Source organism: Candidatus Pelagibacter sp. HIMB1593 (genome assembly GCF_052047755.1).
GTDB lineage: Bacteria > Pseudomonadota > Alphaproteobacteria > Pelagibacterales > Pelagibacteraceae > Pelagibacter.
Window position 1 is genome coordinate 1204222 of sequence record NZ_JBNAJK010000001.1, and the last position, 227015, is coordinate 1431236.

General features: G+C 30.4%; 231 protein-coding genes, 2 tRNA genes, 1 rRNA gene and 1 other RNA gene (1 of these 235 running past the window's edge). 74 read left to right on the forward strand and 161 right to left on the reverse strand.

The window, feature by feature from the left end:
* The 19 genes in view from ACTTA0_RS06410 to ACTTA0_RS06500 are tightly spaced (at most 57 nt apart) and all read right to left on the reverse strand, a layout consistent with a single transcriptional unit that may run on beyond the window.
* A protein-coding gene (locus ACTTA0_RS06410) for an electron transfer flavoprotein subunit alpha/FixB family protein (protein ID WP_440676468.1) crosses the window boundary here: on the reverse strand, positions 1 to 64 show its beginning. It extends 890 nt beyond the left edge of the window; 64 of the gene's 954 nt are visible here — the first part of the coding sequence; the start codon lies at positions 62 to 64; its stop codon lies beyond the left edge, outside the window.
* Complete coding sequence (locus ACTTA0_RS06415; RefSeq protein WP_440676469.1) at positions 64 to 813, reverse strand: electron transfer flavoprotein subunit beta/FixA family protein; 750 nt, start codon at positions 811 to 813, stop codon at positions 64 to 66. The genes ACTTA0_RS06410 and ACTTA0_RS06415 overlap by 1 nt, the downstream gene beginning before the upstream one ends.
* Positions 813 to 3245, reverse strand: coding sequence for a GcvT family protein (locus ACTTA0_RS06420; RefSeq protein WP_440676470.1), 2433 nt, complete (start codon positions 3243 to 3245; stop codon positions 813 to 815). Before ACTTA0_RS06420 ends, ACTTA0_RS06415 begins: the two co-directional genes overlap by 1 nt.
* 57 nt (positions 3246 to 3302) lie before the next feature.
* Positions 3303 to 3776: a hypothetical protein gene (locus tag ACTTA0_RS06425; RefSeq protein WP_440676471.1), complete on the reverse strand. Its 474-nt coding sequence runs from the start codon at positions 3774 to 3776 to the stop codon at positions 3303 to 3305.
* Positions 3748 to 4317, reverse strand: a complete 570-nt coding sequence (locus tag ACTTA0_RS06430) for an NAD(P)H-dependent oxidoreductase (RefSeq protein WP_440676472.1) — start codon at positions 4315 to 4317, stop codon at positions 3748 to 3750. The genes ACTTA0_RS06425 and ACTTA0_RS06430 overlap by 29 nt, the downstream gene beginning before the upstream one ends.
* A 46-nt stretch (positions 4318 to 4363) precedes the next feature.
* Positions 4364 to 5974 (reverse strand): hypothetical protein, encoded by a 1611-nt coding sequence (locus ACTTA0_RS06435; RefSeq protein WP_440676473.1) that lies wholly within the window; start codon positions 5972 to 5974, stop codon positions 4364 to 4366.
* A 46-nt stretch (positions 5975 to 6020) separates the two neighbouring features.
* Positions 6021 to 6440: a DUF6691 family protein gene (locus tag ACTTA0_RS06440; RefSeq protein WP_440653906.1), complete on the reverse strand. Its 420-nt coding sequence runs from the start codon at positions 6438 to 6440 to the stop codon at positions 6021 to 6023.
* Positions 6437 to 6856, reverse strand: coding sequence for a YeeE/YedE family protein (locus ACTTA0_RS06445; protein WP_440633579.1), 420 nt, complete (start codon positions 6854 to 6856; stop codon positions 6437 to 6439). The genes ACTTA0_RS06440 and ACTTA0_RS06445 overlap by 4 nt, the downstream gene beginning before the upstream one ends.
* Positions 6857 to 6860: 4 nt before the next feature.
* Complete coding sequence (locus ACTTA0_RS06450) at positions 6861 to 7295, reverse strand: CoA-binding protein (RefSeq protein WP_440618200.1); 435 nt, start codon at positions 7293 to 7295, stop codon at positions 6861 to 6863.
* 4 nt (positions 7296 to 7299) lie between these two features.
* Positions 7300 to 7500, reverse strand: coding sequence for a hypothetical protein (locus tag ACTTA0_RS06455; RefSeq protein ID WP_440653903.1), 201 nt, complete (start codon positions 7498 to 7500; stop codon positions 7300 to 7302).
* A 2-nt stretch (positions 7501 to 7502) separates the two neighbouring features.
* A complete protein-coding gene (locus ACTTA0_RS06460; protein WP_440676474.1) occupies positions 7503 to 8282 on the reverse strand; it encodes an enoyl-CoA hydratase in 780 nt (259 codons plus the stop codon).
* On the reverse strand, positions 8283 to 9134 hold the full coding sequence (locus ACTTA0_RS06465; RefSeq protein ID WP_440676475.1) for a HalD/BesD family halogenase: 852 nt from the start codon (positions 9132 to 9134) through the stop codon (positions 8283 to 8285). It abuts the gene before it with no gap.
* A 6-nt stretch (positions 9135 to 9140) separates the two neighbouring features.
* On the reverse strand, positions 9141 to 9515 hold the full coding sequence (locus ACTTA0_RS06470; RefSeq protein WP_075506148.1) for a cytidyltransferase: 375 nt from the start codon (positions 9513 to 9515) through the stop codon (positions 9141 to 9143).
* Entirely contained in the window at positions 9512 to 9922 is a 411-nt protein-coding gene (locus ACTTA0_RS06475) for an AAA family ATPase (RefSeq protein WP_440634391.1), read from the reverse strand. Before ACTTA0_RS06475 ends, ACTTA0_RS06470 begins: the two co-directional genes overlap by 4 nt.
* On the reverse strand, positions 9922 to 11157 hold the full coding sequence (locus ACTTA0_RS06480; RefSeq protein ID WP_440676476.1) for a M24 family metallopeptidase: 1236 nt from the start codon (positions 11155 to 11157) through the stop codon (positions 9922 to 9924). The genes ACTTA0_RS06475 and ACTTA0_RS06480 overlap by 1 nt, the downstream gene beginning before the upstream one ends.
* Positions 11154 to 11789: a class I SAM-dependent DNA methyltransferase gene (locus ACTTA0_RS06485; RefSeq protein WP_440676477.1), complete on the reverse strand. Its 636-nt coding sequence runs from the start codon at positions 11787 to 11789 to the stop codon at positions 11154 to 11156. The genes ACTTA0_RS06480 and ACTTA0_RS06485 overlap by 4 nt, the downstream gene beginning before the upstream one ends.
* Positions 11789 to 14194 carry a GcvT family protein gene (locus tag ACTTA0_RS06490; protein WP_440676478.1) on the reverse strand — a complete coding sequence of 802 codons (2406 nt, stop codon included), beginning with the start codon at positions 14192 to 14194 and terminating at the stop codon, positions 11789 to 11791. The genes ACTTA0_RS06485 and ACTTA0_RS06490 overlap by 1 nt, the downstream gene beginning before the upstream one ends.
* Positions 14194 to 15234 carry a homocysteine S-methyltransferase family protein gene (locus ACTTA0_RS06495; protein WP_440676479.1) on the reverse strand — a complete coding sequence of 347 codons (1041 nt, stop codon included), beginning with the start codon at positions 15232 to 15234 and terminating at the stop codon, positions 14194 to 14196. The genes ACTTA0_RS06490 and ACTTA0_RS06495 overlap by 1 nt, the downstream gene beginning before the upstream one ends.
* A gap of 11 nt (positions 15235 to 15245) precedes the next feature.
* Positions 15246 to 16433: an aromatic ring-hydroxylating oxygenase subunit alpha gene (locus ACTTA0_RS06500; protein WP_440676480.1), complete on the reverse strand. Its 1188-nt coding sequence runs from the start codon at positions 16431 to 16433 to the stop codon at positions 15246 to 15248.
* 273 nt (positions 16434 to 16706) lie between these two features.
* Here ACTTA0_RS06500 and ACTTA0_RS06505 point away from each other — a divergent pair, with 273 nt between their 5' ends.
* The 5 genes from ACTTA0_RS06505 to ACTTA0_RS06525 all read left to right on the forward strand — a co-directional run bounded on the left by ACTTA0_RS06505 (position 16707) and on the right by ACTTA0_RS06525 (position 21497).
* A complete protein-coding gene (locus tag ACTTA0_RS06505) occupies positions 16707 to 17717 on the forward strand; it encodes a glycine betaine ABC transporter substrate-binding protein (protein WP_440676481.1) in 1011 nt (336 codons plus the stop codon).
* 55 nt (positions 17718 to 17772) lie between these two features.
* Positions 17773 to 18660, forward strand: coding sequence for an ABC transporter permease (locus ACTTA0_RS06510; protein WP_440614127.1), 888 nt, complete (start codon positions 17773 to 17775; stop codon positions 18658 to 18660).
* Between the two features lie 60 nt (positions 18661 to 18720).
* Positions 18721 to 19449 carry a methylenetetrahydrofolate reductase gene (locus tag ACTTA0_RS06515; protein WP_440676482.1) on the forward strand — a complete coding sequence of 243 codons (729 nt, stop codon included), beginning with the start codon at positions 18721 to 18723 and terminating at the stop codon, positions 19447 to 19449.
* Positions 19442 to 20800: an aminomethyl transferase family protein gene (locus ACTTA0_RS06520; RefSeq protein ID WP_440618187.1), complete on the forward strand. Its 1359-nt coding sequence runs from the start codon at positions 19442 to 19444 to the stop codon at positions 20798 to 20800. Before ACTTA0_RS06515 ends, ACTTA0_RS06520 begins: the two co-directional genes overlap by 8 nt.
* 151 nt (positions 20801 to 20951) lie before the next feature.
* Entirely contained in the window at positions 20952 to 21497 is a 546-nt protein-coding gene (locus ACTTA0_RS06525; RefSeq protein ID WP_440676483.1) for a hypothetical protein, read from the forward strand.
* Here ACTTA0_RS06525 and ACTTA0_RS06530 read toward each other — a convergent pair.
* Genes ACTTA0_RS06530 through ACTTA0_RS06545 form a run of 4 tightly spaced genes read right to left on the reverse strand, consistent with a single transcriptional unit; the run spans position 21494 to position 24897 of the window.
* On the reverse strand, positions 21494 to 21661 hold the full coding sequence (locus ACTTA0_RS06530) for a hypothetical protein (RefSeq protein WP_440676484.1): 168 nt from the start codon (positions 21659 to 21661) through the stop codon (positions 21494 to 21496). The two genes, ACTTA0_RS06525 and ACTTA0_RS06530, sit on opposite strands and share 4 nt — an antisense overlap.
* The gene (locus tag ACTTA0_RS06535) at positions 21654 to 22298 is read right to left on the reverse strand and encodes a DUF3726 domain-containing protein (protein WP_440676485.1); all 645 of its coding nucleotides are present in this window, start codon (positions 22296 to 22298) and stop codon (positions 21654 to 21656) included. The genes ACTTA0_RS06530 and ACTTA0_RS06535 overlap by 8 nt, the downstream gene beginning before the upstream one ends.
* Entirely contained in the window at positions 22267 to 23928 is a 1662-nt protein-coding gene (locus ACTTA0_RS06540; protein ID WP_440676486.1) for a hypothetical protein, read from the reverse strand. The genes ACTTA0_RS06535 and ACTTA0_RS06540 overlap by 32 nt, the downstream gene beginning before the upstream one ends.
* A gap of 3 nt (positions 23929 to 23931) precedes the next feature.
* Positions 23932 to 24897: a membrane dipeptidase gene (locus ACTTA0_RS06545; protein ID WP_440676487.1), complete on the reverse strand. Its 966-nt coding sequence runs from the start codon at positions 24895 to 24897 to the stop codon at positions 23932 to 23934.
* A 91-nt stretch (positions 24898 to 24988) separates the two neighbouring features.
* Between ACTTA0_RS06545 and purE the strand changes: the two genes are divergently transcribed.
* The 6 genes from purE to ACTTA0_RS06575 all read left to right on the forward strand — a co-directional run bounded on the left by purE (position 24989) and on the right by ACTTA0_RS06575 (position 28651).
* Positions 24989 to 25480 (forward strand): 5-(carboxyamino)imidazole ribonucleotide mutase, encoded by a 492-nt coding sequence (gene purE, locus ACTTA0_RS06550; protein ID WP_262590420.1) that lies wholly within the window; start codon positions 24989 to 24991, stop codon positions 25478 to 25480.
* 2 nt (positions 25481 to 25482) lie between these two features.
* Positions 25483 to 26529, forward strand: a complete 1047-nt coding sequence (locus tag ACTTA0_RS06555) for a 5-(carboxyamino)imidazole ribonucleotide synthase (RefSeq protein ID WP_440676488.1) — start codon at positions 25483 to 25485, stop codon at positions 26527 to 26529.
* A gap of 1 nt (position 26530) precedes the next feature.
* Entirely contained in the window at positions 26531 to 26998 is a 468-nt protein-coding gene (locus tag ACTTA0_RS06560; RefSeq protein WP_440676489.1) for a GNAT family N-acetyltransferase, read from the forward strand.
* 121 nt (positions 26999 to 27119) lie between these two features.
* On the forward strand, positions 27120 to 27326 hold the full coding sequence (locus ACTTA0_RS06565) for a cold-shock protein (RefSeq protein WP_075506166.1): 207 nt from the start codon (positions 27120 to 27122) through the stop codon (positions 27324 to 27326).
* Between the two features lie 137 nt (positions 27327 to 27463).
* Positions 27464 to 28210 carry an aspartate/glutamate racemase family protein gene (locus ACTTA0_RS06570; RefSeq protein ID WP_440676490.1) on the forward strand — a complete coding sequence of 249 codons (747 nt, stop codon included), beginning with the start codon at positions 27464 to 27466 and terminating at the stop codon, positions 28208 to 28210.
* A gap of 3 nt (positions 28211 to 28213) precedes the next feature.
* A complete protein-coding gene (locus tag ACTTA0_RS06575) occupies positions 28214 to 28651 on the forward strand; it encodes a hypothetical protein (protein WP_440676491.1) in 438 nt (145 codons plus the stop codon).
* A 7-nt stretch (positions 28652 to 28658) separates the two neighbouring features.
* Here the strand turns inward: ACTTA0_RS06575 and ACTTA0_RS06580 are convergent, their stop codons facing one another.
* Positions 28659 to 28940, reverse strand: a complete 282-nt coding sequence (locus tag ACTTA0_RS06580) for a hypothetical protein (RefSeq protein WP_440676492.1) — start codon at positions 28938 to 28940, stop codon at positions 28659 to 28661.
* A gap of 109 nt (positions 28941 to 29049) precedes the next feature.
* On the opposite strand from ACTTA0_RS06580, the gene ACTTA0_RS06585 reads away from it, so the two are divergent.
* Positions 29050 to 29901, forward strand: a complete 852-nt coding sequence (locus ACTTA0_RS06585; RefSeq protein WP_440676493.1) for a DMT family transporter — start codon at positions 29050 to 29052, stop codon at positions 29899 to 29901.
* On the opposite strand, the gene ACTTA0_RS06590 is transcribed toward ACTTA0_RS06585, so the two are convergent.
* The 4 genes from ACTTA0_RS06590 to ACTTA0_RS06605 are packed head-to-tail and all read right to left on the reverse strand — an operon-like array spanning position 29902 to position 35008.
* Entirely contained in the window at positions 29902 to 30489 is a 588-nt protein-coding gene (locus ACTTA0_RS06590; RefSeq protein WP_440676494.1) for a sarcosine oxidase, read from the reverse strand.
* Positions 30486 to 33482 carry a sarcosine oxidase subunit alpha family protein gene (locus tag ACTTA0_RS06595; RefSeq protein WP_440676495.1) on the reverse strand — a complete coding sequence of 999 codons (2997 nt, stop codon included), beginning with the start codon at positions 33480 to 33482 and terminating at the stop codon, positions 30486 to 30488. Before ACTTA0_RS06595 ends, ACTTA0_RS06590 begins: the two co-directional genes overlap by 4 nt.
* Positions 33482 to 33751, reverse strand: a complete 270-nt coding sequence (locus ACTTA0_RS06600; RefSeq protein ID WP_440676496.1) for a sarcosine oxidase subunit delta — start codon at positions 33749 to 33751, stop codon at positions 33482 to 33484. Before ACTTA0_RS06600 ends, ACTTA0_RS06595 begins: the two co-directional genes overlap by 1 nt.
* On the reverse strand, positions 33752 to 35008 hold the full coding sequence (locus ACTTA0_RS06605; protein WP_440614112.1) for a sarcosine oxidase subunit beta family protein: 1257 nt from the start codon (positions 35006 to 35008) through the stop codon (positions 33752 to 33754).
* A 124-nt stretch (positions 35009 to 35132) separates the two neighbouring features.
* Between ACTTA0_RS06605 and ACTTA0_RS06610 the strand changes: the two genes are divergently transcribed.
* Positions 35133 to 36818, forward strand: coding sequence for a formate--tetrahydrofolate ligase (locus ACTTA0_RS06610; protein ID WP_440676497.1), 1686 nt, complete (start codon positions 35133 to 35135; stop codon positions 36816 to 36818).
* Here the strand turns inward: ACTTA0_RS06610 and ACTTA0_RS06615 are convergent.
* A complete protein-coding gene (locus tag ACTTA0_RS06615) occupies positions 36810 to 37598 on the reverse strand; it encodes a type 1 glutamine amidotransferase (RefSeq protein WP_440676498.1) in 789 nt (262 codons plus the stop codon). The genes ACTTA0_RS06610 and ACTTA0_RS06615 overlap by 9 nt on opposite strands.
* Entirely contained in the window at positions 37598 to 38749 is a 1152-nt protein-coding gene (locus tag ACTTA0_RS06620; RefSeq protein WP_440676499.1) for an iron-containing alcohol dehydrogenase, read from the reverse strand. Before ACTTA0_RS06620 ends, ACTTA0_RS06615 begins: the two co-directional genes overlap by 1 nt.
* A gap of 169 nt (positions 38750 to 38918) precedes the next feature.
* Here ACTTA0_RS06620 and ACTTA0_RS06625 point away from each other — a divergent pair, with 169 nt between their 5' ends.
* The 5 genes from ACTTA0_RS06625 (at position 38919) to ACTTA0_RS06645 (ending at position 44705) form a co-directional block, all read left to right on the forward strand.
* Positions 38919 to 40163 (forward strand): ABC transporter substrate-binding protein, encoded by a 1245-nt coding sequence (locus tag ACTTA0_RS06625; RefSeq protein ID WP_440676500.1) that lies wholly within the window; start codon positions 38919 to 38921, stop codon positions 40161 to 40163.
* Between the two features lie 76 nt (positions 40164 to 40239).
* Complete coding sequence (locus ACTTA0_RS06630; RefSeq protein WP_440676501.1) at positions 40240 to 41160, forward strand: carbohydrate ABC transporter permease; 921 nt, start codon at positions 40240 to 40242, stop codon at positions 41158 to 41160.
* A complete protein-coding gene (locus ACTTA0_RS06635; RefSeq protein WP_440676502.1) occupies positions 41161 to 42012 on the forward strand; it encodes a carbohydrate ABC transporter permease in 852 nt (283 codons plus the stop codon). It abuts the gene before it with no gap.
* A 1-nt stretch (position 42013) separates the two neighbouring features.
* Positions 42014 to 43342 (forward strand): alpha-glucosidase/alpha-galactosidase, encoded by a 1329-nt coding sequence (locus ACTTA0_RS06640; protein WP_440676503.1) that lies wholly within the window; start codon positions 42014 to 42016, stop codon positions 43340 to 43342.
* A 1-nt stretch (position 43343) separates the two neighbouring features.
* Positions 43344 to 44705: a GH1 family beta-glucosidase gene (locus ACTTA0_RS06645; protein WP_440676504.1), complete on the forward strand. Its 1362-nt coding sequence runs from the start codon at positions 43344 to 43346 to the stop codon at positions 44703 to 44705.
* Here ACTTA0_RS06645 and ACTTA0_RS06650 read toward each other — a convergent pair.
* From ACTTA0_RS06650 to ACTTA0_RS06670, 5 genes are all read right to left on the reverse strand, one after another.
* Entirely contained in the window at positions 44702 to 45955 is a 1254-nt protein-coding gene (locus ACTTA0_RS06650; RefSeq protein ID WP_440676505.1) for an MGH1-like glycoside hydrolase domain-containing protein, read from the reverse strand. The two genes, ACTTA0_RS06645 and ACTTA0_RS06650, sit on opposite strands and share 4 nt — an antisense overlap.
* A complete protein-coding gene (locus ACTTA0_RS06655; RefSeq protein ID WP_440676506.1) occupies positions 45955 to 47148 on the reverse strand; it encodes a carbohydrate ABC transporter permease in 1194 nt (397 codons plus the stop codon). The genes ACTTA0_RS06650 and ACTTA0_RS06655 overlap by 1 nt, the downstream gene beginning before the upstream one ends.
* Entirely contained in the window at positions 47138 to 48397 is a 1260-nt protein-coding gene (locus ACTTA0_RS06660) for a carbohydrate ABC transporter permease (protein ID WP_440676507.1), read from the reverse strand. The genes ACTTA0_RS06655 and ACTTA0_RS06660 overlap by 11 nt, the downstream gene beginning before the upstream one ends.
* 48 nt (positions 48398 to 48445) lie before the next feature.
* Positions 48446 to 49768: an ABC transporter substrate-binding protein gene (locus tag ACTTA0_RS06665; protein WP_440676508.1), complete on the reverse strand. Its 1323-nt coding sequence runs from the start codon at positions 49766 to 49768 to the stop codon at positions 48446 to 48448.
* Positions 49769 to 49882: 114 nt separating this feature from the next.
* Positions 49883 to 50959: an ABC transporter ATP-binding protein gene (locus tag ACTTA0_RS06670; protein WP_440676509.1), complete on the reverse strand. Its 1077-nt coding sequence runs from the start codon at positions 50957 to 50959 to the stop codon at positions 49883 to 49885.
* Between the two features lie 81 nt (positions 50960 to 51040).
* On the opposite strand from ACTTA0_RS06670, the gene ACTTA0_RS06675 reads away from it, so the two are divergent.
* Complete coding sequence (locus ACTTA0_RS06675) at positions 51041 to 52372, forward strand: NAD(P)-binding domain-containing protein (RefSeq protein WP_440676510.1); 1332 nt, start codon at positions 51041 to 51043, stop codon at positions 52370 to 52372.
* Here ACTTA0_RS06675 and ACTTA0_RS06680 read toward each other — a convergent pair whose 3' ends face one another.
* From ACTTA0_RS06680 to ACTTA0_RS06710, 7 genes are all read right to left on the reverse strand, one after another.
* Positions 52373 to 53335: a 2-dehydropantoate 2-reductase N-terminal domain-containing protein gene (locus ACTTA0_RS06680; protein ID WP_440676511.1), complete on the reverse strand. Its 963-nt coding sequence runs from the start codon at positions 53333 to 53335 to the stop codon at positions 52373 to 52375.
* 8 nt (positions 53336 to 53343) lie between these two features.
* A complete protein-coding gene (gene glpK / locus ACTTA0_RS06685) occupies positions 53344 to 54822 on the reverse strand; it encodes a glycerol kinase GlpK (RefSeq protein ID WP_440676512.1) in 1479 nt (492 codons plus the stop codon).
* 4 nt (positions 54823 to 54826) lie between these two features.
* The gene (locus tag ACTTA0_RS06690) at positions 54827 to 56980 is read right to left on the reverse strand and encodes an ABC transporter permease (protein WP_440676513.1); all 2154 of its coding nucleotides are present in this window, start codon (positions 56978 to 56980) and stop codon (positions 54827 to 54829) included.
* 3 nt (positions 56981 to 56983) lie between these two features.
* Entirely contained in the window at positions 56984 to 58015 is a 1032-nt protein-coding gene (locus ACTTA0_RS06695) for a quaternary amine ABC transporter ATP-binding protein (protein ID WP_440614094.1), read from the reverse strand.
* A 65-nt stretch (positions 58016 to 58080) separates the two neighbouring features.
* Complete coding sequence (locus ACTTA0_RS06700) at positions 58081 to 58632, reverse strand: hypothetical protein (protein ID WP_440618164.1); 552 nt, start codon at positions 58630 to 58632, stop codon at positions 58081 to 58083.
* The gene (locus ACTTA0_RS06705) at positions 58632 to 59009 is read right to left on the reverse strand and encodes an MORN repeat-containing protein (RefSeq protein ID WP_440618163.1); all 378 of its coding nucleotides are present in this window, start codon (positions 59007 to 59009) and stop codon (positions 58632 to 58634) included. Before ACTTA0_RS06705 ends, ACTTA0_RS06700 begins: the two co-directional genes overlap by 1 nt.
* Before the next feature lie 83 nt (positions 59010 to 59092).
* Complete coding sequence (locus ACTTA0_RS06710) at positions 59093 to 60037, reverse strand: ABC transporter substrate-binding protein (RefSeq protein WP_262590397.1); 945 nt, start codon at positions 60035 to 60037, stop codon at positions 59093 to 59095.
* A 145-nt stretch (positions 60038 to 60182) separates the two neighbouring features.
* On the opposite strand from ACTTA0_RS06710, the gene gcvT reads away from it, so the two are divergent.
* The 14 genes from gcvT to ACTTA0_RS06780 all read left to right on the forward strand — a co-directional run bounded on the left by gcvT (position 60183) and on the right by ACTTA0_RS06780 (position 75374).
* A complete protein-coding gene (gcvT, locus tag ACTTA0_RS06715) occupies positions 60183 to 62522 on the forward strand; it encodes a glycine cleavage system aminomethyltransferase GcvT (protein ID WP_440676514.1) in 2340 nt (779 codons plus the stop codon).
* A gap of 4 nt (positions 62523 to 62526) precedes the next feature.
* On the forward strand, positions 62527 to 62877 hold the full coding sequence (locus ACTTA0_RS06720; RefSeq protein ID WP_440676515.1) for a hypothetical protein: 351 nt from the start codon (positions 62527 to 62529) through the stop codon (positions 62875 to 62877).
* 102 nt (positions 62878 to 62979) lie between these two features.
* Positions 62980 to 64308, forward strand: coding sequence for an NAD(P)/FAD-dependent oxidoreductase (locus ACTTA0_RS06725; RefSeq protein ID WP_440676516.1), 1329 nt, complete (start codon positions 62980 to 62982; stop codon positions 64306 to 64308).
* Between the two features lie 70 nt (positions 64309 to 64378).
* A complete protein-coding gene (locus ACTTA0_RS06730) occupies positions 64379 to 65848 on the forward strand; it encodes a glutamine synthetase family protein (protein ID WP_440653866.1) in 1470 nt (489 codons plus the stop codon).
* Positions 65849 to 65878: 30 nt separating this feature from the next.
* Positions 65879 to 66823 carry a glutamine amidotransferase gene (locus ACTTA0_RS06735; protein ID WP_075506194.1) on the forward strand — a complete coding sequence of 315 codons (945 nt, stop codon included), beginning with the start codon at positions 65879 to 65881 and terminating at the stop codon, positions 66821 to 66823.
* Complete coding sequence (locus ACTTA0_RS06740; protein ID WP_262590392.1) at positions 66811 to 67665, forward strand: GXGXG motif-containing protein; 855 nt, start codon at positions 66811 to 66813, stop codon at positions 67663 to 67665. Before ACTTA0_RS06735 ends, ACTTA0_RS06740 begins: the two co-directional genes overlap by 13 nt.
* Positions 67665 to 69068: an FMN-binding glutamate synthase family protein gene (locus ACTTA0_RS06745; protein WP_262590391.1), complete on the forward strand. Its 1404-nt coding sequence runs from the start codon at positions 67665 to 67667 to the stop codon at positions 69066 to 69068. The genes ACTTA0_RS06740 and ACTTA0_RS06745 overlap by 1 nt, the downstream gene beginning before the upstream one ends.
* Positions 69069 to 69077: 9 nt before the next feature.
* The gene (locus ACTTA0_RS06750; RefSeq protein ID WP_075506197.1) at positions 69078 to 69491 is read left to right on the forward strand and encodes a hypothetical protein; all 414 of its coding nucleotides are present in this window, start codon (positions 69078 to 69080) and stop codon (positions 69489 to 69491) included.
* A gap of 127 nt (positions 69492 to 69618) precedes the next feature.
* On the forward strand, positions 69619 to 71019 hold the full coding sequence (locus ACTTA0_RS06755; protein WP_440618157.1) for an ammonium transporter: 1401 nt from the start codon (positions 69619 to 69621) through the stop codon (positions 71017 to 71019).
* 11 nt (positions 71020 to 71030) lie between these two features.
* The gene (locus tag ACTTA0_RS06760; RefSeq protein ID WP_440614087.1) at positions 71031 to 71261 is read left to right on the forward strand and encodes a hypothetical protein; all 231 of its coding nucleotides are present in this window, start codon (positions 71031 to 71033) and stop codon (positions 71259 to 71261) included.
* Between the two features lie 59 nt (positions 71262 to 71320).
* The gene (locus tag ACTTA0_RS06765) at positions 71321 to 71470 is read left to right on the forward strand and encodes a hypothetical protein (RefSeq protein ID WP_262590388.1); all 150 of its coding nucleotides are present in this window, start codon (positions 71321 to 71323) and stop codon (positions 71468 to 71470) included.
* A gap of 17 nt (positions 71471 to 71487) precedes the next feature.
* On the forward strand, positions 71488 to 72813 hold the full coding sequence (gene glnT, locus ACTTA0_RS06770; protein WP_440676517.1) for a type III glutamate--ammonia ligase: 1326 nt from the start codon (positions 71488 to 71490) through the stop codon (positions 72811 to 72813).
* 3 nt (positions 72814 to 72816) lie between these two features.
* Positions 72817 to 73947, forward strand: a complete 1131-nt coding sequence (locus ACTTA0_RS06775; protein ID WP_440676518.1) for a diaminopropionate ammonia-lyase — start codon at positions 72817 to 72819, stop codon at positions 73945 to 73947.
* Positions 73948 to 73952: 5 nt separating this feature from the next.
* On the forward strand, positions 73953 to 75374 hold the full coding sequence (locus ACTTA0_RS06780; protein ID WP_440676519.1) for a cryptochrome/photolyase family protein: 1422 nt from the start codon (positions 73953 to 73955) through the stop codon (positions 75372 to 75374).
* A gap of 1 nt (position 75375) precedes the next feature.
* On the opposite strand, the gene ACTTA0_RS06785 is transcribed toward ACTTA0_RS06780, so the two are convergent.
* From ACTTA0_RS06785 to ACTTA0_RS06820, 8 genes are read right to left on the reverse strand one after another with little or no spacing between them, the layout of a single operon-like run.
* Positions 75376 to 75795 (reverse strand): secondary thiamine-phosphate synthase enzyme YjbQ, encoded by a 420-nt coding sequence (locus ACTTA0_RS06785; RefSeq protein WP_440676520.1) that lies wholly within the window; start codon positions 75793 to 75795, stop codon positions 75376 to 75378.
* The gene (gene zapE, locus ACTTA0_RS06790; protein ID WP_440676521.1) at positions 75792 to 76847 is read right to left on the reverse strand and encodes a cell division protein ZapE; all 1056 of its coding nucleotides are present in this window, start codon (positions 76845 to 76847) and stop codon (positions 75792 to 75794) included. The genes ACTTA0_RS06785 and zapE overlap by 4 nt, the downstream gene beginning before the upstream one ends.
* Positions 76847 to 77278, reverse strand: a complete 432-nt coding sequence (locus ACTTA0_RS06795) for a hypothetical protein (protein ID WP_440614082.1) — start codon at positions 77276 to 77278, stop codon at positions 76847 to 76849. The genes zapE and ACTTA0_RS06795 overlap by 1 nt, the downstream gene beginning before the upstream one ends.
* A 2-nt stretch (positions 77279 to 77280) precedes the next feature.
* On the reverse strand, positions 77281 to 78579 hold the full coding sequence (locus ACTTA0_RS06800) for an outer membrane protein assembly factor BamB family protein (RefSeq protein ID WP_440676522.1): 1299 nt from the start codon (positions 78577 to 78579) through the stop codon (positions 77281 to 77283).
* Positions 78572 to 79216 (reverse strand): tetratricopeptide repeat protein, encoded by a 645-nt coding sequence (locus tag ACTTA0_RS06805; RefSeq protein ID WP_440676523.1) that lies wholly within the window; start codon positions 79214 to 79216, stop codon positions 78572 to 78574. Before ACTTA0_RS06805 ends, ACTTA0_RS06800 begins: the two co-directional genes overlap by 8 nt.
* A 1-nt stretch (position 79217) precedes the next feature.
* Positions 79218 to 81887 (reverse strand): aconitate hydratase AcnA, encoded by a 2670-nt coding sequence (gene acnA / locus ACTTA0_RS06810; protein ID WP_440676524.1) that lies wholly within the window; start codon positions 81885 to 81887, stop codon positions 79218 to 79220.
* Between the two features lie 3 nt (positions 81888 to 81890).
* Entirely contained in the window at positions 81891 to 82484 is a 594-nt protein-coding gene (locus ACTTA0_RS06815) for a LysE family translocator (protein ID WP_440614078.1), read from the reverse strand.
* Positions 82485 to 82486: 2 nt separating this feature from the next.
* Entirely contained in the window at positions 82487 to 82828 is a 342-nt protein-coding gene (locus ACTTA0_RS06820; protein WP_440619473.1) for a tRNA-binding protein, read from the reverse strand.
* 27 nt (positions 82829 to 82855) lie between these two features.
* Here ACTTA0_RS06820 and argE point away from each other — a divergent pair, with 27 nt between their 5' ends.
* Positions 82856 to 84034, forward strand: a complete 1179-nt coding sequence (argE, locus tag ACTTA0_RS06825; RefSeq protein ID WP_440676525.1) for an acetylornithine deacetylase — start codon at positions 82856 to 82858, stop codon at positions 84032 to 84034.
* Here the strand turns inward: argE and ACTTA0_RS06830 are convergent.
* Together ACTTA0_RS06830 and speB are read right to left on the reverse strand one after the other, a co-directional pair.
* Positions 84031 to 85464, reverse strand: a complete 1434-nt coding sequence (locus tag ACTTA0_RS06830; protein WP_440676526.1) for an aldehyde dehydrogenase family protein — start codon at positions 85462 to 85464, stop codon at positions 84031 to 84033. The genes argE and ACTTA0_RS06830 overlap by 4 nt on opposite strands.
* 20 nt (positions 85465 to 85484) lie before the next feature.
* Positions 85485 to 86444: an agmatinase gene (gene speB / locus ACTTA0_RS06835; protein ID WP_440614075.1), complete on the reverse strand. Its 960-nt coding sequence runs from the start codon at positions 86442 to 86444 to the stop codon at positions 85485 to 85487.
* A 53-nt stretch (positions 86445 to 86497) separates the two neighbouring features.
* Here speB and ACTTA0_RS06840 point away from each other — a divergent pair, with 53 nt between their 5' ends.
* Both ACTTA0_RS06840 and ACTTA0_RS06845 read left to right on the forward strand, forming a co-directional pair.
* Positions 86498 to 87226, forward strand: coding sequence for a putative zinc-binding metallopeptidase (locus tag ACTTA0_RS06840; RefSeq protein ID WP_440676527.1), 729 nt, complete (start codon positions 86498 to 86500; stop codon positions 87224 to 87226).
* Positions 87223 to 87873, forward strand: coding sequence for a peptidylprolyl isomerase (locus ACTTA0_RS06845; RefSeq protein ID WP_440676528.1), 651 nt, complete (start codon positions 87223 to 87225; stop codon positions 87871 to 87873). Before ACTTA0_RS06840 ends, ACTTA0_RS06845 begins: the two co-directional genes overlap by 4 nt.
* On the opposite strand, the gene ACTTA0_RS06850 is transcribed toward ACTTA0_RS06845, so the two are convergent.
* Positions 87866 to 90088, reverse strand: coding sequence for a 3-hydroxyacyl-CoA dehydrogenase NAD-binding domain-containing protein (locus ACTTA0_RS06850; RefSeq protein ID WP_440676529.1), 2223 nt, complete (start codon positions 90086 to 90088; stop codon positions 87866 to 87868). The genes ACTTA0_RS06845 and ACTTA0_RS06850 overlap by 8 nt on opposite strands.
* Before the next feature lie 105 nt (positions 90089 to 90193).
* On the opposite strand from ACTTA0_RS06850, the gene ACTTA0_RS06855 reads away from it, so the two are divergent.
* Entirely contained in the window at positions 90194 to 91321 is a 1128-nt protein-coding gene (locus tag ACTTA0_RS06855; RefSeq protein ID WP_440676530.1) for a thiolase family protein, read from the forward strand.
* A gap of 2 nt (positions 91322 to 91323) precedes the next feature.
* Here the strand turns inward: ACTTA0_RS06855 and ACTTA0_RS06860 are convergent, their stop codons facing one another.
* From ACTTA0_RS06860 to ACTTA0_RS06885, 6 genes are all read right to left on the reverse strand, one after another.
* Positions 91324 to 92178 (reverse strand): ABC transporter permease, encoded by an 855-nt coding sequence (locus ACTTA0_RS06860; protein ID WP_440676531.1) that lies wholly within the window; start codon positions 92176 to 92178, stop codon positions 91324 to 91326.
* Between the two features lie 2 nt (positions 92179 to 92180).
* Positions 92181 to 93443: an ABC transporter permease gene (locus ACTTA0_RS06865; protein WP_440676532.1), complete on the reverse strand. Its 1263-nt coding sequence runs from the start codon at positions 93441 to 93443 to the stop codon at positions 92181 to 92183.
* Between the two features lie 71 nt (positions 93444 to 93514).
* Complete coding sequence (locus ACTTA0_RS06870; RefSeq protein WP_440676533.1) at positions 93515 to 94636, reverse strand: extracellular solute-binding protein; 1122 nt, start codon at positions 94634 to 94636, stop codon at positions 93515 to 93517.
* Between the two features lie 116 nt (positions 94637 to 94752).
* A complete protein-coding gene (locus ACTTA0_RS06875) occupies positions 94753 to 95838 on the reverse strand; it encodes an ABC transporter ATP-binding protein (protein ID WP_440676534.1) in 1086 nt (361 codons plus the stop codon).
* A gap of 45 nt (positions 95839 to 95883) precedes the next feature.
* A complete protein-coding gene (locus ACTTA0_RS06880; protein ID WP_440676535.1) occupies positions 95884 to 97053 on the reverse strand; it encodes a M24 family metallopeptidase in 1170 nt (389 codons plus the stop codon).
* On the reverse strand, positions 97053 to 97799 hold the full coding sequence (locus tag ACTTA0_RS06885; protein WP_440676536.1) for a maleate cis-trans isomerase family protein: 747 nt from the start codon (positions 97797 to 97799) through the stop codon (positions 97053 to 97055). The genes ACTTA0_RS06880 and ACTTA0_RS06885 overlap by 1 nt, the downstream gene beginning before the upstream one ends.
* 59 nt (positions 97800 to 97858) lie before the next feature.
* Here ACTTA0_RS06885 and ACTTA0_RS06890 point away from each other — a divergent pair, with 59 nt between their 5' ends.
* Genes ACTTA0_RS06890 through ACTTA0_RS06900 form a run of 3 tightly spaced genes read left to right on the forward strand, consistent with a single transcriptional unit; the run spans position 97859 to position 101121 of the window.
* Positions 97859 to 98728 (forward strand): DMT family transporter, encoded by an 870-nt coding sequence (locus ACTTA0_RS06890; RefSeq protein WP_440676537.1) that lies wholly within the window; start codon positions 97859 to 97861, stop codon positions 98726 to 98728.
* Positions 98728 to 99669, forward strand: a complete 942-nt coding sequence (locus tag ACTTA0_RS06895; protein ID WP_440676538.1) for an NAD(P)-dependent oxidoreductase — start codon at positions 98728 to 98730, stop codon at positions 99667 to 99669. The genes ACTTA0_RS06890 and ACTTA0_RS06895 overlap by 1 nt, the downstream gene beginning before the upstream one ends.
* Positions 99670 to 99690: 21 nt before the next feature.
* Positions 99691 to 101121, forward strand: coding sequence for an aldehyde dehydrogenase family protein (locus ACTTA0_RS06900; protein WP_440676539.1), 1431 nt, complete (start codon positions 99691 to 99693; stop codon positions 101119 to 101121).
* Here ACTTA0_RS06900 and ACTTA0_RS06905 read toward each other — a convergent pair.
* Positions 101118 to 102257 carry a TauD/TfdA family dioxygenase gene (locus ACTTA0_RS06905; protein WP_440676540.1) on the reverse strand — a complete coding sequence of 380 codons (1140 nt, stop codon included), beginning with the start codon at positions 102255 to 102257 and terminating at the stop codon, positions 101118 to 101120. The genes ACTTA0_RS06900 and ACTTA0_RS06905 overlap by 4 nt on opposite strands.
* Positions 102257 to 102988 (reverse strand): class II aldolase/adducin family protein, encoded by a 732-nt coding sequence (locus tag ACTTA0_RS06910; RefSeq protein ID WP_440676541.1) that lies wholly within the window; start codon positions 102986 to 102988, stop codon positions 102257 to 102259. The genes ACTTA0_RS06905 and ACTTA0_RS06910 overlap by 1 nt, the downstream gene beginning before the upstream one ends.
* A 120-nt stretch (positions 102989 to 103108) precedes the next feature.
* Here ACTTA0_RS06910 and ACTTA0_RS06915 point away from each other — a divergent pair, with 120 nt between their 5' ends.
* Positions 103109 to 104134, forward strand: coding sequence for a quaternary amine ABC transporter ATP-binding protein (locus ACTTA0_RS06915; RefSeq protein ID WP_440614059.1), 1026 nt, complete (start codon positions 103109 to 103111; stop codon positions 104132 to 104134).
* A gap of 7 nt (positions 104135 to 104141) precedes the next feature.
* Here ACTTA0_RS06915 and ACTTA0_RS06920 read toward each other — a convergent pair whose 3' ends face one another.
* Positions 104142 to 104540 (reverse strand): GFA family protein, encoded by a 399-nt coding sequence (locus ACTTA0_RS06920; protein ID WP_440618122.1) that lies wholly within the window; start codon positions 104538 to 104540, stop codon positions 104142 to 104144.
* A gap of 43 nt (positions 104541 to 104583) precedes the next feature.
* Here ACTTA0_RS06920 and ACTTA0_RS06925 point away from each other — a divergent pair, with 43 nt between their 5' ends.
* The 9 genes from ACTTA0_RS06925 (at position 104584) to ACTTA0_RS06965 (ending at position 113639) form a co-directional block, all read left to right on the forward strand.
* Positions 104584 to 105051 carry a thioesterase family protein gene (locus ACTTA0_RS06925; RefSeq protein ID WP_440676542.1) on the forward strand — a complete coding sequence of 156 codons (468 nt, stop codon included), beginning with the start codon at positions 104584 to 104586 and terminating at the stop codon, positions 105049 to 105051.
* Positions 105052 to 105091: 40 nt separating this feature from the next.
* A complete protein-coding gene (locus ACTTA0_RS06930) occupies positions 105092 to 106045 on the forward strand; it encodes a DMT family transporter (RefSeq protein ID WP_440633661.1) in 954 nt (317 codons plus the stop codon).
* On the forward strand, positions 106042 to 107010 hold the full coding sequence (locus ACTTA0_RS06935) for a 2OG-Fe(II) oxygenase family protein (protein WP_440676543.1): 969 nt from the start codon (positions 106042 to 106044) through the stop codon (positions 107008 to 107010). The genes ACTTA0_RS06930 and ACTTA0_RS06935 overlap by 4 nt, the downstream gene beginning before the upstream one ends.
* 54 nt (positions 107011 to 107064) lie before the next feature.
* On the forward strand, positions 107065 to 108216 hold the full coding sequence (gene glpD / locus ACTTA0_RS06940) for a glycerol-3-phosphate dehydrogenase (protein ID WP_440676544.1): 1152 nt from the start codon (positions 107065 to 107067) through the stop codon (positions 108214 to 108216).
* Positions 108217 to 108338: 122 nt separating this feature from the next.
* A complete protein-coding gene (locus ACTTA0_RS06945; RefSeq protein ID WP_262590344.1) occupies positions 108339 to 109505 on the forward strand; it encodes an LLM class flavin-dependent oxidoreductase in 1167 nt (388 codons plus the stop codon).
* A gap of 3 nt (positions 109506 to 109508) precedes the next feature.
* The gene (locus ACTTA0_RS06950) at positions 109509 to 110093 is read left to right on the forward strand and encodes an amino acid synthesis family protein (protein WP_440676545.1); all 585 of its coding nucleotides are present in this window, start codon (positions 109509 to 109511) and stop codon (positions 110091 to 110093) included.
* Positions 110094 to 110096: 3 nt separating this feature from the next.
* Positions 110097 to 110882, forward strand: coding sequence for an alpha/beta fold hydrolase (locus tag ACTTA0_RS06955; RefSeq protein WP_440676546.1), 786 nt, complete (start codon positions 110097 to 110099; stop codon positions 110880 to 110882).
* Positions 110875 to 112356 (forward strand): aldehyde dehydrogenase, encoded by a 1482-nt coding sequence (locus ACTTA0_RS06960; RefSeq protein ID WP_440676547.1) that lies wholly within the window; start codon positions 110875 to 110877, stop codon positions 112354 to 112356. The genes ACTTA0_RS06955 and ACTTA0_RS06960 overlap by 8 nt, the downstream gene beginning before the upstream one ends.
* Before the next feature lie 92 nt (positions 112357 to 112448).
* The gene (locus tag ACTTA0_RS06965; RefSeq protein WP_075506235.1) at positions 112449 to 113639 is read left to right on the forward strand and encodes an ABC transporter substrate-binding protein; all 1191 of its coding nucleotides are present in this window, start codon (positions 112449 to 112451) and stop codon (positions 113637 to 113639) included.
* 31 nt (positions 113640 to 113670) lie between these two features.
* Here the strand turns inward: ACTTA0_RS06965 and ACTTA0_RS06970 are convergent, their stop codons facing one another.
* The 16 genes from ACTTA0_RS06970 to ACTTA0_RS07045 form a co-directional block, all read right to left on the reverse strand.
* Entirely contained in the window at positions 113671 to 114846 is a 1176-nt protein-coding gene (locus ACTTA0_RS06970; protein ID WP_440676548.1) for an MFS transporter, read from the reverse strand.
* A 74-nt stretch (positions 114847 to 114920) separates the two neighbouring features.
* Entirely contained in the window at positions 114921 to 116252 is a 1332-nt protein-coding gene (locus tag ACTTA0_RS06975) for a branched-chain amino acid ABC transporter permease (RefSeq protein WP_440676634.1), read from the reverse strand.
* 35 nt (positions 116253 to 116287) lie between these two features.
* Positions 116288 to 117298, reverse strand: a complete 1011-nt coding sequence (locus ACTTA0_RS06980; protein WP_075506237.1) for a branched-chain amino acid ABC transporter permease — start codon at positions 117296 to 117298, stop codon at positions 116288 to 116290.
* A gap of 1 nt (position 117299) precedes the next feature.
* Positions 117300 to 118007, reverse strand: coding sequence for an ABC transporter ATP-binding protein (locus ACTTA0_RS06985; RefSeq protein WP_262590337.1), 708 nt, complete (start codon positions 118005 to 118007; stop codon positions 117300 to 117302).
* Positions 118007 to 118795, reverse strand: a complete 789-nt coding sequence (locus ACTTA0_RS06990) for an ABC transporter ATP-binding protein (protein ID WP_440651772.1) — start codon at positions 118793 to 118795, stop codon at positions 118007 to 118009. The genes ACTTA0_RS06985 and ACTTA0_RS06990 overlap by 1 nt, the downstream gene beginning before the upstream one ends.
* Positions 118796 to 119563, reverse strand: coding sequence for a pyrroline-5-carboxylate reductase (locus ACTTA0_RS06995; RefSeq protein ID WP_440676549.1), 768 nt, complete (start codon positions 119561 to 119563; stop codon positions 118796 to 118798).
* A 34-nt stretch (positions 119564 to 119597) separates the two neighbouring features.
* Positions 119598 to 120509 (reverse strand): glutarate dioxygenase GlaH, encoded by a 912-nt coding sequence (gene glaH, locus ACTTA0_RS07000; protein ID WP_075506239.1) that lies wholly within the window; start codon positions 120507 to 120509, stop codon positions 119598 to 119600.
* A gap of 40 nt (positions 120510 to 120549) precedes the next feature.
* On the reverse strand, positions 120550 to 120873 hold the full coding sequence (locus ACTTA0_RS07005; RefSeq protein WP_440634281.1) for an AzlD domain-containing protein: 324 nt from the start codon (positions 120871 to 120873) through the stop codon (positions 120550 to 120552).
* A complete protein-coding gene (locus ACTTA0_RS07010) occupies positions 120863 to 121567 on the reverse strand; it encodes an AzlC family ABC transporter permease (protein WP_440676550.1) in 705 nt (234 codons plus the stop codon). Before ACTTA0_RS07010 ends, ACTTA0_RS07005 begins: the two co-directional genes overlap by 11 nt.
* On the reverse strand, positions 121567 to 122352 hold the full coding sequence (locus ACTTA0_RS07015; RefSeq protein WP_262590331.1) for an ABC transporter ATP-binding protein: 786 nt from the start codon (positions 122350 to 122352) through the stop codon (positions 121567 to 121569). The genes ACTTA0_RS07010 and ACTTA0_RS07015 overlap by 1 nt, the downstream gene beginning before the upstream one ends.
* Positions 122352 to 123092 carry an ABC transporter ATP-binding protein gene (locus ACTTA0_RS07020; RefSeq protein WP_023854239.1) on the reverse strand — a complete coding sequence of 247 codons (741 nt, stop codon included), beginning with the start codon at positions 123090 to 123092 and terminating at the stop codon, positions 122352 to 122354. The genes ACTTA0_RS07015 and ACTTA0_RS07020 overlap by 1 nt, the downstream gene beginning before the upstream one ends.
* Positions 123089 to 124141 (reverse strand): branched-chain amino acid ABC transporter permease, encoded by a 1053-nt coding sequence (locus ACTTA0_RS07025; protein ID WP_440676551.1) that lies wholly within the window; start codon positions 124139 to 124141, stop codon positions 123089 to 123091. Before ACTTA0_RS07025 ends, ACTTA0_RS07020 begins: the two co-directional genes overlap by 4 nt.
* The gene (locus tag ACTTA0_RS07030) at positions 124128 to 124310 is read right to left on the reverse strand and encodes a hypothetical protein (RefSeq protein WP_075506245.1); all 183 of its coding nucleotides are present in this window, start codon (positions 124308 to 124310) and stop codon (positions 124128 to 124130) included. Before ACTTA0_RS07030 ends, ACTTA0_RS07025 begins: the two co-directional genes overlap by 14 nt.
* A complete protein-coding gene (locus ACTTA0_RS07035) occupies positions 124307 to 125200 on the reverse strand; it encodes a branched-chain amino acid ABC transporter permease (RefSeq protein WP_075506246.1) in 894 nt (297 codons plus the stop codon). The genes ACTTA0_RS07030 and ACTTA0_RS07035 overlap by 4 nt, the downstream gene beginning before the upstream one ends.
* A 63-nt stretch (positions 125201 to 125263) precedes the next feature.
* On the reverse strand, positions 125264 to 126502 hold the full coding sequence (locus tag ACTTA0_RS07040) for an amino acid ABC transporter substrate-binding protein (protein WP_075506247.1): 1239 nt from the start codon (positions 126500 to 126502) through the stop codon (positions 125264 to 125266).
* 84 nt (positions 126503 to 126586) lie between these two features.
* The gene (locus ACTTA0_RS07045) at positions 126587 to 127201 is read right to left on the reverse strand and encodes a LysE family translocator (protein WP_440634279.1); all 615 of its coding nucleotides are present in this window, start codon (positions 127199 to 127201) and stop codon (positions 126587 to 126589) included.
* A 124-nt stretch (positions 127202 to 127325) separates the two neighbouring features.
* Here ACTTA0_RS07045 and ACTTA0_RS07050 point away from each other — a divergent pair, with 124 nt between their 5' ends.
* Together ACTTA0_RS07050 and grxC are read left to right on the forward strand one after the other, a co-directional pair.
* Positions 127326 to 127622 (forward strand): TIGR03643 family protein, encoded by a 297-nt coding sequence (locus tag ACTTA0_RS07050; protein ID WP_440676552.1) that lies wholly within the window; start codon positions 127326 to 127328, stop codon positions 127620 to 127622.
* 3 nt (positions 127623 to 127625) lie between these two features.
* Entirely contained in the window at positions 127626 to 127883 is a 258-nt protein-coding gene (gene grxC / locus ACTTA0_RS07055) for a glutaredoxin 3 (protein ID WP_440653768.1), read from the forward strand.
* 8 nt (positions 127884 to 127891) lie between these two features.
* Here the strand turns inward: grxC and msrB are convergent, their stop codons facing one another.
* The 23 genes from msrB to hflK form a co-directional block, all read right to left on the reverse strand.
* A complete protein-coding gene (gene msrB, locus ACTTA0_RS07060; RefSeq protein ID WP_440657045.1) occupies positions 127892 to 128266 on the reverse strand; it encodes a peptide-methionine (R)-S-oxide reductase MsrB in 375 nt (124 codons plus the stop codon).
* Positions 128267 to 129160: a histone deacetylase family protein gene (locus ACTTA0_RS07065; RefSeq protein WP_440676553.1), complete on the reverse strand. Its 894-nt coding sequence runs from the start codon at positions 129158 to 129160 to the stop codon at positions 128267 to 128269.
* Between the two features lie 2 nt (positions 129161 to 129162).
* The gene (locus ACTTA0_RS07070) at positions 129163 to 130113 is read right to left on the reverse strand and encodes a D-2-hydroxyacid dehydrogenase family protein (protein WP_440676554.1); all 951 of its coding nucleotides are present in this window, start codon (positions 130111 to 130113) and stop codon (positions 129163 to 129165) included.
* Positions 130106 to 131002, reverse strand: a complete 897-nt coding sequence (locus ACTTA0_RS07075; RefSeq protein WP_440676555.1) for a DMT family transporter — start codon at positions 131000 to 131002, stop codon at positions 130106 to 130108. Before ACTTA0_RS07075 ends, ACTTA0_RS07070 begins: the two co-directional genes overlap by 8 nt.
* Positions 131003 to 132244: an NAD(P)/FAD-dependent oxidoreductase gene (locus ACTTA0_RS07080; protein WP_440676556.1), complete on the reverse strand. Its 1242-nt coding sequence runs from the start codon at positions 132242 to 132244 to the stop codon at positions 131003 to 131005.
* Positions 132245 to 132312: 68 nt separating this feature from the next.
* A complete protein-coding gene (rodA, locus tag ACTTA0_RS07085; protein ID WP_440618100.1) occupies positions 132313 to 133437 on the reverse strand; it encodes a rod shape-determining protein RodA in 1125 nt (374 codons plus the stop codon).
* Positions 133437 to 135341, reverse strand: a complete 1905-nt coding sequence (gene mrdA / locus ACTTA0_RS07090; RefSeq protein ID WP_440676557.1) for a penicillin-binding protein 2 — start codon at positions 135339 to 135341, stop codon at positions 133437 to 133439. The genes rodA and mrdA overlap by 1 nt, the downstream gene beginning before the upstream one ends.
* Positions 135334 to 135852, reverse strand: coding sequence for a rod shape-determining protein MreD (mreD, locus tag ACTTA0_RS07095; RefSeq protein WP_440676558.1), 519 nt, complete (start codon positions 135850 to 135852; stop codon positions 135334 to 135336). Before mreD ends, mrdA begins: the two co-directional genes overlap by 8 nt.
* Positions 135852 to 136697: a rod shape-determining protein MreC gene (gene mreC / locus ACTTA0_RS07100; RefSeq protein WP_440676559.1), complete on the reverse strand. Its 846-nt coding sequence runs from the start codon at positions 136695 to 136697 to the stop codon at positions 135852 to 135854. Before mreC ends, mreD begins: the two co-directional genes overlap by 1 nt.
* Before the next feature lie 3 nt (positions 136698 to 136700).
* On the reverse strand, positions 136701 to 137735 hold the full coding sequence (locus tag ACTTA0_RS07105; RefSeq protein WP_262590321.1) for a rod shape-determining protein: 1035 nt from the start codon (positions 137733 to 137735) through the stop codon (positions 136701 to 136703).
* Positions 137735 to 139306, reverse strand: a complete 1572-nt coding sequence (locus ACTTA0_RS07110) for a 2-isopropylmalate synthase (RefSeq protein ID WP_440672092.1) — start codon at positions 139304 to 139306, stop codon at positions 137735 to 137737. Before ACTTA0_RS07110 ends, ACTTA0_RS07105 begins: the two co-directional genes overlap by 1 nt.
* A 103-nt stretch (positions 139307 to 139409) precedes the next feature.
* Entirely contained in the window at positions 139410 to 141089 is a 1680-nt protein-coding gene (locus ACTTA0_RS07115; protein ID WP_440676560.1) for a dipeptide ABC transporter ATP-binding protein, read from the reverse strand.
* Positions 141086 to 142000 (reverse strand): ABC transporter permease, encoded by a 915-nt coding sequence (locus tag ACTTA0_RS07120; RefSeq protein WP_440676635.1) that lies wholly within the window; start codon positions 141998 to 142000, stop codon positions 141086 to 141088. Before ACTTA0_RS07120 ends, ACTTA0_RS07115 begins: the two co-directional genes overlap by 4 nt.
* 10 nt (positions 142001 to 142010) lie before the next feature.
* Entirely contained in the window at positions 142011 to 142994 is a 984-nt protein-coding gene (locus ACTTA0_RS07125; protein WP_440676561.1) for an ABC transporter permease, read from the reverse strand.
* 62 nt (positions 142995 to 143056) lie between these two features.
* A complete protein-coding gene (locus ACTTA0_RS07130; protein ID WP_440676562.1) occupies positions 143057 to 144622 on the reverse strand; it encodes an ABC transporter substrate-binding protein in 1566 nt (521 codons plus the stop codon).
* An 81-nt stretch (positions 144623 to 144703) separates the two neighbouring features.
* On the reverse strand, positions 144704 to 145726 hold the full coding sequence (ilvC, locus tag ACTTA0_RS07135) for a ketol-acid reductoisomerase (protein WP_075506263.1): 1023 nt from the start codon (positions 145724 to 145726) through the stop codon (positions 144704 to 144706).
* A 17-nt stretch (positions 145727 to 145743) separates the two neighbouring features.
* Entirely contained in the window at positions 145744 to 146292 is a 549-nt protein-coding gene (ilvN, locus tag ACTTA0_RS07140; protein WP_075506264.1) for an acetolactate synthase small subunit, read from the reverse strand.
* 5 nt (positions 146293 to 146297) lie between these two features.
* Complete coding sequence (locus ACTTA0_RS07145) at positions 146298 to 148061, reverse strand: acetolactate synthase 3 large subunit (RefSeq protein ID WP_440676563.1); 1764 nt, start codon at positions 148059 to 148061, stop codon at positions 146298 to 146300.
* Between the two features lie 52 nt (positions 148062 to 148113).
* On the reverse strand, positions 148114 to 149022 hold the full coding sequence (gene miaA, locus ACTTA0_RS07150) for a tRNA (adenosine(37)-N6)-dimethylallyltransferase MiaA (RefSeq protein WP_440676564.1): 909 nt from the start codon (positions 149020 to 149022) through the stop codon (positions 148114 to 148116).
* Between the two features lie 2 nt (positions 149023 to 149024).
* Positions 149025 to 150440 (reverse strand): Do family serine endopeptidase, encoded by a 1416-nt coding sequence (locus ACTTA0_RS07155; protein ID WP_440676565.1) that lies wholly within the window; start codon positions 150438 to 150440, stop codon positions 149025 to 149027.
* 1 nt (position 150441) lies between these two features.
* Complete coding sequence (locus ACTTA0_RS07160) at positions 150442 to 150627, reverse strand: DUF2065 domain-containing protein (protein ID WP_075506268.1); 186 nt, start codon at positions 150625 to 150627, stop codon at positions 150442 to 150444.
* 7 nt (positions 150628 to 150634) lie between these two features.
* A complete protein-coding gene (gene hflC, locus ACTTA0_RS07165) occupies positions 150635 to 151507 on the reverse strand; it encodes a protease modulator HflC (protein WP_262590310.1) in 873 nt (290 codons plus the stop codon).
* The gene (gene hflK, locus ACTTA0_RS07170; protein ID WP_440676566.1) at positions 151508 to 152608 is read right to left on the reverse strand and encodes an FtsH protease activity modulator HflK; all 1101 of its coding nucleotides are present in this window, start codon (positions 152606 to 152608) and stop codon (positions 151508 to 151510) included.
* 51 nt (positions 152609 to 152659) lie between these two features.
* Between hflK and ACTTA0_RS07175 the strand changes: the two genes are divergently transcribed.
* A complete protein-coding gene (locus tag ACTTA0_RS07175) occupies positions 152660 to 153484 on the forward strand; it encodes an Mrp/NBP35 family ATP-binding protein (RefSeq protein ID WP_440676567.1) in 825 nt (274 codons plus the stop codon).
* Here ACTTA0_RS07175 and thyX read toward each other — a convergent pair.
* Positions 153465 to 154412, reverse strand: coding sequence for an FAD-dependent thymidylate synthase (thyX, locus tag ACTTA0_RS07180; RefSeq protein ID WP_440614017.1), 948 nt, complete (start codon positions 154410 to 154412; stop codon positions 153465 to 153467). The genes ACTTA0_RS07175 and thyX overlap by 20 nt on opposite strands.
* A gap of 4 nt (positions 154413 to 154416) precedes the next feature.
* On the opposite strand from thyX, the gene ssrA reads away from it, so the two are divergent.
* Positions 154417 to 154715, forward strand: a transfer-messenger RNA (tmRNA) gene (gene ssrA / locus ACTTA0_RS07185).
* Here ssrA and ACTTA0_RS07190 read toward each other — a convergent pair.
* Genes ACTTA0_RS07190 through ACTTA0_RS07210 form a run of 5 tightly spaced genes read right to left on the reverse strand, consistent with a single transcriptional unit; the run spans position 154716 to position 161324 of the window.
* Positions 154716 to 154922, reverse strand: coding sequence for a DUF1737 domain-containing protein (locus ACTTA0_RS07190; protein ID WP_075506272.1), 207 nt, complete (start codon positions 154920 to 154922; stop codon positions 154716 to 154718).
* A 10-nt stretch (positions 154923 to 154932) separates the two neighbouring features.
* Complete coding sequence (gene ppdK, locus ACTTA0_RS07195) at positions 154933 to 157593, reverse strand: pyruvate, phosphate dikinase (RefSeq protein WP_440676568.1); 2661 nt, start codon at positions 157591 to 157593, stop codon at positions 154933 to 154935.
* Positions 157593 to 159659, reverse strand: coding sequence for a glycine--tRNA ligase subunit beta (gene glyS, locus ACTTA0_RS07200; RefSeq protein ID WP_440676569.1), 2067 nt, complete (start codon positions 159657 to 159659; stop codon positions 157593 to 157595). The genes ppdK and glyS overlap by 1 nt, the downstream gene beginning before the upstream one ends.
* Positions 159659 to 160555 carry a glycine--tRNA ligase subunit alpha gene (locus ACTTA0_RS07205; protein WP_440676570.1) on the reverse strand — a complete coding sequence of 299 codons (897 nt, stop codon included), beginning with the start codon at positions 160553 to 160555 and terminating at the stop codon, positions 159659 to 159661. The genes glyS and ACTTA0_RS07205 overlap by 1 nt, the downstream gene beginning before the upstream one ends.
* Entirely contained in the window at positions 160521 to 161324 is an 804-nt protein-coding gene (locus ACTTA0_RS07210; protein ID WP_440634243.1) for a S49 family peptidase, read from the reverse strand. The genes ACTTA0_RS07205 and ACTTA0_RS07210 overlap by 35 nt, the downstream gene beginning before the upstream one ends.
* Positions 161325 to 161438: 114 nt before the next feature.
* On the opposite strand from ACTTA0_RS07210, the gene ACTTA0_RS07215 reads away from it, so the two are divergent.
* Entirely contained in the window at positions 161439 to 162452 is a 1014-nt protein-coding gene (locus ACTTA0_RS07215) for a polyprenyl synthetase family protein (RefSeq protein WP_440676571.1), read from the forward strand.
* Here ACTTA0_RS07215 and pdxH read toward each other — a convergent pair.
* Positions 162449 to 163075 (reverse strand): pyridoxamine 5'-phosphate oxidase, encoded by a 627-nt coding sequence (pdxH, locus tag ACTTA0_RS07220; protein WP_440676572.1) that lies wholly within the window; start codon positions 163073 to 163075, stop codon positions 162449 to 162451. The two genes, ACTTA0_RS07215 and pdxH, sit on opposite strands and share 4 nt — an antisense overlap.
* A 33-nt stretch (positions 163076 to 163108) precedes the next feature.
* Here pdxH and aroC point away from each other — a divergent pair, with 33 nt between their 5' ends.
* Complete coding sequence (gene aroC, locus ACTTA0_RS07225) at positions 163109 to 164191, forward strand: chorismate synthase (RefSeq protein WP_440676573.1); 1083 nt, start codon at positions 163109 to 163111, stop codon at positions 164189 to 164191.
* 4 nt (positions 164192 to 164195) lie between these two features.
* Here the strand turns inward: aroC and dxs are convergent, their stop codons facing one another.
* The 3 genes from dxs to ACTTA0_RS07240 are packed head-to-tail and all read right to left on the reverse strand — an operon-like array spanning position 164196 to position 167214.
* Entirely contained in the window at positions 164196 to 166112 is a 1917-nt protein-coding gene (gene dxs / locus ACTTA0_RS07230; protein ID WP_440676574.1) for a 1-deoxy-D-xylulose-5-phosphate synthase, read from the reverse strand.
* Complete coding sequence (locus ACTTA0_RS07235; RefSeq protein ID WP_440676575.1) at positions 166109 to 166981, reverse strand: polyprenyl synthetase family protein; 873 nt, start codon at positions 166979 to 166981, stop codon at positions 166109 to 166111. The genes dxs and ACTTA0_RS07235 overlap by 4 nt, the downstream gene beginning before the upstream one ends.
* Positions 166978 to 167214 carry an exonuclease VII small subunit gene (locus ACTTA0_RS07240; protein ID WP_440676576.1) on the reverse strand — a complete coding sequence of 79 codons (237 nt, stop codon included), beginning with the start codon at positions 167212 to 167214 and terminating at the stop codon, positions 166978 to 166980. Before ACTTA0_RS07240 ends, ACTTA0_RS07235 begins: the two co-directional genes overlap by 4 nt.
* Positions 167215 to 167234: 20 nt before the next feature.
* On the opposite strand from ACTTA0_RS07240, the gene ACTTA0_RS07245 reads away from it, so the two are divergent.
* From ACTTA0_RS07245 to ACTTA0_RS07255, 3 genes are read left to right on the forward strand one after another with little or no spacing between them, the layout of a single operon-like run.
* The gene (locus ACTTA0_RS07245; protein WP_440676577.1) at positions 167235 to 168170 is read left to right on the forward strand and encodes an L-threonylcarbamoyladenylate synthase; all 936 of its coding nucleotides are present in this window, start codon (positions 167235 to 167237) and stop codon (positions 168168 to 168170) included.
* Positions 168167 to 168895, forward strand: a complete 729-nt coding sequence (locus ACTTA0_RS07250; protein WP_440614005.1) for an ABC transporter ATP-binding protein — start codon at positions 168167 to 168169, stop codon at positions 168893 to 168895. Before ACTTA0_RS07245 ends, ACTTA0_RS07250 begins: the two co-directional genes overlap by 4 nt.
* Positions 168892 to 169683, forward strand: a complete 792-nt coding sequence (locus ACTTA0_RS07255; protein WP_440676578.1) for an ABC transporter permease — start codon at positions 168892 to 168894, stop codon at positions 169681 to 169683. Before ACTTA0_RS07250 ends, ACTTA0_RS07255 begins: the two co-directional genes overlap by 4 nt.
* 1 nt (position 169684) lies before the next feature.
* Here ACTTA0_RS07255 and ACTTA0_RS07260 read toward each other — a convergent pair.
* Positions 169685 to 169761 (reverse strand) — tRNA-Arg (locus ACTTA0_RS07260).
* Positions 169762 to 169784: 23 nt separating this feature from the next.
* Here ACTTA0_RS07260 and ACTTA0_RS07265 point away from each other — a divergent pair.
* Complete coding sequence (locus tag ACTTA0_RS07265; protein WP_440647385.1) at positions 169785 to 170765, forward strand: RluA family pseudouridine synthase; 981 nt, start codon at positions 169785 to 169787, stop codon at positions 170763 to 170765.
* Positions 170766 to 170818: 53 nt separating this feature from the next.
* Entirely contained in the window at positions 170819 to 171700 is an 882-nt protein-coding gene (gene rpoH, locus ACTTA0_RS07270; protein WP_262590531.1) for an RNA polymerase sigma factor RpoH, read from the forward strand.
* Here the strand turns inward: rpoH and ACTTA0_RS07275 are convergent.
* The 18 genes from ACTTA0_RS07275 to ACTTA0_RS07360 all read right to left on the reverse strand — a co-directional run bounded on the left by ACTTA0_RS07275 (position 171697) and on the right by ACTTA0_RS07360 (position 187573).
* Positions 171697 to 172989 (reverse strand): adenylosuccinate synthase, encoded by a 1293-nt coding sequence (locus tag ACTTA0_RS07275; protein ID WP_440614002.1) that lies wholly within the window; start codon positions 172987 to 172989, stop codon positions 171697 to 171699. The two genes, rpoH and ACTTA0_RS07275, sit on opposite strands and share 4 nt — an antisense overlap.
* Complete coding sequence (gene thiD, locus ACTTA0_RS07280) at positions 172989 to 173801, reverse strand: bifunctional hydroxymethylpyrimidine kinase/phosphomethylpyrimidine kinase (RefSeq protein ID WP_440614001.1); 813 nt, start codon at positions 173799 to 173801, stop codon at positions 172989 to 172991. The genes ACTTA0_RS07275 and thiD overlap by 1 nt, the downstream gene beginning before the upstream one ends.
* A 1-nt stretch (position 173802) precedes the next feature.
* On the reverse strand, positions 173803 to 175134 hold the full coding sequence (gene glmM, locus ACTTA0_RS07285; RefSeq protein WP_262590288.1) for a phosphoglucosamine mutase: 1332 nt from the start codon (positions 175132 to 175134) through the stop codon (positions 173803 to 173805).
* Entirely contained in the window at positions 175134 to 176186 is a 1053-nt protein-coding gene (folP, locus tag ACTTA0_RS07290) for a dihydropteroate synthase (RefSeq protein WP_440676579.1), read from the reverse strand. The genes glmM and folP overlap by 1 nt, the downstream gene beginning before the upstream one ends.
* 6 nt (positions 176187 to 176192) lie before the next feature.
* Complete coding sequence (gene ftsH, locus ACTTA0_RS07295) at positions 176193 to 178100, reverse strand: ATP-dependent zinc metalloprotease FtsH (RefSeq protein WP_262590286.1); 1908 nt, start codon at positions 178098 to 178100, stop codon at positions 176193 to 176195.
* Positions 178101 to 178163: 63 nt separating this feature from the next.
* A complete protein-coding gene (gene tilS / locus ACTTA0_RS07300; RefSeq protein ID WP_075506292.1) occupies positions 178164 to 179186 on the reverse strand; it encodes a tRNA lysidine(34) synthetase TilS in 1023 nt (340 codons plus the stop codon).
* Complete coding sequence (gene ybgF, locus ACTTA0_RS07305; RefSeq protein ID WP_440676580.1) at positions 179146 to 180150, reverse strand: tol-pal system protein YbgF; 1005 nt, start codon at positions 180148 to 180150, stop codon at positions 179146 to 179148. Before ybgF ends, tilS begins: the two co-directional genes overlap by 41 nt.
* A 78-nt stretch (positions 180151 to 180228) precedes the next feature.
* A complete protein-coding gene (gene pal / locus ACTTA0_RS07310) occupies positions 180229 to 180768 on the reverse strand; it encodes a peptidoglycan-associated lipoprotein Pal (RefSeq protein WP_440614677.1) in 540 nt (179 codons plus the stop codon).
* 106 nt (positions 180769 to 180874) lie between these two features.
* On the reverse strand, positions 180875 to 182215 hold the full coding sequence (gene tolB / locus ACTTA0_RS07315; protein WP_075506060.1) for a Tol-Pal system beta propeller repeat protein TolB: 1341 nt from the start codon (positions 182213 to 182215) through the stop codon (positions 180875 to 180877).
* A 12-nt stretch (positions 182216 to 182227) separates the two neighbouring features.
* Complete coding sequence (locus tag ACTTA0_RS07320; protein ID WP_075506059.1) at positions 182228 to 183091, reverse strand: energy transducer TonB; 864 nt, start codon at positions 183089 to 183091, stop codon at positions 182228 to 182230.
* A gap of 5 nt (positions 183092 to 183096) precedes the next feature.
* Complete coding sequence (tolR, locus tag ACTTA0_RS07325; protein WP_075506058.1) at positions 183097 to 183513, reverse strand: protein TolR; 417 nt, start codon at positions 183511 to 183513, stop codon at positions 183097 to 183099.
* Entirely contained in the window at positions 183514 to 184188 is a 675-nt protein-coding gene (gene tolQ, locus ACTTA0_RS07330) for a protein TolQ (RefSeq protein WP_075506057.1), read from the reverse strand.
* Positions 184189 to 184241: 53 nt separating this feature from the next.
* Positions 184242 to 184733: a crossover junction endodeoxyribonuclease gene (locus ACTTA0_RS07335; protein ID WP_440676581.1), complete on the reverse strand. Its 492-nt coding sequence runs from the start codon at positions 184731 to 184733 to the stop codon at positions 184242 to 184244.
* Positions 184733 to 185458, reverse strand: a complete 726-nt coding sequence (locus tag ACTTA0_RS07340; RefSeq protein WP_440676582.1) for a YebC/PmpR family DNA-binding transcriptional regulator — start codon at positions 185456 to 185458, stop codon at positions 184733 to 184735. Before ACTTA0_RS07340 ends, ACTTA0_RS07335 begins: the two co-directional genes overlap by 1 nt.
* A gap of 7 nt (positions 185459 to 185465) precedes the next feature.
* Positions 185466 to 186269, reverse strand: a complete 804-nt coding sequence (locus ACTTA0_RS07345) for a TIGR00282 family metallophosphoesterase (protein WP_262590276.1) — start codon at positions 186267 to 186269, stop codon at positions 185466 to 185468.
* Positions 186266 to 186811, reverse strand: a complete 546-nt coding sequence (locus tag ACTTA0_RS07350) for a 5-formyltetrahydrofolate cyclo-ligase (RefSeq protein ID WP_440676583.1) — start codon at positions 186809 to 186811, stop codon at positions 186266 to 186268. Before ACTTA0_RS07350 ends, ACTTA0_RS07345 begins: the two co-directional genes overlap by 4 nt.
* A gap of 4 nt (positions 186812 to 186815) precedes the next feature.
* Positions 186816 to 187262: a cell division protein ZapA gene (locus tag ACTTA0_RS07355; protein WP_440676584.1), complete on the reverse strand. Its 447-nt coding sequence runs from the start codon at positions 187260 to 187262 to the stop codon at positions 186816 to 186818.
* Positions 187250 to 187573: a 5-formyltetrahydrofolate cyclo-ligase gene (locus tag ACTTA0_RS07360; RefSeq protein WP_440676585.1), complete on the reverse strand. Its 324-nt coding sequence runs from the start codon at positions 187571 to 187573 to the stop codon at positions 187250 to 187252. The genes ACTTA0_RS07355 and ACTTA0_RS07360 overlap by 13 nt, the downstream gene beginning before the upstream one ends.
* A gap of 53 nt (positions 187574 to 187626) precedes the next feature.
* On the opposite strand from ACTTA0_RS07360, the gene tkt reads away from it, so the two are divergent.
* From tkt to ACTTA0_RS07415, 11 genes are all read left to right on the forward strand, one after another.
* Positions 187627 to 189588: a transketolase gene (tkt, locus tag ACTTA0_RS07365; RefSeq protein ID WP_440676586.1), complete on the forward strand. Its 1962-nt coding sequence runs from the start codon at positions 187627 to 187629 to the stop codon at positions 189586 to 189588.
* Between the two features lie 2 nt (positions 189589 to 189590).
* Positions 189591 to 190598, forward strand: a complete 1008-nt coding sequence (gene gap / locus ACTTA0_RS07370; protein ID WP_440676587.1) for a type I glyceraldehyde-3-phosphate dehydrogenase — start codon at positions 189591 to 189593, stop codon at positions 190596 to 190598.
* Positions 190598 to 191773: a phosphoglycerate kinase gene (locus tag ACTTA0_RS07375; RefSeq protein ID WP_440676588.1), complete on the forward strand. Its 1176-nt coding sequence runs from the start codon at positions 190598 to 190600 to the stop codon at positions 191771 to 191773. The genes gap and ACTTA0_RS07375 overlap by 1 nt, the downstream gene beginning before the upstream one ends.
* A 1-nt stretch (position 191774) precedes the next feature.
* Positions 191775 to 192785 carry a class I fructose-bisphosphate aldolase gene (locus tag ACTTA0_RS07380; protein ID WP_440676589.1) on the forward strand — a complete coding sequence of 337 codons (1011 nt, stop codon included), beginning with the start codon at positions 191775 to 191777 and terminating at the stop codon, positions 192783 to 192785.
* Positions 192772 to 193386: a thiamine phosphate synthase gene (gene thiE, locus ACTTA0_RS07385; RefSeq protein ID WP_440676590.1), complete on the forward strand. Its 615-nt coding sequence runs from the start codon at positions 192772 to 192774 to the stop codon at positions 193384 to 193386. Before ACTTA0_RS07380 ends, thiE begins: the two co-directional genes overlap by 14 nt.
* Positions 193383 to 193943 (forward strand): elongation factor P, encoded by a 561-nt coding sequence (efp, locus tag ACTTA0_RS07390; RefSeq protein ID WP_440676591.1) that lies wholly within the window; start codon positions 193383 to 193385, stop codon positions 193941 to 193943. The genes thiE and efp overlap by 4 nt, the downstream gene beginning before the upstream one ends.
* 1 nt (position 193944) lies before the next feature.
* Positions 193945 to 194685, forward strand: coding sequence for an inositol monophosphatase family protein (locus tag ACTTA0_RS07395; protein WP_440676592.1), 741 nt, complete (start codon positions 193945 to 193947; stop codon positions 194683 to 194685).
* 35 nt (positions 194686 to 194720) lie between these two features.
* Positions 194721 to 194951 (forward strand): 50S ribosomal protein L31, encoded by a 231-nt coding sequence (gene rpmE, locus ACTTA0_RS07400; protein WP_075506043.1) that lies wholly within the window; start codon positions 194721 to 194723, stop codon positions 194949 to 194951.
* Positions 194952 to 195533: a cell cycle transcriptional regulator TrcR gene (locus tag ACTTA0_RS07405; RefSeq protein ID WP_440676593.1), complete on the forward strand. Its 582-nt coding sequence runs from the start codon at positions 194952 to 194954 to the stop codon at positions 195531 to 195533. It begins immediately after the preceding gene.
* Between the two features lie 63 nt (positions 195534 to 195596).
* Positions 195597 to 195791: a 30S ribosomal protein S21 gene (gene rpsU / locus ACTTA0_RS07410; protein WP_075484443.1), complete on the forward strand. Its 195-nt coding sequence runs from the start codon at positions 195597 to 195599 to the stop codon at positions 195789 to 195791.
* Between the two features lie 6 nt (positions 195792 to 195797).
* A tRNA-Met gene (locus tag ACTTA0_RS07415) sits at positions 195798 to 195874 on the forward strand.
* Between the two features lie 142 nt (positions 195875 to 196016).
* Here the strand turns inward: ACTTA0_RS07415 and ACTTA0_RS07420 are convergent.
* The 31 genes from ACTTA0_RS07420 to ACTTA0_RS07570 form a co-directional block, all read right to left on the reverse strand.
* Positions 196017 to 196724 carry a formyltransferase family protein gene (locus ACTTA0_RS07420; RefSeq protein ID WP_440676594.1) on the reverse strand — a complete coding sequence of 236 codons (708 nt, stop codon included), beginning with the start codon at positions 196722 to 196724 and terminating at the stop codon, positions 196017 to 196019.
* Positions 196717 to 197949, reverse strand: a complete 1233-nt coding sequence (locus ACTTA0_RS07425) for a DegT/DnrJ/EryC1/StrS family aminotransferase (protein WP_440676595.1) — start codon at positions 197947 to 197949, stop codon at positions 196717 to 196719. Before ACTTA0_RS07425 ends, ACTTA0_RS07420 begins: the two co-directional genes overlap by 8 nt.
* 247 nt (positions 197950 to 198196) lie before the next feature.
* Positions 198197 to 198895, reverse strand: a complete 699-nt coding sequence (locus tag ACTTA0_RS07430) for a transaldolase family protein (protein ID WP_440676596.1) — start codon at positions 198893 to 198895, stop codon at positions 198197 to 198199.
* A gap of 8 nt (positions 198896 to 198903) precedes the next feature.
* Positions 198904 to 200298: an NAD(P)(+) transhydrogenase (Re/Si-specific) subunit beta gene (locus ACTTA0_RS07435; RefSeq protein ID WP_440676597.1), complete on the reverse strand. Its 1395-nt coding sequence runs from the start codon at positions 200296 to 200298 to the stop codon at positions 198904 to 198906.
* 3 nt (positions 200299 to 200301) lie between these two features.
* Positions 200302 to 200610, reverse strand: a complete 309-nt coding sequence (locus ACTTA0_RS07440) for a proton-translocating transhydrogenase family protein (RefSeq protein WP_440676598.1) — start codon at positions 200608 to 200610, stop codon at positions 200302 to 200304.
* A gap of 4 nt (positions 200611 to 200614) precedes the next feature.
* The gene (locus ACTTA0_RS07445) at positions 200615 to 201703 is read right to left on the reverse strand and encodes an NAD(P) transhydrogenase subunit alpha (protein ID WP_440676599.1); all 1089 of its coding nucleotides are present in this window, start codon (positions 201701 to 201703) and stop codon (positions 200615 to 200617) included.
* Between the two features lie 19 nt (positions 201704 to 201722).
* A complete protein-coding gene (locus ACTTA0_RS07450; RefSeq protein WP_075506037.1) occupies positions 201723 to 201833 on the reverse strand; it encodes an aa3-type cytochrome c oxidase subunit IV in 111 nt (36 codons plus the stop codon).
* Between the two features lie 4 nt (positions 201834 to 201837).
* On the reverse strand, positions 201838 to 201963 hold the full coding sequence (gene ykgO, locus ACTTA0_RS07455) for a type B 50S ribosomal protein L36 (RefSeq protein WP_440676600.1): 126 nt from the start codon (positions 201961 to 201963) through the stop codon (positions 201838 to 201840).
* Positions 201964 to 202145: 182 nt separating this feature from the next.
* Complete coding sequence (locus tag ACTTA0_RS07460) at positions 202146 to 202817, reverse strand: glycosyltransferase family 2 protein (protein ID WP_440676601.1); 672 nt, start codon at positions 202815 to 202817, stop codon at positions 202146 to 202148.
* Positions 202818 to 202872: 55 nt separating this feature from the next.
* Positions 202873 to 202987 (reverse strand): 5S ribosomal RNA (gene rrf, locus ACTTA0_RS07465).
* A gap of 48 nt (positions 202988 to 203035) precedes the next feature.
* Positions 203036 to 205021 (reverse strand): polysaccharide biosynthesis protein, encoded by a 1986-nt coding sequence (locus tag ACTTA0_RS07470; RefSeq protein ID WP_440676602.1) that lies wholly within the window; start codon positions 205019 to 205021, stop codon positions 203036 to 203038.
* Positions 205022 to 205029: 8 nt separating this feature from the next.
* On the reverse strand, positions 205030 to 206253 hold the full coding sequence (locus ACTTA0_RS07475; RefSeq protein WP_440676603.1) for an O-antigen ligase family protein: 1224 nt from the start codon (positions 206251 to 206253) through the stop codon (positions 205030 to 205032).
* Entirely contained in the window at positions 206241 to 206783 is a 543-nt protein-coding gene (locus tag ACTTA0_RS07480; RefSeq protein WP_440676604.1) for a sugar transferase, read from the reverse strand. Before ACTTA0_RS07480 ends, ACTTA0_RS07475 begins: the two co-directional genes overlap by 13 nt.
* The gene (locus tag ACTTA0_RS07485) at positions 206776 to 207720 is read right to left on the reverse strand and encodes an NAD-dependent epimerase/dehydratase family protein (protein ID WP_440676605.1); all 945 of its coding nucleotides are present in this window, start codon (positions 207718 to 207720) and stop codon (positions 206776 to 206778) included. The genes ACTTA0_RS07480 and ACTTA0_RS07485 overlap by 8 nt, the downstream gene beginning before the upstream one ends.
* Positions 207721 to 208488 carry a glycosyltransferase family 2 protein gene (locus tag ACTTA0_RS07490; protein ID WP_440676606.1) on the reverse strand — a complete coding sequence of 256 codons (768 nt, stop codon included), beginning with the start codon at positions 208486 to 208488 and terminating at the stop codon, positions 207721 to 207723.
* A gap of 40 nt (positions 208489 to 208528) precedes the next feature.
* On the reverse strand, positions 208529 to 209365 hold the full coding sequence (locus ACTTA0_RS07495) for a glycosyltransferase family 2 protein (RefSeq protein WP_440676607.1): 837 nt from the start codon (positions 209363 to 209365) through the stop codon (positions 208529 to 208531).
* On the reverse strand, positions 209362 to 210009 hold the full coding sequence (locus ACTTA0_RS07500) for a class I SAM-dependent methyltransferase (protein ID WP_440676608.1): 648 nt from the start codon (positions 210007 to 210009) through the stop codon (positions 209362 to 209364). Before ACTTA0_RS07500 ends, ACTTA0_RS07495 begins: the two co-directional genes overlap by 4 nt.
* Positions 209999 to 210580 (reverse strand): putative colanic acid biosynthesis acetyltransferase, encoded by a 582-nt coding sequence (locus ACTTA0_RS07505; RefSeq protein WP_440676609.1) that lies wholly within the window; start codon positions 210578 to 210580, stop codon positions 209999 to 210001. Before ACTTA0_RS07505 ends, ACTTA0_RS07500 begins: the two co-directional genes overlap by 11 nt.
* A complete protein-coding gene (locus tag ACTTA0_RS07510; RefSeq protein WP_440676610.1) occupies positions 210581 to 211750 on the reverse strand; it encodes a glycosyltransferase in 1170 nt (389 codons plus the stop codon). It abuts the gene before it with no gap.
* A gap of 7 nt (positions 211751 to 211757) precedes the next feature.
* Entirely contained in the window at positions 211758 to 212873 is a 1116-nt protein-coding gene (locus ACTTA0_RS07515; RefSeq protein ID WP_440676611.1) for a glycosyltransferase, read from the reverse strand.
* An 11-nt stretch (positions 212874 to 212884) separates the two neighbouring features.
* A complete protein-coding gene (locus ACTTA0_RS07520; RefSeq protein ID WP_440676612.1) occupies positions 212885 to 214159 on the reverse strand; it encodes a hypothetical protein in 1275 nt (424 codons plus the stop codon).
* A gap of 7 nt (positions 214160 to 214166) precedes the next feature.
* The gene (locus ACTTA0_RS07525) at positions 214167 to 215426 is read right to left on the reverse strand and encodes a hypothetical protein (protein ID WP_440676613.1); all 1260 of its coding nucleotides are present in this window, start codon (positions 215424 to 215426) and stop codon (positions 214167 to 214169) included.
* A 58-nt stretch (positions 215427 to 215484) separates the two neighbouring features.
* Positions 215485 to 216372: a glycosyltransferase family 2 protein gene (locus ACTTA0_RS07530; protein WP_440676614.1), complete on the reverse strand. Its 888-nt coding sequence runs from the start codon at positions 216370 to 216372 to the stop codon at positions 215485 to 215487.
* 13 nt (positions 216373 to 216385) lie between these two features.
* On the reverse strand, positions 216386 to 217225 hold the full coding sequence (locus ACTTA0_RS07535) for an FkbM family methyltransferase (protein WP_440676615.1): 840 nt from the start codon (positions 217223 to 217225) through the stop codon (positions 216386 to 216388).
* On the reverse strand, positions 217215 to 218450 hold the full coding sequence (locus tag ACTTA0_RS07540; protein ID WP_440676616.1) for a glycosyltransferase family 4 protein: 1236 nt from the start codon (positions 218448 to 218450) through the stop codon (positions 217215 to 217217). Before ACTTA0_RS07540 ends, ACTTA0_RS07535 begins: the two co-directional genes overlap by 11 nt.
* Before the next feature lie 4 nt (positions 218451 to 218454).
* Positions 218455 to 219573, reverse strand: coding sequence for a DegT/DnrJ/EryC1/StrS family aminotransferase (locus tag ACTTA0_RS07545; protein WP_440676617.1), 1119 nt, complete (start codon positions 219571 to 219573; stop codon positions 218455 to 218457).
* Positions 219574 to 219586: 13 nt separating this feature from the next.
* The gene (locus tag ACTTA0_RS07550) at positions 219587 to 220519 is read right to left on the reverse strand and encodes a hypothetical protein (RefSeq protein ID WP_440676618.1); all 933 of its coding nucleotides are present in this window, start codon (positions 220517 to 220519) and stop codon (positions 219587 to 219589) included.
* Positions 220516 to 221265, reverse strand: coding sequence for a class I SAM-dependent DNA methyltransferase (locus ACTTA0_RS07555; protein ID WP_440676619.1), 750 nt, complete (start codon positions 221263 to 221265; stop codon positions 220516 to 220518). The genes ACTTA0_RS07550 and ACTTA0_RS07555 overlap by 4 nt, the downstream gene beginning before the upstream one ends.
* 15 nt (positions 221266 to 221280) lie before the next feature.
* Positions 221281 to 221736 (reverse strand): hypothetical protein, encoded by a 456-nt coding sequence (locus tag ACTTA0_RS07560; RefSeq protein WP_440676620.1) that lies wholly within the window; start codon positions 221734 to 221736, stop codon positions 221281 to 221283.
* Between the two features lie 103 nt (positions 221737 to 221839).
* Positions 221840 to 223633: an ABC transporter ATP-binding protein gene (locus ACTTA0_RS07565; RefSeq protein WP_440676621.1), complete on the reverse strand. Its 1794-nt coding sequence runs from the start codon at positions 223631 to 223633 to the stop codon at positions 221840 to 221842.
* A complete protein-coding gene (locus tag ACTTA0_RS07570; protein WP_440676622.1) occupies positions 223630 to 224601 on the reverse strand; it encodes a GDP-L-fucose synthase family protein in 972 nt (323 codons plus the stop codon). The genes ACTTA0_RS07565 and ACTTA0_RS07570 overlap by 4 nt, the downstream gene beginning before the upstream one ends.
* Positions 224602 to 225019: 418 nt before the next feature.
* On the opposite strand from ACTTA0_RS07570, the gene rfbF reads away from it, so the two are divergent.
* Complete coding sequence (gene rfbF, locus ACTTA0_RS07575; protein ID WP_440676623.1) at positions 225020 to 225793, forward strand: glucose-1-phosphate cytidylyltransferase; 774 nt, start codon at positions 225020 to 225022, stop codon at positions 225791 to 225793.
* Positions 225754 to 226878, forward strand: a complete 1125-nt coding sequence (gene rfbG, locus ACTTA0_RS07580; RefSeq protein WP_440676624.1) for a CDP-glucose 4,6-dehydratase — start codon at positions 225754 to 225756, stop codon at positions 226876 to 226878. Before rfbF ends, rfbG begins: the two co-directional genes overlap by 40 nt.
* Positions 226879 to 227015: the final 137 nt, after the last annotated feature.

The following is a 227015-nucleotide window of genomic DNA, read 5'->3' on the forward strand; positions in this document are numbered from 1 at the left end:
CCGCATTTAATGTAAATGGTCTTAACTCTTTATTATTATGCTCTGCTATAAGTAAAACTGCCATTATATTACCTTTGCCTCATTTTTTAATTTTTGAACTAATTCTGCTACATTAGCCACTTTAATGCCCGCTTTTCTTTTTGGTGGCTCTTCTACTTTAATTTGCTCTACTCTTGGAGAAGTATCAATACCTAGATCAGATGCAGAAATTTCTTCAATTGGTTTTTTCTTTGCCTTCATAATGTTTGGAAGAGAGGCGTATCTTGGTTCATTTAATCTTAAATCGCAAGTTACAATAGCAGGAACATTTATTTCAATTGTTTCAAGTCCCTCATCTATTTCTCTAGTAACTTCTAGCTTATTATCTTTTACATCAATCTTTGATGCAAAAGTTGCTTGTGGCCAATTTAATAGTGCACTCAACATTTGACCTGTTTGATTACAATCATCATCAATTGCTTGTTTTCCCATAAAAACTAAATCTGGTTTTTCTTTTTCAACAATCTTTTGTAAAATTTTTGAAACAGCTAAAGGTTCTAGTATTCCATCAGCTTTAACATGAATTCCTCTATCTGCTCCAACTGCTAAAGCCTTTCTAACAGTTTCTTGAGCTTTTTCTTCTCCTACAGTTATTGCAACCACTTCACTTGCTTTTCCTGCTTCTTTAATTTTTACTGCCTCTTCGATTGCATTATCATCTGGTGGATTAGTTGACATTTTTACATTGTCTGTAACTACGCCAGTTCCATCTTCTTTAACTCTGATTTGAACGTTGTAATCAATAACTCTTTTTACTGCTACTAAGATTTTCATTAAGCTCTCAACAAATTATTTTCTGAATCGTATGGACTTTCATCTAAAACTGTAGCGTCATACATTTCACCCAATATATCAACTTGTAATTTGTCGCCCACATTAGAACAATCAGGTTTTACCATTGCAAGAGCTATTGATTTATCTAATCTAAAACCAAACTCACCGCCTGTTGCTCTCCCAACCACCTTACCGTCTTTAAATATAGGATTATTTCCTAAAACATCAGCATCTTTAGTATTGTGAACTTCTAAAGTTACTAATTTATTATCAAAACCTTTTTCTCTCCATTTATTAAGTGCTTCTAAACCAATAAAGTTTCCTTTATTTGGATGAATAAATCTATCTAGTCCTGATTCATATGGAGAATATTCAATCGACAATTCTGTTCCAACTAATTTGTAAGATTTTTCTACTCTTAAACTATTCATTGCTCTGATACCAAAAGGTTTAATTCCTAAATCTTTACCAGCTTCCATTAATTTATCAAAAATATGATTTTGATACTCGATTGGATGATGAAGTTCCCATCCGAGTTCACCAACAAAATTTACTCTCATGGCATTAACTGGTGCATATCCTACATTCACATTTTTTGCTGTAAGCCATTTAAAGTTTTCATTAGAAAAATCATCTGTTGAAACTTTTTGCATTAGTTGTCTTGCTTTAGGGCCAGCAACTACCAAGACACCTGTGCTATTTGTTAAATCTTCAAAAATTACAGATCCATCATCTGGCATCCATTTTTGAATCCAATCATGATCTAATCTTAAATTTGCTCCAGCAGATACTAAGTAATAACTATTCTCAGCTTCTTTCATAATTGTAAATTCTGAATGCACACCACCTTTGGTATTTAATGCGTGGCATAGATTTATTCTTCCAATCTTTTTTGGAAGCTTATTTGCAACTAAATAGTCTAAAAACTCTTCTGCTTTAGGTCCTCTTATTCTGCATTTTGCAAAGGCAGTCATATCTAAAAGACCAACATTTTCTTTTACGTTTTCACATTCCTTTTTAATTGCATCAAACCATTTTGATCTTCTAAACGACCAATCATCCTTTTGTTCCATTCCATCTGTTGCAAAAAAGTTAGGTCTTTCCCATCCAAATTTTTGTCCAAAAACTGCTCCTAAATTTTTCATTCTTTCGTAACACGGAGCTGTTCTTAAAGGTCTTGCTGCAGGTCTTTCTTCATCGGGATAGTGAACTATAAACACATGACTATAAGCTTCTTCATTTTTAGCCTTCAAATAAGATTTTGTTGCATAGTTTCCATATCGTCTTGGCTCAACACCCAACATATCAATTGTTGGTTCACCATCTACAATCCATTCAGCAAGTTGCCAACCAGCACCACCTGCTGCAGTTATTCCAAAACTATGACCTTCATTAATCCAAAAATTCTTTAATCCCCAGGCAGGTCCAACAATTGGATTTCCATCAGGTGTATAACAAATTGCTCCATTATAAACTTTCTTAACCCCAACTTCTCCAAAAGCTGGAACTCTATGTATTGCTCCTTCAATATGTGGGGCTAATCTATCTAAATCTTCTTGAAATAATTCGTATTCAGAATTCTTTGATGGTCCTTCTACATAACATGCTGGTGCACCATCTTCATAAGGTCCTAAAATTAATCCACCCGCTTCTTCTCTCATATACCATCTACTATCGCTATCTCTTAAAACTCCCATTTCTGGTAAACCGTCTTTTTTTCTTTGTTGAATTAAAGGATGAGGTTCGGTCACGATATATTGATGTTCAACAGGAATAACTGGAATATCTAATCCAACCATTTCACCAGTTTGTCTTGCAAAATTTCCAGAACAAGAAATTACATGTTCACATTCAATTGATCCTTTATCTGTTTCAACAATCCATCCATCTTTTGTTTGTCTCATTGATAGAACAGTTGTGTTTCTATAAATCTCTGCTCCCCTATTTCTTGCACCAGTAGCTAAAGCTTGTGTTAAATCTGCAGGTTGGATGTATCCATCTTCTGGGTGTTGAATTGCTCCAACTAAATCATCTGTATGACATAGAGGCCAAATTTCTTTTACTTGTTGTGGAGTTAAAAACTTTACATCTACTCCAATCGTTCGAGCGACACCTGCGTACTGGTGGTACTCATCCATCCTATCTTTTGTACTTGCCAAACGAATATTTGAAACAACACTAAAGCCAACATTTTTTCCAGTTTCTTCTTCTAAAGTTTTATATAGATTTACTGCATACTTATGTAGCTGACCTACAGAGTAACTCATATTAAATAAAGGCAATAAACCTGCTGCATGCCAAGTTGAACCTGAGGTTAATTCTTTTCTCTCAACAAGAACTACATCAGACCAACCTTTTTTTGCTAAATGATAAAGAGCACTGACACCAACTACTCCACCACCAACTACTACGACTTTAGTTTTTGTTTTCATTTCGTGATTCCTACTAAATTTTTATTAGTAACGAAACAAAAATGTATCTGTGGATAATCAAATTGAGCTACCAAGTGGAATTGGACTTGAGACCATTGTGGTCAACCAGCAATCTTTTAAAACTCCTTCGTCTGTATATTTTTCAACCTGCCAATTGAACTTGTGATAAATTTTGTCCTTATCTAAAATGATGACCTCAAATTGGGCCCATTTGTCACTACTACCAAGCTCAGTGACAGTGTGGCTTAGATGATTAATCATCATTTTATAGGAGGCTCCTTTGATCATTCGCTTAAAATTATCTAGGGGACCTGTTACTCTTTTATTATTCGGGTGAGCAAAGGTCCATGTTTGCTCTATCCCTCTATCTTTATATTCCAAATCATTTTGTTTGAGACCATTAAGTTGAATTTCAACAACTTCTTTTGGAGTAATATTTTTGCTTGGGTTTATCAACTCTGAATATGAATAAACAGTAGTTAATAATAGAATTAATAAAGTGCTAAATATTATTCGCAGTTTTTTTAACATCTTCTAAGAACTCTTGTCTTTTTGAGTCGCTTACAAAAGGTACTGCAAAATATCTTCGATAGGTAATGTTATATATGCCACACATATGAAATACCCCTCTTTTAAGTCTTCTAATCGGTAAATTTAAAAAAAATGTAGTTATAGCTAGTCTTGGTGAACCATATGTGCAAAAAATTACCGCTTTCTTTTTTCTTAAATTACCAATTGGATAACCATAGTTTCCAACTAGTTGCTTAAATCTAAATGCCCATGGCGGTGCCAACACTTTATCAATCCATCCTTCAACAATTGCTGGCATTCTAAAATTCCATATTGGCGCAACTAATACAATTGTATCACACTCTTCTATTCTCTTACGATGATCTAAGACTTCATCACTTGGGTCTTCTCCAGCAAATACAGGATCAAATTTTTCTTTGTATAAATCTACAACGTCTACTTTGTTACCTTTTAATTCAGAGTGTTTGATAAATTCATTTTTAATTGCTGCGTTAAATGAATTTTCATTATAATGACCGTAAACTAGGAAAATTTTTTTCATAATTTTTAATTAACAAAAAAAACCAAAAAAACTATAAAATTATTGTTTATTCTGAGGTTTTGTACTTACTATTGTTAATTATATAGACAAATAAAATAGGCAAAATAAGTGTAAGTAAAGTTACAACAATTAACAATATCCCAAGCTCTGAATAATCAGCAGTAGTTTGAATTTCTCCTGAAACTTTATCTTTTACTTCTCTAGTAACTGTAAAAATTTGATTTAAATATTTTGTCCCTAAAGCACTTGCTGAAAGAGCTAAATTTGTAAAAGAAGCAAAAACTGCAAAAAAAGTTGCTTTAAGATGTGAAGGGGCATTTTTAGCAATCCAAGCTAATAAAGGTATCATTGATACCTGACCTAATGGAGACTCTAAAGCTGTATTTAGTATCGCTATAAATTTAGCATCAACTACACCACCTGTTATTGAAGCGGTCCAATTATGAAATCCATAATACATTCCAACACTTGGTAAAAATAAAATTGCACCAGCTATACTTAATACAACAATAATTTTTGCAATTGAGTTATTGGCCATAAAAGGTCTCAATAAAACAATTCCAGCCAATGTTAAAATTGATGCCAGTAAAGACAAAATTGAAAAAAATTGTTCATTAAAACCAAGTTCATCAATTTCAAACCACGTTAGACCAGGACCAGGACCTGGCATTGCTCTAAATATAAATATAATTACTGCAGTACCAACAATTGTTAACCTTAAATTTTCTGGCAACTCTTTGATGAGCTTAAACATCAAAAATAAAATTATGATAACTGAACCAATGAAAACAATTTCTTGTGCAAAAGGAACTTTGAACGATCCGATAGATAAAGTGAAAATAACAAAAATTAAGCTTCCTCCAAGGATCCACCAATTAATTTTTGTTTTCTCAGTTCCTCTTTCTTCTTTAAATTCAAGTCCTTTAGATTTTAAATTTTGAATTTTCTTATTCCTTAAATATTTTGCTAAAAATACCCCTAAGATTGAAACAATTGGAATAACTAACGCATATAAATAAATTTTACCGTATAGAGAAATTTTAGCAGACTGTTCTAGGCTATCTACATCTCTAAATAAAATTACATTCACCAACGCAACTAAAACAGTGCCTCCAATAATTGCAAAACGACCAAAGGTTTGCATTGTTGTATGCATAATTTTAACTTGATCTTTACTGTAATCATTTCCACTCTCATCAGTTAATGGGACAGCTTCAACAGTCATAGCATCAGCAACAACATCTTGAATTACATAACCAACAGGTGCTAAAATTACGCTAATCACAAACCAAGTCTCAACTGTGAAAATTTCAGACATGTCTTCTGTATGAATTATAAGTCCATACATAATCAGCAAACTTAAAGCGATTAAAGAAGCGCCAAAGTAAACCATATAATTTTTTCTATTCCATATAAGATCTACCAAATGTCCTAAAGGCATTTTTAATGCCCAAGGAATTCCAGCCCAGAACCCAAGTCCAGCTAAAAAAGCTGCAGATAAATTTAAGTAATCTTTAACAAAAAAAGTTCCGACTATTCCAGTTAATCCAGAAATACCAGCCGCAACATAAACCATCAAAGGAGGTAAATAAGTCCATTTAAATTGTCGACCTAAATCTAAAAAAGTACTGTCTAAAAATTTTAAAACTTTATTCATAAAAATTATTTCTACTCATTATAAACAATTAAGAAAAATTATAAATTTATCTTGAGGAGCTTAAATTGAATGATTTAACTAAGTAAAATCCTACAAACATTGAAACAACAAAAGTTATTGAGTAAATATTCAATAAAGCAACAGATGTTATCGCTGGACCAGGACATAACCCTCCTAAGCCCCATCCAGCACCAAATAATGCTGAACCTAATATTAATTGATTATTAATTGTTTTGTTATTTGAATAATTAAATTTCTCTGCAAGTAGTGGTTTTTCTTTTTTCTTAATTATATGAAACAAAGGAGATGAAACAGCCAAAGCTCCCATCATGACAAATGCAAGAGAAGGATCCCAATTTCCAAATAAATCTAAAAAGCCTAATACTTTTGCTGGATTAACCATTTCAGATATCACTAAACCAATACCAAATATTATACCTGAAATAAGGGAAGCTAATTTGTTCATAATAAATTTTTTATAAATACAGTTAATATTCCAACAATCATAAATGTAATTGTTGCAATAATTGATCTTAAAGAAAATCTTCCAATACCACTTATACCGTGGCCACTTGTACAGCCACCACTGATCCGTGTTCCGATTCCAACCAACAAACCCGCTGCTATCATCAAGACATAAGAATTAGAAATACTAATGTTAATTCCTCCTTTAGAAAATAAGGAATAAATAAATGGTGCAATAATTAATCCCAATAAGAATAATAAATTATCAAATTTATTTTCTTTTTCTGTTAACGCATTACTTGCGATACCACTTATTCCTACTAAACGACCGTTCAGTAAAAAAAATACCACTACTGCTAATCCAATTATCAATCCGCCAGTAAAGGCAGGAATTGGTGTAAAATTTTCTATGTTCATAAAATTAATTACTCAAAACAGGAAAAGCCTGTCTGACTTTTAAAAAAAATTTTTGATATTCCATTTTAGTACATTTGTTTTCTACGTATTCTATATTATTTTTTTCTACAAGTGACTTAGCATTTTCGTCTCTTATTCCAAGTTGTAGCCATAATACTTTAGCGCCAATTTTCACAGTATCTTCAGCTATGCCAAAGGCTTCTTTAGAAGGTCTAAAAACATCTACAATGTCTATAGGATCTTTAATCTCTGTTATCGAAGCATACACTTCTTCACCTAAAATTTTTTTACCCTTAGCTGATGGATTAACTGGATAAACTTTATAACCATACTCTTGCATATATTTCATGACAATAGTTGAGGGTTTTTTTAAATCATTACTGACACCAATCATTGCTATAGACTTAGAATTTTCTAAAATCCTCTTTATGTCACTCATTTTGTTATTTCTTTTCTTTTTTAATTTGTTCCTCGCAGAATTTTCTTGCTTCTTCCAAATCAGTAATTTTAGTCTCAGATAATTTTTGACTTCCAGCAATACAAGCATCCACTGCTCTTTTAAAATTATGATCTTTAAAATTTAATACAAAGTACATTCCAAAAATAATAAATAAAATAATGAGTATATTTTTTTTATTCTTCATTATTATTTATGTTTCCAATTTGGTTTTCTTTTTTCTAAAAAAGCCGAAATACCTTCTTTGGCATCCATTGCCATCATATTAACAGTCATCATTTTGCTAGTGTAAGCATAAGCTTTTCTTAAAGGCATTTCTAATTGTTTATAAAAAGCTTGTTTTCCAATTTTAATGGTCAAATTTGATTTAGATGCAATTTTTTTTGCTACTTTTAAAACTTCATCGTTTAATTTTGATTTAGAAAAATGATCATTTATTAAACCAATTTCTTTTGCATAATTTGCTTTGATAGGTTCTCCTGTTAAAAGCATCTCCATCATTGGTTTACGATTAATTTTTCTACTAACCGCCACCATTGGTGTGCTGCAAAACAATCCAATATTTACACCAGGTGTCGCGAATAAAGCGTCTTTGGTGCTATATGCGAGATCACAACTTGCAACTAACTGACAGCCTGCTGCAAAAGCTGCCCCATGAACCTTTGCAATAACTGGTTTTTTTCCTTCAACAATTTGCAACATAACCTTAGAGCAAAGATTAAATAACTTTTGATATTTATCTTTTTTTTTTAGACTTCTGACTTCTTTTAGATTATGGCCAGCACTAAATCCTTTTCCTGCACCTTCTATGATTATTACTTTAGTTTTTTTATCAGCATCTAATTTTTTTAATGATTTTAATAAATCGGAAAGATTTTTAAATGAAAGAGAATTATATGTTTTTGGTTCATCAATTATTATTGATGAAATCTCAGAATTAATTCTCTTTATTTTAATATTACTAATCATTTAATCAGTTAATCCATCGGATCTAGCCTGATTTCTTTCTATATGAATTGGCAAAACTTTACCATAAATTGCTTTTGAGTGTTCTGGGGTATTTACTCTATAAGGATCTAAGACATAAGCAGGAATACACATATATCTGGATTTTTGACCTTCTACTTTTGTAACTCTATGAAGAGTAAATCTTCCTTTAAAAATTTGAAGATCTCCTGGTTCTAATTTAAGCTGCATTACTCTTGATCGATCTCCTTCTAAAACTTTTTTTACCTCATCAAAATTTTCGTGTCCTGGTGCTCTAATATTTGGACAATATTCAAAAACACCTCCTTTTTCAGGTTTCTGTATCATCAAGCTTAGAGTGAATTCACAACTATCAAAATGCCAAGGAAGAATTCCATCTGGTTTCATAACATTGTACGCATGACAAGCCAAAGGGTCTGCCCATCTATAAATAGGCGAAATACCTAAACATGCAGAAACAAATTTTAAAAGTTCTTCTGTTTCATAAAGATATTTCATTTCTGAATTTTTTGGAAAGCAATCAGAATTTAAATATCCATTATACCTTTCCATAAAATTTCTCTTTGGATGTTTATCAGGTAAACTTGGATCATCTTTAGCATAAAGATATGCATTGATGCTTTCTTTAGACATATAAACTTCATCAAGTTGTTTTTCTAATTCTGAATTCATTACCTCTAAAGATTTAGGTAAAATAAAATTTGGGATAGTTGAACAACTATATTGATCTAATTCTTCCTTACATTTTTTTACTAAATTTTTAATGATTGGAGAATTTAAATCGTGAATAGGATATTTTTTTAAATCGACAATAGTATTTAATCTATCGTTCATTAAAGGTTATTTTAATTTACCCTCTTCTCTCATTTGAGCTCTAATTTTAGTAGCTGAAATTTTTTGAGTTTCTTCATCTAAAACTATCTCCTCAATTTTGTAACCAACGCCTCTTCCGTAACAAATATTTGTAATATTAGGAACTAACATAATTTTAAATTGACCTTCAAATTCAGGATTTAATCTTTCTTCAATATTTTTTTTTACAGTTTCAAAATCAAATGGATTATCATCTACTCCTTGCACATCTCTTATTTGAATACAAACTTGTCCTGTTTTTTTAATTATTTCTTTAAACAGTTTATAGTGCCCATCATGAAAGGGTTGCCATCTTCCTAACATTTGCGCTGTAGGTTTTTTATTATCCCATTGATATGTCATTTTTTAATCTCCTCAATTATTAACGGTGCCCATTTCTTAGCATCCTGAGTTGTTACATGGTAGTCAAAGTTTTTTGGATTAACAAACATTTGGTTAGTATCTTCAAATCTACCTTTTTTTATTGTATCTACCCAAATTCTAAAATCTGCTGGAAACAAGCTTCTTGCCTCCGGTGTAGGAGCAACAAAATCTGCAATTACATAATGACCCTCGGCTTTTAATTTTAGAGCAAATTCAGCCATTCTTTTAGCTTGTCTTACTCTACCTTCCTCTGAAAAATCCCAATCATCAGCTGCTTTTCTGACTTCATCAGCATTTAATCTTTTAGCATTTAAATGAGGTGCCATTTCATTTGCTAAAGTTGTTTTACCTGCACCAGGTAAACCCATAACCAAAATAATTTTCATTAAATATCTTCTAACGGATTATGGGACATTAATTCAAGTCCATTTTCACCTATAAGGTATTGTTGCTCAAGTTTAACACCTTCTTTACCACCTACTTTACCAATATAACTCTCAACTGTTATAGTCATATTTTTTTGAAACATTCCACTACGTTCACCACCATCTGTTGGATATCTAATTGCAGGCCACTCATCGCAAAGACCTATTCCATGTACCATTACAGAGTATCTATTTGGGTAGTAATCTTCAGGTAAAACCCATGATTTATCTGTGAATTCTTTAAAAGATAAACCATCTTTAATTAGTCTTGAATTGTAATCTATTTGTTCAACAGCCATTGAATATAATTTTTTTTGTTCCTCATTAAATTTATTACCAACTACAAATGCTCTAGAAATATCTGCACAGTATCCATAAGGTCCTACCATGTCTGTGTCAAAAGCAACTAGTTCACCATCTTGAATGACTTTGTTTCCACATTCTTGCATCCAAGGATTTGTTCTTTCTCCTGACGCTAATAATCTACACTCAATCCATTCACCATAATTTTCTATATTTGTTTGATGAAGAATTGACCATAACTCATTTTCTGTCATTCCTGGTTTTAATTGTTCTCTCATTTTAACAATGCCCATTTCAGCAACATCTATTGCTGATCTCATACATTTAATTTCTTCAGATGATTTAATTACTCTTGCTTGTTCTAAAATTAATTTAGCATCAACCACTTGAATTTGTTCTTTATTTAACGCAGAAACCGCAGGACCGTTTAAAACATCAATGGCAATTTTTTTTGATTTAAAATATGATTTAGATAAATCTTTAACTTCATTAATCCATTTTTTTAATTGCTCTTCAGATTGATCTCCGTTACTAAAATAATCCCAAGTTATTGCTGGTCTCAATTCATCTATGAGATGAAGATGCTCAGATAACTTTTCACAATTAAAATATTCATAAAGAATTACTGGACCATTAACTGGAACAAAGCAGTATCGAGTTAAATTATGCATATTATAAACACTCATGTTTACTGTGTCTAATGCATATCGAACATTTACTGGATCAAATAAAAAGCAAGCTTCTAAATTATTTTTTTCTAATTCTTTTCTAACTCTATCTAAACGATATGATCTAAGTTTATCAAAATCTATTTCATCTTCTCTTAATCTTTTTTTGGTAATAAAATTCTGTTTTGGTTTAAATTCTGGAGCTATTTTTCTACTAAATCTCATTTTGTAACTTTATAAATTCCTAACCATGCGTTTACATTTTTACTTGCAATGTAATCTGATTTAAAGAAGTCTTTTTCTTCCCACAATTTATTCTGTTTAAATTGATCTATTTTAGTATCAAAACTATATTTCTTAAAAATACCCTCATTTATAGTGAAACCTATATAGCCACCTGATTTGGTAATTCTTAAAAACTCATCTAAAGCATTATTTTTGACATGACCAAATGTGAAGGTTCCAACGCATAACACACTATCATAAGTATTATCTGCTTCAGGAATTTCTTTATTTAAATCTAATTTACTTAATTTTTTGTAAAGATTTTTTGGAACTGAATTTAAAAGATCTTGGGATAAATCTATTCCATGAAAATTATTAAATCCAAATTTCTCTAATTCTTGCGCAACTAGCCCTGTACCACAACCCGCATCGAGTATTAATGCATCTTTATTTTGCTGATGTTTTTTAAAAGCTGCAGCTGTTTCTTTTGGACCTGTATAATTCCAATCAATCATGTCTTTATTATATTTGTTATTTTCAGCCCAATCTGCGTAATAATTCATTACGTCTTCTGTTTTATCTAATTTATAAATGTTTAAATTTTTAGATACGTCTTTGTCTTGATCAGACATTAGCTTCTCATTTTTTGACCACTTGGATCATAAAGTGGTTCTTTAATAATTGAGCAATTAAATAAATCTCCATTTATCTCTACTTGCACTTTATTTTCAGATTTAAATTTATCCTGATCTACAAAAGTAAAGGCAACACTCTTATTTACAAAGTGTGCAAAACCACCTGAAGTAACGTAACCTATACTTTGATCTCCATTCATAACAGCTTCATTATTTGTTACATCAATATCATTAGTTTCAACAATTAAAGGTATAAGTTTGTTTGAAGAGTTTTCCTTTTGTGCACTTTCTTTACCTATAAATTCTTTATCCCAATTGATAAAAACATCTAATCCTGTTTCTTTAGCGGTAAAATCTGGTCTATAATCTAATGTCCATGCTCCCCAATTTTTCTCAAGCCTCATCGACATTAATGCTCTTCCACCAAAGGGTTTAATGTTAAATTCTTTTCCGGCTTCAATTAGTTCTTCGTATAATTTTAATTGATAATGAGGTGCCACATATATTTCGTAACCAAGCTCTCCAGTAAATGAAATTCTATTCACTAATGCAGGAACTCCTCCAACAAACATTCTTCTAGAATCTCTAAATTTAAATTTTTCATTTGAAACATCGTCTCTTACAATTTTTTCTAAAACTTTCCTTGAGTTAGGTCCTGCAATAGACAAACCATGATACTCATCAGATCTATTAGAATAATTTAAATTAAATTTATCTAAGTGACTTTCAAACCAACGTCTGTGCATTTCTTGAGCAGCACCAGATCCAAATACCATAAATTCATTTTCATCCAAGCAAGCAACTGTTAAATCTCCACACAATTTCCCCCTATAAGATAACATTGGTGATAAAGATATTCTCCCAGGTTTAGGAAGTCTCCCAGCCATTATGTGATCTAAAAATTTTCTAGCATCTGGGCCTTTGAACTCATGTTTTGAAAAATTTGCAACCTCTATCAAGCCAACATTCTCTCTTACATTAATAACTTCTTTTGAAACATAATCGTGTGATCTTGATCTTTTAATTGTAGGTTCTTCATGAGCATCTTCTTTATTATTTGCAAACCACAAAACATTTTCTAATCCAAAACTATCTCCCATCACAGCTCCTTGATTAACAAATCGATCATAAAGTGCCGTTGTTTTTTGTTTTCTTCCTTTTGGTAAAGTTTCATTAGGAAATGTCATAATAAATCTTCTTTCATAGTTTTCTGAAGATTTTATTGTTCCATATTGTGGTGATGCATAATCTCCAAAACGAGCAACATCCATTGCCCAAACATCAATTGAAGGTTCACCGTCAATAATCCATTCAGCAATACATTTTCCAACACCACCCCCTTGGCAAAACCCAGCCATAACACCAACTGCAACCCAATAATTTTTCATTCCAGGTACTGGACCAATCAATGGACTTCCGTCTGGACCAAAAGTAAAAGGTCCATTCACAATGTTTTTTATTCCTGCACGCTCTAATGCTGGCATTCTCTCAAAACCAATTGCTAATCGATCTTCAATATTATCTAATTTTGGCTCAAGTAATTCATGTCCAAAATTCATTGGAGTTCCTTCTACTTTCCAAGGAGTTGATTTTGGCTCGTAAGTTCCAAGCAACATACCTTTTCCTTCTTGTCTAAAATAAATATTTCCCTCAAAATCTGTTCCGATAGGCAATCTTTGATCTCCCATTGCTTCAATTTCTGGAATAGGTTCGGTGATTAAATAGTGGTGTTCCATTGGCTGAACTGGAAGATTTATTCCTGCTAATTGACCAACTTCTCTTGCCCATAAACCACCCGCATTAATTACTATTTCAGCATTAATGTTTCCTTTCTCAGTAAAGACATCCCAAGTTCCATCTTCTTTTTGTTTTGTGTCTTTTACGACAGTGTGGGTGTAATATTTTCCACCATGAACTTTTGCGGCTTTTGCAAAAGCATAAGTAACACCTGATGGATCAACTTCACCATCAATAGGATCCCATAAAGCTAGTAGATATCTTGAAGGATCAATTAAAGGATGTTTCTTTTTCACTTCTTCTAAAGAAATAAATTCTTGGTCAAGTCCCATGTATCTTGCTTTTGATCTTTCTCTCTTTAAATAATCAGCCCATACTTCATTTGATGCTAAGTAAAAACCTCCACTAGGTTTAAATCCTGTTGAATGACCGGACTCTTTTTCAATCTCTTTATATAAACCAATTGTGTAAGCCATCATCCGAGAGATATTTGGGTCAGAAGAAATTACATGAACATTTCCAGCAGCATGCCACGAAGAACCTGATGTTAATTCATTTCTTTCAAGTAAAATACAATCTTTTAATCCAAATTTAGATAAATGGTAAAGAATAGAACACCCAACTACACCGCCACCTATGATTACAACTTTGGCATACTTTTCCATTAATATTTAATTTCTTTATTTACTTTTTTTAAAGATTTATCAGTACCATGATGAAAATGTTTGCTCATGTCCGGCATGTATTTCATTGAAATTGGTTTTTTACCAATTGCAACAGACATTTCTCTTACATGATGAGCTTCAGCACCACAGCATATACCAATAAAATTTATTTTATTTTCAACACACGCTTTTGCAAATTCTGCCATTTCAAATCTGTTGCAAAATAAATTATCTAAAGCTACGGGAAATGCATTCCCACCAGGAATACAATCACAACTATGATCAGTAATATTTAAAAAACCAGGTTCTTCCTCAGTGGTTCTGTAAGGAACTGGAAGTCCTGATACATGACAAGAAACTTTGTCTCTAACTTTTTTTAAAAGTTTCATCGTCATCTCTGGTCCTCTATAACAATTTAGACCAACTACATCGGCACCTAGATCTTCCATCATCTTACATGCATCTTCAGCACTGTGTCCTTCTCTAGTTTTATCGCCTCTGGGAATTGCAAAATTACAAACTGCAATTAGCCCAGCGTCCTTAATTGCTTTTAATGCAATTTTCATTTCATCAGTCCAACTAATTGTTTCAGCAATAACAAAATCAACTCCAGCCTCTTTTGCCCAAGCAACTTGTTCTTCATACATTTGTTGACATTGTTTGTGGGTATTAGGATCACCAGGATCAAATACGTTTGTGTTTGCAACATCTCCACAAACCATCAAATCTAAATCTTTAAATTCAGCTGCAGCGTCTTTTGCAATTTTAAGAGCGCCTTTTTGCATTGGTTCTAACAAATGTTCTTTACCAATTATTCTTAGTTTTTCTCTATGACCATAATAAGTAAATGCCTGAACTACATCTGAACCAGCTCTGATAAACTCTCTATGTAATTGAGTTACTACTTCAGGATGCTCCAACACAACCTCAGGAACAAATGGACCTGCTGAAAGATAACCTCTTCTTTCCATTGCAAAAAGGTATCCTTCTGCACACATGATAGGACCCTCATTTAACCTTGTAATTAAATCTTTTTTCATAATTTATCCTTTCATTTTGTTAAATTTGTTGCAACCCATTTGTGAAACATCAAAGTAGGCGTATCCATTACAGGCGAAAAATTTCCACCATTGTAAGCCGGTGAACTTCGCCCTTTTTGCATTCCTTCTATTGCAGTAACATCTTCGTTCATAACTTCGCGCCAAAATGCAAAATTTTTTTCTCTTATACCTTTAAACTCGTCGCTCGAAGCGCTTTCGTCTCCAATATAATATAATTCAAAATGCTCCTTTGTCTGATTATTTGAAATTGGTTCTAACCAAAACGCATAAAAATGGTCAATATGAATTCCCAGCATTACATTTGGATATAATGATACATATTCAGATTTTTTAGATACATCACTTGGCCAATTTGGAAAACATTTAAATTTTATATTCCCATCGAACTGTTGTGAATATTTATTACTTCCTTGTCCTGAAAAATTAAAATTTTCATCCTCTATGTGGTAATGATCTGAAATATTTGAAACTCTATTCAGCTCTGGATGTATCCATGGCAAATGATAGCTTTCGCAATAATTCTCAATAGCAAATTTCCAATTACTATTTACGATCATATTAAAGTAACCATTGTCAGAAGCATGTCTTATTGATTGTTGGTCTTTTTTAGAAATAAACTTAGACCATCTATCTTCTAAGGGTTTAATAAATTCTTCAAATGGTTTTGCGTTAGAATTAATATTTATGAAGATTAAATCCATCCAAACTTTTGATTTTATTTCTTTCAGGTTGCTATTATTTTTATCAAATCCTCCTACATCATGTTTTCCTAACCCACCTATATGAGGAGTAACAGTTAATTTGCCATTAAAATCATATGACCAGGAATGATAAGGACATCTTATTACATTTTTTAATTTACATTCTCGGTCAACTAATTTGAAACCTCTGTGACTACAAACATTGTGAAAAACTTTTATTTCATTCTCTTTGTTTCTGACTATCAATATTGGAATATCTAAAAGATTAAAAGGCTTTGCGTCACCAGGATTTGGAACAGAGCTTGCAACACCAACCATAGTCCAATTATTTTTAAATACTTTTTCTTTTTCAAATTCTAAATAATCATGATTCAAATAACACTCATTAGGTAACCCATGAGCTTTCTCTATAGGATTTTTAACAACTTCTATTTTTTTAGGATCTAAGATGTCTGATAATTTTTTATTTAAATTCATAAACCTCCTTTAATTAATTAATTAAAAAATTAATTTAGGGTTTAAAAATTACGACTCTCTAATAATGATTTGCTGAAAAACTGTTTTACAATTTAAAATATAAACAAACTCTTTGAAAAAAAAATTTGCTGAAAATTTCATTTAAAAACCATAACTAAATTTAATGCATATTTAAAGACAATTTGACTTCAACTTAAAATTGAATTTAATTTGCAATATTTCTCTCAATATGTTCAATTTGTTTTTTAAATGAATCAAATATTGGGAGATATAATGAAAATTAAAAGAATACTTCTTTCCCTAGCCGTTGTTTTTGGTCTTACTTCTTTTGGAAGTGTAGCTAATGCTGCTTGTGGAAATATAACTATCGCTAATATGAACTGGGCCTCAGCAAACTTCATGGCTGAAGTTGATAAAATTATATTAGAAGAAGGTTATGGATGTTCAGTAGAATTGGTGCCAGGTGCAACAATGCCTACATTTACATCTATGCAAGAAAAAGGTGAGCCAGATGTTGCTCCAGAATTTTGGGCTAACGCTGCAATAATTGCATTGAACAAAGCTGTTGATGAAGGCAAAATGCATTCAATCAATAAGGCTCCAATCACTGGTTTAGGTGAAGGTTGGTGGGTATTACCTGCTACTCTAGAAAAGCATCCTGAACTAACAACTGCTGCTGCAATTTTAGAAAGACCAGATCTATTCCCTCACCCTGAGGATCCTTCAAAGGGTGGATTCCACATTTGCCCTCCTGGATGGAACTGTGAATTAAGTAACAGGAATCATTTTAGAGCTTGGGGCATGGAAGAAAAAGGTTGGGCAATTGTTGAAACTGGTTCTGCTGCAGGACTTGATGGTTCAATTGCTAAGGCTGCTGAAAGAGGAGAAAATTGGTTTGGTTACTATTGGTCACCAACAGCTTTAATCGGAAAATATGATATGAGAGCTGTAGACATGGGTGAATGGGGCGGTAAAGACAACTGGGACAACTGTATAGTTTTACCAGAGCAAGAATGTGCTGACCCTAAAAAAACTTCATGGGTTAAATCAGAAGTTTTCACTATCGTAACAGATAATTTCAAAAACACAGCTGGAAGTTCTGGTATGGATTATTTCAAGAAAAGAACTTATCCTGGTCCAGTAATGAACGGTATGTTAGTTTGGATGGGTGAAAACCAAGCAGAAGGTGCTGATGCTGCAATTGAATTCCTAAAAACACAAGAGGGTGTTTGGTCTAAGTGGGTTTCAAGTGACGCTGCTGCAAAAATTAAAAAAGCACTTTAAATAAATAAAATTATCGAACCCGTTGAAAAACGGGTTCGATATTAAAAAAAAATTTATGGATTTCTTTACTAAAATTCCAGTAATGGATAGGACAGCCTTAAGAGAGTTAAAAAAAGGTATTGATTTTAGCTTTAAAGAATTTTCACGAGCGTATGGAGATGGGATTGAAGGTTTTTTTGATCCCCTATTATATTTTTTAATTTGGCTAGAAAAACTTTTAGTAAATAGTCCTTGGCCTATTGTTATTGCAGTCTTTGCAATATTAGCATGGATAGGTTCAAGAAGTATAAAATTAACTATTGGAACGATTGTTTGCTTTTTGATAATTGGCTATTTTGGTATGTGGAAAAACTGTATGGCTACTGTTGCTATTATATCAGTTTCAACGTTAGTTTGTATTGTAGTTGGAATTCCAATAGGAATTTTAATGTCTAAATCTTCAAGAGCAGAAAAAGCAATTTTACCCATATTAGATATGATGCAAACTATTCCAAGTTTTGTTTATTTAATTCCTATAATAATGCTACTCGGTATAGGAAAAGTTCCAGGGCTTTTAGCTGTTTGTATTTATGCCTTACCTCCAATTGTAAGGCTAACCAATCTGGGGATTAGAGAAGTAGATAAAGAAACTCTTGAAGCAAGTGAGGCATTTGGAGCAACTCCAATGCAGAAACTTAAATCTGTTCAAATTCCATTGTCACTTCCAACAATTTTTGCTGGGATTAACCAAACGATCATGATGGCTTTAGCAATGGTAGTAATTGCATCAATGATTGGTGTAAAAGGCCTTGGAGTGCCTATTTTACAAGCAATTTCTAATCAATATTTGGCATTAGGAATGATGAATGGTTTAGCTATTGTAGCCTTAGCAATTATCTTCGACAGGGTCACTCAGCAGTACGGTCAAAGAATTCAAAAGCACAGAGGTCAGCTTAAAAAGTAGACCAATTATCATAATCGAATTTTCTAGACTCATATTTCAAAATCAATAAAGATCCGAATTATGAATTTTTCTTTGGAGATAGGTCCTAAAACAGATCTTGAAACTGTGCCTCCATTAAGTGATGTCTATATCACTATGCTTCCAGGAGGAGATTATAAAGAAACAGCAGATAAAGCAGCTGAGCTTGTAAAAAAAGGATTTAATCCAGTTCCACATTTTCCGGCAAGATCTATGGGAGATGAAAATGAGCTTAAGGATTATGTTACACGATGTAAAGATGCAGGCGTCAAACAAGCTTTAATTATTGGAGGAGGAAGAGAGCCTCTTGGAAAATTTGATAGTTCATTTCAACTTTTAGAAACAGGTTATTTTGAAAAAATGAAAATAGGAATAGCTGGACATCCTGAAGGGAGTCCTGATATATCCGACACAGATTTAGAAAAAGCAATGATAGATAAAAAGCCTTACGCTGATTATATAGTAACACAGTGGTTATTAGATCCTCAGCCTATCATTGATTTTATTTCTAAACAAAGCGTGCCAGTGCATGTTGGAATCACTGGGCCCTTAAAAATATCTAGCTTAATTAAATTTGCTAGTATTGTTGGGGCAAAAAATTCCTTAAACTTTCTTAAATCTAATTTTAGTAAGGCGTTAGATTTATTGAAACCTAAAGACCCTAATGATTTAATTGGGAAAGTTAAATCGCACACTGATAACTTCCACATTTATACATTCGGCGGCTTGAAGGAAACTAACAAGTGGTTGAGGGAGAATAGTTATGTCTAATGAATTTGACTATACTAAATTAAAACATGTTACTTCTGTTGATCAGTCAGACAGAGAAGTACCATACAACTTAAGACAAAGTGGGCCAACAAAAGTTGAAATGTTAATTTCAACAAGGGTAAGAAAATCACCTTATTGGCATTTATCAATGCAGGCAGGTTGTTGGAGAGCAACTGTATACAATCGTATTTATCACCCAAGAGGTTACGTAAAACCTGAAGATGGTGGAGCTATGGTTGAATACGATGCAATCGTAAACCATGTAACAATGTGGAACGTAGCTGTTGAAAGACAAATAAGAGTTAAGGGTCCAGATGCAGAAAAATTTACTGATTATGTAATCACTAGAGATGCAACTAAAATTTCACCAATGAGAGCAAGATATGTAATTCTATGTAATGCTTATGGTGGAGTTTTAAATGATCCAATTCTTTTAAGAATTTCTGAAGATGAATTTTGGTTTTCATTATCAGACTCTGATATTGGTTTATATCTTCAAGGTGTAAATGCAGATGGAAGATTTGATTGTAAAATTGAAGAAATTGATGTCAGTCCAGTTCAAATTCAAGGTCCTAAATCAAAAGCATTAATGAAAGATTTATGTGGAGATCAAGTAGATTTCGACAATATGCCTTTCTATGGATTAGCTGAAGCAAAAGTTGGTGGAAGAGACGTTGTGATTTCACAATCTGGTTTCTCAGGAGAAGCTGGTTATGAAATTTATCTAAGAAACTCTACTTTATATGCTGAAGATATGTGGAATGCTGTACTTGAAGCTGGAAAAAAACACAGCTTGATGGTCATTGCTCCCGCTCACCACAGAAGAATTCAAGCAGGAATTCTTTCATGGGGACAAGACATGGATCAACAACACAATCCGTTCCAATGTAATTTAGGTTATCAAGTTTCTTTGTCTGGAAAAGGAGAATGGAACAAAACCGCTGATTATGTTGGTAAGGCTGCACTAGAAAAAATGAAAGAGGAATTAAAAGCAGGTAAAAAACCATACAAACTTCAACTAGTTGGTATGGAATTAGGTGGTAAACCTATTGATAATTATGCACCTGACTTTTGGTTAGTTTCTCCTGAAAGTGGTGGAGATCCAGTAGGATTTTTAACATCACCATGGTGGCATCCTGAAAAGAAAACGAACATTGCAATGGGATACGTTCCTTTTGATGGAACATTAAATGCAAATGGCTTTCCAAAAGGAAAAGTAGGAACTAAATTTAAAGTTCATTTACCTGCAGAATATTCGGACACACCTGGAACACCTGTTGATGCTGTAGTAGTGGATATTCCATTTAAAGAGTCTTTCAACGCAAATACAAGAGAAGTTGTAGAAGGCTAAATCTATTTTAGGGGGAGTGATTTAAGCTCCCCCAAAATTCAATGACAAAAGGGTTTCTAATAGCAGTTTGCATTATTATTGCGATTGCTTTAATAGTATTTCCATTAATCGTTTCTTACAAAGCTCAAAGAAATAAAAAAGATAAAAATTAATGTTTGGTGAATTTTTAAATATCGTTTTCAAATCAATAAAATTAGATAAGACGCTTTATTCTGATAACAAAAATTTTGGTGAAGCTTCCATATATTTTGCAGGCTTAATAATGATTTTAGATGGAGTTGCTGGTGCAGTAGCAGCTAACACTGTCATTAAAACTGCAATAGGAATGTCAGGTCTAACAGCAATAGTTACTTGGTTAATATGGGCAATCTTCATTTTTGTAATAGGTGTTAAACTTTTTCCAGATAAACAAACTAAAATATCATTTAAAAAAGTTCTAACCGCAGTTGGTTTTGCTCATGCTCCTGGTTTATTAAGATTTTTTGCAGTAACTCCAGATTTAATGATACCTATAATTTTTCTTACTCAATTTTGGATTTTTGCAGGTTTGATCATTTCAACAAAAGAAATTTTAAATTTAAAATCTAATTTTAAATCTTTTGGTATAGTCTTATTATCTTTTTTGATAATAGCTTTTCTATCAATTACTTTCGTAATGAGTAGAATGAACATGCTTCCAACTAATCAGATTAGCTAGATTGGAAAAATAGTTTTTGAAACTCTACAGGATTTACAAATTTTAAAGCCAGTTAAAATTAAATTTTGAGATACACTCTCATCCTCTTCTTTACACTCATCACAAATATTATTTAAATCTTCACTGTATTCTTGATCCTTAATTTCATTAAAATTATCAGTCATTATCTGTTAGGCCTGCACCTGCCCCACCTTGTTTTAAACTCTCGGATTCTTCAACAAAAGTATCTTCGGATAATTTGTACAAATTCTTCCACTCTTCCTCTGAAAAGTTATCAATATTTTCTAGAAAACTGATTTCTAAATGATTTGCAACAGTCGGAAATTCGTAATTAGCAATATTAGAATAGATATTTAAATTTAAATTTAAAATAATTTCTTTTTTATCAAGATTTAGATGAATTTTTTTACCAATAATTTCTGATGCTCTACTTACAAAAGCTAAAAATATTGAAGGGTAAGCAACGTTATTTAGTTCAATTTTTTTAAAAGATTCTAAAGATTTTGATTGATCTAAAAAACTAACTCCAAGGATTATTGGACAATAAGATTTTGCTGAAGGTTGATTTTTTTCTAATATTAGATTTAAGTTTTGAAAACTATTTTCTTTCCTTTCAGAAAAATATTTATTTATATGCTTTATACCTGGAAGACCAAAGGACTCTAATAGTCTTACGCACTTTGCTGTTTCTTCAGCAACTCCCCATGAATATCCAATAGCTTTTGTTGCTCTTTTAACAGTAGTTTCAATTTCACTTAATGATTTCATGTTAAATGCTAGTTTTATAAACCCACTGCTCATCGTAATTTTTTAATTCATGAGGTAAGGGTGCTCCTTGAAACATACAAATTCTCAACCACTTGTCAGATCTTGGGTCAAATTTTAAAGCCCCAAAGAAAGATAGCTTTAATCTCAACATATCAATAGGCATTATGTTTTTACCAATTGTATTATCTTGAATTTCTGAATAAGGAAATTTTTCAATTATAAAAACTCTTCTAATAATATGTCTCAAATCAGAGTTTTTTATTAAAAAGTCAGATACAGTTTGACTATTTTTAGAAACCAATAATATTTCGTAAAGTTTTTTTATGTCTCTCGCTATAGATAAAGGTTGTTCTAATTCTGAACCATGTTCTTCAAATCTATCAGCTAATCTTGGCTCTTCTTTATTTTTTGAGATAAACCAAAAATTTTGATTATTTTCTTTTTTTTCAAAATTAATTTCTAAAATGTTTGGATATTTTTTCTCAATTATATTTCTTAAATCTTCAACAGTCCGATGGGCTGGTATGTTAAAATATTTTTCTTCATCAGAGCTCATTTCTTTTACTAAAGGTTCGGTTATTTCACTATATGGTTCCATCATAATGGATACAACATATTCAATACATTCTTCACATGTTTCTTGCTCAAGCCACTCATAAATACTATTGAAAGGATATTCCCTTGTAAAATCAAAATCATTCTCAATGAATTTCAAAAATTTTTGAACATCTTTTAGTAGATTATTAATTTTATTTTTTTGATACTCACTATCAGTGTTCCAGCTTGTGATATTTGTTAATGATTTTTTTACACAATCAACAAACAGTTCACTATCTTTTTTATTTACATCTTTAATTTCTCTAATTTTTTTTAATGCTATTTCTCTACTTAAGATCCAGTTATTTAAAAGTGTTGGATGATTAACAATAAAAGGTGCCATTCCTAATCCAGTAGAATTTCCAATACCTAGATTTTTAGAGATTTGCTCGTCTAGTTTGACTGCTTTTTTTGGGTTCTTGTGATAAGCAACATTATTTACTTGGTCGAAAGTGAACTGTCTTACAAGATAAACCAGCATCATTTCTAATCTAAATGGTCCGTTAATTTCCTCACGATTTTTTATTCTAAACCTATCTGCTAAACCAAATTTACCAGATCCATAAACAGCAGTAGTTCTGTATAAATAGCCCACTTTTGATAATAAATTTAAATCTGGTTGTAATCCTTGACTTAATCTCTCTGTTACATGATTAAATAAACGTACAGATTTATTCGCTCTTGATAATGTAAGTTCTTTATAAGAAAGTCTTCCTACTTCTTGTTTGGGAACTTCATTTTTTAATCTTTCAATATCTTTTTTACCTGGTACTCCATCATGAAGAGTAAAAGCCGCATCCCATTTAGTAGCTATAACTCTGTCTGATCTTTCCTCATCTTTAATATGATTTGCAAAACAAACTAAAGAATAAACTCTTCTGTCTTTTTTAAATGAATATACTGCCTCACCATAACCATTTTCATCTAAATTAAACAAATCTTGTTTATATTCCCAGTCTTTAAATTCATTCAAAAAACTTCTTAAAAAAGATAATTTAGATTGATGAAAAGATCCCAAACGAGATAATTTCATAATAGTATTTGGATCTCTTAGTTCTACTTGCATAACTTAAATTGATTTATAAAAATTGTACCAATTATTTCCTAGTATCCCATGTGTCTCATCATCTGAAAATCCAATCTTTTTGAGACCTTTTTCTATATTTGCAAATCCTCTTGTGTCTTCAAACCAATTAGGTTGTTTTGGAAAGCCTGGTTTATTTTTTGATCCTTCTCCGTAATTTTTAGTTTTAGTCCAAGTACCATTTCTCATCCACTCCACTACGCTGTCAGGTTGATCAAGACAAAGATCAGACCCTATGCCAATTTTACTTGCTCCCATAATTTCTGCAGTCTTTGCTACCATTTCGCAAAAACTATCAAGAGTACAATTAGTATTTTCTTTAAGGTGATGTGGATATAAAGATAAACCTAACATTCCTCCACTATCACTTAGCATCTTAAGCAAATCTGTAGACTTGTTCCTTTTTGCAGCATGCCAAAAAGAAGGGTTTGCATGTGTAATCGCAATTGGTTTTTCACTTATTTCAATTGCATCCATTGTGCTTTTTTCTGCAGAATGAGACATATCAACAACGATGCCTACTCTATTCATTTCTTTTATTGCTTCTCTTCCAAAATTAGTTACTCCGCTATCAATTTTTTCATAGCAACCGGTAGCAAGAAGAGATTGATTGTTGTAAGTTAGTTGCATAAATCTGCATCCAAGTTCATGAACTTTTTCAACCAAACCTATGTCATCCTCAATTGGTGAACAATTTTGAAAACCAAAAAATATTGCAGTTTTGTTTTTAAGCCTTGCTTTTTCAATATCTTTAAAATCTTTTCCTAGAAATATAAGATCAGAATTTGCTTCAAAAATTTTTTCCCACTTATTTAATTCTATTAGTAGCTCATCATAATCTTCATGATAAACTATAGTTACATGAACTGCATCTAAACCTGCAGCTCTGTTTGTTTCAAAAATTTTTCTAGACCAATTGCAATATTGCAAATTATCGATTTTAAAATTCATAACCAAATAAGATTAATCAATCTAAATTGAAATACTATTAATTTTATTGAAATTTTTGATTAATTTTGAAATAAACAAGAGAGCCATTTTCATGAAAAAAAATACTAATAAAAAAGTTTCAATAGTTATGGGTAGTCAATCAGACTACAAAACTATGCAATTAGCAGAAAAAACTCTTAAACAATTAGGTGTCTCGTTTGAAACTAAAATTGTTTCTGCTCATCGTACCCCAAAGAGAATGTACGATTTTGCATTAAAGGCAGAAAAAAATAATATAGGGGTAATTATTGCTGGAGCTGGTGGATCAGCACATTTACCGGGAATGATTTCTGCATTAACTCAAATTCCAGTTTTGGGTGTACCGATTGAAAGTAAAAAATTAAAAGGTTTAGATAGTTTGCTTTCGATTGCTCAAATGCCAAAAGGGATTCCTGTTGGTACTTTAGCAATTGGAGAAGATGGCGCTATTAATGCTGCATTACTTGCGGCTGAAATAATGGCTATTAATAATTCATCGATCAAAAATAAGTTAAAAAGTTGGAGATCAAACCAAACTAAATCTGTTAAAAGAGCTCCAAAATAAAAATGTCTAATATTACTCTTGGGATTATTGGAGGGGGCCAATTAGGAAGTATGCTTGCAATTGCTGCAAAAAAATTAGGGATAAAGATAATAATTTTTTGTGATGATTTGGAAGCACCAGCTCAAAATTTTTGTGACGAATTTATTGGTGCAAAATATGATGATAAAGAAAAAATAAATGAATTTGTAAACGAAGTTGATATCGTAACTTATGAATTTGAAAACATTCCATATGAAACATTAAATGATATCAACAAGTTAAAACCAGTTTTACCAAAACCTTCGGTAAATAGATTAATTCAACATCGATTAGCAGAAAAAGATTTTGTAAATAAATTAAATATAAGAACGACTAGATATGTCTCAGTTGAAAATCAATCTGATATTGATGTCCTTGAAGATTTTTTACCAGGTATAATTAAAACTACTACATTGGGTTATGACGGTAAAGGGCAACACCCTGTCTCATCATCAGAAGAATTAAAAAATCTTAAATTAGATTTATCAAGAGGATATATTTTAGAAAAATTAGTCAAACTTAAAAAAGAGATATCAATTATTATAACTAGGTTTAGTAATAATAAATATGAAATCTATGAACCTATAGAAAATACTCATGAAGATCAGATCTTAAAACATTCTAAGATACCTGCGGATATAAATGAAAAAATATTTAATCAATCTAAAGATTGGGCAATACTTATTGCTGAAGAACTTAAATATGTTGGCACTCTATGTGTAGAATTTTTTATAGATAGAAATGATAATCTTTATGTAAATGAAATTGCTCCAAGGGTTCATAATTCTGGACATTTAACAATTAATGCTTTTAATGTAAGTCAATTTGAAAATCACATCAGAGCTGTTTGTGGACTTGAACAGATACCTTTAAAAAAATTATCAAATGCAAAAATGATAAATTTACTAGGAGATCAAATATCTCACTACAGAAATTCTCCAAAACTTAAAGATAATGAATTCTTTTTTGATTATTTAAAAAAAGAAATTAAAGATAAAAGAAAAATGGGTCATATCACTATTCTGGAATAATATGTTAAAATCAATTGAAGGAAATTTTGATGATCCAGAAGTTCACAAACTTTTAACTAAGCATTTTGTTGAGCTTAGAGCTGCCTCACCAGAGGGAAGTGCCCATGTTTTAGACATCCCTGGTCTTAAAGTTCCATCAATTAAATTTTGGAGTTTATATAATGATGATCAATTAATGGGATGTGGTGCATTAAAATTTTTAGATAAAGGACACGGAGAATTCAAATCAATCAGAATTCATGATAATTTTAGAAAAAAAGGACACGGTATTATTGTTATTAATCATCTAATAAGTGAGGCAAAAAAATTAGATATTAAAAGATTAAGTATTGAAACAGGTGCTGGAGATTTTTTTATACCTGCCAGAAAACTCTTTAAATCTTGTGGTTTTGAGCCTTGCGAACCTTTTGCTCATTATAAAGTAGATGTTAATTCTGTTTATTTGACTAAATTGATTGCTACAGATTGACAATAAGATTGGCTAATCTATCTATTTTGTTGACAAAACCCATTAAAATCTAAAGAAAGCCAACATTACTTAATTAAAATTTAAGTAATAATTAATATAACAAAAAGTAAGAAGAAATAATATGAGTCTAACAGGTAAAGTAAAATGGTTCAATCCAACCAAAGGTTTTGGTTTTATTGAAAGAGAAGATAAAGAAAAAGATGTGTTTGTACATGTTTCAGCAGTAAGAGATGCTGGTATGAACGGTTTAGATGAGGGTCAAGCTTTGACTTTCGATGTTGAAGATGGTCCTAAAGGTCCTTCAGCAGTTAACTTAAAAACTGCATAATTTCACACTTCCTATTGGCTGAAAAAATTTTATTTTTTAATAAATAATTTTATTCAGCCAGTACCAAATCTTATAAAAAACAACTTTTAGTCAAAAAAATTAATTATATAAGTTGTATTTAAAATAATAAAAAATTTATGATCGGAATTTTAGGTGGAATGGGTACTCAAGCTGGTCTTGATTTTTGCAATAAGCTTGCAGTATTAAACAGAGGTAAAATTGATCAAGAGTATCCTTTATTTGTTTTGTATAACAAATCAAATATTCCTGGAAGACCAGAGTCTATAGGTACTCAAACAAAAAACTTATCAAATCTAAATACAAATAAATCCAATAAAACAAAATATAATAAAGTTTTAAAGAGTCTTCTTCAGGGCTGTAAGTTATTAGAAAAGAATAAATGCAAATTTATTGTTATTCCATGTAATACAGCACATTACTGGTTTGATGATCTACAAAAAAAAATCAACATCCCAATTATAAATATGCCAAAAGAAGTTTTTAAATTTACAAAAAAGAATTGTAAAAAAAATTCAAAAGTTGGTTTATTGGCTACAGAGGGTACTTTAAAAACTGGAGTGTATAATAAATTTTTTGATCAAAGCTATCAATTAGTTAACCCATCTGAAAATCTTCAAAAAAATTCAGTAAATAAAGCAATCAAGTTTGTAAAAATGGGTAATGTTAGAGCTGCTGAAAAAGCTATCAAACCAGCTATAAAATATTTACTAAAAATGAAATGTAAAAAAATAATTTTAGGTTGTACTGAGTTGCCAATTGCAATATTTGCCTTTAAATCATTCAAGAATATTAAATCATCTAAGATATTTTTGGATCCAAATTTAATTCTTGCGCACTCTGCGATGCAGAAACACAAAAGATAAATCGTGACATCTAAAATTGATAAGCCCTACGTTTTAAGAGTTGCTGAACTAATATATTCTAAAATTATTGAGATAAAAAACCAAAATCCAGAAATTAATAACATTCAAGCATTTGAAATTTTTATGACAACAAAAGATTATGATTTAATTAGTTCAGGAGAATTTCATGAAAAATGGATGTCAGAATTAAAAGAAAACAATTTTATTGATAAAGTTACAGGTAAAAAAATTAACGAAGAAACATTAAGACTTTTGGAAATTCAAAAAGATTCAATGGTTAAATTTTTGCTAAAGATACCAAAATTATATTATACAAAAACTCATTTCCCTCTAGAAATATCTCAAAGAGCCTTTAATCATCTCTGGAGAGTTTGTGAAAGTTATGAGATGTGGTGTAAAGAAACTAAGCAAACAAAATTAATTAAATTAAATCTTAATTAATTTAAAATTAGTTTTTTTTAACTTCCTTAAGTCCTTCAATGAATTGTTTTATATCAGCTATAAAGTTGTTTGTGCCATTAGTGGTTTCAATAGTTTCTTTGAAATGTGTGATAGGATATTTACCTGTCTCTTTTTTAACAGCTTTATTAGCTCCATATTGAAATCCTGCTTGCGCAACATTTCCTGTAGAAATAATTGTCATTCCTGGACCAAGAAGAGCAGAAGATTGGAAACAACCTGTTAAAAAAATAAAACTAAAAAGAATAAAATATAATTTTAATTTTCTCATAGACAGATGCTTCAAAAGTTATACATCTGAAGTTTCAACTCAAGATAGAATTTGTTCAAATTGAGTTTTATTATCGAGACTATGAATATTATTAATTTATAAAACAAAAATGGTTAAAATTTTTCCATTTATTTTTATTCTACTTTGGTCATCAGCATTTATAACTACAAAACCAATCATTGATTACAGCGATCCTTTTGCTGCATTAGCCTTTAGATTTGCACTAGTGGCATTTGGTTTTTTAATTTTTTCTATCTATTCAAGGCAGAAAATAATTGTAAGTAAGAGAAATTTTTTACAATCTTTTTTCAGTGGAGTTCTTTTTCATGGATTTTATTTAGGAGGTGTTTTTTACTCAATTTCTATTGGAATGCCTACTGGCCTTGCTGCTTTAATTGTAACACTTCAACCAATACTAACTAATGCATTAAGTGGACCAATACTAAAAGAAAGAGTTTCTGTTAAACAATGGGCAGGTGTTTTACTGGGATTTGTTGGAGCATCAATGGTTCTAGGTTTTGAAATAGGATCAAAAATTCCAACTGCTGGATTAATTGCAACGATTATAGCTTTGATAGCAATAACAAGTTCAACTCTTTGGCAAAAAACAATAAGCAACAACCTACCCTTATCAGTAAGTAATATGAACCAAGCACTTGGAGGGTTTTCATTTCATTTATTAGTTATAATTTTTTTTGCAGATCCTTACATTGAATTTTCAAAAACATTTATAATTGCAATGAGTCATCAAATTTTTTTAGTGTCCTTTGGAGCATTCACAATACTTATGTTCTTAATTAAAAAAAATTCTGCAAGTAAAACAGTTTCAATATTTTTTTTAATTCCTCCTACATCTGCATTCATGGCATGGTTATTTTTAAATGAGAAATTATCTAATTTAGATCTTTTAGGATTTTTTATAGCTACTATTGGTGTTTATGTTGCAACTAGAGATAAATAATTACTTTGCAATATATCCAAATTCTAAAGATGCGTCTGTTATTGAGTGATAAAGAGATTCACCAAAACTTCTTAGTCCAAATATTCTAAATTTATCTGGATCATTATCAAGCATATCAATAGTGACAGACATTCCGTTATAAGTAGAATTTAAACATTGATTTTTTTTTAGCTCACCAAAATTAAATGGGCATCCTTTTTTTAAAACTTCCTTAGCCTCCTTACCTTCAATTTCAATTATTGCTTTTGAGTGAGATATGTCTGTTATTGCAAATTCATTATCATTAAATTTTTGCTCTATTTCATTTAAAGTGTCCTTTTTCTTAGAAACTAAAATCCAATTTCTTGGACCGTTCCAAAGTATTCTTGTGTTATCATTGGAGCTAACTAAAGATTGATTGTCTCTTAAATTTAGGCCATCTACCTGCATGTTGTCTAATGATGAGTTTGAACTTTTATACTGAACTATCTGTACAATTAATAAATTAGTAGTTTCAGATATTGAAAGTAAATTATTATCATCTTTACCTTCGAAATCTCCAAATTGACCTTTTGCATGCACATTATTTAAAGCTGAAATTAAACTCATGATCTAACTCTTTCTCCTTTTGGATCCACATAATGTGATGAAACTATTTCTACTGGAATAACTTTGTTTTTTAATGGAGACATTACAAATAATTTTTCTCCAATCATATTTTTTCCATCTTTTAATATTGCTAATGAAAATGGATTATCATGCTCAACACTCCAACAAGAGGCTGAGATATGACCTAATTTTTTATTCGGTAAAGGAGCGTTAGCGTCTTTAACTAAGTGTGAACCTTCTGGAATACTAGTTTTTTTATCCAATGGAACAACGCCTACAATTCGCTGTCTATCCTCAGCTACAAAAGCTGATCTCTGTAGTGATCTTTTTCCAATAAAATCTTTCTTTTTACTCAATAGCCCTTCTAAAGCATTGTCGTAAGGAATTGTTCTTCCATCTAATTCAGAACCTGCAACATGTCCCATTTCAATTCTAAGTGTAGACAATGCTTCAGTTCCATATGGTTGAATTTGAAACTCTTCTCCAATTTCAATTATTTTTTCCCACATAAATCTTCCGTTATCAGACTCAACATTAACTTCGTAAGCTAATTCACCTGAGAATGAAATTCTGAAAATTCTTGCTTTAACACCAAATAAATCGCCTTCTACATATCCCATAAATGGAAGACCTTCATTGGATACATCTGTTTTAGGAAACAATTTCTGTAATAAATCTCTTGATTTAGGTCCAGCTATAGCAGCTCCTGCCCATTGCTCAGTTGTTGAAACTACATTTACATTAAGTTCAGGCCAAACAAGTTGCAAATAATACTCTAAATGCGAAAGCACATTAGCTGCTTGAGCCGTAGTTGTTGTCATGTGATAGTGGTTTTCTGAAATTCTAGTAGTTGTACCATCATCCATCACTATCCCATCTTCTCTTAACATCACTCCATATCTTGCTTTTCCAATAGGTAACTTCAACCATGCATTTGTGTATACTCTGTTTAAAAATTCAGCAGCATCAGGACCCTTAACGTCAATCTTACCAAGAGTTGTTACATCACAAACACCAACGTTTGTTCTTACATTTTTTGCTTCTCTTTTTGATGCTTCAAACAAAGTTTCGTTTCCTCTTTTATAATATCTTGGTCTTAACCAAACTCCTGCATCAACAAAAACAGCGTTATGCTCTTCATGCCAATTGTGAATTGGAGATTTTCTAGTTGGTTTTGAATGCTTTCCTACTTCTCTACCAACAATAGCACCGATAGAAATAGGTGTATAAGGAGGTCTAAAAGTAGTGTGGCCAACGGAAGGAACAACTTTATTTTCAATCTCAGAAACTAATTGCAATCCATTTAAATTACTTGTTTTTCCTTGATCTGTTGCCATACCTAAAGTGGTATATCTTTTTACATGTTCAATTGATCTATAACCTTCTCTTAATGCAATCTCTACATCAGAAACAGCAACATCATTTTGAAAATCTAAAAATCTTTTATAACTTTTACCTTTTGGTAATGGAACACACCAAAACTTATCGTGTTTAGAATATTTTTTTTCAACTACATTTGGAATAGATATTTCATTATCTTTCTCAGTAATTTTTTTTGATAATTCTTTTCCTTTTTCAAAGGATGTTTTTAAAGTTTCTTCTAATGTAAATACACCATTAGCAGCTCCCAAAGTTGTTTCATTTTGTTTTGAAACTCCTGGAACAAACGCGTCTATCTCTTCATTAAATTTAGTTTTATTTCCTGATTGTGATGCCAAATGAATTGTAGGTGTCCAAAATCCAGAAACACATATACAATCACAAACTATATTTTCTATTTTGCCAAGTGTTTTCTTATCTTCAGAAATAGTTGCTACATCAGCTGATTTTACTTGTTTATAACCTTGTGCTGCAACTACTACATATGAATTTTTAATATTAATTCCTAAATTTTTTGCTTCATCTATAATTTCTGATTGTGGATTTGATCTTGAATCTAAAACTATAGGCTCAACACCATGTTTTTTAAATTCAATTGCAGTTTCATAGCCACTATCATTGTTTGTAAATACTAAAGGTTTTTTTCCAACCAAGACACCATAAACTTTTAAATATTCTTTAGCTGCAGATGAAAGCATCACTCCAGGAGTATCATTATTTCCAAAAACAATTGGTCTTTCAATTGAACCAGATGAAATTAGAACTTCTTTTGCTCTAATGTACCAAAGTCTTTTATTTGGATGATATTTTTTAGTTTTAGGTAAATGATCACTAACTTTTTCAGACATTACTAACATGTTGTGATCATAGTATCCAAAAACTTGAGATCTATTTTTTACTGTTACATTTGGCATCTCTTTCAATTCTGAGATGATACCGTCTGCCCAATCTTTTCCAGATTGGTTACCGATATTCACATCACTCGTTAATAGTGAGCCACCATACCTTGGTTTATCTTCAGCTAAAATAACTTTGGCTCCATTTTTCGCTGCAGAATACGCACTCGCTAAACCTGATGGTCCAGATCCAGCAATTAAAAGATCGCAATACTCATATTTATGTTCGTATCTTTCTTTATCATGTTTTGTTGAAGCTACTCCTAATCCAGCTGCTTTTCTTATAAATGGCTCATAAATTTTATACCAAAAGCTTTTTGGCCACATAAAAGTTTTGTAATAAAATCCTGCAGGTAAAAATATTTTTAAAAAATTATTTATTGCTCCAATATCAAAGTTAACACTTGGCCAACAATTAACACTGCTTGCCTCTAATCCTTCAAATAATTCTTGTTCAGTTGCTTTAATATTTGGCTCCGTTTCACCATTTCTATAAAGTTGAACAACTGCATAAGGTTCATCAACTCCTGCACCAAAAAACCCTCTTGGTCTGTGATATTTAAAACTTCTACCAACTAAATGAACACCATTTGCTAGTAAAGCTGAAGCTAATGTATCACCCTCATAACCAAAATAAGATGTACCATTAAACTTAAAAGAAATTTTTTTATTTCTATTTATTAAGCCACCTGTTTCTATTCGATAACTCTGAGTCATTAAGCAATTTCTTCGTTAGCTTTGTAAGTTTTAAAAATTTCGTGTGTTGCAGTATCTCTTTCAACTTTAATCCACTGTCTGCAACCAGATAAATGCTGCCAAAGTTCTAAATGTTTTCCTCTGGGACTAACTCTATTGTATACGAAATTATCCCAATCTTGATCTGTGACTTCTTTATTTAGCTCAGGTCTTTTAACAGTAGCATCTCCACCATAAGAAAATTCATTTTGAGATCTCATTCCACAATGTGGGCATTTAATATGTAACATTTATGAAATCCAAGTTTTTGTACCAAGACCTTTTTCATCAATAAGATGACCAGTACTAAATCTATTCAAACTGTATCCTGCATTTAATTCATGAACTCTATCTTGAGCAATAGTATGTGCAAATGTCCATCCTGATGCTGGAGTTGCTTTAAAGCCTCCATAACACCATCCACAATTTAAATACAAACCATCAATATGAGTTTTATCAATTATTGGTGAACCATCCATTGACATGTCCATGATCCCACCCCAAGTTCTTAGCATTTTTAATTTACTTAAAAATGGCATCATCGCAATTCCTTCAGTTAAAACATGTTGTAATGTTGGAAGATTACCTCTTTGAGCGTAACTATTGTAACCATCGAGGTCTCCACCCATTACCATTTCACCTTTGTCTGATTGACTAATATAAAAGTGACCTGCACCAAAAGTTACAACTTTATCTAAAACTGGTTTCACGGGTTCAGAAACACAAGCTTGTAAAAGATGAGTTTCAATTGGCAAAGTCATATTTAATTTTTCTGCTAAAATATTTGTGCTACCAGCAACGCATAGACCTACTTTTTTTGCTTTAATGTTTCCTCTAGATGTTCTGATCCCTTTTATTTTTCCTGCAGAAACATCAAAACCTGTGACTTCACAATTTTGAATTATATCTACCCCCATCGAGTCTGCTTGACGAGCGTACCCCCAAGCAACTGCATCATGACGAGCAGTTCCAGCACTTGGTTGCATCAATCCACCAAAGATCGGAAATCTTACGTTGTCTGAAAAGTCAGCCATTGGGATTAATTCTTTTACTTCTTCTCTGTTTAAAAGAACTGCATCAATTCCGTTTAATCTCATCGAATTACCTCTTCTTGCGTACGCATTCATTTGTGCATCTGAGTGTGCAAGATTAATTATTCCTCTTGGAGAAAACATTACATTGTAATTTAAGTCCTGACTCATCTTTCTCCATAGATCCATTCCAAACTCACTGAAAAGACCATTTTCATCATGCATGTAGTTTGATCTGATAATTGTAGTGTTACGTCCAACGTTTCCACCACCAATCCATCCTTTTTCAATGATGGCTACTTTTGTAATTTGATGTTCTTTAGCTAGATAATATGCGGTAGCTAGACCATGACCCCCACCCCCGATTATAACAACATCGTACTCTTCTTTAGGATTTGGGTCTTTCCAAGCTAAATCCCAATTTTGATGACCTGTTAATGCATTTTTAACCAAGCTAAAAATAGAATACTTTTGCATATAAGAATTTTATATTAATGAATTTAAATAGTTCTTATTTTTTTTATATATATATTTTAGAAGTTTCGGAAAATCTCAAATAAGATAATTATTATGCAAAAAAATTTACAATAAAGGATAACGAATGAGTGAAGTAAAATCAGATATACAGATAGCTAGAGAAGCTAAAATGCAACCAATAAATGATATTTTAGCAAAGATAAATGTACCTGATGAAAGCTCTGCGTTTAGTCCTATGGGCAGACATATCGCAAAAATAAATTTAGAATATTTAGAGCAACTAAAAGATAAGCCAGATGGAAAATTAATTTTAGTAACTGCTATTACTCCTACTCCAGCAGGTGAAGGTAAAACTACAACTTCGGTTGGATTAAATGATGGTTTAAATAAAATTGGAAAAAAATCTATTGTATGTCTTAGAGAACCAAGCTTAGGTCCTTCTTTTGGTATGAAAGGTGGAGCAGCTGGTGGAGGTTATGCACAAGTCGTTCCAATGGAACAAATCAATTTGCATTTTACAGGTGACTTTCATGCAATTACATCGGCTCATAATTTATTATCAGCATTAATCGATAATCATATTTATTGGGGAAATAAACTGGATATCGATGTTAGAAGAATTGTTTGGAAAAGAGTTATGGACATGAATGATAGATCGTTAAGATCTATAAATATAAATTTAGGTGGTGTAGCAAATGGTTTTCCAAGAGAAGATGGTTTTGATATTACAGTTGCATCAGAGATAATGGCAATCTTTTGCTTATCAAATGATTTGGAAGATTTAGAAAAAAGAATTGGAAATATAACTATTGGGTATACTAGAGATAAAAAACCAGTTTATGCAAAAGACCTAAATGCTCAAGGTCCTATGACAGTTCTTTTAAAAGAAGCTATCAGACCTAATGTTACACAAACTTTGGAAAATAATCCTGCAATTATTCATGGTGGTCCGTTTGCAAATATTGCTCATGGTTGTAACTCGGTTATCGCGACTAAGACTGGTTTAAAATTAGCAGACTATGTTGTAACTGAAGCGGGATTTGGTGCTGACCTTGGTGCAGAAAAATTCTTAGATATTAAATGTAGAAAATCAAATTTAAAACCAAGCTGTGTTGTAATTGTTGCAACTATAAGGGCTTTAAAAATGCACGGTGGTGTTGCTAAAGATGATTTGAAAAACGAAAATGTTGAAGCTTTAAAAAAAGGGTTAGTAAATTTAGAAAGACATATTCAAAATGTTAAAAAATTTGGTTTACCTGTTGCTGTAGCAGTTAATCATTTTATAAAAGATACTGATAATGAAGTGAAAGCACTTATAGATTTTTGTGATAATTTAGGTGTTAAAGCTAGTCTGTGTACTCATTGGGCAAATGGTGGTGAAGGTACAAAAGAATTAGCAGCTCATGTTTCAGAATTATGTGAAAAAGATGAAGCTAAATTTCAATTTTTATACGAAAGCAAAACACCTTTGTTTAAAAAAATAGAGACTATTGCAAAAGAAATATATAGAGCAGATGAAGTAATCGCTGATACAAAAATTAGAGATCAACTTAAAAACTTTGAAGAAGCTGGATATGGTGATTTACCAATTTGTGTTGCAAAAACTCAATACAGTTTTTCAACAGATCCAAATCTTAAAGGAGCGCCGACAGGTCATGCTTTACCACTTAGAGAGGTGAGATTATCATCAGGTGCAGAGTTTATTGTGGTTATTTGCGGTGCAATCATGACTATGCCTGGATTACCTAGGGTTCCTGCAGCTGACTCTATTAAACTAAATGAAAAAGGTGAGATTGAAGGATTATTCTAAGTTAAGATAATCTAACCAATTCTCTAATTCTCTCATTCTGGAAATTTTATCTAATTTTTTGTTTTCTATTTCTATATTTTTAATGTGGTCATCAATATGATTTTGGTCTTTAAAAGCACCACGTTCTATAAGTCTATCTTTTCTAAAAATAATTAAGTTAATCATCTTGTTGTAAGTAATTTCTGGATGATACTGAAGGCCCCACACATCACAATTTCCAACTTTAAAATTTAAACCTTGAACGTTGTTAATTGGGTTTGAAGCTAGCAGTGTTGAATTTTCTGGAAGAGTTACAACTTCATCAAAATTAAATGCTGGAGTATTAAACTTTTTATTTTTGTTTTTATATAATGGATGATTTAAACCATTCTCATTAATTTCAATATCTTTTGCAATCCCTCGGTGTGACCCCTTCTCTGCCTTTTTTACTTCACCACCTGCAGCGGTTACTGCAACTTGCATTCCCCAACATATCGCTAGAACTTTTTTAATTTTTTTTTGACACTCTTTCATAAATTCTATTTGTCTTAAAATTTCAGGTGTCTTGTTATAAATATTTAAACTACTTCCACCCCAAATAAGACCATCATAACTTTCTAATGGATCAATATTCTCGCTTATATTTTCATCTGAAGATGGATTAACTACATCTATATTTAGTTGATCAGTAAAATGAGAAAGACTATGTTTTAAGCTTTCTGTATGAGTTTGAATACCTGCTTCTGTAAAAATTTTATTTTCCTCTTGTAAATTACCTTCTACTACCAAAATTTTCTTCATTAAAATAAGTCTCCTGAAATACTTTTTTTATACATTTCTTTTAAATCATCTTTTGTTATTTTTTTTGGATTGCCTCCTGTAGATGGATCTTCAAATGCCATTAAAGAGAGTTTTTCTAAATCAATTTCATTACAGTCCATAACATCTGAAAGTTTATGAGGAATGTTTAATTCTTTACGCAAATTTAATATCCACTCTAAAAAGCTTTCAAATGTACTATTTAGATTAAGATAATTACAAATAGATATAATTCTGTTTTCAATAACTGATTTATTGAAAGTTAAAACATAAGGCATAAATATCGCGTTACTTAAACCATGATGTACATCAAACTGTGCATTTATTGGATGACTTAGAGAATGTATTGCACCAAGACCTTTTTGAAAAGCAGTAGAGCCCATGCTAGATGCTGCTAACATTTCAGATCTAGCTTCTATGTTCGTACCATTTTTATAAACCTCTATTAAAGAATTTTTAATTAACCTCATACCCTCAAGCGCGATACCATCTGCCATTGGGTGAAATCCAGGTGCACAAAAAGCCTCGAGATTGTGAGCAAGTGCATCCATTCCTGTTGCAGCTGTTATTCTTGGGGGAAGATCTTTGGTTAAATTTGGATCTAAAATTACAATAGAAGGTAAAATTTTTGGATGAAAAATTATTTTTTTTATTCCTGTTTCTTCATTAATGATGGCTGAAGCTCTTCCTGTTTCTGAGCCTGTTCCTGCAGTAGTTGGAACCGCTATAATTGGAGAAATTTTATTTCCATCAGCTCTTGTCCAATAATCACCTATATCTTCAAAATCCCATACAGGTCTTTTTTGACCGCACATAAATGCTATTCCCTTTCCAACATCTAATGCGCTACCTCCACCAAAGGCAATTACTCCATCACATTTTTTTCCTATATATAAAGAGACCCCATCCATTACGTTTTTTCCGGTTGGGTTTCCTGAAAAATGTGAAAATACTTTTAAATTATCAAAGTCATTTTTTAATTTTTCAATTACTTTTGAAGTCATTAGAAGATTTAAAAGATCTTTATCGGTTACAAAAAGTGGATTTTTAATTTTTAAGTTTAAACAGGCGGTTGTAAGATCTTCTATTTTACCTGCTCCAAACCAAATAGTAGTGGGATAATTCCAAGGCATAAAAAAATTATAATTAGTATAATTATATAGATCTTTTCTATAATTTAATATTAGAAACTATTTATAATTTATCAATTTTTTTTTGCGACAAATAGTAATCGAAATTTTTGTTTGTAATCGATTTGAAAAATACATAGTCTATTACTCATACATAATAAAAGGAGTATAAATGAAAAAGATTATTATCTCATTAATAATGACGTTTGGAATAATCTCTTCAACTTCATTTGCTGGAACTTTAGTAATAAACACAGATACATCTGATGCAGCACCTAAAGCAGCTTTTGAATATATCATTAAAAAATTTGAAGATGAAAATCCTGATGTCACAGTGAAATGGAATGTTTTTGACCATGAAGGTTACAAACAATCTATTAGAAATTTCTTGAACACTGATCCACCTGACGTGGCAAACTGGTATGCAGGAAACAGAATGTTACCATTTGTAAGAGCAGGTTTGTTTGAAGATGTGTCTGATATTTGGTCTGACTCAGGTTGGGTTGATGGAAACTTAAGTGAAAATATGGAGCATGCTAAAAAATCCATGACAATTGGTGGCAAGCAATGGGGAATTCCTTATACTTACTATCAGTGGGGAGTTTATTACCGAAAAGATATTTTTAATAACTTAGGTATTAGTGTTCCAAAAACTTGGGAGGAGTTCGTTAAAGCTTGTGAAACAATTAAAGCAAGTGGAGTAACACCAATAACTATTGGATCAAAATATCTATGGACTACTGCAGGAGTATTTGACTACTTAAATTTAAGAACAAATGGATATGAATTCCATATGGATCTTACTCTAGGAAAAGTTCCTTATACTGATGCTAAAGTTCAAGCAGTTTTTGATAAATGGGATGAATTAGTTAAACCTGGTTACTTTTTAGAAAATCATGCTGCTCTAAGTTGGCAAGAAGCTCTAACACCAATGATTAATGGTGAAGCTGCAATGTATGTTATGGGTAATTTCGCAGTTGCTCCTTTAAAAGAGGGTGGTTTAAATGATGATACTTTAGGTTTCTTTCAATTTCCTGAAATAACTCCGGGTATTCCAATGGCTGAAGAGGCACCTACTGATACAGTGCATATACCATCAAAAGCTAAGAATAAAACTGATGCAAAACGTTTCTTAATATTTATGTCTCGAGCAGATGTGCAAGAAGAGATTAATAAAATATTAGGTCAGCTACCTATTAACAAAAACTCTGGTGTTAAAGAAGGAGATCCTTTCTTATCAGCAGGATTAAATATGCTTAATAATGCTTATGCAATGGCGCAATTCTACGATAGGGATGCTCCAGCTCAAATGGCATCAGAAGGTATGAAGGGCTTCCAAGAATACATGTCTAATCCAGACAGAAGACAAAAAATCTTGGAAAGATTAGAAAAAGTACGTCAAAGAGTTTATAAATAAACTTTTAATTTAACTTAGGGGCTTATTGGCCCCTAAGTTTAAAAATCGATTTCATCAATTTTTAAAATAGAACTAAATGGAACTAAATAATTCAAAAGCAAAAAGAATTACTTGGTGGCAAAGAAATCAAATTAAAATAAGCCCATGGATTTTTTTAGCTCCAGGTTTAATATTTTTTTTCATTTATGTAATAGCTCCAATATTTGTATCTATTGGTATATCTTTTTATCAATGGGATGGCCTATCCCCTTCGATATATGTTGGTCTACAAAATTATGTTGAGCTACTAGATGATGAATATTTTTATATTTCACTTTGGAATAATCTTAAATGGCTAATATTTTTCATGCTAGCTGTTCCGATTGGTCTAGGGTTAGCGATATTTTTAAATCAAGTTGTTTTTGGAATAAGATTAGTAAAATCTCTATTTTTTTTCCCATTTGTTATATCTCAAGTGGTTATTGGTCTAATATTTACCTGGTTTTACCAACCAAATTACGGGGTGATTGCACCCTTTCTAAATTTCATTGGGTTAGAGGGATTTTCAATTCTTGCAAATGAAGATACTGCTACTTATGGGATAATATTTGCAGGTCTATACCCTCAAATTGCTTATTGTTTAATTTTATATTTAACAGGACTTAATAATATTAACCCTGAACAAATCGAAGCTGGAAGAATGGATGGTGCTAAAGGGTTTCATTTATTTTGGAACATAGTACTCCCACAGCTTAGACCCGCAACTTTTCTAGCAATTGTAGTTACTGTAATTGGTGCACTAAGAAGTTTCGATATGGTAGCAATAATGACTCAAGGAGGTCCTTATGGATATTCAAATGTCTTGGCGTACTACATGTTTGAGCAAGCTTTAAGTGAATATGGTTACAGAATGGGATACGGGTCAGCAATAGCAACTGTTTTATTTACAATAATGATGTTTTATATTTTGTTTTTCATATACAGAATGTATCGAAATGAAAGAGAGGATAATAACTAAATGTTCCCTACTCCTATTCATCAAAGACCAGTTGTAAATCAATATATTTATAAAATATTTTTACCTATCTCATTAATTATTTGGCTGATACCAATATTTGGTATTTTAATGACATCTATCAGAGGCCTGGGAGATATTACAGCTGGAAACATGTGGGGAACACCAAGTGAATTTTTACTTTTTTCAAATTTACACGATGTTTTTACTAACACTCCAATGATTAAATATACTCTAAATAGTTTTAAAGTAACTATACCAACAATGTTAGGAGCAGTTGCTTTAAGTTGTATGACTGGCTTTGCTCTTGCAAACTATAAATTTAAGACAAATTTAACAATATTTTTTATTTTTATAGCTGGAAACTTTGTTCCATTTCAAATTTTAATGATACCAGTTAGAGATCTTACTTTTAAGATTGGTCTCTACAACACCATTACAGGATTAGTATTATTTCACGTAGCTTTTCAAACAGGCTTTTGCACACTTTTTATGAGAAATTTTATTAAAGCTCTACCTCAAGAACTTATTGAAGCTGCAAGAATGGATGGAGCATCTGAATTTAAAATATTTTGGAAAATAATATTACCTTTAACTAGACCAGCTATAGCAGCACTTTGTGTATTAATTTTTACATTTATTTGGAATGATTATTTTTGGGCAACTGTCTTAATTCAAGGTGATCATGCAATGCCTATTACTGCTGGATTAAAATCATTGAATGGTCAATGGATTACAGCTTATCACTTGTTATCAACTGGATCCATTGTTGCTGCGATACCTCCCGTTATTATGTTTTTCTTAATGCAAAAACATTTTATTGCTGGATTAACTCTTGGAGCAACTAAGGGTTAATATGATTAAAGTTACATTTATTGGAGCAGGAAGTACTGTATTTATGAAAAATATACTTACAGATATTTTACTTGAAAAAAATTTCAGTAACTGTGAAATAGTTTTGCAAGATATTGATGAAAGAAGATTAAAAACCTCAAATTTAGTCGCAGAAAAAGTTGCAAAATCAATAGGTGTAAATCCAAAAATTATAATTGAAAAAAATCAAAAAAAAGCACTCAGTGGAGCTAACTTCGTAATATTAATGTTTCAAATAGGAGGTTATGAGCCTTCTACAGTTATTGATTTTGAAATACCAGCAAAGTATGGACTAAAACAAACTATTGGTGACACTTTAGGAATAGGTGGAATTATGAGAGGATTGAGAACAGTCCCTGCTTTGTTGTCCGTTGCAAAAGATATGAATGAAGTTTGTCCGGGCGCAACTATGTTGCAGTATGTTAATCCTATGGCAATTAATTGTTTAGCATTGTCTAAATTTGCCCCTGAGCTTAAATATGTTGGGCTTTGTCATTCTGTACAAGGAACTGCTGAAGATTTAGCAAAAGATATTGGTGAGGATATTAAAAATATTAGTTATGAATGTTCAGGTATCAATCATATGTCTTTTTATACTAAGTTTGAAAAAATTAATTCTGATGGAAAAAAAGAAAATCTTTATCCTAAAATTTTTAAAGCTGGAAAAGAAAAAACATTTGGAACCAATTGGGATGGATGCACGAATGAAGTTAGATATAAAGTTTTAGAAAAATTTGGATATTTTGTTACTGAATCATCTGAACACTTTGCAGAATATACTCCTTGGTTTATTAAAAATAACAGAGAGGACTTATTAAGTGAATTCAATATTCCAATTAATGAATATATTAGAAGGTGCAAAAAACAAATTAAAGAGTGGGATCAACAAGAGCAAAATTTATTAGATGGAGAAAAATTTGTTTGTGAGAAGTCTTTAGAGTATGCTTCACGAATAATTGTATCAATTGTAGAAGGAAAAGAAGACACAATTAATGGAAATGTTTTAAATAATAAGTTAATTTCTAATTTACCAGATGATTGTTGTGTTGAAGTACCATGTAAAATAAATAATGAGGGAATTAACCCACAAAAAGTTGGTGATTTACCTATGCATTTAGCAAACCTAATGAAAACTAATATAAATGTACAACAGTTAACTGTTGAAGCTTTAAGAACTAAAAAGAAAGATGCTATTTATCATGCAGCTATGTTGGATCCACTTACTTCTTCTTTATTAAGTTTAGATCAAATAAGTTCTATGGTAGATGAATTATTAATAGCTCACAAAAATTGGATACCAAAATTTAATTAATATGAAAAACAAATTTCCTGATGGTTTTTTTTGGGGAACTGCAACTGCAAGTTACCAAATAGAAGGTGCTATTGATAAAGATGGAAAGAGTAAAAGTATTTGGGATACTTTCACACATACACCTGGGAAGGTAAAAAATAATGAAAACGGAGATACTGCTGTAGATCATTATCATAGATACGAAGAAGATATTGAGTTGATGGCTAATATAAATCTAAATTCCTATAGATTTTCTTTAGCATGGACTAGGATTATTCCGGACGGGATTGGAAAAACAAACTCAAAAGGTATAGATTTTTATTCAAGGTTAATAGACAAATGTTTAGAAAAAAATATTGAACCTTTCATAACTTTATATCATTGGGACCTTCCTCAATCTCTACAAGATAAAGGAGGTTGGGCAAATAGAGACATGACAAATATATTTGCAGATTATTCGGAGGCTGTTGTTAAAAGTTTTGGAGACAGATGTAATCATTTTATCACATTTAATGAGCCAGCTGTTTTTACAATTTACGGATATGTAGATGGATACATGGCTCCAGGATACAAAGATTTAGAGAAGTATTTTGCATCAATACATAATGTTAATCTTGCACATGGTAAAGCTTTTCAAGCAATGAAATCTTTAAAAGATAAAATTAAAATTGGCTGTTCATTTAATATGGCACCCTGCATTCCTGCTACAAAATCAAGTGAAGATCTTCATGCTACTAAATTATTTGATACTTATTGGAATAGATCATTTGCTGACCCTATGTATCTTGGAAAGTATCCAGAATTATTAATTGATGATGTCTCAAAACATATTCAACAAGATGACATGAAAACTATTTTTCAAAAAAATGATTTTATAGGATTAAACCATTATCAACATTATAGAATAAAAGCTGATAACAATAATTTGCTCAAGGCAAGAGGGGCAGTTAATGATGAATTACCTTTTGGTCTTGAAGATAAAGATACAAAGTTAACTCTTATGGGATGGGAAATTGTACCAGATGCTTATTATGATCAAATTATGGATTTAAAAAATAATTATGGGAATCCAGATATTTATTTAACTGAAAATGGTGCTGCATATCCAGATTTAATTGAAAAAAATGGAGAAATTAATGACACGGATCGGATTGATTATTTTAAAAAATATTTAACTGCTGTAAAAAAATCTATCGATGATGGAGCCAAAGTTAAAAGTTACTTTGTATGGACATTCATGGATAATTTTGAATGGGCATTAGGATTTGAAAAGAGATTTGGAATAGTACATGTAGATTTTAAAACTTTAAAAAGAACACCTAAAAAATCATATTATTTTTTCAAGAAACTTGTGGAAGAGAATTCCATTCCACTAGACTTTTAATTTATTAAATCCAAATATAAAGCTGCTGACCAAGAAAAGTTATTAGCACCATAAGGAGTTCCTGATTTACAACTGTAATATTCGTGAAAATTCTTTTCATGTATTATATCTAATGTATGTGATTTGATTTTGTTGGCAAAATCCAAGTCTTTTTCCAATAATCCTTTGTATAAAATCCAATTACAATTAATCCAAACAGGTCCTCTCCAATATCTTATCTCCTCAAAATATTTGCTATCAGGCTTTATTGAAGAAAAGAAATATTTTTCATTAGAATTATACTTTTTTAAACTTTGAATTACTGAGTTATTAATTTCTTTATTTTGAATATCTGCAAACAAAATAAAATAATTTGTAATAGAAGGGATATCTAATGATTGCTTATTTAAAACATCGTATGAATAAAACGAATTATCTTTTTGATTATACAGACTAATCAATTTACTTTCAGTTTTTGTTATTTTTTTTTGAATTGATGTACATTCAATATTATTTTTTGATGCAATATCGACTAGATCTTTACAAGCTTTCAGAAAAAATGAATTAAAACCAATATCAGCGACATTAAACTTTGAAATATCATAGAGTTTTTCAGGATTATATTTTTCATTTCTGAACTGATTTAAAAGAGTAATGTAACAATCATAGTCTCTTTTAAGTGGTCGTACATCACTACTTGAAACATCTAAATCTCTTCTTTTGTATTCAAGATTTTCTTCAATTAAAATTTTACTTAAAGGAAAATCCCATAAAGGTGAATTATCTGTGCCACTTTCCCATGGATGCAATATAGAAACTAAACCAGTATCATTTGGGTCTCTATATTTGTAAAACCATTCTAAATAATTTTTTGTTTTTTTTACTAAATTCAAAATTCTTTCCATTTCACTAGAACTAAATTCATGCTTATCCAACATTAATTTTAAAATACTTGAAACTATAGGAGGTTGAGTTATTCCAGATGATGGAATTTTTTCACCACACTGCCAAGTATTATGGTTTGGAAAATAATTTTCATCCTTATGATGAAATAAAATATGAGGAACCATACCATCAGACCATTGTCCCTCGAACAACTTTTCTAGCTCAACTATTGCGTATTCTTTATTAAAATAAGAATAACCGAGAGCTATATATGCTGAGTCCCAATTCCATTGTGCTGGGTATAACTTATTATTTGTAGGCAGAGTATATCCGTCACGCCTATTATTTAATAAAATATTTTCAGCTTCTCTTTTTAACAAACTCATTAACCCTTAACGCTCCCTGATGTTAATCCACTAACTAAATATTTTTCAAAATAAACAAAAATAAATAAAATTGGCAAGGTTACAACAACTGAACCAGCCATCAAATATTGTCTAGGCGTTTCAGCCCCTACATTTAAAAACTGTATTGCTCTTGATAATGTAAATGAGCTAGGACTATCTAAAAACATTAGTGAAAATAAAAACTCATTCCAGGCAATCATAAATACATATAATGCTACAGAGGCAATTGCTGGTAAGCTTAAGGGTAAAATGATTTTAACAATAATTCCAAACCAATTTTGCCCATCCATTATACCTGCTTCTTCAAGTTCCTTTGGTATACTTTTGAAATATCCTTGGAGCATATAAATTGCAACTGGCAGTGTTGTAGCTGTATAAATAATCAATAATCCAAATACAGAATTTCTTAAACCTAACTGGCTAAAAACAGTGTATAGAGGAATTACAAGTACTATCGCAGGAAACATATAGATAATTAAAATAGAAGTAGACAAAAAGTGTTTTCCAAAAAAGTTCAATCTTGCAACTGCATAAGCTGCTGGGATCCCAAGTAATAAAGTAATTATAACCGTGCCTACTGAGACAATTGAACTATTAAGCATGTACCTGCCAAAATTATATTCGGTAAAAACTATAATATAGGATTTGAATAAAGATTTTATATTTTGTGTAAAATCGATACTAAAATCTAAAGGATTAATTAATAAAAGAGCTTGGGTTTTGAAACTTGTTACTAACATCAAGTAAAATGGGAATAAAATTACAAAAGAAAAAAAAATTATTCCAAATAAAGTTAAAAAATCAAAAAATATAATTTGTGCTGAAAAATCATAACTAAAATGTTTTTTGTTATAATTTGATAGCTTATTAACAAAAAATAATAGGATCAAAAATGTACCTATATAATGCCAAATAGGTAAAGAGCTATTAATAAAATAATCAACTAAAACAAACACAGATGCTAATAAAATTACTTTAAATAACTTGTTTAATTTTTCACTTAAGAAAATTGAAATAATAGAAATTATAATTCCACTTAAAAAATAAAAATTGAAATTTAAAGTTTTAAGTTCAATTCCTTGTAATGTAGAAAGAATTTTCCAAATAGAAATTAGAGAAAATAAAAAAAATGAAGAAATTAAACTGAAAGTAATAATTGATTTAACTCTCATTGGCTCTTTTTCCTATCAGTTTAAAATAAATTAACATGAAAAATAAAAGTAATAGTACAATCACCATTGATACAGCCGACCCCATACCAATATTTCCTATTGAAAATCCCTGTTCATAAACATTTATTGGAAGTGTTCTAGTGCCAGATGCACCACCAGTTAAAAGAAAAATATCTTCAAACTTGTTAAAATTCCAAATAAATCTAATCATGAATAAAATTGAAATCACTGCTGTAATCTGCGGCAATGTTATATTCATAAATTTAGTGTAAGGGCCTGCTCCATCAATATCTGCTGCCTCATAAAGTTCTTTAGGCACTGCTTGAAGTCTTGCTAATATAAAAAGAAAAGCTAATGGAAAATATCTCCAAATTTCAAAGATAATAACAGTTGTTAGCGCTAATCTTAATTTAAATTCAAAACCAAAAACAAAAATTGATACATACTTTTGACCCAATAAATTTATTGGCTTATCTATTATACTATAATTTAGTAATAGATTATTTAAAGTACCGCTATTAGGGTCTAATAAAAGTTCCCATGTAAACGCCAAGGCTACAACAGGAGCTACATAAGGAAACAATAATGTACTTCTAACAAAGCTTCGACCTCTAAATTTTTGATTTACCATTTGGGCTGACAAAATTCCAAAAACAATTGCACCCACTGTTCCAAAAAAAGTATAATAAAATGTTGTTAATAATAAATCTTTAAATTCATAATTTGTGATTACTTTTTTAAAATTTGAAAAAGTAAAATCACTTGTGAGCAGAATATTTTCTGCTTTTCCTTTTAAATTGGGTTTACTTAGTTTAAATTGTTTCTTATCAATTTTTTCACCATTTTTTGTCTCAAAAAAAATTACAAATTGCTCTCTATATTTTTTTGACCAATTACCAAAATCACACTGAACATTATTTGAGGTGACCTTACATCTCTCATCTAAATCAATTGGTTTAACATTGCTTGGGAATTTGTCTTGAAATTTAACATTTCTAATATCTTGAATTAAGGAACTATTTCTTAATTTATAGATAATCTTAATTTTTGTATCTTCGTTTTTAATAGATTTGACTATTTTTTTTGCTCTTGGCTCTGGAATTCTTATATCTTTTAATTGAACTTCTTTAAAACTAATCCAAACGTTTGAAAATATTGGAAATAATACTATTGCAAATACAATTAGAACTGCTGGCAAAGTTAAAGCATAAGCAGTTCTTTTTTCTATTTTTGAAAGTGAATTACTCATAAAAAAAGCGGATAATTAATATTATCCGCTTTTTTCAAAAAATTAAAATTATTTGAATTGCTTTAATGATTTGTTGATCATATCTACTGCTTCATCAACGTCAATTTGATCATCAATATATAATCTTGTGATACGGTTTAAAAATTGAGAGTTGATTATTTTAGAAGCCATCGAGAGCTTACCTTCTTTAACTCCCCATCTGCTTGCAGTATCTAAACCAGCAACAATATTGTTGATAACATCTTCTGAATACAAATCTGTTAAAGCAGCTTTTCTATCAACACCAACAGGCAATTTACTCCAAGCTTTTGTGAAAGCTTCAGGGTCAGTTGAGTTTCCTCTTCTTACTGGAAACTTACCTTCTGGCGCAATTGATAATGTGCTCGTGTAACCTTCGTCCATTGAATACATTATAAATTGTTTTGCTTCATCTGTATCAGCGTCTGCTGTAATTCCAAAATACCTTACATCTGCCCAAGCAGCACCACTTTTATTACCTGGTCCACTAAAGTTAGTTATAAAACCAGTTCTTGATGCTAACTCTGGAGATGTTGGATCATCATTAATTGTTGGTGGAGCTGAATCTCTTAAGCCAGCAAGTTCATCCATAATAAATGGAGACCAAATAATCATTGGAGTTTTTCCAGCAAAGTACAGTTCTCTTGACTGTTTCCAGTATAATTCTCCTGGAGGACTCGCTTTAGCGATTATTTTATAAAACTCTAAAGCTCTTTTTAATTTCCAGCCTTGATTACCACTTTTTACTATATTCACTCCGTTTGCCAACAAAACATGCTCTAAAACCTGACTCATAAAGTTTTCATCTGTTTTAGTTGCAGCAACAAAACCAAACATATCGTCAGATGATAATGCCTCTACTGCTTTAACGATGTTTTCATAACTTGTTGGTGGTTCTAGGCCAGCTTTTTTAAATAGATCTTTTCTATAAACGATCATTTGTGTCCAACCATCTACAGGAACAGCAGCTATCTTAGTTCCTTTTTTAGCCATGTTCAATGCACCTGGTGCAAATGTTTTCTTGCCTAATTCTTTAACTACATCATTGTTAGCATCAACATCTAAAATTCCTGCTTCAGCCCATGGCAATACATATTGTAGTGTATGATAAATTACATCAGGTAAATCACCTGCTGCAGCTGCAGCTGTTGCTCTTTTACCTAACTCTTTTTCATCGATTGGAATAACTTCAACTGCAATACCAGTTTTTGCTTCAAACGCTTTAGCCATATCTTCTTGCTTAGCCATTCTTGCTGGTTGAGTTTCAGTTGTCCAAAACTTGATATCTGCAAAAGCAACATTATTAATAAAAAATGCTAAAGCAGATAATACTATTAATGTTTTTTTAAACATTGTTATCTCCTTATTATTATTTTAATTAAACCTTATTATTTTTAAAAAGAAATTTCTTATGCAATAGTGTCATATCTCGTTTGAGTAAGTTTCAACAAGAAATGAAAAAAACCTTTATTTAAAGGCTAAATTATTGCTATCAAATAAATGACATTTGTTTAGATCGAAATTTAAGCTTAGATTGTCGCCTACGTTAACTTTGCTGGCTCCATCAGTTTGAACTACTAGAGGTTCTCCCTCTTTTTCAAGATACAAAAAAGTAGATGAACCTAATTTTTCAATTACGAATACTTTGCTCTCCCAACATTTTTCACCACTATTTATTAAGATATGCTCAGGTCTGATACCAATCTTTACATTATCTCCAGGTGAAACTTTATCTGAAGTTTTTGGAACAATAATTTTTCCTTGTCCTGAAATTTCAACTTCAGTTCCAGAATTATTGGAACTTATAACTTTAGAATTAATAAAGTTCATCTTTGGAGAACCAATAAATCCACCTACAAACAAATTTTCAGGTTCGTTGTAAAGTTTTAAAGGTGATCCTTTCTGAGAAACAATACCTTGATCTAATACAACTATATCATCTGCAAGTGTCATTGCTTCTGTTTGATCGTGAGTAACGTAAATCATTGTTGCATTTAATTGATCATGCAATTTAGCTAATTCTACTCTCATCTGAACTCTTAAAGCTGCATCTAAGTTAGACAGAGGTTCGTCAAACAAAAATACTTTTGGTTTTCTTGTAATGGCTCTACCAATTGCAACTCTTTGTCTTTGTCCTCCTGATAATTGTTTTGGTTTTCTCTCTAAGTATTCTTCAATTTGAAGAATTTTAGCAGCCTCCATAACTCTTTCAGTAATTTCTTCTTTAGATTTTTTTTCAATCTTTAATCCAAAAGCCATGTTATCAAACACAGTCATATGTGGATACAAAGCATAAGATTGAAAGACCATTGCTATGTTTCTTTCCTTTGGTGGAAGATCATTCACAACTTGTGCGTCTATTGAAATTGTTCCTGAGTTGATCTCCTCTAAGCCAGCTATCATTCTTAACATTGTTGATTTACCACATCCACTTGGCCCAACCAATACAGTGAAAGATTCACTTTTAATATCTAAAGACACGTCTTTGATCACATGCGTAGATCCAAAAGATTTGTTTATGTTAGAAATATTTATCTCTGCCATCTTGAGTTAATAATTATATTGTAATTTTATTTTTAATTTGTTTATATTTAGAAAGCATATTTATAAACTGGAGAAAACACAATGAGTAAAATTGCAATTATTGGAGCAGGACCTTGCGGTCTATCAATGTTAAGAGCATTCGAACACTTAGAAAATAAAGGTGAAAAAATTCCTGAAATAGTTTGTTTTGAAAAACAAGAAGATTGGGGAGGTTTGTGGAACTATAATTGGAGAACAGGTAGTGACCAATATGGAGACCCAGTTCATAATAGTATGTATAGATATTTGTGGTCAAATGGCCCTAAAGAATGTTTAGAGTTTGCAGATTATTCTTTTGATGAACATTTTGGGCAACCAATTCCTTCTTTTCCGCCAAGAGAAGTTTTACAAGATTATATTCTTGGGAGAGTAAGCAAAGGCAAAATTAAAAATAAAATAAAACTAAACACAAGAGTTACAAATGTAACTTTCAGTAATGAAAAATTTGAAATTACTTATCAAGACAAAGCTAAAGATGAAATTTCAAAAAATACATTTGATTATTTAGTTGTTTCTACTGGTCATTTTTCTGTTCCTTTTATTCCTGAATATAAAGGAATGAATTCTTTTCCAGGAAGAATAATGCATTCACATGATTTTAGAGATGCAGAAGAGTTTAGAGGAAAAGATGTGATTGTTTTAGGAAGCAGTTATTCAGCTGAGGATGTTGCTCTGCAGTGTAATAAATACGGAGCTAAAAGTGTAACTATTGGATATCGAAATGCACCTATGGGATTTAAATGGCCTAAAGGTATGAAAGAAGTTCATTATCTAGATAGATTGGAAGGAAAAAAAGCAATTTTTAAAGATGGTACTGAACAAGATGCAGATGCAATAATCTTGTGCACTGGTTACCTGCATCATTTTCCATTTTTAGATGAAAGTATTAAGTTAAAAACACATAACAGATTATATCCGCCGAAATTATATAAAGGAGTTGTTTGGCAAGATAATCAAAAACTTTTATATCTTGGTATGCAAGACCAATTCCATACTTTTAATATGTTTGATTGCCAAGCATGGTTTGCAAGAGATGTGATTATGGGGAAAATTAAAATGCCAAGTGCTGATGAAATCAACAAAGATATCAATAAATGGGTTGCTATGGAGGAAAAATTAGAAAACCCAGATCAAATGATTGATTTTCAAACCGAGTACACAAAAGAACTTCATGATATGTCTGATTATCCAAAAATAGATTTTGAATTAATCAGAAAACATTTCAAAGAATGGGAACATCATAAGGTAGAGGATATCTTAACTTACAGAAACAAATCGTTTTCATCACCTGTTACAGGTTCTGTTGCACCTATACACCATACTCCATGGGAAACTGCGATGGATGACTCGATGAAAACTTTTTTAAATAAATAATTAATAGTTAACTTTTAATTTTTTATTTTTTGTGATTGCACTTAATAGTGCATGCATAAGTGGTATTTTATTTTTATTAATTTTTTTCAATATGTAGGGTGCAATCTCTTTAGCTAGATCTGCGCCCTCTACTGTATCATTTTTCATAAATTTATTTTTTGCAACTTTAAAAGTAAAACCTTCTCCTAAATATTCACCCATTTTACTATTTCTTCCTCCAACTGCACTAACGTATAAGTCACCCACTCCAGCTAACCCATGAACCGTTTCTTTTTTACCTCTAAAATATTTTATCAAATATTCCATTTCATCTAACGATTTTCTAAATAAGGCTGAAGCAGTATTTTCACCTTCACCCGATCCAATAATCATTGAATATATGTTTTTAATTGCAGATGAAAATTCAACTCCTTTTACATCACTTGAATATTCTGTTTTGTAATATTTAGTTGAGATTAATTTTCCTATATTTTTTGCAATATTAATATTCTTGTTAGCTATCACGGTGTAACTTTTGATTTTTTTTGCTAACTCTTTTGCCAAACAAGGTCCTTTTAAAACTGAAATATTTAAATTTTGATTTCCTTTGTTTAGCTGCTCCGACATAGTAATAATTTTTTTATTATTTCGATCATATTTAAGACCTTTGGTCAAAACGAGAATAGAAACTTTTCTCTTTATATTTTTTAAATGCTGTCTAACCATTTCAATTCCAATAGAACTTACTCCAACAACAACTAGGTCCCATTTTTCATTAAGTAAGTCTGATGAAAATTTTCTGACAGAAACTCTTTTAGATAACTTAAGTTTTAATGCTGGATGAAATTTGTTTTTGGTTATTAATTTATTTAATAGATCTTTACTGTAAGGCTCGGTTAAAGTTACTTTATGATTATTATCAGCAAGGGGAAAAGTGAATGCAGCACCCATTGCACCCGCTCCTATTATTAAAACTTTTTTCATGAGACTAATTACGCTAAAGTTTTTTTAATTGCTAGTTTCCACCCCGCTAAAAGTTCGTTTCTTAATGTTTTTTTAATATTTGGAGAGAAAACACGATCTTTTTTCCACATATTTTTGATTTGATTTAAAGATTTATATTCTCCTATTTGAAGTCCAGCTAACAAAGCTACACCCAAAGCAGTTGTCTCTAATATTTTTGGTCTAACTACTTTTAAATTAATAATGTCAGCTAAAAATTGTGTGAACCAATTATTTGCAACCATTCCACCATCTACCTTAACTATTCTTGGTTTCAAACCATCCTTGTTCATTGAATCAAACAAATCAAAACTTTGATAACCAACAGATTCTACGGTTGCTCTTACTATACTTTTCCAATCACTGTCTCTTGTTAGTCCTGTGATTACTCCTCTTGCATCTGGTCTCCAATAAGGTGCTCCCATTCCGCTAAAAGCTGGTACAACAAAAACACCGTCATTAATTTTAGATGATTTTGAAATTTTTTCAGTTTCAGGTGCTTTTTTGATCAATTTTACTTTATCTCTTAACCATTGTACTCCAGCGCCAGCTATAAAAATTGATCCTTCTAAGGCGTAAGTATTTTTATTGTTTAATCGATAGCAAATAGTAGTCAGTAATTTATTTTTTGAATTAATTTTCTTTGGACCGGTATTCATAATAACAAACGCACCAGTACCATACGTGCTTTTTATAGATCCTTTTTCAAAACAAGTTTGTCCAAATGCTGCAGCCTGCTGATCACCAAGAACTGCAGAAATTGAAATTTCAACTCCTGTAATTTTTTTATCTGTTTTTCCAAAATTATCTGCTGAGTTTTTGACTTCTGGTAAAATCTTTTGTGGAATATTTAGTTTTTTTAAAATTTCTTTATCCCATTTATTGTTATTAATATTATACAGCATTGTCCGACTTGCATTAGATGCTTCGGTTAAATGCTGCTTACCTTTTGTTAATTTCCAAATTAAAAATGTATCTACAGTCCCAAACAATAAATCATTTGAATTAAGAAGTTTTTTTGAAATTTTAACATTGTCTAAGATCCATTTAATTTTAGTTGCTGAAAAATATGGATCTATAAATAATCCAGTTTTATTTCTAAATAGATTTTCATAATTTTTTTTCTTAAGCAGTTTACAATAATCTTGGGTTCTTCTATCTTGCCATACAATTGCATTATAAATTGGCTTTCCTGTTTTCTTATTCCACAAAATTGTGGTTTCCCTTTGATTTGTAATTCCGATTGTAAGTATGTGGCCTTTTAATTTTTTGGCTTTATTTATTACTTGTTTTAAAGCTTTAAGTGTTGTGGACCAGATCTCATTCGGATTATGTTCTACCCATCCATTTTTTGGAAAATATTGTTTAAATTCAAATTGTGAAACAAAAACAATATTGCCTTTTGTATCAAATAAAATTACTCTTGAAGATGTCGTTCCTTGATCAATAGAAATAATAAATTTTTTCAATGGACTAAGCTATACCTAGGTGTTTTTTTCTTTTCTCAACCCAAGTTCTGATTAAATTATCAAAAATCAATCCTATGAAAGCAACACAGATACCTAGAGTTAGACCTATTCCAGCTCCATTTTTATCTGACAAAGCTTTTAAAATATATTGTCCGAGATCTTCTGTTCCAATAAAAGCTCCAATTATGACCATAAATAAAGCAAATACGATTGTTTGATTTATCCCAAGCATCATATGTGGGAAAGCTAATGGAAATTCAATCTTAGTTAATCTTTGAAATTTATTAACGCCAGACATCGTTGCTGCTTCATGCAAACCAGCAGGTACACTTCTTAACCCTTCAATAGTATATCTGGTTGCTGGAATTGTTGCGTAAACAATTACTGCAATTAAAACTGACGTATCTGTAATTCCAAATAGCATCATTACAGGAATTAAGTACACAAACGATGGGAACGTCTGAAAAATATCACAAACCCCTAACATAAATGCTGCAGACTTTTTATTCTGGAAACATAAAGTTCCAACTGTGAAACCTATTATGCAAGAAACAACTACTCCAAAAGTTGCCATGTACAATGTAACCAATGCCCTATCCCACCACGGACTTAACGCTATAAATAAAGTTAAAGTAGCAACAACTAATGCTGATCTAATTCCTCCAATTAGATAACCAGCACCTACAGCTAATACTAAAGTGGCAACTGCTGGCATTCTTAAGTATAAAGCTCTCATTGGTTGAAGCACTTCTGTAATTAACCATGTATTAAATGCTTTTATATAAACAAAAAATGTATCAAAAATCCAATCTACACCTTTATTCCAAAAATCAGCTGTTGAAAATCCTTTGTTATGTGGAACTTCAAATAAATAATTAAATGTATCTTTAAAAATAAATGTTCCGATATAAGCAAGAATAGCTCCAACAACTACTGATCCACCAAAAAATATAATATTTTTATTTCTTTGGAAGAAAGTAAGATTGCCGAAATAATCTTGTTGTTGATTTGCCCACGCTAATGACATTTTATCTAATAGAATTGCAATCAAACTAATACATAAACCTGCTTCAAGAGCTAACCCGATGTTAAGTTGGTTTAAAGCAAGCAATAGATTAAATCCTAATCCTTTAGCACCAATAAACGCAGAGATTACCGCCATTGAAAAGCAAACCATTATCACTTGGTTAACTCCAATTAAGATATCCCTCCTTGCAGTTGGGATAAGAACTTTGGTCATTAACTGCCAATTTGTACAACCACTCATTCTTCCTGCTTCGATGACTTCTGGAGGAACTGCTCGTAGTCCAAGAATAGTTAATAAAATCATTGGAGGTACTGCTACTACCATTGTAATTATTACAGCTGCATGATCACCAACACCGAACAAAACAAGGGCAGGAACTAATACTGCGTATTGAGGCATTGTTTGCATCACTAAAAGAATTGGATACAAAGCATTTTCAACTCTTTTACTTTTGTAAGCAGCAATACCTAAACTGATACCGAATGCAAATGACAGAGGAACAGCTACTAATATAAAAGAAAGTGTTTGCATTGAAGGTTTCCACTGACCAAAGATTGAAATATAGACCATTGTTAAACCTGCAAATAAAGCAAGTCCTATACCACTCAGTTTATATGCAAGTATTGTCGCTCCGGCTGCAACGATAGTCCAAGGTAAACCTGGTAATTCTAACCAAGGATAAGCATCAATAAAATCCCAGCTAGTGAATGCTACTATAGTTTCTAATCCACCAAGCAAAATTTCTCTAATCAACTCAATCAAAAACGTCATAAAAGACGTTAAATTTCTACTAATTTCTAATAACAGTGGTCTCGTTTTAAACTCTTGAGTATCTTCATTCCAAAACTCCATTGGCATCCACTCATTCATCAAGAAAAATAAAGTGTCGTTTATCCAAATGGGCAACCAACCAAGTAAAGGTGGTAATCTCCAAAACACATCAAACGCATAATATCGGACTTCTTTACCTAGAAAAAAATAAACACTTTGGTTAGGATCTTTTACAAATTCTGCTTGGCCTCTTATAAATTTATAAGTTTCAGGAACATCTATTGCAAAACATAGAGCAAAAAATACAACCAGCAAAAATATCCATTGAAACAACTTTGGGTATTTTTTTAAATATTCCATGGTTTAGCTACTATTTTTTCTTCCTCCAAAAACTGTATCAATGATTGTTGAAGGTTTTATTGAACCAATAATATTGTTATTAGAGTCAACCACTCCTACAATTTTTTCTTGGGTAAGAATTTTTTCTGCAACATTTTCGATAATGTCGTCTTTTGAAACTTTTATATCTCCTAAATTATCTTTATTTGAACTATCCATTACATCTTCAATGACTAAAACTTTTTCTCTTGGAACTTCTTCAGTAAATTTTCTTACATATTCTGTAGCTGGATTTAAAACAATGTTGGCAGGTGTATCTAACTGTTCTATAATGCCATCTTTCATGATCGCAATTCGATCAGCTAATTTTAAAGCCTCGTCAAAATCATGAGTAATAAACATAATTGTTTTTTGTAATTTTTCTTGCAATCTTAAAAACTCGTCTTGCATTTCTTTTCTTATTAGTGGGTCTAATGCTGAAAACGGTTCATCTAAAAACCAAATATCAGGTTCCACTGCTAAAGATCGAGCAATCCCAACTCTTTGTTGTTGACCTCCTGAAAGCTCTCTTGGAAAATAATTTTCTCTTCCATCAAGTCCAACTAGTTTAACCATTTCCATTGCTCTACTAATACTATCCTCAGTCTTAATACCCTTTATCTGAAGTGGGAAAGCAATATTTTCTACAACCGTTTTGTGAGGCAACAAGGCAAAGCTTTGAAAAACCATTCCCATTTTATTTCTTCTAAGCTCAATTAATTCTTTATTATTCAATTGAAGTAGATCTTGACCTTCTATGAAAATTTTTCCTCCAGTTGCGTCTGTTAATCTTGAAATACATCTTAGTAATGTTGATTTACCTGAACCAGATAAACCCATTACTACTAGCATTTCTCCTTTTGAAACTTCAAACGAAGCGTTGTTAACTCCAACTATGCAGCCGTTTTCTTGAAATGTTTTTGCATCTACATTACCGTTAGATTCTTCAAGCATTTTTTTGGCATTCTCACCAAAAATTTTATAAACTGACTCACACTTAATAACGGTCTCAGACATAAATCTTCTCAAAGTTATATGAAATTCAATAAAATTTAAATGTTAATTATTATAACCTTTCATCATTAAAAATTCTTAATATAGTAAACTCTAGTATCAATACCTGTACTTAAAAAACTCAAAGCTTCTCCACTAACAGTAATAGTTTCATCTACCCCAACATTGTTTCCACTTACCGTAAAACCTGCATAACACTTGCCTTTTTCTTGATCCCATTTGACAAAAGTTTCATCAATTTTATTTCCGTTTATTGTATAAATCTCGTGTGCTCTAAAATTTAAAAAATTAGCACCCATAATTGCTCGTTGTGGAATTAATTTCGTAGCTTTACATACTTGCTCATATACCTCATCAGTTAATCTATAGTGGTCAGTTCCATCGAAGGATACTAAAATTCCTGAAGGTAATTTAGATATTAATTCACTTAGTTTTCTTTCTTCAGCAATTCTTTGTTCTTCCAATTTCATTTTTTCTACAAGCTCGTCTCCCCCTCCAAATATTCCATTTAAAACAGCAAAAAAAGCTATCACTATTGCAGTAACAATAACTAAACCAATAAATTGCTTTGTTGAATTTGAATTGTCCTCAGTTTTATTTAAACTATTTTCGTTCGACATTACTCTTGTAACTTTCCGTTTATCCAAGTACCTGATTTTTGTTTACCGTCTGCCCAAGTAAATGTTCCTTGTCCATTCATGAAACCGTTGGACCATTCACCTTCATAAGTAGATCCATCAGGAAAAGTTAAAATTCCTTTTCCACTCCATTGACTATTTTTAAATTCACCTTTGTAAATATATCCGTTAGGCCATGTCTCAACTCCTTGACCTTCTTTTTTTGTTGCAACCCACTCACCTTCATAAGTTGTCTTGTCGGTATAAATCCATTTGCCAAAACCATTTTCACAGTTTCCTTCTTTGCATCCTGTACTTCGAGCAAATGCAGATGAGTTAATTAAAGAAATTAAAAATATGAAAATTAGAAATTTTTTCATTTTGTCACTTTACACAAATTAGAATAAAAAAAAATCCCCCCCAAACAAGTTGGGGGAGATTTTAATTTTTTTAACTTTTACCCTTATTTAGTAAAAGGTTTCCAAACTGACTCGTTGTCAGCTAACCATTTTTTAGCTGCATCTTCGTGAGTCATCTTATCAACATCAACTAAAGCTGCCATCGCACCAATGTGACTTGTTGAGAATGACATCTTTTTAAATGCTGCTGCTGCGTCTGGGTGAGTTTTTGGGAAATCCTCATGAACTGCTTTTTTCAAGTATCCATCAGGAGAACCACATTTACCATCACCACCATCTTCTGGTCTGCAACCTGCTGTGTATGGAGGGAAGTCAATAAATGTAAAACCAGCACCATCTGTAAAGTTTGGTGTCCAGTTAAAGATTATAGTTCCTCTTCCTTCTTTTTCAGCCGCTGCTAATTCAGCCCAAAGTGCATCTGCACCTCCAGCAAATTTAACCCACCAAAGATCACCTAAGCCTAAAGCTTCAACTCTTTGCGGAATTAAATCACCATGCCAACTTTGAGGTCCTTCCAACATTCTTCCTTTTCCATCTGGAGAGTCAGGTGTTGTAAAGTTTTTAGCACAGTCTGGATTTTTTAAAGCTGTCCAATCTGGTAGACCTGGGCACAAACCTTTTTCAACAACCCAGTTCGGGTAACCCATATCTTCAAGAGTTCTTGCCTCATGATCACCCCAGTCAAGTAAACCACCTTTGTCTAAAGCAGTAGTAAATGACTTACCGAATGCAGACTCCCATACTTCGTGAGAAATAGTTACGTCTCCAATTCTGATTGATTCATAAACCGCTTGTGAGTCAGCGTTTACATATTTTACATTGTTACCCATGCTTTCAAAAATTCCACCAATAACGTAAGCCATTACAATTTGAGATGACCAGTTATGAGTTGGGATTACGATGGGCTTTTTGCTATCAGCGTTAGAAATTCCTGAGAAACTTACTACAGAAATAACTAGAGCAGATAATAATGACATTATTTTTTTCATTTTTTTCCCCTCTATTAATATTAATATTAACACTCTATGTTAAAACGAATAGCTAGGTAAAGAATTATTAGTTCTAAAATATATATATATATTTAATCAATAAAAATGATGATAAAAAATATATCAATATTAAAAAATTTTAAAAATGTTTGAAACAAGTAAAGACATTAAAAATCCTGGACTAAATATTTTACCACCTGGGATTGAACGACATATTGTAAATGGCGGCGCTCTTACTGCTTTTCAAATTTTTCCAGATGATGAAGTAGAAATAATCAACGATGAGGGAAATCAAATTTGTGAAATAATTTGTTTTAATAAAGATGGAAAGTCAGAATTAGGAATTTTAAATTTAAAAGAAAACAGTCAAAAAAATTTCATACGAGATATTTTAAACGGAAAAGATGAAACAATCTTAGCAACAAATTATCAATTAAAAAAAAGAAACTTAAATATAAAAGAGTCTAAATCATCTATAATTTTTGATATTGATACAAAAGCTGAAGAAAAGATTAAACTTAAATCAAAAGATAAATGTTATGCAATCTTTGCTGCACCTGGTGAAGACATGGATGTCACCAAACAAAATCCACCGACAGATTTAACTATATTTATTAAAAGAGCAAAAATTATAAATGATAAAGAATTAAGTGTTATACCCGATCCAGTTTTTGAACCACTTTATGAAAAAAATATAGATAAAGAAACCTCAACATCTTACCAAGTTAAAGAAGGAGATTACATTCAAGTAATAAGTCCAACTGGAAGACAATGTTCAGATTTTGTAGCATTTGATACAAAAAAATTAGAAAAAGGAATAGAAAAAGGATTAGATTGGCAAACAACCAGAACGTTTATGGGAAATACTTTTCCAGGACCTGGATTACATTCAAAATTTTATGATACTGATCATGAACCTTTGGTAGAAGTAATAAGAGATACAGTTGGTAAACATGATACCTTTAATCTTGCATGTACTTCAAAATATTATGAAGATGCTGGTTACTTTGGTCATCCTAATTGCTCAGATAATTTAACTGACAGTATGTCTAAATATGGAGTTGAAAAACAAAAAGGATGGCATGCAATTAATTTATTTTTTAATACTTCAGCTGCCGGATTAAACTCAGTAATATCTGACGAATCTTATTCTAGACCAGGCGACTACGTAATGTTTAGAGCTTTAAAAGATTTAACAATTGGTACTACAGCTTGTCCTAGCGATATTGATGCTTGTAATTCGTGGAATCCTACTGAAATTTTTGTTAGAACTTACGACAAAAATAAAGAATTTAGAAAGTCCTTTGCTTTTCGAATGAAAACAGACTCAGAAAAAAAACTAACTAGAAATTCAGGTTTCCACGAACGTACATCTCAACTAACTAGAAATTTTGTTGATGCAAGAGGTTTTTGGCTTCCAAATGATTATACAAAACACGGAATAGTAAATGAATATAATGCCTGCAGAAACGATGCTGTATTAATTGATTTATCTTCGCTTAGAAAATTTGAAATAATTGGCCCAGATGCTGAAGAATTATTAAACTATACACTTACTAGAAACATCAAAAAATTATCAGTTGGCCAAGTTGTGTATTCTGCAATGTGTTATGAAAATGGAATGATGTTTGATGATGGAACATTATTAAGATTAAGTGAAACAGGATTTAGATGGATATGTGGTGATGAGTATGCTGGAGAATGGTTAAAAGAAGTTGCTAAGAAAAAAAATTTTAATGCAAATGTTAAAAATTCAACTGACCAAATTAGTAATGTTTCTATACAAGGTCCTAAAAGTAGAGAAATTTTAAAAAAGATAATTTTTACACCACCTACTCAACCATCTATTGATGAACTTGGTTGGTTTAGATTTACAATTTGTAGAATTGAAGAATTACAAGGTATTCCATTAATTGTTTCTAGAACAGGTTATACAGGTGAGCTTGGTTATGAAGTTTGGTGTCATCCAAATCATGCACCTGAGGTTTGGGATAAGTTAATGGAAGCAGGAAAAGATGATGGTTTAATTCCTGCTGGTTTTGCAGCTTTAGATAAACTTAGAATTGAAGCTGGATTAATTTTATTTGGAAATGAATTTGATGGTCAACAAGATCCCTTTGAAGCAGGAATTGGATTTGCGGTTCCTTTGAAAACTAAAGAAGAAGATTTCATTGGTAAAGAAGAATTGATTAAAAGAAAAAACAATCCACAAAAAAAATTAGTTGGCTTAGAATTAATTGGAAAAGAAATTGCTGGGCATGGTGATTGTGTTCATATTGGCAGAGCTCAAGTAGGTGTTGTTACAAGTGGGTGTCTATCATCAACTCTAAATAAAAATGTAGCTCTTTGCAGAATAGATGCTCAATATTCAGAAATTGGAACTGAAGTTGAAGTTGGAAAAATTGATGGTCACCAAAAAAGAATTAGTGCTAAAGTTGTTGGCTTCCCATTCTACGATCCAACTAAGTCTAGAGTAAGATCTTAAAAAAATGCCGAAAGAAAAAAAAACCCTATTAGATTTTTGGGAAGAACAAATGAAACAATCTCATACTTCTAGTAATTATTTTTTCAGAAAGTCACCTTCTCACTATCACATGATGTTATTAGTTATGTCAGCTTTTAAAGAAGGAACAAGAATATCTGTTGAAGAATTAAAAACAAAATTATTTAAAACATCTAGGCCAAAATCAGCATTAATAATTACTGAAGCTTGTGAAAAAGGATTCTTTAAACTAGAAAAAACTTCAACTGATCAGCGAATTAAAAATATAGTCCCAAGTGAGTCATTTATTAAAGAATTTAATGACTACTTAGAAACACTAAAAAACATCAGTTATTAATTCATTTTTTGACTGATTTAAAAAGTATCTAATTTTTATATATAATTTTTACTTCTATAAATAATTATATTAATTAACATTATCAAAAAATAATGTTTTGATATGACGACATTACCCTCAAAAGCAAAAGTAGTGATAATCGGTGGTGGTATACACGGTTTAAGTACTGCATGGAAACTTTCAGAAACTTACAAAAATCCTGGTGACATAGTTGTTTTAGAGAAAAAAGATACAGCTGCTGGTGCGAGTGGAATTGCATGTGGAGTTGTTAGAAATAATTATTTTCAGCCAGCAATGAGAGAATTGATGGCTCATTCAGTTTCAGTTTGGGAAAGTGATCCTAAAGCATTCAAATATAATCCAGTTGGATACTTACAGATATCTCCAGAGGTAATGCATGAAGATGTTGCAAGTATTTATGAGCAACAAAAAGCAATTGGATATGAGTCAGTTTTTATTGAAGGTGAAAAAGATTGCACTAAATACATGAAGGGAATTTTTGATGATTGGCAAGCTCAAGGTATCACTTCTGTACTTCATGAAAAAAAAGGTGGATACGCTTTTAATAAAGATTCAATTAAAGCCTTAGAGAACAAATCTACATCTAATGGTGTCCAAGTTATGAAAGGTGTAAGAGTGACTGGTTTTAAAAAAGGAAGTAACAGTCAAGCAGTAACTGGTGTTGAAACTGACAAAGGAACTATTGAGTGTGAACAAGTAGTTGTTGGTGCAGGACCATGGGCAAGAGATTTTTGGAATATGTTAGAGTTACCAAAGACAGCTCACATAAAAGGTAAAGATGGTAAGATGCATGAAACTGATATGTGGACTTACTGGATGCTTCAAGAAGGAGTTATCGGTGTTGAGCCAGATTTCTTAAAAACAAATGATGGTAAACAACCACCTGTAGTTCACGTTGACTCGACGGCACCTTTATACTCTGACAAAACAAAAAAATTATTAACAGATAAAATTTGGGGAATTTATTATAAACCTGATATTGAAGGTTTAGGTGTACAAGGTGGAACTTCTCCTTACATTGTTAAAAAACATTTTGATGAAGTAAACGTTGACCCTTATGGAATTGAGTCTCCAGAGTATCAAACAACAGACGCTTTTAGTGAAATGTGGTGTTCAGCACTTGCACATTGCCAAAAAAGATTTGAAGGAAAATCAGACTTATACAGAAAAGGACCATCAGGTGGTTTAGGATGTATGACACCTGACTCTTTTCCTATCTTCGATAGATTTTTTGAAAACGTTTACATGATTGCTGATGCTAATCACGGATATAAAATGATTGGTGTTGGTGAACTTGTTGCAAAAGAAATTCTTGGTACTGAAAGTGATTTATTGAAGCCGTTTAGATTCAACCGTTACGAGAAGGGTGAACTTCATCCGACTTCTAACAGTCCGTTCCCTTGGAGTTAAACTCTAAGCCTAGACACGAATAAAGTTTTCAGCTACGCTTGAATAATTAATAATTCATTGAGGGGTGAAAATGACGGATCTAGAAAAACATGTTAACCAGCCAGGTAGAGCTAAACTAGTAAAAAAAGTTCGAGAAAAAATTAACGAACTTGGAATAACTTATATTTATTATCAATTTATTTCTGTAACAGGAAGAGTCGTAGGTAAAGGTATACCTGCAGATCACTGGGAAAGAACAGCAGAAAAAGGATTTCAATTAGTTTACGGAGCAACAGCAAACTTATTTTTAGATCGTCATAATAACTACATTGGTTATGGTCCAGAGGCTATGGAGCTTGTTGGAATACCTGATCCTGAAACTTTTGTTCAACTACCTTGGGACAAAAGAGTTGGAAGAGTTTTTGTAACATGTTTTAGAAACAGAGAAGAAAGAGAAAATCCAGGTGGTCACTTAACTTCAGACTGCAGAGGAAATCTAAGAATTTTCATGGACGAATTTAAGAAAAAACATGGTCTTGAATTAAGAGTTGGTACTGAGCCTGAAATGATGTGGTTAACAAAAAATGAGGATGGAACCCCTACTGGTAAAGGTTTTTCTAAACCATTCTGTTATCATATTGATCAATTTGAATCGTTAAGACCAGTATTTATGAAAGTAATTGAATATGCAAAAGCAATGGGTCTTGATATGATTCAAGGAGACCATGAAGATGCACCAGGTCAATTAGAATTAAACTGGACATATGATAACGTCTTAAGAAACGCAGATAGATTATCAACATACAGACAAATTTGTGCTCAAGTTGCAAGAGAACATAACTTGATAGCTTGCTTTATGACTAAACCTTTTATGGGAGTTTCTGCAAGTGGATGTCATACAAATATGTCTTTGTGGAAAGGTGGAAAAGTTAAAGTAAACAAACTTGGAAATAAAAATCTTCCAGGTGTTGAAGAAGTGTTTAGTTACGTTGAAGGTGGAACGAATACTTTTATGCCTGATACTAAAGATATGCAATTACCAGGTAAAATTGGTTTGCAATCAATTGCGGGTATCATGGAACACTTACCAGCACTAACAGCATTAGGATCTTCTACTGTTAACTCTTATAGAAGATTGTGGGACCAAGGTTTCTGGGCACCAGTGTATGCTGACTGGGGATACCAAAATAGAACATGTGGATTAAGAGTTTCTGCACCAGGTAGATTTGAATACCGATCTGTAGACTCTATGCATAATCCATACTTATTAGGTGCAGCGTTACTAAAAGCTTGTGATCATGGAATTAGTAAAAAATTAAAACCAGCTGCTCCTGAGTCTAGAAATATTTACGAAGCTCAAAAGGCTGGTAAAGATGTTAAAAAACTTCCATTAAGTCTTGGTGAAGCTTTGGCTAGACTTGCAGAAGATGAAGTTATCAAATCTGCAATGCCAGATGAAATGTATAAAGTTTTCCACTGGTACAAAAATGATGAGTGGGAAAGATTCTTGGGTGCTACAACTCAATGGGATCTGGATACTTATCTTGATTGCTTACCGTAGGTCATAAAATAATAGAAAGGGTATAAAAATATGTGTGGGATAGCAGGATTAATTCATAGAGGAAAATCCTCAAATGTTGGAAGCGAATTACAAGGAATGCTTCAGGCGTTAAAACATAGAGGTGAAGACTCAACTGGATATGCTTTGTATGGAGATACAGATGGCAAAAATTTCATCATGCGTTTTAAAGTTGGTGAAAACGTAGGAGAAGGAAGTTCGTCTGTTATGGAAGATGTTTCTGTATACGATGAAAGAAAAAAAGTTGTAGATCAAACTCTAGCTGAAATGGGAGCTAAAGTTGTTAAAGAAGAAAGAACACTTCCCTATTCTTTAAGATATGAGATTGATTATAACACAAAAGATTTGTTAGATTTTTCTCAAAGAATAGAAAGTATTCCAGGTGTAGAAATTTTATCTATGGGTAAATCTTTAGAAGTTATTAAAGATTTAGGTAACGCAAAAATGGTTTGTGATAGATATAGTCTAGATAAAGTTGTTGGAACTCATGCGATAGGTCATGCTAGAATGGCGACTGAGTCTGGTGTTGATATCAAATCTGCCCACCCTTTCTGGGGCTATCCTTTTAGTGACGTTTCTGTAGTTCACAATGGTCAATTAACAAATTATTGGAACAACAGAAGAGTGTTGGAAAATAAAGGAATGAGATTTATGTCTGAGTGTGACTCAGAATTAATCGCAGTTTATCTTGCAGAAAAAATGAGAGATGGTGCAACTTTAGAAGAAGGCATGAAAGAGAGTTTAACTGGTTTAGACGGTGTATTTACTTACTTCGTAGCGACAAAAGACTCTTTGGGAATGGCTAAAGACACTATGGCTGCAAAACCTTTAGTTTTATATGAATCAGATGATTTAGTTGCAATGGGATCAGAAGAAATAGCTATTAGATCAGTGTTACCACAAGAAATAGATACATATGATCCATTTGATGGGGAGGTTAAAGTATGGCAAATCTAAAAACAGTATCAAAAAAATCTAAAGCCCAATCAATGGGTATGCATACCGAAGTTCTAACAGGAAGAACTCAACAAAAATTCTTTAACCCAGATGAGGCAGAGAATTTTTATTACTTCGGTACTTATGACGTAGACTTTAACAAAAGAACTGATCTTGATGTTAAAGATATGACTGCTGCAGAGGCTAATAAAGAAATTGATAATTTAATGAGCCAAGGTTACGGAACAATTGTAATCAAAAACCCCCAAGGAAAACATAGTTTGGGTGTCGGTATCCTTAATAAATTAAACTTAATTTTTGAAGGAAGTTTAGGTTATTTTGGAATTGGTTCGTGTGATGGACCAATTGTTAGAATCAATGGAAGAGTTGGTTGGTCTTGTGCAGAAAACTTGATGGCCGGTAAAGTTGTAATTGAAAAAAATGCTGGATCTTGTTTTGGTGCAGCAATCAGAGGTGGAGATTTAATCTGCAAAGGTAGTGTTGGCGCTAGAACTGGTATTGATATGAAAGGTGGAACTATCATCATTGGTGGTGACGCTGGTGCTTTTACTGGTTTTATGATGCAAAGAGGAAGAATAATAATTCTTGGAGATGTAGGAATTAACCTGGGTGACTCAATGTACGATGGGACAATATTCGTAGGAGGAGAAATTGGATCTTATGGTAGTGATGCTGTAGATGCTGAACTAACAGCAAGCGACCAAGATTGGCTAAAAAGAAAATTAAAAGTTGCTGAAATTGGTGAAAATTTTGACGTAAGTAAAATGAAAAAAATTGTAGCTGGTAAAAAACTTTGGAATTACGATAATTTAGAACCTACAGAGAAGAAGGGAGCAATTTAATGCCTAAGAAAAAAAGTAAAAAGAATGGTAAAGGCGTTGGTGGAAAAGCTGACGTTCATGTTCATGAAGAAGGTAAAAGAAATAAAAGTCTACTAGGACACAATGCTATTTTTACTCCTGAAGTAATAGACGACATTCATATCAAATCTCAATTAGGAAGATACAGAATGCGTGGAATGGCATTAATGAAAAAAATTCCAACATTCGATGATTTGGTATTTTTGCCTGGAACACTTACAAGATTTGTAATCGAAGGTTACAGAGAAAAATGTGAAACTAAAACAGTAATTGGTCCAAGATGTGAAAACCCAATTGAATTAGATATACCTGTTTACATTACAGGAATGAGTTTTGGTGCACTTTCATATGAAGCAAAAACTGCTTTAGCAAGAGGAGCTACTATGGCAGGAAGCGCTACTTGTTCAGGTGAAGGTGGAATGATACCAGATGAAAGAAGATATTCAGAGAAATGGTATTACCAATGTATTCAATCAAGATATGGTTTTAATCCTCATCATGCTCAATTAGCAGATGGAATTGAAGTATTTATTGGACAAGGGCAAAAAGTTGGTATGGGTGGACACTTAATGGGTCAAAAAGTAACTGACCAAGTTGCTGAAATGAGATCACTACCATCAGGTATTGACCAAAGATCACCAGCTAGACACCCTGACTGGTTAGGTCCAGATGATTTAGCTCTAAAAGTTGAAGAGTTAAGACAATTAACGAAAAATAAAGTTCCAATTCAGTTAAAACTTGGTGCATCTAAAGTTTATGATGATGTGCGTATGGCTGCAAAATGTGATCCGGACTCTATTTATTTAGATGGTATGGAAGGTTCTACTGGAGCAGGACCACACATTGCTGCTGCAAATACTGGAATTCCAGGAATTGCTGCTATTAGAGAAGCAAGAAGAGCAATTGACGATGTGGGTAAAACTGGAAAAGTAACGTTAATCTACGCTGGTGGTGTAAGAGATGGTGCTGATATGGCTAAAGCTTTAGCTCTTGGAGCTGATGCAATTGCTATTGGTACTGGATCAATGATTGCACTTAACTGCAACAAAGATATTCCAGAAGCTGATTTCGAAAAAGAAATGGGTGTAAAAGCTGGAGAATGTTATCACTGCCATACTGGAAGATGTCCGGTTGGTGTTGCTACTCAGGATCCAAAATTAAGAGCAAGATTAAATCCTGATGATGCAGCGTTGAGAGTATATAACTATCTACACTCAATGACTTTGGAAGCTCAATTATTAGCCAGAGCTTGTGGTAAGACGAATATTCATTCGTTAGAACCAGAAGATTTAGCGGCTTTAACTTCTGAAGCTTCTGCATTAGCGAAAGTTCCACTTGCAGGTACAAACTACACTGTTGGTGTTGATAACTATCACAAAATATAAGGGGTAACGATGGCTAAAAAGAAAACTAAAAAAACTAAATCGAAAGCTAAAGTTTCAAAAGTTAAGTTTGGAGTAAAAAAACAAACTGCTAGAGAAAAAATGATAGGCCAGTCGATTGGTTATAGATACGACGTTAACCTGTTGCCTGATTATAAAAAAATAACTCCATTCTTAAAAAAATATATTGAGGCAATGGGATGGGATGATTTAAATTGGTTGGAAGATGTTCACATGGGTTACGAAGAAGGAAGACCTGCAGTGTTTTGTAGAAATGCAAATGGATGGGTAACAATTCCAAAATCAATTAAACTTCCTAACAATCAACAAGACAGAGACATGATTGCAAGAGAGCTTCTGGTTAAGTTTCAAATGTCTCCAAAACATCCTCTTGTTGATTTGAAAAAGGCATATCTAAAATTTTAAATAACAATCAATAGTTGATTTCAATTCTAAAAACCTAGTGACCACACTAGGTTTTTAGTCTCTCTTTATATTTGTAACTAAGCTAATAATTTTATAGGGTTTAGAATAACAAATATGGGGAGAGAATATGACTGATCAGTTAGCTGCTCTTACTACCATATTTACAGAGTTCTACTACTGGGTAACAGTGGTGCTGATGTTTTTAATTCACGTTGGATTCTGTATGTATGAAGTTGGAGCTTCTCGATACAAACACCATCAACATACTCTTATGAAAAACACAATGCTGATACCTTTGGTAACAGTAACTTGGTTTTTATTTGGTTGGTGGATTTACTGGGCTTTTCCAACAGGACCTGGATTGGCACCTTCAATAATGAATGAAAGTACTGCTCTAATCACAGATGAGTCTGCGTTTAGTGCTACTTGGTATACAGCTACAAGTGAACTTATGGCGATCAATCTAGGAGATCACATTTCTGGTGTCTTCTGGGCTGCATTCCTGCTTTTCTCTTGGACAGCTGCTTCTATCGTTTCAGGAGCAATCATTGAAAGAATTACAACATTTGCATTTGGTATTTTAGCAATTGCAATTGGATCTGTATTTTGGACAATTGATGCTGCTTGGGGATGGCACTTTGATGGATGGATGTTAAAACTTTTAGGGTATCATGATGCATATGCATCAGGAGTAATTCACGCAATTGCAGGTGGATTTGCTTTAGGTGTTCTTGTGGTTTTAGGTCCAAGAATTGGAAAATTCTCATCAAGTGGTGAACCTAGAAACATAGGGCCTAGAAATCCTTGGTTAGTAACAGTTGGATTATTTTTAATTTATACTGGTTTCTGGGGATTTTATGCTGCATGCAACATTCCAATTTTCGACTTAGGTCCAGAATATGGAATGGAAGGTATATCTTATTGGACAGCTACAAACATTTACGTAACTCCTACTACACTTAGTGGTATTACCTTTAACTTCTTGATGTCGTTATCAGGAGGATTATTGGCCGGATATTGGATTGCTAAAGGTGATCCTTTCTGGACATACTCTAGTGGACTAGCAGGTGTTATCTGTGCTTCAGCTGGAAATGACTTATATCATCCAATTCAATCAATGATCATCGGTATGATCGGTGTTGTGATTGCATACAAACTACATTACTGGGTTGAACGAAAGTTCAAAATCGATGATGCAGTTGGTGCAGTAGCAGTTCACGGTTATGCAGGATTTGTTGGTCTTGTAATTTGTGGTTTTGTTTTATGGGGCTACCCTTCATCTGGTTATAGTGTGGGTGCTATGTGGGATGGAACTACTTATGCAACAATCAATCCTGTAGGACAGTTCATCGGAGCAATAATTATGTTTGTTGTTCTTGGACTAATACCAGGCTATGTCATAGCTAAAGTACTTCACGGTATGGGTAAATTAAGAATCCCTCGAGAGGTAGAAATAGCTGGACTAGATTATGAAATGATGGAAGCTGCTAAAGAAGATGAAAAAGCAGTTTCATCTGCAACCAGGTAAAGGAGAAATATATGGCTACAGTAACAAACTGGATAGATCACCTTAACAAGCCGGCTGAGGAAGTAGTTGGCGCTGTTTACCCTGGTGCTGGATCTAGTGAAGGTATACTGGTAATCATTGCTATAATTTTATGGATTGGTTGGCACGTCTTAACTGCGAAATCTGAAAGTGATGAACTTTCAAGATTAGCAAAGAAAAGACATGGTGCTAATGATCATAAAAGCAATATTACCGATTGGTAATTAAACTAAAAATTTGGGCGCTGTTTTAATTAATAGCGCCCTTTTTAATTTAAATTTTTATGACAGATGAAAATGAAGAATTAAGACCCTCAAAAATGAGAGGAGTTGCATTTCCAAAGGCTAAATACGGTGTAATTTTAGCAATAATAATTATTATAGTTGTCAATCTAATTTATTATAAAGAAACTATCTTATCTTTTTTTAAATAATTATGTTAAGCTAAGTAATGGCTAAAGACTTATTTAAAATTGCAAAACAAAAAAAAATTAAATATTTTTTAATCAGTTTTGTCGATCTTTTTGGAGTTTTAAGATCAAAACTTGTTCCAGCTCATGCAATCAAAGAAATGCAAACTGCGGGTGCTGGTTTTGCTGGATTTGCAGCATGGCTAGATATGACACCAGCAGATTCTGATATGTTTGGGATCCCTGATCCTGATAGCTTAATTCAATTGCCTTGGAACAAAGAAGTTGGATGGTTAGCATCTGATTTATGGATGAACGGTAAACCGGTGGAAGCCTCGCCAAGAGTAATGTTAAAAAATCAAATTAAAAAACTTAAGAAACAAAATTTAACGATGAAGTCAGGTGTTGAATGTGAATATTTTTTAATATCACCTGATGGAGAATCAATTGCAGATCCAAGAGATACTCAATCAAAACCTTGTTATGATCAATCTGCATTGATGAGAAGATATGATTTAATTAAAGAAATTTGTGACTGCATGATTGAAATGGGATGGGGTCCCTATCAAAATGACCATGAAGACGCAAACGGACAGTTTGAAATGAATTGGGATTACTCTGACTGCTTAGAAACTGCAGACAGACATACCTTTTTTAAATACATGGTAAAAACAATTGCTGAAAAACATGGATTAAGAGCAACATTCATGCCTAAACCATTTAATAATTTAACAGGTAATGGATGTCATGCTCATGTATCAGTTTGGCAAAGTAAGAAAAATAAGTTTCTAGATAAGTCTGATAAACTTGGATTGAGTAAAATTGCATATAATTTCTTAGGTGGGGTAATTAAAAACGCATCATCCTTGTCAGCATTTTTTAATCCAACAATTAATAGCTACCGAAGAATTAATGCACCACCTACAAAATCTGGAGCATCATGGTCACCAAGTAGTATTTCTTACACTGGAAACAACCGAACACATATGATTAGAATTCCTGATCCAGGAAGGTTTGAATTAAGATTAATGGATGGATCTGCTAATCCATATTTATTACAAGCTAGTATTTTGGCTGCTGGCTTAGATGGTATCAAAAATAAAATCGATCCTGGCAATCCTTTGCATTGCAATATGTACGAAGACTTTGCAAAATATCCTGACTTACCAAAATTACCAGATGAGTTAGATCAATCACTTTCTCAATTAAAAGATAATAAAAGAATGAATGAAGCTTTTGGATCAGATGTTATTTCAAGTTATATAAAATTAAGAGATACAGAAATTAAAGAATTTAAATCAAAAGAAAGTTTTGATAAAACCAAAGCAGTCACTAAGTGGGAAAAAGATAATACATTAGATTGTTAGTTTATGAGTATTTTATCTAACGGTCATCAATGGAAATTAACTGAATTTGTAGATAATAAAAAATATTCATTTGATAAAGATCAAATATTTAGCTCATTAACCTCAACAGATATAGATGATGCTTACAACTCTATTTCAAAATGGGAAGGATACTCCCCTACACCACTAATTAAATTAAACAAATTATCTAAAGAATTAAATTTAAAAAATATTTTTTATAAAGATGAAAATAAAAGATTTAATTTAAAATCCTTCAAAGCCCTAGGAGGAGCTTATGCAGTTGAAAAAGTTACTAAAGGAAATAAAGAAATAGTTGTAGCGACCGCTACAGCTGGAAACCATGGTAGATCTGTTGCTTGGGGTGCAAAAAGATTAGGTTTAAAATGTAAAATTTTTATAAGTGAATTTGTAAGTGATGCAAGAGGCAAAGCTATGGAAGCACTTGGTGCAGAAGTTATAAAAGTAAAAGGTAACTACGAAAATTCTTTGATTGAATGCATAAAACAATCTACAGAAAATAATTGGCAAATTGTTCAGGATGTTGCTTGGAAAGATTATATGCTGGTTCCTAAATATACAATGGCTGGTTATTCAGTAATGATGAAAGAAATAGCTGAACAAATTAGTGATGAAAAAATTTCTCATATTATTCTACAAGCTGGAGTCGGTGGTATGGCTGGTGCAATGGTAGCTGGGATAGCGAGATACCTAGATAATATTCCTAAGATAATTGTCGTAGAACCAGATAGTGCAGCTTGCGTAATGGAAAGTATTAAAACTGGAAAAATAGAAAAAATTGATATTAAACGAGAAAGTTTAATGGGCGGGATGTCGTGTGGAGAAGTGTCACTTGTGCCATGGGAAATCTTAAAAAACTCAGTTAAACACTGTATAAGTTTACCGGATGATGATATCGCTAAAACTATGAAATTACTTGGAAATGCAAGCTTTAGTGAAGAGAGTATAATTGCAGGTGAAAATGCTGCACCAGGTGTAATTAGTTTAATTGCAAGCTGTGAAGATGAAACAATTAAGACAAAAATTGATCTTAATGAAAATTCTAATGTATTAATTTTTGGTTGTGAGGGTGATACCGATCAAGAAATGTATCAAAAATTAGTAAATCAAAAATAATTATAATGAAAAGCACTGGAATATTTTGGATTAGAGAAGATTTTAGAATTGATAATAATCCAGCTCTTTCCTTTGCAACTAATAATCATGAGAATGTGATTGTGTTATATATTTATAACAATAATGAATTTGACAACAAAAGAGAAGCTCAGAAATGGTGGTTATTTAAATCATTAGAGTCAATAAAAACAGAACTTTCAAAATTTAAAATCAATCTAGAAATTTTAAAAGGTGATGAGTTAGATATTTTTTCAAAGCTTAAAAAAAAAGATAATGTATGTATCTATTGGAATAAAATTTATGAACCAGATGTTATATCTAAAGGAAAAAAAATAAGAGATCTATTTATAAAAAACGAAATAGAATACAAATATTTTAAAGGAAATATTTTAAATGAATTTCAAGAAGTAACTAAAAATGATGGTACACCATTTAAAGTATTTACACCTTTCTGGAGAACTGCTGAACAAATTTATCTAAATCAACCTCCAAGTAAAAATTATACTGTAAAAAAGAAAACTAAAGCCATCAATTTTTTTAAGAATTCTCTAGATCTCAAAAATATTTTACCAAATAGAAAATGGTATGAAAAATTTGATAAATATTGGAAAGTTTCAGAAAATGATTCTCAAAAGATTCTAAAAGATTTATTAGAAAATAAAATTAAAGATTATGGAACTAATAGAGATATCCCTTCTATTAATGGTACTTCTAGGTTATCTCCATATTTAAAATTTGGTCAAATTCATGTAAATACAATTTGGAAAAAGTGTAGTGAGCTAAAATCAAAAGGAATAGGATATAGAAAATATATAAACGAACTTGGTTGGAGAGAATTTTCTCATAGTCTAATTAATTACTTTCCTGAATTCTTAAAAGGAAACTTTCGAAAAGAATTTGACAAATTCCCATGGGCTAAAAATGAAAAGTTTTTAAAAGCATGGAAAAAAGGTATGACAGGGTATCCAATAGTTGATGCCGGTATGAGAGAATTATACGAAACTGGATGGATGCATAATAGAATTAGAATGGTTGTAGGATCCTTTTTAGTAAAACATTTGAGAATTAATTGGATAGAGGGAGAGAAGCATTTTAGAAACTGCTTACTTGACTTTAATAAAGCTAATAACGTTGCACAATGGCAATGGGTTGCTGGTTGTGGAGCTGATGCTGCACCATACTTTAGAATTTTTAATCCTATTCTTCAGGGTGAAAAATTTGACAAGGAAGGTATTTATGTAAAAAAATGGGTTCCTGAATTAAATAAAGTTCCTGCAAACTTTATTCACAAACCTTGGGAAATGGAAGTCAAATATCAAGAAGCTATTAAAACAATTATAGGTAAAGACTATCCACAACCAATAGTTATTCATGAAAAAGCAAGAGCTGCTGCATTGGATGCATTTCAATCTCTGAAGAAAAAATAACTTATTCTCCCAAAAAATGATGAATTATAGATCTTTTTTGAGACTGTAATCTATGTTCAAATAGATAGAGACCTTGCCAAGTTCCAAGTAATAATTCTTTATTTTTAATACTAAGAGAAATTTGATTATTCGTTAATACAGATTTTATATGAGCTGGCATATCATCTTTACCCTCAGTTGTATGAACATAAAGCGAATTATCCATTGGTACTAACTTGTCAAAATATTTAATCAAATCAGTTTGTACATCTGGGTCTGCATTCTCCTGTACAATTAAAGACGCACTGGTATGCTGGATGCTCAAATTTAAAATTCCATTCTTAAAATTATTTTCATTTATCCAATTAAGAGTTTGATCTGTAAATTCATATAACTTTTGACCATTTGTGTTTATTTGAAGATTAAAAAATTCTTGTTTCATGAATTCATCACTTTAGATGTTAATTCGTATAATCTACTGATTGTTCTTTCAAATGGTTTTTCTAATAGTTTTGATGATGTAAATTTATCTAAACTTTGATTAGCTGTTACTGCAATTGGAACACTATTATCATAAATTATATCTAATAAAGTAATAAATCTTTGCTGCTGGTTAGAATTAAAATTATCAAACTGTGGTATTTGATCGATTACTATAAAAACACAATTTTTAATAATTTCTAAATAATCTTCTGCACCTAAATTCTGATCACATAATGTTTTAAAATCAAATCTAGACACTCCTTCATAAAAATTTTCTATTTTAAAATTTCTTCCTTTTACATTAATTATTTTCTCAGTTTTATTTTTATCCTTAGTAATAGTTCTAAAAAATTTATTTATTTTAAAATTAGTCTCTTCATCAAGTGGAAAAAAGTATCTATCTTGAGAATTATTAGATTTTCTATAGTCATCTTCAATTACAAGTTCGTATTGAAAAGATTGATCCTCCATTATTTTTATAAATGGTTTGAACTGATCTCTTTGAAGACCATCTTTGTAAAGCTCAGAGATTTTAGTATTTGAGGTTACGATTATTTTTATATCTTCTTTGAAGATTTGATCAAATAATTTTCCTAAAATCATAGCATCAACAATGTTGGTTACTTGAAACTCATCAAAATAAATTATCAATGCTTTTGATTTTAAATCTTTAACAAATTCATTAATAATATTTGCTTGATTACTACCTTTTCTTTCATGAACAAAATCATGGAAACTCAACATAAACTCATTAAAATGTAATCTTAATTTCTTATGATCTAATTGATCAAAAAAGAAATCTAAAATCATTGTTTTGCCTACACCAACATCGCCATATAAATAAAATCCTTTTTTAAAAGATTGGCTTTGAAAAATTTTTGATATTAATGATTGAAAATTACCCTCGTAGTATTCTTGTAATTTTTTTACTAAATCTATCTGACTAGGATTAATTTCTAAATTTTGTTTTTTACAGTGAGATATAAATTCTTTTTCAAAAGATAAGGCCATTAACTTCTTTTAGTTTTAAAATCGATACCATATTCTGAACGTGGTCCTTTTCGTAAACCAAATGGTCCTGGAATGAATATTGTCATTGGTTTTGTGCCTGGTTCTAAGTCAACTCTATGAAAAGCATTTGCCGATCTAAAACCAATGTATCCAGGCTTTCTCCAAAATCTTCCATTTTTTGTTGTTTCCCAGTACCCTCCTCTTAAAATTATTGTAATGTATGGGCATAAATGGTTATGCACCCCATCACCATGATCATCATCTAACATTTCATGAATCAATATATTAAATGGAAACCATTTTGGTCTATTTCTGAATATCACATAATATCTATTCATCCACGGTTTTGCTTCTTCAAATTTTGGGTGTGATGGTCCTCTATCTAGAACTACTTTTTTTCTTCCGATCTTTTCTAAAAATTTCAAGATCATATTTAATTGTATTGTACGATAGAACCGTTTCTAACTACATACAAATTATTATTAAATATAAATGGTTCTGAAATAATGTCTCCAGAAACTTTTTCTACGTTTAAAACTTTTCCTTCACTTAAGTCAGCAATTATTATTTTTCCATCAGTATTTGTTAAATATAGATTGGTATTACCTATCACAAAACCAACTGGTTCAATTTCTTTTCTTTTTTTAATTTTATAGTTATTAAAAAGATCTGTAATTCTAAGAATATTGCCTTTGTTTTTTTCAACAACATACAAATATCCATCATTAGAAACTGTAAAAATCAAATTGCCAGTAATTATTGGAGTAATATTTGAATTTAAATCATTTATCCAATTAACTACTCCTGTTTTAACATCTACTGAATAAAATTCATTTTTATTATTTGAAAAATAGACAGATTTTCCATCTGATACTAGTTTTGATATTTTGAAATTATAAGTTTCATTAATAATACTACTGCTTTGAGTTGGCAACTGCCAAGTAATTAATCCACTTTCAATATCAACTGCTGTGATATCTCCGATTGAGTTACTAAACACCACCATTTCATCAATTAAAATTAATGAATATTTTGCATTTGATATAGTAAACGAATCTTCTGTTTGTAAATTCCAACATTCAGATCCATCTTCAATTTTATAGCATCTCAAAGTATTTTTAAAATCAACAACAAAAATTTTGTTTTTATAACTTTTAATATCTGAATTAAATGGATAGGTATTATTTTTTGTCCAATTCAATTCACCTGTTTCAAGATTAATCGAATAATATTTAGCAATACTGTCTGTAATGAATATACTATTTTCTTTAATTGCAAAATTTAACTTTGGTCTTAATTTTTTTTCTGACTTGGTGTAATGATTTTTTTTCCATAACACTTTTTTATTATTATCATATCTAATAATTGTACCTTTTTTATCAAAGAAAATTAATCCATCTGATAGGAAAATTGGTTTGTAATTAAGATTATTTATTTCATCTAACTTTGAAAATTTAAAATTACCTATTTTTTCTAATTGGCCATCATAGCTTTGAGCACCGTAATTATTGGTATTATCTATTATTTTGTTGGTTGTTCTTAATCCAGATAAATCAAGTTTAACTTCTTGATTAAATTCAGAGGCTTTTACTTCTTCCTCTGCAAATATTTTTTTTACATTTTCTTTTTCTGATAAATCTTTTTCCTTATCTTTCCAAATTCTTGAATTTTCGTTGAAAGAACAATTATTTAGAAGAAAAAATGTTATAAATAATGCTAATAGTCTAATCACTCAAATCTCTGTTTAATCTCTTCTCTGATTCTATTCTTATATCTGGATTTGGATTTTCTAAAGTTGTTATTTGTTGAAAAAACTCTTTTGCTTTTTGTTTTTGATCTTGTGCATAAAAATATTCGGCCATTAAGTATAATGCGTGTGATTTCCATACACTTTCTGAATTAATTAATGGATTTAGCATATTTAGTAAATCAGCTTCATTTGCCTGATCTGCATTAATTAGTGCCTTTTTATAGATAACTAAATTTTTAATTTCTTTATCTAGTGATGTTTCATCGATTATGACATCAAATAATTTGTTAACTTCGCTTTGGTCAGAAAGGAGATTGTTATCAATTATAAAATAAAGAGAGAGCGGAGAATAAGTTGGATCTTTTTGATTAATTATCTCCAATAATTTATTTAAAGTTGTGTCTTTAGAACTTTCAGAATGATCAATAGTAATTGCATTAAAATTATCAGATATCTGTCTTTTTTTATCAGTGGTATATTTATCGTAACTGTAAACACCTATTACAACCAAAACTAAAATAATAACTGAAGAAATTAGAATTTTTTTATTATTAACAAAAAAGCTCTTAATTTTTTCGTTTCTGGTATTTGCAGTTATTATTGATAAATCTTCGTCCATATTAAATCATGTTCCTTAACACATATTGGAGAATTCCTCCATTTTTATAATACTCCAGCTCATTTTTAGTATCTATTCTAGATAAAGTCTTCACTTTTTTAATTTCTCCAGAGATGTATTTGATCTCTATAACAACTTCATCAGAAGGATTTATGCCTTTTTCAATATCAACTACACTTATTAGTTCTGAGCCAACTAAATTTAAGCTTTTTCTGTTTTCTCCATCTTTAAATTGCAGTGGTAAAATTCCCATTCCAATTAAATTTGATCTATGAATTCTTTCAAAGCTTTCAGCAATAACTGCTTTTACTCCTAAAAGTTTAGTTCCTTTTGCAGCCCAATCTCTCGAAGAGCCAGTTCCATATTCTTTACCACCTATTACGACCAAATCAGTTCCTCTTTTTTTATACTCAACAACTGCATCATAAACAGGCATTACTTTTTCTTCAGGATATAATTTTGTAAATCCACCTTCGGTTCCTGGTGCCATTTCATTTCTAATTCTAATATTTGCAAAAGTTCCTCTCATCATAACTTCGTGATTCCCTCTTCTTGAGCCATAAGAATTATAATCTTTAGGTAAAATTTGATGTTCCATAAAATATTCTCCAGTCGGACTATCTTTTTGTATGCTTCCAGCTGGTGAAATGTGATCTGTTGTTATCATATCACCCAATATTAATAACGGTCTTGCATCTTTAATTTCTTTAAATCCTTCTGGCTCATCAGACAAACCTTCAAAGAATGGAGGTTTTTTTACATAAGTTGAACCTTCATCCCATTGGTAAATACTGCTTTTTTCAGTTTTAATTTGTTGCCATTGAGTAGGACCATCAGAAACATTTGAGTATCTTTGAATAAACATATCAGCATTCAAAGATTGTTTTAAAGTATCTTCTATTTCTTGATTTGATGGCCAAATATCTTTTAAAAATATATCTTTCCCATTTTTACTTTTTCCAAGAGGGTCTTTGTATAAATCAAACTCCATATGCCCTGCTATTGCGTAAGCAACCACTAATGGTGGAGAAGCTAAATAGTTTGCTTTAATATGTGGGGAAATTCTTCCTTCAAAATTTCTATTTCCTGATAGTACAGAAACGGCGTGAATATTTTCTTTTTGAATCGCTTCTACTATATTTTCAGGTAATGGTCCTGAGTTTCCAATACAAGTAGTGCATCCGTATCCAACTAAATTAAAACCTAATTGATCTAAATAAGTATTTAAACCAGCTTTTTCTAAATAGTCAGTCACTACTTGAGATCCAGGTGCTAATGATGTTTTAACCCATGGTTTAACTTCTAATCCATACTCAACAGCTTTTTTTGCAAGCAAACCTGCTCCAATTAAAACATTTGGATTTGAAGTATTGGTACATGAAGTTATAGCAGCAATTAAAATTGAACCATCTTGAATTTCATAATCAGTATTTGAAACTTTCGATACTGATTTTTGATCTTTATTAGTTGCTTCAGATAAAACTTTTTTAAATGAAGTTGGTGCATCAGTTAACAAAACTTTATCTTGAGGTCTTTTTGGCCCAGAAATAGTTGGTACAACCGTAGACATGTCTAAAGAAATTACATCAGTAAATTCTAAATCATTACTAGCCCATAACCCTTGTTCCTTCGCATATTTTTCAACTACTTCAACAGTGTGCTGATCTCTACCTGAAAATTTTAGATATTTTAAAGTTTCATCATCTATTGGAAAAAAACCACAAGTCGCACCGTATTCTGGAGCCATATTTGCAATAGTTGCTCTATCTGCAAGAGTTAGATTTTTTAATCCATCTCCATAAAATTCTACAAATTTTCCAACAACACCTTTATCTCTTAACATTTTAACCACTGTTAAAACAAGATCTGTTGCTGTTGTGCCTTCGGGCATTTTATTTTTAACTTCAAAACCAATCACTTCAGGTATCAACATAGATATAGGTTGGCCTAACATTCCTGCTTCTGCTTCAATACCACCTACTCCCCAGCCTAAAACAGAAAGTCCATTAACCATCGTTGTATGGCTATCTGTGCCGACAAGTGTATCTGGAAATATATATTTCTCACCTTTAAATTCTTCAGACCAAACTACTTTAGATAAGTATTCTAAATTTACCTGATGACAAATTCCTGTTCCTGGAGGGACAATTCTAAAATTATCAAAAGCTTGTTGTCCCCATTTTAAAAATGAATATCTCTCACCATTTCTATTGAATTCTATATCTACGTTTTTTTCAAATGAATCTGCTTTTGCAGATTGATCAACTTGAACAGAATGATCAATTACAAGATCAACAGCTGATAATGGATTGATTGTATTTGGATCTTTATTTTTTTCTTTAACAGCCTCTCTCATTGCAGCTAAATCTGCAACAGCAGGGATTCCTGTGTAATCTTGAAGCAAAACTCTAGCAGGTCTATATGCAATTTCAGTTTTTGATTTTTTTGTTTCCAGCCAATTTTTAATTGCTTCTATTTGAGATTTTGTAACACTCAAATCATCTTCGTATCTTAATAAATTTTCTAATAAAACTTTTAGAGATTTTGGAAGTTTATTAATTCCATCTAGCCCATTTTTTTCTGCTTCACTTAATGAATAATAATTATACTCTTTGTTGTTGATGTTAATTTTTTTAAGAGAATTATAAGAATTTTTGTTTCCTGGTGTCATATTTTATAAATAAAAAGTTATTATGCTTGTTAAAAGAAGCAGTGACATAGCATAATTAAAATAATTAATAAATTTCTGATTTGTCGCAAATTTCCTAAAGAATTTACCCAAAAATGTCCAAAGAGTTATACTCGTTACCGAAACTAGTAAAGCCATAACAAGAATTTGAGTCGTATAACTCACAAATGTTTCTCCTGGGTTTATATAAGTAGATACAAGAATTATAGATGCAATTACACCTTTTGGATTTAGAAACTGAAAGATAAAAGTTTCATGGAATTTAATCGGATTTTTATTTTTATTTTCTTGATTTGATGGACCTGAAAAAGAAATTTTATAAGCTAAATAAATCAAAAATAAAGTTCCTAAATATTTTAATATTTCTTGAATTAAAGGATAAAGCTTAAATATATTTATCAAACCTAAAGCTAGGCATAATAATAAAAATGGAAAACCTAGGGTAACCCCGATTATATGTGGAAGTGTTCTAACTATACCAAAGTTAAAACCTGAATAAAAAGCTACAAAGTTATTAGGACCAGGTGTAAATGCAGCAACAATTCCAAATAAAGTTATCGAAAGAATTTCAGGATGCATTGCTAAGCAATTGGTAAACCATTCTCAGCTTTTTGTGACGGATGTACTAAAGTAACTTTCCCTTCAGCATCTATTGCTCCTAAAACTAATACTTGTGAAACTACACCAGCAATATTTTTCTCAGGAAAATTACAAACTGCAATGACTTGCTTTCCTTTTAAATTTTCCTCATTATAATAATGAGTAATTTGAGCTGATGATTGTTTGACGCCAATTTCACTTCCAAAATCTACTTCAACCACTAAAGATGGCTTTCTGGCCTTTTCATTTTTTTTAACTGAAATAACAGTGCCAACTCTAATATCTACTTTGTCAAAAGTGTCATAGGTAATTTGCTCTTTAATCATAATATAATATAGTGTTTTAAGTTTATGAGTATAGATAACAATTTATATGAAAAATCAATCAAGATTTTAACTGACTTAATTGCATTTAAAACTATCTCAGGCCAAGATAATAGTAATTTAATTGATTATTGTGAAAATATTTTAAATAACATCGGAATAGATACTTTCAAAGTTTACGATGATGATAAAAAAAGAGTTAATCTTTTTGGAACTTTAAAAGCAAAAAATCAAAGCACAAAAAAACCAATTATTCTATCAGGACACACTGATGTCGTTCCAGTTTCTAAAGGTTGGAGCACCGATCCATTTGTTGCAACAATTAAAAAAGATAAACTTTATGGAAGAGGCTCATGTGACATGAAAGGTTTTATTGCATGTACACTTGCTTATGCACCAATATTTAAAGAAAGTAATTTAGATAGAGATTTACATTTCTGTTACACTTTTGATGAAGAGACTGCATGTATTGGTGCTCCTCTGTTGATAGAGGAATTGAAAAAAAGAGATATCAAAAATGGAATTTGTATAATTGGAGAACCAACTACAATGAAAATAATAGATGCTCACAAAGGTATGAATGAATACACAGTTCACTTTGGAGGACTAGCAGGACATAGTTCAAAGCCACATTTAGGAGTAAATGCTGCAGAATATGCTACTAGGTATGTTGGGAAACTTTTAGAGATAAGAGAACAATTAAAAAAACGAGTAAAAGAAAATAGTATTTTTGATCCTCCACATTCAACATTATCAATTGGTGGCATCAAAGGTGGTATTGCTCATAATGTTATTGCAGACAAATGTAGTGTTGAATGGGAAACAAGGCCAGTTGTTAAAGAGGATGGCGAATTTGTAACAAATGAAATTGATAAATATGCAAATGAAGTACTTTTACCAGAAATGAAAAAAGTATTTCCAGATTCTTATATTAAAAAAGAAACAATTGGTGAAGTGGTTGGGTTTAACAGATTAGATGAATCTGAAGCATGCGAATTTGTATCAAATATAACTGGTGATAATTCCAGAGAAGTAGTTTCTTTTGGAACGGAGGCTGGTTTATTCCAAGAATTAGGAATCAGTACTGTTGTTTGTGGACCTGGATCTATAGAACAAGCTCACAAAATTGATGAGTTCATAGAATTAAATGAAATGAAAAAATGCCTTAAATTTTTAGAAGGTGTAAAAGATAAATCAGTAAATTAACTCCAACCACCCACAGCTTTTACCTCTAAAAATTCTTCTAAGCCATGTTCACCTGCTTCTCTACCAATACCAGAGTGTTTAAAACCTCCAAAGGGTGCATCAACTGCAATACCGGCTCCATTAACATCCACCATTCCAGATCTTAATTTTCTAGCAACTCTTTGAACTTTTTCAGAGTCTTGAGTTTGAATATAGTTTGTTAATCCATAAGAAGTATCATTTGCAATTTTAATTGCTTCTTCCTCTGTTTCAAATGGGATAACAGATAGAACAGGTCCAAAAATTTCAGTTCTTGCAACATCCATATCATTATTTACATCTGCAAATACAGTTGGTTTAACAAAGTAACCTTTATCTAATCCATCAGGTTTACCTGTTCCTCCAGCAACTAATTTTGCTCCTTCATCAATACCTTTTTGAATTAAAGTTTGAATTTTATTGTATTGAGTTTCTGAAATAACTGGACCTATGTGCTCCCCTTCTTTTTTAGGATCACCCACTTCAAAATTTTCACTATATTTTTTTAATCTCTCTATAGCTTCATCATACATTGATTTTTCAACCAACATTCTTGTTGGGGCATTACAAGATTGTCCAGAATTTCTAAAACATCTTAAAGCACCTCTTTCAATTGCTTCTGGATCAGCATCTTTAAAAATTATATTTGCCCCTTTACCACCTAATTCTAAGCTTACTCTTTTAAAATCTTTAGCAGCGTTTTGAGAAATCAAAGCTCCAGCTCTTGTTGAGCCTGTGAAAGAGATCATATTAATATCTGGATGGCTTGTAAGAGCATCGCCTGTTGTTGCTCCATCACCATTAACTAAATTAAACACACCTTTTGGAAATTTTACCTCATCAATAATTTCAGCAAGTATCATTGATGAAAGTGGCGCTAATTCTGATGGCTTTAATACCATTGTGCAACCTGCCGCAATTGCTGGCATTACTTTTAAACAAACTTGGTTCATTGGCCAATTCCAAGGTGTTATTAATGCACAAACACCTTTAGGTTCATAAATTAATCTTTGGTTAGGAGCGTGTTCTCCCAATGGTTTTTCAAATTCGAAATTTTTCAAATATCTGATAAATGATTTAATATGACTTGCTCCTGTTCCTGCTTGTAATTTTGTGGCAAAATCTTTTGGTGCACCCATTTCAAGAGTTATGGCTTCTGCAATATCTGCCCATCTTTTTTTATAATTTTCATAAAGTTTTTCTAATAATGCAATTCTTTCTTCTTTAGAGGAAAAGGCCCAAGATTCGTAAGCATCCTTTGCTGCAGCAACTGCTAAATCAACATCTGCTTTATTTCCCAAAGTAATTACAGCACAGTTTTCTTCTGTTGCTGGATCAATTACTTTAATTTCTTTAGCACTGTTTGGTTTAACCCAAGCACCATTAATATAAAAATTTTTTTTATCTAACATGATTTAAAATTATCCTTTCCTTATGATTTTGCAAATAAATTTGTTAATTCGTAAACTATTGTTGCAGCTGCAAGAGATGTAACTTCAGCATGATCATATGCTGGTGAAACTTCTACTACATCAGCTGAAACTAAATTTAATCCAGACAAACCTCTTAAAACATTAACCATTTCTCGTGTGGTCATTCCTGCTATCTCTGGTGTTCCTGTACCAGGCGCAAATGCTGGATCTAACACATCAATATCTATAGATAGATAAAGTGGGTTATCTCCTACTCTTTTTCTAATCCTTTCAGCAATCTTGTCTGTTCCTTCGGTTTGAAACTCATCACAGTGAATTATTTTAAAACCAAAACTTTCATCATTTTTAATATCATCTCTACTATAAAGAGGTCCCCTTATGCCAACATGCATTGAAGCATCATCTAAAAATAAACCTTCTTCTCTTGCTCTTCTAAAAGGAGTTCCATGTGTATATGGAGCGCCGAAATAAGTATCCCAAGTATCTAAATGAGCATCAAAATGAACTAAAGAAACTGGTCCTTTATTTTTTTTATTAATTGCTCTTAGCAGTGGCACTGCAATTGTATGATCACCACCTAAGCTAATTATTCCACCTACTTTATTTAATAAATCAGTTGCTCCCTCTTCTATTTGTTTAATAGCTTCATCAATACTAAATGGATTGCATGAAATATCTCCAGCATCAGCAACTTGTTGAATTTTAAAAGGTTCCACATCATAACTTGGATGATAATTTGTTCTTAAATGTCTAGATGCTTGTCTTATACTCTGAGGACCAAATCTCGCCCCTGGTCTATAACTGGTTCCAGCATCAAACGGAACACCAACAATCGCTACATCACAGCTCTCAACATCTCTTAATTCTGGTAATCTTGCAAAAGTACTTGGGCCAGCATATCGAGGTACTTTTGTTCCACTTACTGGTTGAATAGGATTTTTGTTTCTTTCTTTTGTCATTTTTTAATAATCTAAGATAATATTATCTAATCTAATTCGTCTATAATAAATTAATGAAAATTATTATTTTATTCATCTTAATATTTCAGTTTTCACAGGTAAATGCTGATGAAATATATAATCTAATCAAAATCCCGAACTTGGAAATCTATAAACTAAAAAATAAGAACAATATCCGTTATTTAAATGCAAAAGGAGATTTTAAAATAGGAGTAGATGACAACATTACTTGCAATAAGACAAATCAAGAAAATCTTAATACAAAATTTCCAACAATTGAAAGAAATTTAAAAAGATATAATTCTAAATTTCTTAAAAAAATAAATTTAAAATATGTTGTATTTTGTGAGGGTTTATTTATTTCGAACATCAATACTGGCGGAATACCAGATAATAAAAATAGAACTTTAATATTAGACATAAACTTTAACAAAAAATATTTTGAAAGAATGATTCATCATGAGATTTTTCATATGATTCAAAATAGTTATGAGAATGATTTTAATGATAAAAAATTTTCTTTATTTAATAATTCTGATTTTAAATACGCTGAATGCTCCACTTGCTCAGATAGATTAAATTTAGATTTATATGAAAATACTAATGGTTTTTTAACAGAATACTCTAAATCAATTCCATCAGAAGATATGGCTGAAATCTTTTCTTTTTTAATGGTTAATAAAAATTTGATTGAAGAGAAAATAAAAAACGACCCTATATTAAACAAAAAGGTTAATTTTATTAAATTAAATATATCTAAAATCGATGAAAATATTTTATGATTAAAACAATTAAGGCATCAAAATCAGAAAAAATTTTATTTATTTTTTTAATAGTTTTAGCCGTTTCTGCTTTTTCATCTTTTTTTTTATTAAAAAATAAATGTCTATTTATAGACAACAATGATTTAAAAAAATTAAACTTTAAAAACCCAGATAATATTGCGGTAATGAATTTAGAATGTGGAAATGTTATTATTGAGTTATATCCTGAAATCTCTCCTAAAGCGGTTGAAAGATTTAAAATATTAATTGAAAAAAAAATGTATGATGGTTCAGCTTTCTATAAGGTGGTTGAAAATACTTTAGTGCAAGCTGGTGATCTTGAATTTGGAAATATTGAATATTTAGATTACTCAAAAATTGGAAGTGGAAAATCAGGATTAGGATTATTAAAATCAGAACTTAGTGATGATTTTGAATTTACTGAAGGAAGTGTTGGTTTTGCAAGATCAACGGAATTTGACTCTGAAGATAGTGAATTTTTTATTACCTTGAAAGATATCCCAATTTATCAAGGAGAATACACTCCACTTGGAAAAGTAAAGTTTGGTCTAGATATTCTTAAGAAAATTAAAACAGGTAATAAAGCAATCTATGTACTTAGACCTGATTATATAAACACTTTTAGAATATTAGGGACTAATTAACTAAAGGTTTTCCAGTTGAAAGAGTGTGTTTAATTCTATCTTGAGTTTGTTTGGTTTCTATCAATCTCATAAAAGAATCTAACTCTAATTTATATAGATCATCTTCTGATAAAGTTTTATCTAAATTTGTATCACCGCCACTTAAAACATTTGCTAGTTCAGTTCCTACATGCATTCCATGATCTAATATTATTTTATCATTATATAATTTCTCTAAAACTTTAATCATCTTCTCTTTCAAAGGTTTTCCAGATAAATTAAATTTACACTCTTCTGGAGGTACAAAATCGTTATTTTGGTGAATAAGTTTTCTCGCCTCTTCAAAAAGACTATTTCTATTCATAATTTTTTTATCCTCAGGTTTTAAGTATTTTAAAGGCTCAGCTTCTACAGGAGAGGTTGCAGTTTTTGCGTATCCAATAATATCAAATACTTTTAAAGGAGCATAATCAGGATCAGATTTTGCTTCTTCTGTTTGTGACCATCTCCATAACATTTCTTTACATCCACCTCCAGCTGGCACCAATCCAACAATTGTTTCTACAAGACCAACCACAATATTTGTGTGTGATGCAACAAAGTTACTTTGAACTAAAACTTCAAAACCACCACCTAAAGTAAGACCTGAAGGTGCAGAAACTACTGGGTATTTAGAATATTTTAATGTTTTGCAAGTATCTTGAAAATATTTAATAAATTTTTCTATAGATTTGAAATCATTCTTGTCTGCAAAATTCATTGTATAACTCAAATTCACACCTGCAGAAAATTGCATACTTTCATTCATAACAATAAGCGGTTTATCAGTTGCATTTTTTAATGCGTCCATTGAATCATAATCTAATGCACAAGCTTTTGTAGTAAACTCGACAATATTAAAATCTTTAAAACGATGAATTTCAGCAGAATTATTTTTATCTACTTTTATTGCTGTTGGTCTAATTTTTCCTAGTGTTTCAATATCAGTATATAATTGTCTTTCTCCATAAAAGTTTTCATCTTTTGACTTAGATAAGTTTTCTAAAAATTTAATATTTTCAAAATTATCTATCCTTGAAAAAAAGTTTTCTACTCCAATTGATTTTAACATTTCAAAAGGACCCATTGCCCAATTGAAACCAAGTCTCATTGCTTCATCTATATCATTGAACTTATCTGTAATTCCTGGAACTAGAGAAGATGCGTATTTAATTATTTTAGAAATTACTTCCCAAGCATATTCTCCATATTTATCTTTTCGATTAATTAAATTATTAATATCTACAGTCTCTACTCCTAAATCTATTTTTTTTGAGGTTAGATATTCACCTGTTTCTAAATTGATAGCTTCTAATACTTTTTGGTTTCCACTTTTATTCATTCTGTAAAAACCACCTTTTCCTTTACGTCCAGTATAACCAGTATCAATCAATTTTTTTACTAACGGAATTTCTTTTGCAACAATTTGAAATTCGTCATTATCAGAAAGTTCTTTAATAAAGCTTTTTAAAACATCAGCCATCAAATCAATTCCAATTAGATCATATAATCCAAAAACTCCTGTTTTAGGTATACCCATTGGTCTTCCAAAGACTGCATCAGCTTCTTCAATTGATAATTTCATTCTAAATGCTTCAGTCATTGCTACCTGCATTGCATAAACCCCTATTCGATTTCCTAAGAAACCAGGTGTATCATTACAAACGATAGCACCTTTACCTAATTCAATTTCACAAAATTTTTTGAGAGAATTGATTTTATTCAAATCATTATTTTCATTTTTTACAATTTCAAGTAACCCCATGTATCTAACTGGATTAAAGAAATGAGTAATACAAAAATCTTTTTTTTCCTCCTCAGTTAATTTTTCAGATAATACTTTAATTGGGATAGATGATGTGTTTGATGAAACAATTGCTCCTTGTTTTCTATTCTTAAATATTTTTTCATAAATATTGTGCTTTATATCAATTCTCTCAACAACAGCCTCAACAACCCAATCAGCTTCTTTTACGACATCAAAATTATCATTAATATTTCCAACTTTAATATTTTCAATTTTGGTTTTATCTAAAAGTAATGGAGGTCTTGATTTGTGAATTCTGTCTCTAGCTTTTTCAGATATTTCTGTCGTTAAATCTAAAAGAGTTACAGGTACATTTGCGTTACACAGGTGCGCTGCAATTCCACTACCCATAGTACCAGATCCAATAACAACTACTTTTTTTATATCCATAAACAATAAACTTTTATTGAATTAATCAAAAACTTGAAATAAGACAAATTTCCTGATTAATTAAATTGGTAAGCTATATAAATTAACACAATATTAAAGAGAAAAATGTACAATTCAGTAATAGCTGGTTACTCCAGATCACCTTTTGCAATGGCAAATAAAGGGAAATTAATAGATGTAAAACCAGTTAATCTACTAGCTGAAGTAATTAAAGATCTTGTTTCACAATCAAAAATTAATCCAAAAGAAATTGATGATGTTGTTATTGGTTGCGCTTTTCAGGTTGGTGAACAATGTTTTAATATTGGAAGATTGGTAACTTTTTTATCAGATCTAGATATGAGAGTTCCTGGAATGTCTGTAGATAGATGGTGTGGATCTTCAATGGAAGCGATTCATATTGCAGCAGGAAAAATAGCAATGGGATCAGGTAAGATATTTGTTTGTGGAGGTGTTGAAAGTATGACAAGAGTTAGAACTGGCTTTGATCCTTTACCTTACCCTTATTCTGATAAAGAAAAACAAAATCCACATTTATATTTATCAATGGGAATTACAGCTGAGAATGTTGCAAAAAAATATAATATTTCAAGAACTGAGCAACAAGAGTTCTCTTTAGAAAGTCATAGAAAAGCAAATGAAGCCCAACAAAAAGATAAATTTAAGAGTGAAATTACTAAGATAGGTAATTGTGAAATTGATGAAAATATTAGACCTAGTAGCACAATGGAAAAACTAGATAGTTTAAAGTTAGTATTTGATCAAAATGGAACAGTAACAGCTGCAACTTCATCTCCTCTAACTGATGGAGCTGCTGCAACTCTTATCTGTGAAGAAAACTTTGCTATAGAGAATAGTTTAGAAATTCTTGGGAGAATAAAATCTACTGCTGTTGAAGGATGTGATCCAAATTTTATGGGATTAGGTCCCATTTCAGCTACCAAAAAAGCTTTAGAAAGAGCTAAACTTTCAATAAAAGACATTGATATTGTGGAGCTAAATGAAGCTTTCGCATCTCAATCACTAGCTTGTATCAAAGATTTAGAAATAGATATTAATAAAGTAAATTTGGATGGTGGAGCAATTGCTTTAGGACATCCTTTAGGCGCAACAGGTGCAAGGATAACAGGAAAAGCTGCACAACTTTTAAAAAGAGAAAATAAAAAGTACGCTCTTGCTACTCAATGTATTGGTTTGGGAATGGGAATTGCAACAATAATTGAAGCAGTTTAGTTTTATCTATTAATTCCTCTTAATCTTTCAGATCTTCTTCTTAATAGTTCTGCACTAATTAATATTAAAGTTGAAAGAATAATTAAACATGTTGCAACAGCTAAAATTGTTGGACTAAGCTGTTCTCTAAGACCAGTCCACATTTGTACTGGAATTGTAGTATTTTCTAAACCAGCAAGAAATAAAACTACAACTACTTCATCAAATGAAGTTACAAATGCAAATAAACCTCCTGAAATTACACCTGGTAATATCAATGGAAGAGTAATTTTCATAAAAGTGTTTACAGGGTTGCTACCTAAGCTAGATGCCGCTCTTGTTACACTATGATCAAATCCTGATAATGTTGCAGTTACGGTGATTACAACAAATGGAGTTCCTAGGATTATATGAGCAAAAACTATTCCTGTATGTGTTGCTGCTAAACCAACTTTTGCCATGAAAAAGAATATTGCAACACCTGATATAATTAACGGAACAATCATTGGTGAAATTAAAGTAGCCATTATAATTCCCTTATAAGGCATGTGCCTACTGCTTAAACCTAACGCAGCCAATGTACCAAGTATTATCGATCCTATCGTTGCAAATATTGCAATTATAAAACTATTTTTTGCAGCTAGTCCCCATGGGTTTTTGGTTCCATAAACCATATCCTTGTACCATCTTAGAGAAAAGGCATCAGGATCAAGATTTTTCATTCCTTCAGAAAAAACTAAAAATTCTTCAGCATTGAATGATAATGGGAATATTACTAATAAAGGGGCAACTAAAAAGAAAAATACAAAAGCACAAATAGCTAAATAAACATAATGCCAAATTCTATAGCGAGTTTCTGTATAACTTGGTAATGCCATCTTTATCCTAATTTAATATTATCAACTCCAACTAATTTGTTATAAATCCAATACACAACTAAAACTCCAGTTAACAACATCAATCCCATTGCAGATGCAAAGCTCCAGTCTAAAGTTGTTTTCATGTGGTATGCAATCTGGTTACTTATCAAAGTTCCAGAGGCGCCTCCTACTAATGCTGGAGTAATGTAATATCCAATTGCCAATATAAATACTAATAAACATCCCGCTCCTATACCTGGAATAGTTAATGGGAAATAAACTTTCCAAAATGCAACAAAAGGTGTTCCTCCTAAAGATTTCCCTGCTCGCATTAAACTTGGAGAGATTGTTTTCATAACACTATAAAGTGGAAGAACCATGAAAGGTAATAATATTTGTGTCATTGCCACATAAGTTCCAACTTTATTGTACATCATTTCAGGCCTGTTATCGTCTGCAACTAATCCTATCATGACAAAGAAATCATTAACGACTCCTTGTTGCTGTAATAAAATCATCCAACTTGCAGTTCTGACCAATAATGAAGTCCAAAATGGGAGAAGAACACAAATCATTAATAGATTTGAGTACTTCATTGGCAATGTAGCTAATAAATGAGCAATAGGATAACCCATTGCAAAGCAAAATAGGGTTACAAAAAATGCAATTTCAAGCGTTCTTAACCATAAAATTCTATGAATTCGTCTATCTTCATCTACTTGAGCGATACTTCCATCAGCAGCATAATACATATCCATACCTTTTAGATATTTAGCTAATGTATATGGTGGTGCTGTTCTTTTTATAGCTTGCCAGTACTCGACTTTACCCCAGTTTTTATGGACCTTCATCATCTGTTCTTTGAAACTAGCGCTTTCGTCTATCTTTTTTCTTTTAATATTTCTAAACAATCTTTTAGTTGTTGAATTAAACCCGTTTTTTTCTTTATTTAATCTTTGACCAAGTTTTCCGTGTTCTTGTTTTTCAACAAGAGCTTTATAGTCATAATAAAAAGCAGAATAAACTTCTTCGGGAGGTAGTTCTTGTCCATCCCAATTTTCCATTTCCTTAAATGTTTTAGGAAGCATGTTGGTTATCATTTTGTCATCAATACTTCTCGTAAACATTTCTCCAATTGGAAATATATAGGTGATGACTAAAAATAATAATAGAGGAGCTACTAGAAGAAAGGCTTTAATCTTATTCTTCCGTTCAGCTTTCTTTAAACTGACTTCTAATGGTATTCCGTCAGTTGTTAAAATTTGTTTTGCTTCAGAGCTCATAAAAAAATAGGGCGGTTAGTTAATAACCGCCCTAAATATATATTATATAAATTCAGTGATTAAAACTGAAATTATAGGCCTGCTTTAAAAGCTTCCCACTTCTCACCAATCTCTGTTCCGTAGTCAGCCCAGAAGAATGGGTCTACTAAGAAATAGTTTTTAGTGTTAGCAGGAGCAGTTGGCATTTGAGGCATCATTTCTGTTTTACCATCTTTGTACCATGGCTCACCAGCTGTGATTACATCAAGAGAAGATTTTCTCCATGGAGCGTATGCAATATACTTAGCGCTACCAGCTAACATTTCAGTGTTAGTCATCATAGCTAAAGCTTTTTTAGCATTCGCTTCATCTGGACCGCCCTTAACTAAAGCAAAGTATTCGTAGTCAAGACCTTGACCATCCCATACTTGTTTAATTGGAGCACCTTCACCAACTTCAGCATTGAAGAATCTTCCGTTCCAACCAGTTGCCATAACAACTTCACCAGCAACTAATAATTCAGGTGGTTGAGCACCTGCAGACCAGAATACACATCCACCATTTGGATCTGTACATAATTCTCTAATTTTGTTTAACGCTCTGTCGATTCCACCGTCTTCTAAAAGTTTTCTGTAAACTCTAGTTCCGCCGTCACCTAGCTTCACGCCATCCGCAGCTAAAGCAATTTCTAAATTAGTTAAAGCACTAGTGTAGATTGCTCTTTTGCCTGGGAATTTTTTAGTGTTAAAGAAGTCCTTAATTTTTGTAGGAGCTTTTGAACCACTAAATTTTCTTGTGTCGTAAGCATAGTTCCAAGAATATAAGATGTTTCCTACAGCACATTCACTTGGCATTCCTGTGAAGAAATCTTCACTTGCAGGAGTTCCATCTGGTGCAGCTGGGAAGTCTTTGTCAAAATCAAATTTAACAAATAAACCTTCATCACATCCGTTAATTGTATCGAATGCAAACAGGTCTATGATATCCCAAGTAATAGCACCCGCTTCTTTTTGTGCTTTAATTTCTGATAAACCACCGGAGTAGTCAACCCAGTTGATATCTACTCCAAGTGCCTTAGCAGTTGGATCACCATACCCTAGCTTTTGAGACTCAGTATAAGCTCCACCCCAAGATGCAACAGTAACTGCAAATGCTGATGAAGTTATTGAAAGAGCAAAAGAAAGAGCAAGTAATAATTTACTTAATTTTTTCATTATTCCTCCGTTTAAACGTTAATATAAATTAATTTATATAATGAAAGTACACCAAAATGAGCAAGTGAAGTCAACAGCTCATTTTAGCTAATGTTATTTTGAATTTTTAATAGAAACTATTTAGGATCTAAAGCTCTAGCATCAACACTGTTCCAACCAATATTGATATCCTCTTTTACTTTTAGCTCAAGATTTGAGGTACTGTTTGGTACTTTTAAAATAAATTCAGAACTACCAAGTAAGTCCAGTCTTACTCTTGTGTGGTCACCATGGTAAATTACTTCTTCTATTTTACCGGCAAACATGTTGTCCATTTTGTTTGTTGGATTTATTAAAGCTCTTTCTGGTCTTAAAGATACTGTAGTTTTTTCACCTTTTGATTTTACAGAAATAGGGTTAGCTAATATTTCTGCATTACCCAATTTAACTTTACATGTGTCTTTATCAATATCAGACACCTCACCATTAAAAGTATTATTTTCACCTATAAACTCTGCAACAAAAGAATTTACTGGTTTCTCATACAGTTCTGCTGGATCAGATAACTGTTGAACTTTGCCATCATTAAATACAGCTATTCTATTTGACATAGTAAGAGCCTCACTTTGATCATGAGTAACGTATACAACAGTGACTCCAATGCTTTCATGAATGTGTTTAATTTCATACTGCATGCTCTCTCTTAAATTTTTATCTAAAGCACCAAGTGGCTCATCCATTAAAACAACGGCTGGATCAAACACAAGTGCTCTTGCAACAGCAACCCTTTGTTGTTGTCCTCCAGAAAGTTGTGCTGGCATTCTAGATTCAAATCCATTTAGAGAAACCATCGACAAAGCTTTATCTACTTTTTTATCAATTTCATCTTTTTCAACTTTTCTTACTCTTAAAGGAAAGGCTAAATTTTCATAAACTGTCATGTGTGGAAATAGTGCATAATTTTGGAACACCATTCCAATTCCTCTTTTGTGAGGTGGGATGTTAGAAATAATATTTCCATCTAATAAAATTTCTCCATTAGTTGGAGTTTCAAATCCAGCTAACATCATTAAACAAGTTGTTTTACCTGAACCAGATGGTCCAAGCATCGTTATAAATTCACCTTCAGCAATATCTAATTGTAGGTCTTTAACGACAAGTACTTTCCCGTCATAACTTTTATCTACTTTATCAAATTTTACGAATTCTGGATTTTTAGACATAAAATTGATTATTAAACATTTGTGAAAGTAGATTTCAATAGTAAATTAACTCTTGATATGAAGCTCTTTTGGAAAATTACAAAATAACTCTGACCCGTTTTCTGTAACCCTAATAGCCTCAGACGCCTCAACACCCCAGTCACCAAACTGCATCACAGCAATCATATGAAAACAAACATTAGGCTCAAGAACTGTCTTGTCTCCTTTATATATATTAAGAGTGTGCTCTCCCCAATCAGGAGGATAGCCAATCCCTATTGAATAACCAGTTCTTGATCTTTTTTCGATACCATATTTATCGAGTATTTTCCAAAAAGCTTGAGCAACATCATCTACAGTATTTCCTGCTTTAATTGCCTCTATTCCTGAGTTTAAAGCTTCAATGGTTTTATTCATGGTATCGATTTTTAATTGATTTGGCTTTCCAAGTAGTACAGTTCTAGCCATTGGCGCATGATATCTTTTATAAACTCCAGAAAGTTCAATAATTGTTGCCTCTCCCTCTACAAACTTATCTTGGGTAGCGGTCAAATGTGAAGCAGAAGTACCTTTTCCTGTTGGAAGTAGGGTTGCAATACTTGAATATTCACCACCAAATTCCTCAGTTCCATAAAAAAGTGCTTTTTGAATTTCACCAACTGCATCACACTGTCTGACACCAGGCTTAATAACTTCCATTGCAGTTTTCATTCCTTGTTCTGAAATTTTTGCTGCAGATTTCATATAATTTATTTCTGCATCAGATTTTGTAAATCTTGCCCAATTCACCAATCGATCACTGTCTTTTATTTTAGCATTTGGCAAACCTTGTTTTATTTTTTCATAACAAAAAGCTGTAAAATAGTGAGCATCCATCTCTAGCCCGATTGATAGATTGTCCCATTTTCTTTCTTTAATTATTTCAACTAATCTATCGTAAGGATGTTTTGGCCAAGTATGAATGTACTCCTCATCATACACTAAAATATTTTCATCTTTTAAATAAGTTTTTATATAAGCTCCACCCGCATCTTGAGCTCTTACAAAACATAACGGTTCATCAGCATTTACATGAACAATTGCACATTGAGCATAATAGAATGACCAGGCGTCATAACCAGTTAGATAATATAAATTATTAGTGTCATGAGAAATTAAAAGTTCGATGCCTTTTTCTTGCATCATTTTTTGAACTTTTTTTAATCTTTGTTTGTATTCTTCTTTAGTAAATGACATTAGTTTACCTTAAATAGTTTTCCAAATCCCTCAACAGAGTTATTTTTATTTATTTTTACAAGTGTATCCCAAATTAATGCTTGATTACTAGATAATACTACTGTGTTCAGTTTTTTTTCAAGTTTATCAATAATTGGTAACACAGGTAATGCTGTACACGAAACAAACAAAGCCTCTGCCCCATTTAAATCAATTTTAGATAATACTTCATATAAGTAATCTTGATCTACTTTACCAATGTCATAATCAGCTTCGATATCAAAGTAAGAATTAGAAGTAATTTCAAAACCCTCTGTTTTAAAATAATCTAAAACCTCATCATTTAGTTTTTTACTGTAAGGTGTGAACAAAGAAATTTTATTTATATTTAATTTTTTTAGAGCTTTAATGGCTGCTGTGCTAGGCGTTGTAACATCAGCCATTGGTTTTGCTGCTTTTACTTTTTGTTCAATAGAATTATATCCAGCTGCTATGGTCCCAGAAGTGCAACCATAAACAACACAATCAATATCTTGATCTGGTAAAATATCTTTTGCAACCTCAGTTACTTTATTAGACATTTTAATCAGGTTTTCTCGAGTTAATGGATTGTAACACTCAATACGGTTAACAAAAAAATCAATTTCCCTGTCTTTTATGACATTAATAAAATCTCTCTCAATCATAAAATCACTTGCAAGTGCAATTAAGCCAACTCTTGGATTTGATTTACTAATGTATTTTGGATCTATTTTTGTTGAATTCATATTTTAAAAGATGAATATATCAGAAGTTCTTTAATAATCATTAATATTAAATTAACGACATGAATTTAAAAGATACCTTCATTGCATCACTGGTTCCAATTTTTTTAGGTTTTGGTTTTGTAATTGCAAAACCAGCATTCGAGTCTTTTCCACCAATTTTATTAATGGGTTTAAGATTTATATTTGCGGCATCAATTTTAGTCTGGTGGTTTCCAATACCGAGAGGATATTTATTAAAAATATTCATAGCATCTTTAATAGCAAATACTTTACAGTACAGTATTACTTACTCTGGTTTAGACTTAATTGATGCATCTTCAGCAGTTTTGCTGGTACAAATGGAAGTACCGTTTGGAGTTATTTTTGCTTACTTTATGCTTAAAGAGAAACCAACAGTTAGAGCACTAATTGGTATTGGTATAGCGTTTATTGGCGTTTATGTTTTAACTGGCTCACCAAATTTAGATGGAAAAATTATTGGTATTGGATTGACGATATTAGGCTCTGCTATTTGGGCTCTTGGGCAAGTAATGGTGAAACCTTTAAGTAAAGAAATTAATCCTTTGGCATTAGTTGCTTGGATGGCATTATTTTCTGGTCCAATTTTAATTCTTTTATCAGCAATCATTGATGGAAATACTATTGAATATTTTGCTAACGCAGAAATTAATCATTGGATAATTGCAATTTACATTGGTTTTATAATGCAGCCAGTTACATATGGTTGTTTCTATTATGTTATTAAAAATAATCCTATTTATAAAGTTCTACCAATTGTAACTATGGGAATTCCTCCAACAGGATTATTAGCTGCAATTTTTCTTTTAGGAGAAGAGCCAACAAAAGAACTATTCATTGGTGGAGTAATAATAATTGTTGGTGTCATATTAATTGTTTTTACAAAAAATAAAAAAGAAGAGGTAAAATAATGAAGATAGGTTTTATTGGTCTAGGAAATGTAGGTGCTAAACTTGCAGGGAGTTTGTTAAGAAATGGATTTGACTTAACAGTAAGAGATGTAGATCAAAATTTAACAGATCAATTTAAAGGTTCTGGTGCAAAAGTTGCAAACTCTGGAAAAGAACTTGCAGAACAAGTTGATCTTGTAATTACTTCTTTGCCATCTCTAAAAGTAAGCGCAGAAGTTATGGAAGCTGAAGATGGAGTACTTCAAGGCCTTTCTGAAAATAAAATCTGGCTTGAAATGAGTACTACTGATGAAGCTGAGGTAAAGAGAATTGGAGAAAAAGTAATTGCAAAAAATGCTATACCTTTAGATGGCCCAGTAAGTGGTGGTTGTCATAGAGCTGCAACAGGAAATATTGCAATTTTTGTAGGTGGTGAGAGAAAAGCATTTGAAAAAATTTTACCTGTTTTAACAGTAATGGGAAGAAAAGTGTTACATACTGGTGAATTGGGTACAGCAAGTACTCTTAAAGTAATTACAAATTATTTAGCTTCAGTACATTTGGTTGCTTTAGGAGAAGCTTGGACAGTTGCTAAAAAATCTAATCTAGATCTTGAAAAAACATTCAAAGGAATAGCTGCATCATCAGGAAATTCATTTGTTCATGAAACAGAAAGTCAGGTAATCTTGAATGGTTCTTATAATATAAATTTTACAATGGATTTAGTTTTAAAAGATACAGGTTTATTTGATGATCTGGCCAAAAAATTAAATGCTCCACTAGAGATATCTCCAAAAGTTGTTGAAATATTTAAAGATGGACAAAAAAAATATGGGTCTAGAGCGTGGTCTTCTATGATTGTTAAAAGGATGGAAGATTTAAATAATATTGATTTTAGAGCTAAAGGTTTTCCAGAAGAATTAGTTGATAATGAGCCTGAGGAAAAAGGATATGAAATCTAAATAGTATGCTAAAATAAAATCATGTTAGATAAAAGAAAATTTTATATTGATGGTGAATGGGTAGATCCAATTAAAAAAAATGACTTTGATGTTATCAATCCATGTAATGAAGATCCTTGTGCAGTAATTTCTCTAGGGTCTACAGAAGATACAAATAGAGCAGTAAAAGCTGCAAAAACAGCATTTGAAACTTGGAAAGAAACCTCAAAAGAGGAACGAATTAAATTATTAGAAAAATTATTAACTATTTACAAAAAAAGATTTAATGAAATGGCAGAAGCTATTTCATTAGAAATGGGTGCTCCAATGGATTGGTCAACTGATGTTCAAACAGCATCAGGAAGAAATCATTTAGAAGATTTTATATTAAGACTTAAAAATTTTAACTTTGAAGAACATTTTGATGAAAAATCAAATAATCATATTTGTTATGAACCAATAGGAGTTTGTGGATTAATAACTCCTTGGAATTGGCCAATAAATCAAATTGCTCTTAAAGTTGCTCCAGCATTTGCAACTGGTTGTACAATGATTTTAAAACCCTCAGAAATTGCTCCGTTATCAGGAATGCTATTTGCTGAAATGATTGATGAAGCTGGATTTCCAAAAGGAGTTTTTAATTTAGTAAATGGTGATGGTGCTGGAGTTGGATCAGATATTTCAAGCCATCCAGATATTGATATGGTTTCTTTTACCGGTTCAACAAGAGCTGGAAAGTTAATTTCTAAAAATGCTGCTAATACAATCAAAAGAGTTTGTCTTGAACTGGGTGGCAAAGGTGGAAATATTGTTTTTGCTGACAGTTATAAAGATGCAGTGAGAGATGGTATTAGAAATGTAATGAGTAATTCAGGTCAATCTTGTGATGCACCTACAAGAATGTTGGTTGAAAAATCTATTTATGAAAGAGCAGTAAAAGAAGCTGTTGATGAAGCTAATAAAATTAAAGTTGATCAAGCGACTAAAAAAGGAGATCACATTGGTCCTGTAATTTCAAAAGTTCAGTACGATAAAATTATAAATCTTATTGAAAGTGGAATTTCTGAAGGAGCAACTTTGGCTGCTGGAGGACCAGAATTACCCAATGGTTTAAATAAAGGATATTTTATTAAACCAACTATTTTCACAGATGTTACTAATGAGATGAGAATTGCAAAGGAAGAAATCTTTGGGCCTGTTTTATCAATTATTCCGTTTGATACTGAGGATGAAGCAGTGAAAATTGTAAATGATACTTCTTATGGTTTAGGAAATTATCTTCAAACTGATGATAAAGAAAAAGCTCATAGAGTTGCAAAAAAATTAAGATCAGGATGTGTCTATATAAATGGTAATGCAGCTGATGTTGGGACTCCTTTTGGTGGTTACAGGCAGTCCGGAAATGGAAGAGAAGGAGGAGTTTGGGGATTGGAAGAATTTTTAGAGGTAAAGAACGTAACGGGTTGGAATTAATTTGAATTTCTCAAATACCTCAATCTTCCAATAATTTCATCACGATCCATGTAATATCCTTGGAGGTGTCTATGACCTGAATTTGGATCAAATTCAGTTCTCCCATGAAGCAATCTTCTATTGTTGAAAGTAAATACATCTCCTGGCCCTAATCTAAATTTAATTTGAAATTTATCATCGTGTAATAAATTTCCAAATCGATGATGAGCTTTATAAACTTTGTCCATTAAATCAGGATGGCAATCTAAGGCATCCATAGTTGCAACACTAAATCTAATGTCGTGATAATCATTATCTTTAGTTAAAGAAATTGCTGGCGCATAATAACTTCTTACTGACTCTTGTGTATAATCCATATCTCGAAATTTGAGGTGAACATTAACTAGTGTATCAAAAATTTCTTTTTCATTTTTTCTTAAATAATCTGCTACCGCAAATCCATCCACAGCTGAGGAATCTCCTCCACTTGCAGAATTAACTAAACAGTGTAGAAATTGATATCCTGGAGGTGTTTCAAACCAAGGTAAATCCATATGATTTCTCAAAGCATGTGCTGTGTAAGCAGAATTATTTGGTTTTGGAATATTAATTACCTCAAATGGAGTTTTAAAAAAAGTTTCTCTAGTGTGACTAATTCTATTTAAAACTTTAAACCCAGAGTTCTCATCTGTCGGTGCATTTTTTACAATTGCAATTCCAGTATGATGCAAAAGTTCCAACCATTTTATCAAGCCTTCATCTGAATTAACGATTTCATCATGATCAATTTCTACAGATTTTAAATGGTCTTGAAGAGAATTGTCCCAAAGCTTGTAGGGTGATTTGTATTCTAAATTGTTCTTAATTGTATAACAATTGTCTCTCAACCATTTTTGATCATAATAACTAACATGATCTCCTTCACTCCATTCAATTTGAAGTTTACCATCATTGTTCAAAGAAAATTTTTTAGGATTTATATCCTTAGATACTTTGAGAATGTTAAACATTCTATGACGAGAAACTTTATCGTGTGCTGTAGGACAATTATCTCTTAACCACAAATAATTAAACTTGCTTTTTTTTCCATCACACCAATCAACTTCTAAATTTGTAGAATTTTTAGTTATATTTTCAATTTTATAATTTTGTTCCATCAACTTTTATAATTTGAATTTTCACGATCTAATTTTCTTAATAATGCAGCCCACTCTGTTTTTCCATCATAATTATAATCATCTGAACTACTCATATTGTCCCAAAAATAAGCAGCTTTTTGTTTGTCTATTTCATGTTTAGTTAGTCCCATAGATAAGTTTTTAACCTGAACAGTGCATGCTTGTTCTAAATAATAAGCTCTAAAAAATGCTTCTGCAGCAGTTTTACCTACCGTGTAGTATCCATGATTTCTTGTAATTAAAATATCGTGCTTCCCTATAAGATTTTCAAATTTTTTTCCAAAATCTTTATCCTCAACAAATTCGTAATCGATATATCCAATTAAATGATTTAAATAGACTGCTGCTTGTGAAAGATGCATCAAACCTTCTTTGGTTCCTCCAACTGCCATAACATCATTAGCATGTCCGTGAACATAAAAGTTAACATCAGAACGTGAATTAAAAATCCATTGTGCAAGATTAATACAACCATCATTTAACCATGGTCCATCTGAATTTACTTTTCTTCCATCTTTATCAATCTTAACTAAAGATGACGCTGTAATCTCTTCATAAAACATTCCATAAGGATGAACAAAAGAACAATCTTTATCTTCAGCTGATCTAGCTCCTGCACATTGATTGGCTAAATCTGTCATTCCATACATATGTAAAATTCTATAAAGAGCAGATAGTTCGCATCGAATATCTTGATCTGATTTGGTCATTATTTAAATGATTATTTAAAAGTCTAACAAAATCAAACAAAATCGAATTTATAAAAATCAATTTAAAGTTGTATAGAAATTGTTTTACATTATGCTCTATGAACTGTTAGAACTTAATTGATGTCAAAAATCGAAATCAACAATGTTTATAAAATCTTTGGCAATAATCCAAAATCAGTTCTTCCAATGGTCAAGGAAGGTTCAACTAAAGATGAAATATTAGAAAAAACTGGGCACACAGTTGGTTTAGATAATGTATCTCTTAAAATTGAAGAAGGTGAAACGTTTGTTTGTATGGGTCTTTCGGGCTCAGGAAAATCCACATTAATAAGACATTTAAATAGACTTATAGATCCAACTGATGGTGAAATTTTAGTTGAGGGCACAAATGTGATGTCGCTTGATAAAGAAAAACTGATTGAGTTTAGAAGACATAAAATGAGTATGGTCTTCCAAAGATTCGGTTTGTTCCCACATAAAACAGTTTTGCAAAATGTTGGATATGGTTTGGAAATGCAAGGTAAAGCAGAAGATGAGAGAAACAAAATCTCAATGGAAAAAATTGATGCTGTTGGATTAAATGGATTTGAAAATCAATATCCAAATCAATTATCTGGAGGAATGCAACAGCGTGTTGGTTTAGCAAGAGCATTAGCAACAGATACGGACATAATGTTAATGGATGAAGCTTTTAGTGCTCTAGATCCACTAATAAGAAGTGACATGCAAAAACAACTTATTGATCTTCAATCAGAATTAAAAAAGACAATTGTATTTATTACTCATGATCTTGATGAATCATTGAGATTAGGTGACCATATTGGAATTTTAAATTCAGGAAAATTAGTACAAGTTGGAACTCCAGAAGAAATTATAATGAACCCTGCAGATGATTACGTAAAAGCTTTTGTTAAAGATGTGAATAGAGCAAAAGTGATCAAAGCAAAAATAATTATGAAAAATTTAAATGAATCTGAAAATATTGATAAATCAAACGTCATTAAAGTAAATGAAGATCAATTTATTGAAGAATTTTTACCTCAAATAGTTTGTTCAGATTCAAATTGTGAAGTGGTTGATAAGAATGGTAATATTAAGGGCTATATTACTAATCAAGAATTACAGTCTTCTTTAACTAAATCTTAAAATAATTTTATTTAGCAAATCTTTTATATTTTGGAAGTTTGTCATTGATTTGATAAAAATCTGACTTTGAACCTACAAATATATTTCTAAAAGTTTTTAGTTTTGTTTTACCGTCAAACATCCCTGCAGAAATTGAAACATTGTCAGATTTATCAACTTTAAAAAATATACTTGCCCCACATTTATTGCAAAAACCTCTCTTGGAATTCTTAGATGACTTAAACCACTTTAAAGTAGTTTTGTTTAAAAATTTAAGTTCTTTGTCTTTAATATTTGTATAAGCTCCAAATACACCATGAGTTTTTCTGCATTGCACACAATGGCAATTAGATACACTTCTTAGTTTATTAAGTGTTTTAAACTTTACACCTTTGCATAAACAACTGGCTGTTAATACTTTTTTCATAAAAACCTTATTATATGATATTAATATTAAATTAAAAAATTAAATGTCAGTTTTTCTTAAAAGCTTCAATATCACAAAGAACTGGGTTGATTATAACAATCATATGAACATGGCTTATTATGTTTTGATATTTGATGAAGCATGGGAAGTAGCACTTGAAAAATTTAAAATGGGAGCAAGTGCAGCAAAAAATCTAAATAGAAGCACTATGGTTGTCGAGACAAACACTAAATATATTAATGAGGTCAAAGAAGGTGAGTCTGTTGATATAAACCTTACTTATTTTGACCATGATAAAAAAAGATTACACTTAAAAATGGAAATGATTGCAACAGAGACAAAAAAAATCTCAGCATCAATGGAATGGATATCTCTATATATTGATCTCAGCAAAAGAAAGGTAACAGAATTCGAAGAAGAAAAGTTGAAGTTGATGGCTGCTTTTATAAAGGAAAATGAAGCTGAATTTTCAAGTGAAAATCTTTTGTTCTCTTCAAAACTGAAGAAATAATTAAATATTATTCATTATCTTATTTTGGTATAGGTGCGAAATGAGTACCGATAATAACTCTAAAGGAATTGTTCTTATTATTATTGCAATGACTTTATTTGCAATGCAGGACTCACTAATCAAATTTATATTTGAAAAAGCAGCATTATATGAAATTTTTTTTGGCAGATACTTTGTTGCTGCAATTTTACTGTTTTGCTACATCAAATTTAAAAAGCAAAAAGTTAGTTTAAAAACGCATTATCCAATATTAACTTTGGTAAGAGTAATTTTACATTTTTTAGCTTTTTCTGCATTTTTTATTTCTCTAACTTACATGCCATTAGCAACAGCTAATGCACTTTTTTTCTCCTGCCCTTTTTTTGTATCAATCTTTGCTAAATTTTTTTTAAAGGAATTTATTGGAATTAGAAGATGGTCTGCAATTGTATTTGGTTTTATTGGTGTTTTTATAGTTTTAGATCCAAATTTTTCAGATTTTGAATACAAAAGTCTACTTCCTGTCGGATGTGCATTTTTTTATGCAGCCTCTATGACAATTACAAAATATACCTCCGACAAAGATGATGTAAATACTCAACTATTTTATTTCTATTTAATTGCGCTCATATTATGTGGAGCTATTTATCTGTTTATGGGCAATGGTCAGTTTAACAATTCTAATTTTGATCCAACAACACAATTTATTTTTAGAGAATGGTTTTCTAACTTTGATTACACATGGAAATTTATATTATTTTTTGGTGTAGCAGCATCAATTGCTTTTCTTTGTATATTTTCTGCATACATAGTTGCATCTCCATCAGTTGTTTCTTTATTTGAATACTCTCTAATTATAATGTCGATGATACCAGGGTATTTCCTATTTAACGAGATTCCATCTGGAAGAACATTTCTAGGTGTTGCGTGTATAATAGCAGCTGGAATATACATATATTTAAGAGAGAAAGTGAGAGAGCAATACATTGCTACAGAAACACCTGTTAGAAGATGACCAAAAATTATATACCCAGAATTAACATATCATCACTTATCAAAAATAATTTTGAGACCCGGAGTGCGTTAAAAACAATTAAAGAAATTGAGAAAGCTTGTGTATATATAGGTTTTTTTCAAGTGACTGGACATGGTCTTAATTTGAAAGAAATTAATAAAATATGTAAAATAGGAAACAAGTTCTTCAATTTGTCAGACAGCAAAAAAAAGAAACTATCACCAAAAAAATGGAATAAAAAAAATAAAAATCTCTATAGAGGATATTTTCCAAGTGACGTAAATGGTAAAGAAGGATTGGATATAGGAGATTTAAAAGTTACCAAGAAATATTCAACAAAAACCAAAAACCAATACATTGAATATTTAGATCTAAATACATGTTTTAACAAAAATTCTATTGAGGCCTTAAATAAATATTTCGAAAATATTTATAATTTAAGTGAAACTTTGTTTAAAAGTGTCATTAAATTAAACAAACTTAATCCAGATCTTTCAAGAAAAGCATTTTCAAGATTAAAAACACTAAGCACTTTAAGGTTTAATTATTATCCAAATCAAACAAAGCCAGTAGAAATTTCAAAACAAGATGGGGTTGCACTTGGATGTGAAACGCATGTAGATAGTGGAATATTTACAGTTCTATACCAAGATAAAAAAGGTGGTCTTCAAGTACAGAATAGAAAAACGAAAAAATGGTATGATGTGCCATTTAATAAAAAAGCTTTGGTAGTAAATACAGGAAGAGCTTTAGAGTTTTTAAGTAAAGGTAAATTTAAAGCTACAAATCACAGAGTACTATGGAATAAAAGCAAGAGACTTTCCGTTCCATTCTTCTTTGAGCCCTCTTATGACTTTAAAATGAATAAATCTTTCCTTAATTCAAAAAAATATTCTAACACAGGTCAGATCTACGAAAAATTTCTAAATCAATCTTTAAAAAAATTCATCGAATACCAGCGTTAAAATAATTTAAGTCGTTGAAAATTTATTATTACATTTTATAAACATTTAAGTTTGATGTCTAAAGTATTTGATTTATTCATAATAGGTGGCGGTATAAATGGAGCTGGTATAGCAAGAGATGCTTCTGGAAGAGGTTTGTCGGTATGTTTAGTTGACAAAGGAGAAATAGGAGGTGCAACTTCTTCTTGGTCAACAAAATTAATTCATGGTGGTCTTCGTTATTTAGAAAATTATGAATTTAAATTAGTAAGAGAGTCTCTTAAAGAAAGAGAAATTGTTTATAAAATTGCAAAACATATTTCAAAGCCAATTCCATTTATTATCCCTCATACTGATAAAATTAGACCAGCATGGTTAATTAAATTTGGTTTGCTTTTGTATGATAATTTAGGTGGGAAAACTAGTATTCCAAAATCAAAAACATTAGATCTTAATGAAAAATTTCCAAATATTCTTAAGGAGAAATACAAAACTGGTTTTCAATATTATGATATTCAAATTGATGATAAAAAATTAACAAAACTAAATGCTCAAGATGCAAAAAAAAATAAAGCCAAAATACTAGAATACAATAAAGTTAAAAAAGCTGAAATTATTAATAATGAATGGGTCATTAGTCTTCAAAATAGAAAAAAAATAAAATCAAAAGTTTTAATCAATGCATCAGGACCATGGATAAATGAAACTTTGCATAAAAATATAAAAATAAAATCTAAAAATAAAATCAGATTAGTTAAAGGTAGTCACATAATTACAAAGAAATTATATAAAGAAGATGTTGCATTTACATTTCAAAATACAGATAAAAGAATAATTTTTGTAATTCCCTACAAAAAGAAATTTTCATTAATTGGAACAACTGAAGTAGAGGTTAAATCCCCAGAAAATACTGTAATATCAAAACAAGAAACTCAATATTTAATTCGATCAGTAAATAATTATTTAAAAAAACAAATAAGCAAAAAAGATATAGTTGATACTTATTCAGGAATAAGACCTCTAATAGAGGATTTTAAAGAGGCCTCAAAAGTTACAAGGGATTATGTTTTTGATTTAAACATTGTAAAAAAATTACCTCTTTTAAACATTTATGGAGGAAAACTTACTACATACAGAAAGCTGTCTGAAAAAGTCCTATTAGATCTTAAAAAGTTTTTACCTAAAACAAAAAAAGGTCCATGGACAGATAAAAAGAAGCTTTTTTAGATTTCCACTGCTATTAAAAAGTGATATCGTTATTTATAAAGCGATACATAACTCGTCGTTTAAATCAAAGATTTACGAAAGTGGGATCGGTCGTCTTTAAATTAATTTTTAAAGGAGGCTTTATGAACTTTGGATATTTTTGTAATACTACCAACTGGGACAAGAAACCTTATACTCAGCTTTTAGACGAAGCTAGAGAAATCACAGAATATTGCGACCAAAATAATTGGAATTCTATTTGGTACACAGAACATCATTTTAATCATGAGGGGATGGAGTCCTGTACTAATCCTTTAATGATGTGTACAGATGCTGCGGCCAGAACTAAAAATATTCGTTTAGGGCAAGCATGTAACGTAATCACATTTCATAATCCAATAAGACTTGCTGAAGATATAGCTACACTCGACCAAATGTCTAAAGGTAGAGTTGAGGTCGGTATTGGTAGAGGTGTTTACGGTAGAGAAGCAATCAACATGAATAAAGAAGCTGACCTAAAAGATCAGGCAAAAAATTTTAGACTTTTTTCAGAAACATTAGAAATAATGAAAAAAGCATGGTCTGAAGACTTTTTCTCTCATCAAGGAGAATTTTATACTTATCCATCTCCTAATTTTATTTGGCAACACGACATGAGTCCTCCCAAAGAAAATGTTGTGGATTTAAAAACAAACGAACTAAAACAAATATCTGTATTACCAAAACCTTATCAGAAACCATTTCCACCAATATCACAAGTAGTTGATGGAGAAAGATCAATTCAGTGGGCAGCAGAAAATGGACTTAATACAATTATGTGGATCCCAACTGTAAAAGCTTTGAAAAAAAGATTTGAAATTTTTAAAGAAGCAAAATCTAAAGCTGAAAACAGAGATGTTCCTTTAGGTGAAGGTATAAGTTTGGTTAGAGACATGTTTGTTGCAGAAACTATGGAAGAAGCAGAAAAAATGGCTGGAGAACATATTGTAAATTATATGAGATGGGTCTGCCATTGGAGGGGGTTAGGAAACCATATGGACCCAGATGAAAAATTGCCTGAGACTAAAAATAAATTAGATTTATTAAATTATGAATTTCTTCATAAAAGAAATCTTTTATTTGGAACACCTGAGTTTGTAATAGAAAAAATAAACGAACTTCAGCAAGAATTAAATCTTCAAAATTTACAAGTTTGGTCTAACTTTCCTGGTATCAAACATGAAGACTGTATGAGAAGCATCAAATTATTTACAGAAGAGGTAATTCCAAATATAAAACCTATTAATTCTAATATACAAAAGGCGAGTTAACACATGGAGCTAAAACTTAGAAAATTTGCAAAGTTTGTAGATAAAACTTTTATTGAAGGTGGAAAAAAAGCAAATAAACCTGTTTTGTTAGTTTCTGTTGCAGCTGTTATAAAAAATCCTTGGGCTGGAAAAGGTTTTGTAGAAGATTTAAAACCAGAAATATTAGATCTTGCACCTCAATTAGGAGACCTATTAGTACCAGAATTAACTAAAGAAATTGGATCAGGTGAAAAAATTTTAGCCTACGGTAAGGCGGCGATGGTAGGATTAAATGGTGAAATAGAACACGCCTCTGCATTTATTCATACTCTTAGATTTGGAAATAAATTTAGAGACGCTGTCGGTGGAACTTCTTATTTAAGCTTTACAAATACTAGAGGTCCTGCAGGAGCAAAAATTTCAATTCCAATGATGCATAAAACTGATGCTGGATTAAGACCTTTTTATTTAACCCATGAATTTACTATTCATGATGCGCCTAATGAAGATGAAATAGTTATTGCTATAGGTGGAGCTCCAACGGGAAGAGCTCATGCAAGAACTGGTGATCGATATCAAGATATGAAAGAGATGGGCATTGATAATTAATTGATGTCTTATAATTTTGATACTAATCAAAATCATTATTATTTTAATAATAAAAATTCTTTACCTTTGATCTTTATTCATGGTGTTGGTTTAAATCAACAAATGTGGAAACCACAAATTGAATTTTTCAAGGACAATTCATTTATAACTTACGATCTGTTAGGACATGGGAAAACACCCTTTAAAGAGCCAAATTTATCGATGCAAAATTTTACCAACCAATTGTCAAATCTAGTAAATAACTTAAAAATAGAGAAATTTAATTTAATCGGATTTTCTATTGGATCGCTAATAGCAATAGAATTTGCATCAAAATTTGAAAATTATTTAAATTCCTTAACATTGATTTCCACTACATACAAAAGGACAGATTTGGAAAGACAAAATGTTGTTGATAGGGTCAATTTAGCAAAAAAAAATATGCCTATTTCTCAAATGGCAATGAAGAGATGGTTTTCAGATAAGTACCTTGAACAAAATCCTGAATTATATGATGAGTTTATGAAAATTCTTAACAAAAAGGGAAAAGACCAAGAAAATTTTATAAAAGCTTATGAGTTATTTGCGAATTACAAAGATAATCTTGAAAATGTAAAAAATATTAAAACTAATACATTAATAATTACAGGCTCAGATGATCCAGGATCTACACCTGATATGTCTAAAAATTTAAATAAAGATATTCAAAACTCAACATATATTGAAATTAAAAATGGAAAGCATTTGTGTACTATTGAATATGCAGACGAAGTAAATAATGCAATAATGAAACATATAAATAATGTCTAAATTAAAAAAATATCAAATGTTTATAGATGGTGAGTGGGTAGACTCTGATACAAAAAAAACTTTTAAAACTTTAAATCCAGAAGATAATAAGCCATGGGCTGTAGTTCCAGAAGCTAGTGCAAACGATGTAGACAGAGCTGTAAAAGCTGCACAAAAAGCTTTTGAAGGTGAATGGCCAAAAATGCTTGCAAGAGATAGAGCAAAATTTTTAAGAGATATTGGAAACAAGCTTAGAGAGAATTCTGAATTGCTAGGTAAGATTGAAACAATTGATACAGGAAAATTGTACAGAGAAACTTATCAACAAGCAAAATACATTGCTGAATATTATGATTATTACGCAGGATTAGCTGACAAAGTTGAGGGAACAGTTCTTCCAATAGATAAACCAAATATTCAAGCAATCACAACTAGAATTCCAATAGGAGTTATTGCAGCTATCATTCCTTGGAATTCTCAAATGTTTTTAACTGCAACAAAAGTTGCTCCTGCTTTGGCTATGGGTAATACAGTAGTAATCAAATGTTCTGAATTAGCTCCAGCAACAATGTTTGAATTTGCAAAACTTGTTGAGGAAACTGGAATACCTAAAGGTGTAATTAATGTAGTTTCTGGTTTTGGAGATCCATGTGGTAAAGCATTGACTACTCATAACTTAGTTGAGAAAGTTGCTTTTACTGGAGGACCTGAAACAGCAAGACATATAATTAGAAATTCTGCTGAGAATTTATCTGAAGTAAGTTTAGAGTTAGGAGGAAAAAGTCCTGTAGCAGTATTTGATGATGCTAAACAAGAAAATGCTATAAATGGAATTACTGCTGGAATATTTGGAGCTAGCGGTCAAAGTTGTATCGCAGGTTCAAGATTATATTTACAAAAAGGAATTTATAAGGAATTTTTAGATAAGTTAGCAGCTAGAGCAGAAAAAATTAAAATTGGTGCTCCAATGGATCCCGATACTGAGATGGGTCCATTAAGTAACTTTAAACAATTAGAGGTAATAGAAAAAAATATTAAATTAACTGTTGAACAAGGTGGTAAAATTAAATGTGGAGGTAAAAGACATTCTTTTTCAAATGAAGGTTATTATTTTCCTCCAACAATTATTGAATGTGAAAATCATAACTTACCAGTAGCTGAAAATGAATTATTTGGTCCAGTATTATCCGTTATGAAATTTGATACTGAGGAGGAAGTGATAAAATTAATGAATGATAATCAATATGGTCTTTCTTCAGGTGTGTACACCAGTGATCTTGCAAGAGGCATGAGAGTATCCAATGCTATCAGAGCAGGAATTACTTTTGTAAACACTTACAGATTAATTTCACCGTCAGCTCCATTTGGAGGTATCAAGGATAGTGGATACGGTAAAGAGGCAGGAATTGAATCAATTAAAGATTACACAAGAGTAAAAACAACTTGGTTCTACACATCAGATGAACCATCTTTAGACCCATTCTCTATTAGATAATAGTTTAAAATAAGCCAATTTTGTCATTGAATATTCAGATTATTCATACTTAAATTAGATTTTATAAATTGTTAACAATAAAGAGGAAGATAATGAGAAAACTATTTATCGCTGCATTTATGTTTGTATCAAGCTTTGGTTCAAACGTTATGGCAGACGGACATTCAATCAAAATGGGAATCATTTTAGGATTTACAGGTCCTATTGAATCTCTTACTCCAGCTATGGCTGCATCTGCAGAGCTTGCATTTAAAGAAGCTTCAGATTCAGGTTCATTACTTGGTGGAAAAAAAATTGAAGCAATGAGAGCAGACTCAACTTGTGTTGACTCAGCAGCAGCAACAGCAGCAGCTGAAGGTTTAATTTCAGGTGGTGTAGCTGCAATTATGGGAGCTGACTGTTCAGGTGTAACAGGTGCTATTGCAACAAATGTTGCTGTACCAAACGGTGTAGTAATGATTTCACCTTCAGCAACTTCTCCAGGATTAACTACTCTAGATGATAATGGATATTTCTTTAGAACTGCTCCATCAGATGCTAGAGGTGGTCAAATCTTAGCTGACATTACTAAAGACAGAAAAGTAAAAAGTGTTGCAATTACTTATACTAACAATGACTATGGAAAAGGTTTAGCTGATGTTTATAAAGCAGCAGTTGAAGCTCATGGTATTAAAGTTACAACTGTAACTGCTCATGAAGATGGTAAAGCAGATTACTCATCAGAAGTAGCAACTCTTGCTTCTGCTGGTGGTGATGCTGTAGCAGTTATTGGTTATCTTGACCAAGGAGGAAAAGGAATTATTCAGGCTTCTTTAGACTCTGGTGCGTTTGATACTTTTGTTTTATCAGATGGTATGATTGGTCAATCATTAGTTGATGCATTTGGTAAAGACTTAAGCAAATCATTTGGATCTCTACCAGGTTCTACTGGTAAAGGTGCTGGTGTATTTGCAGAAGTTGCAAAAGCTGGTGGTATAGATTCATCTGGTCCTTACACTGGAGAGTCTTACGATGCAGCTGCTTTAATCGTTCTTGCAATGCAAGCAGGTAATTCTGCTGACAGAGCATCTATTGCAAAAAATGTAATGGATGTTGCTAACGCTCCTGGTACTAAAATCTACCCAGGTGAATTAAAGAAAGGTTTAGACTTACTAGCAAAAGGTAAAAAGATAAATTATGAAGGTGCTACTGGAGTATCTTTTACTGAAGTTGGTGAAGCTGAAGGTTCTTTCTTAGAGCAAGAAGTTAAAGGCGGAAAATTCAAAACTAAAAAACAAAGATAATTTAAATCTTATTTTAAAAAGCCCTGGTAAATTAGTTTGCTGGGGCTTTTTTTATATCTGCTCTCAAAATTACAAATAAAATAATTATCAAAAAAGGAATACACATAAAATTTACTATTTTCCAACTCAACAATGAAATTAAAATTCCTGCTGATAAACTTCCAATTGCTGTAGCAGAAAAAACTATTAGATCATTAAATCCTTGGGCTTTAAATTTTTCTTGCTCATTGTAGGTGGTAACTAATAAGCTGGTTCCTGAGATATATAGAAAATTCCATCCTATACCTAAAAATATCAATGAGGCAAAATAATTTATAAAAGTTGGTTCAAATAAGCTTAATGATATTGTCAAAGCATAAAAAAAAACTCCCATGTACATTATTTTTGAAAAACCAAATCTCTTTATTAGGTTACCCGTGAACAATGATGGAAGAAACATTCCAAGTACGTGAAATTGGATAACCAGTCCAACTTTGTCTACACTTAATTTATGGACATAATGCATACTAATTGGAGTAGCTGTCATTAAAAATGCCATAACCACATAACCAAAAGTAGCAGCTACCATTGCTTGTAAAAATTTTGGATCAGAAACAAATTCTTTGTAAGTCCTAACATTGGAATATGTTGAATTATTTTTGTCAATAATTTTTGAATTTTTATAAAAACTTAAAAAAATTGCAGGCATAATAGTAAGACATGCTAAAGCAATATACGATCCAACATAAACATGATCACTAATCAAATCTTTTGTTTTATTTGCTAGAGTAATTCCTATAAATGCAGAGACAATTCCAGCTAACAAAAGCATAGAAACTGCTTTGGGTGCTTTATCTTTTTCAACTGTTTCAGCTGCTGCAAATCTATATTGATGTATGAAAGCCATTCCAGTACCAAGCAAAAAACAAGAAAATGAAAATATTATAAAGCTATTAATGAAAATTGAGTAAGCAGCAAGTAAACAAGCTAAAGAACTACCTATAGATGCCAAAACAAAACCTAAACGTCTGCCAATAATTGACATAACTTTTGCAGCAAAAATAGTAGAGATTGCTATACCAACTACATATATTGAAGGAGGAAAAGTGGCTAGTGATTTAATAGTTGAAAGCTGACTTCCGATTATTCCACTTAAAAAAACTGTTACATTGGCTGCTGTGAAACCAAAAACCTGACTTGAAATAAGTAGCGAAAGATTTCTGTTCATTAAAACATATACTTGTCAGCCATATACATAGCCCAAGCAATTGCAGCACCTAAAATAATATATTTCATGTTTAATTATTTTATTTCTATTTTTTCTGGAAGTATACCTTTAGGTCGGTACCTCATTATGAATAACAAACCTAAACCCATCAATAAAAATCTAAAATAAGGAACACTTTCAATAAGATGAGCTTTGATAGCGTTTGTTTCAGGAATACCTGCTGTAAAGAAGTTAATTAAAAACATTGAAATTGGTGCTGCTTCGATCCATAAAAACCATACAACAAAGCCACCTAAAATTGCACCAAAATTGTTTCCACTTCCTCCAACAATTACCATTACCCAAATTAAGAATGTATATCTCATTGGTCTATAACTTCCTGGTGTAAATAATCCATCCTGAGTTACTAGCATTGCTCCTGCAATTCCAACAATTGCTGAACCTAAAATAAATATTAGCAAATGTTGTTTCACAACATTTTTACCCATAGCATTTGCGGCTTCTTCATTATCTCTTATTGCTCTCATCATTCTTCCCCATGGAGAATAAAGAGCTTTCTGCGTAAGAATTAAAAGTATTATAACGACAACTAAAAATAAACCTGAGTAACAAAGTTTAACAAATATTGAAGAGCCTTCTATTACGAATTGATTTAACGCTGCTTGTCTTTCGGATAAATCAGTAATTAGATCTAACTTACTAGATTTAAACTTTTCTACTAAATTTATAAACCAATCAGTGGTCTGCAGATTGACCTCATATGGAGCTGGCCTCTTTAAGCCAATAACATTTTTAACACCTCTAGTTAACCAGTCTTCATGCTTAATTATTGCTATTACAATTTCTGAAATCAATAATGTTGCAATTGCTAAATAATCAGCTCTTAAACCTAAGGCAACTTTTCCTACTATAAAAGCTAAACCTCCAGCAAATAATGCACCTACGATCCAGGAGAAAATTATAGGTAAACCAAACCCGCCAAGAAAACCAGTTGTTGCAGGATTTACAGCTTCAATTTTTTCAATACCTGGTTCCGCTGTGACTCTGATAATTATGATAGCTGCAATAATTAGAGCTGCAATACTGTAAGTTCTTAATTTTGATTTTTCAAAATTTTTCAAAATAAATCTTATAACTAAAACCATTACAATGATGAGCCATAAGCACATTAAAATATCAAATCCACCAGCTCTCCATGCTTCTTGAACTGGATCAACTGAAATTATTACTGCAGCAAGACCCCCTAAAGCAGTGTATCCCATTATTCCAAAATTAATTAAACCCGCATAACCCCATTGTATATTTGCACCCATGGTCATAACTGCTGAAATTAAGCAAAGATTAAATATAGATAATGCAATATTCCATGATTGAAAAATTCCAACTAATAGGATTAGGACCATCATGATACTGTATGCTGCAATAACGTTTAAATTTTTTCTCACAATACTTTCCCTTTGAATATCCCTGATGGTCTATAAAGTAACACAATCACCAAGATTGAAAATGAAACTGCAAATTTGTAATCTGTCGAAAGTAACTGAACTAAGCCCTCTGGCTCCATACTTTCAGGTAATATATACATAAAAAATTTCTTATATGCATAAGTTAATAAAATTTCTGAAAAAGCAATCACATAGCCACCCAAAAATGCACCAAAAGGATTTCCAATTCCTCCAACAATTGCTGCAGCAAAAATAGGAAGCATATTATTAAAATAAGTGAAAGGTTTAAAACTTTTATCTAAACCGTAAAGAGCTCCTCCAATAGTAGCTAAAATTCCTGCAATTACCCAAGTTACCAATACTATTTTTTTAGGATCTATACCTGAAAGCAAAGCAAGATCTTCGTTATCCGAGTAAGCTTTCATACTTTTTCCTGTTTTAGTTTTATTTAAAAACCAAAATAATAAAGAGACTAAAACTATTGTAACAAAAATAGTAATGACTTGAGTAGATTTAAGGGCAAGTCCTTCGTTTAAACCTGTCATTTCTTTAAATTCTCTAGCCTTGATAATGAATTTTTCTCCATCAAAAAACCTTCTATCTCCTGGACCTATTATAATTCTAACAACTGCTTGGGTCACAAACATCACACCGATACTAACCATAGCAAACTGAACTGGGGGACTTTTTTGAGTTCTGTAATACTTAAAAACAAATTTATCGATTGTAAGCATGTATAGGATCATAAAAAAAATACCAAATGGAAGTGCAATTAATGCTGTAGGCAGAACTCCAAGAGAAATACCTAAAGATTGAAAATACCAAGTGAATAATATTGTCATCATGGTTCCAAATGACATCATGTCTCCAGTTGCAAAATTAGCAAATCTCAGAATTCCATAAATTAAAGTAACAAAAATTGCACCTAAAGCTAATTGAGAACCGTAAGTAAGTCCTGGAATAAAAATATAATTTAGTAAAAGAATTATTGCATTAATAAGATCCATACTATCCTCCTAAGAAAGAGCTTCTTACTCTTGGATCGTTCAATAATTCTTTGCCTGTTCCTGAATAACGATTTTCTCCAGTAACCAATACATAGCCTCTATCAGAAATATTTAATGCTTGTTTAGCATTTTGCTCTACCATTAAAATAGCAACATTAGTTCTTTTTACTTTAACGATATGATCAAACAATTCATCCATAACAATTGGTGATACCCCTGCAGTTGGTTCATCTAACATTAGTACTGTCGGTTTAATCATTAACGCTCTTCCAAGTGCAACTTGTTGTCTTTGACCACCAGATAATTCACCTACCATTTGGTTTCTTTTTTCTCTAAGGATTGGAAATAGTTCGTAAATTTCCTCAATAATATTTTTTATCTCAGAGTTTACTAAAAAGGCGCCCATTTCTAAATTTTCCTCAACCGTCATTCCCGCAAAAACATTTTTTGTTTGAGGAACAAATGAAATTCCTTGTTTAACTCGATCCTGTGGAGAAAGTTTTGAAATATCCTTACCATCAATTTTAACTGATCCAGATTTTAAATTTAATAAACCTAACATTGCTTTCATAGCTGTAGATTTTCCAGCACCATTAGGTCCTAGAATAGAAACAATTTCTCCTTTGTTTACTTCAACAGAACAAGAATTAATTATATCTGGTCCATTTCCATAACCACCAGTCATCTCTATTCCCTCAAAATATGCCATTAAACTTCATCCTTTAATTTTGATCCTCTGCCAAGATAACTTTCTATTACCTTTTCATCTTTTTTAGCTTCATCAACCGTACCCTCAAATAAAACCGAACCTTCAGCCATAACAATCACAGGATCACATAATCTCCCTATAAAATCCATATCATGCTCAATCATACAAAAAGTATAACCTTTTTCTTTATTTAGCTTTTCGATTGCAGTGCCGAGATCTTTTAATAAAGTTCTATTTACTCCTGCCCCTACTTCATCCAGTAATACTAATTTTGCATCAACCATCATAGTTCTTCCAAGTTCTAACAATTTTTTTTGACCTCCAGAAAGATTTCCTGCAAGCTCATTTGACAAATGCCCTAGATTTAAGAATTCAACTACTTCTTTTGCTTTTTCTTTAACTTCTGCTTCCTCTTTTGCAACTAACCCTGGCTTGAATAAAGCTGTCATTAGCTTTTCACCTGATTGATTTCCTGGAACCATCATCAAGTTTTCTAGAACAGACAAATTTGAAAACTCATGAGCTATTTGAAAAGTTCTAAGTAATCCTTTTGAAAATAATTCATAAGATGGAACATCTGTGATATTTTCTTCATCAAATGTTACACTCCCACCTGAAGATTTTAAATTTCCTGCAATTAAATTAAATAAAGTTGTTTTGCCAGATCCGTTTGGTCCAATTATACCTGTGATAGTTCCTCTTTTAACTTTTATAGAACAATCAGAAACTGCAGCAAGTCCTCCAAAATACTTTGATAAATTATTTATCTCTAAAATATTATCAGACATTTATTTATCTAATCTTTTGTAAATGCTATTTAAAGTTTTCTCTAATGATTTATAAAAACCAGATTTTGACAATTCATTTACACCCTGCTCATTTAATCCCTTAGGTGTTTGCGACTCTTTAACTAACTCTCTTAAGTTTTCTTTAGAATGTATAACTGCATCTTCTGACAAAGCTAAAAACAAAGAAGTTATATATTTTTGAGCATTATTTCTTTTTACTCCTTTTTTAACTAACCAATCAGACATTACTCTTTGCATTTCATAAAAAGGTGCCATCATTCCAGAAGTAGACCAAAAGTTTATTGAAGATTTTTCATTTTTGATTTCTACAGTAGTTCCTAAATGATTAAAAAAAGCTTTCACTTTTGAATTTGGAGGACAAATTGGAACTGGTCCTTTCTTTAATGATATTGGTGGCAAAGGAATTGCTCTTACTATTTTTGCTTTTACTTTAATGGCTTTTTTTAATTGTGATAGAGTTATCGTAGATATAAAGCTAACAATTGTTTGACTAGACTTAAATTTTAAATCTTTAATTATCTTCTCTCCCACCGTAGGTGTAATAGATAAAAATACCCAAGTAGATTGATCAACAATTTGTTGATTATCTTTAGCAATAACTATTTTTTTGAACTTTTTTTTTAAACTTTTGGCAATCTGCTTATTCCTTGGAGAAATTATTATTTTTTTATATTTAAGGTTAGATTTACATATTCCAGTTATTACTGAAGATGCAATTTTACCCGTACCAATAAAACCTAAAATCATAATATTTTGGTTACTTTATATTGATTATATTGAATTAATTAACAAAAAAAGATCCTCTAATTCTCAACAATTCTCTGCTTAATTCTTTATTTTCTTTGAAAGGTTTTCTTCCATGAAGCCAAAAATAATTATTTGCAATTATAGAGCAACCAACTGGCAACTTTGTAATTACTTTATTTTCACTTCCTTCCAGAGCATCAGATAATCTTTGTAAAAAATTACCTTGTTCCATGTTTTTTGGTTCAGGAAATTGGTCTATATATGAAATATGTGGTCTTCCTTTATCATCTGAAGAAAAAACTGGATGCTCGACTTTATAATCTACATTTTTACTCTTAGGTGAACTCCAAAGAAAATCTTGTTTACCAACAGGATCATTTGATAATTCTTTGCAATGTTCCCAATCATCTAAATGCAACATCGCAGTCTCTCCACCCTCTACATTTTCTTCTTCTAACTTTGTCATAATTAACCAATCAGTAATTTCTTTAACATAAGTTCCATCTGTATGAAGATCCATATTACGGTAAGCTTTTCTTAAATAAGAGTCACTCGCGTCTTCGTGTTTAACATGAAAACGAGCATAGTATTTTCCTGCCATTGAATCATGGTTAGGATTTCCAATTAAATAGGCAATAGCTGTTGATAATTTTACTAAAAATTTATCATTAATTTTTGGTGAAATATTTTTTGGTCCAATTATAAAACAACCAGTTGAACGATCTCTAATTATCGAGTTCATTAGTTTACTAAGTTTATTTTCTGTTAAATCATCTAAACTTTTTGCTATTGTAAACCTTGTAAAAGGCTTTAGTTCTAAAGCTGTTAAGTCAAATTTATTAAATGGAAAAACTAATTTCTTAATAATCTCATCAGTAATTTTAATATTCAAAATTCTTTTTGATTTATCATGTTCTTGAATTTCTAAACCAGGTATTTTTTCCATAAGAAACCTTAAGTTAAGTTTTTTAATAAATCAATTTTATTTAGAAATAATTAACTAATATTGCCATACTTATGGCAGAGAAAATTGTGGGATAAACATAATTTTTTTTAGAAATAAAAAAAACAGTTAAGGATAGTACAACAACAACAAATCTTACTAAGTAGCTTGAGTCATCCATTACACCAACTGGAAAAATTATTGTTCTTGCAATTAGGGCTGCTAAAGTTGCATAAGCTAAACAGTTAAACCATTTAAATATCTTAGAAGTTTCTTTTATGCCTTCTGAGCTTATTGCTCCAAGAAATCTTGATAAAAAAGTTGCAAGGGATGTCACCAAAATTGCTAAAACGATACTAGTTGACATTTTTTTCTCCTATTAAGTAAGCAATAGTGCCACCAACTACTCCACCTAATAAAATAGACCATTCAGGTGAAAAAAAATAAAAAACAGGTCCCAAAATAATTCCAAGTAAAACTGATAAAGTTACTTGTCTTGTTTTTGACACTCCTACCATCATGCATAAAAAATATACAGGATTTAAAATAGCTAAACCCATCATCATTTCTTTGTTTAAATATTCTGAAAAATAAAAACCTATTAAAGTCCCAATTACAGCAACACTCCAAGTAGCGCTTCCAATCCCTATCCAATAATCAATTCTATATTTTTCTGGAATAGTCTTATAATTACTCTTCATAATCAACCAAGCTGATACAGCTATGAAATGGCATGAAAAATAATATTTCCACTTTGGTTGATCTTCATGCATCATTAATGGAAACAAAGAAACAGCCATTGGATATAAACGAGCATTAACAAACCAAACTGCTAAAAAAATATTTAACAAAGAAGCGCCAACCAATAAAGACTCTGCCATAACTAGAGATCCTGGCAATGCATAAGTCAGCATGGTAGAAAAAATGCTTTCTTGAATATTGAAGCCAAGATTTTTTAAAAGAGCTCCTATAGCAATAAAACAACAACCTAAAGCTATTGCCGGACTATCGTGAGCTAGTATTGATTTATAGCCTTTAAAAAAGAAATCTTTATTTATCATTAGCCGCCAAGGAATAGTCTACCAACATCAGGGTTTTGCAATAACTCATCCCCTTTGCCAGCAATTGCAGTTTGTCCAGATACTAATACATATCCAATGTCTGCAAATTCTAGTCCTTTTTTGGCATTTTGTTCAACTAATATAATAGTTTTCTTTTCATTTTGTTGAAGATCTCTCAAAATTTCAAAAACCATATCAATATATCTAGGTTCTAAACCAATTGAAGGTTCATCAACTAATAGAACGGATGGTTTCATGACTAAAGCTCTAGAGATTTCTAACAATCTTCTTTCACCACCTGATAAAACTTTAGCAGGCTGATTTCTTCTATTTCTTAATCTCTCGTATTTTTCTAAAATTCTTTCAGCTTCTTCAAAAGACTCTTCAGTTTTATCTTTAATATATCCACCCATTAATAAGTTTTCTTCAACTGTCATATCTGGGAATACAGAATTGTCTTGTAAGATATATGCAATTCCAACTGATTTTAATTTTTCAGCTGGCGTAAGATTTGTAATTTCTTTTCCTTCTATTTCAATTTGACCAGAGAAGATGTTTGTAAATCCATAAATTGAGTGAAGAATTGTAGATTTACCAGCTCCGTTTGGTCCAATCAAACACAATGATTGTGCTTTGTTCACGAATAAATCAAAATTATGTAAAATTTCCATTTTACCATACCCAGCATTTAAATTTTTAATTGTAAGATGTATTTCATTTGGAGATAGTTTTTTTAAATCTTCTGGTGTTGGAGCTTTTCCTAAAACTTCATATTGATTTGACATTATTGGGCTCCTAGATATGCATCGATAACACGCTTATCGTTTTTAATTTCATCTGGTGAACCATTTGCTAACATTTTACCGTGAGCTAAACAAAATATATTCTCCGCTAATTGCATAATCACTCTCATATTGTGTTCAATAACCAAAAGAGTGATACCAAAATCTTGATTTACTTTTATCAATCTATCAATAATTCCATTGATTAAAGTTGGATTTATTCCTGCTGTTGGTTCATCTAGTAAAAGCATTTCCGGTTCATTCATTAATGCCATAGCAAGTTCTAAAAGTTTTTGTTGTCCAAAAGATAAATCACCTGCTCTAAGTTTTCTCTTTTGATATAAACCAACAAAATTTAGTAAATTTTCTGCTTTTTCTGTAAGCTCTTGAGGTATTTTTGAAAACAGTTTTAATATGTTTTCATCGCTACCCTTATGGCTAATTAGCATATTGTCAATGCAGTTCAGTTTTCCATATATTCTTGTTTGTTGAAATGTTCTTAATAAACCTAGCTTTGCTATTACGGGAACAGGAAGTTCAGAAACTTCTTTTCCATTAAATTTAATTGAACCCTGGTCTATTGGATAAGTGCCTACAATTGAATTAAATAAAGTTGTTTTTCCTGATCCATTTGGGCCAATTAATCCTACTATTTTACCTTTTTCAACTGACATGGAGATATCTACATTAGCTTTTACTCCTCCAAAAGATTTACTAACATTATTAACTTCTAAAATACTCATTTTATCTCTACCTGAGCCTTTCGATCAGCTTCATCAACTACCTCTCCAAATCTGTGAGGATATTTTTCTCTTAACCATCCCATTAATCCCTCAGGGAAATAAATTACGATCACCACAATTAATACTCCCAAGGCTACATACTGCCAGCCTAGGAAGAATGTCCAAAATCCTTCTTTAAAAATATGGAATATTGTTGCACCGATAACTGGTCCCCAAAGAGTTCCTTTACCACCTAATATTGCCATTAAAACCATGAACACTCCCATTTCTCTTCCATCAAAAGCAACATCTGTTGAGTCGATATATCCAACTAGTCCACCCATTATTCCTCCTGCCAGACCACAGAAAAATGCAGAAATCATCCAACCAATAATTTTATATTTCATTGTTGCAATTCCCATAGCTTCAGCCTTGTCTTCATTGTCTCTGATTGCATTAAGGATTAACTTAAATCTAGTAGAGTAAATCGCTTTCACAGTTATAAATGTCAAAACTAAAACTATAAAACTTAAAAAGTAAAAGAATTCTCCTCTAGCTTCTAAGCCTCCTACATTAGGAAAAGGTGGGGTAGTAAAACCTTGTCCTGCTCCAATAATTTCAATTCCTCCAGAAATTTCACCAGCAGCTACTCCTAATCCTAGAGTACAAATAGCAAAGTAGTGACCTCTCAATCCTAAAATTGCATAACCAATTAAACCAGCTACAACAGTTGGAACTACTGCAGCAACAACAAGTCCCATCGCCATACCTTGGAAAAATTGTGTAGGAGTATGTACAAATGTTTTTTCACCACCACTTTCTGTCCATTCTGCTAATGGAAAAAACATTCCAACCTGAACTGAAGCACACAAATACATACCAAGTCCATAGAACAAAATATTTCCAAATGTATTGTAGCCCATCTCTCCTCCTTGAATATTCCAAGTAGTTGCAAGAACAATTAGAATGCAAAGAATTGATAATTGTACTTTAAATGCTGGAAATATAAATGGTGCTGCTAAACCAAATATTAAAATTCCTATATAAAGTATTAAATTATTTTTGTTCATATAGACTATTAATTTTTTCTCTGAAATTTTGATCTACTGTAAAATAATGACCATCTTCATCATGTACACTTGAGCCTGATGAATGATATTCATCTAAGTGTTTTTTAAATTTATCTATGTCAACTTCAACCGTTTGACCTTGATTATCATTGATTTTAACTTTCCTCATTTTAAGTACTCTCTCTTTCTTGAAAGTTTAAATCTTCGATAAACTAAAATTAATACTAGTAATAAAAACACTGATCCAATTCTAAATTCTGTTCCTAAAATATAATCTGCAAATTCCTCAAAAACTCCTAATCCCATACCTGACATTGCAACTCCTGGTAAATTTCCTAAACCAGCAACAATTACAATCATAAAAGATCTAATGGTATAAGGTAATCCCATATATGGGTGAATAGTGAACGTTATAGAGATTAAAGCTCCAGCTACACCACATAAAGCAGCATTAATTCCAAAAGTTGCTGCATATACTTTTTCAGTATCTACACCTAAAATTTTTGCAGCACGTGCATTTTGAGCAGTTGCTCTAATTGCTCGTCCAAGCTTAGATTTTTTCATATAAATCACTAAGCAAACTGCAAATAAAATACTTATAAATGCTGAAAATATTTTTGAATTAGGAAGAACAACATTATTATCAAACAACATAGTTGTACCATAATGTGAATTTGCAAGTACAACATCTGCACCAAATGCAAAGTTCATTAATTGCATGAATAAAATACTTATTCCAAATGTAGCTAAAATTGAGATAAATAAATCTCTATCGACTACTTTATTTATAACCAGTTTATAGATCGCAATACCTACAAAATACATTATAATTGGAGCAACAATTACTCCCCATGCTGGATGAATACCGTAAAGATACATAAAGTACGCAATGTATCCTCCTAAAATAACAAGATCTCCTTGAGCAATATTAATTATATTCATAACACCCCATTGAAGTGCCATTCCATAAGCAATTAATGCGAACAATACTCCTAAAAGAATACCATCCAAGCAAGCTTGAACAGTTATCATTGGGTATTGAAATACAAGAAAATCCATAAAATTTTATTTGGTTTATATAAAAAAAAGCCCCCTATTACTAGGGGGCTCAATTTTTAATTATTATCTTTCAGACCACTTGGGCATTGGGTGAATTAACTTAGCAGATGCCCATTTTAATGGAGCAACAACTTTGTTTTCACACTTACCAGCATCATCACACATTACTTGGAAAAGTACCATTGGCTTATCAACGTTCTGACCGCCAGGTGCAAATTTAATATTTCCATAGAATGTTTGCATGTTAGTAGCTGCAAGAGCATCTCTTACTTTCTTTTGATCAAAAGAATTGGCTCTTTCAAATGCATCTTTGAACACCAATAACGCAGCTGAAGACTCAGCAGATTGGTAAGGTGGATCATATCCAAACTCTTTCTCAAAGTCTGCAGCATAGGTCATTCCATCCTTAAAGAAATCATCTTTATAAGTTAGAGATTTATGCCATTGAGAAGCACATAGTGCATACTGAGAATTAGCACCATGTTGTTTTGATAATTTCGCTGCATCACAGTGAGTCATAGCCAACATCGGAACATCAACCTTCATTTCGGCAATTTGTCTTACTGCAGTCAATGCACCTTTAGTATGACCTGATACAACTAGAACATCTGGTTTCATTTGTTTAACTTTAACCAAAGTTGCAGCCATATCATTTAACTCTTTAGGCAGTTTGTCATCGATGATGATTTCAGATCCAGTTCTTTCTGCGGCATCTAAAATACCTAATCTAACATCTTGTGAAAAAGCATCTTGTTCAAATGCTTGAGCAATTCTTACTGGTTTTCCACCATTTAGCTCAACTGCTGTTTCAATTGCTACATCAAGATATAAGTTTGCCGGAGCTAATACTGCAAATAGATATTTGTAACCTTTGGTAAACAAAGATCTAGAAGCACCATTCGCCTCTACCATTGGAACACCATATTTTTCAGTTACAGGTGCAATAGCTTTTGTAAGACCTGAACTGTATGGGCCAAGCATAAACTCAACACCATCTTGTGAAATTAATCTTTCTGCAAGCTGTGCAGCTCTCTTAGGGTTTGATTCATCATCGTAATAGATAATGTCAAACTTATAAGTTTTTCCACCAACTTTTACACCACCCATGCTATTAATTCTGTCAACGGCCATGTTATAACCATTTTGAGTATGAACACCATTTGATGAGTACTTACCAGTTAAGGAAATTGCAGCACCTAAAATAATTTTGTCACCAACTACTTTTGCAAAAGATGCAACAGAAGTTGAAAATAAAATTACTAATGCAGAAACAAAACTTAAAATTATTTTATTTAACTTCATTTTATTTCCCCTTTAATTAATTAAAAACTAATTAAATAAACAATTTTCACACAATGCAAGTGGGAATAAAGACATAGTATGAGTTTAATACTGTTGTGTAATAACAATAATTCCAGCAATAATGACTAAAACACTCGCTGAAATTGTATTAATAGTTTTCGGATTTGCAGTAATCCATTTAATCAATTTTTGTGCAAGTATTGCATAACCAATCAAGGATAAAAAATCTAATACAATGTAAGTTGTAATTAAAATTATAAATTGACTTAAAAGATTAGAACTAAAATCAATAAATTGTGGAAATATAAAAGGAAAAAACATCCATGCCTTAGGGCTAGTTCCTGCAACTAAAAACCCATCTCTAAAAAAAGATAAATTGCTTTTTGTAATTTCTTCCTTATCTTTTAAGTTTTTTGGGCGAGACTTATAAATATCATAAGCAAGATACAAAATGTAAAGAACTCCAATCCATTTGAAAATATTAAGAATTAATGAATTTTCTGAAAAAAAAGAACCTATTACAAAAATTACCAAAGTCGCTTGAATTAAATTTGCAGTAACATCACCAAGTGCTGACCAAACACATTTCCCTACACCATAATTCATTGAATAAGAAATTATAACTATTCTTGGAGTACCAGGGGTAATGAACAAAAAAATGATGATTTGTAAGTAGAGTATAAATTCTAAAGGAAGCATATTTTTAAAGAGAAGATAGTCCTTAAAAACCGGGAGCTAAAGATGGCTAAGAAGGACTATCTAGGTAATAATATCAGAGGGTAAAAAAAATGCATTAAATTTTTTTTTCAAATATAAAGGGTTTATGAAAAAAAAAGGGTACACCCCGGTTACCAAAGTTAAGAATCCTGAACCCAACATTGACGACCCAGACTGGGTAATTTGGGCAGCTTGGGCAGACCGCATTACTTTTGAGGAAATTGAAAAAAAAACAGGTAAGCGAGAATCTGATGTAATTAAAATTATGAGAAGATCTCTAAAACCTTCTTCATTTAGATTGTGGAGAAAAAGAGTAAATCAAAAAAGCATTAAGCATAGGAAAAAATTTGAATATTCTAGAAAAGAAATCACTAGTAAAATTAAAAAAGGTGACTATCTATAGGTCATGAAAAAAATTACTATGTATACAGGTCCGCTATGTAACTATTGCGAAGCTGCGAAAAGATTATTAACAAGAAACAACGCTCCATATACCGAAATTGACATTTCAAAAGTTGAAGGCGCAATGGATGAAATGATTAAAAAAGCAAATGGAAAAAGAACAATTCCACAAATTTTTTTTGATGAGCAGCATATAGGTGGCTATGACGAAGTAAGAGCTCTAGAAAAAGAAAATAAACTTCAAGATTTGTTAAAAAATTAAAATTATTTTTAAACTTTTGGTTTAAAAACTAAACAGACACCATTATTACAATATCTTTTCCCTGTTGGTTCTGGACCATCATCGAATATATGTCCATGGTGACCACCACATTTTTTACAATGATATTCTGTTCTTCCATAACCTAAATGATAATCTGTTTTTGTTTCAAATACATCTGGCAAAGATTCATAAAAGGATGGCCAACCAGATCCACTTTCATATTTAGAATTTGAATCAAATAATTTCTCACCACAATTTGCGCAATGAAAACTTCCTTCTCTTTTTTCATGATTAAGTTCACTTGATCCAGCAAGTTCTGTGCCTTCCTCAAACAAAATTAATTTTTGTTCTGCTGTCAGGTTTGGATTAATTTTTTTTGTCATTTAAATATATTTAGCACAAGTTTGATGCAGTATAGAGTGCAATTCTACTAATTTTTCAAAATCTTTATTGTATCCTCCTCCTAAAACTCCACAAAAAGGTATTCTTTTTGAATAAAAATTTTCTATTACTAGCTCATCTCTTAATTTTACACCTTGATCGGAAATTTTTAATTTACCTAATCGATCATTAAAATGAATATCTACTCCTGCAATATAAAAAACAAAATCAAAATTTTCTTGATTTAACTCTGTTAAATAGTGCTTTAACGTTTTGATGTAAGTATCATCCTCTGTGTTATCTTCTAGTTCTACGTCTAAATCACTAATAGATTTTTTTGCAGGATAATTAGTTTTTGAATGCATGCTAAATGTAAAAACGTTTCTATTTTCTTTAAAAATATCTGAATTGCCATTTCCTTGATGAACATCAAGATCTACAATTAAAATTCTATTGGCCAGACCCCTGTTAAGTAAATAATGAGCTGCAACCGCTACATCATTAAATACACAGAAACCAGCACCACCATTGTAATTAGCGTGGTGACTCCCCCCAGCCGTATTACAAGAAATTCCATAATTAATTGCAAGTTTTGATGCCAAAACAGTACCTCCTGTTGCAACCAAAGATCTCTTAACAACACTATCTACCAAAGGAAAACCTATTTTTTTAACACCATCTTTATCTAAAGTTTTATTTTTGATATCGCTTATATATTTTTCAGAGTGAGCAAACTTTAATGTTTCAGATGAGCATGGATAAGGTTTGTGAAACTTTTTGACTACGTTTTTTTTAATTAAATAATTTGCAAGTTCACTAAATTTCTTTATTGGAAATTTATGATCATCTCCAATTTTTGCAAAATAATCTTCGTGATTTACAACTGGTAACTCCATGGTTACTCTAAAACTCTAATTGGCTTTCCATTAACACAAGCCTCTAATCCCTCAATCATTTGATTGTAAAAAATACTGTAATTTTCTGCTGTTACATATCCTATATGTGGAGTTAACAAAGCGTTAGGTAAAAATCTTAATTTATTATTTTCAGGCAAAGGCTCTTTTTCATAAACATCAATTCCAGCTCCAGCAATTTCATTAGTTGATAATGCTATAATCAAATCATCTTCATTAACTATTGGACCTCTTGAGGTATTAATTAAAAAAGCTGTCTTCTTCATATTGTCTAACTCTTTTAATGTTATGCAATCTTTGTATCTCTCTCCACCTTGAACATGAATAGATAAAACATCTGAGTTCTTAATTAAATCATCTTTGCTACATGGCAAGACATCTAGCTCTTTGCATTTATCTAAACTTAAATTTTCACTCCAAGCCATAACTTGCATTCCAAAAGCTTTTCCAATTTTTGCAACTTCACTTCCTACTCTTCCCAATCCTATTAATCCTAATATTTTTCCTTTTAGCTCAACACCAATAGTAGTTTGCCAATATCCTTGATACATATTATCAAACTCTTCTTTAAAGTTTCTAGCTAAACCAAGAATTAGTGCCCAAGTAAGTTCAGGAGTAGGATTGATATTAATATCTGTCCCGCAAACTAAAATTTTTCTTTTTTTTGCAGCTTCTAAGTCTATAGATCTATTTCTTAATCCACTCGTGATAACAAATTTTAAATCACTTAAATTATCAATAAGATTTTTTGTAATTGGAGTTCTTTCCCTCATTATCAAAAGAGCCTCAAAATCAGCTAGTTGTTCAATAGCGTCTGCTTCGTCTACAAAAGGTTCACTGAAAATTTTAAATTCATATTTTCCAGATAATTTTTCTAAATCAACAAATTGTTGAGCAACATTTTGGTAATCATCTAATATAGCAACTTTAAGCATTTTTAATTTTTTTGTTTGATAAAAATAGACCTAATATAATTAAAATAGACCCAATTAAATGAAAAAATAAAAATTTTTCATTAAAAAGTATAATTGCAAAAATTGTGCTGAATAATGGAATTAATGATAAAAAAACTCCTGCCCGATTAGCTCCAATTATCGCAACAGCACCTGCCCAACAATAGTAAGAGCCAATACTTGGAAACAAAGCAATATAAAATAAAATATAAAAAAAGTTACTATTTATCTCTACAACTTTATCTTGAATTATATCTATAAAAAATAGAGGTAAAAGAAATATTAGGCCAAAAGTGCATATGATTTGCACAAGGGCAAGTAGAGAAACATCAAAATTTCTTTTTTTTAAATATGCTGAATAAACTCCCCATGCAATTATCGCACCTATCATAAATAAATCTCCTTTATTAAAATTTAAAGAAAGCAAAATATTAAGATCCAATCTCGTGATAATAGCTAAAATACCTAATACAGAAATAAACAGGCCTGATAATTGAAAAATATTTGTTTTTTCAATTTTTAACAAAAAACAAACTAAAATTATTGTAACTGGTATTGCAGTATTAAAAAGAGATGCATTAATTACTTGGGTATGATTTAAAGCATTATAAGTAAATGAAGTAAATATACAAACACTGGTAAAACCAAGGATAAAAAATAAAGATAAATTTTCTTTAATTTTATACTTTAATTTAAATATCTCCTGATAGGTAAAGGGAAATAAAATTATCCACACAAGACACCATCTTAAAAATGAAAGAGTATTTGGTGGTATGTTTTGCAAGTATGCAAACTTCGCAATTGTAAAATTGCCTGCCCAAAATAATGTTGCACAAACCAACATTAAATATGCTTTGGCGTTCTGACCCACTTAGCTAAATCTTAACGAACTATAAGGTTTTAAGTCTAAGTTTGTATTTTCGTTCGCAATCATTCCTGAAACAATCTTTCCAGAAATTGGGCCTAAAGTCCATCCTAAATGATGATGTCCAAAACAATAATAAACATTTTTATAATTTTTTGATGGCCCCATGACAGGTAAAAAGTCTGGTAAAGTTGGTCTAAATCCCAACCACTCATCCTCATGCTCGGGCAAATCACCAAGCATATATTTTGCATTATTAATTAAATTTTTTATTCTAGATTTTGACAAAGGATTTTCTAATCCACCAAATTCAACTGTACCAACTACCCTTAATCCTTGTTCCATTGGTGTAATTCCAAAACCACGGTTTGAAAATATTACTGGTCGGCTTAATAAATGATCACAGTTTTTAAAATGGACATGGTATCCTCTTTCAGTATCTAGAGGAATTTTTTCATCTAAATTATCAGTCAATTTTTTAGAAAAAGCGCCGCAAGCAATTACTGCTTTATCAAAAACATAACTTTGTGTTTCAGTTTTAAAAATTGGTTTTTCCTCATCAAATTTTATATCTTTAATATTTACTTTGTTAAACTTTCCACCTTTTTGTAAAAATAGATCAAATAATTTTAAGAGAATTCTTTTTGGATTTCGAGCATGTCTTGCATAAGGATAGTAAACTCCAGCATGATAGAAAGGTTTAATATGGGGTTCTAAATCATGAATTTCAGCTTTATTAACTAGTTGCTGCTTTACTCCCAGTTCATCTCTAACTCTAATTTCTAATTCCCTACTTTTTAAATCTTGATCATTCCAGATATAAAGTATTCCTTTGTTTTCCACTAATCCTTCAAGATCTATTTCATCAAATAATTCATCATAAGCTGGTAATGCTAAATCTAAAATTTGATGCATATTTTTTGCAGTATGCATCATCTTAGTTTTTGTAGTGTTCATGATAAATTTCATGAACCATGGAATCATTTTTGGAACGTAATTCCATTTTAAAGCTAGAGGACCAGTTGAACTTAATAACATAGCCGGAACATCCGCTAAGACATCAGTTCTATTTAAAGAAAGTGAAGCATAAGGCGAAAAATGTCCTGCATTTCCATAAGAGGCAGCTTGGCTTCCTGGATTATCTCTATCAAATATTGTTACATTAAATCCCTTTTTTTGAAGGAACAATGCATTTGATACACCTTGGATACCTGCACCAACTATTCCAACCTTAATGTTCTTATTCATAAGGGCTTTATACAATTAAAAAATTAAAGTTTCATAGTGACAAATTATGCTTAATTAAATTAAATATTTTAAGCAATCATCTGTTTGTGATTTATCTTGGCGCTAAGAACAATACCAAATCCGATCATAGTTGCTAACATAGAGGAACCTCCGTAGGACATTATCGGTAATGGAGAACCAACAATTGGCAATAAACCTAAGACCATTGAAAGATTTACAACAATGTAAATGAATATTGCAAAAGCAAATCCAAAACAGAATAACCTTGAAAAATTACTTCTTGAGATAGCGCCTATTCTCAAAATTCTGATAATGATAATTGAATACAAAATTAATAACCCTACTGATCCTATAAATCCAAACTCTTCAGAAAATAAAGTGAATATAAAATCAGTATGTTTTTCAGGTAAAAAATCCAAATAACTTTGCGTGCCTTTTAAAAAACCTTTGCCCTCTAAGCCACCAGAACCTATTGCTATTTTTGACTGAATTATTTGATAACCAGCGCCCAATGGATCTCTATCAGGGTCTAAAAAAGTCAATATTCTCAATTTTTGATAAGGCTTTAAGAAAGAAATTACAAAAGGTAGTGATATTAAAAAAACTATAAAAGAATAAATAAAATATTTTATCTTAACGCCTCCCAGCCATAAAACAATTAGTCCACTTGATGCAATGAGAATTGAAGTTCCTAAATCTGGTTGTGAGAGCACCATAATAATTGGTATTAAAATTATAGTAATAACTGTCATGATACTTGTAACTGAGTTTACATTTTCAATTTTAACCCTGTGATAATATTTTGCTAAGCAAAGTATAATTGCTATTTTCATTAACTCGGATGGCTGTAAATTAAATAAATATAAATCCATCCATCTTCTTGAGCCTGATGATTTTATTCCAAAAAAAGAAACATAAATTAGTAGAAGAATTACAGCTATATAAAACAAGTATGATAAGTTGTGCCACCATCTAATATTAAAAAATGCAATTAAAATCATTAAAGGGAAAAAAACTACTATTTTACTAAAATGACTTTTTGTATGAAATAGAATTTCTCCTCCATCTGTTGAGTACATCACAAATAAACTTAATATTGAAAGTAAAAATATACTTATCAGTAAAATATAATCTAACTCTTTAACCTTTTGCCAGAAAGTAAGTTCGTTATTTAATCTATCATGTTGAAACATCAAATTTCTATTTCCTCAAAATTTTTTTGTTTATTTCTTAGATCGTTTCTATCAATTATTAATTTGAACAATTCTTTTGCAATTGGTGCTGCAGTTTTACTTCCTGAGCCACCATGCTCAACTATAATACTTAATGCGTATCTTGGATTAATATACGGACCATAAGCAACGAATAATGCGTGATCTCGATCTTTATAAGGGATTTGCTCAATTTTAAGATCAAGTTCTCTTTCTCGCATACTAATTCTCTTAACCTGCGCAGTTCCAGTTTTACCAGCAAATTGATATTTTGGATCGTCTATTCTAGATTTGTATGATGTGCCGTATAATTCATTAGTTGAACTAAACATGGCCTCTTGAACAATTTTTATATTTTTAGGATTCTCAAATAATTTTTTTTCTTCAGAAAATAAAGGCCCTTCTTCAAATTTATTTTTAGCTTCTTCGAAAGAAACAGCATTATTATCAACTATTATTCTTGGTTTTATAGAGTAGCCTCCATTAGCAATCTGAGCTGTCATAAGGCATAATTGAAGTGGAGTTGTTTGAGTGTATCCTTGACCTATTCCAGTTATTAATGTTTCACCAAGAACCCAACCTTTTCCAAGATTATTTTTTTTCCATTTAGTGTTTGGAAATAAACCTGATTTTTCAAAATCAAAATAATCTCCTAACACTTTTTTACCAAGGCCAAATTTTTCAGCTGTAACATTTAATCGATCTACTCCTAGTAATCTTGCAACTTCATAAAAATAGGTATCACATGATTGTTTCATTGCATTTTTTAAACTTACAAATCCATGACCTTTTTCTTTCCAACAGTGAAAAGTCTGTCCATAGAGTTCCATCTTACCAGTGCATTTAACTTTAAAATTTGGACTAACAATTTTATTTTCTAAAGCAGATAAAGCTACAATTGGTTTTATTGTAGATCCTGGAGAATAAAGTCCTGCAAGTGTCTTATTTACTAGTGGTTTTAATGGATTATTTCTAATTAATGCCCAATCATCATTGCTTATACCAAATAAAAATTTGTTTGGGTCGTAGGATGGAGAAGAGTGCATTGCTATGATATCACCCGTATAAATATCCATTACACTTATTGATCCAGCTCGGTCATTTAAAAGTTTTCCACAAGCTTTCTGAACCTCCGTATCAACAGTTAATCTTACTCTTAAACCTTGTTTTCCTTTTTGATGCTCAAGTTGATTAATTCTTTTCCCATAAGCGTTTACTTCATATCTTTGGATAGCATTTGTACCAATCAAGTAATTTTCTAAAGTTTTTTCTAAACCTAATTTTCCAATTTTCATACCTGGAACAAATCTTTCTTGAACAGTTTCATTAGCTAAAATCTCTTCCTCATTAGGTTGGCTGACATATCCTAGAATATGAGTATAAGTTTCGCTAAAAGGGTAATTTCTTGAAATAGTCATAACTGGTTTAACACCAACTAAGTCATATAAATAATTATTTATTTTTAAAAAATCACTCCAAGATAAATTTTCAGAAACAATAATACTTTCCCAAGGTTTTAATTTATTTTTTGATTTTACAATTTTTTCTATTTTTTTATCACTCAAGTTAAGTAGAGTTTTTAATCGACTTAACAAATAATTGAAGTTTTCAACTTGTTCAGGAATTATATGAAGTTGATATACTTTTAAATTTCCAGCTATGACATTGCCAAAATAATCCACTATATCGCCTCTTATTGGTGGCAACTTCCACTCTCTAATTCTATTTTTATCTGAAAGAGTAAGATATTTTTTATTTTCATTAACTTGCAGAGAAAAAAGTCTGGCTATAATTCCTGTAAAAATAATTACTTTTGCAGCACCAATAATAAACATCCGTCTATTAATTACGTCTGTTTTTCTAATACCTGAATTACCACTAATCATTCTGTTTATTTGAAATATTGTTATTTAAAATGTTAAATAAAATAAAAAATAATGGGTAAAATAGAAAAGTAAAACCAGAGTTTATTAAGTAGTCCATATAATCTACCTGATATAAAAATACTAAGTCTAAAATTATTACTTGAATTGAATTGATAAGCAAAACAGCAATAATAAAAGAAAGCCAATCATTTATGAATTTTGGACTTAGTGTAATTTGTCTAATATACGAGGTAATGGCACAGATTAGTAAATAACAAAAACTGTTTATTCCAATTGGAATACCAATTACTACGTCGTTAATAATTCCTGCTAAGAAAATTGAGAAATATCCTAAGTTATCTGGATTTCTTAAGGTCCAAAAAAAAATTAAAATAAAAATGAAGTTGAATGAAAAATAATCTAACTTTAAATAATTAAAGTCAAATTCATTAAACACTGAAAAAAACAAAAGAATAATTGGCAAATATGAGAGGAATGATCTAAAAAATGTGCTTTTATTCAATGAAGCCATTATTGACCCTCCCCTATTTTAAATTCTACAATCTTTACAAAACTTAATTGTCCAAAATCAGAAAAAAAACTTAGTTGATCTGAACTATTCGTTATTTTACCAACTGGAATACCTGGTTTAAAAATACCGGCAAGACCAGAGGTATATACAACAGCCTCTTTTTCAATCTGATTTTCTTTGTACTCATCTTTGGTATATTCGATTACTCCATGATCCTTACCAGTTCCAGAGGCTACAGCTTGTAGAAATGGGGGCTGAATTACTACTGGTATTTTGCTATTTAAATCTGACAGAAGTAGAGCTCTTGAATTTGAATAATTTACCTCAATAATCTGACCGACTAAATAATTTCGATCCATTACTGCCATTCCCATTTTTACATTGTCTTTAGTCCCTCTATTCAAGACTATTGATTTTAAATATGGACTTTCTCTGTCAATTAAAACTCTTGCAAATATATCTTCTGAATTTATGCTTTCATCAATCAACTCTCTAAGTCTTTTATTTTCAGCAGTTAAAATAGTATTTAATACTTTAATCTCATCTGCATTCTCTATTTTAATTAATTGGTTTTGATGATTTTTATAAAAATCTAGGTGTGATTTAATTTTAGATATTACCTCATCAATTTTATTTTCTGGCACTGATACAACATAAGAAGATCTATATATTACTTCGTTAATTCCTAATTTAACAAGTTGAATTGGTTTAAAATTAAAATTACTTAAAATTATTATAACAACAGATAAAATAATTAAGCTTATAAGCGAAAATTTTTGTTGATCTTTCTTTTTTAAAAAAACTGATCTTAAGGCAATTACAAAGTCGTCTCTGCCTTTTACCATCTTTTAATATTCAGATAACATAGTAGAAAAAGTTTCTTCCTGATCCAAAGCCTTACCAGTTCCAACTGCAACACAAGACAATGGATCATCAGCAACATGTACTGGTAAACCTGTTTCCTTTGAGAATCTTTTATCAATATTTTTTAATAAAGCTCCGCCACCTGTTAAAGTAAGACCCATATCTACTAGGTCGGCGGATAATTCAGGAGGAGTGTTTTCTAAAGCATCTTTGATTGCACTAACCATTTCTTTCAATATATCATTTAGTGCTTCAGCAGTATCTTCCTCGGTAATATTTACTTCTTTAGGAGTACCTGATCTTAAATCTCTACCTTTTACTGGATAAGTGTTAGTTCCTGTTGGAACAGCTGTACCCATTTCCTTTTTAATTTTTTCAGCAGTAGTATCTCCGATAAGCAAATTGTATTCTTTTCTCATATAATTAACTATTGCTGTATCCATTGCATCGCCCGCAACTCTCAAAGATTTAGAATAAACCAATCCACCTAGTGACATGACTGCTATCTCACTGGTACCACCCCCTATGTCAACAATCATTGACCCTGTGGCTTCAGAAATCGGAAGTCCAGCTCCAATAGCTGCAGCAATTGGTTCTTCAATTAATTGAACTCTTCTTGCTCCCGCAGCTAATGCGCTGTCTTGAATTGCTTTTCTTTCAACCGGTGTTGAACCAGTTGGTACACATATTAAAATTCTAGGATTGGCGAAAGTACTTCCTTTATGAACTTTTTTTATAAAGTGTTTGATCATCTCTTCTGTAACTATAAAGTCTGCTATAACACCATCTCTTAAAGGTCTGATAGCACTAATGTTCCCAGGGGTTCTTCCAAGCATTGTTTTGGCTTCATCTCCAACAGCTAAAACATTTTTCTTTCCGCCTTGATCAACAATCGCAACAACAGAAGGTTCATTAAGAACAACACCTTTTCCTTTTAATACTACTAGTGTATTTGCTGTTCCAAGATCAATCGCCATATCTTGGCTCCATACCTTTTTAACGCTATCGAATAATCCCATTATATTCCCCTTACCTTTTGACTTTCTTGCTCCATTGGAGCTGTTTTATCTCGTTTAATTATCATTTTATTTAAAGCATTTATGTAAGCATTTGCAGAAGCAACTAAAGTATCAGTATCTGCTGCTTGACCTACAGTAGTTTTTCCATTTTCCTCAATTTTTACACTAACAGTAGCTTGAGCGTCAGTACCTTCAGTTACAGCATGCACTTGATAAAGCTGTAAATTTACATCATGAGGATAAAGAGTTTTTATACATTTAAATATTGCATCAACTGGTCCATCCCCAGTTTCTGAAGCTTGTTTTACATCTCCGTATACATCCAAAGTCATCTCTGCTTTTTGAGGTTCTCCTGTGCCGGCAAATACTTTTAATGATTTTAAGTTAATTGCGCTAACTTTATTATCAACTATCAAACTATCATCGACTAATGCAATAATATCTTCATCATAAACATGTTTTTTCTTGTCTGCTAAAACCTTAAACTTTGCAAATGCATTTCCTACCACATCATCTGTTAAATCTGGATAACCCAAACTGTTTAATTTATCTTTAAAAGCATGACGACCAGAATGTTTACCCATTACTAATGAAGTTTGTTTAACTCCAACACTCTCTGGGGTCATAATTTCATAAGTCTGTCTATTTTTTAACATTCCATCTTGATGAATGCCTGCCTCATGGGCAAATGCATTTTTTCCAACAATTGCTTTATTATATTGGACTGGAAATCCAGTAGCATTTGAAACTATCTTTGATGCTTTGCTTAATAAAGTTGTGTTAATTCCAGTATCGTAAGGCATTAAGTCTGGTCTTGTCTTAATTGCCATTACAACTTCTTCTAATGCAGCATTACCTGCTCTCTCACCTAAACCATTTATAGTACATTCAATTTGTCTTGCTCCTGCTTGAACACCAGCTAAAGAATTAGCTACTGCTAAACCTAAATCATTGTGGCAATGAGTAGATAAAATTGCTTTATCAATATTAGGAACTTTATTTAAAAGTGTTTCAATGATCGTTGTAAACTCAGATGGTATTGTATAACCAACAGTATCTGGGATATTAATTGTGGTTGCTCCATTTTTAATTGCAAGCTCGACTGTTTTACACATATAATCCATATCAGTTCTTGTCCCATCTTCACATGACCACTCAACATCATCAGTAAATTTTCTTGCATAAGAAACGTGTTTTCCAATTGACTCATAAACATCTTCAGGTGACATATTTAATTTATGCTTCATATGTAATGGACTTGTAGAAATAAAAGTATGTATTCTAAATCTAGGAGCATGCTTTAGTGCTTCATAAGCTCTATCAATATCTTTTACTGAATGTCTAGACAATCCTGCTGGTATAGAATTTTTTAAAATCTTACTAACTTCAGAAACTGCCTCAAAATCTCCTGGTGATGCTATAGGAAAACCCGCTTCGATAATATCAATTCCCAGTTCATCAAATACTCGAGCAATCTGAATTTTTTCTTCCAAACTCATTGATGCGCCAGGTGATTGCTCACCATCACGCATAGTCGTATCAAATATAAAGACTCTATCTTTGTCGCTCATAATAAAAATTTTTGGAAGATCTATAATACAATCTATAAGAGAGATTGCAAAATAATTAGTATAAATAGATAAATTTTTTCGTCAATTTTAGGTGATACAAAAATTAATTATAAATAGACTCAATTTTAGGCATCAAGTGTAAAAGTTCCTTTGTGTATTCATGGCTAGGGTTCAAAAATAAATCTTCAGTATTTGAAACTTCACATAACTTGCCATCTTTTAGAACTCCAATTCTATCACACATTTGTCTTACAACCGGTAAGTCATGGCTAATAAATAAAATTGTTAAATTTAATTGCTCTTGAAGATCTTTTAACAAATTTAATATTTGTGCTTGAATACTAACGTCTAGTGCAGATGTGGGTTCATCACAAACTAAGAGCCTTGGCTGTGTTGCTAAAGCTCTTGCAATCGAGATTCTTTGTCTTTGACCGCCAGAAAATTCATGTGGATATCTATTTGCTGATTTTTGAGTCATTTCAACTGAGTCTAATAAGTCATTTATATAATTATTTAGATCTGAGTTAGAAATAGAAGGGTTGTGAAGTCTAATAGGCTCAGCAATTATATCTTTTACTTTCAATCTACTATTTAATGATGAATAGGGATCTTGAAATATCATTTGTATTTGTTTCCTAAATTTCATTAATTCTGATCTATTTTTTATTTTTGTAATGCAAGTTTTATCAAAAAATATATCTCCTGAAGAAGGTTTAAATAAATTCACAATCATTTTTGCAATAGTAGATTTTCCACTTCCACTTTCACCTACTAGTCCAAATGATTCACCTTCTTTTATTTCAAATGAAACATTATTTACAGCTAATACAGAATTTTTAGAATTTTCTGTAAAAAAATTATCATCAAAACTTTTATTGAGATTTTTTACTTGTACTAAATCTTGATTGATAATTTCTTTTTTAGTCCATCTATTCAATATTTTGATATTATTTTGTTTATTTTTGTTTTCTTTTTCTACTATTACAAATCTAGAAATTTTCTTATTCGTAGGTGGAACCGAACTCACAAGACTCTTGGTATAACTTTGTTGAGGAGTTGTTAAAATTTTTTTTGTCTCGCCAATTTCGACTAAATCCCCGCTTTTCATCACAGCTACACGATTAGCTGTTTCTGCTATTACACCCATATCATGAGTGATTAAAATCACAGCTAAATTTCTTTCTTTTGTTAGTTTTTTAATTAAATCTAAAATCTGTGATTGAATGGAAACATCTAGAGCAGTAGTAGGTTCATCGGCAATTAATAATTCCGGTTCACAACATAAGGCCAAAGAAATAACCACTCTTTGTCTCATTCCTCCTGAAAACTGATGAGGATAATCATTAAATCTTTTTTCAGCATCCTTAATTCCAACTTCCTTTAATAAATTAATAGATTTATTTTTTGCTTCCTCTTTGTTTAAATTTAGATGAGTTTGTATAGTTTCAATTAATTGCTCACCAACTGTTAATATTGGATTTAAAGATGTTTGTGGGTCTTGAAATATTAATCCAATTTTATTTCCTCGATATTTAATTATACTCTCTGAATTTCCATGAATATTTAAGTTTCCCAAAATTACTGAGCCGCTCGATACTTTTCCTGGCTCATCAATTAAATTAATTATAGCGTTTCCAACAGTACTTTTTCCAGAACCAGACTCTCCAACTAATCCTAAAATTTCACCTTTATTTACCTCAATATTAACGTTTTTGGCTGCGTAAACAGTCTCTTTACGCATTTTATAATCAACACTTAAATTATTTATTTTTAAAAAACTCATTTTTTTAATTTTGGATTTAAAGTGTCCCTCATCCAATCTCCTAATAAATTAATTGAAAAAGCTAAAATTACCAAAAAAATTGCTGGGAAAAATGTAATCCACCATTCTCCTGAAAATAAAAAATCATTACCTAATCTTATTAAGGTTCCTAAAGAAGGAGTTGTTGGAGGAACCCCAACACCTAAAAAACTTAAAGTCGACTCTGCCAAGATAGCAAGGGCTAAACCAATTGTTCCAATGACCAAAACAGGTCTCATGATGTTTGGAAGAATATGTTTAAACATTATCGCAATGTTTGAAACACCAATAATTGTTGATGCAGATACGTAGTCTTTATTTTTTTCAACTAAAGTTGCTGCTCTTGATACTCTAGCAAATTGTGGCCATTCAGAAATCCCAATAGCAAAAATCAAAACATAGATCGCCATTTCATCATGCATTTCTCTTGAAATTAATCCTCTTGCAATTCCATCAACCAAGAGTGCCATCAATATACTTGGTACAGTTAACTGAACATCTGTTAGCCTCATTACTACCATTTCATATTTGCCACCAAAATATCCAGCTGTTAATCCTAAACCAACACCAAGAACTAGACTAAATATAATTGCAGCAAAACCAACAATAAGAGATATTCTACATCCATATAATATGGTTGATAACATATCTCTTCCTTGACCATCTGTTCCTAGAATAAATTGTGCCAAACCATCTTCTGTCCAAGAAGGGGGTGTAAATGCATCCATTAAGGATAAAGATGATGGATCAAAAGGTGTATATGGTGTTAAAAATTCAATAAAAAAAGAACAGAAGAAAATTATGAATAAAATAGCCGAAGATATAATTGCTGTCGGAGATTTAATAAAGCTGTGATAAATGTCACTATCCTTAATTCTTTCCCATCTTGTCATATTTAAATTATTATCCACTTGCAGTGTCTCCCTTAATTCTGATTCTCGGATCAATGAAATAATAAAGAATATCTACAATAAAATTTATCATCACAAAAACAAATGCGATAAAAACTAAATATGCTGACATGATTGGTATATCTACAAACTGAACAGCTTGGATGAATAAAAAACCCATACCAGGCCATTGAAAAACAGTTTCTGTTATAATTGAAAACGCAATTAAGGTTCCGATGTTAATTCCAGCAATAGTTATTACAGGTATCAAGCCATTTTTTAGTGCATGTTTGTATTTAATACTGTCTTCACTAATTCCACGTGCTCGAGCAAATTTTATGTAATCAGTTTGTAAAATTTCCATCATTTCAGCTCTCACTAACCTGATGATATATGTCATTTGAAAAAGACTTAATGTAACTGATGGAAGAATTATTGCTTTAAGACCTGAAACTGTCAAAAAACCTGTTGTCCAAAATCCTAGATCAACCACTTCTCCTCTTCCAAATGAGGGTAACACTCCTAAAATTACAGCAAATAAATATATAAATAATATACCTATTACAAATGTGGGGAGAGACACTCCAAGTAAAGATACTGCCAAGATAAAGTCACTCAAAAAACCTTTCCTATGAATACCAGTGTAAACACCTAAAAGAGTTCCAGTTATCAAAGCTATTAAAGCCGAAATTACTACAAGTTCAATTGTAGCCGGCAATCTTTCAGTAATTAATTCGGATACAGGTCTTCTTAATTGATAAGATATGCCAAATTCTCCCTTAGAAGCATTAACCACAAACCTAGAAAATTGAATATGGATTGGATCCATTAATCCCAGAGTTTCCCTCAATTCAGCCCTTTCTTCATCAGAAGTTTCCTCCCCAACCATGTTGTTTATTGGGTCTCCAACAAAATTAAAAAGAGAGAAAGAAACAAAGGCAACTACAAGCATCACCAAAGCTGATTGGAATAGTCTTTTAAAGAAATATTTTATCAAGTTAAGAGGATTTAATGTTCACAAGCCCTTTAGAAAACTAAAGGGCTTGTAATAATTTTTATTTATTTAGAACCGTAAACGGCAAATTTAAATAATGGCTCATTGTTAGGTCTTATCGGAACACTAACATTGTTTTTAGACGCCCAAGAAATTACTTGGTGGTGCAAAGGAAGATAAGAAATATCATCTTTTACAATTTTCCAAGCTTTTGCAATTGCAGCATTTCTTTTTTCTAAATCTACTTCACCTTCCATTACTCTAATTGCAGCATCTACTTCAGCGTTACTAAAGTTAACTCTGTTCCAACTAGCACCTGTTTCATATAAATAATGAAAAACGTAGTGACTATCTAAAGTTGGAACACCCCAGCCTAGCATATAGAAATCACCTTGATTATCTTTTAGCTCCTTGAAGTGTTTACTTTTTGTTTGAGCAAATAAATTAACTTTAACACCTACTTTACCCAACATTCCAACAACTGCTGTACAAATAGCTTCGTCATTTACATACCTATCGTTAGGACATCTTAACTCAACTTCAAATCCATTAGGATATCCAGCTTCAGCTAATAATTTTTTAGAAGCTTCAGGATCATAAGGTAGTCTTTTATCAAGTTCAGCTGTATAACCATTTACACCTGGGAAAGTAATTATACCTGCAGGTTCACTTAAACCTCTCATAACTTTTTTCTTAATGGCTTCAATATCAATTGCTTGATAAAGTGCTTGTCTAACTTCTTTTTTCTTGAAAGGATTATCACCAGTGTTTCCTGTTCTTAACTTCTCTGCAGCTTGATCCATTCCTAAGAAAATTGTTCTCATTTGAGCGGTACTTTCAACTTTAGTACTTGGAGAAAAACCAATTCTAGCTAGGTCTTGTACTGGTGCATCTGTTACTAAATCAATTTCACCTGACAATAATGCTGCTACTCTTGTTGCTGCATTTTTAATAGGTAGTAACTCTATAGATGAAAGACCTTTGTCTTTCATTTCTCCCCACCAGTATTTATTTTTCTTAAATACTGTCTTAGTGTTAGGTTCTCTTTTTGTTATTCTAAAAGGTCCAGTTCCCATTGCATTTACAGCTGAAAATGTTTCTTGCCCAGCGTCCCAGTTTTGAGGTGCCATAGCAAAATTTTTCTCAGACCAAGCTTTGGACATTATAAAAATGTTTGACAATTGATTTAAAAGAATTGGATTTGGTTTACTTGTTGTAATTTTAACAGCATAATCTCCGACTGCTTCTACACCAGATATGGTGCTAATATATTCTTTAAAATCAGATGTTCTTTGTTTGGCTCTTAAAATACTAAAAACAACATCCTCGGATGTCATTCCTGAACCATCAGAAAATCTAGCGTCTTCTCTCAAAGTAAATATCCAATTGTTTGGATCAATTGCTTTCCATTTTGTAGCTAATGCAGGTCCTATTTTCATATCTAAACCTCTTTCAACAAGTGCTTCATAAACTTGTCTAGATACTTGAGTAGTTGGACCCTCATTTTGTGCATGTGGGTCTAGCGTTAAACTGTCTCCTTGCATAGACCATTTAATTGTTTGAGCTGATGCAGAAGAAAATCCAAATACTAAAACCAATGACAATATTTTGATTATATTTTTAATATTCATTTTTACCCTCATATTTTAAATTTATTTAAAAAGTATAAGTGAAATAATTAGATTATAGTAGTGATAAATTAGCTAAGAAATTTAGCTTTTATCGCTATCAACTAATTTTTTCTTACTAATCCAAGGCATCATAGCTCTAAGCTCTGCACCAACCTTTTCAACAGAATGCTCAGCTAATTTTGCTCTAGTTGCTAAGAAGTTTTTTTGACCAGTTTTGCACTCATCCATCCACTCTTTAGTAAATTTACCTGATTGAATATCTGCCAAAACTTCTTTCATTCTTTTCTTTGTTTCTTCCTTATTGATAATTCTTGGACCAGATTGATACTCACCATATTCAGCTGTATTTGAAATTGAATAATTCATATTTGCAATTCCACCTTCATAAATTAAATCAACAATTAATTTTACCTCATGAACTGTTTCGAAATATGCCATCTCTGGTTCATACCCAGCCTCAACTAAAGTTTCATATCCATTTTTAATTAGTTCAACTAAACCACCACATAAAACAGTTTGTTCACCAAATAAATCTGTTTCAACTTCGTCTTTGAAAGTAGTTTCAATGATACCTGATCTTCCACCACCTACTGCTGAAGCATAGGAAAGAGCTAAATCTCTTGCTTTACCAGATCCATCTTGATGAACTGCAAACAAACATGGAACTCCACCACCTTTTTCATATTCACTTCTTACTAAATGACCAGGCCCTTTCGGAGCAACCATAAACACATCTAAATCTTTTCTTGCTTTAATTAAATCATAGTGAACATTTAAACCATGGGCGAAAGCAATGCTTGTTCCCTCTCTTACTCTTTGTTCGATATGGTTTTTATAAATTTCAGCTTGTAATTCGTCTGGAGTTAATATCATAACAACATCTGCCCAAGCAGCTGCATCAGATAAATTCATTACTTTTAAACCTTTTGATTCTGCTTTAGCAACACTTGATGATCCTTCTCTTAAAGCAACAACTATCTCTTTAACTCCGCTATCCTTTAGATTGAGTGCATGAGCGTGGCCTTGGCTTCCGTAACCAAAAATCGCAATTTTTTTATTTTTAATTAAATCTACATCTGCATCTTTTTCATAAAACATTTTCATAATTTATCTCCTATTAATTAGTTAAAAATTTTTGCACCTCTTGTCATTGCAACAGCCCCTGTTCTTGAAGTGCTTATAAGTCCCAAGGGTTTTAATTTTTTGTTCATTTTATCAATCTCTCTTCTAAGTGCTGTTATTTGAATAACTGCAGATGATTTTGTTTCATCCAATACTACTGGGTTAAATTTTTTACAAGCATTTAAACATTTTTCAATTTTATTTTTTTTACCTACAATTTTAAATAAAGCCATCTCTTTAAAAATCACATCTTTATCGTCTCTTTTAAATTCAGCAACTTTGTGTACAGGAACTAATTTGGTTAATTGCAGTCTAATCTGGTCAATTACTTGTGGTGTTCCAGTTGTTACAATTGTTATTCTGGATATGTTTTTGATAGCATCAATTTCTGCTACCGCCAAAGACTCAATATTATAACCTCTACCAGAAAACAGGCCAACCACCCTTGCAAGAACACCCGCTTCATTATCTACCCAAACTACAAAAATATACGTATCTGATTTTTGTTTTATAGATGGAGAGCTATAAGCTGACTTTGATTTTGGCATTTTGATTAAACTAAGGCTTTGCCTTTTCCTTTTATTTTATTCTCTTGATCGTTTGGTCCAAGTATCATTTGGTTATGAGGTTTGCCAGATGGTATCATTGGAAAACAGTTTTCATTTGGATCCACATGACAATCAAAAATAACAGGGCCATTATGGTCAACCATTTCTTGAATTTTTTCATCAAGCTCTAATGGATCATCGGCTTTAATTCCTTTACAACCATATGCATCGGCCATTTTCATAAAATCTGGTAGTGCTTCTGAGTAACTCTCAGAATAATTTTTTTCATGAAGTAACTCTTGCCATTGTCTTACCATTCCCATGTACTGATTGTTCAAAATAAATATCTTTATTGGTAAGTTATATTGAACAGCTGTAGACATCTCTTGCATTGTCATTAAAACTGAAGCTTCTCCAGCAATATCAATAACTAATTTTTCTGGATGAGCTACTTGAACTCCAACAGCTGCAGGTAATCCATAACCCATTGTTCCTAATCCTCCTGAAGTCATCCATCTATTTGGTTTGTTAAATTTATAATGTTGAGCAGCCCACATTTGATGCTGACCCACTTCTGTTGTTACATAAGTGTCTTTATTTTTTGTTAATTCATAGAGTCTTTGAACAGCATGCTGAGGTTTTATGCTATCTTCACTATTTATGAAATTCAAAGAATTTTTGTTTCTCCATTTTTGAATTTGTTCCCACCATTTTGCAATATTAGGTTTATTTGATTTACCGTTGCCATTTTTCTTTTTAATAATTGTTTTATTTACTTTATCAATTACTTTCGTTACATCACCTACGATTGCTAGATCTACTTTAATAATTTTATTAATTGATGACGGATCAATATCAATATGAACTTTTTTTGAATTAGGAGAGAACTCATCAATTTTTCCAGTGATACGGTCATCAAATCTTGCACCAATGTTTATTAATAAATCACAGTCATGCATTGCGTTGTTTGCTTCATATGTTCCGTGCATTCCTAGCATTCCTAAAAACTGATTATCATCTCCAGGATAAGCACCTAGACCTTGCAAAGTTGAAGTAATTGGAAATCCTGTTAGTTCAACAAATTTTCTTAGAGCTTCACTTGCTTTTGGTCCTGAATTAATTACGCCCCCACCACTATAAATTATTGGTCTCTTTGCTTTATTAATTAAATTAATTAATTGGTCAATTTCATCAGCTGAAAACTTATTATGTGATTTGCTATTTAAACTTTTTTCTTTTTTTGGTTTTTTATATTTTGCTTTTGCAAATTGAATATCCTTTGGAATATCAATTAATACTGGACCAGGTCTTCCAGTTGTTGCAACTTTGAACGCTTCATGCATAACATCTGAAAGATCATTAATATCTTTTACCAACCAGTTATGCTTTGTACATGGTCTTGTTATTCCTGTTGTATCACATTCTTGAAATGCATCCGTACCAATTAGGTGTGTTGGAACTTGACCCGAGATACAAACCATTGGAACTGAATCCATATATGCATCAGTTAAAGCAGTGACTACATTAGTAGCACCAGGGCCTGATGTAACCAGAACAACACCAGGTTTACCAGATGATCTCGCATAACCTTCTGCTGCATGACCTGCACCTTGCTCGTGTCTTACAAGAATATGTTTAATAGATGGATGATTTTTTAATTCATCATATATTGGCAGTACAGCACCACCGGGATAACCAAAAATATGGTTTACGTCTTGGTCCTCTAGACACTTAAATACGATTTCTGCTCCGCTTAATAATTTTGGCATTTCGCAATCTAGCTGAAGTTGTGCTAATTGGTCAAGGTTAAGTATAAAAAATTTAAATTTTTTTTAAAAATTTATTTATCTCAGATGGATTCAATTTAACCCAATCGCTCATATGTCCTCGAGCCCATGTGCTTTGTCTTTTGGCGTATTGTCTAGTTTTTATTGATATTTTTTCTTTGATTTCATCAATTTTTTTTTCTTTTGCTAAATATTCCTGAATTTCATTTATTCCAATTGCTTTGCATGCAGTCATCTGCCTGTTAATTTTTAGTTTTAGAAATCTTTTAACCTCATTCACAGCGCCCATTCTAATCATTTTCCCAGTTCTTTGATGAATTCTTTTAACTAACTCTTCACGAGGGTAATCGATATAAATTTTTAAGAAATCCTTTTCTAAATAATTTGATTTGGTACTTTTAAACCAATCATGAAGAGATTTTTTTGTAAACTTTTTAACTTCAAAAGCTCTTATTGACCTTTGAGTATCAGTTGAATTAATTTTATTTTTTGAAAGAGGGTCAAGTTTTAATAATTGCTTGTAAAATTTATTTTGGCCAATTTTTTTGTTTAGATTTCTAATTTGATTTCTAAATTTGATTGGAATGTTTGGAATTTGAACCAAACCATCAGTTAATGCTTTGAAGTAAAGCCCAGTTCCTCCTACAAGAATTGGAATTTTCTTTCTTTTTTTAACTTCAATTATTTTCTTATTTGCAATTTTAAGCCAATCACCAGTTGAAAAACTTTTCTTTGCATCTTGGAAACCATATAGATGATGTTTTATTGACTGATAATTTTTTGGGCTAGGTCTTGCTGACAAAATTTTAAGTTGCTTATAAACTTGCATACTATCTGCATTAACAATTTCTCCTTTAATTTTTTTTGCAAGTTTAATTGCAAAACTTGATTTTCCAGATGCTGTGGGTCCTGAAATTAAAATTATCTTGGATTTCAAATCCATTACTAATCTAATTTAACGCCAATGTATCTTCGTTGATTTTGATTGTTATAAATTGCAATTAAAATAGTTTTTTGATTTGAGTTTATTGCTTTTTGAGTAATGTCTCTTAAATCATCTGCTGATTTAATTTTTTTCTTCTGAGCTTCAATAATAACACTATTTATCTCAATTGAATTTACTAAAGGACTGTTATTAGCCATATTGGTAATTACTAATCCTGTAGTTTGATTGGGTAATTTACGGTTTTTTATATCCTCTTTAGTTAAAAGTCTTACTGATATTCTTAAACTCTCAATAATTTCATCTGAATTATTTTCATCTTTTTTTGGATTTTCGCTTACTTTAAAATCATCAGAGGTTTCTAATCTTCCTAACAAAACCTTTTTAGTTATTTCTTTTTTATTTCTCCAAATTTTTACATCTACATTTTTTCCAACTTCTGTTCTTGCAACAATTGCTGGCAACTCTTTCATTTGCTTAATCTCAACTCCATTAAACTCCAAAATAATATCCCCAGCCTGAATTCCTGCTTTTTCAGAGGGACTATTTTCAGCAACGCTTGCAACTAAAGCACCTCTTGGTTTATCTAGCTGCTCAACTTCAGCAATTTCTTTTGTTACATCTTGAATTCTTACACCTAACCAACCTCTTTTTGTTTCACCAAACTCAATAAGTTGTTTTATTACTTGTTGAGCACTGTTTGATGGAATTGAAAATCCTATACCAATAGAACCATTTCTCCCTAAAATTGCTGTGTTAATTCCAATCACATTTCCATTCATGTCGAATAAAGGTCCACCTGAATTTCCTGAATTTATTGATGCATCTGTTTGAATAAAATCTTCATATCTTGATAATCCAATTGATCTATTCCTTGCTGAAATAATTCCAGCAGTTACTGTTCCCCCAAGACCAAATGGATTTCCAATAGCTAAAACCCAATCACCAATTCGAGCTTTATCAGAGTCTCCAAAGCCAACTGGTTTAAATTTATCTTCTGTGTCTAATTGTAATACCGCAATATCCATCAAAGGATCGGCGCCAAGCACTTTTGCTTTATATTCTTGGTCTCCGTTAACTCTAACAATAATATCATCAGCATCCTGAATTACGTGATTATTTGTAACCACCACTCCCTTCTCATCTATAATAAATCCAGACCCCAAAGCTGCTGATTTTCTCTCTTGTGGGGTTCCAAATTCTTTAAACATATCTTCAAATGGAGAACCTGGAGGGAATTGAAATGGAAAAGAGTTATTGTTTGTAACTACAGTAGTTGATGTAGAAATATTTACTACAGAAGGCATTAATTTTTCTGCAAGGTCTGCAAATGATGCTGGAACAGGCCTAGAGTTTGATTGTAATGAAAAACTTAAAGAAAATATAATTGTTAAAATAATAAATTTTAATTTTTTCATATTAACTTTTAATAAAATAAATAATCACAAAACCTATAACTGCAAAAATAAGTCCACCTGATCTTAATTGACTATCTTTAACAAGTTCAAGTTTTTTAAGCATACTTTTCATTTTTGCTGGAAATAAGGCATATAAAATTCCCTCTATAAATAAAAAAAGACCAAAAGCTATGACTAGCTCATTCATCTAAAAATTATTGTTTAATATCGGGAGTTGTATTTCCAAAAAATTTAAAAAATTCACTATCTGGAGACAAGATCATTGAGGTTTCACCTGCAGTAAACGCTTTACTATAAGATTGCATTGATCTGTAGAAAGAAAAGAATTCAGGGTCTTGTCCGAAAGCATCTGCAAAGATTTTATTTCTTTCACCGTCACCTTCTCCCTTCATAATTTCTGATTGTTTTTGAGCATCTGCTAATATCACGGTTACTTCTTTGTCAGCAGTCGAAGTAATTGTTACTGCCATCTCAGCACCTTTTGCTCTGAATTCCTTTGCTTCTCTTTCCCTCTCGGTCTGCATTCTTCTGTAAATTGCATCACTGTTTGCTGTAGGAAGATCAGCTCTTTTTATTCTTACATCTACAATATTTATTCCAAAATTTTGCGCTTCGTTATTAACTCCATCTTTAATCAAGGACATTTGTTTTGATCTATCTTGTGATAGCAAAGTTTGTAATTCTTCTTGACCCAAAACATTTCTAATTCTTGAGTTTATAATCGTAGATAATCTTGATCTTGCAACCCTTTCGTCTCCAACAGAAATATAAAATTTCAAAGGATCAACTATTTGAAATCTCGCAAAAGCATCAACAATCAATCTTTTTTGGTCAGATGCAATTACTTCCTCTGGCGGGGTATCTAAATTTAAAATCCTTTTATCTAAATAAACAACGTTTTGAATAAATGGAATCTTAAAGTTCAAGCCTGGTTTCATTATAATTCTTTTTGGATCACCAAATTGAAGAATTATCGCTTGATTAACTTCTTTGACTATAATTACTGATAGGAACGCTACAACACCAATTAAAACTAATATTCCAGCTACTATTTTTCCAGCTTTCATTTAATTTGTCTCTTTCTTTTTTAATTCTGGTAACGGTAAGTAAGGAACCACACCTGAACCAGACTCTTTATCTATGATAATTTTATTTATATCTGCTAAAACCGTTTCCATTGTCTCTAAAAACATTCTTTCTTGTGTAACTTGTTTTGCTTTAGCATACTCATTGTAAATTGCTAAAAATCTACTAGCTTCACCTTCAGCTTTAGCAACAACTTCTTTTTTATAAGCTTCTGCAGCTTGTAAAATTTTCTGTGCTTCCCCTCTTGCTCTTGGGATCACATCGTTTGCATAAGCTTCAGCTTCGTTTTTAGATCTTTCCATATCTGCTCTTGCAGCTTGAACATCTCTAAATGCATCAATTACTTGATCAGGTGGATCAGCTTTTTGCGTTTGTACTTGAGTAATTTGTACTCCACTTTCATAATCATCTAAAATGCTTTGAATAATTTCTTGAGTTTCAATCTCAATACTTGATCTACCTTCTGTTAATATTGGTTGAATATCACTTTTAGCAATTACTTCTCTCATTGCTGTTTCTGCAGCTGCTTTAACAGTTCCTACAGGGTCCTGAATTTTAAACAAAAAATTTCCAGCATCTTTGATAACCCAAAATACCGAAAAATCGATGTTTACAATGTTTTCATCACCAGTAAGCATTAAACTTTCTTGAGGAACATCTGCAACTCCTCCACCTGTAGAAAAACCACTATCTCTTTCAGACCTAAATCCAATGTCGATTCTATTTACTTTTGTTACTTTTGGAGTTTGAACAGTCTCAACTGGAAAAGGAATATGATAGTTCAATCCAGGTTGAGTAGTTTTAACAAATTTTCCAAATCTAAGAACAACCCCTTGTTCGTCAGGTAATACTCTATAAAGCCCACTTGCAAGCCATACAAAGGCTAAGACTAATAAAATTAATCCTATAGACTTTCCACCTGAAGATTTTCCACCAGGTAAAAACTTTCTTATTTTATCTTGAAACTCTCTGATGATTTCATCTACGTTTGGTGGTGTTGGTCCTCTTCCTGAACCATTGCCTCCGCTACTACCTCCTGGAGGTGTTCCCCATGGGCCTCTGCCTCTGAAATCATCTGACATATGTCAAAGTATATAGTGTCTTTATCGCAAAAAACAAGTAAGGATAGTTTTATGTCAGATAAAAAGCCAGAACTAAGTGACGCAATGAAAAAGAAGGTGGAGCCTAGAGTTTTTACAAAAAATCCAATTCTAGGAACTAAGTTTACTATTGCTATATCAAGTGCAAAAGGTGGTGTAGGTAAATCTACATTTGCAACGAATCTTGCTTTGGCTTTAAAAAAAGTTGGATGCAAAGTTGGATTGTTAGATGCTGATATTTATGGCCCTTCAATTCCAAAAATGTTTGATATTAATGAAAAGCCAAAAAGTGACGGTCAAAAATTAGACCCCATAACAAAATATGACATTCAATGTATGTCAATTGGATTTTTAGCAGATCAGCAAACTCCAATGATTTGGCGTGGTCCAATGGTGACGAGTGCAATTAAAACTTTTACTCAGAAGGTTAATTGGAAAGATTTAGATTTTATAATTGTTGATATGCCTCCAGGAACTGGTGACACTCAATTAACTTTTTCACAAGAAATTAAAATGGATGGTGCAATCATAGTATCAACTCCACAAGAAGTTGCTCTTTTGGATGTAAAAAGAGGGATTAAAATGTTTGATAAGCTTGGAGTTAAAATTTTAGGTCTAGTTGATAACATGAGTTTTTTTGTTGGAGATGATGGAAAGAAGTACAAAATTTTTGGAGAAGGTGGAGTAAAAAAAACAGCAGAAGAATTTCAAAAAGATTTTTTAGGTGAAATACCAATAAATCCTGATGTTGGGTATTCTGGTGATCAAGGAAAACCAATAGTCGAATCAAACCCAGACCATGAGATTTCAAAAATATATCTAGATTTTGCTGAGAAGATTAAATCAACTTATCTTTAAGATCAAAAGCAGCCATTAATTCATTCCATTCTCTTTTAGATAGACCTGAGCTTTCAACATCTACATTTTCACCTTTAATAAGTTTTTGAATTATAACTTTTCCCTTAGCAGAAACCTCTGTTCCTCCTACTCTGTAATCCATAAATGCATCATAAGTTATCGGTACCCATTTTTTAACTGTATCCAACATTATGTCTGCATAAACTCTAATTTCATACTGAGCGTGACTATCAGCTCTTAACCTTAAAAAGTTCATTAAATTTAATAAATCAGTTTTCCAATACCACTGAGTATAAGTATTTAATGTTAGGTTCATTCTTGCAAGTTCTCTTGCTAATCCTTTTTTGTTCTCGTCAATTGTTGAACCATCATATCTTTCATTAAGCATTGTTTCATAATTGTCATAAGTTCTCTCTGCATCACTTTTCAAAAGTTCTAAAACTTCTTCTGCTTGTTTTCCTTCAAGGACATCTCCTCTTCCTTGTCGGTTGCTAGTAGATTGCGCTGCTAAATTTTCTTTAGTAGGTAAATAAAATTCTTTATCTAAAATTGAATATCTTGCAGAGTATTCATTTACGTTGGCAGTTCTATGTCTGATCCACTGCCTTGCAATAAATATTGGAAGTTTAATATGATATTTTATTTCACACATTTCAAATGGCGTGCTGTGCCAATGTCTCATCAAATATTTTATTAAACCTTTATCTGTTGAAACTTGCTTTGTCCCTTTTCCATAAGATACTCTAGCTGACTGAACTATAGACGTGTCATCACCCATATAATCAACTACTCTTACAAATCCATGATCTAGTGCTGGCAGCGCTTCATAGAGTATTTTTTCAAGCTCTGGAGCGGTAACTCTTTTAGTTTGATTGCTTTGGGATTGCTGGTTTTTTATTTCTTCTGATTGTTCTTTTGTTAATTTCATGATTGTTATTGAATCTGTTGTAATTACTTTTATATTATTAATGTTGGATTTCCAACTACGACGATAAACGAATTTCGTAATAACCATTGCGGACGTGGGGGCAGTACCCACCACCTCCACCATTACAACTTACGGGGGTGAACTAGAATCGACGGGTGACTAAAGGCTATTCTTTCGTTCGGGATTGTTCCACCGTAACGGGCTAATTTATAATTGCTAACGAAAGTTACGCACTTGCTGCATAATTAACTTAGTTAATTAAGCACGGGGTCCGGGGCACCTGGCAACAGAACGCCCCCTACTTTAAATTGATGATAAATTAATTTTTTTTGAGTATTTTTTTTTAGGTGAATTTTTTATTACTGCTTGTCCACAACGCATAACACCTCTCTTTTTATCAAATGTCATTTTTGGCTCTCCATATAAAGTCCAACCATTTGACAATGCCTCAGTAACACGGTGACAAAATTTTGATGTGTCATCATCTGTAATAAATCTGTATCCCTTCATAAAACTCTCTCTATTTATCTTTTAATTCAGCTTGTGCAGCAGCCAATCTTGCTACAGGAACTCTGTATGGAGAACAAGAAACGTAATTTAATCCAGCTTTTGAGCAAAATAAAATACTGTTAGGATCACCACCGTGTTCTCCACAAATTCCAAGTTTAATATTTTTATTTTGACTTTTTCCCTTTTCAACAGCTATTTTGATTAAATCTCCAACTCCATCATCTATCGAAATAAACGGATCAATTGAAAAAATTTTATTATCTATATAATCATTTAAAAATTTTCCACTATCATCTCTGCTTATTCCAAATGTAGTTTGAGTTAAATCATTAGTTCCAAAGCTAAAAAATTCAGCATGTTTTGCAATATCTTTGGCTTTTATAGCCGCTCTAGGAAGCTCAATCATTGTACCTACCATAAACTCAATTTTTAATTTATGCTCTTTTTGAACTTCACCTGCAATTCTAATTACTAAATCTTTCATAATTTTTATTTCTGCTTCAGTAGATACTAATGGGATCATAATTTCTGGAAAAGCAGATCTAATTTTTTCTTTTTTGAGCTCTGCTAGAGCTTCAAATATTGCTCTACATTGCATTTCATATATTTCAGGAAAAGATATTCCAAGTCTACATCCCCTATGACCCAACATGGGATTTTGTTCATGCAATTCATCAATTCTAGACTCTACTTCTTTTACTGGAAGATTAACAATATTTGCAACTTCATTAATTTCTTTATCTGTTCGAGGCAAAAACTCGTGAAGAGGTGGATCTAACAATCTTACTGTTACTGGCAATCCACTCATAATTTTAAATATTTCTATAAAATCTTTTTTTTGATGAGGTAAAAGTTTTTTTAATGCAATTGATCTATCTTCTTTAGTCTTTGATAAAATCATTTCCCTTACTGATAAAATTCTTTCTTCATCAAAAAACATGTGTTCTGTTCTGCAAAGACCAATTCCTTCTGCTCCAAAATCTTTTGCTGTTTTAGTATCCTTGGGTGTTTCAGAATTTGTTCTAATATTTAATTTTCGAAAACTATCTGCCCAAGTCATTATCTTGGAAAAATCTCCAGATATCTCTGGTTTAACTGTTGCCACACTTCCTGATATAATTCTACCTGTTGATCCATCTATAGTAATGACATCCCCTTCTTTAATTTCCATTGAAGATGTTTTAAATGTCTTCATCTCATAATTTATATCAATTTCACTAGAACCAGATACGCATGGTCTTCCCATGCCCCTTGCAACTACTGCAGCATGACTCGTCATTCCTCCTCTAGCCGTCAAAATTCCTTTTGCAGCATGCATTCCTTGTATATCCTCAGGTGACGTTTCTACTCTTACCAAGATAGTGTCTTGCATCATCGATGTTAATCTTTCTGCTTCCTCTGAAGTAAATACCACTTTCCCACTCGCTGCACCTGGTGAAGCAGGTAAACCATTTGCTATAACATTGATTGTACTCTTTTCATCAAGTGTAGGGTGCAAAAGTGTATCTAAAGAATTTGGATCAATTCTTAATACTGCTTCTTTTTTTGATATTAATTTTTCCTTAACCATATCAACTGCAATCTTTACCGCAGATTTTGCAGTTCGTTTTCCTGATCTAGTTTGAAGCATCCACAGTTTATTATTCTCAACTGTAAATTCTACATCTTGCATATCTTTGTAATGTTTTTCCAATTTTTTTAAAATTTTTTTTAATTCTTTGAAAACTTTTGGCAATGACTCCTCCATTGAAGGTTCTTCAACTTTAGCATTTTTTCTTGCCTTCTTCGTTATATATTGAGGTGTTCTTGTACCAGCAACAACGTCCTCGCCTTGTGCATTAATTAAGTACTCACCATATATCTCGTTTGATCCATCTGATGGATTTCTTGTAAATACAACTCCAGTAGCACAATCATCACCCATATTACCAAAAACCATTGATTGAACGTTGACTGCTGTTCCCCATTCTGCTGGTATTTGATTTAATTTTCTATAGACTTTTGCTCTATTACTTTCCCATGATAAAAATACAGCACTAATTGCTCCAAATAGTTGTTGAAACACATCTTGAGGAAATTCTTTTTTTGTTTTTTCCTTTACAGTTCTTTTAAAATCTTCAATTAAACCATCCCAATCATTTTCATCTAAGTCCGTATCTAACAAAACACCTTTTGTTAATTTATAATTTTCAATTAACTCTTCAAAATGATAACCCTCAACACCCATCACAACGTTTCCATACATTTGAATAAACCGTCTATAACTATCTTTGGCAAATCGCCCATTGGAAGTTTTCAAAGCTAACGCGTTTACTGTTTTATCATTTAAACCTAAATTAAGAATTGTGTCCATCATTCCTGGCATAGATACTCTGGCACCCGATCTAACCGATAATAACAAAGGATTTTTTAAGTCTCCAAATTTTTTAGAAACATCTTTTTCTATATTTTTTAATTCTTTTTTAATTTGAGAAATTAAATTTTTATTCAATTTTTTCTTGTCTTTATAAAAAATCTCACAAACTTTAGTAGATATTGTAAAACCAGGAGGAACTGGCAAACCCATTCTGCCCATTTCAGAAAGATTAGCACCTTTGCCACCTAAAAAATTTTTTGGATTTTTAATACTTCTAGATTGTTTCGAATTAAAGTTTAATATGAGTTTCGTCATTAGCTAGACTCGATTAAAGAAAAGTTAACATAATTGTCGAATGTTTTACACATCATTTGAATTAGTTCTAGCCTATTTTTCTTAATTATCAGATCATCCTCATTCACAATTACATTATCAAAAAAATCAAATACCTCTCTTTTAATACTTGCTAAATTGTCCAATGTTTGAACAAAATTTTCATCATTATTAATACTAGAAAAATATTTCCTCAATTCATTAATTTTTTTAAATAAATTTTTTTCAAGCTCAGTTTTAAAAATACCAGGGTCGGTTGTATTAGATAATTCGATTTTATCTTTTTTTAGCTCACTTTCTAGAATATTTGATGCTCTTTTATAACTTGCAATAATATCTATTCCGTTTTGTTTATTTATTACTTTATTTAAATTTTTTGCTTTATTAAAAATAATTACAGATTCATCTAAGTTAAAAGAACTAATTGAAGCTTGTATTATATCGTTTCGGATATTTTCCTCCTTCATATAATATTTCAATCTCTCTAATAAAAAATCTAGTAATTCTTTTTGTAAAAATTTATTCTCAAATTCAAATCCTTGATCCTGATACAAAATTGAGGAATAATTTATTAAATCTCTAATTTTAAAATCTTTTTTATTTTCAATCATAATTCTAACAATCCCTAATGCTAATCTTCTTAAGGCAAAAGGATCCTTGGAACTTGTTGGTTTTTGGTTTACTCCAAAAAATCCAACTAAAGTATCAATCTTGTCAGCTAAGGATAAAGCAATGCTATAAGGTTTTTTTGGAATTTTTGTTCCAGATCCAACGGGTAAATATTGCTCACTAACAGCAAGTGATATTTCTTTATCAAAACCTTGCTCATTTGCAAAATAACCTCCCATAATTCCTTGAAGTTCTGGAAATTCACCAACCAATTCAGATAACAAGTCTACTTTGCTTATAGATGCTGATAATTCTACTTTTTCTTTGCTAATTAATAACTCGTCAGAAATGTTAGCACCAAGCTTTCTCACTCTTTGAGCTTTATCAAAATAATTTCCAAGACCTTTGAAATAATTCATTAATTTTAAATCAGAAATTTTTTTGACCATGTTTTGAGCTTTATCTTTCTGCCAGAAAAATTCTGCATCACTTAATCTTGCTTCAACTACTCTTTCATTTCCTAGTTTAATTAATCCTTTTTTATCTTTATTGTTTGCTACTACCAAAAATTGATTTGTAATGTTTCCTTTTTTATCAAAAGTAGGAAAATACTTTTGGTGATATTGCATGGTTAGTATTAAAATCTCTTTGGGTATATTTAAAAATTTTTTATCAAATTCACAAACAATTACGTTAGGTTGGTCAGTTAAATCGACTACTTCCTGAAGAAGCTTGGGATTGATATCAATATTTATATTTCTTTTTTTTAAAATAATATCGAATTTTTTTTCTATTAAATCTTTTCTCTCAGTGTGATCGATAAGTATATCCATTTTTTTAAAAAAATTTTTATATGTTTTAAAGTCTGAAAATAGTTTTTTCTTTTCTTCAAATTCTTTATCTATAAATGTCGAGTTAGATGAAATGAAATGATGAAATTTAAAATTTAGTTTTTTTTTATCAAAGATGGATAAGATAGATTTTAACGGCCTACCCCATAATAGTTCATAATTTGACCATTTCATTGATTTTTTCCATTGAATTTTATTCAGTATTTGAGGTATGGCTCCTTCTAATAAAGTATGAGTATCTAATTTTTTTGATCTAGTTTTGTAAAAATAGAACTCACCTTTATCTGTTTTTTTTATGAACAATTCTTTTTTTGAAACAGCATTTGATCTCGCAAATCCCTCCAGCGCAGCATCCGGAGACCTTGTACTCGGACCTTTTATTTCCTCAGATTTTAAAACTATCTTCTTTTCAACCCCCTCAAACAAAATTAACAACCTATTGGGTGTTGAGTAAGACGAACTTTTTTTAAATTTAATAGATTTTTCTAAAAAAAATTCATTAAAACTTTTTAGTAAATTTTCTCTTAAATTTTTTTGTAAATTTGAAGGTATTTCCTCGCTAAACAATTCTAAGAAAAATTCAGACATTATTTTTGACTATCTAACCAAATACTAGCAGCTGCTTTTGTAATATCTCTTATTCTTGCAATATATCCTGCTCTTTGAGCAACGCTAATTGCTCCACGTGCATCTAATATATTAAATACATGACTTGCTTTTAAACATTGATCGTAAGCTGGTAGTGAAATTTTTTTTTCAACTAATGACTTTGCTTCCAACTCGTGCATATCAAACATTTTAAAAAGTGACTCTACATTTGCATGTTCAAAATTATATGCCGAAAATTCTCTCTCAGCTTGATGAAATACTTCTTTATATTTTACACCATCATCATTCCATAACAGATCGTAGACATTTTTTTGCTGCTGAATAAACATACATATTCTTTCTAATCCATATGTAATTTCTACAGAAACAGGTTTGCACTCAAATCCTGCCATCTGTTGAAAATAAGTAAATTGAGTAATTTCCATGCCATCACACCATACCTCCCAACCAAGACCAGCAGCGCCCAATGTTGGACTTTCCCAGTCGTCTTCTACAAATCTAATATCATGATCTGAATGATTAATTCCTATAGATGATAAACTATTAAGGTAAAGTTTTTTAATATTTTCAGGTGAAGGTTTTATAAGAACTTGAAACTGATAATAATGTTGAAGTCTATTTGGATTATCTCCATACCTTCCATCTGTAGGTCTTCTTGATGGCTGCACATATGCTGTCTTCCAAGGTTTAGTCCCTAATGACCTCAATGTAGTTGCTGGATGAAATGTACCTGCTCCTACTTCCATGTCATAAGGTTGGAGAACTACACATCCCTTTTTGCTCCAAAACTTTTGAAGATTTAAAATTGTATCTTGAAATGTAAGAATTTTTTCTTTTGATTTAGAAACCATATCTTTGCCAGATTGATCTTTCATCTAAAATATTTGCAAATTGGTCAATATGATTTGAAGATGAAAGTTTTTGACTTAACCACCCTTTTGTTTTTTCAAATTTTTTAATTACAACATCTTCACCATACTTTTCTTTTAAGATTTCATGTGCATCTCCTATGCCATCTATTAATCCTAATTTCTTAGCTCTTGAACCTGACCAAAATTCACCAGAAAATAATTCTACTTCTGTTTTATTTAATTTTGCTCCACGACTTTTTTCAACAACATTTATGAAATCTTGGTGTAAATCTAATTGAATATTTTTTAGTCTTTGAATGTCTTCTTCCTTTTCTTCCATAAAAGGATCAAGTGTGCTCTTATTCTTTCCAGCTGTGTGAACTCTTCTCTCAACGCCTATTTTCTTGATTAATTCAGTAAAACCAAATGATGAATATATAACCCCTATAGACCCAATAATTGAACTTGAATTTGCATAAATTTCATCTCCAGCACATGAGATAAGATATCCCCCAGATGCAGCAACATCTTCTGCAAAAAAAATAACTTTCTTATTACTTTTTTTAGCTTGCTGACGAATAAAACTATAAATTAAATGTGACTGTACAGGTGAACCTCCTGGAGAATTAATTGATATTGCTACTGCAGCAGCTTTTTTTAGTGAAAAAGCTTTTTTAATAATTTCTTCCTGTCCTGCAAAATCAATACCTTGCTTAAATTTACCAGCATTACCAATGACGCCATTTAATTTAATATGTGAAACAATTTTTTTCTTTTTTAAAAAGGAGAACATATTTATCTCTTACAGAATATTTAGTTGATTATAAAGCCTACTTATAATTGAAGAAATAGGTGCGTCAAATGATAAGTAATAAATATAGCTTATTTATAATAATTTAAAATTAATATGGGAACTGTAGTACAGCTTAAAAACCAGATAAATAATTCATATTTCCAATTGAGGGATTCTGTTGAAGAAAAACTAGCTTTAACTGAAGAAAGAATAAAATCCAAATTAACTAGTGATGTTCAATTAGTTCAAAAAATGACTAATTATCATATAGAGACTGGTGGCAAAAGACTTAGGGCTTTATTAACATTAGGAAGTGCTAAGTTATGTGGTTACTCAAAAGGTTCAAGAGACGTAAATTTAGCAGCTTGTGTAGAACTTATTCACAGTGCAACTTTGATGCATGATGATGTTATCGATGAAGGCGAGATTAGAAGAGGTAAAGAAACTTTAAATAAAATTTGGAGCAATCATTCCTCTGTTTTAATTGGAGATTATCTCTTAAGTAGATGTTTTGAGATGATGGTTGAAGATGGAAACTTAGAGGTACTAAAATTATTATCATCAACTTCATCTAAAATTGCCCAGGGAGAAGTATTGCAACTACAACATAATAATGAAGTTGATATGCTTGAAGAAACATATCTAAAAATTATCTCTGCCAAAACTGCAGAACTATTTGCTGCTTCAACAAAAGTAGGTGCAATTTTAGCTGAAGTAGAAAATAAAGAAAAAGATGCGCTAGAATTTTATGGAAGAAATTTAGGGTTAACTTTTCAAATTGCAGATGACACATTAGATTATAATTCTGAATTAAAGTTATTTGGAAAAAAAATAGGAAAAGATTTTTTTGAAGGAAAAGTAACTTTACCAATAATCTTGCTTTACCAAAAACTAGAAAATAATGAAAAAAATAAACTAAAAGAAATATTTAATAAAAAAGAGAGAACAAAAGAAGATTTTAATAATATTATATCTTTGATGAATAAATATAAGATTATAAATGAGTGCTACCAAAAAGCTCAGCACTATATTAATTTAGCATCAAATTCTTTAAGTGTGTTCAGGGATACTAAAGAAAAAGAAATTCTTAAAAAACTTACATCTTTCAGTTTGGCGAGAAATTTTTAAGGACTCAATAAAGCTTTATTCCATAATCCATTCTGGCTTTTTGTATAAAGTAATCTTTCATGAATTCTATTTTCTCCATCTAGCCAAAACTCTATATTTTGTGGATTTAAATTCCATCCAGACCAGTGTTTTGGTCTAGGAACTTTTGTTTCATCAGAATATTGATTTTTATATACCTTAATTGAATTTATTAATTCATCTCTGTTTTTTAATTCTTGGCTCTGATTTGATGCCCATGCACCAATTCTACTTTCATATGCTCTCGAGGAATAATATTCATCTGCAACATCATCAGAAACTAATGATACAGTTCCAGTAATTCTGACTTGTCTTAAAAGACTTTTCCAATGAAAACACATTGAAGCGTTAGGATTTTCCTTTAATTCATTACCTTTTCGACTATTTAAATTAGTGTAGAAAACAAATCCATCTTTATTAAAATCCTTAAGGAGCACCATTCTGACGGATGGAACATTATTTTTACTTGAAGTTGCTAACGCAACTGCATTTGGATCATTTGGTTCAGTCTGTTTAGCTTTTTCCATCCATATTTCAAATAACTTAATTGGGTCATCTAAATTTAAAAAGCAGCTGTTTATACCAAGTTGGTTTTTTTCATTCATAATTTAAACAAAATAATCTATATAACATAAATAATGTCATTTAACACTTTTGGAAAGCTATTTCGTTTCACAACTTGGGGTGAATCTCACGGACCTGCTATTGGCTGCATAGTTGACGGTTGTCCTCCAAACATACATCTAGATGAAAAAGATATTCAATTAGAATTAGATAAAAGAAAACCTGGACAATCAAAATTTACCACACAAAGAAAGGAAGATGATAAAGTCCAAATACTTTCAGGTGTATTTGAAGGAAAAACTACTGGCACACCAATTTCTTTAATTATCTATAATAAAGACATGAGATCTAAAGATTATGGAAATATTAAAGATAAATTCAGACCAGGTCATGCGGACTTTACCTATTTCAAAAAATACGGAATTAGAGATTACAGAGGTGGAGGAAGATCTTCAGCTAGAGAGACGGCATCAAGAGTTGCGGCTGGTGCTATAGCTAAACTAGTACTCCAAAAAAAATTAGGAAAAAAATTTAAAGTTATAGGTGCTGTAACTCAATTAGGAATCTTAGGATGTGATACGTCACAGTGGAATGATAAAATTATTTCAAAAAATCCATTCTTTTGTCCAGATAAGTCTATGATTAAATTATGGGAAAAATATTTACTTGGTGTAAGAAAATCAGGGTCATCATGTGGTGCTGTAATAGAGGTTAGAGCAAGAGGTATTCCTGCAGGTCTTGGTGCGCCTATTTATTCAAAATTAGATTCTGATATCGCATCAGCGTTTATGAGTATTAATGCAGTTAAAGGAGTAAATGTTGGTGCTGGAATGAATTCTGCACAACTAAGTGGCGAGCAAAACTCTGACGAAATATCATTAAAAAATAATAAATTAAAATTTAACTCTAATAATGCAGGCGGTATCTTGGGTGGAATTTCTTCTGGACAAGAAATAATAGCATCATTTGCAGTTAAACCTACATCTTCAATTTTAACCACAAGAAAAACAATTAATAAATTCGGAAAAAATACCACAATATCTGTTAAAGGAAGACATGACCCTTGCGTAGGAATAAGAGCTGTTCCAGTTGGAGAAGCTATGATGAATTGTGTTTTATTAGACCACTATCTAATGAATCGGGCTCAGTGCGGATAAATAATTAGTTTTTTACTACTCTAATTGAGTCCTTATTAAATAAAACTTCTAAAACTTTTTTTGTAATTTGTGGACTATTCAATCCAGCAATATCATACATTTTTTTTGGATTATCTTGCTCTATGAATTCATCTGGAAGAGTCATAGATCTAAATTTTAAACCTTTATCAAATATTCCTTTTTCAGCTAATAAATTTTTAACATGGGATCCAAATCCTCCTATAGAACCTTCTTCAATTGTAATCATTAATTCATGTTCTCTTGCAGATTTTAAAATTAAATCTTCATCTAAAGGTTTAGCAAATCTGGCATCTATAATTGTTGTTGAAATACCCTTTGCTTTCAATTCTTCTGCAGCTACTTTACACTCCTCAAGTCTAGTTCCTAAACTCAACAAACAAACCTGAGTTCCTTGGTGAATAATTTTTCCTTTACCTATCTCTATTTTTTCCTCTATTGAAGGAAGCTCAACTCCAACACCTGTTCCTCTTGGATATCTTATTGCACAGGGTTTATCATTAATATCAACCGAAGTATTAATCATTTTTACTAATTCAGCTTCATCACTAGCTGCCATTACGATAAAATTTGGTAAAGTTGACAAATAAGTAATATCAAAAGAGCCTGCGTGCGTTGACCCATCTGCACCAACTAAACCAGCCCTATCAATTGCAAATCTTACAGGTAGACTCTGTATTGCTACATCGTGTACTACTTGATCATAAGCTCTTTGAAGAAAGGTAGAATAGATAGCGGCATAGGGTTTATACCCCTCTGTTGCAAGACCTGCAGCAAAAGTAACTGCATGCTGTTCAGCTATACCAACGTCAAACATTCTTTTTGGAAATTCCTTACCAAAGATATCCATACCTGTTCCACCTGGCATTGCCGCAGTTATTCCGACAATCTTACTGTCTTTTTTTGCATGTTTAACAAGTGTATTTGCAAATACTTTTGTATAAGCGGGTAAATTAGAACCACTTTTTTGTTGCTCTCCAGTTTCAACATTAAATTTCGATACTCCATGGTAGTGATCACTAGCTTTTTCAGCATATGAATATCCTTTTCCTTTTTGAGTTTTAATATGTATCATAATTGGACCCTCATGCTTTGAGTCTCTAGCATTTCTTAAAATAGGGACAAGTGTGGAAAGATCATGTCCATCTATTGGTCCTGCATAATAAAAACCAAGTGAGCTAAATAGTGTTCCACCGGTGACAGCAGAACGAAAAAAATCTTCTGCTTTACCAGCTTTAGCACTAAATCTTTTTGAAAAAGCTGAGGTAATTAATTTTAAAGTTTCTCTTAAGCTAAAGTAGATTTTTCCAGTAAATAACTTTGCTAAATATGTTCTCATTGCACCTACTGGTTTTGCAATAGACATATCATTATCATTTAAAATAACGATCATTTTAGTTTTTGATGCACCAGCGTTATTCATAGCTTCGTATGCCATACCTGCACTAATTGCACCATCTCCAATAACAGCTATTACATTTGAAGATTTATTTTCTAATTTATTTGCTTCAGCCATGCCAAGTGCAGATGATATAGATGTGGAACTATGAGCTGCACCAAATGGGTCATACTCACTCTCAGATCTTTTAGTAAAACCTGATAAACCGTTGCCTTGTCTTAAGGTTGTAATTTTTTGTTTTCTTCCCGTTAAAATTTTATGTGGGTATGCTTGGTGTCCTACATCCCAAATTAATCTATCATTAGGTGTATCAAAAACATAGTGCAGAGCTACAGTCAGCTCAACAACCCCTAGACCTGCACCTAAATGTCCACCAGTTTTAGATACTGCACTGATCATTTCTTCTCTAACTTCATCAGCTACTTGTTGTAAATCATTTTCAGAAACTTTTCTTAAATCGGATGGAAAGTTAATATTATCTAAATACTTGTAATTATTTTTCATTTATTTCTATTCATTATAAATTCTAATGTATCATTTAAATTTTCTGATTTTGAACCATAAATTTTTAAATTTCTATTAATATCTGAAATAATCTTACTACAATATTTGATTGAAGCATCATAGCCTAGTAAACTTATAAGTGTAGCTTTGCCTTTTTTTTGATCTTTTTTTGTTCTTTTCCCAGCAATTTTAGAATTACCTTTAAAATCTATTAAATCATCTGCTATTTGAAAAAGAAGACCAATATCAGAACCAAGTTTCTCAAAAAATTTTATTTCCTTGAGACTTTTCTCCTTAATGATTGCTGGTACTGCACAACAAAAACTAAAAAGTTTTCCTGTTTTTTTAATTTCCATATCTATAATTTGTTTTTTTGAAACTTTCTTTTTTTCAAAATCTAAATCTAAATATTGACCACCCGCTATACCCAAATGTCCTGAACACATAGAAAGTTTGTCTACTAATTTAACTTTAATTTTATCCCTCAACTTTAACTTAGAGCTAGTTAAAATTTCAAAAGCCATTGTTAATAATGAATTTCCAGCGAGAACAGCTGTCGACTCACCAAATTTAATATGAGCTGATGGTTTACCTCTTCTCATATTATCATTATCCATACATGGTAAATCATCATGAATAAGAGAATAAGCATGAATACATTCTACAGCAGCACCTATGGCAATTAATGTCTGATAGTTAATTGAGAATAACGATCCAATATCAATTAATATTTTAGATCTAATTTTTTTTCCTCCAGGAAATAATCCATACTTCATTGCATAAATTAATTTGGAATTTTCTTGTTCCTGAATGTATTTTTTCAAGAATAAATTAGTATCTTTTGCAATTTTATTAAGTTGATTTTTCACTTTCTCTCAATGATATCCTTAATTTTTTTATTCGTATTTTCACTAATAGATTTTAAATTTTTTTGAAATTTTTTTTCAATTAAATTATTTAATTTTAGTAACTCTTGATAGCTCTCTACAGAATTGTCTAGATCATCTTTTTCTTCTAAAGACTTTATCATTTGATTTACTTCATCTGTTAACTCTTCAAGTGTTCTATTGTCATAATCGAGTGGTAAATTTTTATCTTTCATATATTAATCATTACTATTACATGAAAAATATTCAATCAAACATCAAAAAAGCGAAAAATTACTTAGATAAAAGTCATTGTGTGGCTGTTCCAACAGAAACTGTTTACGGACTCGCAGGTAACGCATACTCGGACGCCGCTGTTAAAAAAATTTTTAACCTAAAAAGAAGACCTACTAACAATCCACTAATTGTTCACTACTATAATTTAAAAAAAATTTCAGAAGACTGCGAGATAAATGATAATTTTATTAAACTTTATAAAAAATTTTCTCCAGGACCAATAACATATATATTGAAGCTCAAAAAAAATTCTAAAATATCTAAGTTTGTAACTAATAATAAAAAAACAGTTGCTATACGATTTCCAAAACATCCTCTATTTAGAAAATTACTCAAAAATTTAAAATATCCAGTTGCGGCACCAAGTGCTAATATTTCTTCAAGATTAAGTGCTGTAAAAGCAGAAGACGTCAAAGATGAATTTGGCAACAAAATAAAATTTATTTTGAATGGTGGTGTTTGTAAAATTGGTGTCGAGTCTACAATATTAAATATAACAAATAAACCTAGATTACTAAGATATGGAGGATTGAGTGTTTCAAAGATTAAAAAAACTTTGAATCAAAAAATAATAATTAATATAAATTCAAAAGATAAAATTTCTCCTGGTCTTTTTCCTTTACACTATTCTCCAGGATTACCTTTAAGAATGAATGCAAAAAAAAACAAAAAAAATGAAGCTTTTGTACTCTTAAAAAAAAGAGAAAATATATCTAAAGATATTTATTATTTAAGCAAAACAAGTAACTTAAATGAAGCTGCCAGAAACCTGTATAGTGTTTTAAGGAAAATAAAAAAAGATAAATATAAATCAATAGCTGTAGAAAAAATACCAAATGAAGGAATTGGAAAAACAATAAACGACAGACTCAAGAGAGCATCAAACTTCAAATGAAAAACTCAATAGAAGTCATAAATCTATCAAAATCATATAAGACTAAAAATGCAGTTAATAATATAAATTTTAAAATTAATGAAAATGAAATAGTAGGACTGTTAGGTCCAAATGGTTGCGGAAAAACAACAACAATCGGAATGATACTAGGATTATTAAAACCCACAAATGGCCAAGTATTAATTAACGGTAAAAATATTGAAAATAATAAGATTTCAATTCTACACAAAATGAATTTTATTTCTCCCTATATTGAATTGCCTAAAAAATTAACAGTAAACCAAAATTTAATTGTGTATGGGAAACTATATAATATTCAAAATTTGAATGAGAGAATTAATTTTCTCTCAGAAAAATTAAGATTGGGAGATCTTTTAGATAAAATTACAGGAGAGCTGTCATCAGGACAAAAAAATAGGGTCAGTCTTGCGAAAGCATTAATTAATGATCCTACTGTGCTCTTGTTAGATGAGCCAACTGCTGCTCTAGACCCCGAAACAGCAGATTTTATTAGAACCTTTTTAGAAAAGTATAAAGAAGAAAAAAAAATATCTGTTTTGCTGGCTTCTCATAACATGGATGAAGTAAAAAGATTATGTAATTCTGTTATGATGATGAAAGATGGTACTATCGTAGACAGTGGTACTCCAGAAGATTTAATAAGAAAATATGGACAAAAAAACCTCGAAGAAGTTTTTTTAGAAATTGTTAGGAAAGACAAATGAATATTACAAGAATATATGGATTATTTTTAAGGCATTTTTATTTAATTACTAGATCGTTCCCAAGAATACTTGATTTAATATATTGGCCCTCCATACAGATAACTCTTTGGGGTTTCATTTCCAATTTTTTTGTAGCACACAGTTCATACTATAGTGGAGCTGTTGGAGTTATATTGTCTTGTGCAATTCTTTATGATTTTCTTTTTAGAACAAGCATTGGTTTTAATATGTTATTTTTAGAAGAAATTTGGAGTAGGAATTTTACTAATTTATTTATTGCTCCAATGAAAATTAGTGAAATAATTACTGCACTTGTAATCACCGCTTTAATAAGAGCTTTAATCGGATTAATTCCAGCGATACTTTTAACCTCACCATTATTTGGCATATCTATATTAAACTTGGGATTACCATTAGCTTTTCTTTTTTTAAGTTTGTACATTTTTGGAATTACTTTGGGGCTTTTTGTATCAGCTGGGTTGCTAAGATTTGGGCCATCTTTTGAGAATATTGCATGGTCTACAATGTTTTTATTGGCACCTTTTGGCTGTATCTATTATCCAGTTGAAATTTTACCTGAAATATTTCAATCAATAGCTTTCGCATTGCCATTAGTTTATATATTTGAAGAAACCAGAAATATCTTGGTCAATGGAATTGTTAGCTATGAAAATATTCGTATCGCACTTTCATTAAATGCATTTTATTTCACAGTTGCTATAGCAACTTTTTATTTTTCGTTTGATAAAGCTAGAGAAAAAGGGACATTAATTAATATTGGAGAGTAAATGGTGCGCCTGCAAGGAGTCGAACCCTGAACCTCCAGAGCCGAAATCTGGCGCTCTATCCAGTTGAGCTACAAGCGCATTTAGTATTAATATTATATTTTATGGAAAAAAGCATTAATTTTATAGTTGAAGAAGAAGAAAAGAATTTAAGAGTAGATGTATTAATTAACAAAAGAGACGAAATTATTAGTAGAACCAGAGTTAAAAATTTAATTTTAAAAGAAAAATTAAAACTAAATAATGAAATAATTAAAAGTCCATCTAAAAAAGTTTCGATTGGTGATGTTGTAAATCTTACGATTCCAGAACCAGAGATTGCATCTCTAAAGCCTTATGATTTTAAATTAAATATTGTTTATGAAGATTCTGATTTATTAGTCATCGATAAACCTTCAGGAATTATAATGCATCCTGGAGCAGGCAATTATGACAAAACAATTGTAAATGCATTGATGCATTACGATAAAGAATCTTTATCAACTATTGGGGATGAATTAAGACCAGGAATTGTCCATAGAATTGATAAAAATACTTCAGGTTTAGTTGTTGTGGCAAAAAATAATGAGACCCATGAAAATTTATCAAAACAATTCAGTAAGCACACAATTATTAGAGAATACCAACTTTTAATATGGGGAAAGCTAAGACCATCTTTTGGTAGGATAGAAACATTTATTACTCGTAGTTCAAAAAACAGACAACTTATGGAAGTGAGCAGTTCAAAGGGTAAGAAAGCTGTAACAAACTATAAAACAATTGAAATTTTCGAAAATAAAAAAATACCTACATTAAGTTTAGTCGAATGCAAATTAGAAACTGGCAGAACTCATCAAATCAGAGTGCACATGAACTATAAAGGAAATAGTTTAGTTGGTGATGACAAATATAAAAAAAAATATAAAAAATTAAAAAACGTTGATTTTGACATTCAAAATTCAATTACAAATTTAGACAGACAATTTCTACACGCAAAGACTTTAGGCTTTGTTCATCCTAGAACTCAGAAAGAGCTGATTTTTACCTCAATTTTGCCTCAAGAACTAAATAATATTTTAAAAATGCTTAGAAACACTGAAGAATAAATTATTGAAAATTAAGTATAATTAACTAAATAAACTCTGCTATGAACACAACTATGAGCAACAATCTTCCTACACTATCCAATGAGGGTGGTCTTTCTGCATATTTAGAACAGATTAAAAAATTCCCAATGTTGGCCGCAGAAGAAGAATATATGTTAGCCAAAAATTGGAAAACAACTGGAAATATTAAAGCTGCTGAAAAATTAGTAACTAGTCACTTAAGATTAGTTGCAAAAATTGCTATGGGATACAAAGGCTATGGTCTGCCAATTAATGAAATGATTTCAGAAGGAAATGTTGGTTTGATGCAGGCTGTTAAAAAATTTGAACCTGAAAAAGGTTTTAGATTAGCAACTTATGCTATGTGGTGGATTAAAGCATCCATCCAAGAATATATTTTAAGATCTTGGAGTCTTGTAAAAATTGGAACAACAACTGCTCAAAAAAAATTATTTTTTAATTTAAAAAAAATTAAAAACCAAATATCCCCTGAAACTGAAGGTGATTTAAGGGACGAACACGTAAACCATATTGCCAACAAACTTGATGTGAGTAAAGAAGAAGTTGTTTCAATGAACAGAAGACTTTCTGGAAAAGAGTTTTCATTGAATGCTCAAGTTGGAGAGGATGGTGATGAATGGCAAGACTGGTTAGTAGATAAAGAGCTTGATCATGATTTAAAATTTGCTCAACATGAGGAAATGGAGCAAAGAAAAGACTTATTAAAAGATTCTATTACAGTGCTTAATGATAGAGAAAGAGAGATATTGTATTCAAGAAGACTTAATGATGATCCAACTACCCTGGAAGATTTAAGTAAAAAATATAAAATTAGTAGAGAAAGAGTTAGACAAATAGAAAATAAAGCATTTGAAAAACTTCAAAAACAAATGCTACTTCTTGCTAAATCTAAAAATTTATTACCTGCAAATTAAGCTTCAAAAGGATTTTCAATTAAAATAGTATCATCTCTTTCAGGACTAGTAGAGACGCTTGATATTTTTGCACCTATAAAATCTTCTACTGCAAAAATATATTTTTTTGCATTATCAGGTAATGAGTCCATATTTTTAATTCCACTAGTAGATACTTTCCAGCCTGGAAAAGATTTGTAAATTGGTTTTATTTTAATTTGATCTTCTACAGCAGCAGGCAAATAATCTAATTTTTCTCCATCTAGTTCATAAGCAATGCACATTTTAATTTCATCTAATTCATCAAGAACGTCCAATTTTGTTAAAGCTATACCATCTATACCTGAAACTTTAATTGTTTGTCTTACTAGAACACCATCAAACCACCCACATCTCCTTTTTCTACTTGTAACTGTTCCAAATTCTTTTCCACGTGTGCCCAAAAGTTCACCTACTTCATCAGTTAGTTCTGTTGGAAAAGGCCCTTCCCCTACTCTTGTTGTATAAGCTTTTGTAATTCCTAAAACATAGTTTATTGAATTAGGACCACAGCCTGTTCCAGTAGCTGCGCTCGAAGCAACTGTATTAGATGAAGTTACAAAAGGATAAGTTCCATGATCTACATCAAGTAAAATACCTTGGGCACCTTCAAATAAAATTTTCTTTTTTTGCTTTTTAAATTGATCAATTTTAAGCCATACAGGCTGTGAAAATTTTAATATTTTAGGAGCAATTTTGAGTAAATCAGATTTAAGTTGATCTTTTTCAAAAATTTTTTTTCCAAGTCCTTTTCTGATTGCATTATGATGTATCAATACAGAATCTAATCTTTGATCTAAATTTTTTTCTGATCTTAAATCCATAACCCTTATTGACCTTCTTCCTACTTTATCCTCATAAGCAGGACCAATTCCTCTTCTGGTAGTTCCTATTTTACTTTTTCCTGCAGTATCTTCTCTAATTTCATCCATTTCTCTATGGAATGGCAAAATCAGATTTGCAGATTCTGATATTATGAAGTTATCTACATCTACTTCTACACCTTTAGATTTAATCTCTTCAATTTCTTCCAATAAGGCCCAAGGATCTACAACAACACCATTACCAATTATTGATATTTTACCTTTTCTAACAATGCCAGATGGAAGTAATCTTAGCTTATAAGTAACGCCATCAATAACAAGAGTGTGGCCCGCATTATGACCACCTTGAAATCTAATAACTACATCTGCCTGTTCAGATAACCAATCAACAATCTTACCTTTTCCTTCATCACCCCATTGAGATCCAACAACAACTATGTTTTTCATTAATTAAATTTTTTATTTACTTTTATAGAAGTGAGATGGTTAATTGGACCATGACCTCTTCCATAATTTGGGTTTGTTTTAATAGCTGAATTTACATACTTAATTCCAAGCTCACAAGATTTCTTTGCTGGTTTTCCACACGATACAAATGTAGTGACTGCACTTGATAAAGTACAACCTGTACCATGAGTATTATTTGTTTTATAACGCGTACTATTAAAAATCTTAATATCTTTTTTATTAACAAAAACATCCTTAACTATTTTATTTTTTGAATGTCCACCTTTAATAAGAACATTTTTAGCTCCAAATTCCATAAGCTTATTTGCAGCGTAAATCATATCTTCAACAGATATGATTTTTGTTTCAGTCAAAATTTCAGCTTCAGGAATATTAGGGGTAACTAGTGAAACTTTTTTTATTAATTCCGATTTTAATAACTTAATTGCTTTATTATCTATTAATTTGGCACCACCTTTTGCAACCATGACAGGGTCTAAAATAATACTTTTAACTTTAATTAAATTTAATGCTTTAATTACCATCTTGATAACATTAGATGAGTGTAACATTCCTATTTTGATTGCATCAGGCTTAATATCTTTTGAAGTAAAAACTATTTGATTGAAAATTTCTTTTGGATTGATGCCTACTATTGATTTCACACCTGTAGTATTTTGAATTGTAACTGCAGTTATAGCTGTCATCGCATAAGAACCTAGAGCTGTAACAGTTTTAATATCAGCTTGTATACCAGCCCCACCAGATGAATCTGAACCCGCAATAATTAAAATTTTCGAATTTGGTTTCAATTTATTTTATTTTTTTGGATATCATGTTTACACATCTGGATAAAAGTATTTTATTATCACTTTCTGCCATCACTCTAATTTTAGCTTCTGTTCCCGATTTTCTAACTAAAACTCTTCCCTTACCATGAATTAATTTTTCTGCGAGTTTTATAACTTTTTTTATTTCAGGTTTATTAATAATATTTTTATCTTTAACAGTTATATTTTCTAATAATTGAGGAGTTTTCTTAAAACTCTGAAAAAATTCACTCGTTTTTTTACCTTTTCTCAGAGCAAAAAGAACTTCTAAAGCTACAAGCAACCCATCTCCAGTTGTTGCAAATTTACCTAAAATAATATGTCCTGATTGTTCACCACCTAAATTAAATTTATATTTTTGCATTTTTTCTTTAACATATCTATCGCCTACATTAGCTCTTAAAAATTTTATTCTTTTAGATTTTAAATATTTTTCCAATCCATAATTCGACATTAGAGTTCCAACAACACCACCTTTTAGCATTTTTTTATTTTTCCATCTTGCAGCTAAAGCAGCTATTATTTGATCACCATCTACAATGTTACCTTTTTCATCGCACATTATAATTCTATCAGCATCTCCATCTAAAGAAATGCCAATATGAGCTTTATATTTTTTTACAGCTGTTCTAATTTTTCTTGGAAAAGTTGAGCCACAATCTTTATTAATGTTTAAACCATTTGGGTTTACACCTATTGCTATAACTTTAGCGCCTAATGATTTTAATAACTCAGGCCCTGCTTTATAACCAGCACCATTGGCACAATCTATAACAATTCTTAATCCTCTTAAATTGAACTCTTTTGTGAAATTTTTTTTTAATATTTTAATATATTGTTTAGTACCTGTTTCTAATCTTTTAACTCTTCCTAACTTTTCAGGACTGGAAAGGTTATTTGATATTTTTTTATCTATAAGAGCTTCTATTTTTTTTTCTATTTTATCTGATAATTTCATTCCATCAGGACCAAATAATTTTAATCCATTGTCATAATGGGGATTATGAGAAGCTGTAATCATAATACCCATATTAGCCTTCATTTCTTTTGTAAGCATAGCTAATCCATTGGTTGGTAAAGGACCCAATGTGTAAACATGCATGCCAGCAGAAGCCAAACCAGAAACAAGCGCAGGTTCAAGTGTATATCCTGACAATCTCGTATCTTTTGCTATTATTGCTGTTTGTTTTTTTTTCTTTTGGGATTTAAAATATGTACCACTAGCTAGTCCAAACTTAAAAAACATATCTCCATTAATATTTTTACTATTAATAGCTCCTCTTATTCCATCTGTTCCAAAATATTTTTTTGCCATTATTTATTTGTTATCTCTTTAAAAACTTTAATTGCTTGCATAACTTCATTAACATCATGAATTCTTAAAATCTGAACTCCTTGTGTCATCAAATATAATGATGACGATATTGTTCCTCCAATTCTAGTAAAGCTATCATTTTTTTTGGAAATATCTCTAATAAATCTTTTTCTAGAATTTCCTACAAGTATAGGAAATCCTAATGAATGAAAAATAGAAACACTTCTGATTAAATTCATATTATGTTTCAGTTTTTTTCCAAACCCGATTCCAGGGTCTAAAATTATATTGTTATGTTTAATACCTTTAGACCTTAGAAGTTTTATTTTCTCCTCAAAAAAATCATAAATATCTAGTAATTCATTATTATATTTTGGATTTTTTTGCATATTTTCTGGTGTTCCAAGCGTGTGCTGAATGACAAAAGGAACTTTATTTTTTTTTAATACGTTTATTGTTTCTGTATCAAAACTTAAGCCTGAAACATCATTAATTAGTTTTACACCTAATTTAATTCCATTTTTCATTATATCAGATTTTCTAGTATCCAAAGAAATCGGAATTTTTTTTACAATAGATTTTAAGATTTCATTAATTCTTTTCCATTCATCTTCTTTATTTACTGTCTTTGAACCTGGTCTTGTTGACTCTCCTCCAACATCGATTAAATCAGCGCCATCGTTATATAGTTTAAAAGCATGACTTATTCCTCTTTGTTTTGTATTAAATTTTCCTCCATCAGAAAAACTATCTGGGGTAAGATTTAAGACACCTAATATATTTGGAACTTTTTTAAATTCTAAGTTAGAAAAATTTTTTTTTTTAGTTTTAATTTTTTTTAAATCTAAATTAACTTTTTTCTTCAAATCATTTGGTAAATATTTTATTTGATTAATTGAAATTTTTTTCTTTGATTTTCTAGTTATTATTTCAATATGATCAAACGATATTTCCTTAATTTGATGTAATGGTATGGCTTTTTTTTTACTTACTAAAATTTTTGATTGATCACCATAATAGAAATTACACGCTCTTGTGTAATATCTTCGCATTATAAATTAATGAACAATTTTTGGTTTTAGACCCATGGCTCCTAAAGCCGAGTCATGATCATCTTTTGAGTCTTGATTTTCTAAAATTTTATCTTTTGGATATAAGTTTTTGTTAATTATGTTCTCTATCTCTTCACCTGTTAAGGTTTCGTAAGTAATTAATGCTTTAGCAATTTTATGTAGATCGTCAATTTTCTCAGTCAAAATTTTCTTTGCTTGATTATATCCTTCGTCGACTAGTTTCCTAATTTCCTTATCAATTTTTTGAGCAACTTCTTCAGAAACTGATTGTGTTTGAGTAACAGATCTACCTAAGAAAACTTCCTCTTGATTTTCTCCATACTCAACTGGACCCATTTCCTCACTCATACCATATTTAGTTACCATCGCTCTTGCAAGTTGAGTAGCTTGATTAATATCTGAACCACTTCCTCCACCTGCTCCTGTAGAAATGTTATCTTTTCCAAAAATTAATTCTTCTGCAACTCTTCCTCCAAAACAAACTGCTAGTCTAGCTTTTAAATATTTGATTGAATATCCATGTTTATCTCTTTCTGGTAAATTCATAACCATTCCCAAAGCTCTTCCTCTTGGAATGATAGTGGCTTTATGAATTGGATCATAACTAGGCATATTAAACGAGACTAAAGCATGGCCACCTTCGTGATATGCGGTAAGTTTTTTTTCATCCTCAGTCATTACCATTGATCTTCTTTCAGCACCCATTAATACTTTATCTTTTGCCTCTTCAAATTCTAATAAAGTTACAATTCTTTTATTTTTTCTAGCTGCTAATAAAGCAGCTTCATTGACTAAGTTAGCTAAATCTGCTCCTGAAAAACCGGGGGTCCCTCTTGCAATAGTTCTTAAGTTTACATCGGGTGCCATCTTAATTTTTTTCACATGGACTTTTAAAATTTTTTCTCTTCCAATAATATCTGGGTTTGAAACAACTACTTGTCTGTCAAATCTTCCAGGTCTTAATAGTGCTGGATCAAGAACATCAGGTCTATTTGTTGCTGCAATTATGATAACTCCCTCATTAGTATCAAACCCATCCATCTCTACTAATAATTGGTTTAAAGTTTGCTCTCTTTCATCATTACCTCCACCTAAACCTGCACCTCTACTTCTTCCAACTGCATCTATTTCATCAATGAATATTATGCACGGAGAATTTTTTTTACCTTGTTCAAACATATCTCTTACTCTTGATGCTCCAACACCAACAAACATTTCAACAAAATCTGAACCAGAGATAGTAAAGAAAGGAACTCCTGCTTCACCTGCAATAGCTCTTGCTAACAAAGTTTTTCCCGTTCCTGGAGGTCCAACCAATAAAGCACCTCTAGGTATCTTTCCACCAAGTCTACTAAATTTTTTAGGGTCTTTTAAAAATTCTACAATTTCTTCTACTTCTTCTTTTGCCTCTTCTACTCCAGCAACATCATTAAATGTTACTTTGCCTTTAAGTTCATTCATCATCTTAGCTTTTGACTTGCCAAATCCCATTGCTCCACCTTTTCCACCTTGCATCTGTCGCATAAAAAATATCCAAACAGCAATTAATAAAAGCATTGGGAACCAAGAAAGTAGTACGCCAAATAAAGATGGCATTTTTTCTTCTAACGGAGCCGCTGAAATACTTACTCCTTTGTCTGATAATTTTTCAATTAAATTTGGATCGTTTGGAGCATAAGTTGAAAATGAATTTCCATTTGAGTAAACACCCTTGATGTTGTTTCCCTGTATCTCAACTTTTAAAACTTCTCCATTTTCAACTGAAGTTAAAAAATCTGAAAAAATTATTTGATTTCCTCCTCTAATATTTGATTGAGGATTTTTAAACATGTTATAAAGACCAATAGTTAAAAAAACTATTATTCCCCACATAGCCAGATTTTTAAAATTCATGGTGTAAAGATAAGAATTATTGCAAATTAAACAAGTGACAAAATAACTATAAATTTAGTGATATTAACGCTCTTTATATACAATTACAGTTTTCTTGATTTTTTTTATTACACAATTCCCAAGTGTAGACTTAAAAGTAATTTTACTCTGTAGATTTTCTAAAATATTGGTAATTTTTTTACCTCTGGGCGGAAAATACTTTTTCCCAACTAACTGTAAGATCTTTGAAAATGACCTGAACAAAACTTCTTGAGGAAAGTTAAAAAATTCTTCTTTTAATACAACTTTATTTTGAGAAATAATCGAATTTTCTTTTAAATTTTTTTCACAAAAAAACTGGATTGATTGGTCGACACTTTTTAAATTACTAATTGATAATTTAAATTTACTTTTATCCAAACCTTCACTTTCAAGATTTTTAATTAAATTTCTTACTCTCACTCTTGTAAAAATTTCATCTTCATTTGAAGGGTCTTCTACATATTTATTAAACACCTTTTTTGAGATGTAGATTAAATCTTTTTTTTCAACGTTTATTAAAGGTCTTAAGATATTTGCATTATTAATTAAAGTCGTTTTGTCTAAAGATACGATACCCTTTAAACCACTACCTCTTAAAAGCCTAATTAAAAAATTTTCATAAACATCATCTTCATGATGACCAAATAAAATATGATTAATTTTAAATTTTTTTGATTGGTTAATTAAGAGATTATATCTCTTTTTTCTTGCAAGAGATTGGATATTATTTTTGGGTTTTTTCCCATTCCATTTTAAAATATCTAAATCTATAGAAAAATCCTTCAAAAGATTTTTTACAAATAAAGCTTCTACAGATGAATTATTTCTCAATTTATGGTCAACTAGAAAGTATTTAATTTTTAAAGATTTTTTAATTGAATAAATTTTTGAAAAAAAAGCTAAAGCAAGACTATCAGGGCCACCTGACACAGCAACTGTAAAATCGTTATTTAAATTTAAATTATTTTCAAATTTATTATAGATTTTATAAATTCTTTTATCTCTTAGCTTATTAAGAAGTTGTTTATGAATCTTGCTTGACGCATTCAAATTTTTTAGACTCATATTTTGCTTTTTGTATTACAGACTGATTTGCGTTTGGATATTGCAACTCAACACCATTAATCATCTTACAGCCTTGATCTTTTTCACCAATTTGAACCATTGAAACTCCAAGTTTTAATAAATTTATTGGAGCTTTCTTTCCTTTTGGATATTTTTGATATCCTTCGAGATAAGCTGAAGCAGCATCAGTATAAAGTTGTCTTATTCTGAAAGTTTCTGCATACCAATATTGAGCACTACCTGCTAATTCATCTTCAGGATTTGATAACACAAATTCTCTAAAAGCTCTTTCTGCTGTACTGTAATCTCCAACTTTTAAGAAACTTGTTGCAAATTCATATTGTTCTTTTGGAGTTAAATCTATTGGTAAAATTTTATCTTCAGCTTGAAAAGTTTCTTCTACAATAGAAGCTGTAGTATCAACCGATTGAATCTGTTGATTCTCCTCTAAAGTTTCCATATCTTTATAAGAAATTGTACCTAAGTCCTGAGGCTGCGAGCTTCCAGGAAGAATTTGCTTCTCAATTTTAGGCGCAGAACTAAGTTGTTGACTGCTATCAATTACATTAACAGAACTTAAATCATTTTCTATATCTTGAAACCTTATCTGATTATCAGACTGTAGCTTGGATACTCTGTTCGAAAGTTTATCAAGCTTAAAATTAATTTCCTCAAATTTATTAGTAAGTTCTCTAAACTGCTCCTCTACCTCTGATAACTTTAACAAATGTCTAGTTAAGACATCCTCAGAATTATTATCAAGACTTGATACTGATTGATTATTTGTTGTACTTTCTATTTCTATTGATCCTGAGTAAACGGCTCTTTCAAGAGTTTTTAAATCTTTTTTAATTAAATCTAAAATTTCATAAATATTATGGTTATCTGAGTAAGCAATTCCCGAAAAAAAGAAATTTAATATTATTATTAAATTAAATAATGTTGATCTAAAAAGTGATCTCATTAAATTTTTATATGATTATAAAAAGGCAAAAAAAAGACCCTAAAAGTTTTTAATTTTAGGGTCTTTTTTAAAAATTCTTTAGTTTGCTTTAACAGTAACTGATCTTCTGTTTTTAGACCATGCTAAAGGATTTGATCCTGAGTCAACAGGTCTTTCTTTACCATAACTGATTACAGTAATTCTGTCTGATGAAACACCATAAGTCATTAGATAATCTTTTGCAGCGTTAGCTCTTCTTTCTCCAAGTGCTAAGTTATATTCTCTTGTTCCTCTTTCATCTGCATGACCTTCTAAAACTACAGTGATGTTAGAATTTTCTCTTAACCAAGCAGCTTGAGCTCTTAAAGTTTCTCTTGAAGCTGTAGTTAATATAGATTCGTTAGTTGCAAAGAACACTCTATCAGCAACACCATCTGCTAAATATTTTACGCTATCTGTTCCAACGTAAACGTCTCCTTGCATTTGACCTGCAATTTTTTCAATTTTAGTTACTTCTTCTTTTTTAGTTTCTTCTTTTGGCGCCTCTACAGCTACCTCTTTTTTTGTTGCACACGCTGTTAAGATTATTCCAGCTGAAATAACTAATAACGTGTTTTTGAAAATTTTGTTTAATCTCATTAATTTGCTCCTTGCTGCTTTTTCAAATACTATTTTTTTCACAACTAATTAGATGTTTCAACCCAAAAAATCAAGAAATTTCATCGTATTTAAAGATAAAATGATATTAATTACTTAATAAAGACGACCAAGATGGGTCAGATGCGTCCGTCTCAGTTGTTATCAATCTTTCATTATAACCAGTTAAATCAATAGACCATAATTTAGCAGAAAAACCTTCGCCTTTAGAATTAGTTTTTGTTTCTCTATAAAATATCAAAACTCTTCCATTGGGTGACCAAGATGGGGCCTCTTGATAATAGTTTTCTGTTAACAATCTTTCACCAGTTCCATCCGTTCTCATCACTCCAATATAAAATTTTCCTTTATGTAATTTTGTAAATGCAATTAAATCACCTCTAGGAGACCAAACTGGTGTTCCGTACAAACCATTACCAAAAGAAATTCTTTTCACGTCACTTCCATCATTTTTCATGACATAAATTTGTTGGTAACCACTTCTGTCAGAGTTAAAAGTTATATATTTTCCATCTGGAGAATAAGAAGGTGATGTATCAATTGAAGGATGATTTGTTATTCTCTCTACTAATCGAGTTTCTAAATTCATTGTATAAATATCTGATTTTCCATCTTTTGCGAAACTCATGATTATTTTTTTACCATCAGGTGAAAATCTAGGAGCAAATGTCATTCCAGGAAAATCTCCAACTACTTCCTGTGTTCCGGTTTCAATATCTAAAAGATAAACACGTGGCATATTTTTAAAATAAGATAGATAAGTAACCATTTGGCTAGCAGGGTTAAATCGTGGAGTAAGTACAAGCTCATTTCCTAAAGTTAGAAATTTGTTATTTGCACCATCTTGATCCATGATAGCTAATTTTTTTATTCTTTGTGTTTTTGGTCCTTCTTCAGCTACATAAATTATTCTTGTATCAAAATACCCTTTTTCTCCTGTTAACCTCTCATATACTTTATCTGATATTATATGCCCAACTCTTCTCCAATTTGTTGGTACAGTTGTAAATGCTAAAGCCATCATCTCTTTTGCAGCAAGCACATCCCAAAGTCTAAACTCAACTCTTAATTTATCATTAATAAAATTTACTTTACCGGTGATAAGAGCTTGAGCTTTAATTAAATTCCAATCCTCAAATCTTGGTTTTAAATTTGCTATATCTGGAGCTTGTAAAAATGCTTTTTTATCCAAAGGATTAAATAAACCTGAAGTTCTTAAATTATTTTCAACAATTAATGATATTTCAGATCCAATGTTCTCTTTATCTAAAATTTGCTCAAAATTTTTTCTAGACGTTTCATCTATTGATAATGGTGAGACTGCAAGTGGAAGAGGGTTTAAATTTCCCCTTGTAATATCAACTTCAATTAACGCTAAAGCTTTTAATGGAAAAAAAACAAAAATGAAAATTATAAATTTTTTAATCATAAATTCTTTATACTAACCTCCTAACATCTCTCTTGCATCAAAATTTAATTGTAATTCTTTCCATCTCTCGTAACCAGAAGCTGGAACTCTCAAAGGTTGACATAATCTTACTGCTCTTAAGGCACTTTCTGCTAAGACTTTATAAAAACCTTGTCCAGGTTTATTCATTCTAGCATGATCTAAAATCTCAGTTTTGGTGACTGAACCATCTGGTTTAAGCTTTAACTTTATTCTAACTAGTAAATTTTCATCATAAGGCAAACCTAAAGGTATGCTCCAACAACCAAATATTTGGGCCTTTAAAGCATCTTCCTCACTTAAAGTTAGTTTAGAGTTTTCAATGTTTCTCACTTGATCTTGAGTAACATCATTATTGGTTTTCACTTTTTCTGCTGTTTCTTCTTTTGATTTATCTATTAATGCTGCAATATTGTTTGGATCAAATAAATCTTTTTTTTCAAACTCAGATACTTGCTTTACTTCATTATCCACTTTTTCTGGATTTTGTTTTTTTTCCTCTTTGGTCTTTAATTTTTTTACCTCTTTATCTGGCAAAGGGACAGCTTCAGGATTTTGTTTTTCTATAGTTTTGTTTTTTTTCTCTGAGACAACAGTCTTAGTTTTGGTTTTTTTTACTTTTTTCGGTGGAGCTTGTTCTGAAACCAGTTTTTTTTCTTTTTCTTTTACTTTTTCAATAATTTTTTTTGCTTTAGGCGCAAAAGGAATATTTGTTTCTTCTGTTATTTGAATTAATTCAACAGAGACTATGGGTGGAATATCAATGGGTTTTTTTGAGAGAAAAGGCAAACTTAAAGCTGTAAGAACAACTAATGATATATGTAAAGCTGAGGATATAGCGATACTACTACTCTTCACTGTAACTACCTTTGTTTAAGGGGCTCAGAGATTAGCGCAACCTTTGTAAAACCAGATCCAGATAATAAACCCATTATCTCTAAAACTCTTCCATAGTTTATTGTTTTATCACCTCTTACATAAATTCTTGTGTCAGTTCTATTTTTTGAAACAGCTAAAACTTTAGCAATTATATTGTCATACTCTACTTTTGATTCTTGAATAAAAATTTCACCTTTCGCATTAATAGAAAGTGTTAAAGGTTCTGTTTCCTCAGGCAAAGAATCTGCTGAACTCTCAGGTAGATCAACCTGAACACCTACTGTTAAAAGCGGTGCAGTGACCATGAATATAATTAATAAAACCAACATCACATCAACAAAAGGTGTTACGTTAATCTCACTCATTGGTTCTTTTGATGAGCGATTTAATTTAAAAGCCATTTAAATTATTGTTAAAAATCTTTTTGAAAAATTCTCTAATTTTTCTGAATATTTTTTTGCGTCTGTATTAAATTTATTGTAAGCAACTACAGCAGGTATCGCAGCTAACAGTCCTAATGCAGTTGCGAATAATGCTTCTGCAATACCAGGTGCAACTATTGCAAGACTAGTATTTCTTGAAATTGCAATTGATTGAAAAGAATTCATAATACCCCAAACAGTCCCAAATAATCCAATAAATGGAGCAGTTGAACCTACGGTTGCTAAAAATGTAAATCCCTTTTCAATTTTTGACATTTCCTTTTCTATTCCTCCCTCAAGGAACGCAGTCATTCTTTCACTTATATTTGTTTTTGATTTTTTCTTAAGTAAGTTTTCCATAGCATTTTGGAATACCAAAGACATTGGGTCTTCTAAATTATTTGGTAAACTGTTATAAAAATTTTCAGCAGATTTAGAGTTCCAGAATTTTTCTTCAAATTCTTCTGAAGATTTATTTATTTTTTTAAAAAGTCGATATTTTTCTATAATCACCGCCCATGAGTATACTGAGCAAAGTATTAAGCTAATCATTACTGCTTTAACAATTATGTCTGCTTTTAAAAATAAACTTAGAAGTGAAAAATCTGTATTTGTTCCTAAGTCTAATGCATTTGCGGCTATGTCTGCTTCCATAATCACTCATCACACTTAATTGTGTCATGAATTTGACTATATAATTTTAAAGATTACTCATTTTTGTATGTTTCGTGAAAATAACTAGCTATTAAAATTGCATCAGCTTTGTTAGAATCTTTCTTTTTAGATAAATTTGACGAAAAATAAGGAAATATTTCAATAGCTCTTGTTCTGCTGGCATCCTTTTCAGAGTTAATTAAATTAAAATATTTTTTCCACTTAGCTGGTCTTACAAAATAAATTGGCAATTGCATTGCGCTACAAATACCTTTTAAAATTCCAAAAGATTGACCAAAATTAAACATACTGGTTACCCCTTGACCTGGCATTGCTGAAACTTGTTCGATTACCACTTTGATATCCTTTTTTTCGTATGTTTTTATTTGTGAAGATATTTCATTAAATATTTGAGACCCATTGACTTGTTTTTTATTTTTTTTTCCTTCGGTCATAGTTGGCATCTCAAGGACATCTTTAATTGTGCCATCCTCTAAGAAACATATAGATCCTGAAATTCCTGGATCAATTCCTATTATTAACATTAAATATTTCCCAAATTTACGTTTGAAAAAACGTTCTGAACATCATCGTCATCTTCTAGATTTTCTAAAAACTCAATCACACTCTCTTTTTCATCATTTTGAACATCAACACTATTGATTGGCACCCACTCAATCTCTGTGGAAATAAAATTTGCAATTATATTTTCTAAATTTTTTTTAACATTATAAATTTCATTTGAAACACATTGAACTTCATGAAATTCCTTGTGAGAAATACATTCCTCTGCACCAGCTTCTATAGCCAATTCAAAAATTTTGTCTTCTGATATTTCATTTTTATCAATCTTTATTATCCCAAGTTGTTTAAAGTTATGAGATGCTGATCCTTGCGTACCTAAACTTCCACCAGATTTTTGAAAAATGGTTCTCACATTGGAAGCTGTTCTATTTTTATTATCAGTTAAAGTTTCAACAATTACAGCAATTTTGTTTGGTCCAAATCCTTCATATCTCAAATTTTCAAAATTTGCACCAGATGCAGCAGAAGATTTATCTATTGCTCTTTCTATATTATCTTTTGGCATATTTGCTGATCTAGCAGCCTGTACTGCTGATCTTAATCTTGGGTTCATTGCAGGATCTTTGTCTCCGAGCTTTGCGGCAACAGTAATTTCTTTAGACAACTTTGAAAAAATTTTTGAACGTTGCTTATCAGCTTTTCCTTTTTTATGTTTAATACCCGCCCAATGAGAATGACCTGCCATATCTAAATTAAAAATTTTTTAATTTTTCTCCAAATATATAACTATTAATATCTTTAGCTAAACCAGTATTTATATCACAATCAACAATAACACCAGACAAAGTCCCTTCTCCAACTGCAGGAAAATGTTTGACTGAATCTTTTTTAAGAAATCTATTTAATGAATTTTCTTTATCCATTCCAATTACAGAATCGTAATCTCCACACATCCCAGCATCTGTTTGGTATCCAGTGCCATTGTTTAGTATTCTGGCATCATTCGTTGGTACATGTGTGTGAGTTCCAACAACTAAAGTTGCATGACCATCAAAAAAATGGCCTATAGCATTTTTCTCACTGGTAATTTCACCATGAAAATCAACCACTAATAAATCGTAGTCATCTTTAAATTTATATTCACTTAAAAATTTTTTCGAAGTTTCAAAAACATCATCACACTTTTTCATAAAAACATTACCCATGAGGTTAAGTACCCCGACTCTTATATTTTTATCTGTTTTGAAAATTTGAAAACCTCGACCAGGGGCAGGCTCAAAAAGATTTTTAGGACGTAACAATCTCTCTTCTTTTTCTATGTACTTCATGATTTCTTTTTGATCCCAAACATGATTGCCAGTTGTGATTACGTTAACACCGCAGTTATAAAAATCTCTGCAAATTTCTTCTGTCAAACCAACTCCTTGGGCCGCAGCATTTTCACCATTAGCTATAACAAAATCAATTTTTTTTGATTTAATTTCACTAAGCAAGCTACTAGTAAGTTTAGAACATCCTGAAATACCTACAACATCGCCTAAAAATAAAATTCTCAAAATATTAAACCTTTTTCAGTGATTATTAAATCAAGCTTCTTATCATAATTGTTAACTGGTACCTCTTTTAATTCTTGGAAAGAAAAAGAAAATCCTATTTTAAAGACCTTTTTTTTATTTTCAATTTTTTCAATATAACGATCATAAAAACCACCGCCATAACCCAATCGATTAAATTGCTTATCAAAAGCTAATAGTGGAACTAGTAATATATCTGGATAAACTTTTTTTTGAGATAATGGTTCAATTATCCCGTATTTATTTATCTTTAATGGATTATCTTTGGACCATTCATAAAAGTCCATTTGGTTATTTTTTTTGATGATTGGTAATGAGGTGATTTTTTTATTTTTACTAAATAAATTTAAAATTTCTAAATCATCTATTTCATGATTACATGGATAATATCCTCCAACAATTTTTGTTTTAAGCTTATTATCCCTTAGAAATTTTATTAATTTTAAAGAATTGATTTTCAAATTTTCATTAAAATTTTTTTTTCTAAGTGATGTTATCTTTCTTCTTAATTTAGATTTATTCACAAATTTATTGAGATAAATTTCCTTGTTTTGCTTTTTCAACAAAACTTGAAATTTTCTCTGCAGCAGTATCAATTAAATCTTCATATTTTTTTTGATTAGTTTCAATCTCGATTTTTAATTTGTCATGATTTAAATTTAACTCTTTTATTTCTTCTTCTTTTTTATCCTTATATTCATAAATTAGAGTTTTTAATTCTTTAAATTTATTTGATAAATCTTTTAACTCTTGTTTCTTTTGCTCAACTTTCTTTTTTGTTTCGTAGTATTCATCCATTATTTTAACTGCTGTAATTAATAAGAGTTTATTCTCTCCTAAGTTACCAAGATCGTTTTTTAAATGATTAAATTTTTGGTTTATTTGTATTAACAATTCTTCTAGATGTTCCTCTTGTCCGTCATCACAAGATAATAAAAACTCTTTACTATTAAATTTAATACTTACATTTGCCATTTATCAATCTCTTCCAACAAATTATCTGTTTCTTGATTTAATTCATCGATTTTCTCAGAAAACTCTATTTGTTTTCTTTCTTCAACCTTTTCTTTGCTTCTAAACTCATCTAATCTTTTTGACAAAATTTCGTTCTGATTTGATAGTTCTTCATATTTTTTTTCTAGCTCATTTTTTTCAATCTCTAATTGATTTTTTTGCAAGTTAAGATTTTCAATATTATTTTCCAAAACTGGATTAGTTAGATCTAAATTTTTTAATTCTTCTAAAGCCAGATTAAGTTTTTTTTCTTTTTCGTTTATAGAATTCATATATATATACTTATAATATTAAATAGAATCTTCTTAGTCTAGTCAGGATAATTTTGAGTAAAATACATAACGATTTAGCGAATTGTATCAGATTTTTATCTATTGACGCAGTTCAAAAAGCTAATTCTGGTCACCCTGGGATGCCAATGGGTATGGCAGATGTTGCCACTGTACTTTTTAGGTATTTTTTAAAATTTAATCCGAGAAATCCAAATTGGTTAAATAGAGATAGATTTGTTTTATCAGCCGGGCATGGTTCAATGCTTCTCTATTCTTTGCTGTACTTGACTGGTTATAAAAGTATTTCTTTAAATTCGATTAAAAATTTTAGACAACTAAACTCTATTTGTGCAGGTCATCCAGAGTATCATCCAAAAACTGGAATTGAAACAACCACTGGACCACTTGGACAAGGAATAGCTAATGCAGTTGGATTTGCAATAGCTGAAGAAGTCCTCAAAAAAAAATTAGGCAAAAATCTAATTAATCACAAAACTTATGTTCTAGCTGGCGATGGTTGCTTAATGGAAGGTATTAGTCACGAAGCAATGAGTTTAGCTGGTCACCTCAAATTAAAAAATTTGGTGATGCTCTTCGATAATAATAATATTTCAATTGATGGTCCAACAAGCCTTGCTGTATCAGATAATTTTAAAAAAAGATTTGAAAGCTATGGATGGGATTACATATTAGTTGATGGTCACAATGAAAATCAAATTTATAGAGCTTTAAAAAGAGTTCAAAATGCAAAAAAACCAACAGTAATTTCTTGTAAAACAAAAATTGGATATGGTTCTCCAAATAAATCTGGTAAGTCGTCTTCACATGGTAGTCCTTTGGGGTTAGATGAAATTAAATTAGTAAGAAAAGTACTTAAATGGAAATATAAACCTTTTGAAATTCCAAATAAGTTATTGAAACAATGGAGAGTTATAGGAAGAAAGGGTCAGTTAATTGAAAAAAAATGGAACAAATTAACTAAAAAACAAAATAAAAAATTAAATCTAATCAAAAAAAATAATAACTTTAAAAATGTTTTAAATTCAGAAAAGAAACTTGCAATCAAAGAACCTAAAAGCTTAGCAACAAGAAAATGTTCTGAGTTAACTTTAAACGCATTAACCAATTCAAATAACAATCTAATTGGTGGTTCTGCAGATTTGGCAGGATCTAACAATACAAAAACAAAAAAACATAAAATTATTACTCCAGGAAATTTTGAGGGAAATTATATTCACTATGGTGTCAGGGAACATGCAATGAGTGGAGTTATGAATGGAATCGCACTCCATAGTAATTTTATTCCTTATGGCGGAACTTTTTTAATATTTTCTGATTACTGTAAACCATCAATAAGATTGTCGGCTCTAATGCAACAAAGGGTTATTTATGTAATGACGCATGATTCAATTGGCTTAGGTGAAGATGGACCAACACATCAACCAATTGAGCAATTATCTGGTTTAAGATCAATTCCAAACCTTAATGTATTTAGACCTGCAGATAGAATTGAAACAATTGAATGCTGGGAGCATGCATTAAAAACTGCAAATACTCCAAGTGTCTTGTCTTTAACAAGACAAAATTTAAATCCAATTAGAAAAAAATATTCTCTAAATAATAAATGTTCACTTGGTGCTTATGAGGTGCTTAGAACAAATAAGAAAATTAAATTAACAATTTTAGCAAGTGGTTCAGAGGTAAATCTTGCAATCGAAACGAGTCATAAACTTGCTAAAGATAAAATTTATTCTAAGGTTATTTCGGTACCTTGTATGGAGCTTTTTGACAAGCAAAGTAAAACTTATAGAAATAAAATACTAAATGAAACCAAAAATAAAATCTCTATAGAAGCTGGCTCTAGGGATTGCTGGAAAAAGTATGTTGGAGAAAATGGAAAAAATTTTGGAATTAATGAATATGGTAAAAGTGCACCGTTTAAAGAAATATATAAATATTTTGGGCTAACAAAAGAAAATATAACTAACAAATCAAAAAATTTAATTAAAAATTAATTATGACAATTAAAGTTGGAATTAATGGAATGGGTAGAATTGGTCGAATGGTAGTTAGATCAATTATAGAAAGCCAAGATAAAAAAATAAAATTACAACATATAAACAATCGATCAAATACTGAGACTACTTGTACATTAACAAAATATGACTCAATTCATGGTAAATTTGATGCTGATTTAGATTTTGATGAAAATCACTTAATAATAAATAATGAAAAAATTACATTTTCACAGGAGTCTAATATTGAAAACATAGACTGGAAAAAATTTGATGTTGATTATGTTTTTGAGTGTACAGGAAAATTTAATTCTAAAGAAAAACTTTTAGCTCATATTAAAAATGGAGCAAAAAAAGTAATAGTATCTGCGCCATGTAAAAACGCAGATAAAACAATTGTATTTGGTGTAAATGAAAAAGATATAACTAGTAAGGACCAAGTAATCTCAGCCGCATCATGCACCACAAACTGTTTGGCTCCAGTTGTACATACACTAAATGAAAATTTTGAAATTGAAAAAGGGTTCATGACCACTATCCATGCATTTACAAGTGATCAGAGAATTCTAGATAATTCTCATAAAGACCCAAGAAGAGCGAGATCAGCAAGTCAATCAATTGTCCCGACATCTACTGGTGCGTCAAAAGCAATTGGCGAAATAATTCCTAGCTTGAAAGGTAAATTAGAGGGAGTTGCAATGAGAGTACCTACCCCAAATGTTTCACTTGTAGAATTAGTTTTCTGTACAAAAAAAAATATCAACAAAGAAAATATAAATAAATCATTTGAATTAGCATCAAAAAATAATCTTAAAAATGTATTAGAAATCACTCATGAAAAGTTAGTATCAATAGATTTTAATCATAACCCTGCATCTGCGGTTGTTGATGGATCTCTTACAAATGTTGTTGGAGACAATATGGGCAAAATTTCAGCCTGGTATGATAATGAATGGGGTTTTTCAAATCGTATGTGTGATATTGCAGAATTTATTCATCAAAATTCTTAATGCAAAGTGTTTCCAAACTAACAAACCTACAAGGTAAAAAAGTTATTTTAAGATTGGATTTAAATGTCCCTCTTAATAATGGGAAGATAACTGATACAACGAGAATTGACAAAGTTCTTTCAACAATCAAATTTTTATTAGAGCAAAATTCAAAAATAATTATCTTATCTCACGTTGGTCGACCCAAAGGAAAAGTAATTAAAGATCTTTCGTTAAAACCAATTCAAAAAGATATAGAAAAAAAATTAAATGAAAAAATAAAACTTATTGAAAAAAATATTTATGAGATAAAAAAAGATATGCTCGATAATTTTAATGAAAAAATTTTATTAATTGAAAATATTAGATTTTATCCAGATGAGGAAAAAAATGATACTAATTTTGCAAAACATTTAGCAAGCTTAGGTGATATTTATGTAAATGATGCTTTTTCATGTTCACATAGAGCGCACGCATCTGTTTGTGAAATTTCAAAATTTTTACCATCTTTTTCAGGGTTGCAATTAGATTTGGAGATTAATGCATTAAAAAAAATTACATCTAGCATAACTAAACCTGTTACTTGCATAATAGGAGGATCTAAAATTTCTACTAAAATTAATATTATAAAAAACTTAATTTCAAAATTTGACAATATAATAATTGTAGGCGCAATGGCGAATAACTTAATTGAACACGATGGATACAATATTGGAAAATCTCTTAAAGAAGAAAATGTTAATTCTATAGTTAATGACATCCTCTCATATTCAAAAGAAAAAAAATGTAATATAATTTTTCCAGAAGATGTAATAGTGGCAAATGATTTAAATGGTCAGCCTAAAATTAAAGAATTGAATCAAATTAAATTAGATGAAATGATTTTAGATATAGGTCCAAAAACTGTTGAAAGTATATGTGGTATTATTGATAATACTAACACAATATTATGGAACGGTCCTGCAGGATATTTTGAAAATCCTAATTTTGCTAATGGAAGTACTGCAATTGCAAAAAAAATAGTTGAAAAAAATAAAGAAGATAAAATTTACTCTGTTGTAGGTGGTGGAGATACCGTTTCATTAATTAATTCTTTAAATGCTGTTAAAGACTTTAATTTTGTTTCAACTGCAGGTGGAGCATTTTTGGAATATCTTGAAGGAAAAGAACTTCCTGGTATAAGCGCTTTAAATTGATATGTCAGAACTAAATAAAATAGCTCTTAAAATACTTTCAAATGGCAAAGGAATACTTGCGGCAGATGAAAGTAACGGAACTATGACGAAAAGACTTGAGGCTGTTAATGTTGAATCTACGCCATTAAACAGACTCGCTTTTAGAGAAACTCTTTTTAGTTCAGAAAGTATGAAAGATTGTATCGGTGGTGTGATCCTATACGATGAGACAATAAACCAAATTTCAAATTTAGGTAAATCGATTCCTGAATTAATCTCTGCTAGTGGAGCAGTACCTGGAATTAAAGTAGATACAGGTGCAAAAAATTTAGCAAACTCTCCAGAGGAAAAAATTACAGAAGGGCTAGACGGGCTAAGAGAAAGATTAAAAAAATACTATGAGCTTGGTGCAAGATTTACAAAATGGAGAGGTGTTTATTCGATAAGCAATAACTATCCTAGCAAACTTGCAATTCATTCTAATGCACATGCACTTGCAAGATATGCCGCTTTAGTTCAAGAATGTGAAATGGTTCCTATAGTGGAACCAGAAGTTTTAATGGATGGTGATCATTCAGCTGGTGAGTGTTTGGAAAAAACTTCAGAAGTTATAAAAAAATGTTTTGAGGAATTAATTATACATAAAATTGATTTATCAGGGATCATATTAAAACCAAATATGATTTTAGCTGGAAGTAATTCAAAAAACAAAATCTCTAATGAAGAAGTTTCAGACAAAACACTTGAATGTCTTAAAAATTCAGTACCTACAGAAGTACCAGGAATTGCTTTCCTGTCTGGAGGTCAATCCGAAGTAGAAGCAACAGAAAATCTCAATTTAATTAGCAAAAACAATAGTACAAATTTTATAATGACCTATTCATATGGTCGAGCTTTACAACAAAGTGCACTTAAATTTTGGTCTAAAGACATGGCTAAAACCAACGAAACACAGGATGTGTTTAATCATAGAGCAAGAATGTGTACTTTAGCCGCTCAAGGCAAATGGGCAAGCGATCTTGAGAATAAATAAAAAAAAATTTATTTATCTTATCTCTCCAAATAAAATTAAGAAGGATTTTTACCAAAATCTAAACAAGGTATTAAAATCAGATAAAATTAGTTTTTTTCAAATGAGATTTAAAAAATACTCTTTTAAGAAAAAAATTTTGATAGGAAAAAAAATTAGACAACTATGTAAAAATAATAGAGTAAAATTTATTGTTAATGATGACCCAATTCTTGCAAAAAAATTAAACGCTGATGGATGTCATTTGGGGCAAAAAGATATGCATATTAAAGAGGCCAAAAAAATAATTGGAAATAAAATTATTGGAGTAACATGTCACAACTCAATTAAACTTGCAAAAGAGGCAATTAAAAATAAAGCTAATTACATTGCGTTTGGTGCTTTTTTTCCAACAAAAACAAAAAAAGCTAAATACAGCGCTAATATAAAAACCTTGAATAAAGTAAAGAAATTAACAAATATTCCCATAGTCGCTATAGGTGGAATAACAAATGAAAACTATAAAAAACTTTTATTGAACAATGCAAATTTTTTAGCTATCTCAGGCTACATTTGGAATAATAAAAAATACAAAGCTAAAGAAGCTATAGAAAGTTTAATATGAAAATAAATGCAAGTGAAATTAGAGTTGGGATACTTTTAGAATATAAAAATGATCTTTGGCAAGTTCTAAAAACACAACATGTAAAACCTGGAAAAGGTGGTGCATTTGCACAGGTAGAAATGAAAAGTGTTGGTAAAAATACCAAGCTAAATGAAAGATTTAGGTCTAGTGAAACTGTGGAAAAAGCATCACTAGATGAGAATAAATATAATTATATGTATGAGGATGATGTTAATTATTTTTTTATGGAACCAAAAACTTTTGAACAAATTGAAATTAAAAAAGAAATTATTGGAGAGCAAGGTAAATTATTAACTGAAAATCTTGAAGTATCTGTAAGTTTTTATAATGAAAATCCAATTTCAGTTGAATTACCAAATCAGGTACAGTGTAAGATAGAAACTACTGATGCAGCATTAAAAGGTCAAACCGTATCTTCATCTTATAAACCTGCGACCTTAGATAATGGTTTAAATATTCAAGTTCCACCATTTATAGAGGCAGGAGACGAGGTAATTGTTGATACTCGAAATTTAGAATACGTTAAAAAAATTTAAAATGATATCAATATCATCAAATCTTAATTTAATGATAAAGGCTGCTGAAAAAGCATCTAAATCTGTGATCAGAGATTTTGGCGAAGTTGAAAAATTACAAGTTTCTAAAAAAGGCCCTTACGATTTTGTTACAAAAACAGATAAAAATGTAGAAAAAATTTTAATAGATGAATTGTCCAAATCAAAAAAAAATTACTCATTTATAACTGAAGAAACTGGTAAGATAAACAACAAGGACAAAGAAAATTTTTGGATTATAGATCCAATAGATGGTACAACTAATTTTCTTCATGGTATTCCGCACTTTGCTATTTGTATTGCTCATATGTCTAAAAACGAAATTATAAGTGGATTAATTTTCGATCCCATAAAAGATGAAATGTTTTTTTCTGAAAAAAACAAAGGAGCATATCTAAATAATCAAAGACTAAGAGTGTCAAAAAAAAATTCTACTGAAGATTGCTTATTTTCAAGTAATCATGAAGGTGCAAAATTTAGTGACCTAAATATGAGATGTAGTGGATGTGCAGCACTTGATTTAGCATATGTAGCTTCTGGAAGACTTGATGGTTTTTTTCACAATAAAATTAATATTTGGGATGTTGCTGCTGGTGCTTTAATGGTTGAAGAGGCTGGTGGAATAGTTAACAAAATCAACAAGTTTGATATAAAAAATATTGATATCCGAGCTTCAAGTAGTGCAATTAACGATAAAATGCTTGAAAAATTAGTTAACTTTTAATTGTTTTAAAAAATTCTTTTGCTATAAGTCTCCGCATGAAAAAAAATATTCATCCAAACTATCATACTATTAAAGTAGAAATGACTGATGGTACACAATTTGAAACAAAATCAACTTGGGGTGCTGAAGGTGATTTGCTTAAACTTGAAATTGATCCAAAATCACACGCTGCTTGGACAGGTGGAAAACAGAAATTAATGGATAAAGGTAGAATAAGCAAATTTAATAAAAAATTTCAAAATTTTAAATCAGAAAAGAAAAATTAAATGTCAAATGCACCTTTAATGCCAATGGCTACTGCCGTTTGGTTAGTAGAGAATACAACTCTAACATTTAAACAAATTGCAGATTTTTGCAAACTACATGAGGTAGAAATACAAGGTATAGCAGATGGAGAGGTTGCGAAAGGAATTAAAGCTTATAATCCAATTATTTCAGGACAACTTTCAAGAGAGGAAATAGAATTATCATCTAAAGATGAGAATAGACCATTACAAATCAAAAGTAGTGATATTGAAATTTCTAATGATGAAAAGAAAATTAAAAAATATATCCCTCTTTCAAAAAGACAAGACAAGCCAGATTCTGCTTTATGGCTTATCAGACAACACAATATTTTGAAAGACTCACAAATAGCTAAATTGGTTGGAATTACAAAAAATTCTGTAACTTCCATTAGAAATAAAAGTTATTGGAATTACAATAATCTTAACCCTAAAGATCCTGTAGCATTAAATTTATTTTCACAAAAAGATTTGATAGACGCTATAGAAAAAGCTGAAAGAAGAATTAAGAGAGAGAAAAAAGAAAAAGAAAAACAAAATAAAGTTAATCAAACAAGCATTTAATGAACAAAATTAATAGACATAAATTAATAAAAGTGATAACAAACCACTTTTTTGGAGGTAGTTATTAAAATAGAAGTAAAAGATAATAATGTTGAACAAGCATTAAGAGTATTAAAAAGAAAACTGCAAAGAGACGGTTTCTTTAAAGTTATTAAATTAAAAAATACTTATGAAAAGCCTTCTGAAAAGAAAAAAAGAATTCTTCAAGAAAATATCAAAAGAGTTAAAAAATTAAATAAACTTAAGAATAGAATTTAAAAACATCGCGGGGTGGAGCAGTCTGGTAGCTCGTCAGGCTCATAACCTGAAGGTCGGCGGTTCAAATCCGTCCCCCGCAACCAATTTAATTTAAAAGATTTTAAAACGTTTTACTATGGAGGATTCACAAATATAAAAAAAAGACATTTAAAATTTTATTTATGTATTTAATTGTTTAAAATTTAAAAAACAAATATAGAATTACAACTAATTAATTATAAAGTATTATAGATTAAACTTAAATTTAATAATATCAATTAACTTTGGATATCCATTATATTTATAAAAGTTACTACTTTTAAAATTATGTTTAATTAGTTTCTTGTAATTATAAATACAATTAAACATGAACTTATGCGAGTGTTCATTTAAAAAAATTTTTTTATATAAATTAAAAATTGTGTCATCTTTATTAATTTTAATTTTAAGTTTTTTAATAATATTTCCACTGTCAATTTTTTTTTCTATTACATGAAAAGTTATACCTATAAATTTCTCTTTATTCCTTAGTGAATAATAATTTGGAAAAAGGCCTTTATATTTTGGCAATAAACCTGGGTGAAAATTTACAATATCGCAATTAATTTTTTTTAACGCATTTTTCTTAAATATTTGATTACAATTATACGAAACTAATAAATCAAAATCTCTCTTATTAACAAATTTGTAAAATTCCTGTTTATTAATACTTTTAAACTTATGATTTTTAAAATTATAGTTAACTTTATTTTTAAAAAAAATAAAAACAAAAACTTTTAACATCTCTCTAAAACTTAACATTAACATCATGTAAATAATTTTTTTAAAATTCAAAAAACCAGGAACAAAAACTATTTCAACATCAAGTTTTCCTTGTAAAACACAATATTTTAAAAATGATGGTGTAAAAAATTTTTCCTCTGAAGTTGTTACTATACAGATTTTTTTAACCATTACCTCTTTCATAGAAATTAATTAATTTACAAATAATTATTATATCTTTTTCCGATATATTGTTATGAGTTGGTAAACTTAAAATTTTTTCATGTAAATAATCACAATTTAAATATTCTTTTGGCTTAAAGTTTAATTTTAAATATCTAAGGGCATTAACATACCAAGTACGTCTTATATCATAACCAATTTTAAGCAATTTTTTACTCATAAATTTATTATTATTTTTTTTTAATAACAAAGGATATTCCAAAAAAGAATTAATTTCATAAAATTTATAATTATTAATTTTCAAACTATCGTCTATATATTTTTCATATAGCTTTACTTTTTCAATTCTTTTTATGATTTGATATTTCAATGTTTTTAAACTTTCTATTCCTGCAAAAGCAAAATTATTTTGAAAATTATATTCATAATGCTTTGGAGTTGATTTAAATAACTTGGGGTAAAGATTTGGATTAACTAGATTGTCTAATTTTTTTAGAGATAGTTTAAGTATATGGTGTGTAAAAAAATTGTATATGTACTTACTGTAAAAAATATCAATTAGCATGCAGAAAAAAACTAATCTAAAAGATGAAAGTAAAGGAAAATTATTATTTTCTTTTAAATTTTGTTCTATTTCATTTAGCTTAGATTTATCTTTTGAGTATATAGCGCCCCCATGAAAAGTGAAAAGATGCTTCATAATACCAAAACTATAAAAACCATAATCAAAAATTGTACCAAGAAACTTTTCTTTTTTAATTTTTGCACCAATATTGATTGCTACATCTTCAATTATTTTTAATTTGCCATTATATTTTTCATGGAATTTAAAAATATTACTTTCATTGGAATACAAATGAGTCAAAACTAACCCTGCTGTATTATTATTTATTTTTTTATCTAGATCTCTTTCTAATGGTAATCCAGTATTTAAGTCTATTTCTACATAAACTGGTTTTCCACCCGCATATATAATGGCATTAATTATCTCAGTTAGTGTATAGGGGCAAATTAGTATTTCTCTTTTTTTTTTTGATAAAATAACTTTAAAAATATTATAAGCTGCTACTCTGCCTTGGGATGTAAGCAACAAATTATCTGTTAAAAGAAAATTTTTTAATTTTTTTTCAAATTTTTTTTTATTTATTTCACCTTTTTTTAAAAATAAGTTTGAGAAAAACTTAATATAAATTTTTAATGAAGTATTAATATTTATTCTCGTTTTCTTTATCATGCTTTTTTACTTTTATTAAAAGCTTTGAATTAAATTATTTTTTCTTTTTTTAAAAAATTTTTAACTTTAGATAACTTGTAAACGTTATTAAAAAAATCAAAATTTTGCTTTATATTTTCAATTTTTCTCTTTCTCTGAAACATTTACTAAGTAAATTAAAAATATACTATAATTAAATTCTTAAAATGGCTTAGGTATAATCAAAGCTGAAACACCATAACCAATTATATCTATTTTCATAGCTCATTTAAATTTTAAATTTAGATTTTTTACTATCCGTAAGAAAAGCTTTAACAGTTTCGGTGGTCAATTGATCAAAGCTTTTTCCAAAATTAACAATCTTTTCAATAATCGCTGGTGGTATGGTTATAATATGACACTTTAATTGCTTTGCTTGTATATAATTATAAGGTTCTCTAACACTGGCCCACAATATCTCAACATTTTTAAATTTTTTTGCTAACATAATACTTTTAGCAACCTCTGGAACTGGATCATTTCCTGCATCCGCTGCTCTTCCAACAAATATAGATATAATTACTTTTGTCTTTTTATTTATTACTTTTAAAATGTTTTTGGTCTGTTTAGCAGAATATACTGCAGTAATATTCAACTTAATGTTATTATTATTTAGTTTTTTTATAACTTGACCGGTAAATATATTTTTAGAATTAACCACTGGAACTTTGACGTATACATTTTTTCCCCAAGTATTTATTTCCTCTCCTTGCTCAATCATAGATTTTTGATCATCAGCAAACACTTCCAAAGAAACAGGTTTATTGTTACTAAATTTTAATATTTTTTTTGAATATAATTTATAATCTTTGGCGCCTGCTTTTCTCATCAAGCTTGGATTAGTTGTAAATCCTTTTACAATCTGTTTCTTGTTAAATTTTTTTATTAATGATATGTCTGCAATATCACAAAAAATTTTTGTACTCATTAGATCAACTATAAATTCTTTGTAATATCCTCTGTCATTTTTTTTGCATCTGCAAATAACATTAAAGTGTTTTCTTTGTAAAATAAATCATTATCTATTCCTGCATATCCTGGGGATAAGCTTCTTTTAACAAACAATACTGATTTGCATTTTTCTACATCTAAAACAGGCATTCCGTAAATTGGACTTTGTGGATCTGTTTTTGCTACTGGATTAGTTACATCATTTGCACCAATTACAAATGCTACATCTGCATTTGCAAAGTCATTATTTATTTCTTCTAATTCAAACACCTCATCATACGGAACGTTTGCTTCAGCCAATAAAACATTCATGTGACCGGGCATTCTTCCTGCAACAGGATGAATTGCATAAGAAACTTTTATGTCGTTCTTTTTTAATGTATCTACCATTTCTCTTAAAGCGTGTTGTGCTTGCGCAACTGCCATTCCATATCCAGGAACAATTATAACGGAAGAAGCATTTTTCATTAAAAAAGCTGCGTCGTCTGCATTACCACTTTTTACTGGTCTTTGTTCTTTACTTTGACCTCCAGTTGTTTGGTCAGTAGCACCGAAACCACCCAATATTACATTAAAGAACGATCTATTCATTCCTTTACACATAATATAAGAAAGTATTGCTCCTGATGATCCAACTAAAGCACCAGTAATAATTAGTGCTGTATTTTCCAAAGTAAATCCAATTCCTGCTGCAGCCCAACCAGAGTAAGAATTCAGCATCGAAATTACAACCGGCATATCTGCACCACCAATAGGAATTATAATTAAAAATCCTATTAAAAAAGAAACTGCAATTAATATCCAAAATAGATTAGATGATTGTGACGAACAAAGATAAATTGTCAAGATTACAATCAATATTAACAATAAAGCGTTTAATAAGTGCTGACCTTTAAAAGTTATTGGAGCACCGGACATTATTCCTTGTAATTTTAAAAACGCTATAACAGATCCAGAAAAAGTGATCGCACCAACAGCTGCTCCTATTGCCATTTCGATTAAGCTTGCAAGTTTGATATTTCCTGGTGTTCCAAGATTAAAGGCCGTAGGATTTAAAAATGCTGAGATTGCAACAAATACCGCTGCTAGTCCAACCAAACTATGAAAACCGGCAACCAATTCTGGCATTGCTGTCATTGGTATACGATATGCTATAAATGCTCCAATACTTCCACCAATTGCTAAAAATATTAGAACATAAATAAATCCTGATGAAAAATTTCCGACAGAAAGAAATGTAACTGTTACAGCAATAACCATTCCTATTATTCCAAATAGGTTTCCTTGTCTTGAGGTTTCTGGAGATGATAATCCTCTTAAAGCTAAGATAAACAAAACTCCAGATACTAAATATAAAATTGCAGATAAATTTGCTGACATTAGTTATTTATCCTTTTTCTTTTTTTTATACATGGCCAACATTCTTTGTGTGACTAAAAACCCACCAAAAATATTAACTGCTGCTAAAATAATTGCAAAAAAACCATAAATACTGGATGATGAAAAAACCACCCCATCACTTCCAGACAAAGCTGCAATTATTGCTCCCACAATAATTACTGAGGAAATTGCATTCGTAACTGACATCAATGGAGTATGCAAAGAAGGTGTTACACTCCATACAACATAGTAACCGACAAATATTGATAAAATAAATATGCTTAATCTAAATATAAAGGGATCTATTTCCATAATACTATTTAATAAGTGTTTTCTCTATTATTTCATCTTCTAAATTAATATTTAATTTCTTATTTTCTTTATCATATAAATTAGAGATAAAATTAAATACATTTTTAGCATACAAATTAGAAGCTGATACGGGCAATTTATTTAATATATTTGCCTCCCCTAAAATTTTAACACCATTTTTTTCTACAGTTTTGTCAACTTCAGTAAAAGCCGTATTTCCTCCTTGAACGGCTGCTAAATCATAAATAACTGAACCTGGCTGTAAACTTTTAAACATATCTTCTTTAATAATTTTTGGAGCTTCTCTACCTGGAATTAAAGCTGTACAAATTATGATATCAATTTTTTTTAACGTCTCTGTTAATAATTCTTCTTGTTTCTTTTTAAATTCATCTGAAGCTTCTTTTGCATAACCACCTTCAGTTTCTAAATTCTCAGATTCTTCAACAGTTAAAAATTTGCCTCCCAAACTTTCAACTTGTTCTTTAGATGCCATTCTTACATCAGTGGCAAATACAACAGCCCCCATTCTTTTAGCAGTTGCAATTGCTTGCAATCCAGCAACACCTGCTCCAACCACCAATACTTTTGCTGCAGGAATGGTTCCTGCTGCTGTCATCATCATTGGAATTGCTTTTTCATAAACTTGGAAAGCTTCCACAACAGCTTTATAACCAGCAAGGTTAGCTTGTGATGATAAAATATCCATTGATTGTGCTCTTGTTATTCTTGGTAATAACTCTAGTGAAAAACAATTTATTCTTTTAGATTTTAAATTCTCTAATTTTTCTTTATTCAAAAAAGCATTTAATGAACCAATTAAAGTTTGGTTTTCTGTAAATAATGACAACTTTTCTTTATCTGGCAATCCTAATTGAATAACAATCTCAGAGTTTTTTATTATTTCACTTTCATTATCTAAAAAATTAACACCTAAATTTTTATACCCCTCATCAACAAAACCTAAATGTTTTCCATAATTATTTGGTAAAGTTAAATTAAATCCTAAACTTATATATTTTTTTGCAATTTCAGGAGTTACAGCTATTCGCTTTTCAATATTATGATCTTCTGAAATTGAAGCTAAATTCATAAAAAATAAATTTAATATATTATAAAAGAAATATTGCCATTAAAACTAAAACTGTAATTACAGCAACTGTACCCCACAAAACAAACTTAGTAAAATTATTCCAAGTATTTTTATGGTTTTCATTGTCCATGAAATTATTTCTGTCTTGCTTTAAATTTTGGATTTGTTTTATTAATAATATATACCCTGCCTCTTCTTTTGACTAATTTTGAATTGAGGTCTCTTTTTTTAATAGATTTTAGTGAACTTTTAATTTTCATAATTGAAAGAGTTATTAATGGAAGTTAATTAATCTTGCAATTATAAACTTCTATATTTTTAAAATAATATTATTGATTTATAGCCTTTTATTATAAATTTAACCTAGTACCTTAATGAAAATCAATTTTTCAAGTATATTTACACATTTAAGTAATTTATGGGTAATAAATATTAACTTTTTTTAAATATATATAATTAAGTTTGTTAAGGATTTAAACATACTAAAAAAGTTATATTTCGATTGACCAAAATATCTTTTTCTAAAATTAATTGGCACATAAGTAATTTTGTATTTTTTGCTTAATTGTAAAGTTAAACATACATTCGATAGTTGTATCTTATCAGGTATAAGATTAATAATTGATCTTAATAATTGAACATTTATCAATCGATAAGGAGAATTTGGATCTTTAACATAATTTAAAGATTTTAAAAAAATTAACATCTCCATAAATCTTGTAAAAATTTTTCGGTAAACACCATCCTCTCTTGAATATCGATAACCATAAATAGCTGAGCTTTTGTTTATATTATTAAATAAAAACTTAAAGTATTTAGGATCACATTGACCATCTCCATCTATTTGCAAAACATGAGTAAATTTATTTTTAATAGAATAAGAGTATCCAAGCATACAACTTTTTCCATGACCTATATTTTTATTATTGATAACTAATATATTTTTTTTTTTAAATTTTTTTAAAACATCTCTAGTTTTATCAGTTGAACCATCATTAATAACTAAAAATTTGTGATTAATATTATATTTATCAATTTCTAAATTCCATTCATCCAACACTTTTTTTATAGCTTTTTCTTCATTAAAAACTGGAATTACAATTAAAAGCTTCATAAATCATTTTGCCTTTAGATTTTTCGTACTTTATGAATTTTAACTAAAAGGTAATGCCTGGCAATGTCCTACTCTTCCATATCTTAAGACAAAGTACCATCGGCGCTGGAAGGCTTGACTTCCGAGTTCGGAATGGGATCGGGTATAACACTTCCGCAATAATCACCAGGCGTTAGACTTATACAATATAAGTTCAAATAGTCAAAGTATTAATTAAACTATTTTTTTATTTTAATTATATTTGAAGATAAATTCAATTTTGAGGCTTTCTCAATATTTATATGATTTGTATTATTTATTTCAGTGTGAATAAGATCAACTATTTTATATTCAGAGTGGTATGAATCTATTATTTTCTCTAAAAGCTCTTTAACTTCTTCAGCCTTATTATTTAATGAAAATAATTTAAGTTTATCTAAATCTTTCTTTAAATTATCAAAATGTATAAATGGATCTTGAGCTTTTTTAATTTTTTCATGATCAGTTGGTTGGGGATCATCTCCTAATAATAGCTCTTCATACAGCTTTTCCCCTGCTCTAAGTCCAATTATTTTAACCTCTATGTCTCCCTCAGGATTTGACTGATTTTTAATACTAAGTCCCGATAGACTCACAATTCGATAAATTAAATCTTTAATTTTTACACTAGCACCCATATCAAGAACAAAAACATCACATTCTTTACTCATTGCTCCCGCCTGTATTACTAGTTCAGCTGCCTCTGTTATTGTCATAAAGTATCTTGTTACTTCTGGATGTGTTAGTGTGATTGGACCTCCTTGTTTTATTTGTTTTTTAAATTTCGGAATTACAGATCCAGATGACTCAAGTACATTTCCAAAACGAACTATTGACATATTAATTTTTTGATTTTTTTTTTGATGGTACATTGCTTGCAAACAAAGTTCAGACAATCTTTTTGTTGCTCCCATTATATTTGTAGGTCTAACGGCTTTATCGCTAGATATTAAAACAAAATTAGAAACTTGTTCCATTAAGGAAGCTTGAATAAGAGAATAAGTTCCAAAAACATTATTCAACACTCCTTCACAAATATTATACTCTACAAGAGGAACATGCTTATAAGCTGCAGCATGATAAATTGTTTCTACTTTATATATTTTTAAGATTTCACTTATTTTATCCTGATTTTGTATATTAGATATAATGGGAATAATCTCGATATTCTTATTAAAATTTTTAAGCTCTTCATAGATGTTATAAAGTGCAAATTCATTTAACTCACATAAAATCAGTCTTTTGGGTTTAACTTTAATTATTTGTCTACATATCTCTGAGCCAATAGATCCACCTGCCCCAGTTACTAAAACAACTTGATTTTTTATATTTTTAGATAATAAATCTTTTTTTGGTGGAACAATTTCTCTGTTCAAAATATCGTTAACATCAAGTTCTTTTATATCTGATAAAGTAATTTTGCCGTCAATAATGTCACTTACAGAAGGTAAAGTTTGAACTTTTAATTTATATTTACGGAGCTTTTCAAGAATTTTGTTTCTTTTAAATCGACTAATTGATGGTAAGGCTAGTAAAACTAATTTAATTTTTTTCTTCTCTATTAATACATTTAATGATTTTGGGTCATAAATATTGTAACCATTCAAAACTTGACTATGGAGTGTTTTATCATCATCTAAAAAACCTGAAACTTTAAATTCTAGACTATTTTCTAGTGATATTGCCAATTGTCTACCTGAGTTACCAGCACCATAAATTAAAGTTTCTATGGATAAATTATTTTTTTTAAAATTATTAATATTATTTCCTAAAATAAATTTAACACCTAACCTGGAAATAAATATTCCAAAAAATAAAAGCATTGGTTGCAAAACTCCAATTGATCTTGGAACACCTTCAATTCTATATAAGGTGAATAGACAAAAATATAATAACCCGTATACCAAAATAGCTATGGAAACTGAAAACATTATGCTCAAACCTGAATATCTAAAAATAGTTCGGTATAAACCAATTAACCAAAAAACAGGTAAGGCTAATAAAACTGATGCTAAGGCTGCGACTATAACAGGCCCTTTTAAGGGAACGAATTGATCAAGTCTTAAATAAAAAGCTCCAACAACCGCAATTAAACATAAGCTCAAATCACAAGAAAGTGCCAATATTTGTTTTGCTGAACGCGGTAAGCCTAGAATACTCTCAGTTATATTTTCTCTATTGATCATTACAAATATTATTTCTTCGATAATTTTTCACTGTATATTGAGTGAAGATAAAAACCAACAGGCATTACATAACATATGGCGAGCCAATTATTAAAAAAATTTCCATTAGGTGAAAAAGGCCAAACAGTTATAAGCATACCTGATAGTAAACAAACTTGATAATCGGTTAAGTATCTTTTTTTATTTAAAATTACAGTCATAAATTGTTTAATTGAACAGTAAGCTACATAGATAAAGGCACTAAATAAGAAAAAAAAACCTATAATTCCAGTTTCGGCTAATAATTGTATATAAAAATTATGTGGGTGAGTATTGCAAGGATAACTACCTGATGAATATTTTTCATTATTACATAGTTCTCTATACATCTTGGGTCCGTGTCCAAGTATAGGTTGATCTTTAAACATATTTGTAGCTGTACGAAAATAACTTTCGTGGCCTTCAGTGAATATAGATGTACTAATACTCTTTGCGGTACTAATTACCATCCGATCTTTAATATTATCATTATTAAAAGTGATGAATGCAATTAATATAAAAGAAATAATGAATGTAAAAAGTCTCAATTTTTGAAACTTTTTAATAAGTATTATAATAAATATTGTAGATAAATTAAGAAAGAAAAAGGCAGTCCTTTCTCCTGATATATAAATTAGTAAATCAATTAATATGAATAAAATACTAATAAAATATTTTTCATATTTAGTATTTTCTCTAATAATAAAAAGAGCAAACAGTAATGGAAATAATCTAGATAAATAAGATCCCATAATCAATTCATTACCAAAGAAAGAGGAAACTCTAGTCGCAAACATTGGCATTCCAAAAATATTATATCCAAAAAAATATTGATAATACCCATCAGCTACCAAGGAAATAAAACTAATAATTAGCAAATAATAAAAATAATTTAAAATTTTATTATTATTATTTATCAAGTACCAGACTACACATGCAAAAACTCCGATCCTAAAATAAAATAAAGAACTTTCTAAACTTAAAAGTGTATTTTTGGCAACAAAAATACTTAACATTAACGAATAAAAACAAAAAGCAAAAAAAATGATTAAAGGTTTGGATGTTAAATAAAAATATGATTTGTTCTTAATAACATAATACAAAAAAAATATAACAGATAAACTTACAATTAAATCTGGAAAAAAAGGTCCCCAAATAAGCAGAGGTATTATCAATGCTATACTTAAAGCTGATAAATTTTTTATTTTTTGCATCTAAAAACAATTAATATACTTATTATAATGTAGTAAAAATAATTAAATAAATTCATTTGTTTAATCATAGATGAATCAGTCTTTGCAAGTAAAATTGGAGTTTTCATAGTAATACCTGTTATCTGAGCAAGTCCAGTAATTCCTGGTTTTACTTTAAACACCCCTCTTTTTTTTCTCTCAACAATTAATTTTTTTTGATTTAGTAAACAGGGGCGTGGACCAACTAAGCTCATTTCTCCAATTAACACATTATATAATTGTAATATTTCGTCTAATTTACTTGATCTTAAAAAATTTCCAAATTTTGTAATATTTTTTTTTTTAATTAAATGGGTTCCTTTTGACGGTGTATTAATTTTCATTGTGCGAAATTTATAAATTAAGAAAGATTTTTGATTTTTACCAATTCTTAACTGATTAAAAATTCCTGATCCTGTATCTATACGAGCCACAAAGTAAACTAATGGAATAATAGGTATAAAAAAAAATATACCTAAAATACTTAAAATAAGGTCAAAAAATCTAATCATATAGTTCCTTTGATTTTAAATTATTAACCATTTTTTCAATACCATAGTTCACTGTGTATGGTGGTGACCAATTCAAAAGTTTTTTAGTTAAACTTATATCAACTTGGAAAGAATTTATTAATTTTTCTATGTCAGAAGATCTTCCAATTAAACTTCCAAAAATTTTAATTAAAAATGGATTAAAAGACAAAATTTTAACTGGTTTATGCATGGCCAAGGAGATTTTGGTAATAAGTTCCACAGTTGATAAATCATTGTCATCACTAACAAAAAAAGTTTGATCAGCAGCTTTTGGATGATCTATACTTTTTATAATAATATCCAATAAATTATCCAGTCCTATAAAAGACCTTTTATTTTTAATCAATCCCAGAGGAAATGGAATACCCATTTCAATTAACTTTATAAGTCTACTGAAGTTACCTTTGACAGCTGTACCGTAAACAATTGGTGGTCTTATTATTGTTGTTTCTAAATTTGTATTTTTAGATATCTTTTTTAATTCATTTTCTCCTTCAAATTTTGAAAGTTCGTACAAATGATCTTTGTGAATTTCTTTATTTTCTTTATTTAAAAGAATTATTTTAGCTGTACTTAAAAATATAAATCTTTTAACACCAAATTTTGCTGATTGGTAAGCTAAATTTTTTGTACCATCGATATTGACCTCTTTATATCTCTCATAATTTTTTTTTTTATTATAAGAAATATTTGTGTTTTGACTCGCGCAATGAATTACACAATCAATATCTTTAAGAATTTTTGACCAATCAGTTTTACTGTTGATATTACAATAAAATATACTTTTAGATTTTAGATTTGATTTTTTACTATTGTGCCTTGCTGTTCCTTTTACATTGTAACCCTTTTTTTTAAGAGCTAAAACTAGAGCATTTCCAATAAATCCAGAAGAACCTGTAACTAAAACATTAAACACTTATTTAGAATTCCTTAATTTAAAAATCCATTTTTTAATTTGTTTAAAAGGTAAACGCAATGATACAAATAAAAAATTGGAGTAAATATTATTCTTTTTTAAGGCTTTTAAAATTTCTTGTGAAGTTCTTATATAACTTTTAATACCTGATGTGCTTAGTCCACCAGTTCTCATGTGAACTAGAGTTCTGTTTAAATTAAAAATTTTAAATTTTTTTTTCAAATAAAGTCTTAACAAAAAATCAAAATCTCCAGCACTTTTAAATGATGAATCGTATAAACCTATTAGATTAAAAACATTTTTTTTTACAAATGTAGCAGTGTGAGCTGGCATAAAACCAAAACGAAACATCCAGGGTCTAAACAAACTTGAAGTTATTTCTCTATTTTGAATATTTTTTCTTTTAGGATCAAAAAAAACTATATTTCCGGTTAAAATATCCAACTCTCTTTCTTTAATTATTTTTACAACTTGACCTAAAACTGAAGCGTCAGAAAAAATATCATCTGCATGTAAAATACCTATAACACTTCCTGTGGAAATTCTTATACCTTTGTTCAAAGCGTCATAAATTCCTTTATCTTGTTCACTTAAAAGTATTAAATTTTTTTTTTTCTTAGAATTAATTATTTCAATTGTTTTATCAGTACTACCGCCATCAATTATAATATGTTCAACATCGCTATAATTTTGTTTCTCTACAGATGTTAAACAACTTTCAATAAAAACTTCACTATTAAGAGTTGCGGTAATTATTGAAACTTTCAATTTATTTAAAATTTAAACTAATTAGATAAAAATTATATTTTTATTTCGAAATATTAATATCATCGATTTTATTAATTTCAGTTTTAATATCAATCATATTTTCGTAAATTGAAAGCAGTCTGCAATATAAAAACCCTGGATAGCCGTCAAGAAAACCAAATTTTAAAATATACATATATAAGAATCTTAAAAATGATCTAAAAGGTAAAAAAACTGATAGTGTTTTTAAAGCTCTTCTTCGATCTGTATTTTTTATTGATACAAAATTCATTAACTCAAAAAAAAATTTGTTCTTTTTTATTTTAAGATCTAAATCTGCTTCATCAGAAGAATATTTATTATGCTTATTAAACCATTCGTCTATCCCTTTTGAAAAAGTATTATGAATATAAGCTTCTTTCAGAACACCTACAGTTTTTGCATCCATATCCTCAATCTGTCCGTGTCCATATTGTTTGAATTTTAATTTTTTATAACGACCTAATCTTACTTGATATACTGGATACATGCTGGAATAACGCAACCACTTACCTAAAAAAAACATTTTTGAGGCTATTTTAAATGCATCAAAACTTACATTTGAATTTAAATTTTTTATCTCTTTTTCAAGCTCCGGTGTTAAAATTTCATCTGCATCTAAATGAAGTACCCACTCATTTTTAAATTCAAAATTTTTTAATGCATAATTTCTCTGATCAGCGAAATTATTGAACTTTTTTTTAAAAACTCTTGCTCCTTTTGACTCTGCAATTGAAACTGTGGAGTCGGTGCTATAAGAGTCTAAAACAACAATATCATCGAAATCTGATATAGAATCTATACATTTTGAAATGTTCAATTCTTCATTAAATGTTAAAATTAAAATAGATATTTTCACTGTACTGGTTTTTTAAATCTAACAATCATTGACTTTGCTATTGAGGGATGGAAACGTCCAACTCTATAAAATTTAATATCTTGAAATTTAAATTCATTCAATAATTTAGTTAAAGTTTTAAATGACCAAAATTTTATATGCCCACCATCCGTTAAAGCCGTGAAGTGATCATCCATTTTTCCAAATAATGAAATTAAAAGATTTTTTAAATAACCATGATAAGGGGTTGAAATGATTGCAACACCACCTGGTTCTAATAAATTTAAAATATTATTCATATAATCACGTGGAGCGTATACATGCTCAATTACCTCTAAACTTATTAAAATTGGAAACTTACCAAACTTATCTGCCAAATTTTCAACTGTTGAGCCATTGTATAATTTAAGTTTTGGGAAAGATAAATTTGCTTGATTTATTCCATCATTTGAAGGATCAACTCCAGTTACATCCCATCCTTTATTTGTTAAGTAATTTGCTATCGATCCATTTCCACAACCCAAATCAAAGATACGTCTTGTTTTAACTAGATTAGAATCAACATCATTTAAAATTCTTTCCACTGTTGGCAATAATACAGAATGGTGCTCCATATGAGAATTATCAATATATTCAAATGATGAAGTTATGTTTTCATTTTTCATTTTTTATTGTTCTCTTTCTTATAAATTTAGCTGGATTACCACCAACAATTTGCATTGGTTTAATATTTTTCATAACAACTGAACCTGCACCAACTATTGCACCATTTCCAATATTTACATTTGGACCAATAAAACTCTCAGAACAAATCCACACTTTATCACCAATTTTAATAGGTAAACGCATCAATGGTAGTTTTGGATTAGAATATTTATGTGTTCCGGCACATAAGTGAGCGCGATGAGATATGGTAGTTTGGGATCCAATATCAATTTTACCTAAATTGTAAACTAGAGTCCACTCACCTATACTTGAGTCATCGCCTATTTTTAAATTCCAAGGAATATATATTATTACACTTGGATAAATATGAACATGACTTCCGATTTTTGCTCCAAAAATTCTTAATAAAAAATTTCTCCATTCAAAAAAAATTCTAGGGCTGTAACGAAAAAAAATATTAAAAAATGACCATAAGATTCTTCCTAAGTACTCTTTAATAGTATAAGGATACAATTTTCTTGAACTTGAAATATCTAATTTTAAATTAGAGTAATTATTTTTTTTATACATTTACACTATAAAATCAGGTTTATTTTTTTTATCCAATATCCACTTATAAACATCAATCATTTTTTTAGCAATTGTAGGATAACCAAAGTTTTTTTGTGCAAATATCTTGCCTCTTTTACCCATTTCTTTTAACTTTTCACTAGGTGTTGATATAGCTTCATTCAAAGCATTTGTTAAAGGATCAATACCAATATCAATCCACCAACCACAGTTATTTTTGATCAAACCTTCCCATGGGGCACCTTTGGTTGTTATAACTGGCAGTTCAGACATTAAAGCTTCAGCAACTACAATTCCAAAATTTTCAGAATAAGTTGGTAAAACAAATAAGTCAGAGGATTTGTATAGATCAAATTTTTTATCACCATCTACTGGACCAATAAACTCAAAATGATGGTTTAATTTTTTTTCCCTTATTAAAGCCTCAACGTCTGATTTATGTCCATCTTCATCTGGACCAGCAATTACTACTTTCCATTTTTTTGGATTTAAATTTTCCCATGCTTTAACTAGCTCGATTAAACCTTTTTTTGGATGTATTCTGCTTAAAAAAAGTAATTGTCTTCGATCATCTTTTTTTAGGTTAAACTTTTTAGTATCAGTATAATTACTAAAGTTAATTCCATTTGGAATTATTGCAATTGGCTGTTTTAAGCCAATTTTTCTCAAATTTTCTGCCTCTTGTTCTGCGGTAGCATGAATTACATCAGCTAAATTAAGATCCTTTTTTTGATAAATGTACCATGCAATTTTTTTTTTTAAAAAATTATTATTCAATGCCCATGGTTCCAACATACCTTGTGGACTTATAACGATAGGTATAAAGTTTTTTTTCGCTAGAATAATTGATGCATGGGATAATGGTTCCCAAATTCCAGTCAAATGAAGTAAATCAACATTTTTATTTAAAAACTGATTAAGTTTTAGACGATATGACGATGCATAGATTTTTTTAAAAAAGTTATTTTCAATCTCACTAAGTTCAATTTGTACTTTTTTTTGAGATGGAAAGTAAAAATCATTTAAAAAAAATTTTTCTTTTTTTAAAAATTGCGAAATTAATATTACTTCAGTACCATTATTTACAAGTTCATCACTCAAGTCTGATACTAAAAAGCTAGTGCCTCCACTCTTTTTTTTCAATGAACTTATGCATTTAATAATTTTCACAATAATATTATTTTTTAATTTCCCATGGTGGTAATGGTTTTTTTCCATTATTCATTGCAAATTCCAATATTTTAATTAGATATTCTGCACCCGCTTTAGAACTCAAACAATTTGCCCATTTTTTTATATGTTCTCTTTTTTTTTTTGAAATTTTGCCTTTTATAATTGTTTTTTTTAATTTCAAAAGAAGGTCCTTGCGGTTGTTGCTCTTAAAAATATAACCAAACTTACTTGCTTTGACAATTGTTGAGGATCCGCATTTATCACTACAAATTACAGGCGTTCCAACCATAAGCGACTCAGACACAACTGCTCCCCAGCCATCAAAATAACTTGGCAAAACCAAACAATCAGCATCAGCAATTTTTTTTGGAACTTGACTTATAGGTATTTTGTGAATCCATGTTACTATTTTTGGTAATTTTTTATTACATTTATTTATTAAATTTTTTTTTAACGGACCATTACCAATTATTTCTAATTCAATTTTTTCTTTCTCTTTTTCTTTCAATAAAGATAAAGCATCTAATAATAAATCAATATTTTTTCTTTTTATAGCTTGACCAACAAATATAAACTTAAATTTTCGATTAATTGTACTGCTTGATTTAGTTTTTAAAATTTCTTCATTTAGAAAATAAGCAAAAGGAAAAATTTTTTTGTTATCAAATCCCCTATCTTTATACCATTCAGCTGCACCACTTCCTATGGCTAGGATGCCATTTATTTTTCTTTTCCACAAAATGAATAAAAAATTATATAACAATTTTCTTAATTTACCTTTTAATCCTTGATCATTAATTTTTTCCATGATTATCCAATGATTTAAATTTTTCTTTCTAAGATAATTTTGGACGTTTTGAATAAATCCATTAAAAATTAAACCTTGGCAAATATTAATTGAATCTTTCAAATAAAAAATTTTTGAGAATTTATTTTCAATGTTTTTAAAATAAATTATTTTTGCAAAAAATAGTTTAAATTTTTCCCATCCTAATTGTTTTCTATCTTTTGTGATAAGTTTATCTACAACAAGATTTACTTGTATTCTCTTTGAAGCTATTCTATCAATAAGATACGCAATATGTGGTGAAACAAATTCTTGCCAAAAAAAAATTTTCATAAGTTTTTTAATCAAATATTACTTTTACTTTTTTCATTTAGTAAACTAAAACTATGTTGTGTAATTAAAAGAATTAAGCACGGAATAAGCAATACCCACAACCTTGATCCAAAGATAGACATTCCTCCCCAAAAATAACTAACTAAATTTAAATCAAAAATTAACAAAGGAACTATAGAGTTAAAACTCAAATAAGATACTAATTTACGTATAACGACAATAGTTATTAATGTAAAAATTAATCCTATATAAAATTTTTCTCCAAACATAAGCATTTGCTCGCCAACAAAACCTAGTGAAATTGAAAATTCTTTATCAACTCCAATTGTTGGGTTAGTTCTTACGCTTTCCTCAAAAATAACATCAACAGCCCAAAATCCAATGGGGATAGGTTTGGATGACCAGATTTCTCTTGGCACATGTATAAAATACATCAATAAATATTGATCGAAAAAAGCATTCCATTGTGTTTGTGCAAAATATTTAGTTGATTGTACCATCTCTGTTATTTGCAAATGATATCCTGCAGAACCAATTAAATACTCTTCAAAACTGAAGTTTTTATATCTTGATGATTGCAAGATCATTAAGGCAATAGGACAAGCAATATAAAAGATAAAATGTGAAATGAATATTCTGCAATAATGGAAATAGATTAAAATTGGAGATAAAAATAAAACAGCCAAAAACACTCTTCCCATACCCACCCAGTGGAAATAAAGATAAACTGCAGAAAATGAAAAATGATAAATTAAGAAAATCCCTCCAAATATGGGATTTTTCAAAGTTTTGAGTATTTTCTCTAAATAAATCAATGAAATTGAAAATGGAAACATGAAGGATGACATTCCGATCAAGTGATTACCCTGACCAAAAAAAAATGGACCAATTACAGTCCAAGATGACAAAGAAAAATAAATAATTAAATCTTTTTTATCCAAATATTTGTTTTTTGAGACATTATTTAAAGTTTTTGGTCTATCAAACAAATATTCCAAAATATCAAAACATAATATTATAACAAATAAGATATGAGTAAAATCTTGTCTATGATAATAATAAATTGCAAAACTTGGAATTAATAGAAGTATAATCTTATAAATTAAAAAAATTAAATCCTGGCCATTTAATTTGCTGTTTAAATTTTCCCTAAAAATTAAAAAAAACCAAAAATAAAATAAAAATCCAAAATTATATCTTAAAGAATTATCAAAATAGAAACTTATACTTCCCAAAGAATAAACACAAAAAGTAAAAAAATAATAACGATTTATTTTTAAATTCATATTTACATTAATATTTTAATTTTATTGAAATATGTCTATCTACTATTTTTAAAAAGAATTTAATTAAAATAATATAAATAATAACATTCAAACAAATTATTAATATTTCATATGGATAAAATATCAAATAAAACAGATCCTCAGAGAGAACATTTTTATAATTTTTTTCCCAAATAAGATAAGTTGCTAAATCAAATGGTATAAGCAAAGAGTATAAGTTAAAAAAATAAATATGTTTATCATTTAAGATATTATTTATTAGAAGCAAGAAAATTAAAAAAGGTATAACTGTTGCAATAAATCCTGGTGATACATAGCTTGATCCTATTTGAAATGAAAATGTAAATAGACAAACTCCAAATGAAATAAATATTGGCTTAGAAATTTTATTTTTAAATTTAAATAAAAATAAAGAAATAATTAAAAATAATACTAATGTTAGAAATCTTGAATATAAAAGTAAGTTTTGATTTAAGGAAAATTTATCTATTAAAAACCAAATATTTCCTGGAAAAAAATATGCTGTTAAATCATCGACACCATGTTTCCATTCAAATCCAAAACCAAATACTTTTGAGTTTAAAATTATTGGAATTAATAAAAATAATAAAAAAAATAATATGATACGCAATATTTCTTTTCGGTTAGAAACCATTACAATGGGTAGTATTGCTGCAAGTGCTGTAATTTTTACTGCAAACAAACTGAAACTAGAAAAAAAAGAATTTAATAATCTACTTGAGTGTGATATTGAATAAAATATTCCTCCAAATGCAAAAATCATTAAGGCTTCGTCTTGACCATCAAATGCCAACCAACCAATTACTAGAGGATTAGTGATATACAACATAGCAAATAGTTTAGCTCGATTTATTGAAAGTAATTTTTTTATAGACAAAAAAAATAAACAAAAACCAAATAATTCAAATAATTGCAAAATTAACATTATTGCAATTGGATTTTTGAATAAATAATACGGAATAGATAATAAGTAATTAAAATAAAAACCATATGGTGTTGAAAAATCACGGTTAGGAATTTTACCTTCCAAAACCCAACTTACATGAAGTTCATAAGCATAAAGATCTCCACTAACTCTACCTTCAAAAAAGAAAAACCAAACTGATAAAATTATCCATCTGGTTAAAAAACCATAAATTACAAACTGATAAAGTTCAAAATCTTTAAATTTTTTATTTTTTAAAAGTATATAACCTACCAACAATCCAAAAATAGAAATTAAAAACTTCGAAATTATAACTACCATAAATAATTATTTATTAACAATATTGATTATTCAAAAATATTTTTTATATAAAAAAAAATCAATTGAAAGACAAAAGTAAACGCCTAATTAAATTTCTAATTCCACCTCTTTTTAAATACCAATAAGCACGACGAAAACGAAAATAAAATCTCTTTAACTTACCAATAATATTATATTTGTCTGTATAATTATATTTTTTTGACATTATTAAATGCTCTTCAACTATTTTTGGTGAGATTATGGGGCCAGTTTTTTGTAATTCATGTCGTCTAAAAGCTCCCAAAACTTTGTCAATACGTAGAAAATTTTTTTCAGCAATAATTCCAAACTCTAAAATCATCTGATAATCCATTGTATTATATAAGTTTAAATTATATCCTGAGAATTGTTTGTGTAGTTCTGATTTCCATAACATAGACTGAGAATTTAAATGGAACCCCTCGTATTTAAAATGATCTAAATTGAAATTAAACGCATGGTTTAAATCAATAATTTTATCATTTTCATCAATTGTTAACCAATCACCAAATACAAGTAATTTATCATTATTTTTTAAAAAAGCTTCGGTTATGTAAAAAAATGATTTTGGTAGATATATATCGTCAGAATTTAGCCATCCATAAATTTGTCCACTTGCTTTTTGAAACCCTTTATTTAATGCATCGCTTTGCCCATAATCTTTTTCACTTATCCAATAATGAATATATTTTGAATATTTTTTTATAATTTCAACTGTTCCATCAGAAGAACCCCCATCAATTATAATAAATTCTAAATTTGGATAACCTTGATTTAAAACTGACAAAATACTTTTTTCAATATATTGAGAGTGATTAAAACTTGGCATCACAATCGAAATTTTAGGCCAAATGTTCTCTTGATTGAAATCTTTTATTGATAATTTTTTTTCAAGAAAACCATTTTTAAAATAATTTATCTTATTCATAAATAAAACTTTTTTAAAAAAAATCTTTTTTTAAATATATAGTATTTTTATTACTATTTTTTTTTTGTTGAAGACTAACTAGTTTTTTTGAAGATGGGATGTAGGTATATGTACTAAATCCATAATTTAGTAATTTCTTATGCAATGCATCCTCATCGAAACTATAATTTTTTCCACCACCAATTAATTCAATAATTATGCATTTTAAATCATTGTGTGAAAAAATATTTTCAGCTCCATCAATTACCTTTGACTCATATCCTTCAACATCAATTTTAATAAATTTAGGAATCCGTCCATTTAAAATTTGATCCAGTTTAACTGCAGGTATATTTATGATATCAGAATATTTTTCACCATTTACTAATACGTGATTAAGAGCATCTAAATTATTTGAAAATTTTAAACTTTCATCTTTATCACTAATTGCAACATTATAAATATCAACAGTGTTGCTGAAATCATTAAGTAAAATATTTTTTTTTAAAATTTCATATGATGAAGGTATAGGTTCCACAGCAATAACTTTTGAATTCTTACTTGCAGCAAGAATTGTATACGCTCCTATATTTGCTCCTATATCTACAAATAAGTCGTCAGCATCTAAATAATCAAATAAGAAATTCATCTCCTCGTACTCATAAAGTCCACAATACCATGCATTACTTGCACTGGTCATTCCTCTTTTTCCATACAAATAAGTTTTATTATAATATGGTAAGGCAATCAGACCAGGCATTATTCTAGATGCAATTTGCCAACGTAAAACTCTAAATATTGCAGAAATTTTAGAATTTTTATTTGATGGATGTTTCCATACAAACTTTAGTAATTGAATTAAATTATTTATCATTCAAGTTTTTTGAACTCAATAATTTAAACTTATAATCATCTATAATTTTTTCTAAAATTTTTTTTCTATCTATTTGCTTAAAAAAACTAGCTCTCTCATATCCTTTTTCTACAAGTCTTTCTCTAAGATGACTATCAGTTATTAGATTATTAATATGCTGAGCCATTGTTTCTGGATTTTTTAAATCCATTAGTAAAGCAGCATCACCTACTTGATCTTTTAAACCTTTTAAATCAGGATATAAAACTGGCGCACCTAAATCAAATGCCTCCAATGGAGGAATATTAGTTGGTCCAAAATAAGTTGGCATAACAAGTGCTAAACATTGTTCGTAAAGAAATGGTATCTCTTCATTTTTTACAAATCCAATAAAATGAATTTGTTCATTTAATTTTAATTTTTTAACCTGATTTTTGACAAAACTTAAATTTCCCTGATCTCCACCTGCAAATATCGCAGAAATTTTGATTTTAAATTTATTTTCTAAAGATTTAATTCCTTGAAGAATGTAAGTATGATTTTTATGTGCCCAAAATTGGGCTGGATAAAATATATAAGGATACTTTATAGAATATTTTTTTTTGATTTCTATTTGATTTAAATTTTTTTTTATTAAATATTTCTGTATATTTTGACCTGGTTGAAATGGAATTGAATGCACTCTTTTTTTATCAATTAAAAAATATTTTGAAACATCTTCTCTAGACATTTCAGAATCAACTATTATTGCTGTGGCTTTTCTTATGGTTGAGGTATAGAAATCATGAATAGTTTCTATAATTTTGTTTTCTTTAAATTCAGGAAACTCATTATTATATAAATAATTTAAATCCCACACTGTTAAAATATAATTGAGTTTATCAACTTCTTTAGCCAAACTACTTGGGGAGACAAAGTAAATTAAATCAATACTGTTTGAAATCATAATTTTTTCAAATTTAGAATATTTATTTATTACTTTTAAAAACTTTAAAATTCTTGGATGATAAAATTTAGATTTCAAAAAAGAGAAAAATTTATTTGTGAAATTTATATTTATATAATTAAATTTAATCCCATAATCAGATAATACATTCATATTATCTTTTATTGTTGTAAAATAAGCTAAATCTATAAAATCATTTTTTAAGTCTTTTGCTAACAAAATTGCATTTAAAGCTTGCTGATAACCCCCACCAGCCAAAATTTTTTGATCTAAAATAATAGCAATTTTTATCTTGGTCATTATTTCATTTTTTTACTATTTTAAATAAAACATCTACAACACTTGAAATTTTTTTTTTATCTAAAGATAAGCCGCTTGGTATATAAAAACCACGCTCATACAAATTTTCTGCAACAGGATAATGTTGATTATCAAATAAGTTAAGTTTCTTCAAAACAGGTTGTAAATGCATGGGGTAAAAAAAAGGTCTACAGCCTATTCCATTATCTAATAATTTTTTCATAACCTCTTTAGCACTAAGTTTAATTTCTGGTTTTAAAATAACTCCATATACCCAATAAATATTTGTTGCATAATCGGTTTTATCTAAAGGAAGTTGCAAGCTTTTTAATTCTGAGAGTTTTTCATTATAAAGTTTTCCTATATAACGTTTTTTTTTGATAAAAAAATCAAGTTGCTCTAATTGAGCAACTCCCACTGCTGCTTGAAGATTTGACATTCTATAATTCCATCCAAGTTTTGTATGTACAAAGCGATTATTATCATCAAAGTATAAATTTCTAAGTTTTCGACATTTCTCAGCTAAGGTTTTGTCATCAGTAAGCACCATTCCACCTTCACCGGTGGTGATATGCTTATTTGGATAAAAACTAACAGTGCTAATATCTCCAAAAGAACCACAAGAAATACTTCGATAAGTTTGACCAATTACTTCGGCAGCATCCTCAATTAATTTTAAATTATATTTTCTACATAGGTTAATCAAATCTTCCATTTCAACTGGCAACCCATATATATGCACTGCTAAAATAGCTTTAGTATTTGATGTGATCTTTGCTTCAATATGATCTACGTTCATATTCCAAGTTAATGGATCAGAATCAATTAACACAGGTTTTGCACCTGATCTGACTATTTGTAAAATAGTTGAAATTATTGTGAAAGAAGGAATTATAACTTCATCTCCTACTCCAATTTCTAAACATTGTACTGCAATGTCAATTGCTGCAGTACCATTTGATACTGCAACACCATATTTTCTACCTAATTTAGAAGAAAATTCTTTTTCAAATCTTTTAACAAAAGGCCCGTCGGATGAAATCCATCCGGTATCTATACATTCGTTTAAATATTTCTTTTCATTACCCTCTAGCAATGGTTCATTTACAGGAATGAAGTTCATAATATTATTAAACCTATATTATTTCTTTCTTATTAGTAATAACATTAATTACTGACATGCCATCTAAAGCGTTGATTTCTTCGTTGGTATCAGTGTAGATTAATTCACCATTTTTATTTCTAGCCTCTCTAAAGCCTGCTGATTGATAGCCCTCTGATATATTAATTTTTGGTATTTTGGACATATATTTATTTAATATAAAATAAGCATTGTTACCTGCACTATTACAACCAATAAAATAATATCCTTTTTTTTCAGCAATATAATTCAAAGCACTTAAACTTGCCCCAAAGTATTTACCAGAATAATGTGAGTCGAACCTACTAAATTTATGATCATATGGGATACTGATAAATTTATCAGCACCAAATACCGCATTATACTCTAAAATTAAAATATCAGGATTAAATATATTTAGATCTAAAGATTCAATAATCCAGTAGTCATTTCCATCTAAGTCAATATGTAGAAGTTCAATCTTGTCAAATGTACTACTTTTTAATAAACTTTGAATATTTTCTCTAGTTATAAATTCCGATTTTGCCTTCAGATTATATTTCCAAAAAATTGGTGAAGATTTTAATATATTCATATTTTTTTTATCCCCATCCATAACAAAACCTTCCCATCTATTATTAATAAGCAAAAAATGAGTATTACTCTCAAAATAATCTGCCACACCAAATTCTATAAATTTACCATTTTTTTTTAAATTGAGTAGATTTATCAAAAATTGAATTATACCATCATCACCAAATTGAGAATAAACACTAAATTCTTTTTCTTGTAACCACTTTGGGTTTGATAAATCTGGAACTTCAGTCCAAGTTGAACTATTCATTATTGATTTTGCAGAAAGTATCAATGCTTGATCTTCCCAGTTTTTTTTTTGTGTGGGTTTAATGATAGTTTTAATCTTATGAGTTAGATTTTTTATAAAGATCATTTTTTCCTAAATACATTGCAAATTGTCCAAGTATCTTTACTTGGAACTTTGCCAGTCAAAAATTCTTCACTATTTAAATGTTCAAACCCATTATTTTCAGCAAAAAATTTAATTTCAGGAACTGAAAAGTGTCTCATTGAATGCTTTTCGGTAATTGTTTCAAGGCTATTATTATTAGTATCTTTTATTAAGATTGTATAATTTATATCTACAATATTTGAATTTGTTATATTTTTTGGCTCAGCTATTCTATAAATTTCTAAATTTTCATGTTTAATTCTTTTATATCTAACACTTGGTTGTTGATAATTTACACCTGGAGTAAACCAAGCATCAAATATAAAAAGACCATTTTTTATCAAATGCATATTTGCAGACTTAAATACTTGGTTGATTTGAGAGTTAATTGTTTGATAGCTCATTACATGAAATAATGAAAAAATAGCATCAAACTTTTTACCTAAGTTTAGTTTACATATATCTCCTACTTCACAAGTAAAACCGTCACCTTGTTCAGCAAGAGAAATCATTTTTTTGCTTTTTTCTATACCATGAACAGAATAACCTTCCTTTGCTAGTAGTCGACCGTGCTTACCTGAGCCTGAGCCAAATTCAAGTAACTTATTTTTTTTTAGTTTGTATTTTTTGAATAAATTTAAAATATAATTCTTTTCACTAATATAATCTTTGTTTTTATAAAAAATATCATAAAAGTTACTATAATTATCAAAAACTTTTTTATTCATTGTTGATTTAAATATTTATTCTTTAATTTTAATTTTTACACTGTTACCTTGATCAAATCTAATTTTATCTTCATCACCCATGTATGGCCCTTGCTTGACTTCAATGATTTCACTTTTTTCCAACATTTCAAATCCATGACCACCAAATGCCAATAAAATTACATCCCCTTTGTACAAAATTTGACTTTCAAAATAATTTTGATCTAGATCATAAAAATCTACACGAACTTTTCCTGACTTTATAAATAAGACTTCATTGGTAAAATGTACCTCTCTTTGGATGCGATTATGCAAGTGAGGTTTAATTACATACTTTTTAGGCCTTTTCATATATCCAAGTTGCTGTGAAAATTCACCTGGTGTAAAAAATTCTATACTTTCATTATCTGAAGAAAAATCAGATTGTAAAATTATTGCATATATTTTATCTAACTTCTTAATATATTTAATTCCTTTTTTTTGATCTGTCATATTATTAGACTTATCACTTTTATTAATAAAAATAAAACAAGCAATAATTAATAATTAATACTCTTCGTTTTAGTTATTTTATAAATTTAAAAGTATTTTTTAATTACGATAATTCTTTAAAATAGTCATTTCTTATACTCAGTTCATCGTATGATCCAAAGTCTGCAATTAAACCTTTTTCCAAAAGATATATGATATCACAATTTTTTACTGTATTTATTCTATGAGCAATTGTTATTATAGTCATCTCATCACTAATATTCTTTAGTCCCTGCATAACTAAGCGCTCTGTAATGCTATCCAATGCACTAGTTGCCTCATCTAAAACAAGAACTTTTGGTGAGAAATATAATGATCTTGCAATTCCAATTCTTTGTTTTTGTCCTCCAGATAAACGAACACCTCTCTCACCGACTGGTGTCTCAAAGCCATTAGATAATTCATTAATTATAAAGTCATATATATTTGCAACTTTTGCTACCTGCTCTACTTTTTTCATGTTAATATTTTCTTTATTAACACCAAATGCAATATTATTTGTAATTGTATCATCTGCTAAGTAAACTTGTTGCGGAACATAACCAATCAATTTTTGCCAATTTCGTACATTTGAATTATTAATCTCTTTATCATCCACAATTAATTTGCTTTCGTAAGGTTCCAATAAACCTATAATTAAATCAATCAAGGTTGTTTTACCTGATCCTGTTTTTCCAACAAAAGCTACTGATGTATTTGCTTTGATAGAAATATTTAGGTTTTTAAAAATGAATTTATTAGAAGCAGGGTATTTATAATTTAAGTTATTTAGTTTGATTTCTTTCTTAAGTTGAATTTCGTCTTGATCATTTTCATGAACTACATCGTTTTTAATTATCATATTATTCATGTCAGCATAAAGTAAGTCAATAGCTGGCTGAGAATACTTAATTGTGGAAATTGAAGTATATAATTGCTGGATAGCTGGTAAAATTCTATAAGCTGCGACAGCATATATCGATAAAATTGGAATTATAATTGAAAAATTATCTAAAATTGTCATTAAATAAAGTATTACAATGAGCATGCTTCCAAAACCCAAACCTTCCATAGCAAACCTTGGTATTAAAGATAAGATAGTTGCAAGGGAATAGCCTTTTGCATAAAGAACGGCAGGAAGATCATATCTTTTCATAAAAACTTTTTCTAAGCCTCCCATTTTAACCTCTTTTATTGCACCAAAAGTCTCTAACAATACCAACGCTCTCTCCTTATTTCTCTGAACATTGCTTATTCCAATATTTTTAAGCTTTTTATTAACAACTAAATAGATAATGAAATAACCAGTTCCAAATCCAAAAAATGATATCAGGGCAATTTTTGCATTTATAAATAACAGAATAAGTAAAATTAAAATAATTATTGCACACTGTGCAATTAAGTTAATAAATGGTGCTAATACTCTATCAGTTACATTATTAACTTCTGATAAAATATTTTTTCCTAAGTCTGCACTATGCTTATTTAAAAACCAAGTATATGGTTGAGCCAAGTAAGCTTCAACTAACCTTCTACCAATACTATATTCTCTCATCATCACAAAACGCAGTAAAAAATAATTAGTTATCCCTTTAAAGGCTAGAGAGAAAGTGAAAACCAAGAAAACCAAGATACCTATAACAAAAATAAAATCATTTGGGTTTTTAACTCCATAAGAATTTGAAATTTCAAATAAAGTTCTTAATATTTTGTTAGTTTGTATTAATTCTGGATTTGTAAGAATAACTAGAAATGGATATATTGAAACTATTCCTAACATATCAAATACTGACATAATTAAAATTAAGATCATTAATATGCCAGCACGTTTTTTTTCTTTTGATGATAATAAGTTAAAAATTTTTAATATTGGGTTCATAAAGATTTTAAAAAACTTTTATAAGTAACCTTTAATCCTTTAAATAAATTGACTTTTGGTTTCCACTTCAATTTAGTTATTCTTGAGGAATCTAAAAGTTTTCTTGGAATTCCATTAGGCATTTTTGTATTAAAATTTATATTTCCTTCAAAGCCAACCACCTCTTTTATAGTTTCAGCTAATTTTTTAATTGTTACATCCTTACCTGAACCAATATTAATATGACTGCACATTTCATCAGTTAAACTTTTGTATTTTTTTTTACTAATATTCATAACGTGGATGCATGCATCAGCCAGATCATCAACATACAAAAATTCTCTCTTTGGTAAACCTGTACCCCACACTAATACATTTTTTTTATTGTTAATCTTTGCCTCGTGAAATCTACGAATTAATGCTGGTATAACATGACTATTTACTGGATGATAATTATCTCCTTTGCCATATAAATTTGTGGGCATTACACATCTATAATCAACTCCATGGCTTTTTCCATATTGTCTATTATAACTTTCACACATTTTTATCCCAACAATTTTAGCTATTGCATACGGTTCATTTGTAGGCTCAAGTTTTCCAGTTAACAAATACTCCTCAAGAATTGGTTGTTTAGAAAATTTTGGATATATGCAACTCGATCCTAAAAATAAAATTTTTTTAACTCCATTCTCAAATGCAGCATTAATAATATTGGTTTGCATCATAACATTTTGATAAATGAATTCTGCAGGAAATTTATTATTAGCAAATATTCCCCCTACTTTTGCAGCAGCTAAATAGACTTCTTGAGGTCTCTCCTTTTTAAAAAAACGATTTACGGCTAACTGATTAACTAAATCTAAATCTTTTTTTGAACGAAGTATAATGTTATTAAAACCTTTGGATTTTAATGCTCGAATTATAGAAGAACCTACCATTCCAAGATGACCAGCAACATAAATTTTCTTATTATTGTTTTTTCTCATTTATTTTTATTTTAAAAATTTTTTCATTTTTTTATCAATTCCTCTATATTAGTAATTCTCTGATTTTTACTAATTATTTCTGAACCAAGTTGATGAACTATAAAATTGAGTTTTATGATCATAATCATTAAAATACAAGCCTAAAATCAATAAACAGATCTACATTTGATTTTTAAATTTAAAAATAATTAAATTGTCTCTGTATTTTTTTTATGTTTTTTTACCACAAGAAAATTTTTTTAAATTGTTTAGCAATATCAAGACTAAAAATATATTTGTTAAAATAAAAAAAAATGTTCTTTTGAAAAAAAACAAAGCTAAAAATTATTGATGGTTTGAAGAAAAAATTAATAATTATAAATTTTAGTATAAATAAATTTTACCTCATGATAGATTAAAGTAGATTAAATATAAAATTATGAAAGCAGTTATACTAGCAGGTGGATTAGGAACTAGAATATCTGAGGATACTCAGTTAAAACCAAAGCCAATGATAGAAATAGGTGGCAAACCTTTGCTTTGGCATATAATGAAAACTTATTCTCTAGGTGGTGTAAATAATTTTGTAATTTGTTGTGGTTACAAGGGAGAGGCAATTAAAGAGTATTTTTCAAAATATTTTCTATACAATTCAGATATAACAATTGATTTATCAAATAATAATCTAGAGGTGCATCAAAGAAATAGTGAGCCTTGGAAAATAACTTTAGTTGATACTGGAGAAAAAACAAATACAGGTGGTAGACTTAAAAGGGTTAGTAAATACCTAGAAAACGAAAAGGCTTTTTGCTTTACTTATGGAGATGGCCTTTCTGACATTGATATTTTATCATTAATTAAGTTTCACAAAAATCATAAAAAACTTGCAACTATTACAGCGGTAGTACAACCTGGACGTTTTGGAGTTTTAGAATTATCTGGTGCTGAAGTGAATAAATTTACAGAAAAACCTAGAGGGGATGGAAGTTTAATCAATGGTGGTTTTTTTGTTTTATCACCTAAATGCTTAAACCTAATTGAAAATGACTCTATACAATGGGAAAATGAACCATTAAAAAATTTAGTTAAAAAAAATCAGTTAATGGCTTATCTACATGATGGTTTCTGGCAGCCTATGGATACGTTAAGAGAAAAAAAATTACTTGAAACGTTATGGGAAAGTGGCAAAGCACCTTGGAAAAAATGGAGCTAAATAGAAACAGTTTTGTATATCCTAGTTTTTGGAAAGGTAAAAAAGTTTTGTTGACTGGACATACTGGTTTTAAGGGTAGCTGGTTAAGTATTTGGCTAAAATTAATGGGAGTGAAATTAACTGGTTATTCTCTTTTACCCTCAACAAACCCATCTCTCTTTGAAGTGGCTAAAGTAAAAAAAGGTATGAAGAGCATAAAGGGTGATATTCGAAATTTCAAATCTATATTTAAAGTAGTTAAAAAAGTTGAGCCAGAAATTATTATACATTTTGCGGCTCAACCACTAGTTCGTAATTCATACACAAAACCAAAATATACATACGAAACAAATGTTATGGGTACAATAAATCTTTTAGAAGCTGCAAGGAAAGTCAAATCAGTAAAAGTCTTTTTGAATGTTACATCTGACAAATGTTATGAAAATAAAGATTATTTAAAAAAAAAATACAAGGAAACTGATCCAATGGGTGGAGATGATCCTTACAGTAGTAGCAAAGCTTGTTCTGAATTAATTACAAAAGCTTATAGATCTTCATTCTTTGAAAACTCTAAGATTGCCCTTGCAACTGCTAGAAGTGGTAATATTATTGGGGGTGGAGATTGGTCTAAAAATAGATTGGTCCCTGATATATTGCGATCAATAAATAACAACAAGAAAATTATAATTCGAAGCCCTGAGTCTGTACGTCCATGGCAATATGTTTTAGAAGCATTATCAGGATATATGATTTTGATTCAAAAGTTGTATGAAAATCAAAAAAAATATTCAAAAAGTTGGAATTTTGGTCCTAACAATAAAAATACAAAAACTGTTAAATGGATTGTTGAGTACATGATAAAGCGTTCAGGATTAAAACTTAATTGGGAATATGATAAGAAAACTAATGTGCCTGAAGCAAATTACTTAGATCTTGATACACAAAAAACTAAATCTGTCCTTAATTGGAAAACTACTTTAAAACTTAAAGATGTTTTAAATAAAACAATAGATTGGCATAAACATTTGAAAAAAAAACAGGACATGCATAAAGTTTGTGAAAGACAAATTAATACATTTATTAAAGAGGCGAAAAAAAATTTATAATATACAAATTTCTTTGTTAATTAAATATAATAATTTGATATCTAAAGTAAGACTAAATTAGACAACAAGCTTGTAAGATGTATGATTTAATATTTACAAATAATTTTATAATTAATTTTTTTAATAGTTTTTTATTT

Bases quoted from the DNA above. Each gene is read 5' to 3' on its own strand.
- ACTTA0_RS06885 (WP_440676536.1), bottom strand. From the start codon at position 97,799: ATGAATTCAACAAAAATAGATCCAAAATACATTAGTAAATCAAATCCA.
- ACTTA0_RS06450 (WP_440618200.1), bottom strand. From the start codon at position 7,295: ATGAGTGACATAAAGAGGATTTTAGAAAATTCTAAGTCTATAGCAATG.
- ACTTA0_RS07105 (WP_262590321.1), bottom strand. From the start codon at position 137,735: ATGGGATTATTCGATAGCGTTAAAAAGGTATGGAGCCAAGATATGGCG.
- ACTTA0_RS06540 (WP_440676486.1), bottom strand. From the start codon at position 23,928: ATGCAAGTAGAACTAAGAGATCCAAATACTATTATGAAATTATCTCGT.
- argE (WP_440676525.1), top strand. From the start codon at position 82,856: ATGAGTATAGATAACAATTTATATGAAAAATCAATCAAGATTTTAACT.
- ACTTA0_RS07215 (WP_440676571.1), top strand. From the start codon at position 161,439: ATGGGAACTGTAGTACAGCTTAAAAACCAGATAAATAATTCATATTTC.
- ACTTA0_RS06420 (WP_440676470.1), bottom strand. From the start codon at position 3,245: ATGAAAACAAAAACTAAAGTCGTAGTAGTTGGTGGTGGAGTAGTTGGT.
- ACTTA0_RS07460 (WP_440676601.1), bottom strand. From the start codon at position 202,817: ATGAAGCTTTTAATTGTAATTCCAGTTTTTAATGAAGAAAAAGCTATA.
- ACTTA0_RS07015 (WP_262590331.1), bottom strand. From the start codon at position 122,352: ATGTCAAATCAATATGAAGTTTTAGGAAAAGCTCCAACACCAGAAGAT.
- ACTTA0_RS06510 (WP_440614127.1), top strand. From the start codon at position 17,773: ATGGATTTCTTTACTAAAATTCCAGTAATGGATAGGACAGCCTTAAGA.
- ACTTA0_RS07190 (WP_075506272.1), bottom strand. From the start codon at position 154,922: ATGAAGGGATACAGATTTATTACAGATGATGACACATCAAAATTTTGT.
- ACTTA0_RS06740 (WP_262590392.1), top strand. From the start codon at position 66,811: ATGGCAAATCTAAAAACAGTATCAAAAAAATCTAAAGCCCAATCAATG.
- folP (WP_440676579.1), bottom strand. From the start codon at position 176,186: ATGCGAAGATATTACACAAGAGCGTGTAATTTCTATTATGGTGATCAA.
- acnA (WP_440676524.1), bottom strand. From the start codon at position 81,887: ATGACACCAGGAAACAAAAATTCTTATAATTCTCTTAAAAAAATTAAC.
- ACTTA0_RS06470 (WP_075506148.1), bottom strand. From the start codon at position 9,515: ATGACATATCAATGGGATAATAAAAAACCTACAGCGCAAATGTTAGGA.
- ACTTA0_RS07005 (WP_440634281.1), bottom strand. From the start codon at position 120,873: ATGTCAACTAGTATCGTTTTAGCAATTTTGGTGACATCCCTTGCAACT.
- ACTTA0_RS06850 (WP_440676529.1), bottom strand. From the start codon at position 90,088: ATGGATATAAAAAAAGTAGTTGTTATTGGATCTGGTACTATGGGTAGT.
- ACTTA0_RS06620 (WP_440676499.1), bottom strand. From the start codon at position 38,749: ATGCCTTGGAATTATCCCACTACTATTTGGTTTGGAGCAGGTAAAATA.
- ACTTA0_RS07375 (WP_440676588.1), top strand. From the start codon at position 190,598: ATGCAAAGTGTTTCCAAACTAACAAACCTACAAGGTAAAAAAGTTATT.
- ACTTA0_RS06595 (WP_440676495.1), bottom strand. From the start codon at position 33,482: ATGACTCAGAGTTATCGAATAGAAACAGGTGGCTTAATAAATAGAAAT.
- ACTTA0_RS06905 (WP_440676540.1), bottom strand. From the start codon at position 102,257: ATGGAACAAAATTATAAAATTGAAAATATAACTAAAAATTCTACAAAT.
- ACTTA0_RS06435 (WP_440676473.1), bottom strand. From the start codon at position 5,974: ATGAATAAAGTTTTAAAATTTTTAGACAGTACTTTTTTAGATTTAGGT.
- ACTTA0_RS07045 (WP_440634279.1), bottom strand. From the start codon at position 127,201: ATGCTTCCTTTAGAATTTATACTCTACTTACAAATCATCATTTTTTTG.
- ACTTA0_RS07480 (WP_440676604.1), bottom strand. From the start codon at position 206,783: ATGATTAGATTTTTTGACCTTATTTTAAGTATTTTAGGTATATTTTTT.
- ACTTA0_RS07250 (WP_440614005.1), top strand. From the start codon at position 168,167: ATGAAAAACTCAATAGAAGTCATAAATCTATCAAAATCATATAAGACT.
- ACTTA0_RS07380 (WP_440676589.1), top strand. From the start codon at position 191,775: ATGTCAGAACTAAATAAAATAGCTCTTAAAATACTTTCAAATGGCAAA.
- ACTTA0_RS07245 (WP_440676577.1), top strand. From the start codon at position 167,235: ATGAAAAATATTCAATCAAACATCAAAAAAGCGAAAAATTACTTAGAT.
- ACTTA0_RS07540 (WP_440676616.1), bottom strand. From the start codon at position 218,450: ATGACCAAGATAAAAATTGCTATTATTTTAGATCAAAAAATTTTGGCT.
- ACTTA0_RS07565 (WP_440676621.1), bottom strand. From the start codon at position 223,633: ATGAACCCAATATTAAAAATTTTTAACTTATTATCATCAAAAGAAAAA.
- tilS (WP_075506292.1), bottom strand. From the start codon at position 179,186: ATGAGTCTAAAAAATTTGAATGCGTCAAGCAAGATTCATAAACAACTT.
- ACTTA0_RS06915 (WP_440614059.1), top strand. From the start codon at position 103,109: ATGTCAAAAATCGAAATCAACAATGTTTATAAAATCTTTGGCAATAAT.
- ACTTA0_RS06945 (WP_262590344.1), top strand. From the start codon at position 108,339: ATGAACTTTGGATATTTTTGTAATACTACCAACTGGGACAAGAAACCT.
- ACTTA0_RS06735 (WP_075506194.1), top strand. From the start codon at position 65,879: ATGTGTGGGATAGCAGGATTAATTCATAGAGGAAAATCCTCAAATGTT.
- pdxH (WP_440676572.1), bottom strand. From the start codon at position 163,075: ATGAATGAAAAAAACCAACTTGGTATAAACAGCTGCTTTTTAAATTTA.
- ACTTA0_RS06920 (WP_440618122.1), bottom strand. From the start codon at position 104,540: ATGAAAAAAGTATTAACAGCCAGTTGTTTATGCAAAGGTGTAAAGTTT.
- ACTTA0_RS06880 (WP_440676535.1), bottom strand. From the start codon at position 97,053: ATGTCATTTACTAAAGAAGAATACAAACAAAGATTAAAAAAAGTTCAA.
- ACTTA0_RS06675 (WP_440676510.1), top strand. From the start codon at position 51,041: ATGAGTAAAATTGCAATTATTGGAGCAGGACCTTGCGGTCTATCAATG.
- ACTTA0_RS06960 (WP_440676547.1), top strand. From the start codon at position 110,875: ATGTCTAAATTAAAAAAATATCAAATGTTTATAGATGGTGAGTGGGTA.
- ACTTA0_RS06415 (WP_440676469.1), bottom strand. From the start codon at position 813: ATGAAAATCTTAGTAGCAGTAAAAAGAGTTATTGATTACAACGTTCAA.
- ACTTA0_RS07505 (WP_440676609.1), bottom strand. From the start codon at position 210,580: ATGTATAAAAAAAATAATTACTCTAATTTAAAATTAGATATTTCAAGT.
- ACTTA0_RS06460 (WP_440676474.1), bottom strand. From the start codon at position 8,282: ATGATTAGTAATATTAAAATAAAGAGAATTAATTCTGAGATTTCATCA.
- ACTTA0_RS06830 (WP_440676526.1), bottom strand. From the start codon at position 85,464: ATGTTAGATAAAAAAAATTTTTATATTAATGGTGCTTGGGTTAAACCA.
- ACTTA0_RS06465 (WP_440676475.1), bottom strand. From the start codon at position 9,134: ATGAACGATAGATTAAATACTATTGTCGATTTAAAAAAATATCCTATT.
- ACTTA0_RS06555 (WP_440676488.1), top strand. From the start codon at position 25,483: ATGTCTAATATTACTCTTGGGATTATTGGAGGGGGCCAATTAGGAAGT.
- ACTTA0_RS06955 (WP_440676546.1), top strand. From the start codon at position 110,097: ATGTCTTATAATTTTGATACTAATCAAAATCATTATTATTTTAATAAT.
- ACTTA0_RS06710 (WP_262590397.1), bottom strand. From the start codon at position 60,037: ATGAAAAAAATAATGTCATTATTATCTGCTCTAGTTATTTCTGTAGTA.
- ACTTA0_RS06480 (WP_440676476.1), bottom strand. From the start codon at position 11,157: ATGAGATTTAGTAGAAAAATAGCTCCAGAATTTAAACCAAAACAGAAT.
- ACTTA0_RS06650 (WP_440676505.1), bottom strand. From the start codon at position 45,955: ATGAGTTTGTTAAAAAGAGAAGCTGAAAATATTTTATTAAATAATAGG.
- ACTTA0_RS06645 (WP_440676504.1), top strand. From the start codon at position 43,344: ATGAAAAACAAATTTCCTGATGGTTTTTTTTGGGGAACTGCAACTGCA.
- ACTTA0_RS06975 (WP_440676634.1), bottom strand. From the start codon at position 116,252: ATGATGGTCCTAATCCTATTAGTTGGAATTTTTCAATCATGGAATATT.
- ACTTA0_RS06610 (WP_440676497.1), top strand. From the start codon at position 35,133: ATGAGTGAAGTAAAATCAGATATACAGATAGCTAGAGAAGCTAAAATG.
- ACTTA0_RS06565 (WP_075506166.1), top strand. From the start codon at position 27,120: ATGAGTCTAACAGGTAAAGTAAAATGGTTCAATCCAACCAAAGGTTTT.
- ACTTA0_RS07255 (WP_440676578.1), top strand. From the start codon at position 168,892: ATGAATATTACAAGAATATATGGATTATTTTTAAGGCATTTTTATTTA.
- ACTTA0_RS06560 (WP_440676489.1), top strand. From the start codon at position 26,531: ATGTTAAAATCAATTGAAGGAAATTTTGATGATCCAGAAGTTCACAAA.
- glnT (WP_440676517.1), top strand. From the start codon at position 71,488: ATGGCTAAAGACTTATTTAAAATTGCAAAACAAAAAAAAATTAAATAT.
- ACTTA0_RS06640 (WP_440676503.1), top strand. From the start codon at position 42,014: ATGATTAAAGTTACATTTATTGGAGCAGGAAGTACTGTATTTATGAAA.
- ACTTA0_RS06515 (WP_440676482.1), top strand. From the start codon at position 18,721: ATGAATTTTTCTTTGGAGATAGGTCCTAAAACAGATCTTGAAACTGTG.
- grxC (WP_440653768.1), top strand. From the start codon at position 127,626: ATGAAAAAAATTACTATGTATACAGGTCCGCTATGTAACTATTGCGAA.
- ACTTA0_RS06570 (WP_440676490.1), top strand. From the start codon at position 27,464: ATGATCGGAATTTTAGGTGGAATGGGTACTCAAGCTGGTCTTGATTTT.
- ACTTA0_RS07430 (WP_440676596.1), bottom strand. From the start codon at position 198,895: ATGAGTACAAAAATTTTTTGTGATATTGCAGACATATCATTAATAAAA.
- ACTTA0_RS06750 (WP_075506197.1), top strand. From the start codon at position 69,078: ATGGCTAAAAAGAAAACTAAAAAAACTAAATCGAAAGCTAAAGTTTCA.
- gap (WP_440676587.1), top strand. From the start codon at position 189,591: ATGACAATTAAAGTTGGAATTAATGGAATGGGTAGAATTGGTCGAATG.
- ACTTA0_RS06705 (WP_440618163.1), bottom strand. From the start codon at position 59,009: ATGAAAAAATTTCTAATTTTCATATTTTTAATTTCTTTAATTAACTCA.
- ACTTA0_RS06965 (WP_075506235.1), top strand. From the start codon at position 112,449: ATGAGAAAACTATTTATCGCTGCATTTATGTTTGTATCAAGCTTTGGT.
- ACTTA0_RS06630 (WP_440676501.1), top strand. From the start codon at position 40,240: ATGGAACTAAATAATTCAAAAGCAAAAAGAATTACTTGGTGGCAAAGA.
- ACTTA0_RS06655 (WP_440676506.1), bottom strand. From the start codon at position 47,148: ATGAGAGTTAAATCAATTATTACTTTCAGTTTAATTTCTTCATTTTTT.
- ACTTA0_RS06505 (WP_440676481.1), top strand. From the start codon at position 16,707: ATGAAAATTAAAAGAATACTTCTTTCCCTAGCCGTTGTTTTTGGTCTT.
- ACTTA0_RS06525 (WP_440676483.1), top strand. From the start codon at position 20,952: ATGTTTGGTGAATTTTTAAATATCGTTTTCAAATCAATAAAATTAGAT.
- ACTTA0_RS07110 (WP_440672092.1), bottom strand. From the start codon at position 139,306: ATGAGCGACAAAGATAGAGTCTTTATATTTGATACGACTATGCGTGAT.
- ACTTA0_RS06600 (WP_440676496.1), bottom strand. From the start codon at position 33,751: ATGTTACATATTAAATGCCCACATTGTGGAATGAGATCTCAAAATGAA.
- ACTTA0_RS07240 (WP_440676576.1), bottom strand. From the start codon at position 167,214: ATGAAAGATAAAAATTTACCACTCGATTATGACAATAGAACACTTGAA.
- ACTTA0_RS06895 (WP_440676538.1), top strand. From the start codon at position 98,728: ATGAAGATAGGTTTTATTGGTCTAGGAAATGTAGGTGCTAAACTTGCA.
- ACTTA0_RS07555 (WP_440676619.1), bottom strand. From the start codon at position 221,265: ATGAATAAAAAAGTTTTTGATAATTATAGTAACTTTTATGATATTTTT.
- ACTTA0_RS07550 (WP_440676618.1), bottom strand. From the start codon at position 220,519: ATGATCTTTATAAAAAATCTAACTCATAAGATTAAAACTATCATTAAA.
- ACTTA0_RS07340 (WP_440676582.1), bottom strand. From the start codon at position 185,458: ATGGCAGGTCATTCTCATTGGGCGGGTATTAAACATAAAAAAGGAAAA.
- ACTTA0_RS06990 (WP_440651772.1), bottom strand. From the start codon at position 118,795: ATGTCTGATAATATTTTAGAGATAAATAATTTATCAAAGTATTTTGGA.
- ACTTA0_RS06805 (WP_440676523.1), bottom strand. From the start codon at position 79,216: ATGGACGAAGATTTATCAATAATAACTGCAAATACCAGAAACGAAAAA.
- ACTTA0_RS06680 (WP_440676511.1), bottom strand. From the start codon at position 53,335: ATGAAAAAAGTTTTAATAATAGGAGCGGGTGCAATGGGTGCTGCATTC.
- ACTTA0_RS06430 (WP_440676472.1), bottom strand. From the start codon at position 4,317: ATGAAAAAAATTTTCCTAGTTTACGGTCATTATAATGAAAATTCATTT.
- ACTTA0_RS06725 (WP_440676516.1), top strand. From the start codon at position 62,980: ATGACGACATTACCCTCAAAAGCAAAAGTAGTGATAATCGGTGGTGGT.
- ACTTA0_RS06925 (WP_440676542.1), top strand. From the start codon at position 104,584: ATGTCAGTTTTTCTTAAAAGCTTCAATATCACAAAGAACTGGGTTGAT.
- ACTTA0_RS06535 (WP_440676485.1), bottom strand. From the start codon at position 22,298: ATGAGCAGTGGGTTTATAAAACTAGCATTTAACATGAAATCATTAAGT.
- hflK (WP_440676566.1), bottom strand. From the start codon at position 152,608: ATGTCAGATGATTTCAGAGGCAGAGGCCCATGGGGAACACCTCCAGGA.
- ppdK (WP_440676568.1), bottom strand. From the start codon at position 157,593: ATGACGAAACTCATATTAAACTTTAATTCGAAACAATCTAGAAGTATT.
- ACTTA0_RS06995 (WP_440676549.1), bottom strand. From the start codon at position 119,563: ATGATTTTAGGTTTTATTGGTACGGGTAAAATTGCATCTTCAGTAATA.
- ACTTA0_RS06840 (WP_440676527.1), top strand. From the start codon at position 86,498: ATGAAAATTATTATTTTATTCATCTTAATATTTCAGTTTTCACAGGTA.
- ACTTA0_RS06970 (WP_440676548.1), bottom strand. From the start codon at position 114,846: ATGAACAGAAATCTTTCGCTACTTATTTCAAGTCAGGTTTTTGGTTTC.
- ACTTA0_RS07475 (WP_440676603.1), bottom strand. From the start codon at position 206,253: ATGCAAAAAATAAAAAATTTATCAGCTTTAAGTATAGCATTGATAATA.
- ACTTA0_RS06720 (WP_440676515.1), top strand. From the start codon at position 62,527: ATGCCGAAAGAAAAAAAAACCCTATTAGATTTTTGGGAAGAACAAATG.
- ftsH (WP_262590286.1), bottom strand. From the start codon at position 178,100: ATGAATTTTAAAAATCTGGCTATGTGGGGAATAATAGTTTTTTTAACT.
- rfbF (WP_440676623.1), top strand. From the start codon at position 225,020: ATGAAAGCAGTTATACTAGCAGGTGGATTAGGAACTAGAATATCTGAG.
- rpoH (WP_262590531.1), top strand. From the start codon at position 170,819: ATGAGCAACAATCTTCCTACACTATCCAATGAGGGTGGTCTTTCTGCA.
- ACTTA0_RS06700 (WP_440618164.1), bottom strand. From the start codon at position 58,632: ATGTCGAACGAAAATAGTTTAAATAAAACTGAGGACAATTCAAATTCA.
- ACTTA0_RS07175 (WP_440676567.1), top strand. From the start codon at position 152,660: ATGTCAGATAAAAAGCCAGAACTAAGTGACGCAATGAAAAAGAAGGTG.
- ACTTA0_RS06590 (WP_440676494.1), bottom strand. From the start codon at position 30,489: ATGAGTTTAATTTCAGCTTTAAATAATGTGCATGCAAAAGGTCAATTT.
- ACTTA0_RS06845 (WP_440676528.1), top strand. From the start codon at position 87,223: ATGATTAAAACAATTAAGGCATCAAAATCAGAAAAAATTTTATTTATT.
- ybgF (WP_440676580.1), bottom strand. From the start codon at position 180,150: ATGAGATCACTTTTTAGATCAACATTATTTAATTTAATAATAATATTA.
- ACTTA0_RS06490 (WP_440676478.1), bottom strand. From the start codon at position 14,194: ATGGAAAAGTATGCCAAAGTTGTAATCATAGGTGGCGGTGTAGTTGGG.
- glmM (WP_262590288.1), bottom strand. From the start codon at position 175,134: ATGGCAAAAAAATATTTTGGAACAGATGGAATAAGAGGAGCTATTAAT.
- ACTTA0_RS06930 (WP_440633661.1), top strand. From the start codon at position 105,092: ATGAGTACCGATAATAACTCTAAAGGAATTGTTCTTATTATTATTGCA.
- ilvC (WP_075506263.1), bottom strand. From the start codon at position 145,726: ATGAAAATGTTTTATGAAAAAGATGCAGATGTAGATTTAATTAAAAAT.
- ACTTA0_RS07030 (WP_075506245.1), bottom strand. From the start codon at position 124,310: ATGAGGAAAGTTAAAATCAATGATAATCAAGGTCAAACGGTTGAAGTT.
- ACTTA0_RS07120 (WP_440676635.1), bottom strand. From the start codon at position 142,000: ATGACAAGATGGGAAAGAATTAAGGATAGTGACATTTATCACAGCTTT.
- ACTTA0_RS06625 (WP_440676500.1), top strand. From the start codon at position 38,919: ATGAAAAAGATTATTATCTCATTAATAATGACGTTTGGAATAATCTCT.
- ACTTA0_RS06665 (WP_440676508.1), bottom strand. From the start codon at position 49,768: ATGTTTAAAAAAACATTAATAGTATTATCTGCTTTAGCATTTTTTATT.
- ACTTA0_RS06765 (WP_262590388.1), top strand. From the start codon at position 71,321: ATGACAGATGAAAATGAAGAATTAAGACCCTCAAAAATGAGAGGAGTT.
- ACTTA0_RS07520 (WP_440676612.1), bottom strand. From the start codon at position 214,159: ATGAATTTAAAAATAAATCGTTATTATTTTTTTACTTTTTGTGTTTAT.
- ACTTA0_RS06475 (WP_440634391.1), bottom strand. From the start codon at position 9,922: ATGAAAATTATTTTGGTTATGGGTTTACCTGGTGCAGGTAAAACAACT.
- ACTTA0_RS06760 (WP_440614087.1), top strand. From the start codon at position 71,031: ATGGCTACAGTAACAAACTGGATAGATCACCTTAACAAGCCGGCTGAG.
- ACTTA0_RS06500 (WP_440676480.1), bottom strand. From the start codon at position 16,433: ATGAATTTAAATAAAAAATTATCAGACATCTTAGATCCTAAAAAAATA.
- ACTTA0_RS06950 (WP_440676545.1), top strand. From the start codon at position 109,509: ATGGAGCTAAAACTTAGAAAATTTGCAAAGTTTGTAGATAAAACTTTT.
- ACTTA0_RS07530 (WP_440676614.1), bottom strand. From the start codon at position 216,372: ATGAATAAGATAAATTATTTTAAAAATGGTTTTCTTGAAAAAAAATTA.
- ACTTA0_RS07155 (WP_440676565.1), bottom strand. From the start codon at position 150,440: ATGAAAAAATTAAAATTTATTATTTTAACAATTATATTTTCTTTAAGT.
- ACTTA0_RS07080 (WP_440676556.1), bottom strand. From the start codon at position 132,244: ATGAATAAGAACATTAAGGTTGGAATAGTTGGTGCAGGTATCCAAGGT.
- ACTTA0_RS06795 (WP_440614082.1), bottom strand. From the start codon at position 77,278: ATGATCTTGAAATTTTTAGAAAAGATCGGAAGAAAAAAAGTAGTTCTA.
- ACTTA0_RS07450 (WP_075506037.1), bottom strand. From the start codon at position 201,833: ATGGACAATGAAAACCATAAAAATACTTGGAATAATTTTACTAAGTTT.
- ACTTA0_RS07570 (WP_440676622.1), bottom strand. From the start codon at position 224,601: ATGAGAAAAAACAATAATAAGAAAATTTATGTTGCTGGTCATCTTGGA.
- ACTTA0_RS07010 (WP_440676550.1), bottom strand. From the start codon at position 121,567: ATGATAAATAAAGATTTCTTTTTTAAAGGCTATAAATCAATACTAGCT.
- ACTTA0_RS07440 (WP_440676598.1), bottom strand. From the start codon at position 200,610: ATGGAAATAGATCCCTTTATATTTAGATTAAGCATATTTATTTTATCA.
- ACTTA0_RS06445 (WP_440633579.1), bottom strand. From the start codon at position 6,856: ATGAACATAGAAAATTTTACACCAATTCCTGCCTTTACTGGCGGATTG.
- ACTTA0_RS06495 (WP_440676479.1), bottom strand. From the start codon at position 15,234: ATGAAAAAAGATTTAATTACAAGGTTAAATGAGGGTCCTATCATGTGT.
- dxs (WP_440676574.1), bottom strand. From the start codon at position 166,112: ATGAAAAATAATTACAAGTATTTAGATAATATTAACTTTCCATCCGAT.
- ACTTA0_RS07405 (WP_440676593.1), top strand. From the start codon at position 194,952: ATGTCAAATGCACCTTTAATGCCAATGGCTACTGCCGTTTGGTTAGTA.
- ACTTA0_RS06425 (WP_440676471.1), bottom strand. From the start codon at position 3,776: ATGTTAAAAAAACTGCGAATAATATTTAGCACTTTATTAATTCTATTA.
- miaA (WP_440676564.1), bottom strand. From the start codon at position 149,022: ATGGATTTGAAATCCAAGATAATTTTAATTTCAGGACCCACAGCATCT.
- ACTTA0_RS07425 (WP_440676595.1), bottom strand. From the start codon at position 197,949: ATGATAAAGAAAACGAGAATAAATATTAATACTTCATTAAAAATTTAT.
- ACTTA0_RS07050 (WP_440676552.1), top strand. From the start codon at position 127,326: ATGAAAAAAAAAGGGTACACCCCGGTTACCAAAGTTAAGAATCCTGAA.
- ACTTA0_RS07115 (WP_440676560.1), bottom strand. From the start codon at position 141,089: ATGAGTTTTTTAAAAATAAATAATTTAAGTGTTGATTATAAAATGCGT.
- ACTTA0_RS06815 (WP_440614078.1), bottom strand. From the start codon at position 82,484: ATGCATCCTGAAATTCTTTCGATAACTTTATTTGGAATTGTTGCTGCA.
- ACTTA0_RS07420 (WP_440676594.1), bottom strand. From the start codon at position 196,724: ATGGTTAAAAAAATCTGTATAGTAACAACTTCAGAGGAAAAATTTTTT.
- tolB (WP_075506060.1), bottom strand. From the start codon at position 182,215: ATGATTAAAAAATTTATAATTTTCATTTTTGTTTTTTTTCCATTAAAA.
- ACTTA0_RS07360 (WP_440676585.1), bottom strand. From the start codon at position 187,573: ATGAATTCTATAAACGAAAAAGAAAAAAAACTTAATCTGGCTTTAGAA.
- ACTTA0_RS06695 (WP_440614094.1), bottom strand. From the start codon at position 58,015: ATGTCTGAGACCGTTATTAAGTGTGAGTCAGTTTATAAAATTTTTGGT.
- mreD (WP_440676558.1), bottom strand. From the start codon at position 135,852: ATGGCTTCATTGAATAAAAGCACATTTTTTAGATCATTCCTCTCATAT.
- ACTTA0_RS07435 (WP_440676597.1), bottom strand. From the start codon at position 200,298: ATGTCAGCAAATTTATCTGCAATTTTATATTTAGTATCTGGAGTTTTG.
- ACTTA0_RS07265 (WP_440647385.1), top strand. From the start codon at position 169,785: ATGGAAAAAAGCATTAATTTTATAGTTGAAGAAGAAGAAAAGAATTTA.
- ACTTA0_RS07470 (WP_440676602.1), bottom strand. From the start codon at position 205,021: ATGATCAATAGAGAAAATATAACTGAGAGTATTCTAGGCTTACCGCGT.
- rfbG (WP_440676624.1), top strand. From the start codon at position 225,754: ATGGGAAAGTGGCAAAGCACCTTGGAAAAAATGGAGCTAAATAGAAAC.
- ACTTA0_RS06985 (WP_262590337.1), bottom strand. From the start codon at position 118,007: ATGGCATATTTTGAGGGAATAGAGATGACTGGTGGTTATGGAAATGGA.
- ACTTA0_RS06910 (WP_440676541.1), bottom strand. From the start codon at position 102,988: ATGACCAAATCAGATCAAGATATTCGATGCGAACTATCTGCTCTTTAT.
- ACTTA0_RS06520 (WP_440618187.1), top strand. From the start codon at position 19,442: ATGTCTAATGAATTTGACTATACTAAATTAAAACATGTTACTTCTGTT.
- hflC (WP_262590310.1), bottom strand. From the start codon at position 151,507: ATGAAAGCTGGAAAAATAGTAGCTGGAATATTAGTTTTAATTGGTGTT.
- ACTTA0_RS06730 (WP_440653866.1), top strand. From the start codon at position 64,379: ATGACGGATCTAGAAAAACATGTTAACCAGCCAGGTAGAGCTAAACTA.
- ACTTA0_RS06780 (WP_440676519.1), top strand. From the start codon at position 73,953: ATGAAAAGCACTGGAATATTTTGGATTAGAGAAGATTTTAGAATTGAT.
- gcvT (WP_440676514.1), top strand. From the start codon at position 60,183: ATGTTTGAAACAAGTAAAGACATTAAAAATCCTGGACTAAATATTTTA.
- zapE (WP_440676521.1), bottom strand. From the start codon at position 76,847: ATGGCCTTATCTTTTGAAAAAGAATTTATATCTCACTGTAAAAAACAA.
- ACTTA0_RS07545 (WP_440676617.1), bottom strand. From the start codon at position 219,573: ATGAACTTCATTCCTGTAAATGAACCATTGCTAGAGGGTAATGAAAAG.
- ACTTA0_RS07145 (WP_440676563.1), bottom strand. From the start codon at position 148,061: ATGCCAAAATTATTAAGCGGAGCAGAAATCGTATTTAAGTGTCTAGAG.
- ACTTA0_RS06530 (WP_440676484.1), bottom strand. From the start codon at position 21,661: ATGACTGATAATTTTAATGAAATTAAGGATCAAGAATACAGTGAAGAT.
- ACTTA0_RS06935 (WP_440676543.1), top strand. From the start codon at position 106,042: ATGACCAAAAATTATATACCCAGAATTAACATATCATCACTTATCAAA.
- ACTTA0_RS06580 (WP_440676492.1), bottom strand. From the start codon at position 28,940: ATGAGAAAATTAAAATTATATTTTATTCTTTTTAGTTTTATTTTTTTA.
- glyS (WP_440676569.1), bottom strand. From the start codon at position 159,659: ATGTCTGAATTTTTCTTAGAATTGTTTAGCGAGGAAATACCTTCAAAT.
- ACTTA0_RS07500 (WP_440676608.1), bottom strand. From the start codon at position 210,009: ATGAAAAATGAAAACATAACTTCATCATTTGAATATATTGATAATTCT.
- ACTTA0_RS06615 (WP_440676498.1), bottom strand. From the start codon at position 37,598: ATGAAGAAAATTTTGGTAGTAGAAGGTAATTTACAAGAGGAAAATAAA.
- ACTTA0_RS06865 (WP_440676532.1), bottom strand. From the start codon at position 93,443: ATGAGCTCTGAAGCAAAACAAATTTTAACAACTGACGGAATACCATTA.
- ACTTA0_RS07560 (WP_440676620.1), bottom strand. From the start codon at position 221,736: ATGACAGATCAAAAAAAAGGAATTAAATATATTAAGAAGTTAGATAAA.
- ACTTA0_RS07205 (WP_440676570.1), bottom strand. From the start codon at position 160,555: ATGAAAGATCAATCTGGCAAAGATATGGTTTCTAAATCAAAAGAAAAA.
- ACTTA0_RS06875 (WP_440676534.1), bottom strand. From the start codon at position 95,838: ATGTCTAAAAATCCAGAATTCGTAAAATTTGATAAAGTAGATAAAAGT.
- ACTTA0_RS06660 (WP_440676507.1), bottom strand. From the start codon at position 48,397: ATGAGTAATTCACTTTCAAAAATAGAAAAAAGAACTGCTTATGCTTTA.
- ACTTA0_RS06775 (WP_440676518.1), top strand. From the start codon at position 72,817: ATGAGTATTTTATCTAACGGTCATCAATGGAAATTAACTGAATTTGTA.
- ACTTA0_RS07335 (WP_440676581.1), bottom strand. From the start codon at position 184,733: ATGTTAATAATAGGAATTGATCCAGGAATTTCAGGATCTATATGTTTC.
- ACTTA0_RS06900 (WP_440676539.1), top strand. From the start codon at position 99,691: ATGTTAGATAAAAGAAAATTTTATATTGATGGTGAATGGGTAGATCCA.
- ACTTA0_RS07515 (WP_440676611.1), bottom strand. From the start codon at position 212,873: ATGAAAATTTTTTTTTGGCAAGAATTTGTTTCACCACATATTGCGTAT.
- ACTTA0_RS06855 (WP_440676530.1), top strand. From the start codon at position 90,194: ATGTACAATTCAGTAATAGCTGGTTACTCCAGATCACCTTTTGCAATG.
- ACTTA0_RS06980 (WP_075506237.1), bottom strand. From the start codon at position 117,298: ATGGATCTTATTAATGCAATAATTCTTTTACTAAATTATATTTTTATT.
- ACTTA0_RS06545 (WP_440676487.1), bottom strand. From the start codon at position 24,897: ATGAATTTTAAAATCGATAATTTGCAATATTGCAATTGGTCTAGAAAA.
- mrdA (WP_440676557.1), bottom strand. From the start codon at position 135,341: ATGATTAGTGGTAATTCAGGTATTAGAAAAACAGACGTAATTAATAGA.
- ykgO (WP_440676600.1), bottom strand. From the start codon at position 201,963: ATGAAAATTAAAAGTTCACTAAAATCTATTAAAAAAAGAGACCTCAAT.
- purE (WP_262590420.1), top strand. From the start codon at position 24,989: ATGAAAAAAAATACTAATAAAAAAGTTTCAATAGTTATGGGTAGTCAA.
- tolR (WP_075506058.1), bottom strand. From the start codon at position 183,513: ATGGCTTTTAAATTAAATCGCTCATCAAAAGAACCAATGAGTGAGATT.
- ACTTA0_RS07040 (WP_075506247.1), bottom strand. From the start codon at position 126,502: ATGAAGTTAAATAAAATAATTTTAAGTTTTGTTTCTGCATTAGTAATT.
- msrB (WP_440657045.1), bottom strand. From the start codon at position 128,266: ATGACAAAAAAAATTAATCCAAACCTGACAGCAGAACAAAAATTAATT.
- ACTTA0_RS06605 (WP_440614112.1), bottom strand. From the start codon at position 35,008: ATGCAAAAGTATTCTATTTTTAGCTTGGTTAAAAATGCATTAACAGGT.
- speB (WP_440614075.1), bottom strand. From the start codon at position 86,444: ATGACAAAAGAAAGAAACAAAAATCCTATTCAACCAGTAAGTGGAACA.
- ilvN (WP_075506264.1), bottom strand. From the start codon at position 146,292: ATGCCAAAATCAAAGTCAGCTTATAGCTCTCCATCTATAAAACAAAAA.
- ACTTA0_RS06860 (WP_440676531.1), bottom strand. From the start codon at position 92,178: ATGGCATTACCAAGTTATACAGAAACTCGCTATAGAATTTGGCATTAT.
- ACTTA0_RS06440 (WP_440653906.1), bottom strand. From the start codon at position 6,440: ATGAACAAATTAGCTTCCCTTATTTCAGGTATAATATTTGGTATTGGT.
- ACTTA0_RS06455 (WP_440653903.1), bottom strand. From the start codon at position 7,500: ATGAAGAATAAAAAAAATATACTCATTATTTTATTTATTATTTTTGGA.
- ACTTA0_RS06485 (WP_440676477.1), bottom strand. From the start codon at position 11,789: ATGTCTGATCAAGACAAAGACGTATCTAAAAATTTAAACATTTATAAA.
- glpD (WP_440676544.1), top strand. From the start codon at position 107,065: ATGTCTAAAGTATTTGATTTATTCATAATAGGTGGCGGTATAAATGGA.
- ACTTA0_RS07025 (WP_440676551.1), bottom strand. From the start codon at position 124,141: ATGAACAAAAATAATTTAATACTTTATATAGGAATTTTAATATTTGGT.
- ACTTA0_RS07395 (WP_440676592.1), top strand. From the start codon at position 193,945: ATGATATCAATATCATCAAATCTTAATTTAATGATAAAGGCTGCTGAA.
- ACTTA0_RS07035 (WP_075506246.1), bottom strand. From the start codon at position 125,200: ATGGATTTTCTTGTATTTCAATACCCAATGATAACTGTTCAAGCTTGC.
- ACTTA0_RS06670 (WP_440676509.1), bottom strand. From the start codon at position 50,959: ATGGCAGAGATAAATATTTCTAACATAAACAAATCTTTTGGATCTACG.
- ACTTA0_RS07130 (WP_440676562.1), bottom strand. From the start codon at position 144,622: ATGAATATTAAAAATATAATCAAAATATTGTCATTGGTTTTAGTATTT.
- ACTTA0_RS07160 (WP_075506268.1), bottom strand. From the start codon at position 150,627: ATGAATGAGCTAGTCATAGCTTTTGGTCTTTTTTTATTTATAGAGGGA.
- ACTTA0_RS07355 (WP_440676584.1), bottom strand. From the start codon at position 187,262: ATGGCAAATGTAAGTATTAAATTTAATAGTAAAGAGTTTTTATTATCT.
- ACTTA0_RS07445 (WP_440676599.1), bottom strand. From the start codon at position 201,703: ATGAATTTAGCTTCAATTTCAGAAGATCATAATATTGAAAAGCGAATA.
- thyX (WP_440614017.1), bottom strand. From the start codon at position 154,412: ATGAAATTAACAAAAGAACAATCAGAAGAAATAAAAAACCAGCAATCC.
- ACTTA0_RS07070 (WP_440676554.1), bottom strand. From the start codon at position 130,113: ATGCTTAAAGTTGCTATATTAGATGATTACCAAAATGTTGCTCAACAA.
- ACTTA0_RS06635 (WP_440676502.1), top strand. From the start codon at position 41,161: ATGTTCCCTACTCCTATTCATCAAAGACCAGTTGTAAATCAATATATT.
- tolQ (WP_075506057.1), bottom strand. From the start codon at position 184,188: ATGGAAGCAGACATAGCCGCAAATGCATTAGACTTAGGAACAAATACA.
- pal (WP_440614677.1), bottom strand. From the start codon at position 180,768: ATGAGATTAAACAAAATTTTCAAAAACACGTTATTAGTTATTTCAGCT.
- ACTTA0_RS07020 (WP_023854239.1), bottom strand. From the start codon at position 123,092: ATGAGTATTTTAGAAGTTAATAATGTTAGTAAATCTTTTGGAGGAGTA.
- rodA (WP_440618100.1), bottom strand. From the start codon at position 133,437: ATGTTTCAACATGATAGATTAAATAACGAACTTACTTTCTGGCAAAAG.
- ACTTA0_RS06690 (WP_440676513.1), bottom strand. From the start codon at position 56,980: ATGGAATATTTAAAAAAATACCCAAAGTTGTTTCAATGGATATTTTTG.
- rpmE (WP_075506043.1), top strand. From the start codon at position 194,721: ATGAAAAAAAATATTCATCCAAACTATCATACTATTAAAGTAGAAATG.
- ACTTA0_RS06870 (WP_440676533.1), bottom strand. From the start codon at position 94,636: ATGAAAAAATTAAGTAAATTATTACTTGCTCTTTCTTTTGCTCTTTCA.
- mreC (WP_440676559.1), bottom strand. From the start codon at position 136,697: ATGGTAAAAGGCAGAGACGACTTTGTAATTGCCTTAAGATCAGTTTTT.
- aroC (WP_440676573.1), top strand. From the start codon at position 163,109: ATGTCATTTAACACTTTTGGAAAGCTATTTCGTTTCACAACTTGGGGT.
- ACTTA0_RS06890 (WP_440676537.1), top strand. From the start codon at position 97,859: ATGAATTTAAAAGATACCTTCATTGCATCACTGGTTCCAATTTTTTTA.
- ACTTA0_RS07275 (WP_440614002.1), bottom strand. From the start codon at position 172,989: ATGAAAAACATAGTTGTTGTTGGATCTCAATGGGGTGATGAAGGAAAA.
- ACTTA0_RS06755 (WP_440618157.1), top strand. From the start codon at position 69,619: ATGACTGATCAGTTAGCTGCTCTTACTACCATATTTACAGAGTTCTAC.
- ACTTA0_RS07210 (WP_440634243.1), bottom strand. From the start codon at position 161,324: ATGTTCTCCTTTTTAAAAAAGAAAAAAATTGTTTCACATATTAAATTA.
- ACTTA0_RS06785 (WP_440676520.1), bottom strand. From the start codon at position 75,795: ATGAAACAAGAATTTTTTAATCTTCAAATAAACACAAATGGTCAAAAG.
- ACTTA0_RS06745 (WP_262590391.1), top strand. From the start codon at position 67,665: ATGCCTAAGAAAAAAAGTAAAAAGAATGGTAAAGGCGTTGGTGGAAAA.
- ACTTA0_RS07535 (WP_440676615.1), bottom strand. From the start codon at position 217,225: ATGATAAATAATTTAATTCAATTACTAAAGTTTGTATGGAAACATCCA.
- ACTTA0_RS06585 (WP_440676493.1), top strand. From the start codon at position 29,050: ATGGTTAAAATTTTTCCATTTATTTTTATTCTACTTTGGTCATCAGCA.
- glaH (WP_075506239.1), bottom strand. From the start codon at position 120,509: ATGGAAAAAATACCTGGTTTAGAAATTCAAGAACATGATAAATCAAAA.
- efp (WP_440676591.1), top strand. From the start codon at position 193,383: ATGAAAATAAATGCAAGTGAAATTAGAGTTGGGATACTTTTAGAATAT.
- ACTTA0_RS07525 (WP_440676613.1), bottom strand. From the start codon at position 215,426: ATGGTAGTTATAATTTCGAAGTTTTTAATTTCTATTTTTGGATTGTTG.
- ACTTA0_RS07065 (WP_440676553.1), bottom strand. From the start codon at position 129,160: ATGGAGTTACCAGTTGTAAATCACGAAGATTATTTTGCAAAAATTGGA.